Consider the following 228809-nt stretch of genomic DNA (forward strand, 5'->3'; position numbering starts at 1 on the left):
CAGCTCCGGGAACAACTCGGCGAACGCCATGATGGTCATGCCGCCCATCGAGTGACCGACCAGCACCAGCGGCCCGTCCGGGGCGGTGCGGTCGATCACCTGGCGCAGCGTCCGGCCGAGCACCGCGAGGTCGTACTCCCCGGTCTCCAACCGGCCGGACCGACCATGACCGGGCTGGTCGTACGCCACGACCCGGTAGTCACCTCGGGCCGCGAGCATCTGGCGCTGGAAGTGGAACGTCCCCATGTCCAGGCAGAAGCCGTGCACCAGCACCACCGTCGGATGCCCCGGCACCGGCCTGGTCGGCTCGACCACCTCGACGTGGATGTCCGTGCCGTCCGGCAGCTCCAGACGGAACGCCTCGTCGTACCGCTGCTCGCCGAACGCCTCGTGCGCGTAGCGGTCGGCCGGGTCTGCCTTGAGCCGGCGGACCAGGGTGCGCTCGGTCGCGACGCCGGCCGCCAGGCCCGCGGCCGCGACCCCGACCGCGGCCCCGAGGATCCCCGCGACCCGGCCCGCCGCGGTCCGCGGACGCGGAATGCGGTAGCTCATGGCCGCTCGCCGTCATAGATCCGAGGCACGCGTGTGCTGCCGAACCGGGTGACGATCTCGTAGTTGATCGTGCCGACCGCCTCGGCCCAGTCGTCGGCGGTCGGCTCACCGTCGGCACCACTGCCGAACAGGGTCGCCACGTCGCCGTCGGCCACCGGGTCGTCCCCGCAGTCGATCACGAACTGGTCCATGCAGACCCGTCCCGAGATCGTCCGCCGTGCGCCGGCGAGCTGGACCGGGCCGGTGTTGGACGCGTGCCGGGGAACCCCGTCGGCGTACCCGAGCGGCACCACGGCCAGGTTCGCGTCCGCCTCGGTGGTGTAGGCGTGCCCGTAGGAGACGCCGGTGCCGGCGGGCACCCGCTTGGTGAGCATCACCCGGGCGCGTGCGGTCATCGCCGGCCGCAGCCCGTACGTCTCGCCGGCCACCGGGGAGAGCCCGTAGATGGCCAGGCCGGGGCGGACCAGGTCGAAGTGGGTGTCCGGGCGGGTCAGGGTGGCCGCCGAGTTGGCGAGGTGCCGCCAGCGCGGGCGCAGCCCGGCCCGCTCGACCATGGCCAGCCCTTCGTGGAAGACGGCCAGTTGGCGATCGGTGGTGGGGTGGCCGGGGCTGTCCGCGTACACGAAGTGGCTCCACACGCCGACCACCTCGACCAGGCCATCGGCCTGCGCCTTCGCGGCGGCGTCCAGGAGCGCCGGCCAGTCGGCGACGGTCGCACCGCCCCGCGACAGCCCGGTGTCGATCTTCAGGTGCAGACGGGCGGGGCGCCCGGCGAGCCGGCCCGCCTCGATCATCTCGTCCAGCTGCGGCAGACTGGCCGCGCCCAGGTCCACCCCGGCGGTGACCCCCTCGTGCAGCGGCAACCCCGGCGCGAGCAGCCAGGCCAGCACCGGCACTGCCACTCCGGCCCGCCGCAGGGTGAGCGCCTCGTCGAGGGTGCAGACACCGAGCCAGTCCGCGCCGGCGTCGAGCGCGGCGCGGGCGGCCGGAAGCATGCCATGGCCGTACCCGTCGCCCTTCACCACCGCCATCAGCTCGGCGCTGGTGCCGGAGCGGAGCCTGCTCACGTTCTCGCGGATCGCGTCAAGATCGACGCGTACCTCGGCCTGCCACATACGCCCAGCCTACTTTCCGCCGTGATCACCGGGGGCGGCGACGCACGCCCCCGGTCGACGACCCGGCCGGAACGGGCCGATCAGCCCAGCCGGGCGACAACCGGGCGAAGTGCGGTGACCACGTCGGGCGCGGTCACCGGCCCACCCCGGGCCGCCTCCCGGCCGGCGAGCCCGTGCAGGTACGCGGCCGAGGCGGCGGCCCGATCGGCGGGCACCCCGGCCGCCAGCAACGAGCCGAGCAGCCCGGCCAGCACGTCACCCGTGCCGCCGGTGGCCAGCGCCGGGGTGCCGGTCGGGTTGACGTACGCCCGGCCGTCCGGCGTGCCGATCACCGTGCGGTCCCCCTTGAGCAGCACCACCGCGTTCATCCAGGCGGCCAGCCGCAGTGCGGAGCCGACGCGGTCGGCGCCGGGCTCCTCCCCGCACAGCCGGGTGAACTCCCGGTCGTGCGGGGTGACCACGATCGGCGCGTCCCGCCCGCGCAGCCGGTCGGCGAGTGAGCCGTCCACCAGCAGGGTCAACGCGTCAGCGTCGAGCACCACCGGCACCGGGGAGGCCAGCACGGCGCGCAGCTCTGCCGCCGCGTCCTCTCCGGTGCCCAGGCCGGAGCCGCAGACCCAGGCCTGCACCCGGCCCGCGTCGGCGACCCGCCCACTGGCGATCACCGAGGGGTGCTGGTGCAGCACCTCGGACCGGGCACCGCCGGCATAGCGGACCAGGCCGGTCGGCCCGGCCAGAGCGCCGCCGACGGAGAGCACCGCCGCGCCCGGGTAGGTCGCCGAGCCGGTCGACACCCCCACCACGCCCCGGCTGTACTTCTCCGACGCCGGGGCCAGCTCCGGCCACCAGTCGACCAGGTCGGACCACTCGGTGACCCGCAGCGCCGGGGAGCCTCGCAGCCACGGGCGCAGCCCGATGTCGACCAACTCCACCTGCCCGGCCAGGGCGGCTGCCGGCCCGACCACCAGTGCGGGCTTGAGCGCGCCGAACGCCACCGTCACGTCGGCGCGGACCGCTGTCGGTCGGCCGGACGCGGACAGCGGCACGTGGCCGGTGTCCACCGCGACCCCGCTCGGCACGTCCACCGCCAGGATGGTGGCGCGCTCGCCGTCGCGCCCACGCAACTCGCCGAGGCGTTGGACCACCTCGTCCGCGCTCGCCCGCAGCCCACCGGTGCCGCCGATGCCGACGATGCCGTCCAGGACCAGGTCGACCGGGCCGGCCGGCTGCGGCACCAGCCGGCCACCGGCCGCTCGCAGGGCGGCCAGCCCGGCGGCGTGCGCACGCCCTGGGGTGAGCAGCAGGGCGGACACCTGGACTCCCCGGCGGGCCAGCCGCTCCCCCGCGTACAGCGCGTCGCCACCGTTGTCACCGGAACCGACCAGCAGCAGCACCCGGGCGCCGTAGACCCGGCCCCGCTCGGCGAGCAGCAGCGCGGCCCGGCGGGCCAGCCCGGCGGCGGCCCGCTGCATCAGCGTCCCATCCGGCAGCGTGCCCATCAGCCCTGCCTCGGCCGCCCGTACGTCGGCCACCCGCCACACCGATCTCATGCCACCGTGTCCCATTCGTTCGCGGGTGGACCGGGTCGGCCCGCCCAGCCGACATCACCGTTCCGCGACCACCATCGCCGACGCGATCCCCCCGTCGTGCGACAACGAGAGATGCCAGCGGTTGACCCCACGCGCGTCGGCCGCCGCCGCGACCGTGCCGGAGACGGCGAGCCAGGGACGGCCGTCCGGGTCGGGCACGATCTCGCAGTCGTGCCAGCTCAGCCCGGCCGGAGCGCCGAGCGCCTTGGCCACGGCCTCCTTGGCGGCGAAGCGGGCGGCAAGGGACTCCGGCGATCGCGGGGCACCGGCGCGCGTGTGTCGCTCGGCAGTGGTGAAGAGCCGGTCGGCGAGCAGCGGCGTCCGTGCCAGGGCCCGGGCGAACCGGTCGACCAGGACGACGTCGATGCCGACAGCGACGATCACCACTTCACCCTACCGGCGGCCGGGGCCGCAGATTAGCCGTCGGGCCCGCGGTGGGCAACGCCTGTGGACAGGCCGGGGTACGCCTCAACGCCGGCTGTCCACAGGGCACTCGACGACCTCCGGTACGCGCCTAGCGTCAGCGCGTCGATCCCGATCGTCGGTGGGGGTGTGGTCATGACCGATAAGCCGTTCGTCGTCCGGCCGGAGGAGCTGCGCGCGGTCGCCGTGGTGCTCGACGACGGGGCGCACCGGCTGGCACTGGGCCTCGCGGGGGTGCCCGGGTTGCTGGTGACGGCACCCGAGTGGCGAGCCGGCGCGGCCCTGGCCGGGGTGGAGGCAGCCGTGCACTCCTGGTTGTGCCTGGTGGGTGCTCGGGTCACGGCGGCCTCCGCCGGGGTGCGGGCCGCGGCCGAGGCGTACGAGTCGGTCGACGACCGGGCGGCCGACCGGTTCGCCACCCTGCACCGGTGAGCAGCGTCGCCTACCGACACCTGTGGGCAGCCGATCCGAGCGGGTGGCGGGCCGCCGGGACGGCCTGGGCGGGGTTGACCGGGCTGGTCGACCGACGCGTCGGTGAGCTGCGTACGGCGGACGGGCGCTTGCGGGGCGGTTGGTCGGGCGCGGCGGCCACGGCGGCGGACGCCCGGCTCGTCGGTCTGCGTGACGAGCTGACGTCGGTCGCGCCCGTGTTGATCGAGGTCGACCAGGTGCTGGCCGAGCTGGCCGGCCGGCTGGCCGTGGCGAAGGCACGGCTCGCCGATGCGGTCGCCCTGGCGGACGCGGCCGGCCTGCTGGTGGACCGCGAGGGTGGGGTGCACGTCGATCCCGCCCGGGCCCGGCCGACCGAGCGGGCCGGCGTGGCAGCGGCCCGGGTGGCGGCAGACCTGCGGGACGCGCTCGACGAGGCCGGTGCCGCGGACCGGGCCGCCGCCGACCGGTTGGACGAGCTGGCCCGGGCCGCCGGCACCGGCTGGGCCTCCCCGCCACCGCCCGACCGGCCGGCCCCCGGTGCGGCGCCGACCCTGGTCCGCGCCTGGTGGGCGGGTCTGACACCGGCGCAGCGACGGTGGCTGATCGGGCACGAGCCGGCGTTGGTCGGCCGATTGGACGGGGTGCCGGTGGCCGCCCGCGACCAGGCCAACCGGCTGCGGCTCGGGGTCTGGCGGGAGGAGCTGATGGCGGAGCGGCGGCGGTTGCTGACCCGGGTGCCGCCGGGGGCATTGGCGTCGCTCCGGCTGCGCGGGGTGGCTGAGCGGTTGGCCGGTCTGGACGCGCTGGGCGGACGACTGGCGGGCGGCGGGGAGCCGCGGGCATACCTGCTGGGGCTGGATACTGCCGGTGAGGGTCGGGTGGTGCTGGCGCTCGGCGACCCGGACCAGGCCGACCGGGTGCTCACCTACGTGCCGGGGATGGGTTCCGGGCTGGACGACGCCCCCGGTGAGCTGGGCAGGGCGGCGCGGGTGCTGGACCGGTGCGCCACGCTCGCCCCGACCGAACGCAGCGCGGCGGTGCTCTGGTTGGACTACGACGCCCCGGATTTCGTGACCGACGCGACTTCGGCAGGTCTGGCACGCGATGCCGGCCCGGCTCTGCACCGCTTCCAGGAGGGGCTGCGGGCCACCCACGAGGGGCCACCGGCCCGGCAGACCGTGCTCGGGCACAGCTACGGGTCACTGGTGGTGGGCATGGCCGCCCGGGAGCACGGGCTGGCCGCCGACGCGCTGGTCTTTGTCGGTTCCCCCGGGGTCGGTGCGTCGCACGCCGCCGAGCTGGGCGTGCCCGCCCGGGAGGTCTGGGCGAGCAGCGCTCCCGACGACGTGATCCGCGGGGCCCTTCCGGTGGACGAGATGGGCCGACGTGCGCTGTCCGGCGCGGCTCCGCTGGCCGCCGCGCTGGCCTGGCCCGACCGGACCGGCCACGAGCTGTGGTTCGGTCACGACCCGTCGGACCCCGGGTTCGGCGGTCGGGTCTTCGGCAGTGGGCGAGGAGGCCACACCGGTTACTGGGACCCGGGCAATCCCGCGCTGGACGGGATGGCCCGGGTCGTGCTGGGCCAGGTCGTTGAGGGGCCTACTCGACGGTGACCGACTTGGCCAGGTTGCGGGGCTGGTCCACGTCGTGTCCACGGGCGGCGGCGATCTCGGCGGCCAGCACCTGCAACGGCACCGTGGTGACGAGCGGGGCCAGCAGCGTCGGCGTACGCGGCACGTAGATGAGGTGGTCGGCATACCGGACGACCGCCTCGTCGCCCTCCTCCGCGATCACGATGGTCCGCGCACCGCGCGCCCGGACCTCCTGGATGTTGGAGACGACCTTGTCGTGCAGCATGCCCCGGCCGACCGGCGAGGGCACCACGCAGATGACCGGGGTGCCCTTGTCGATCAGGGCGATCGGGCCGTGCTTCAGCTCGCCGGCGGCGAAGCCCTCGGCGTGCATGTACGCCAGTTCCTTGAGCTTCAGCGCGCCCTCCAGGGCCACCGGGTAGCCGACGTGCCGGCCGATGAACAGCACTGTCGGCTCGGACTTCAGCTCCCGGGCGAGCTCGCGGACGGGCTCGATCCGGTCGAGCAGCTCGCGCAGCTTGCCGGGGATCTCCTGCAACTGCGCGACCACCGCGCCCACCTCGTCGGCGAACTTGATGCCGCGCACCTGGGCCAGGTGCAGGCCAATCAGGTAGCAGGCGACGACCTGGGTGAGGAACGCCTTGGTGGAGGCGACGGCGATCTCCGGCCCGCCGTGGGTGTAGAGCACGGCGTCCGACTCACGGGGGATGGTCGAGCCGTTGGTGTTGCAGATCGCCAGCACCCGGGCCTTCTGCTCCTTGGCGTGGCGCAGCGCCATCAGGGTGTCCATCGTCTCGCCGGACTGCGAGATCACCACGATCAGCGTGGACCGGTCGAGGACCGGGTCGCGGTAGCGGAACTCGCTGGCCAGCTCCACCTCGCAGGGGATCCGGGTCCAGTGCTCGATGGCGTACTTGGCGACCATGCCGGCGTGGTACGCCGTGCCGCAGGCCACGATGAAGATCTTGTCGACGTCGCGCAGGTCCTGGTCGCTGAGGCGGACCTCGTCGAGGGCGATCTCGCCGGTCTCGGTGAGCCGGCCGAGCAGCGTGTCGGCGATGGCCTGCGGCTGCTCCTCGATCTCCTTGAGCATGAACCAGTCGTAGCCACCCTTCTCGGCGGCCGAGGAGTCCCAGTCGATGTGGAAGTCCTTGCCGGCGGCGGGCTGGCCGTCGAAGTCGGTGATCTCGATGCTGTCACCGGTGATCAGGACGATCTGGTCCTGGCCCAGCTCGACCGCTTCCCGGGTGTGCTCGATGAACGCGGCCACGTCGCTGGCCAGGTAGTTCTCGCCGTCGCCGCGGCCGACGACCAGCGGCGAGTTGCGCCGGGCGCCGACAACCGCACCGGGCACGCCGGCGTCCACCGCGAGCAGGGTGAACGCGCCCTCCAGCCGCTGGCAGACCACCCGCATGCCGGCGGCGAGCAGCTGCGGGCTGTCCGGCTGGCCGGCGGCGCGCAGGTCGGCCAGCGCGGCGGCGAGCAGGTGCGCGGCGCACTCGGTGTCGGTGTCGCTGGTGAACTGGACGCCGTCGGCCTCCAGCTCGTTACGGAGCTTGGCGAAGTTTTCGATGATGCCGTTGTGGATCACCGCGACCCGGCCGTCGGGGGCGACGTGCGGGTGGGCGTTGCGGTCGGTCGGGCCACCGTGGGTGGCCCACCGGGTGTGCCCGATGCCGGTGGTGCCGTCACCGATGCCGATCGGGCTGGCCGCGCAGGAGGTCGGGTCGTCGGCGGCCCGCTCGGACAGCACCTTCTCAAGGTTGGCCAGCTTGCCGGCCTTCTTCTCGGTCAGCAGCCGGTCGTCGCAGACGATCGCGACGCCCGCCGAGTCGTAGCCGCGGTATTCCAGCCGCCGCAGCCCGTCGAGCACGATGCTGAGTGCGGGGCGCGCGCCCGCGTATCCCACGATTCCACACATGGCCCGCAGCCTAACCCAGTTTCACTCATGATGGGTGCTCGAAAGTCGGGTTATCAATCACGGAATCTGAGCGATCGGGGGTTGGCGGGGCGCAACGGGACGAGCATCGCAGGCCGGGCGGGGCCGCCCGGAGGTGACGGGGGTTGCGGCGCGCCGTCGGGTACGACAGTCTCTCGGCGGGTTCGGCGCGCCCGCCCTCGGCCCGTTCGTTCCATACCCACTCCCGCCCGGAGCAGCCATGTCCGACGCGCCCCCGCCCGATCCGTCCCCCACCTCGCCATCGGACCCGGCACCCGGCGGCACGTCGGGGCCGTCACCCGAGCCGTCCCCGCTGCGCCCGGCCTCTCCGTTGCCACCGGATCCGACGGCACCGCCCTCCCCCGCTGGGCTCCCGGCGCCCGACCCACTGGCACCGGCTCAGCCGTGGGCACCGCCGGCGCCGTGGGCGCCAGCCCCGTGGACCCCGGCCGCGCCGTGGACCCCGTCGCCGCCCCCGACCCAGTGGACGCCCCAACCGCCGCCGACCCCGTGGACGCCCGGGCCACCGGCGTCGCCGTGGTCGCCGTCCCCGCCCGATCCGACGGATCCGACGGCCGCCGGGCCGCCTCCGGCAGCAGGATGGCCCACGCCTACCGGTGCGCCACCGCCCGCGCACTGGCCGCCGTCAGCCGGATGGCCGCCCCACGGCTATCCGCCGCCGTACACCTACCCCGGCCAGCCGCGTGCCAGCGGCAGCCCGACCACGAGCAGCGGCCGGATCGTCGGCATCGTCGTCGCGGTCTTCGTGGCACTGGTCCTGGCCGTCTGCGGTTGCCTCTGCGCGAGTGGTTTCCTGTTGGACAGACCCGGCTCGGAGCCGATCGCCGAGGAGCCGTGGGTTGTTCCCGACGACGGTTGGACCGCACCCACCACACGTACGCCCATTCCGGAGCGACCCAGCCCCGCGCCCCCGACCCCGAGCAAGCAGCCGGTCACCCGACCGACGTCGGGGCCGGCCCCGGTGACGGTGGTCTACGAGGTCACCGGATCGGGCGAGGCCGACATCGCGTACTTCGACGCCGAGAGCGACCTGATCCACGTCGACAGCGCGAAGCTCCCCTGGCGCACCACCATCCGGACAAACGGCGCGAGCCGGGTCAGGTTGGAGGCCGACTGGGTCGATATGGAATACGAGGGTCTCCTCGAATGCACCGTCACGATCAGCGGCACCGGCACGCCGGTGGTCCTCAAGGAGCGGAGCTACGGCAGCATCTGGTGCGCGCCCGAGTGAGGCTGGGGTTCGGCCCTGGTGTGGCCTTAGGCTGGCGCAGGTGACGAGCACCGATGTCGACCCGCTGGTGGCCCGGATGCGGCCGTTCGGCACGACGATCTTCGCCGAGATGTCCGCCCTCGCCGTGCGCACCGGCGCGGTCAACCTCGGGCAGGGCTTCCCGGACACCGACGGTCCGCCGGAGATGCTGGCCGCCGCCGCCGAGGCGCTGCGCGGCGGGCAGAACCAGTACCCGCCCGGCCCGGGGATTCCCGCCATGCGCGCGGCGGTCGCGGCCCACCAGCAGCGGTTCCAGGACCTGTCGTACGACCCGGACGGCGAGATCGTCATCACCGCGGGTGCCACCGAGGCGGTCGCGGCCAGCATCCTCGCCCTCTGCGAACCGGGTGACGAGGTGGTGTGCTTCGAGCCGTACTACGACTCGTACGCTGCCTCGATCGCCCTGGCCGGCGCGGTCCGGCGACCGGTGACCCTGCGGCCCGCGGCCGACGGCCGGTACGCCTTCGACCCGGCGGCGCTGCGCGCGGCGTTCGGCCCGCGCACCCGACTGGTGCTGCTCAACTCACCGCACAACCCGACCGGCAAGGTCTTCACCCCGGCGGAGTTGGCGCTGGTCGCCGAGCTGTGTCAGGAGTTCGGCGCGTACGCGGTCACCGACGAGGTGTACGAGCACCTGGTCTTCACCGACGCGTCGAGCCCGCACGTGTCGTTGGCCGGCCTGCCCGGGATGCGGGAGCGGACGCTGCGCATCTCCTCGGCCGGCAAGACGTTCTCCTGCACGGGGTGGAAGGTCGGCTGGGCGAGCGGCCCGGCGGCGCTGGTCTCGGCGGTGCTGCGGGTGAAGCAGTTCCTCACCTTCGTCAACGCGGCACCGCTGCAACCGGCGGTGGCAGTGGCGTTGGCGCTGCCGGACGACTACTACACCGGCTTCCGCGACGGGCTCCAGCAGCGCCGTGACCAGCTCGTCGGTGGTCTCACCGACGCCGGGTTCGAGGTGCTCGACTCGGAGGGGACATACTTCGTCACCGCCGACATCACCGCGCTCGGCGGCCGGGACGGGGTGGAGTTCTGCCGTTCGCTGCCGGAGCGCTGTGGTGTGGTGGCGGTGCCGACGCAGGTCTTCTACGACGATGTGGAGGCGGGCCGACGGCTGGTCCGGTTCGCGTTCTGCAAGCGCCCCGAGGTGCTGACCGAGGCGGTCAGCCGGCTGCGCGCTCTGAGCCCGAGCCACTGACCGGTCCGCCGAGGGCTGATCCGGGGTCGCTCGACGACTGAGACGCCGGCGGTGTCGCGAGCCGGGTCAGCAGTTGGCCCCCGTCGCCGAGCAGCACCGACTCGGCGTCGTCCACGAACGACAGGTCGGCCGTCACGTGCCGGCTCGCCGCGGTGAGCAGCAACCCGACCACCGGGTCCTCGGCGGCACGCCGGAGGCCGTCCAGATTGCGCAACTCGCGCAGCAGGTGCCCGCGTTGGTTGCTGAGCACCGCGCGCACGGTGGCCGCGGAGCCGGACCGGGCGGCGGCGGTGACCTTGAGGAAGAAGTCGTCCCGGAATCCCCCGCTGCGTGGGCTCGGCTCGGCCAGCCACCGTGCCAGCTCCGCGCGGCCGGCCTGGGTGATTTCGTAGACCACCCGGTCCGGCTTGATCGGTTGCGGCTGCCGTTCGGCGACGACCAGCTCGTCCCGGGAGAGCCGGTCGAGGATCTGGTAGAGGTGGCCGATGTTCAGCGGCCCCCACTGCGGGCCGACGGCGGCCTCGAACGATCCCTTGAGCTGGTAGCCGTGGCTGGGGCCACCAGCGAGCAGGGCGAGGACAGCGTGCTGGATCGCCATGTCACCTCCGGTACGGGTCTTGCATTGTCACAATGTATCGCGCAGAGTGGGAGACAGCACACGGGGAGGCGCGACATGCTCGGCTTCATCTGGAGACAGCTGCGCGGCCGTGCGGGGCGGTCGGTGGCGCTGGTGATCGGCGTGCTGGTGGCCACCACCGGCTTCGTGGTCCTGACGGGCGCCACCACCACCTCTCGCCTGGACGTCACCGGCACTGTCGAGCGCAACACCCGGGTCGCCTACGAGATCCTGGTCCGTCCGAAGGGGACCCGCACTCCGCTCGAAGCCGAGCGTGGGCTGGTCCGCCCCAACTATCTCTCCGGGCTCTTCGGCGGCATCACCGCGCAGCAGTACGAGCAGGTGAGGGCAGTCCCCGGCATCGAGGTGGCGGCACCGATCGCGATGCTCGGCTATTCCACCACCCTGCTGCCGACGCCGATCGACCTCACCGAGGCCGTCGACCGCTCGCTGGATCGCCAGGTCATCCGGGTCGACCCGACCTTCCACGCCGAACGTGGTCTCTCCAGCGCACCGGGCAAACCCCGGTACGTGTACGTGACCACGAAGCCGTTGATCTACCCCCGGATCGACTGGGGAACCGACGGTGACGCCGTACCGTACTCCGACGGGCGGTCCTATTCCTGGTCGGACACCTGCGGACCGACCCCGCGCGAGGTGCAGCCGGACGGGCGCAGCCTTCCCATCTGCGACCCGGGATACGGGCTGCTGGGCAACCCGGGCACCTACTCCGAGCGCGAGGACTGGTCCCTGCACGCCGTCCAACTGCTGCCCGACGGCCGGTTCCAAGCCGACTCCTACATCCTCGCGACCGACCGGGACGGCTCCTCCACACCCTCCGACCGGCTGGTGATGGCGTACGACCTGACCGTGCCGTTCCTCCTGGCTGCGGTCGACCCCGTGGCCGAGGAACAACTTGTCGGCCTCGACGAGGCCGTGGTCACCGGTCGGGCCGTGCGCACCGACGACACGGTCGCCGTCAACCGCCGAGGCACAGCGGACAACTACGAGGTCCCGGTCCTCGTCACCAACCGACCCTTCATCGACGAGTCGCTGGCAGCCAGGTTCACCCGACTCGCGATCAGCCCGGCCGGGGTGGAGGCGATCGACCTGGAGAAGACGTTGAGCCGCCCTGGCGGGACTCCGGCCGGGTCCGGTCGGTACGACCTCACCGCCGGGCACCAGGCGATGCTGACCGAGGAGCTGTCGCCGGGCGGGTGCTGCGTCGGTCAACTCCAGAGCGTCGTGCAGTCGAGCGACGTGCAGTACGACCGGCTGCCCGACGGCACCCTGCGGGCCCGCGCGCAGCCGCCCGGCAACCCTGAGGTGTACGGCCAGGAGAAGGCGTACAACCCACTGCCCCGGCCCTGGCTGGCCGACGACACCGGTTCCCGGTCGATACGGGCGCTGCCGCTACCCACCGGCGGAAGCACGGCCAATCGTTTCTGGCGGGCCGTCGGTGTCTTCGACCCGGGCCGGCTGGCCGGCTTCAGTGACCTCGGCCAACTGCCGCTGGAGACCTACCAGGCGCCGACGGCACAGGGTGCCGACGACCGCAGCCGGGCAGCGCTGGGCGGTCAGCCGCTGGCACCCAGCGGAAACCCCGCCGGCTACCTGTCGGCGCCACCGCTGCTCCTCACCAACCTCGGCAGCGTCCCGAAACTCCTGGAGGGCGGCGGCGGGGCACAGGCCACGGCCCCGATCAGCGCGATCCGGGTACGGGTGGCCGACGTCGGCGGCTACAGCGAGCGCTCGGCCGAACGGGTCCGGCTGATCGCCGAGCAGATCGCGGCACGCACCGGGCTGGACGTCGACATCACCCTCGGCTCGTCGCCCGCACCGCAGACCGTGGAGCTGCCCGCGGGCTCGTTCGGCCGGCCGATGCTGCGGCTGACCGAGAGCTGGTCGGCACTCGGCGTGGCCTCGATCATCACCCAGGCGGTGGACCGCAAGAGCCTGGTGCTCTTTGTGCTGGTGCTGGTGGTCTGCGTGCTGTTCCTCGCCAACGCGGTCAGCGCGGCCGTCCGGGACCGACGCTCCGAGCTGGCGGTGCTCTCCTGTCTCGGCTGGCCGGTCCGCCGCATCGCGGCGCTGATCCTGGGCGAGGTCGCTCTCCTCGGGCTCATCGCGGGTCTGCTCTCACTGGCCCTCGCGGTCCCGCTCGGGATCGCGCTCGGCATCGACGTCGACTGGCGGCGGTCGGCCCTGGCCGTACCCATTGCCCTGCTGCTCTCGCTGGCCGCCGGCCTGGTGCCGGCGCTGCGGGCCGCGCGCGCCCACCCGGCCGCCGCCCTCCGCCCGATCGTCGCTCCCGCCGGCTGGGTACGCCGGCCCCGCACCCTCTTCGGGTTGGCCCTGGTCAACCTGGCCCGCACCCCCGGACGCACGTTCCTCGGCGCCGGCGCGCTGGCGATCGGGGTGGCCGCGCTGACGCTGGTCAGTGCCGCCGCGTGGGCGTTCCGGGGTGCGATCGTCGGCAGTCTGCTCGGCGATGTGGTCTCGCTGAGCGTCCGCGGCGCGGACACCGTGGCCGCCGCGGCCACCGTGCTGCTCGGCGCCGCGGCGGTCGCGGACGTGCTCTACCTGAACATCCGTGACCGGGCCGCCGAGCTGGCGACCCTGCGGGCGATCGGCTGGACGGACGCCGAACTCGGCCGGCTGGTCGGCTACGAGGGGCTGGCGCTGGGGCTCGTGGGGTCGACGACCGGCGCGGCGGTCGGCCTGGCCAGCGCGGGTTGGCTGATCGGCACCATTCCGGGAGCGCTGCTCCTGGTGGCCGCGCTGGTCGCGCTGGCGGGCGCCCTGGTGAGCACTGTCGCCGCGCTGGTGCCCGCCGCCCTGTTGCCGCGTCTGCGGCCCGCCCGACTACTGGCAGAGGAGTAGCAGACCATGAGCGAGCAGAGCGGCAGTGCGATCTCGGTCGACCACCTGGCACGAGGATTCGGCAGCGGTGCGGACCGGTTGACGGCGGTCGACGACGTGTCCCTGACCATCGCGGCCGGCTCGGTGGTGGCGCTGACCGGGCCGAGCGGGTCGGGAAAATCGACGTTGCTGCACCTCATCGGTGCGATCGAGCAACCCGACGAGGGCTCCGTCGTCGTCGACGGCGTGGTGGTCAACAACCTGCGCCGCGCCGCGCTGGCCCGTTACCGGCAGCGGGTGGGGTTCGTCTTCCAGCGCTACCACCTGCTGCCGGCGCTCACCGTGCTGGACAACGTGATCGCCCCGGTGCTGCCGCAGCGCGGCCGGGCCGACCACGCGGCACGGGCCCGGGAGCTGCTCGACGCGGTCGGTCTGACCGGGCGGGAGCGGGCCCTCCCGGTGCAACTCTCCGGTGGCCAGCAGCAACGGGTGGCCATCGCCCGGGCACTGATGGGCGCACCGGGTCTGCTGCTGGCCGACGAGCCCACCGGCAACCTCGACTCCACCACCGGCGGGCAGATCCTCGACCTGCTGCTCGACCTTCGCGACCGGCACGGCATGACCATCCTGCTCGCCACCCACGAACAGGCCATCGCCGCCCGCTGCGACCGGTTGATCCGCCTGAACGACGGACGTGTCACCGAGGACCTCGACCTCACCGACGGCGAGGACCCGGCCGAGACGTACGAACGGGCGGCCCGGCTACGGCTGTGACGGCACAGCCGTAGCCGGGCCGGCGGTTTCAGCCGACGGGGCTGGCCGTGCGGACCAGCTCGGCGATCCGCTCGGCGACCTCACGGGCGGTCGCCTCGGTGGCCGCCTCGACCATCACCCGGACCAGCGGCTCGGTGCCCGACGGGCGCAGCAGCACCCGGCCGGTCTCACCCAGCTCCGTCTCGGCCCGCTCGACCTCGGCGCGCACGGCCGGCGCAGCGGCACCGACGGTCCGGTCGCCGACCGGCACGTTGATCAGCACCTGGGGCAGCTTGGTGACCACCGACGCCAGCTCGGCGAGGGACTTGCCGGTGGCCGCCATCCGGGCCATCAGGTGCAGGCCGGTGAGCACCCCGTCGCCGGTGGTGGCGTGGGCGGGCATCACGATGTGACCGCTCTGCTCACCGCCGAGCGCCAGCCCGGAGGCGCGCAGCTCCTCCAGCACGTACCGGTCACCGACCTTGGTCTCGATCAGCCGGATGCCCTGCGCGGACATCGCGAGCCGCAGCCCGAGGTTGCTCATCACGGTGGCCACCAGGGTGTCCTGGGTGAGCGTGCCGGCATCCCGCATGGCCAGCGCGAGGATCGCCATCACCTCGTCGCCGTCCACCTCGTCGCCGTCGGCGGTGACCGCCAGACAACGGTCGGCGTCGCCGTCGTGGGCGATGCCCAGGTGGGCGCCGTGCTCGACCACGGCCTCACGCAGCGCCTCGATGTGGTTGGAGCCGCACTCGTCGTTGATGTTCAGGCCGTTCGGCTCGGCATGGATCGCGATGACCTCCGCGCCGGCCTCCTGGTAGGCGACCGGGGCGACCTCGGCGGCGGCGCCGTTGGCGCAGTCGACCACGACCTTGATGCCTTCGAGCCGGTGCGGCACGGTGCTGACCAGGTGCTGGACGTAGTGGTCGGCGCCGTCGAGAAGGTCATGCACGCGGCCGACGCCGGCACCCACCGGGCGGTCCCAGGCGGTGGTGGCGTTCGTCTCGACGGCCGCCTCGATCTGCATCTCGATCTCGTCGGGCAACTTGTGCCCGCCCGCGGCGAAGAGCTTGATGCCGTTGTCCGGCATCGGGTTGTGCGACGCGGAGAGCATCACCCCGAGGTCGGCCTTGGTCTCTGCCGTGAGGAACGCCACCGCGGGGGTCGGCAGCACGCCGACCCGCACCACGTCAGCGCCGGCGCTGGTCAGACCGGCGACCACGGCCGCCTCCAGCATCTCGCCGCTGGCCCGGGTGTCCCGACCGACGACGGCGAGCGGCGGGTGGCTGCGGTCCGTCTCGGCGAGCGTGTGCGCGGCGGCCACAGCGAGCGCCAACGCCAACTCTGGGGTGAGATCCGCGTTTGCCCGCCCGCGTACGCCGTCCGTGCCGAACAACCGACCCATACCCGCCAACCTCCGATGAGCACTGCCAATGAGGAGAAAGCGGAACGGCCGACCCACCTCCCCCTAGCGGGGAGGCGGACCGGCCGTCCGTCAGAAGTACAACGCGCTGTTGAAGATCAGCGCTTCGAGTACTGAGGAGCCTTACGGGCCTTCTTGAGGCCGTACTTCTTGCTCTCCTTGACCCGGGCGTCCCGGGTCAGGAAGCCGGCCTTCTTCAGGGCCGGGCGGTCGTCCGGGTCGTTGATGATCAGCGCACGGGCGATGCCCAGCCGAAGCGCGCCGGCCTGCCCGGTGGTGCCGCCGCCATGCAGGTTGGCGATGACGTCGAACTGCTCGGGCTTCTCGGCGGTGACCAGCGGGTCCTTGATGAGCTGCTGGTGCACCTTGCTCGGGAAGTACGCCTCGAGGTCCTGGCCATTGCAGGTGATCTTGCCGGTGCCCGGGACGATACGGACCCGGACGATGGCCTGCTTGCGGCGGCCCACGGTCTGGATCGGCCGGTCACCGCGAGGCGCGCGGGCGACGGGCGCCGGCGCCTCGGTGGCCTCAGGGGCTTCCGGGGCGACCTCGGTCTCGGTGATGTCGGTCATGCTGCTTCCTTCGCCCGCGCTCACTGCGCGATCTGCTTGATCTCGAACGGCACCGGCTGCTGCGCGAGGTGCGGGTGCTCGGCACCGGCGTAGACCTTCAGCTTCTTGATCAGCTGACGGCCGAGCTTGTTGTGCGGGAGCATCCCCTTCACGGCCAGCTCGATGGCCCGCTCGGGGCGCTTGGTCAGCAGCTCCTCGTAGCCAATCTGCTTCAGACCACCCGGGTAACCGGAGTGGCGGTAAGCAACCTTGGTCTGGCGCTTGTTGCCGGTCAACGCAACCTTGCCCGCGTTCACGATGACGACAAAGTCGCCCGTGTCGACGTGCGGCGCGAAAGTCGGCTTGTGCTTACCACGCAGCAACGTGGCGGCGTGGGTGGCCAGGCGGCCCAGCACGACATCAGAGGCGTCGATGACGTGCCACTGACGCTCGATCTCACCCGGCTTCGGGCTGTACGTACGCACAGGTCTACCTTGTCTCGTCGTCGGTCTGGGGTCGCGCGCCGAGGTGACCAGATCTTGCAGGCCGGACCAGCGCGCACGAACGACCAAGCGTACCTGATGGGGCACGCCTCTGGATGTCGTACAACAGCAGGCAACGATACCCGGCGCCCCGTCCGCAGGTCAAAACGGGGGTGCGCTCGTGCGCGGCGACACGCCAGCCGTGGTCCAGCTCACACGTTGGCGAGCCGATCGGCCCTCGGCCGGAGGTAGACGACCCAGGTGACCGCGAAACACAACGCGTACCAGCCGATGAAGGCCAGGTAGGCGGCGTCGGCGTTGCCGGAGCTCAGGAACGACTGTCGGAACGAGATGTTGACCAGCACCCCGCCGGACGCCCCGACGGCACCCGCGATGCCGATCAGCGCGCCGGTCATCCGCCGCGCCCACCGCGCGGCGGCCTCCGGATCGCGGCGACCCGACGTCACGGCGTCCGCCGCCCGGGCCCGGAAGATCGCCGGGATCATCTTGTAGGTGGAGCCGTTGCCGATGCCGGAGAAGACGAACAGGGCGAGGAACCCGGCCAGGTAGAGCCCGAACGACCGTTCCCGGGCGGCGTACAGCACGGTGCCCGCGCCGGCCGCCATCGCCACGAAGTTCCAGAAGGTAACCCGGGCACCGCCCAACCGGTCGGCCAGGTGCCCGCCCAGCGGGCGGATCAGCGAACCGACCAGCGGGCCGAGGAAGGTCAGCCAGGCGGCGTCGACCGGGGTGGGGAACCGCTCGGCGAACTGGAGCTGGAGCACCTGACCGAAGGCGAAACCGAACCCGATGAACGAGCCGAAGGTGCCGACGTAGAGCACCGACATGACCCAGGTGTGCGGGTCGCGGGCCGCCTCACGCAGCGCGCCCGGCTCGTTGCGCGCCCCGGGCACGGTGTCCAACCAGCGGGCCGCGGCCAGCGCGGCCAGCACGATCAGCGGCAGGTAGACCGCCGGCACCAGACGGGGGTACGCGGCACCGGCGGTGGCGAGGACCGCCAACCCGACCAGTTGCACCGCGGGTACGCCGAGGTTGCCGCCGCCGGCGTTGAGCCCGAGGGCCCGGCCCTTGAGTCGCTGTGGGTAGAACAGGTTGATGTTCGCCATGGAGGAGGCGAAGTTGCCGCCACCGACGCCGGTCAGGCAGGCGAGCACCATCAGCGTGGAGTAGGACACCCCGGGTTCCAGCAGCACCGTCATCGGCACCGTGGGCACCAGCAGCAGGAGCGCGCTGATGATCGTCCAGCGCCGCCCGCCGAAGCGGGCCACCGCCAGCGTGTACGGCAGGCGCAGCACCGCGCCCAGCGCGGCCGGCACGGCGGTGAGCAGGAACTTCCCGGCCGGGTCGATGCCGTACGCGGGGCCGAGGAAGAGCACGGTGACCGACCAGAGGCTCCACACCGAGAAGCCGACATGCTCGGCGAAGATCGAGACCCAGAGGTTGCGCCGGGCGATGGGCGCGCCCGTCACCCGCCAGAAGTCGGGGTCCTCGGGGCGCCAGTCGTCGAGCCGGCGCGCGCGCCCGGTGGCAGCCGGCGGCCGGGTGGTGACTGCGGTGCTGGTGAGCGTGCTCACGGCGGCTCCTCCTCGTCGATGTGACGAGGAGGAACGCTAGGAATGCCCGGTTACCTGGCAGTGCCCGTCGCGGGTCGGCCCGGAAACGGGGACCGCACCACGGGCCGACGGCGGTGGTGAGGTCGTGCTCAGAGCTGTTGCAGGATGCGCAGCGCGCGGCCGACCCGGATCATGGTGTCGGTGTCGGCGACGTCCACGCAGTCGGTGAACCACTTCTTCATGGGCGAGGAGATGCGGTCGGGCATCACCACGTACCGGCCCATCGACACGGCGAGCGGCGAGTCGCGCAGCAGCGACTCCTCCACCACCTCGACCACGATCACGATGGGTACGTCGGTGGAGTTGTAGACGTCCGAGCTGACCACGAGGCCGAGGCGTTCCCGGGCGCCCTCGATGCGCCAGACCTCTCCCCTACGCAGCACGCGGTCGTCCGCCGGAGAGCAGGTCGTTGACCATGCCCGCCTCGCGGGCGTCGGCGAGAGCGGCGGACTCCAGGTCCAGACCGGCACGGCCCACGGCTGCGGCGTGCGCGGTGAACACCTCGCGCAGCGCCTTCTCGCGGGCGGCCTGGTCCATCCATGCGGAGAGCGACAGCCCTTCGCGCTTGGCGAACCGCCGGGCCTCCTCGATCGTCTCGTCGGTAAACGACAGAGTCACCTTGGCAGTCATGTCGCTGAGACTACCCACCGGTGTGACCGACAGTCATCCACGCGACCGCCGGCTCGCCCCCCGACGTAGAAACGCACATACCGGCGGTGTTCACCGGGCCCGGCCGCCGAACACCGCGAAGCGCCACTCCTTGAAGTAGCAGTCGACGTCGACCAGGCCCGCCTCGGCGAGCCACCGACACTGGTCGGCGACCGTCGCCGGCCGGTCGTGCCGCATCCGCTCCCGGGATGCGGCAATCTCCTCACCGGACGCGCCCAGCTCGGTGATCCGCTGCATCCACACCTCGTCATAGCGACGGTCCAACTCCGGAGTCGGGCCGGCGACCTGCTCGGCGTTGACGAACACCCCGCCGGGCGCGAGTGCGCCGGCAGCCCTCCGGTAGAGCGTCCGCTTGCCCTCCTCGTTGAGGTGGTGGATCGCCAGCGCGCTGACCACCGCGTCGTACCGGCCGGCGGGCAGCGGATCGGCCAGGTCGGCCCGGACCGTCCCGTGCGGCACCGACCGGGCGTCCAACTGCTCGGTGGCGCGGGCGAGCATCGCCGGCGCCCCGTCGACCAGGGTCAGCCGGACACCGGGCACCGCGGCGGCCAGCAGCAGCGAGAGCAGGCCGGTGCCGGCGCCCAGGTCCAACACCTCCGGCGTACGACCGGCGGCGAGCGCGGCCCGCAGCGGTGGCGCGGCCACCTCGACCGCCGTGCCGTAGAAGGCGTCGAAGCAGGGTACGAGCCGCCTGCGCGCCTCGTCGTAGGTGCCGGCCACCGCGTCGAAGACGTCCGTCACGCTCATCGCGCTCTCCCAATTATTGAGACAACTTTCCCACATTATAAGCCAATGAACGACGCTGATGTCGTCAGCGATTCAGCTCCAAAGGATCCGGCTCGCACCTCCCACCGCACGCAAAGTCACAGCGGATTCCGCCGCAACGGAGCCGGAACGGTTGGTGTGGTCAGTCCGGTCGCGCCTGCGTTTCCTGGCGGGGACTGATCCCGGACACACGAAGGCCCCCGGCGAACCGGGGGCCTCTGCGTGATGCTGATCAGGCCGGGTCGTGTGCCTTCGCCATGCCGACGAACGCCCGCCAGGCCGCTGACCCGAAGACCAACGCCGGCCCTGCCGGGTCCTTCGAGTCCCGCACGCCGACGATGCCAGGCAGGTTGTCCGCAACCTCGACGCAGTCGCCGCCATTGCCGCTGCTGCGGGTGCTCTTACGCCACCGCGCGCCGGTCAGTTCCATGTCTTCGCCATCTCCGTAAGTAGATCGACGGATTGCCAGTGGGACAGCGCCTCGCCGCGCACGTTCTCCCACGCGGCCAGCATCGCCGCAATGTCCTCGGCACCGGTGACGACTTGCCCCTGAAGCTGATTGTCGAGGTAGCCGGCAATGCGATGCTCGGGCCCCACGGCGATCACGAAGGGACCGTTCAGGCCAGCGTACGCGCCGACGGTAGAGGGGACGATGTGCACACGGACGTGCGGGGCCTCGCAGGCGGTGATGAGGGCCTGCACCTGCTCACGCATGATGGCTCGCCCGCCGACTGGCCGCCGCAACACGCCCTCGTCAACAACGGCGGTGAAGTGTGGCGGGTCTTCACGGGCCAGGATGCTTTGCCGGGCGAGTCGTGAGGCCAGGTGCCGCTCGACGTCGCTGCGGGCGATGACGTCGGCTCCGGCCAGCACGGCGCGAGCGTATGCCTCGGTCTGGAGCAGGCCGGGGAGGACGGTCGACTGAAACGACCGCAGCGAGATCGCCTCGCGCTCGATCTCTTGCCATGGTCGGAACCAAATTGGCTCGCGGCGTCTTGAAGTGTCCGGCCAGATGTCTCCTATGGGCCGTCGGAGCGCACTCGCCGCCGCCTCCCGGTGTCGGGGGTGCGGAATGTGGTCGTGGTTCAGCCAGCGCGCGACCGTCTTTCGATCGACCCCGACCAGCCCTGCCAGGGACTCAATCGAGTGCCCCGTCTCGGTTAGCGCGGCGCGTAGCGCATCGTTCACGGCTCCCCCATCGGATGCGCGGAATGTCTCGCGACCATATCGATACGGGCTGTTTTTGTCCCATCACTGGCCGCAAGGTGGGTTCAGGCGGCGCGGCCGGCAGGGATCACGGAACCCGGCGGACGCGTTCGTATCGGGGCCGCCCTCGGCCTGCCAGAGATCTTGGACAGTTTCCGTTACGCCAGAACTATTCAGTCCCATGACATCTGTCAGTGTTGAAATCCCGATACATGTGTCACTTGGTAGGGATCTTGGGCGTGCTGGTGAATGGTGCCTGGCATGGCTTCTCGGCGGCGTGTCATGAACCTGCTCGATGCCCAGTTGGCTGCTGGGGTGCGGGTCAACGCCGCTGAGTTCGCGCGCGAGCATGGTGTGTCGGTCCGTACCGTGTACCGGCATCAGGCGCGGATCCGGGACGTGGGCGAATGGCAGGAGCGGTCCCGGCGGCCGCGTATCAGTCCGCGGGTGACGCCACCGGAGCTGGATGCGTGGATCTGCAAGCTGCGCGTCGAACTCGGCCTGGACAACGGGGCCGACTTCATCCACGACGCCCTGATCGAGCTGCACAACGCTACTGCTCCGGCGTGGCGGGTGCCCTCAAGGTCGACGATCAACCGGGTCCTGGGCCGGCATGACCTGCTCGAACGGAACCCGGCGAAACGGCCGCGCAGCTCGTTTCGACGCTTCGTCTACGCCCGGCCCCGAGACTGCTACCAGATCGACGCCACGAACGTCCGGCTCGCCGACGGCAGCCTCGCCGCGGTCTTCGACGTCTTGGACGACTGCACCCGAACCCTCGTCGGCTGTCACACCACGACCGCGGAGACCGCCGAAGGCGCGGTCACCGCGGTCAGGCAGGCGTTCACCGAGTACGGGGCCCCGGCGATCGTGTTGTCCGACAACGGCACCGCGTTCACCAGCCGCCTGACCCGACCCGGATCGATCTCCACGTTCGTCCAGTACCTCCTGCAACACAATGTCCGGCCGATCAACTCCAGCCCCTACCACCCCCAGACCTGCGGCAAGGTCGAACGCCACCACCAAACCCTCAAGAAATGGCTGAGCACCCAACCCACCCCCAACACCTGCCCCGAACTGCAGAACCTGCTAGACGCCTACCGCCGCTACTACAACACCGAACGACGCCACAGCGCCCTGCCGCGACGCGCCACCCCCGCCCAGGCATGGACAGACGCCCCCAGCCTCGGCGGGCCGACCAGCCTGCCCAGGCAAACCGACGCCACCCTGCACCGCTGCCTCGTAGGCAGCACCGGCGCCATCACCGTCGCCGGGCACCGCACCAGCGTCGGCACCACCCACGCCGGCGCCACCGTCACCGCCATCCGCGACCAAAACCGAATCACCATCTACAACCGCGACGGACAACCCCTCGGCCACTTCCACCTCAACCCCGACCGGACCTACATCAGCCTCACCCGAGCAGCCTGATCAACAACTCATGACACATCTATCGGGACTTCCCCTTGACACATGTCTCGGGACACGACAGTTACGCCAGAACGGAAACTGTCCAAGATCTCCACAGGCGAGCACGCACGGGGCGGCTCCTTCCCACAGCGACGACCAGGGGAGCGCACCGTGCCGGACACACCGCCCGATTGGAGCCCCGAGCCGGAGTCCAAACCGCGGAAGCCGCGCACGGGTGACGTCCTGCACCTGACCCGCGCCACGAGTGTCCAGTTCATGCGCCCGATCTTCGTCCGCGTGATTCGCGTTCTCGACTGGCCGACGTACGACGGGTGGCTGTGGATCGACGGTTACGAGCTGGCCGGGAATGGTGACGCGGTCGCGCGCCGGTCCCTGTTCGTGATGCCCGCAGGCCTGATCTGGCCGGACCCGCCCGCCCGTCGCCCCACCATCCGCACGCCCGTCAAGCGCGGTCCGGTGAAAGTCGGATGACCCGCCGCCCTCGCCCTCACCATCCGATGCGCCCGGCGTGGCTCTGCCGTAACTGCGCCGCTCCCTGGCCGTGCTCGCCGGCTCAGCTACACCTCGCAACCGAGTTCTACGGCCATTCGATCGCCCTGGCGTTCTATCTGGCAGCGAACATGCAGGACGCGCTCGACGACCTGTACTCCGTGGGCGTTCGTCCTGACCCGCGAGCACTTCACGCCCGCTTCCTGGGCTGGCTGTCCCTGACCCGCCGACCACACCGCGTCGACTTGCGCTGACCGCCCCCGCGAGATGAGGTCCGCTACCGCCGCGCTGGTCGAGCGTCCGTCCGGGGCGATCGCTGGCGACCATCCGTCCTCTGCCGTGCCCGCGTGCGGTGTGAGCCCCACTTGACAGGACCGAAACAGAAGAGACCCGGACCGGAAACCGCCCGGCGGCACGCTTTGCCGACATGACAGACGGTGCATGGTCGGCAACTCGACCGGGGCTGGCGCCCCGGGAGGTGGCGACGCACTGCCCGTACTGCGCGCTGCAGTGCGGCATGACGCTGCGCGAGGACGACACCGGGGTCTCGGTCCACCCCCGCCAGTTCCCCACCAACCGGGGCGGGCTCTGCCAGAAGGGTTGGACCGCCGCCGAGCTGCTCGACCACCCGGAGCGGCTGACCACTCCCCTGCTGCGCGACCCGGCCACCGGTGAGCTGCGCCCGGCGAGCTGGGACGCCGCGCTCGACCGGGTCGTCACCGGCATCCGCGCGGTCCAGCAGGACGCCGGCCGGGACGCGGTCGCCGTCTTCGGTGGCGGCGGCCTGACCAACGAGAAGGCGTACGCGCTGGGAAAGTTCGCCCGGATCGGGCTGCGCACCCGGCACATCGACTACAACGGACGGTTCTGCATGTCCTCGGCGGCGGCGGCCGGGATGCGCGCCTTCGGCATCGACCGTGGGCTGCCGTTCCCGCTGGCCGACCTGGGCCGGGCCGACACTCTGCTGCTGGTCGGCGCGAACCCGGCGGAGACCATGCCGCCGCTGGTGCGCTGGCTCACCGAACAGCGCCGGGGCGGCGGCCGGCTGATCGTCGTCGACCCCCGGGTCACCGCCACGGCCCGCCAGGCCGACCTGCACCTGCAACCGCTGCCCGGCACCGATCTCGCGGTGGCCAACGCGTTGCTGCACATCGCCCTCACCGAGGGGTGGGTCGACCGGTCCTACGTGGCCGAACGCACCACCGCCTTCGAGGCGGTTCGCCGCAGCGTCGCCGCCTGGTGGCCGGCCCGCACAGAGCAGCTCTCCGGTGTGCCGGTGGCCGACCTGGAAGAGACCGCCCGCGCGTTGGGCACCGGCGGTCGCGTGATCATCCTGACCGCGCGCGGCGCCGAGCAGCACGCCAAGGGCGTCGACACGGTCACCGCGTACGTCAATCTCGCCCTCGCCCTCGGCCTGCCCGGCCGCGACGGTTCGGGGTACGGCTGCCTCACCGGCCAGGGCAACGGCCAGGGCGGGCGGGAGCACGGGCAGAAGGCCGACCAGCTCCCCGGCTACCGGCGGATCGACGACCCGGCGGCCCGGGAGCACGTGGCCGGTGTCTGGGGGGTGCCGGCCGACGAGCTGCCCGGCCCGGGTGTGCCGGCCTACCAGCTGCTCGACTCGCTCGGCACACCGAACGGCCCCCGCGCGTTGCTGGTGTTCGGCTCCAACCCGGTGGTCTCCGCACCCCGGGCGTCCCGGATCGAGGGCCGGTTGCGCGATCTCGACCTGCTGGTCGTCGCCGACCTGCTGCTCTCCGAGACGGCCGCGCTGGCTGACGTGGTGCTGCCCACCGCGCAGTGGGCGGAGGAGGACGGCACCATGACCAACCTGGAGGGTCGGGTGCTGCGTCGCCGGGCGCTGCGCCCACCCCCACCGGACGTCCGGACCGACCTGGACATCATCTCCGCCCTCGCGGCGAGACTGGCCCCCGACGAGGCCGCGGCCACCGAGGCTGCAGCCCGGTTCCCGGCCGACCCGGCCGCCGTCTTCGCCGAGCTGCGCCGCGCCTCCGCCGGCGGGATCGCCGACTACGCCGGCATCAGCTGGGCCCGGATCGACGGCGACGACGGCGTCTGGTGGCCCTGCCCGACCGAGGACGGGCCGGACACACCACGGCTGTTCGCCGAACGGTTCGCGACCCCGGACGGCCGGGCCCGGTTCCACCCCGTCGACCACCGGCCGGCCGCCGAGGAGGTCTGCTCCGCGTACCCGTTGCACTTCACCACCGGCCGGGTGCTGGCGCAGTACCAGTCCGGCACCCAGACCCGCCGGGTGCCCGCGCTGCGGCGCGCCGCCCCGGAGGCGTTCGTCGAGCTGCACCCCGACCTGGCCGCCCGGCTGGGCATCGGCGACGGCGACCCGGTGCGGGTGACCTCACGCCGGGGTGAGCTGTGCGCCCCGGCGCGCCTCAGCGCCGGGATCCGACCGGACACCGTGTTCGCGCCGTTCCACTACCCGGGTGCGGGACGGGCCAACTCGGTCACCAACGACGCGGTGGACCCGATCTCCGGGATGCCCGAGTTCAAGATCTGCGCGGTACGGGTGGAGAAGGCATGACGGCCCGGGTGGTGATCGTCGGCAACGGGATGGCGGGCGCCCGCCTCGCCGGCGAGCTGCACGCCCGCGAAGGGGACCGGAAGGTCACAGTGCTCGGGGCGGAGCCGCACCGCGCGTACAACCGGATCCTGCTCTCCACCCTGCTGGCCGGCCGGATCGACGAGCCGGACGTGGAGCTGACCGAGGCCGCCGGGCACGGCATCGACCTGCGCAGCGGCGTACCGGTGGCCGCGATCGACCGGTACGCCCGGGAGGTACGCACCAACGACGGCGAACGCATCTCCTACGACCACCTGGTGCTGGCCACGGGCGCACGGGCGGTGGTGCCGCCACTGCCCGGCCTCGACTCGGCGGACCTGCCGGAGCGGGTCGTCCCGTTCCGGACCCTGGACGACTGCCGGCGGATCCTCGCCGCGGCTGACGGCGCACGCACCGCGCTGGTGCTCGGCGGGGGGCTGCTCGGCCTGGAGGCCGCCCGAGGGCTGGCCAGCCGAGGGCTCGCCACCACAGTGGTGCACCCGAGGGAACACCTGATGGAACGGCAGCTCGACCCGACGGCCGGTGCGGTGCTCGCCGGCACCCTCGCCGGATTCGGCGTCACCGTGCAGCTCGCGGTGCCGGCGACCGGTGTGGCCGCCGACGCCACCGGCGTCCGCCTCGACCTGGCCGACGGCCGGACGTTGCGCGCCGACCTGCTGGTGCTCTCCTGCGGCGTACGCCCGGACACCGCCCTCGCGCGGGCCGCCGGGCTGAACGTCCGGCGCGGCGTGGTGGTGGACGACCGGCTCCGCACCGACGACCGGGCCATCTCGGCGATCGGCGACTGCGCCGAGCACGACGGTGTGCTCACCGGGCTGGTCGCACCTGCCTGGGCCCAGGCACGGGTGCTCGCCGACGTGCTGACCGGGACGGACCCGCTCGCGCGGTACCGGCCCCAGCCGGTGGTGACCCGGCTCAAGGCCGCCGGGATCGACCTGGCCTCGATGGGTGACGCGGTCAGTGGCGGGCCGGGTGAGGAGCTGACCTTCACCGACCCGGCCCGGGGCACGTACGCCCGGCTGCGGATCCGCGACGAGCGGCTGATCGGCGCGATCCTGCTCGGCGACAACCCGGCCGTCGGCACGGTGATCCAGCTCTTCGACCGTGGTCATCCCGTGCCGGCCGACCGGCGGGCGCTCCTGCTCGGCCGGGCACTCGGCACGGTCGGCGCGACTCCGGCCGCCTCACCGGCGCTGATGCCGGACGCGGCCACTGTCTGTCAGTGCAACACGGTGAGCAAGGGCGCACTCGTACGGAGCTGGCGCTCCGGGGCCCGGACCGTCGACGCGGTGGTGGCGGCGACCCGCGCCGGCACCGGATGCGGCGGGTGCCGGGACGCGGTGGGCGGCATCGTCGACTGGCTGAGCCAGGCGGAATCGGTGGAGGTGACGCGATGAGCGGCGGCGATCTGGTCGTCATCGGCAACGGAATGGTCGGGCAGCGCTTCGTCGACGCGCTGCGCGCCCGTGACCCGGAGGGTCGCTGGCGGGTGACAGTGCTGGCCGAGGAGCGGCGCCCGGCGTACGACCGGGTGCGACTCTCGGCGTACTTCGACGGGGTGGGTGAGAGCGAACTCAACCTGTACACACCGCACGACGGGGTGCGGCTGCGTCTGGGCGAGCCGGCCACCTCCATCGACCGGGCCCGGCAGGTGGTGACCACCGGCGTCGGCGAGTGCCACTACGACGCGCTGGTGCTGGCCACCGGCTCGTACGCGTTCGTGCCACCGGTGCCCGGCGCGGAGCTGCCCGGGGTGTTCGTCTACCGGACCCTGGACGACCTGGCGGCGATCCGGGCGTACGCCTCCGGCCGGCGGGTCGGCGCGGTGATCGGTGGCGGGCTGCTCGGGTTGGAGGCGGCGAACGCGCTGCGGCTGCTCGGCCTGAGCACCGACGTGGTCGAGTTCGCGCCCCGGCTGATGCCGGTTCAGGTGGACCAGGCCGGTGGCGCGATGCTGCGGCGCTACGTCGACGAGTTGGGCGTACGGACCCACCTCGGGGTGGCGACCAGCGCGATCCGACCCGGCCCGGACGGGGCGGTCGCCGCACTGGAGTTGTCCGACGGTGGCGTGCTCGACGCCGAGCTGGTGGTGGTGGCCGCCGGCATCCGGCCCCGGGACCAGCTGGCCCGGGACGCCGAGCTGCCGCTGGGCCCGCGCGGCGGGGTGCTGGTCGACGCGACCTGCCGCAGCGCCGACGAGCGGATCTGGGCGGTCGGCGAGTGCGCGGCGGTCGACGGCACCTGCCACGGCCTGGTCGCACCCGGGTACGCGACGGCCGAGGTGGTGGCCGACCGGCTGGTCGGTGGCGCGGCCACCTTCCCGGGCGCGGACACCGCCACCAAGCTCAAGCTGCTCGGCGTCGACGTGGCCTCGTTCGGCGACGCCCACGGCACCACCCCGGGCTGTCTGGACGTCACGTTCACCGATCCGGCCACCCGGGTCTACGCGAAGCTGGTGCTCTCCGACGACGCGCACACGCTGCTCGGCGGGGTGCTGGTCGGTGATGCCAGCGCGTACCCGACGTTGCGGGCCAGCGTGGGCGGCCCGCTGCCGGCCGCGCCGCTGGCGTTGCTCGCCCCGGACGGCGGTGGGGCGGACGCGGGTGCGCTGCCCGCCGCCGCCCAGGTCTGCTCCTGCAACGCGGTGACCCGGGGCGACGTGGACGCCGCCATCGCCGACGGCTGCGCGGACGTGCCGGCGTTGAAGGCGTGCACCAGGGCCGGCACCAGCTGCGGTTCCTGCGTGCCGATGCTCAAGCAGCTCCTGGACGCGGCCGGTGTGGCGCAGTCCAGCGCCCTCTGCGAGCACTTCGACGTCAGCCGACGGGAGCTGTTCGAGATCGTCCGCGTACGCGGGATCCGCACCTTCTCCCGACTGGTCGCCGAGCACGGCCGGGGGCGCGGCTGCGACATCTGCAAGCCGGTGGTGGCGTCGATCCTCGCCTCGCTGGGCAGCGGCCACGTGCTCGACGGTGAGCAGGCGTCGTTGCAGGACACCAATGACCACTTCCTGGCCAATCTGCAACGCGACGGCAGCTATTCGGTGGTGCCCCGGATCCCGGGCGGTGAGATCACCCCGGAGAAGCTGATCGTGATCGGTGAGGTGGCCCGGGACTTCCAGCTCTACACGAAGATCACCGGTGGGCAGCGCATCGACCTGTTCGGGGCGCGGGTGGAGCAGTTGCCGCAGATCTGGCGGCGGCTGGTGGACGCCGGCTTCGAGTCCGGTCACGCGTACGGCAAGGCGCTGCGGACGGTGAAGTCCTGCGTGGGCGAGACCTGGTGCCGGTACGGCGTACAGGACTCGGTTGGGCTGGCTGTCGCGTTGGAGCTGCGTTACCGAGGGCTACGGGCTCCACACAAGATCAAGTCAGCGGTGTCCGGCTGCGCCCGCGAATGCGCCGAGGCGCGCAGCAAGGACTTCGGCATCATCGCCACCGAGACCGGCTGGAACCTCTACGTCGGCGGCAACGGCGGCTTCCGCCCCCGGCACGCCGACCTGTTCGCCACCGACCTGTCCACGGAAACGCTGATCTCGCTGATCGACAGGTTCCTCATCTACTACATCCGCACGGCCGACCGGTTGCAACGCACGGCCGGTTGGATCGAGGCGATGGACGGCGGCCTCGACCACCTGCGCGCGGTGATCGTGGACGACTCGCTCGGGCTCTGCGCCGAACTGGACGCGGCAATGGCCCAGCACGTGTCGTCGTACTCCGACGAGTGGCGCGACGTGCTCGACGACCCGGACCGGCTCCGCCGCTACACCTCCTTCGTCAACGCGCCCGACGTGCCCGACCCGTCCATCACCTTCGCCCGGGAACGCGGCCAACCGGTGCCGGTGCGCGAGCACCCCCCGGGCGGATTCGAGCACCGTCGGCAACCGGTCACCCTGGGCCTACCGGAGGTACGGCGATGAACCTGACCACCACGCTGAGCTGGACCGCTGTCTGCCCCCTCGACCGCCTGGAACCGGACCGAGGGGTCGCCGCCCTGGTCGACGGGGCACAGATCGCCCTCTTCCACACCGAGGACGGGTTGTTCGCGATCGACAACCGCGATCCGGTCTCCGGGGCGTACGTGCTGTCCCGGGGCATCGTCGGCAGCCGCGGCGGAGTGCCGACGGTCGCCTCGCCGCTGCACAAGCAGGTGTACGACCTGCGCAGCGGGCACTGCCTCGACCTGCCCGGGGTGGCCGTGGCACGGCACGACGCGCGTTGCCGCGACGGGCTGGTCGAGGTGCGGCTGCGACAGGAGGCTTGATGCGGGAAGAACTGGCGGGCTTCACCATCGGGGTGACCGCCGACCGGCGGCGCGACGAGTTGGCCGCGCTGCTCGAACGCCGGGGCGCCCGGGTGGTGCTCGCCCCGGCGTTGCGGATCGTGCCGCTGTCCGACGACACCGAGCTGCGCGAGGCGACCCGCGCGTGCCTCGACCAGCCGCCGGACATTCTGATGGCAAACACCGGCATCGGCATGCGCGGGTGGCTGGAGGCGGCCGAGGGTTGGGGGCTGGCCGAGCCGCTGCGTTCGGTGCTGGCCAGCTCGTACGTGGTTGCCCGTGGCCCGAAGGCACGTGGCGCGATCCGTGCGGCCGGGCTGCACGACCAGTGGTCACCGGCCTCGGAGAGCTGCGACGAGGTGGTCGACCACCTGCGCCGGCGAGGTGTGGCCGGGCAGGTGATCGCCATGCAGCTGCACGGTGAGCGACAGCCCGAGTGCACCCTCGCGCTGGAGGCGGCCGGTGCCACAGTCATCGAGGTGCCCGTCTATCGCTGGGCCCCACCGAGCGACCCGGCGCCGCTGCACCGGCTGATCGACCTGATCGCCGGCCGACTGGTGGACGCGGTGACCTTCACCTCGGCGCCGGCGGCCGAGGCGCTGCTGCGGGCAGCCGGCGACCGCACCGACGCGCTGCTCACCGCGTTCCGCGGCGACGTGCTCGCCAGCTGCGTCGGCGCGGTGACCGCCGAGCCGCTGCTCCGGCGCGGGGTGCCGGTGAGCGCCCCGGGCCGGGCCCGGCTGGGGGCGCTGGTGCGGACGATCGTCGACGAGCTGCCCCGCAGGACCGTGACGTTCAAGGCCGGCGGGCACCTTCTCACGCTGCGCGGGCACGCCGCGGTGATCGACGGCGAGTTGCGACCGCTCGCCCCCGCCCCGATGGCCGTGTTGCGCGCCCTGGCCCAGTCGCCTGGTCGGGTGCTGTCCCGCACGGCGCTGCTGCGGACGCTGCCCCGGGGCGCGGACGAGCACGCGGTGGAGATGGCGGTGGCCCGTCTACGGGCCGGCCTGCGCGCGCCCCGCGTGGTGCAGACCGTGGTGAAGCGCGGCTACCGACTCCGGGTGGACTGACGCGTCATGGCCGACCGGCGTGCGCCGGCCGGCCATGACCCGACGGCTCAGCCGACAGGCGTGGGAAAACCCCGCCCGTGCTCGGCCTCAAGGCGGAGCATGGCGTGCTCGACCACCGTCACCAGCACCTGCTTGACCGAGTCCCGGTGCCGGGCGTCGGTCATCACCAGCGGCACCTGCGGCGAGATGGCCAGCGCCTCGCGGACCTCCTCCAGCTCGTACTGGGGAGCACCGTCGAACCGGTTCAGGGCCACCACGTACGGCAGGTTGCGGTTCTCGAAGTAGTCCAGCGGGGCGAACGCGTCGGTGATCCGGCGCGTGTCCACCAGCACGGCGGCACCCACCGCCCCTCGGATGATCTCGTCCCACATGAACCAGAACCGAGTCTGACCCGGTGTACCGAAGAGGTACAGGATCAGGTCCTGGGCCATCGTGATACGGCCGAAGTCCATGGCGACCGTGGTGGTCTCCTTGCCCGGCACCTTGGACGGGTCGTCGATGCCGACACCCGCCGCTGTCATCAACGCCTCTGTGGTCAGCGGTGTGATCTCGGAGATCGCCCCGACCAGTGTCGTCTTACCGACGCCGAAGCCGCCCGCGACGACGATCTTCGCGGAGACGATTCCCCGGCCCGGCCGCCCCCTAGCGGGGTCATAGCCTGCGAAGTCCACTTAGCACCCTTCCAAGCAGTTCCATCCGCTCCTCGAACCCCTCGGCGGGAGCAGCAGTGTGTAACGTCAGCAGGCTCTCGGCCACCATGTCGGCGACCAACACCCGGGCGACGCCCAGCGGCATCCGGGTGTACGCGGCGATCTCCGCCAGCGACTGTGCTCGGCCCTCACAGACCGTGGCGATTCGGTGCTTGTCATGCCCGGCGAAGCGGGACTCGGCAACCTGGGTGAGCGACGCGGTCAGGACGGCCTCCAGGGCGATGTCCTGTCGAGGTTCGGTACGACCCCGGGTGACCGCGTACGGACGCACCAGCGCGCCACGCGGGTCAACGCGCCGTTGGTCCATTCCCGATCACCTCCCCGTCCACTGTAGAGCTCGGCCAGTGCCGCCTTTCGTCCTGCTTCGGCGCGCGGTTCGAGCGCCGTCTTCCGGTGCTAGGAGCGCACCGCGTCACGCGGCAGCGGCACCAGCGCGGCACCCACCCGCTCGACCAGCAGGGCCATCTCGTAGCCCACCTGGCCCACGTCGCAGCTGCGCGCGGCCAGCACGGCCATCGACGATCCGTCGCTGATCGACATCAGGAAGAGATACCCGCTGTCCATCTCGATGACTGTCTGCAACACCCCGCCCGCGCTGAACATCCGGGCTGCGCCCTCGGTCAGGCTCACCACACCGGAGGTGATCGCGGCGAGCTGATCCGCCCGGTCCCCCGGCAGGTCCCGGGAGGACGCGAGCAGCAGCCCGTCGGCGGACACCGCCACCACGTGGGCGATACCCGCCACGCTGTCGGCGAAGTTGGTGAGCAGCCAACCCATGTCCTGCATGGCAGCTGGCCTGTTCATCGGCTCTCCTTGGTCGAGGTGCTGTTCAGGTCCGTCCCGGCCGTCCGACCGCGCTGCACACCGCGGTGGTAGGCCGACAGCAGACCTCGTACTTCATCCGGGGTCCGCCGGCTGCGGTCCCGGCCGCTCTTCGGTTCGATGCCGCCCGGCACGAGCTGTTGCTGCGGCACCCGCTTGGGCAACCCGGAACGGGTGGTCCCGGCGGGAGCCGGCTCGGCCGCCCTGCTCGCACGGGACCAGCCCTCGTCGGCCGCAGTCCGCCAGGCGCCCGGGTCCACCGAGGGCGCACTGGGCGCGGCCGGTGCCGGTCGGGCCGCCGGAGGCGGCGTGTACGACGGCGGCGCTGCGGGCGGCGCGCCGAAGCCGCCGCCGGTCGCGGTGCCATGGCCTGCGGCACCCGACGTGCTGGTGCCATGGCCTGCGCCATCCGGCGTGCTGGTGCCGTCGGTGTTGGAACTGCCCGGGGTACGGGTCGGCAGTTTCGGCCGGGCCGGCGCGGCGGGCGGCACGGACCCGGCACTCGACTGAGCGCCGTTGCCCGAGCGCAGGCCGGCGTCGGCCGGAGCGTCGAAATTCGGTCGGGTGAAGATCGCGGTGGCGTCGTCGCCGTGCGACCGGAACCAGACCGCCTCCATCTCCCGGAAGATCGGCGCCTCGGCCGGGAAGTCCGGCCGGGTGCTGACCGGTGCGGCGGGTACCGGCGGAGCAGCGGGTGCCGGGGGCGCGGCGGGCGGTGCCACCGCGCCGAGGCCGGCGACCGGCCCTACCGGCAGACCCGGCGTCGCGCCACGCCCGTCGGCGGTGTCCGGGGTCGAGCCGCGCCGGGGCAGCGGATCGATGGTCGGGTAGGCCACTGTCGGGCTGCCCGCCGAGGCGCCCGCGCCGTTGCTGTACGCGGGCCGCGCCGGCGGGAGCGGGGCGACGGGGGCCGGTGCCGCCGGAGCTGCCGAGCGGGTGCCGGCGTAGCCACCCGCCTGTACCGGAGAGTTGGTGTCCCGCGAGTCCAGCGGGGACTGCCACTGGGCGGGTGCCGGTGGGCTGCTCCGCCACTGGTCGGGCAGCGTCGCCGCCGAGGTCGCGGCACCGGCGAACTGCTCGCTGTGACCGACCGGCGTGAGCGGCGTCTGCTCCACGGCCATCGGTTGACGCGGCCGCGTGAGCGCCTGGTCGCGTCCCCGGTTGCTGGGCAGCACCACAGTGGCGGCGGGCAGCGTCACCTGGGCGACGGTGCCGCCCTCGACGTTGCGGCGCAGCTCGACCCGGATGCCGTAGCGGGAGGCGAGCCGACTCACCACGGCCAGACCCATCAGCCGGAACGCGGCGACGTCGACGCTCGGCGGGGCGGCCAACCGACGGTTGAGCGAGTCGAGCTGTTCGTCGGTGAGGCCGAGCCCGCGGTCCTCGATCTGGATCAGGACGTAGTCACGGATGCGGCGACCGTCGGCCACCACAGTGGTGTTCGGTGGCGAGAACCGGGTGGCGTTGTCGAGCAGCTCGGCGACGAGGCGTACCACGTCGTTGACAGCGTGCGCGGCCACCGAGATGTCGGTGTCGACCGTCCCGAACTCGATGCGGTTGTACAGCTCGACCTCGGACTGGGCAGCGCGCAGGACGTCCACCACCAGCGCGTTGTCGTGGCGCGGTGCGGCGGAGTCGGCGCCGGCCAGGACCAGCAGGTTCTCGTCGTTGCGGCGCATTCGGGTGGCCAGGTGGTCGAGCTCGAAGAGCTGCGCGAGCCGCTTCGGGTCCTCCTCGCCGCGCTCGATCGCGTCCAGCTCGCCGATCATCCGGTCGACCAGGGTCTGACTACGACGTGCCAGGTTGAGGAACATCGCCGAGACGCTGGTACGCAGCGCAGCCTGCTCGGCGGCGACCCGTACCGCCTCGCGGTGGACGACGTTGAAGGCCAACGCCACCTGACCGACCTCGTCGCGGGTGTTGAGCTGGATCGGGTCCCGGACCTGGCGGACGATCTCCTCCACCCCGCCGTCGCCCACGCTGCCCATGGTCTGCAGCCGCTGCACCGCGTCCGGCAGGTCGTGGTTGGCCACCGAGAGGGCGCCCTCACGCAGCCGGCGCAGCGAGTGGTTGAGCGAGCGGGCCAGCACCACTGCCAGCGAAATGGCGATGATCAGGGTCAGCAGCACCAGGATCGACTCGACCACGGCCTGCCGGATGACGTCCGAGCGTGCCTCGTCGGCCTGCTGGAGCAGGCGGTCCTGCAGTTGGATCTCGGCCCAGCGCATCAGGTCGTTGACCGCGCCGATGGCGGCGGTGGCGTCCTGCGCGGTGACCAGCGGGCGCTGCCCGACCGAGCGGGTGATGTCGGTGGCCACCCGGTCGGCCAGGCCGACCGCGTCACCGGAGACGGTGCTGTCGACCAGGGCGCGCTGCGCCGGGTCGGCGGCCAGCGAGAACGCGACCAGGGCTTCCTGCTGACCGGTCAGCGTCGCCACGAAGGAGGAGAACTGCTCCGAGTCGAGCTGACCCGCCGTCAACGCGGTGTAGGCGACCGCCTGCTCCTCGGCGACGGAGGCCTTGGCGCGGGCGAAGGCGGAGACCGCACGCCGGCTGTCCCCCAGGCTCTCGTCGCCGGGCAACTGGGCCAGGCCGTCACCGTACGAGACCAGGTCGGTGAGGATCACGCCGTAGCGGAGAACCGCTTCGGCAACGGCCATCTGCCGGCCGTCGAGCACCTCCTGGCGGGTGCCGTCCAGGGTTGCCAGGTGGTCGTCGATGGCGACCAGCCGCTCGCGCAGGGCGGTCGGCACCTCGCCCACCCGGCCCCGCTCGGCGCGGTACTCGTCCACCTGCTGCTGCGTCTGGCGGACCCGCAGGTTGTACGCAGTGCGGTATTTGTCCACCTCCTGCTGCGATGTGGCCAGGTAGGCCGCGGCGGCCATCCGCTCGGCCTGAAGGTCCTGAGTGAGGGCGCTGACGTCGATGGAGAGGGCCGTCAGCGATCGGGCCTGGGTGGCGTCGAAGGCACCCTCGCCAATGGAGATCAGGCGGACCGTCGCCAGCGCGATCACCGCCGCCACCGGGACAACCAGGATCAGGGCCAGCTTGGACCGGATCCGGGCGTCGCGCAGTCTCGGCAACCCTCGGCGGGGACGCCGAGCGCTGTCGCCGAGCGCGGGCAGGGTCGTCGGTCCGGTGCTCACGACATCGCCTCCGTCGTTTCTTCCCCGCCTGAGCCGCCGAGCCATGCCGTAAGCGGAGGGGACCACGCGCGGCACGGCCGCGATTTCATCAGAGAAGATCGGGTTTGGGAAGCCGCAGTGAGGTAGGAAACGGTCGGACGGAGCGCATCCCGTGATCCGGGCAACTGATACCTTCATTTCCGCAAGCCCCTGAACAGGGCATGTAACTCCAGAGTGGTCACGCGTGTGTGCAAAGTGAGCTTTTGCAAACATTGCGTTACCCCAGCATGTGGGATGACCGTCCCGAAAATGCTGCCGGGGTCCGCGCTTGACCACAGCGCCGGCCATTGGCAAGGTTTTGCAGGCTTCGCGCACACCGTACGGCAGAGGAGATACCGTCCTCCACTGAGGACGGATTAGCGGCGGTGACCGGGCAGCGCCCGCGCCCGCACCTGGAGGACTGAGTTGAGCCCCATCCGCTCCGCGACCATCGCGGCGCTCGCATCGGCCGTAGTGGCCACCACGCTCACCGGCTGCCAGTTTGGCGGGGCGGAGCAGGACACGAGTCCGATCGTGATCGCTGCCGACCTCGAACTCTCCGGCGCCGCCGCCCCCGTCGGGCGGGCATACCAGCGCGCACTGGAACTCAAGAGGGACCAGTTGAACTCCTCCGGAGCACTGAACAACCGGAAGATCGAGCTGAAGGTGAAGGACAACCGTTCCGACTCGGCCGAGTCACTTCGCAACATCGTCGACTTCAGCAGCGATTCCCAAGTCAGCGCCATCATCATGGGCGGCTGTAACGAATGCGCGGTCGGTGCGGTCGGCACCATCAACGAGAAGCGGATTCCCACCATTGCGCTCGCCGCTTCCGGCGCGATCGCCAGCCCGGTCGCCGAGCGGCGCTACGTGTTCAAGCTCGGCCCCAACGCCGTGGACAGCGCCGCCGCACTCACCACCGAACTGCGTCGCAACAACCTCCGCAAGGTGGGGATGCTCGTCAGCGACGACGACTACGGCCGGGAGGGCGCGACCGCACTCAGGAGCGAGCTGAACAAGGCCAAAATCACGCTGCGCGAGCAGAAGGTCAAGACCACCGACACCGACGTCAGGCAGCAGGTCCGGCAGCTGACGTCGGGCAAGCCCGACGCGCTCGTCTTCTGGACGCCGCCGGAGCAGGCGACGCTGGCGGCCACCAGCGCTTCGCAGACCACCTTCCGCGGGTCGCTGTTCTTCGACGCGGGCGCGGCCGGTGACCTCTTCCTCGGCGAGGCAGCCAGGGCCACCGAGCGGGCCACGCTGATCTTCACCCAGACCATGGTGATCGACGACGTGATCGCGACGACGCCGGCCAAGGCGGCGCGACGACAGTGGTTCCAGGACTACACGGCACGTTTCGGCGGCTACAACGGGTCGTCGTCCTTCGCCGCGGACGCCATGCAGTTGATCACCGACGCGGAACTGCGCGCCGGCGGTGAGGTCGGCAAGGTGGACCGCGACGGCCTTCGGGACGTGCTCGAAACGTCCCAGATGGATGGCCTGTCCGGCCCGATCCGAATGACGCCGGACAACCACAGCGGCCTGATGCCGCAGGCGCTCACCACGTTGGTCGCCCGTAACGGGCGCTGGCGCCTGGCGGGGTAACGCTTCCCGGCCTCGACGCATGAAGAGGGCCGGCCTCCCGACGGGGAGGCCGGCCCTCTTCGTTCCGGCGTGCGGCGGGTCAGCGGCTGCTGGTGGTTTCGCGGACCCAGGGCAGGGCGATCCGTTCGCTCAGCACGAGCGCCGAGTAGAGCAGGATGCTCACCAGCGCCACCAACATGATCGCCGCCCACGCGGTGGCGGTGTCGCCGATACCGGCGTACTGCGTGATCACGAAGCCGAGACCACTCTCGCCGGCCTGGAACTCACCGATCACCGCGCCGATCGCGGCCAGTGGCATGGCCACCTTGAGCCCGACGAAGATCTGCGGCAGTGCGGCCGGGAAGCGCACCTTACGGAACGCCTGCCAGCGGGAGGCGTTCCAGGAGCGCACCAGTTCGGCCAGGTCAGCCGGCGTGGTGGTGAGCCCGGTCGCGGTCGAGAGCACGATCGGGAAGAAGCAGAGCAGGAACACCATGGTCAGGATCGGCTTCTGACCCCAGCCGAGTGCCACCACCAACAACGGGCCCAGCGTGATCTTCGGCACCGCGTTCACCGCGACCAGCAGCGGGGTGAACATCCGCTCCACCGTGCGGGAGCTGGCCAGGGAGAGTCCGATCAGGACACCGGCCGCCGCCGAGAGCGCGAAGCCGATCAGGATCTCCAGCAGGGTGTCCCAGGTGTGCTCCAGCATCTGGGCGGGCTTGTCGACGAACGCGGCGAGCACACCACCGGGCGGTGGCAGAGCCGCGGGGTGGACCAGCTCAAACCGGGCGATCAGCCACCACGCCGCCAGGGCGATCAGGAGGCCGGCCGCGGGCAGCGCCGCCCCGGCCACGGCCCGGAGGCTGGCACCTCGACCCGCGCGCCCCGCCTCGGGGCCGGCGCCCGGGGGTGGGGATGCCGCCACCGCCGGATCCGCTGACCGGACGTCGGTCATCTTGTCCTCCTCGAAATCCTCGGCCCCAGGGGGCTGACGAGCGACGGGGGTACGTCCCACCGGAGTCGGCGGAACGTACCCCCTGGTGACGACCGGACGATCAGGCCTTCGGCGCGAGGCTGAAGTCGATGATCTGCTCGGGGGTGATGTTCTGCTTCAGCGCGCCAGCGCCCTGCAGGATGGCGATGCTCTTGGCGACCCGACCGCTGTCCAGGGTGCCGATCGCGGTGCCGGTGTTGCCGGAGCGCACGTACGCGGCCATCAGCTCAAGCTCGGCGGCGGCGGCGACCGGGTTGGCGCCCTCTACGTTCTTCTTCAGGATCTCGCCGGCCTCCTTGGAGTTGGCCAGGCTGTACTCCAGGCCCTTGAGCAGCGCCGCGGTGAACTTCTTCACCATCTCGGGCTTCTCCTTGGCGATCTTGGAGGAGGTGATCAGCACGTTGCCGTAGAGGTCCTGCATCACGTTGCTGTACGGCAGCATGACGGCCTTCTTCTTGGCCACCGCCTCGATCGTCGGCTGACCGACGACGAACTGGCCGATGCCGTCCACCTGGCCGGTGGCCAGCGTGCTGATCAGGTTCTGCGCCTCACCGTTGACCCAGGTCACCTTTTTCTCGTCAACACCGGCGAGCCGGGCGTACGTCGGGAACAGGTTGCGGACCACGGACCCGGGGGTGTCGGCGAGCTTCTTGCCCTCCAGGTCCTTCGGGGAGGCGATGTTCTTGCCCTCGACGGTGGCGATGCCGGCCATGGTGCGCTGCTGGATCGCGGCCACCACGGTGAAGTCCTTCGCCTGGCCGTTGCCGACCTGGAGCAGACCGCCGGTGAGGTCGATCGGGCCGAACTGGGCCTGGCCACCGACGATGGTCTGGATCACACCACCGGTGCCCTGACCGGGCTTGATCTCGACGTCGAAACCGGCGTCCTTGAAGAAGCCCTTCTCCTTTGCCACCCAGGCGTAGGAGTCACGACCGAAGTTACCGAAAGAGGTGAGGTAGGTCACCTTCTCCAGCGAACCGCCGTTGCCGCCCTTGGCGTCGTCTGACGAGTCCGACCCGCTGCTGCAGGCGGAAACGAGAGCGAGGGCAGTGGCCAGCGCGGCCGTAGCGACCGTACGGGTCAGCCTTCTCATCAGTAGCACCATGTCCTTTCCTACCGGGGCCGACGGGCCACCGGAGGGGGTTGTCGTGACGGGCCGGCAGGAGGGGTGGAAGCCGGGCACCGCCGTCGTGAGGGGACTCTTCGCGGGCACAGCGTACGAGAAACCCACAGTTGCGACGCCAGGCATATCGGGTTGCGGAACGGAAACAACCTGACGACCACCCCGGACGGTGCGATACGTAGACACGCCCGCTAGCCTTTGTCGGATTCCTGACCGTCCACTCAGCGGAGGTGCGCCGGAGATGATCCGACTGTCCGGGGTGTCCCGTACCTTCGATGGCCGATCCGGCCGGGTGGAGGCGCTGCGCGGCATCGACCTCGACGTCGCCGAGGGTGAGTTCGTCGCCGTGCTCGGCCGCTCCGGCTGCGGCAAGTCCACCCTGCTGCGGCTGATCGCCGGGCTGCTCCCGCTGACCGCTGGCGAGATCACCGTGGCCGGTACGCCGATCACCCGCCCTCGCCAGGACATCGCCATGCTGTTCCAGAAGCCGGCGCTGCTGCCCTGGCGCACCGTGCTGGACAACGTCCTCCTGCCGGTGGAGATCTTCGGCTGGAGCCGCGCCAAGCACCGCGAGCGGGCCCGGCGACTGCTCGACGTGGCCGGGTTGGCCGGGTTCGAGAAGCGGCTGCCGCACGAACTCTCCGGCGGCATGCAGCAGCGGGTCTCGCTGTGCCGGTCGCTGATCGGTGAGCCCCGCGTGATGCTGATGGACGAGCCGTTCTCCGCGCTGGACGCGCTCACCCGCGAGGAACTCTCCGGCGAACTCCAGCGGGTGCACATGGAGAACAAGCCGACCATCGTCTTCGTCACCCACTCCATCGACGAGGCGGTGCTGCTCGCCGACCGGGTGGTCGTGCTGAGCCCTCGCCCCGGCCGGATCCGCAAGGTGCTCGACGTCGACATCCCCCGGCCCCGCACCCTCGGCCGCAACGCCCACCTGGCTGACGTCGCGCGAGTCAGCGCCGACCTGCACGAGCTGTTGATGGAACGCGACGAACCGGCCACGGCCAGCACGGAAGGACGATGAGCATGCGGGTGTCGGTCTTCACCGAACCCAACCGGGGTGCCACCTACGACACCCAACTCCGGTTCGCGCGGCTGGTCGAGGCCTGCGGGTACGAAGGCTTCCTCCGAGCCGACCACTACCAGTCGATGGGCGCCGACCCGGGCCTCCCCGGCCCCACGGATGCCTGGCTGACCCTCGCCGCGCTGGCCCGGGAGACCGAGCGGATCCGGCTCGGCACCCTGGTGACGTCGGCCACCTTCCGCCTGCCCGGCCCGCTCGCGGTGATGGTCGCGCAGGTCGACCAGATGAGCGGCGGCCGGGTCGACCTGGGCATCGGCGCCGGCTGGTACGAGCGCGAGCACACCTCGTACGGCATCCCGTTCCCGCCGGTCGGCGAGCGCTTCGACCGGCTGGCCGAGCAGCTTGAGGTCATCACCGGGCTGTGGAGCACCCCGTCCGGCGAGACCTACAGCTTCACCGGCGACCACTACCGGCTCGTGGACGCGCCCGCCCTGCCCAAGCCGGTGCAGGTGCCCGGGCCCCCGATCATCGTGGGCGGTCGCGGTCCCAAGCGCACCCCCGAACTGGCCGCCCGGTACGCCGCCGAGTTCAACATGCCGTTCAAGTCTGTGGCGGACACCGCCAAGGCGTACGACCGGGTGCTTGAGGCATGCGAGCGCACCGGGCGGGCGGAGTCCGGGCGCGACCCGCTGGTGCTCTCCGCCGGGATCGTCGTGGCCATCGGCCGGACCGACGCCGAAGCCCAGCGGCGGGCCGCACCCCTGCACGAGAAGAGCGCGCTGCCGCCGGAGGACCCGGTGGTCGGCTCACCCGCGCAGCTCGCGCAGCGGATCGGCGAGTTCGCCGCAGCCGGCGCCACCCGGGTCCACCTGCGCCTGATCGACTTCGATGACCTCGACCACCTCGAACTGATCGCCGCCGAGGTGCTCCCCCAACTGGACGGAGAACGATGACCGACGTGATCGACGGAACCGAACTCGGGCCGGTGGGCCAGGAGATCGTGTACGAGAACGACCGGGTCCGGGTCTGGCACATCCGCCTCGAACCCGGCGAGCGGCAGCCGCTGCACCGGCACGACCACCCCTACCTGGTGGTGGCGATCGAGGGCGCGAAGAACGTCGTGCAGACCATCGACGGCACCCGGATCGACGCCGACGAGCCCACCGGCGGCGTGGTCTACCGGGATCCGGGCGCGGTACATATGCTCACCAATGTCGGAGACACGACTTACCTGGCTCGGCTGGTCGAACTCAAGTAGACCCGCCGAGCGCGGGCCTGCGCGTCGCGCGGCGTGCCGGTGGCGATTCGGTGTACCGGGTGCGTAACGTGCCCGACATGGCCTTTCGGACCTGGGGCAGACTGCTGCTCACGGCGCTCGGGGTGAGCGTGCTGGCCGGAGCCGGCCAGCTCGGCGTCGCGTACGGTTTCGGCATCGTCCGGCTGACCGGCGCCTTCACCGGTACGACCGTCAACCAGTGGCCGACCCAGCTCGTCTGGGTGGGCTGGTTCGCCGCGAACGCCGCCGTCGTCGGCGCCGTCCTGACCGGACGCCTCGCTCGCCGCGACGCACCGGCGGTCAGCACCGGCCGCCAGTTGGCGATCGGTGGCGCGGCGGCGCTCGGTGCCACCGTCATCGCTCCCCTCTGCATGCAGCCCGCCCGCGCCGCCGAGTTGATCTCCGTCGACCCGGTGTGGGCGGTGGGCATCTGCGCCGTGCTCGGTGCGGTCATCGGGGCGGGCGCGGCGATCGCCGTTCTGCTCCGGCCCGAGCTGGGCTGGAACATGGCCGCGGTGGCCGGCGCGGTCTGGCTGCTGGCGCTGATCTCGGTCCTGCCGTCGCTCGGCACGGCCGGCCCGCTGCCGACCGTGCGGCTCGGTGTCCTAGAGCCGAGCTGGCTGGCCGACGACGCCGCGCAACGGCTGTCGCTGCTCCTGCTGCCCATCGTGGCGCTGCTGGCCGGCGTGGCGACCGCCGGACTGGCTCGCTGGCGGGGCCAGGCACCCCTGATCAGCGGGGCCACCGGGGTCGCCGGTCCGGTGCTGGTGGCATTCGCGTACCTGACCGCCGGGCCGGGTGACGCCGTGGACCGCTACCAGGCCACTCCCTATTACGGCTCGTTGATCGCGATCCTCGCCGGTGCGCTCGGCGCGGCGGCCGCAGCGCTGCTGCGCTGGCCGACCGGCGCTCGCAGCGCGGATTCGCAGGCGATCGAGCCGTCCGACATCCTGCGCCCACTGCCCCCCGGCCCGGCCCTGCCGGGCACCGCGTCGGCGAACTCGACGAACGACCCGGACACCACCGACCGCACCGACGCGGGCCCGACCGCCGACACCAAGCCCGCCGGTGGTGTCGTCGCAGGCCCGAGGGCCGCAGCCGGCTCCGATGGCGTACGCACCGCCCCGGCCCACTGGGACTGGCCGGCGTCCACCACGGGCGGCCAGGATGGCCCGACCCCCGCCGTTGCGGCGAAACCCGCAGCCTGGCTGACCGATCCGACCGGCGAGTTCACCGCTGGAGAGCAGACGCGCCGGTCGATCCCGGGCGATGTCACCTCCCCGGTCGAGAGCGAGCGCTCAGCCGCGACCAGCGTCAGCAGCCCCACCGACGCCACCCCGGCCAGCGCCAAGGCCGGCCACGCCGATGCCGCCACCCCGACAGTCGGCCCTGCCAGCGCCCCGACCGACAGCGCAACAAACACGCTCACGACCGCCACGGGCGCGCCTGGTGCGGGAACGGGCAGCACCGGAACCACCAGCACCGGCACGACAGCCACCGAAGCGGCCAGCACCGGCACGACCAGCGCAAGCGCGGCCGACGCCGGTACGGGTGATGCGGCGGTGCCGAGCAAGCCGCGCCGGGTCCGTAAGCCGAAGGTCAGCCCGGGTGCCGCGATCTCTGACCCGGTCGATGACGCCGCGCCATCCGAGTCGGATACCGCCGACGAGGCGGCCACCGGCCGCACCAGGAAGGTCACCCGGGCGGGCAGGTCCGCCGACAGCACCGGTTCTGGCACGGTCACCGCCGCTCCCGTTCCGAGCAAGCAGAGGCCGGGCACCGACGCCGATCCGACCACCGAAACCGCCCCGACCACCACGAGCGGCGCGACGGCAGCCGGCCCGATCGCCGTAACCGGTTCGACGACAGCCACCCCGACCGCCGCAAGCGGTTCGACGGCGACACCGGCCGGCGCCAAGGCCGAGGCGGTCAAGCCGCCCCGCACCCGGGCCGCAACCGCCGGAACGGAAGCAGCCGACCCGACGGCGGAAGCAGCCCAGTCGTCCCGCGTCCCGGCCGAGGCGCCCGTGCCGAAGGAAGCACCCCGCCCGAAGGCGGAAGCGACCAGCTCGAAGGCGGAAGCACCCAGTCCGAAGGCGGAAGTAGCCGACCCGAAGGCGGAAGCGAACAAGCCTCCCCGCGCCTCGGCCGCCGCGAGTAGCGCAGTGGCGGGGGCAGCCGACCTGCCGCGCAGCGAGGCCGCCGCAACCAGCTCGAAGACCGACGCCGCCAGCCCGCCGCGCACCCCGACCACCGCAACCAGCCCGAAGGCCAACACCGCCGACCCGGCCAGCGCATCCGCAACCGAGCGGGCGGGCGGAGCCGACGACGAGCCGTCCGCCACCGAGGACGGTCCCGGCACCGGGTTGTTCGGGAGCACTGCCGCCGGTGACCCGGACGCCGACCGATGGACACCAGCACCTTCGGCCTGGCCGGTCAGCGCGGCCTGGACGGTGCCGCCGCAGACCTCCGCACCGGGGCCAGCGACATCGCAGACGCCGACCGGGTCGGACACGGCGACCGGGCCGACGCCGAGGCCCCGACACCGGGCGCCGTTGCCGGACCTGAGCCGGGCCAGCTCCTGGAACGCCTTCGACACCACCGGGCGCGCCGGACAGGCGGAGGCAGCGGACAGTTCGGCGGATCGGACTACGCCGACCAGCCCGGCCGCGACCGGCGAGACAGCCGCCCGCGTTGGAAGCCCGAGTCAGCCGGACGCACCGCTCGTGCCGGGCGCGGCGGGCACGCCCTCCGACGCCGGCACCGACGAGTCGGCGAGCACCGAAGCCACACCGGCCGCGTCGAAGCCGGGCAAGGTTGCCGAGCAGCCTTCCCGCCGAGGACGGCTCGGTGGCCTCTTCCGCCGCAACCGATCCCGGGCCGACGAGGAGAGCCAGGAGGCGGCAAACAACGTGGAGCCGCTGCCTGCAAAGGACGAGGAGTTCGTCGACTGGGTAGCCGGGCTGAGCAAGCCGGTGTCGGACAACGAGCCGGAGCAGGACAACGGTCGCCGGTCGCTGCGCTCCACCGGTCGGCACCACCGCGAGTGACCCCACCCACGGGCACGTCGAAACGCCGATCGACCTGCCTACCTGCCTGATCGCCCAAGCGTGCGCACCGCGCCGGTTCAGGCCAGCGGCAGATACACCCGGCCGCCGCCGGAGACGAACTCCTCCGACTTGTCTTTCATGCCGCGGGCCGCGTACTCCTTCAGCTCCTGGGTGATCTTCATGGAGCAGAACTTCGGGCCGCACATCGAGCAGAAGTGCGCCGTCTTCGCCGGCTCGGCGGGCAGGGTCGCGTCGTGGTACGACCGAGCGGTCTCCGGGTCCAGCGAGAGGTTGAACTGGTCCTCCCAGCGGAACTCGAACCGCGCCTTCGACAGCGCGTCGTCCCACTCCTGCGCGCCAGGGTGGCCCTTGGCCAGGTCGGCCGCGTGCGCGGCGATCTTGTACGCGATCACGCCCGCCTTCACGTCGTCCCGGTCCGGCAGGCCGAGGTGCTCCTTCGGGGTCACGTAGCAGAGCATCGCGGTGCCGAACATGCCGATCATCGCGGCGCCGATCGCCGAGGTGATGTGGTCGTACGCCGGCGCGATGTCGGTGGTCAGCGGACCGAGCGTGTAGAAGGGCGCCTCGTGGCACCACTCCTGCTGGAGGTCCACGTTCTCCTTGATCTTGTGCATCGGCACGTGGCCTGGGCCCTCGATCATCACTTGGACGTCGTACTCCCAGGCGACAGTCGTCAGCTCGCCGAGGGTGCGCAGCTCGGCGAACTGCGCCTCGTCGTTGGCGTCCGCGATCGAGCCGGGGCGCAGCCCGTCGCCGAGGGAGAACGTCACGTCGTACTTGGCGAGCAGCGCGCACAGCTCCGCGAAGTTGGTGTAGAGGAAGTTCTCCTCGTGGTGCGCCAGGCACCAGGCCGCCATGATCGAGCCACCCCGGGAGACGATCCCGGTGACCCGGTCCACGGCCAGCGGCACGTACGGCAGCAGCACCCCGGCGTGCACCGTCATGTAGTCCACGCCCTGCTCGGCCTGCTCGATCACGGTGTCCCGGAACACCTCCCAGCTCAGCTTCACCGGGTCACCGCCGACCTTCTCCAACGCCTGGTAGATCGGCACCGTCCCGATCGGCACCGGGGAGTTCCGCACGATCGCCTCGCGGGTCTCGTGGATCCGCTTCCCGGTGGACAGGTCCATCACGGTGTCCGCACCCCAACGGGTGGCCCAGGTGAGCTTCTCCACCTCCTCGGCGACCGATGAGCTGACCGCCGAGGTGCCGATGTTGGCGTTCACCTTGACCAGGAACGCCTTACCGATGATCGCCGGCTCACACTCCGGATGGTTCACGTTGAGCGGCAGCACCGCCCGGCCGGCGGCGATCTCGGCCCGTACGAGTTCCGGGTCGACGTTCTCCCGGATCGCCACGAACTCCATCTCCGGCGTCACCACACCCGCCCGCGCGTACGCGAGTTGCGTGGGCCGGCGACCGTCCACCCCGGCGAGTGGCGTGCTCGCACCCCGTACCGGCGCCACGTCACCACGCTCGGCGATCCACGGTCCCCGCAGCGGCGGCAACCCGACCTCCGGGTCCGACCCGGGGCCGGACGTGTCGTAGAGCCGTACCGGCGGAAGATCCCCGGTCAGCCCCACCTCCGCGAACGGCACCCGGACGTCCGGTCGCGAACCCTCGACGTACACCTTGCCTCGTGCGTGCATGACAGCCTCCCTGGTGATCAAGCGGACCAGCCGAAGTGGTTCAGCGGTCCGCGCCCCGCGCCCAGCTCCCAACCCCGCGCGCCGGTCAGCGCCCGGAGCACGTACTCCTTGGCGGCACCCACCGCCGCCGGCACCGGATCACCCAGCGCGAGCCGCACGGCGATCGCCGCCGAGAACGAACACCCGGTCCCGTGGGTGTGCCGGGTCGTCACCCGGGGGGCGCGCAGCAGCGTGGTGACACCGCCGCCGTGCAGCACGTCGACCGCCTCGCCGCCGTCCAGATCACCCCCGGTGACCACGACGTGGTCCGGGCCGCCGGCCGCGAGCGCCTCGGCGGCCACGACCATCCCGGCCACGTCGTCCACCGGGCGTCCGGTGATGGCCGCGGCCTCCGCGCAGTTCGGCGTCGCCACAGTGGCGTACGGGAGCAGCCGCTCGACCGCGCCCACCACGCCGAGCCGGTGGCCGCTCGTGGCGACGAGCACCGGGTCGACGACGAGTTGGGGCAGCCGGCCGGCACGTGCGGCCTCCGCCACCACGTCGGCGACCGCCGGGGTGCCGAGCATCCCCGTCTTGACCGCCGAGACGGTGAAGTCGGCGAGCACGCTGTCCAACTGCTCGGTGACGGTGCGCGGAGGCAACGGCAGGACGGCGTCGACGCCTCGGGTGTTCTGTGCGGTGACCGCCGTGATGACGCTGGTGCCGTACGCGCCCAGCGCGGCGAAGACCTTCAGGTCGGCCTGGATGCCCGCGCCGCCGCCGGAGTCTGAGCCTGCGATTGTCAGCAGTGTTCGCGGGGTCATTTTCCCTGGCCTTTGGTTGCGGTTGGGGGCTGCGGCCGACCGTGCCCACTCCGGGCGGTCAGGCTTGATCCCTGCGTGGGCACGGTCGGCCGCAGCCCTGACGTGGAGACCTGGGTGGCCCCGCGCCGGGTTTGGGTCAGCACAGGGGTGACCGCCTCGACATAGGCGTTGGTCAGGGCGGCGGCTGTTTCGGCCGGGTTCGCGGATCGCATGAGTGCGCCCAGTACGGCTACTCCGGTGGCTCCCGCCTTGACGCAGGCGGTTACCTGTTCTGGGGTTTCCACTCCGCCCAGCGCCAGGACCGGCACGTTGCTGATCCTGATCAGCTTTCGCAGGCCGTCCGGTCCCAGGGGTGGGCCGTAGCCCGGTTTTGTCTTTGTGGGCCAGACCGGGGAGACGGTCGCGTAGTGCTCGGTGGTCAGGCGGTTCAGCTCGGCTTCGTCGTGGCAGGAGCGGCCGACCAGGCTGTGGGTCGGCGGCGGGTACGGGCCGGCGGCGGGCAGGTGCACGGCGTCGCCGCCGAGCGGGTCGGGGCCGGCCACGACGAGAGTTCCGCCGACGTCGGCGAGGACCGCCCGCAGGTCGACGGCGAGAGCGGCGCGCTCGGCGCGAGGCAGGTCCTTCTCCCGCAGCACCACCCAGCGCACTCCCCCGGCCACGGCTCCCGCCACGACCCGGTCGAGCCCGCCCCGCGCGACGAGCCGGTCGGTCAACAGGACAACACCGGACGGCGGGGTCACAGGTCCGGTCTTCCCTCGTCGGATGTGGAGGGCAGCGCGTGGAAGCGCCGGGCGATCCGGCCGGCACCTGCCGCCAGCCGGCCCGCCTCGACCGCGTACCGCATCGCGGTCGCCATCGCCACCGGGTCCTCGGCCCGGGTCACGGCGCTGGCCAGCAGCACCGCGTCGCAGCCCAGCTCCATGGCCAGGGCCGCGTCGGAGGCGGTGCCGATGCCCGCGTCGAGGATCACCGGCACGTCCACCCCCTGCCGGATGAGCCGGATGTGGTGGGGGTTGCCGATGCCGAGCCCGGAGCCGATCGGGGAACCGGCCGGCATCACCGCGGCACAGCCCACGTCGGCGAGCCGGCGGGCGAGCACCGGATCGTCGCTGGTGTACGGCAGGACGGTGAAGCCGTCGGCCACCAGTTCCTCGGCGGCGTGGAGCAGTTCGACCCCGTCGGGCAGTAGCGTCCGCTCGTCGCCGATCACCTCCAGCTTGACCCAGTCGGTGTCGAACGCGTCCCGGGCCAGCCGGGCCACCTTCACCGCCTCGGTCGCGGTGTGGCAGCCGGCGGTGTTCGGCAGCAGCCGCACCCCGCATCGGTCCAGCAGCTCCAGCAGCCCACCGGTGGAGCCCGGCGCGGTGCCCACCCGGCGCAGCGCCAGCGTGACCAGCTCGGTGCCGGACGCCCGGATCGCCTGTTCCAGCACGTGCAGGTTCGCGGCGCCGCCGGTGCCGAGGATCAACCGCGAGGTGAACGTCTCCCCACCCAGCTCGAACGTCACGCCGCTCACCCGCCCTGCGCCGCGGTGAGGACCTCGACCCGGTCGCCGTCACGCAGCACAGTGGCCGGCCAGCCGGCCCGGGGCACGACCTCGCCGTTGACCGCGACCGCCACCCCCCGCTGTTCGGGCACGACGTCGCGCACCAGGTCGGCCACCGACGCGCCGCCGGGGACGCTGCGTCCGGCCCCGTTCACCGTCAACTCCACCGGTCCCCCTCCATCGTCGGTTCAGGTCCACCCGCTGCGGCCGGTGTGCGAGCGGCCGATCCGGCACCGACGAACCGTTCGGGTCCGAAGGGCGCGAGCAGTGGGTCGGGCACGCCGTCGAGCACCAGCTCGGTGATCAGGTCGGCGGTGATCGGGGTGAGCACGATGCCGTGCCGGTGGTGCCCGGTGGCGGCAAGCACGTCCGGCCGGTCGGGCAGCGGCCCGAGGATCGGTGCGTTGTCCGGCGTGCCCGGGCGCAGCCCGGCGACCGCCTCGACCAGGTCGTACTCGGCCAGCTCGGGCAGCAGGTCGACTCCGGCGCGGAGCAGGCGCTGCACCGCACCGGCGGTGACAGTGGTGTCCGCCCGTTCCTCGACCGTCGCGCCGAGCACGACCTCGCCGTCGGCGCGGGGCACCAGGTAGACGGGTTCGCCGTCGGCGTACCCCCGGATCACGTGCCGGAAGCCCGGCGCGACGCCGTCGGGCGCGCGGAGCCGGAGGATCTGGCCCTTCACCGGCCGGACGGGCAGGCCAGTGAGGGCGGCGGCCCCACAGCCGGCGGCGACAACCGTGACCGCAGCATCCACATCAGACAGATGCGCGACCGCCTGCGGCACCAGCACCGCGCCGGCCCGCTGGGCGGCCGTGCGCAGCGCCGGCACCAGCCGCCGGGGGTCGACCTGGTGGTCGGTGGGCGCGAGTGCGCCGCCGCGCAGCCGTGGTGCGAGCGCCGGCTCGCGGTCGCGCAGCTCGCTGGGGCGCAGTGGGGTCACCGGCAGGCCCAACCCCTGCTGGTACGCCCAGAGCCGGCGCGCCTCGGCCAGGTCGTCGCCGGTCAGCCCGACCATCAGGGTGCCCTCGGTCCGGTAGCCGATCCCGGTGCCGCTCGCTGCGGTCAGCTCGGCGGCGAACGCCGGCCAGCGGGCGGCGGACGCCAGCAGCAGCCCGGTCAGCTGCCGCTCACCGAAGTACGCCTCGGCGACCGGCGAGAGCATGCCGGCGGCCACCGCCGACGCCCCCGAGCCGGGCTCCGGATCGTGCACCACCACGCGCAGCCCCCGGGCGGCGCAGCGCCAGGCGATCGCCAGCCCGATCGGCCCCGCCCCCACCACCGCGACGTCCGGCCGGGCCCGGTCACTCGATCGCGCTGACTCCGACCGGCCGGTCAGCACGCCAGTGCCTCGATCAGCTCGGCGGTCGCCCGCGCCGGGTCGGCGGCAGCCGAGACCGCCCCGACGACCGCCACCCCGTACGCCCCGGCGGCCCGCAGCTCCGGCACCCGCTCGGCGGTCACGCCGCCGATCGCGATGACCGGCACGTCGACGGCGTCGACGACGGCACGTACGCCCACTGGCCCGATGGGGTCCGGCAGGCCGGACTTGGTGCTGGTGGCGTGGCACGGCCCGACGCCCAGGTAGCTGGCTCCCGCCGCGACCGCCGCGGTCGCTGTTCCCGGCGCGCGGGCGGTGGCGCCCAGCACGCCGGCCGGGCCGAGCACCCGACGGGCGGCGGCGACCGGCAGGTCGTCTGCCCCGACGTGCCCACCGGCGGCACCGACCGCCAGCGCCACGTGCAGCCGGTCGTTGACCAGGCAGGTCGCCCCGTACGGCACGCAGAGCGCCAGCACCCGCTGGGCCAGCTCGTACGCCTCGCGGTCGGTGGCGGAATCCTCGACCCGGACCTGCACCACCAGCTCGGCTCGGGCCACAGCGAGGGCGGCCCGGACCACGGTGAGCGGGTCTCGGCCGGGTCGGGTGTCGGTGATCAGATGCAGTCGCCCCAGGGACGGCATGGCAACGCTCCTCCCTGCGCCGGCATTATCCGGATCAGGTTCGACGGTCGGGGGCTGTCAGCCCCCCTCTCAGCCCGGTGCACCGGGCTCCCGTGGGTTACTTGCGTGTCACCGTACGACAGATCCGCCGGTCTGCCAAGGCGGGTGTCGACGGGCCGGAATGGCGGATTAGGTTGGGCGCTTCATCCCGGTCCTATTCGGAATGTCGCCCCCCGTTGCAGAACCGTTACCTGCCGGCATCTTGCCGGACATTGAGCCAGCCGAATTAATTTGTTCAGCGATTCGACAAAATGTTGGCGGGGGCACCGTGACGCGGTGTCACCACCGGCTCCATCTGGGAGGGTCTTCGGCGAGCCGGCTCCCGCGATCCCTGTCACTACGACATAGGAGGCGGCGTGTCCCGTTCTCGTCGTGCCCGCGTACCCATCACCGCAACCCTGATCTCCCTGGCCATGGCCTCTACCACGCTGTTCGGCACGCCCGCCCAGGCGGCCGCCCAGGTCCCCCCACGGGATGCGAAAGCCGCAGCCCCGGTCAGCCAGGTGGTGCCGAAGGCGCCAAAGGCCGCGGCCGATCCCTTCTCCGTCCTCGTCTTCTCCAAGACCGCCGGCTTCCGGCACGACTCCATCCCCACCGGCATCGCTGCCATCCAACAGCTCGGTGTGGCCAACGGATTCACAGTGGACAACTCCGAGGACGGCGCCGCATTCAACGACGCCAACCTCGCGAAGTACAAGGCGGTTATCTGGCTCTCCACCACCGGTGACGTGCTCGACGCCGATCAGCAGGCGGCGTTCGAGCGCTACGTGAAGGCGGGCGGCGGCTACGTCGGCATCCACGCCGCATCGGACACCGAGTACAGCTGGGCCTGGTACGGCGACCTGGTCGGCGCGTACTTCGCCAACCACCCGCAGAACCAGCAGGCCACGGTCAAGGTGGAGGACCACGCCCACCCGTCCACGACCGGGCTGCCGGACCGCTGGTCCCGGTTCGACGAGTGGTACAACTACCAGACCAACCCCCGGCCGGACGTGCACGTGCTCGCCAGCCTGGACGAGAAGAGCTACACCGCGGGCGCCGGTGCCATGGGCGCCGACCACCCGATCGCCTGGTGTCAGGACTTCGACGGCGGCCGATCCTGGTACACCGGGGGCGGCCACACCCGGGAGTCGTACGCCGAGCCCGAGTTCGTGTCCCACCTGCTCGGCGGCATCCGGACCGCGGCCGGTGTCGAGAACGCCGACTGCGGCGCCTCGAAGACCTCGAACTTCGAGAAGGTCGCGCTGGACAGCAACACCAGCAACCCGATGGAGCTGGACATCGCCGGAGACGGGCGGGTCTTCTACATCGAGCGCGACGGTCGCGTGCAGATCGTCAAGCCGGACACCGGCAGCACCGTCACCGCCGTCGACCTGGACGTCTTCACCGGCAACGAGGACGGCCTGATCGGCATCCGGCTCGACCCGGACTTCGCCACCAACAAGTGGGTGTATCTCTACTACGCCCCGAACGACGGGGTCACCCGCAACCTGCTGTCCCGCTTCACGGTCACCGGCGACACCATCGACCCGGCCAGCGAGAAGCAGGTGCTGCGGGTCGACACCCAGCGCAACACCTGCTGCCACGCTGGCGGCAGCATGGCCTTCGACAGCGCCGGCAACCTCTACCTGGCCACCGGTGACAACACCAACCCGTTCGAGTCGAGCGCGTACTCGCCGCTCGACGAGCGGCCGGGCCGCCAGGACTACGACTCGCAGCGCACCTCGGCCAACGCCAACGACCTGCGCGGCAAGGTGATCCGGATCCACCCGGAGGACGACGGCACGTACACCGTCCCGACGGGCAACCTCTTCGCGCCGGGCACTGAGAAGACCCGCCCCGAGATCTACGCGATGGGCTTCCGCAACCCGTTCCGGATCGGCACCGACCCGAAGACCGACACCCTGTACGTCGGGGACTACGGGCCGGACGCCAACGCGAACAACCCGGACCGGGGCCCCCGGGGCCTGGTCGAGTGGAACGTCGTGACCCCCGGCAACTACGGCTGGCCGTACTGCACCGGGACGAACGAGGCGTACAACGACTACACGTTCCCATCCGGGCCGAGCGGCCCGAAGTTCGACTGCGCCGCCCCGGTGAACAACTCGCCCAACAACACGGGCCTGACCAACCTCCCGCCGGTCGTCCCGGCCACCGTCGACTACGGGTACGCCGGTGACGCGCGCTACCCGGAGATCGGCGGCGGTGGCGCGCCGATGGGCGGCCCGGCCTACCGCTACGACGCGGACCTCAACTCCAACCGCAAGTGGCCGGCGTACTACGACGGCAAGGCTCTGCTCGGCGAGTGGAACCAGAACAAGATGTACACCATGCAGGTGACCCCCGACGGCAAATCGTTGGTGGACATCAATCAGCTGCTCACCGGCATGAAGATGGTCCGGCCGATGGACTTCGAGTTCGGTCCGGACGGCGCGCTCTATCTGATCGAGTGGGGCACCGGGTTCGGCGGCAACAACGACGACTCCGGCATCTACCGGATCGACTACACCGCCGGTGACCGCGCACCGATCGCCGCGGCGTCCGCCAACCCGACCTCGGGCCCGGCGCCGCTGACTGTCACCTTCTCCAGCGCCGGCTCCCGGGACCCGGACGGCGGCGCGCTCACCTACTCGTGGACCTTCGGCGACGGGCAGACCTCGACCGAGGCCAACCCGACGCACACGTACGCGACGGCCGGCAGCTACACCGCCCAGCTCACGGTGACCAACCCGAAGGGCCGTACCGCGGTGGCGAACGTGCCGGTCACCGTGGGCAACACCGCACCGACGGTGAGCATCGAGTTCCCGCCGGACGGTGGCTTTTTCAACTGGGGTGACCAGGTCCGCTACTCCGTCAAGGTGACCGACCCCGAGGACGGGCAGGTCGACTGCGACAAGGTGCAGCTCCAGGTGCTGCTGGGTCACGACGAGCACGCCCACCCGCTGGAGCAGCACACCGGGTGCACCGGCACGGTCCAGACGTCGCTCGCCTCCGGGCACGGCGCCGAGGCGAACGTCTTCGCTGTCTTCGAGGCCACCTACACCGACGAAGGTGGTGCCGGTGGCGCGGGCGCGCTCACCGGCCGGGACATCGAGATCCTGCAGCCCAAGCAGAAGCAGGCCGAGTACTTCACGGCCACCGGACGGGTGCCGGGCGGCACCGGCGGCGGAGACGCCGGCGTGCAACGAGAGGCCGGCGCCGACACCGCCGGTGGCGGCCAGAGCATCGCGTTCATCGAGGACGGCGACTGGTGGTCGGTCGTCCCGGCGGACCTGACGAACATCACCGAGATCCGGTTCCGGGCCGCCTCGGCCGCCGCCGGCGGTCGGATCGAGGTCCACGCGGGCGCCGTCGACGGACCGGTCGTGGCCACGGCCACCGTTCCGACGACCGGCGCGTGGCAGACGTACACGGACGTGAGCGCGCCGGTGACCGGTGCCGCGAGCGGCTCGCTGTACTTCGTGGCCCGCGACCCGAACGGCGGAACGGGTTCGCTGTTCAACGTCAACTGGATGGACTTCATCGGCCGCGGCGTCACCGAGAACGGGCCGCCGGTGGTCACCGCCACCGCGACCCCGGCCACCGGCACCGTGCCGGTCACCGTCGAGTTCGACGGCACGGCCACCGACGCCGAGGGCGACACCCCGCTGACGTACGCCTGGGACTTCGGTGACGGAGGCTCGGCGACCACCCTCGACGCCAGCCACACCTACACCAACGCGGGCACCTTCACGGCCACCCTCACGGTGACCGACAGCAAGGGCGCCAAGTCGTACGCCACGGTGCCGGTGCGGGTCGACGCTCCGGATACGTCCTGCTTCGGGGCGCGTTCGGACGACTTCAACGGCAACAGCCTCGACAAGGAGCGCTGGACCAGCGTGGTCCGGGAGAACCAGCTCTACTCGCTCAGCGGCGGCGCGCTGCGGCTGCCCACCGCGGTGGGCGACCTCTACGGCGCTCGCAACGACGCCACCAACCTGGTGCTGCAGGCGGCTCCGACCGGCGCCTGGGAGATGACCACCAAGGTCACGCTGCCGGTGACGGCGAACTACCAGCAGGCTGGCGTGCTGGTGTACGGCGACGACGACAACTACGCCAAGCTGGACCTGCTGTACAACGGCAGCCGGCGGGTGGAGTTCATCCGGGAGACGGCCGGTACGCCTCGCAACGAGGCCGCCGACAGTGCCGCCGCGCCGGCGGGTGACACCGGGTACCTGCGGATCACCAGCGACGGGACGAACCTGACCGCCGCCGCCTCGGGCGACGGGCAGACCTTCACCCCGGTCGGCCAGTCGGCACCGCTCGCCGGTATCACCAACCCGCGGATCGGGGTCTTCGCGCTCAACGGAGGCACCGAGGCGCCCGTGGTCGACGCCGCGTTCGACTCGTTCCAGGTCACGCCGGACGCCCCGGCCGGCCCGGTCGACCCGTCGGACGAGTTCACCGGTTCCACGTTGGACAAGTGCCGCTGGGACGCCATCACGCGGGAGGACCCGAACGGTTACCGGGTCACCGGTGGCGCGCTGCGGATCGACGTGCCCAACGGTGACATCTACGGCACCGACAACACCGGGCCGAAGAACTTCATCCTCCAGACCGCGCCGTCCGGCGACTGGACCCTGGAGACGAAGGTCGACGGCAGTCTGCTGAACGAGCAGTACCAGCAGGCCGGTCTGCTCGTGCAGGCCGACGACGACAACTACCTGAAGTTGGACTTCATCGCGGACAACCAGGCCGGCCAGGCGGTGACGCGGCGGATCGAGTTCCGCAGCGAGATCGCCGGGACGGTGCAGAACCCGCAGCCGGAGGCGGCCAGCCTCACCTCGGCGGTGTGGCACCTGCGGCTGGCCCGCACCGGTGACACGTTCACCGCGTCGTACTCGGCCGACGGGACGACCTGGACCGCGTTGGAGGCGCTGACGAACAGCGCGGTGGGTGCCACCCCGAAGGTCGGGTTGTTCACCCTCGGCGCCAACCAGACCGCCTCGAAGACCGCCGCGTTCGACTACTTCCGGTTGAGCACGAAGGTCGCCGACGAGACCGCGCCGGTCACCACGGCGACGGTGTCCGGCACCCCGACCGAGGGGTGGTACACGGGGCCGGTGACGGTGACCCTCGCCGCCACCGACGAGGCCGGCGGTAGCGGGCTGGCCAGCACCGAGTACCAGTTGGACGGTGCCACCACCTGGACGGCCTACACCGCTCCGGTGGCGGTCAGCGGGGACGGCGAGCACGAGGTGCGGTTCCGCTCGACCGACCAGGCGGGCAACGTGGAGTCGACGAAGACCGTCTCGGTCAAGATCGACACCACAGCGCCGGTCACCACGGCGACGTTCGCTCCGGCGAACGACGCCGGCTGGCACAACGGGACGATCCCGGTCGTGCTGGCCTCGACCGACGCCGGTTCCGGCGTCAAGACGGTGGAGTGGTCCCTGGACGGTGGCACCTGGACGCCGTACACGACGCCGGTCGAGGTGACCGGTGACGGCCAGCACGAGCTGCTGTTCCGCTCGACCGACAAGGCGGGCAACGCCGAGACGCTCAAGTCGGCGGTGCTGCGCATCGACGGCACGAAGCCGACGCTGCTGGTGTCCGGGATCGCCGACGGCCAGCTCTACGGTGACAGCCAGGACGTTCGGGTGTCCTGGCAGGCCGTCGACCCGACCTCGGGCATCGCGTCCGTGGTCGGCCAGCTGGACGGCAGGGCGTACGCCAGCGGCACTCTCCAGGCCATGTACGAGCTGCCGCTCGGCCTGCACGAGCTGACCGTGACCGCGACCGACAAGGCGGGCAACCAGACCACCTCTGCGGTCCGGTTCTTCGTCACCACCTCGTTCCGGGACATGCAGGGCCTGCTGGACCGGTTCAAGGCGACGGGTCGACTCTCGGCCAAGGCGCACAAGCAGTTGACGGCGAAGCTGGACGCGGCCCGTCAGGCCGAGGCGGCCGGCAACGACAACAAGGCGATCAAGCAGTTGACCGCCTTCCGTACGCTGGCCGCCGACGCCACACTGGTGGCCGAGGCGGAGATCCGGGACGTCCTGATCCGGGACGCCGACGCCATGATCGTCCGGCTCGGCGGCGCGGCCAGCAAGGCCGGGGTGAAGGCGAACGACGGCGCTCCGATCAAGGGCACCGGACGCCTGGGTGAGGATGCCACCCGGCTCGCACCCGGTCGCCAGCTCTGATCCGACGAGGCCCCTCCCCGACGTCACGACGTCGGGGAGGGGCCTCCCTCGTAGGTAGTGAGGAGATGTCCGTGACGGGTATCCGCAAGGTGTTGGCCGCCGTTCTCGTCGGGCTGGCCCTGACCCTGTTCTCCGCTGCCCCGGCGGCCGCTCAGGCCGACAAGCTCAAACTGACGGTGGCCGGTGACGGGGCTGAGGGGGTCACCATCCAGGCCGTCTACGCCGACGGCCGCCGGCTGGACCGGGTGGTGCGGTTGGTCCTCACCGCCACCGGCCCGGACGGGCAGAAGGTCGGGCCGGTGCAACTGGAGCCACAGCCCGAGGGGCAGGGCTTCTACAGCAGCGGCCGGGTGCTCTCCACCGGCACGTGGAAGGTGACGGTGAGCTCCCCCGCTCCGCTCAAGAGCGAGGCCACGGCCACTGTGCAGGCCCGGGCAGCACAGTCACCGCCGGTGCCCGCACCGGTCGCGGTGACCAGAACGACTGACGGAGACCGCGGGGCGGGTGCCGGCTGGTGGCCGTTCGCGGCGGCCGGCCTCGTGCTCGTCGCCGCGGCGATGGGGGTGGCCATGCTCTTCGGCCGCCGCCGCACCGGTACGCAGAACGACTGATCGACTCGACATCCTTGAAGTCGGGGCTTCCCGGACCGCAGGACGCCCCGACTTCAAGGAACGCGAGTGGATCACGCGCCGGCGGGCGCCCGCCTCGCTCAGAGGATGGCGCGCAGCGCCGTCAGATCCTCGTCGCTGGGTTCCCAGGTGCCGGCGGCGGCGTTGGCCACCACCTGCTCGGGCGTGGTGGCACCAGCGATCACCGAGGTCACCGCCGGCTGGGCGGCCAGCCCGCCGATCGCCACCTGCAGCATCGTGAGACCCCGCTCGGCCGCGTACGCCTCGATCGCCTCGATGGTGTCCCAGTCGGCTGCGGCGAGCCGCTCCGCGTACCGGCCACCGCCGGAGAGTCGGCTGCCGGCCGGCGGCTGACCCGAGCGCTTGTACTTACCGGTGAGCAGCCCGTTGGCGAGCGGGAAGAACGGCAGCATGCCAAGGCCGAACCGCTCGCAGGCCGGGATGACCTCGGTCTCCACCGAACGCTCCAACAGGCTGTAGTGGTTCTGGGCGCTGATGAAGCGGGCCCGACCGTTGGACGACGCGACCCAGTCCGCGTCGGCGATCTGCCAGCCGGCGAAGTTGGAGTTGCCCAGATAACGCACCTTGCCGTCGCGGACCAGGTCGTCCAGGGCGGCGAGGGTCTCGTCGATCGGGGTGCCCGGGTCGGGCTCGTGCATCTGGTAGAGGTCGATGTGGTCGGTGCCGAGCCGGCGCAGCGACGCCTCCACGGCACGGGCGATGTAGCGCCGCGAACCCCGGGCACCGAAGTCCGGCCCGTTGAGGCCGTTCATGTCCATGCCGAACTTGGTGGCCACCACCACGTCGTCCCGGCGTCCCTTGAGCGCCTGCCCGAGCAGCTCCTCGGAGCCGCCCTGCGGTTCGCCGTAGATGTCAGCGGTGTCGAACAGGGTGATCCCGGCGTCCAGAGCGGCGTCCACCACCGCGCGCGTGCCGTCGAGGTCGAGCTTGCGGCCAAAGTTGTTGCAGCCGATGCCGACCACGGACACCACGAGCCCGGAGTCGCCCAACCGGCGATAGGTCATCTCAGTCACGAGATCCACCCTATGCCCGCCGGACGCGGCGGGCCCGGGGACGGCTCAGCCCACGTCCCAGACCGGTTCCGGGGTCTCGACCACCTCGTTGTCGCCCCGGAACAGCACGAACCGGTCGAAGGACCGGGTGAACCAGCGGTCGTGGGTGACCGCGATCACCGTCCCGTCGAACGCGTTCAGGCCCGCCTCCAGTGCCTCCGCGCTGGCCAGGTCGAGGTTGTCGGTGGGTTCGTCGAGCAGCAGCAGGGTCGCCCCGGACAGCTCCAGCAGCAGCACCAGGAACCGGGCCTGCTGCCCACCGGAGAGCGTGCCGAAGCGCTGGTCGCCCTGCGCGGCCAACTCGTAGCGGCTGAGCACCCCCATCGCCGCGTGCCGGTCCATCCCGGTGCGATGCTCGTCACCCCGCCAGAGGATCTCGACCAGCGTCTTCGACATCAGCTCTGGCCGGTCGTGGGTCTGGGAGAAGTGACCGGGTCGGACCCGGGCACCGAGGCGGGCTGTGCCGTCGTGCGCCACCGGGGCGAGCGCGCCCGCCCCGTCGACCGGCCCGTTCGCCGGGTCGGGGTCGGTGCCGCCCCGGGCCAGCAACCGCAGGAAGTGCGACTTGCCACTGCCGTTGGCACCGAGCACCGCCACCCGGTCGCCGTACCAGATCTCCAGGTCGAAGGGGAAGGTCAGGCCGTCGAGCTCAAGCTGCTCGCAGATGACCGCGCGCTTGCCGGTCCGCCCGCCGCTCAGCCGCATCCGGATGTCCTGGTCCTTCGGCGGTACGGGGGGCGGCCCGGCCTCCTCGAACTTGCGCAGCCTGGTCTGCGCTGCCTGGTAGCGCGAGGCCAACCCGTCGTTGTACGCGGCCTTCTGCTTGTACATCAGCATCAGCTCGCGCAGCTTCTGGTGCTCCTCGTCCCAGCGACGACGCAGCTCGTCCAGGCGGGCGTGCCGGGCCACCCGGGCGGAGTGCCAACTGGCGAAGCCACCCGGGTGCACCCAGGCGCTGCCGCCCTCGACGGCGACCACCCGGTCGGCGCTCTGGGCCAGCAGCTCGCGGTCGTGCGACACGTAGAGCACCGACTTGGTCGACTCGCGCAGTCGCGCCTCCAGCCAGCGTTTGCCGGGCACGTCGAGGAAGTTGTCCGGCTCGTCGAGCAGCAGCACCTCGTCCGAGCCGCGCAGCAGCAGCTCCAACGCGAAGCGCTTCTGCTGGCCACCGGAGAGGGTGCGCACCGGCCGGTCCCCCACGGTGTCCCAGGGCAGGCCGAGCACGATTGTCGCGACGGTGTCGAAGAGCACCTCGGCGTCGTACCCGCCGGCCTCGCCCCAGGCGCCGAGCGCGTCGGCGTACGCCAACTGTGCCTTGCCCGCGGCGTTGCTGAACTTGCCGTGGGCCTCGGCCGCCCGCATGGCCATCTCGGTCTCGCCGAGCCGGCGGCCGGCGTCGCGCAGCGCGGGCGGGGCCAGCGACAGGGCGAGGTCGGCGAGCGTCGACTCGTCCCCGATCATGCCGATGAACTGGCGCATGACGCCCAGCCCACCGGCGCGCGCGACGACGCCGCTCCGCACCGGCAGGTCACCGGCGACCATTCGCAGCAGCGTCGTCTTCCCCGCGCCGTTCGGGCCGACCAGGGCGACCTTGGCGCCCTCCCCGACCCGGAACGACACGTCGGTGAAGAGTTCCCTACCGTCGGGCAGGATGTGCCCGACCCCTGCCACGTCCACGTATCCCACGCGGGGATCCTGCCCCAGCGAGGGGCGGAGGGTATATCCAATTACCGGGTGACTCGCAGCACCCGGAAGCCCTTCTGGCTGGCGTGCCGCTCCACCTGCCAGCTCTGCTCGGTGAGCCAGCGTTGCAGCGAGTCGCCGCCGAGGTGCCGGGCGACGACCAGCCAGCCGACACCGTCCGGCGCGAGGCGGGGCAGCCACCGCAGCAGCAGGTCGTGCAGCCCGTCCTTACCGATCCGAATGGGAGGGTTGGACCAGATCTGGGCGAACGAGACGTCGGCCGGCACGTCGTCCGGCGCGCTGACCCGGACCCGGTCGCCGGCGCCGATCCGGACCGCGTTGGCGGCGGTCAGCTCACGGGCCCGGGCGTTGACGTCGACGGCCCAGACGGTGCTCGCGGGCGCGAGGTCGGCCAGCACGCAGCTGATCGGCCCGAATCCGCAGCCCAGGTCGAGCAGGTCGCCGCTGGTGTCGGCTGCGGGCAGCTCGGCCTTGCGCAGCAGGACCGCCGTGCCCGGGTCGAGCCGGCTGGCGGAGAAGACCCCGCCGGCCGAGGCGAGCCGGTAGTCGCGGTCGGCGACAGAGAACTCGATCTCGCGCGCCGGGGCGTCGCTGGCAGGCTGCGCAGTGAAGTAGTGGTCGCCGGTCACGCCGGCAATTCTCGCACCGGCCCGGGCCGGCCATGACACGGCCTACGCACACATTTCCTGGATATTATCCCCAAAAGGGACAATGGCTCTTACTCTGGGCGACATGGTGTATCGGTACGAGTCCGATGAGGACGCTTTCGAGGAGTACCCGGAGCCCGGGTCCGACCTGTCGGTGCTCAGCGCCGGTCCGCCCCCGCCCGCCGGGCCCTCTCCGTCGCGCTTCCCCACGCCGTCGCTGCCGCGAGCGAACCAGCTCTCGCTGCCGTCGTCGTCGCCACCGCCGCCGCCACCGCCACGGCCGACTCGTGCCGAGACGCCGCCCGCCACGCCCCGTGGCCACGTCTACAGCTCCGCGTCGCCGATCGAGCCATCAGCCCGACGCGGCGGCGGCCGACTGTGGCAGGTGCTGATCGGCGGCGCAGCCGTCCTGGTGCTGCTCGCCCTCTGCGGCCTGGGCGCCGCCGCGCTGCTCGACAACCGCGACCAGCAACCGCAGGCCACCCCGACGTTCCAGCCGAACGCCGCCCCGACGTCCGCCGCGGCACAACGGCTCACCCTGGACTCCCGGGACACCGACCAGGCCCCGCTCACCGCCAAGGAACTCTTCGCCGGCAAGGAGTTGAAGCTCAACGACGGCCAGCCGAGCTACCAGGTCCTCAAGACCCAGTCCAGCGCCAGCTGTGCCGTCGCCGCCACCGGCGAGGTCGCCGACCTGCTGGTCCGACTCGGCTGCAACCAGATCGTCCGGGCCACGCTGCGGACACCCGACGGGGACCACCTGGTCACCGCCGGCCTGTTCAACCTCACCGACAAGGTCAGCGCGGAACGGGCCCGGGACCGGATCCGGCCGCTGCTCGACGAACGGCAGGGCCGGTTCCGTGGCCTCACCTCCGGCGAGGGCGACGGCACCGACGTGCTGGCCAGCGCCCCGGCGCGGGTGGGCTGGCAGGTCCGGGGCCACTACCTGGCGTACGCGCTGGTGGTCCAGAAGGACGGTTCGGCGATCAAGGCGGGAGACGCCAAGGTCGGCGAGATCCTGTTCGACATGATCGAGCTGCACCTCAGCCGGGGGGTGCTGCAACAGCGGGCCGACGGTGGCAGCGCCGGACAGCCGACGGCGGCGCCGACCGGCAGCAGCGGAACCCAGGGTGGCAGCACCGACGACGGCGAACTGCCGGGCAACTGACCGGCACGCCGTCGACGGTCAGCCCTCGACCGGGACCCGCAGCCGGCGGGTGAGGTCGGCACGGCGGGCGTAATCGGCCGGGTCGGCCGGGTAGCCGACCGCGACGAGGGTCAACCCGCGCGCCGGGGCCACTGTCACCTCACTGGAGCGAACCTCACTGGTGAGCAGGCTGCCCGGCCATTCGACCGGGCGGCGGCCGTCGCCCGCGACCAGCATCGCCCCCACCAGGCTGCGCACCATCGCCTGGCAGAACGCGTCGGCCTGCACGGTGGCCACCAGGATGCCGTCCGGGTCCCGACGCCAGTCCAGCCGGGTCACCTCGCGCAGTGTGGTCGCGTTCTCCTTGCGCCGGCAGTACGCGGCGAAGTCGTGCTCACCGACCAGACCGCTCGCCGCGGCGTTCAGCGCGGCCAGGTCCAGGGGCTTGGGCCAGGCCAGCACCTCGTGCCGCCGCAGCGGCTCCGCACCAAAGGGCGCGTCGGTGACCCGGTACTCGTAGCGCCGGAAGGTAGCCGAGAACCGGGCGTCGAAGTCGGACGGCACCTCGGTCATCGCCCGTACGCGTACGTCGGTGGGGAGCAGGCGGGCCAGCCGACGCAGCAGCCGCCCCTCGTGCTCCCGCCACACGTCGACGGGCAGGTCCAGGTGGCACACCTGCCCGGTGGCGTGGACTCCCGCGTCGGTCCGCCCGGCCACCGTCAGCCCGGTGGCCGTACCGGCGCCGAGGACGAGGTCCAGGGTCTCGACCAGCACCCCCGCGACGGTGCGCCGGGTCGGCTGGGCGGCCCAGCCGGAGAAGCCCGTGCCGTCGTACGAGACGTCCAGCCGCAGCCGGATCCGCTCGTCCACCTCGTACCTCCTGTCATGGGTCGGGCCCGACACCCCGATGGGGTGCCGGGCCCGACGTTGCCCTTGATCAGGCCTTGTTCTCGGTGGCCTCGTCGCTGTCCTCACGGGCGGCGTCGGTGTCACCGGACGCCGACACCGGCGCCTCGGAGTCCTGGTCGGCCGGGGCCGACTTCGGGGTCTCGTCGGCCGGGGCGAGCGCCTCGACCTTGTCCTGCTGCGCGGCCTTGCGGGCGGCGGTCTTCTTGTTCGCCTTCGGCTCGGCGACCTGAAGCTCCTCCACCAGCTCGATGATGGCCATCGGCGCGTTGTCACCCTTGCGCGGACCGGTCTTCACGATCCGGGTGTAACCGCCGGGGCGGTTGGAGTACCGGGGCGCGATCTGGTCGAACAGGGCGTAGACCACGTCCTTGTCCTTGACGACACCCAGCACCCGCCGCCGCGAGGCGAGGTCACCGCGCTTGGCCTTGGTGATGAGCTGCTCGGCCAGCGGACGCAGCCGCCGAGCCTTCGTCTCGGTCGTCTGGATCTTGCCGTGCTGGAACAGCGCGGTCGCCAGGTTGGCGAGCATCAGCCGCTCGTGCGAGGGGCTGCCGCCGAGGCGGGGGCCCTTGGTGGGCGTGGGCATTTTTGGTGCTCCTCAGTTGTGGCGGCAGCGCGGACTAGAGCTGCTCGGTCTCGCGGTAGTCGTCGGTGTCGTAGTCGGCCTCGCCGAAGGTGTCCACGACGTGCGCCGGGTCGAAGTTCGGAGCCGAGTCCTTCAGCCCGAGACCCATCCCGGCGAGCTTCATCTTGACCTCGTCGATCGACTTCTGCCCGAAGTTGCGGATGTCGAGGAGGTCGGCCTCGGTACGCCCGATGAGCTCACCAACGGAGTTGATGCCCTCGCGCTTGAGGCAGTTGTAGGAGCGGACGGTGAGGTCCAGCTCCTCGATCGGCAGTGCGAGGTCCGCCGCCAGCTGGGCGTCCTGCGGGGACGGCCCGATGTCGATGCCCTCGGCGGTCTCGTCCAGCTCCCGGGCCAGCCCGAACAGCTCGACCAGCGTCGAACCGGCGGAGGCCAGCGCGGTACGCGGACCCATCGACGGCTTGGTCTCGACGTCGATGATCAGCCGGTCGAAGTCGGTGCGCTGCTCGACACGGGTCGCCTCGACGCGGTAGGTCACCTTCAGCACCGGCGAGTAGATCGAGTCGACCGGGATGCGGCCGATCTCGGCGCCGGACTGCTTGTTCTGCGCCGCCGTCACGTAGCCCCGGCCCCGCTCGACGGTCAGCTCCATGTCGAGCCGGCCCTTGCCGTTGAGGGTGGCGAGCTTGAGATCCGGGTTGTGCACCGAGACGCCGGCCGGCGGCTGGATGTCCCCCGCGGTCACGTCGCCCGGGCCCTGCTTGCGCAGGTACATGCTGACCGGCTCGTCGTGCTCGGAGCTGACGCACAGCTCCTTGATGTTCATGACGAGCTCGACCACGTCCTCCTTGACACCGGGGATCGTGGTGAACTCGTGCAGCACGCCGTCGATCTTGATCGAGGTGACGGCCGCGCCCGGGATCGACGACAGCAGCGTGCGCCGCAGCGAGTTGCCCAGGGTGTAGCCGAAGCCCGGCTCCAGCGGCTCGATGGCGAACCGGGACCGGGTCTCGTTGATCGACTCCTCGGACAGGGAGGGTCGCTGGCTGATGAGCATCTTTTCTCTTCTCTTCCGGGGCGCCCGCTATTTGACGCCCACGACACAAACTGTTCCGGTGGCCCGCCCCCGGGAGGGCGGGCCACCGAACGAGCTCGAACTACTTGGAGTAGAGCTCGACGATCAGCTGTTCCTGGACCTGCGTGTCGATGACCTGCCGGGCCGGGAGGGAGTGCACGAGCACCTTCATCTGGCTCGGGATGGCCTCAAGCCACGCCGGAACCGTCTTCGAGCCGGCCTGAGCCTGCGCGACGATGAACGGGGTGAGCTCCTTGCTCTTGCCCCGAACCTCGATGATGTCGTGCTCCTTGACGCGGTACGACGGGATGTCGACCTTCTTGCCGTTCACCGTGAAGTGACCGTGCTTGACCAACTGGCGGGCCATGTCCCGCGAGTGGGCATAGCCGGCCCGGTAAACGACGTTGTCCAGCCGCGACTCGAGGATCTGCAGGAGGACCTCACCGGTCTTGGCCTGCTTGCCAACGGCTTCCTCGTAGTAACCGCGGAACTGCTTCTCCAGCACGCCGTAGACACGACGGGCCTTCTGCTTCTCACGGAGCTGGAGCAGGTACTCCGTCTCCTTCGTGCGGCCGCGGCCGTGCTGCCCGGGCGGGAACGGCCGGGACTCGAACGGGCACTTCGGACCATCGCACTTGCTGCCCTTGAGGAACAGCTTCATCTTCTCCCGCCGGCAACGGCGGCAGTCTGCACCGGTGTAACGAGCCATCTCTCTCTACCTCTCAGACCCGGCGACGCTTCGGCGGACGGCACCCGTTGTGCGGCTGCGGGGTGACGTCGGCGATCTGCCCGACCTCGAGGCCCACGGCCTGCAGCGAACGGATGGCGGTTTCCCGGCCGGAGCCGGGGCCCTTGACGAACACGTCGACCTTGCGCATGCCGTGCTCCATGGCGCGACGCGCGGCAGCCTCGGCGGCCAGCTGCGCGGCGAACGGAGTCGACTTGCGGGAGCCCTTGAAGCCCACCTGGCCAGCGGAGGCCCAGGAGATGACCGCACCGGTCGGGTCCGTGATGGACACGATGGTGTTGTTGAACGTGCTCTTGATGTGCGCCTGCCCGTGGGCGACGTTCTTGCGTTCCTTGCGCCGGACCTTCTTGACAGCGGCTCCGGCACGAGCCTTCGGTGGCATAAGTCTGTGCGCTCCTAGTTGACTTTCCGGATTGGGTTGCGGCCTGACCCACCTCGGCGGCGGCCGACCCCGTCATCCGGTTAAGAACTACTTCTTGCCGGGCTTCTTCTTGCCGGCGACGGTCCGCTTCGGGCCCTTGCGGGTCCGTGCATTGGTCTTGGTCCGCTGGCCACGCACGGGCAGACCCCGGCGGTGCCGGATGCCGGCGTAGCAGCCGATCTCAACCTTGCGGCGGATGTCAGCGGCGACCTCGCGGCGCAGGTCGCCTTCAACCTTGTAGTTGCCCTCGATGTGGTCGCGGAGCTGCACGAGCTCCTCGTCCGTGAGGTCCCGAGCGCGCTTGTCCGGCGAGATGCCGGTAGCGGCGAGTGTCTCCTGGGCGCGGGTGCGACCGAGCCCGAAGATGTAGGTGAGCGCGATTTCCATCCGCTTCTCGCGGGGGAGATCCACGCCGACTAGACGTGCCATGTGCGGGCGTACTCCTCATGATGTGTGGCGGAGGTGTGGACCCGTCCCATCCCGCTACCGACTGTCCCGTCCTTCCGACGCGGTGAGCGCCGGCGACCGGGAACGGTCGCTGCCCGAGCGGGCCCCGGCCTCCGACCGGGGGTCAGCCACGCAGGAGTACGTCTCGCGTACCGCTCGTGGCTGGGACGAGCATGTGTGATGTGTGTGTCGCTGAGGATCCGCCTGGACCAACGCCACCCGGCCGGTGTTACGGCCGGACGGGCTGAGTCAGCCCTGGCGCTGCTTGTGGCGCGGGTCGCTGCAGATGACCATGACCCGGCCGTGCCGGCGGATAACCCGGCACTTCTGGCAGATCCTCTTGACGCTCGGCTTGACCTTCACGGTTGCCTTACTTCCCATCTGGCCCGGGGACGCGCGTTGCACGACACCAGACGTCGAAGACGGACACGGGACTTCCCGGTCGTCGTCAGGACTACTTGTAGCGGTAGACGATGCGCCCGCGGGTCAGGTCGTACGGCGAAAGTTCGACGACGACCCGGTCCTCCGGAAGGATGCGGATGTAGTGCTGCCGCATCTTGCCGCTGATGTGAGCCAACACCTTGTGGCCGTTCGCGAGCTCCACCCGGAACATGGCGTTCGGCAGGGGCTCGATGACCCGACCCTCGATCTCAATGGCTCCGTCTTTTTTCGGCATGTCCTCCGCTGTCCTGACGTCGATTGCTCCGGGCGGCCCACAACGTCTTACACGGAAATCTGATCAGAATCAGAAGACCGCGCCAGCCGCGGCTCCAGGTCCCACCGAAGCGCAGGGTGGGCATGCCGGAGTGGACGCTGTGCGCCGATCTGAAAGTGTACGCCGGCCTGCACTCGCACGCCAAACCGGCCACCCACCCACCCCTGTCCCCCACCCCCAGAACCCACCCCCAGCCCCGTTGATCATGAAGTTAGCGTCACGACACGCCGGGAACGGCGGCGATAACCTCATGATCAACGGGCGGGGGTGGGCCTGGGGGCGGGGTTGGGGTTGGGCGTCAGGGGGTTGGTGGGGGATTTTCTGGGTTGGTGGTGGGGGGGTTGCGCTTTGCCCGTTTGCGCTGTCGCTTGACCGCTTGGCGCCTTGGCTCTCCCCCGGCCAACCCAGTGACCGTCTGGACCGCCAGCACCGCGCCCCACGGCCCCGCCACCCAGGCCGGCCAGAAGTAGAGCAGGTCCTGGCTGAGCAGCGACGTCACCGCCCAGATGGTCACCACGATGGCGATCACCTTCAGGTACGGCAGCCACACCTCGGCCAGCCAGCGGGCCGTGACGCCGCGCGCCACCGGGGCGGGCTGGTCACCGACACTCGGCGGGGCAGCCGGGGTGAGCGGCGACAGCGCCGAACGCTCCACCGGCGCAACCGGCGGCAGGTCGGTCAGCAGCCCGTCCAACTCGGCGTACGTGCGCGCGGCGTAGGCCCGCTGCAACCGCTCGTCATACTCGTGCAAATCCAGCCGACCCTCGTTGAGGGCGACCCGTAACCGGTCGGCCACCGCCGTACGGTCCGAGTCCGAGGCTCGCATCCCGTCGCGCCCGTCCATGCCGGCAAGCATGCCACCGTCACGCCAGTCATGCCCCACCCCAGGGCTCGGTCGATCATGAGGTTATCGCCACCGACGCCGGCGTGTCGTGACCACAACTTCATGATCAACGGGCGGTGCCGGGGGGTGGAGGCCCTGGGGGTGGGAGGTTTCAGGGGGTTTTGGAGGCAGCAGGTTGGCGGGCGGTCACCAGGTCGCCCAGGCGGGCCCGGCCGCCGTCGAACGCGGTCAGCACCCAGACCCCGTCCGGCAGCAGAGCCATCGAATGCTCGACGTGCGCCGCCACCGAGCCGTCGCGGGTCACCACCGTCCACCCGTCGGACAACTCGACAGTACGCGGGGACGCCATCGTGATCATCGGCTCGATGGCCAACGCCATGCCGGGGACCAGGCGTGGGCCCTTGCCCGGCCGACCGTGGTTGAGCACGTGCGGGTCCTGGTGCATCTCGGTGCCGATGCCGTGCCCGCCATAGCCGTCGACGATGCCGTACCGGCCACCCTTGCGGACGGCGGTCTCCACCGCGTGCGAGATGTCGGTGAGTCGGCCCTTGCCGCTGGCCGCACCGCGGGCGGCGGCGGCGATGCCGGCCCACATCGCGTCCTCGGCCACCGCGGCCATCTTCAGCAGAGCCGGGTCGACCTCGCCGACCCCGACGGTGATCGCAGAGTCGCCGTGCCACCCGTCCAGGACCGCACCGCAGTCGATCGAGATCAGGTCACCGGCCTGGAGCACCTGCTTCGGCGACGGGATGGCATGCACGATCTGCTCGTTGACCGAGGAGCAGATCGACGCCGGGAAACCGTGGTAGCCCTTGAACGACGGAACGCCACCCGCCTCGCGGATGGTCGACTCGGCGATGGCATCCAGATCGGCGGTGCTCACCCCGGGGGCGACAGCCTCCCGCATCCGGCGAAGCGCCTCGGCGACCACCAGCCCGGCGGCCCGCATCTTCTCGATCTGGTCAGGGGTCTTCAGCTGGATGTCCAGCTGGGGACGACGCATGGAGCGATTACCTTTCGTTGCCGAACAGCGGGGCACATAACGCGTACCCCGCTGTTCGCACTCTATCCGCCGTGGCCCGGCCGGACCTCAGCCGCCGTACGACCGCAGGGCGTCGATGGCCCGGGTGGTCACGTCCTCCACCGGGCCGGTGGCGTCGATCCCGACCAGCTTGCCCTGAGCGCCGTAGTAGTCGACCAGGGGTGCGGTCTTCTCGCTGTATTCGCGGAGCCGCGTCGCGATCGTCTCCGGCTTGTCGTCGTCGCGCTGGAACAGCTCGGCGCCGCACCGGTCACAGATGCCGGGCCGGGTCGTGGCGTCGAACTCGACGTGCCAGATCTTGCCGCAACCCCGGCAGGTGCGCCGGCCGGAGAGCCGCCGGATCACCTCGTCGTCGTCGACCACCAGCTCCAGGACCAGATCGAGCGCGGTGCCCAGGTCAGCGAGGAGCTTGTCCAGAGCGGCCGCCTGCGGAGTGGTCCGCGGGAAACCGTCGAGAAGGAAACCCTCGCTGGCGTCGGGCTCGGCCAGCCGGTCCCGGACCATGTTGATGGTGACCTCGTCCGGAACCAGCTCGCCCGCGTCCATGTAGCGCTTCGCCTCGACCCCGAGCGGCGTGCCCTGGGTGACGTTCGACCGGAAGATGTCTCCGGTCGAGATCTTCGGCACCGAGAGGTGCGCGGCGATGAACTCGGCCTGTGTGCCCTTGCCCGCCCCCGGCGGGCCAACCAGAACGAGTCTCATCTACCGCAGGAACCCTTCGTAGTTCCGCTGCATGAGTTGGCTCTCGATCTGCTTCACGGTCTCCAGACCGACGCCGACCATGATGAGCACAGCGGTGCCGCCGAACGGGAAGTTCTGGTACTGCTGGTTGTCCAGCCAGATGAAGAAGAAGTTCGGCAGGATCGAGATGACGCCCAGGTAGAGCGCGCCCGGCAGGGTGATCCGACTGAGGATGAAGTCCAGGTAGTCGGCGGTCGGCTTGCCCGGGCGAATGCCCGGCACGAACCCGCCGTACTTCTTCATGTTGTCCGCGACCTCGGTCGGGTTGAACGTGATCGAGACGTAGAAGTACGTGAAGAAGATGATCAGCAGGAAGTAGACCGCGATGTAGATCGGGCTGCTCGGGTTGACCAGGTTGTTCTGGATCCACGCCTGGGTCTTGCCCGGGTCGGTCTGGTCGAAGAACTGCAGGGCCAGCTGCGGCAGGTAGAGCAGCGACGAGCCGAAGATGACCGGGATGACACCCGCCTGGTTGACCTTCAACGGGATGTAGGTCGAGGTGCCGCCGTACATCCGCCGGCCGATCATCCGCTTGGCGTACTGCACCGGAATGCGGCGCTGGGCCTGCTCGATGAAGGTGACAGCGGTGATGACCACCAGGACCAGCGCGATGACCAGGGCGAACATGTCCCAGCCCTTGCTGGTCTTGATCTGCCAGCCCTCGCTGGGCAGCCGCGCCGCGATCGAGGTGAAGATCAGGACGGACATGCCGTTGCCGACGCCGCGGTCGGTGATCAGCTCACCGAGCCACATGACCATGCCGGTGCCGGCGGTCATCGTCATCACCAGGATGGTCAGGGTCAGCCAGTCCGGGATGCCGGTGCCGGTGGGGATGATCGGGAACTGGTCGCACTTGTTCTGGAACAGCTGCCCGGAGCGGGCCAGGGCCACGAAGGCCGAGGCCTGGAGCACACCGAGGCCGAGGGTCAGGTAGCGCGTGTACTGCGTGATCTTCGCCTGACCGGCCTGGCCCTCCTTGCGGAGCTGCTCCAGACGCGGGATCACGACGGTCAGCAGCTGCAGGATGATCGACGCGGTGATGTAGGGCATGATGCCCAGCGCGAAGACCGAGAGCTGTAGCAGCGCTCCGCCGGAGAAGAGGTTGAGCAGGTTCACCACCCCGGTGGTGTCCCCCTGGATGGTGTCGAGGCACTTCTGCACGTTGCCGTACGAGACGCCCGGGCTGGGGAGCGTCGCGCCCAGCCGGTAGACCGCAATGATGCCTACTGTGAACAGCAGCTTCTTGCGCAGGTCAGGCGTACGGAACGCACTGAGAAAGGCGGACAGCAACTTCTTCCTCCTGCGCGAGGCGGGCCGCCGGTGATCCCTGGCGGGTCGGGGTGGATCACGGGCGAGCGCCCGCAATCCATGGCTGGGATGGGACTCTAACAGCCCCACCCCGGTCCGGGCAGATGCGCCCGACTACATAAATCGATTCCGATATTACCGGGCGCTCAGGCCCCAGGCAGACCATGGCGCCCGCCAGTTGCTCACAACTGGACGGGCGCCATGGGTTGTACGCCTTACAGCTCGGTGACGGAGCCACCGGCAGCAGCGATCTTCTCCTTGGCCGACGCACTGAACGCGTGCGCAGACACCTGGAGCGCCACACCGCCGAGATCCCCGGTGCCGAGGACCTTGACCGGGTGACCCTTGCGGACCGCGCCGGACTCGACGAGCTCCAGCGGGCCGACCTGACCACCATTCGGGAACAGCTCAGCGAGCCGGTCCAGGTTGACCACCTGGAAGACGACCTTGAACTTGTTCTTGAAGCCCTTCATCTTCGGAAGGCGCATGTGGATGGGCATCTGCCCACCCTCGAACGCCGCCGAGATGTTCTTACGGGCCTTGGAACCCTTGGTACCGCGACCAGCGGTCTTGCCCTTGGAACCCTCACCGCGACCCACACGGGTCTTCGCGGTCTTGGAACCGGGCGCCGGGCGCAGGTGGTGAACCTTGATCGTCATTACTCGACCTCCTCGACCTTCACGAGGTGGCTCACAGTGAAGATCATGCCGCGGATCTCGGGCCGGTCCTCCTTGACCACCACGTCGTTGATCCGCTTGAGACCGAGCGAACGCAGCGACTCACGCTGGTTGTGCTTGGTCCCGATACCGGACCGGAGCTGGGTGACCTTCAGACGTGCCATCAGCGAGCCACCCCCGCACGCGACGCCAGCATGGCTGCCGGCGCGACGTCCTCCACCGGCAGACCACGACGCGCCGCGACCTGCTCGGGGGACTCAAGCCCCTTCAGGGCCGCCACGGTGGCGTGCACGATGTTGATCGGGTTCGACGAGCCGAGGCTCTTCGAGAGCACGTCGTGGATCCCGGCGCACTCCAGCACGGCGCGCACCGGACCACCGGCGATGACACCCGTACCGGCCGAGGCCGGCTTGAGCAGCACGACGCCAGCGGCGTCCTCACCCGTGATCGGGTGCGGGATCGACTGGCCGATCCGCGGAACCTTGAAGAAGTGCTTCTTGGCCTCCTCGACACCCTTGGCGATGGCCGCGGGCACCTCCTTGGCCTTTCCGTAGCCCACGCCGACCGTGCCGTCGCCGTCGCCCACGATCACCAGGGCGGTGAAGCTGAAGCGACGACCACCCTTCACGACCTTGGCGACGCGGTTGATCGCGACGACCCGCTCAAGGTGCGGGGTCTTCTCGACGGGCGCGTTTCCGCGGCCGCCCTCACGGCGGTTGTCGCGGCGACCACCCTCGTTGCCACCGGACCCGCCGCCACGGCGCTGTTGACCTGGCATCAGCAGCCTTCCTTATCTCTCGTGACGGGGTTGTTAGAACTCGAGCCCGGCTTCGCGGGCGGCGTCGGCAAGCGCGGCGACTCGCCCCGCGTACCGGTTGCCACCGCGGTCGAAGACGACCTTGGAGACGCCGGCGGCCTTGGCCCGCTCGGCGAGCAGCGCGCCCACCTTGCCAGCCAGGGCGCTCTTGTCGCCCTCCGTACCACGCAGCGAGGCGTCCAGGCTCGACGCCGACGCCAGGGTGTGACCCTTGGTGTCGTCGACGACCTGGGCAACCATGTGCCGCAGCGAGCGGGTGACGACCAGGCGCGGACGCTCGGCCGTACCACTGACGTTCTTGCGGACGCGGAAGTGCCGACGCGCACGCCCGACGGCGCGCTTGGCGGCAACGCCGCGGCGGCGCTTGAGCAGCGTGGCGCTCACTTCTTACCTGCCTTTCCAGCCTTGCGGCGGATGACCTCGCCCTGGTACTTCACGCCCTTGCCCTTGTAGGGCTCCGGCGGGCGGATCTTCCGGATGTTGGCGGCGACCTCACCGACCTGCTGCTTGTCGATGCCAGCCACGTGGAACAGGGTCGGCCGCTCCACCGTGAAGGTGATGCCCGCCGGGGCGGGGACGACCACCGGGTGCGAGAACCCGAGCGCGAACTCGAGGTCCGAACCCTTGGCGGTGACCCGGTAACCGGTGCCGGCGATCTCCAGGCTCTTGCGGTAGCCCTCGGTGACACCGACGATCATGTTGGCAACCAGCGTACGGCTCAGGCCGTGGAGTTCCTTGGCCTTGCGCTCGTCGTTCGGCCGGTTGACGCTCAGCTGCCCATCCTCGGCCCGCTCGACCGTGATCGGCTCGGCGAGGGTGTGCTCAAGCTGGCCCTTGGGGCCCTTGACCTTGACGGTCTGCCCGTCGATCGTGATGTCGACGCCGGCTGGCACCGGGATCGACTTACGTCCAATTCGCGACATTTCTACCAGTCTCCCGTTACCAGACGAAGGCGAGGACTTCCCCGCCAACACTCCGCTTGCGGGCCTGCCGGTCGGTCAGCAGCCCCTGGGACGTCGAAATGATCGCCACGCCCAGCCCACCGAGCACCCGCGGGAGCCCGTCCGACTTGGCGTACACCCGGAGACCGGGCTTGGACACGCGCTTGATGCCGGCCAGGCTCCGCTCGCGGCTCTGGCCGTACTTCAGCTCGACGACCAGTCGCTTGCCGACGGCGCCCTCTTCGGGCTCCTCGACCGACCAGGCAGCGATGTAACCCTCGGCCTTCAAGACCTCGGCGATGTTCGCCTTGATCTTGGAGTAGGGCATCTTCACCTGATCGTGGTACGCCTGGTTGGCGTTACGCAGACGCGTGAGCATGTCTGCGATCGGGTCGGTCATCGTCATGGATTTCGTCAGCCTTTCTCGCCGGGGTTCCCCGGGCATCAGCCCCGGGCCTACGGCGAAGAGCAATACCTAATCGGTGCAGGAGTTCCCGGCCGACGGCCGGGACGCGGTCGCCCTTACCAGGAAGCCTTGGACACGCCCGGCAGCTCACCGCGGTGAGCCATCTCCCGGATGCAGACCCGGCAGAGCCCGAACTTGCGGTAGACCGCCTTCGGACGCCCGCACCGCTGGCAGCGGGTGTACGCGCGAACCGAGAACTTCGGCTTCGCGGCCGCCTTGATGATCAGCGCCTTCTTGGCCATCTCAGTTCTCCTTGAACGGGAAGCCCAGGAGCTTGAGCAGCGCCCGGCCCTCGTCGTCGGTCGTGGCGGTCGTGACCACCGTGATGTCCATGCCCCGCTGGCGATCGATCCGGTCCTGGTCGATCTCGTGGAACACCGACTGCTCGGTCAGACCGAACGTGTAGTTGCCGTGCCCGTCCAGCTTGCGCCCGTCCAGGCCGCGGAAGTCGCGGATACGCGGCAGCGCGATGGAGAGCAGCCGGTCCAGGAACTCCCACATCCGGTCGCCACGAAGGGTGACCTTCGCGCCGATCGGCATGCCCTCGCGGAGCTTGAACTGCGCGATGGACTTGGTCGCCCGCCGCACCTGCGGCTTCTGGCCGGTGATCGTGGCGAGGTCGCGGACCGCGCCGTCGATCAGCTTGGCGTCGCGAGCAGCCTCGCCGACACCCATGTTGACGACGACCTTGACCAGCCGCGGCACCTGCATGGGGTTGCCGTAGCTGTGCTGCTCACGCAGCTGGGCCACGATCTCGTTGCGGTACCGCTCCTTGAGGCGCGGCAGGGTCTTTTCGGTAGCCGTGGTCATCACAGGTCCTTACCGGTGCTACGCGCGATGCGGACCTTCTGGCCGTTGTCGTCGATCCGGTAACCGACGCGGGTCGGCTTGCCGTCGGAGTCCAGGACCTGCACGTTCGAGACGTGGATCGGGGCCTCCTGAGTGACGATGCCGCCGGTCTTGGCGCCACGCTGGGTGGTGCTGATACGGGTGTGCTTCTTGACCCGGTTCACGCCCTCGACCAGGACCTTGTCCTGCCGCGGGTAGGCCGCGATGACCTTGCCCTTGGCACCCTTGTCCTTGCCGGCGATGATGACGACCGTGTCGCCCTTCTTGACCTTCACGGTCACAACACCTCCGGCGCGAGGGAGATAATCTTCATGAACCGCTTGTCCCGCAGCTCCCGGCCCACCGGGCCGAAGATGCGGGTACCACGCGGGTCCCCGCCGTCCTTGATGATGACGGCGGCGTTCTCGTCGAAGCGGATGTACGAGCCGTCCGGCCGACGCCTCTCCTTGGCGGTGCGAACGACGACCGCCTTGACGACGTCGCCCTTCTTCACACCGGCACCCGGGATCGCGTCCTTGACCGTGGCCACGATGACGTCGCCGATGCTCGCGTAGCGCCGACCCGAGCCACCGAGAACCCGGATGCAAAGGATCTCCCGAGCACCCGTGTTGTCGGCGACGCGCAGTCGCGACTCCTGCTGAATCACGTCTATCTCCTATGTCTGCCGGTTCTCCGGCCGCCGTAGCGGCCGGCCGGAGCCTGGCGGAACCTACGCCCGACGCAACGCCGGGCTCGAGCCTTCGCTACTTGGCCTTTTCCAGGATCTCCACGATCCGCCAACGCTTGGTGGCGCTCAGCGGCCGGGTCTCCATGATGAGAACCCGGTCGCCGGTGCCAGCGGCGTTCTGCTCGTCGTGCACCTTCAGCTTGGCCGTACGGCGCATGATCTTGCCGTACAGCGCGTGCCGAACCCGGTCCTCGACCTCGACCACGACGGTCTTGTCCATCTTGTCGCTGATCACCAGGCCCTCGCGGACCTTGCGGCGCGACCGCGCGGCGGCGGTGGCGGTCTCTTCGGTCATGATGCAGTCACCTCAGTCGGCGCGGCCGAGAGCCCCAGCTCACGCTCACGCATGATCGTGTAGATCCGGGCAATCTCCCGACGGATGACCTGCAGCCGCCGGTTGTTGTCCAGCTGCCCGGTTGCGGCCTGCACGCGGAGGTTGAACAGCTCCGCCTTGGCCTCCCGCAGCTTCGTGACCAGCTCCTCTTCGGAGAGCTCACGCAGCTCGGTCGCCTTAACGCCCGCTGCCATCAGGATTCACCCACTTCGCGCGTAACAATGCGGCACTTCATCGGGAGCTTGTGGATCGCGCGACGCATGGCCTCTCGCGCGATCTGCTCGTTGGGGAAGGACATCTCGAAGAGAACCCGCCCCGGCTTGACGTTGGCGACCCACCACTCGGGCGAACCCTTACCGGAACCCATCCGGGTCTCGGCAGGCTTCTTGGTGAGGGCCTGGTCCGGGAAGATCGTGATCCAGACCTTGCCACCACGCTTGATGTGGCGAGTCATCGCGATACGTGCCGACTCGATCTGCCGGTTCGTCACGTACGCCGGCTCGAGAGCCTGGATCCCGAACTCGCCGAAAACCACCCGGTTACCACCCTTGGACGCGCCACTGCGGTCCGGGTGGTGCGGCTTGCGGAAGCCCTTCGGGGGCTTGCGCGGCATCAGCATCTGTCAGCCCTCCTGCTGCGTTTCTGCCGGCTGAGTCGCGGCCGGAGCGGTAGCCGTTGCGGCGACAGCTGCGCTGTCGACCGGCTCGCCACTCGGCGTCTCGGCCTGCTGCGCGATGGTGGTCGCAGCAGCCCGGCCGGCCTCGGTGCCACCAGCCGTGGTGCCGGACGAACCCGACCGACCACGGCGCGGACGCTCGGGACGGTCGCCACGCTCACCACGACGCGGGCGGGACGGACCGGCCTCGGCCGGAGCCTCCCGGCCCGGAACGGCGTCGCCCTTGTAGATCCAGACCTTGACACCGATCCGGCCGAACGTCGTACGGGCCTCGAAGAAGCCGTACTCGATGTTGGCCCGCAGCGTGTGCAGCGGAACCCGGCCCTCACGGTAGAACTCGGTCCGGCTCATCTCGGCGCCGCCGAGGCGACCCGAGACCTGAACCCGAATGCCCTTGCAGACCGGGTTCTTCATCGCCGACTGCATGGCCTTGCGCATCGCCCGACGGAAGCTGACCCGGCTGGACAGCTGCTCGGCCACGCCCTGCGCAACCAGCTGGGCGTCCGACTCGGGGTTCTTCACCTCGATGATGTTCAGCTGAACCTGCTTGCCGGTGAGCTTCTCCAGCTCGCCGCGGATCCGGTCGGCCTCCGCACCCTTACGGCCGATGACAATGCCCGGCCGGGCGGTGTGGATGTCGACGCGAACACGGTCGCGGGTGCGCTCGATGTCGACCTTGGAAATCCCGGCACGCTCGAGGCCCTTGGACATCATGCGGCGGATCTTGACATCCTCGCCGATGTAGTCCTTGTAGAGCTTGTCCGCGAACCAGCGGGACTTCCAGTCGGTCGAGATGCCGAGCCGGAACCCAGTGGGGTGAACCTTCTGACCCATTACTCGGCGTCCTCCGTCTTGCTCTGCGCTTCGGCCGGTGCGGCCTCCGTGGCCGGGGCGGCCTTCTTCGCCGCGGCCTTCCTCGGCGCTGCCGGCGCGACCGCTTCGACCGCCACAGTGATGTGGCAGGTGCGCTTGCGGATTCGGTACGCCCGACCCTGCGCCCGCGGCTGGAACCGCTTCATCGTCGGGCCCTCGTCAACGAAGGCCTCGCTGACGAGCAGCGCGTCAGGGTCCAGCCGCTCGTTGTTCTCCGCGTTGGCGATCGCGCTAGCGAGCACCTTGTACACCTGCTCGCTCGCAGCCTGCGGCGCGAACTGCAGCACCGTTAGCGCCTCCTTCGCGGGCAGGCCGCGGACGAGGTTGACCACCCGGCGCGCCTTCATCGGCGAGATGCGCACGTGCCGCGCAACCGCCCGCGCGCCCGGAAGCACCGGAGCGTCGCCCTTTCCTGGCATCGCTGTAACCCCTTGTTCCCTCTATCCGTATGCCCGCGGCGTCAGCGCCGACGGCTCTTCCGGTCGTCCTTCTCGTGACCCTTGAACGTGCGGGTCAGCGCGAACTCGCCGAGCTTGTGCCCGACCATCGCCTCGGTCACGAACACCGGGACGTGCTTACGTCCGTCGTGCACGGCGATCGTGTGCCCCAGCATCTCGGGGATGATCGTCGAGCGCCGCGACCAGGTCTTGATCACGTTCTTGGAACCCTTGTCGTTCTGTACTTCCACCTTCTTGAGCAGGTGGTCGTCGACGAACGGGCCCTTCTTCAGGCTGCGAGGCATGTCTTATCTCCCTCAGCCGCGCTTACGCGTGGCGTAGCGGCGGCGGACGATCAGCCGGTCACTCGGCTGGCCCTTACGGCGGGTGCGGCCCTCGGGCTTACCCTGCGGGTTGACCGGGTGGCGACCACCGGAGGTCTTACCCTCACCACCACCGTGCGGGTGGTCGACCGGGTTCATGGCGACACCACGGACGGTCGGGCGCTTGCCCTTCCACCGCATCCGGCCGGCCTTGCCCCAGTTGATGTTCGACTGATCGGCGTTGCCGATCTCGCCGACGCTCGCGCGGCAGCGCACGTCCACACGCCGGATCTCGCCGGACGGCATACGCAGGGTCGCGTACGCGCCCTCGCGGCCGAGCAGCTGGATGCCGACGCCGGCGGAACGGGCCAGCTTGGCCCCGCCACCCGGACGCAGCTCCACGTTGTGGATCGTGGTGCCGACCGGGATGTTGCGCAGCGGCAGGTTGTTGCCGGGCTTGATGTCGGCGCCCGGACCGGACTCGACGCGGTCGCCCTGCTTCATGTCCTTCGGCGCGATGATGTACCGCTTCTCGCCGTCGGCGTAGTGCAGCAGCGCAATGCGCGCCGTGCGGTTCGGGTCGTACTCGATGTGAGCGACCTTCGCCGGCACGCCGTCCTTGTCGACCCGCTTGAAGTCGATCAGACGGTACTGGCGCTTGTGACCGCCGCCGTGGTGCCGCGTGGTGATCCGGCCGTGGGCGTTACGCCCGCCCTTCTTCGGCAACGGAGCCAGCAGCGACTTCTCCGGCGTGGACCGGGTGATCTCGGCGAAGTCAGCGACGCTGGAGCCACGTCGGCCCGGCGTCGTCGGCTTGTACTTACGGATAGCCATTGTCTACACCCCTCAGCTGACCGGGCCGCCGAAGGCCTCGATGCGGTCACCGTCAGCCAGCTTCACGATCGCCCGCTTGGTCGCCTTGCGCTGACCGAAGCCGGTCTTGGTGCGCTTGCGCTTACCCTGGCGGTTGAGCGTGTTGACCGTCAGGACGCGGACGTTGAAGATCTGCTGGATAGCGATCTTGATCTCGGTCTTGTTCGCGTCCGGGTGCACCAGGAAGGTGTACCAGTTCCGGTTCAGCTCGCTGTAGCTCTTCTCCGAGACGACCGGCGCGACGATGATGTCGCGCGGGTCGGCGATGGTGCTCACTTGCCACCCTCCTCGGTGGTCTCGGCGGGCACGCCCAGGAACTCGTCCAGGGCGTCCTTGGTGAAGACCACGTCGTCGGCCACCAGCACGTCGTACGTGTTCAGCTGGCCGGACTCGATCAGGTGCACCCGCGGCTCGTTGCGCAGCGACACCCAGTTCAGTTCGTCGGTGCTGCTCAGCACGACCAGGACCCGACGGGCCTCGGTGAGCTTGGTCAGCGTGGCCAGAGCCGCCTTGGTCGACGGCTTCTCGCCCGAGACGAACGCCTCGACGACGTGCACCTGCCCGGCGCGTGCCCGGTCGGAGAGGGCACCCCGCAGAGCGGCGGCCTTCATCTTCTTCGGGGTCCGCTGGCTGTAGTCGCGCGGCACGGGACCGTGCACGACGCCACCGCCGGCGAACTGCGGCGCGCGGATCGAGCCCTGGCGGGCGCGACCGGTGCCCTTCTGCTTGTACGGCTTCTTGCCGCCACCGGCGACCTCGCCGCGGGTCTTGGCCTTGTGCGTGCCCTGTCGGGCCGCCGCGAGCTGGGCCACCACGACCTGGTGCATCAGCGCGACGTTGGCCTGCACGTCGAAGATGTCCGCCGGCAGCTCGACCGAGCTGCTGGTGGTGCCTTCGACGGTGCGCACGTCAACGGTGGTCACTTGGCCGCACCGCCCTTCTTCACCTTGCTCTTGGCCGCGGTCCGGACCAGAACCAGCGCGCCCTTGGGACCAGGAATGGCACCCCGGACGAGCAGCAGGTTGTTCTCGGTGTCGACCGCCTGGACGGTGAGGTTCTGCACGGTGTACCGCACGCCACCCATCCGGCCGGCCATCCGGGTGCCCTTGAAGACACGACCCGGAGTGGCGCAGGCGCCGATGGAGCCGGGCGAGCGGTGCTTGCGCTCGACACCGTGACCGGCACCCAGACCGTGGAAGCCGTGCCGCTTCATCGGGCCGGCGTAGCCCTTGCCCTTGGTCTTGCCGGTGACGTCGATGGTGACGCCGGCCGGGAACTCCTCGACCGTGACTTCCTGGCCGAGCGAGTATTCCCCAGCGTCCGTGGTGCGCAGCTCGACGATGTGCCGGCGCGGCGCCACGTCCGCCTTGGCGTAGTGGCCGCTGATCGGCTTCTTGACCTTGCGCGGGTCGATGATGCCGTACGCCAGCTGGACCGCTGAGTAACCGTCCTTCTCGGCGCTACGAACCTGGCTGATGACGCACGGGCCGGCCTCGACCACGGTCACGGGAACAACACGGTTGTTGTCCCAGACCTGGGTCATGCCGAGCTTGGCGCCCAGGATCCCCTTGACTTGCCTGTCCATTTGTCCGGTCCCTACAGCTTGATCTCGATGTCGACGCCAGCCGGCAGGTCGAGGCGCATGAGCGAGTCGACCGTCTTCGGGGTCGGGTCGATGATGTCGATCAGCCGCTTGTGCGTGCGCATCTCGAAGTGCTCGCGCGAGTCCTTGTACTTGTGCGGCGAGCGGATAACGCAGAAACGGTTGATCTCCGTGGGCAGCGGCACCGGGCCCGCGACCTGCGCCCCGGTGCGCGTCACCGTCTCGACGATCTTCCGAGCCGAGGAGTCGACGACCTCGTGGTCATAGGCCTTGAGCCGGATGCGGATCTTCTGTCCCGCCATGGTGGCTTCTGTTCCTTCTCTCGATGCCGCTGTGTTGCGGGCGCCTGTACCGGCTGGTACAGGCCCACTTCGCCGACCCCCGCGGTCGGGCGTGTCGCGCCCTCGGATCGGGCTCCGCCCCGTGGTTCCGGAGCGGTGCTGACCGCGCGGTGGGTCAAGGCGCCGATCGCATTACCGCGACCTGAACGCCGTGCGAGGGTGGTTGGCGACTGGGCCGCCAACCACCCTACGCTCGACTGCCTCGCCACCCGGAGGTTCAGCGAAAGCCGAACACAGGCGACGAACTGTCGTTACGCAACCTGACTAGTATGCCGCACGACCGGCGGCGGGTCTAATCGGGGTTACCTAGTTCACTTGATGATCTTGGTGACGAACCCGGCGCCGACGGTGCGGCCACCCTCGCGGATCGCGAACTTGAGGTTCTCCTCCATGGCGATGGGCTGGATCAGCTTCACCGACATGGTGGTGTTGTCGCCCGGCATGACCATCTCGGTGCCCTCGGGAAGGGTGACGACACCGGTGACGTCCGTGGTCCGGAAGTAGAACTGCGGGCGGTAGTTCTGGAAGAACGGGGTGTGCCGGCCGCCCTCCTCCTTGGAGAGGATGTAGACCGTCGCCTCGAACTCCGTGTGCGGGGTGTTCGAGCCCGGCTTCACGACGACCATGCCGCGCTCGACCTCGTCGCGCTTGGTGCCACGCAGCAGCAGGCCGACGTTCTCGCCTGCGCGGGCGTCGTCCAGGGTCTTCCGGAACATCTCGATCGCGGTGACCTTGGTCTTGAAGCTCTTCTCCTTGATACCGACGAGCTCAACATCCTCGTTCGGCAGGAGAACGCCGCGCTCCACGCGACCGGTGACGACGGTGCCACGACCGGTGATCGTGAAGACGTCCTCAACCGGCATCAGGAACGGCATGTCGACCTCGCGCTCCGGCTGCGGGATCGAGGTGTCGACCGCGGTCATCAGGTCCAGCAGCTTGCCGGTCCACTCGGGGTCACCCTCGAGGGCCTTCAGCGCCGAAACCCGAACCACCGGCAGGTCGTCGCCCGGGTACTCCTGCGACGAGAGCAGCTCACGGACCTCGAGCTCGACGAGCTCCAGGAGCTCCTCGTCATCGACCATGTCGCTCTTGTTGAGCGCCACGACGATGTACGGCACACCAACCTGACGGGCCAGCAGCACGTGCTCGCGGGTCTGCGGCATCGGGCCGTCGGTCGCCGCGACCACCAGGATCGCGCCGTCCATCTGCGCGGCACCGGTGATCATGTTCTTGATGTAGTCGGCGTGCCCAGGGCAGTCGACGTGCGCGTAGTGCCGCGACTCGGTCTGGTACTCGACGTGCGCGATCGAGATCGTGATGCCGCGGGCCTTCTCCTCCGGCGCCTTGTCGATCTCGTCGAACGGCGTGTAAGGGTTCAGGTCCGGGTACTGGTCGTGCAGGACCTTGGTGATGGCCGCCGTCAGCGTCGTCTTACCGTGGTCGATGTGACCAATGGTGCCGATGTTGACGTGCGGCTTAGTCCGCTCGAACTTAGCCTTCGCCACTGGTGTCCTCCTGTGGACTTCTTGGTTCGTACGCCCGGCGCGCCGGTCGGCGCTTAGGACTCTGTCGACAGCCTTTCCGGCCAGAAGGCCGGGAAGCCATTGTGGGTTCTGCGGCGATGAAGCCTACAGGCCCGGTCTCACGCGATCCGATCGTGGTGGCCGCGGGCGGGTGAAACCTCCCGCGACCAACCACGAATCACCTGCTCAGGGCGTTACTCGCCCGTTGCCTTGGCGATGATCTCCTTCGCGACGCTCTGCGGAACCTCGGCGTAGGAGTCGAACTGCATGCTGTAGCTAGCCCGGCCCTGGGTCTTCGACCGCAGGTCGCCGACGTAGCCGAACATCTCCGACAACGGCACCAGAGCCCGGACGATGCGGGCGCCGCTGCGCTCCTCCATCGCCTGGATGATGCCGCGGCGGGAGTTGAGGTCACCGATGACGTCACCCATGTTCTCCTCAGGAGTGGTGACTTCAACGGCCATCATCGGCTCGAGCAGCGCGGGATCGGCCTTGCGGGCCGCGTCCTTCATCACCATCGAGCCGGCGATCTTGAATGCCATTTCCGACGAGTCGACCTCGTGGTACTGGCCGTCGAGCAGCGTCAGCTTCACACCCACCAGCGGGAAGCCCGCCAGGATGCCGTACTGAAGCGCGTCCTGCGCACCGGCGTCCACCGACGGGATGAACTCCCGGGGGATGCGGCCACCGCTGACGGCGTTGGCGAACTCGTAGGTCGGCGATTCGTTGTCCAGCGGCAGCGGCTCGACGCTCACGATGACGCGGGCGTACTGGCCGGAACCACCGGTCTGCTTCTTGTGGGTGTACTCGACCTTGTCCACCTTGCGGCGGATGGTCTCGCGGTATGCCACCTGCGGCTTGCCGACGTTGGCCTCGACGTTGAACTCACGCCGCATCCGGTCGACCAGGATGTCCAGGTGCAGCTCGCCCATGCCGGAGATGACCGTCTGACCGGTCTCCTCGTCCAAGCGGACGCGGAAGGTCGGGTCCTCTTCGGCCAGCCGCTGGATCGCGGTGCCGAGCTTTTCCTGGTCGGACTTGGTCTTCGGCTCGATCGCCACCGAGATGACCGGCTCCGGGAAGGTCATCGACTCCAGGATCACCGGGTTCGCCGGGTCGGAGAGCGTGTCGCCGGTGGTGGTCTGCTTGAGACCCTGCACGGCGATGATGTCGCCGGCCTGCGCCGTCGGACGCTCTTCGCGCTTGTTGGCGTGCATCTGGTAGATCTTGCCGATCCGCTCCTTGCGGTCCTTGGTGGAGTTGACCACCTGGGAACCGGACTCGAGAAGACCGGAGTAGACCCGGACGTAGGTGAGCTTGCCGAGGTGCTTGTCCGTCTGGATCTTGAAGGCCAGACCGGAGAACGGCTCCGACTTGGAAGGCTTGCGGAGCAGCGGCGTCTCGCCGTCCGGCGCGGTGCCCTCGATGGCCGGAACGTCCAGCGGCGACGGCAGGAAGTCGACCACGGCGTCGAGCATGGGCTGGACGCCCTTGTTCTTGAACGCCGAGCCGCACAGCACCGGGTTGGCCTTGCCGGCGATGGTGGCACGCCGGATGGCGGCCTTGATCTCCTCGGGGGAGACCTCCTCGCCTTCCAGGTACTTCTCCATCACCGAGTCGTCGACGTCGGCCAGGGTCTCCATCAGCTTCTCGCGCCACTCGGCCGCGGAGTCGGCCAGCTCGGCCGGGATCTCCTCGATCGCGTAGTCGTCACCCTTCTGGGTCTCCCCACGCCAGGTGAGAGCGCGCATGCCGATCAGGTCGACGACACCGATGTGGTCGCCCTCGAGCCCGATCGGGATCTGGAGCACCAGCGGGGTGGCGTTCAGCCGGTCGATCATCATCTGCACGCAGCGGAAGAAGTCGGCGCCGGTCCGGTCGAGCTTGTTGACGAAACACATACGCGGGACGTTGTACTTGTCGGCCTGCCGCCAGACGTTCTCCGTCTGCGGCTCCACGCCGGCGACACCGTCGTAGACCGCGACCGCACCATCCAGAACCCGCAGCGACCGCTCGACCTCGACCGTGAAGTCGACGTGGCCCGGCGTGTCGATGATCTGGATCGTGTGGCCCTTCCACTCACACTTGGTAGCAGCGGAGGTGATGGTGATGCCACGCTCCTGCTCCTGCTCCATCCAGTCCATGACGGCAGCGCCCTCGTGGACCTCACCGATCTTGTACGTGATGCCGGTGTAGAACAGGATCCGCTCGGTGGTCGTGGTCTTACCGGCATCGATGTGCGCCATGATGCCGATGTTGCGTACGTTGGCGAGCGCGTCTGCGGCGGCCACTTCAATCCCTACTTATCGTCGTCTCGACTCAACTGGTGGCGGTTCCGGCGCCGCGAGGGCGCCGGAACCAGGGTGTTACCAGCGGTAGTGCGCGAAGGCCTTGTTCGACTCGGCCATCTTGTGCGTGTCCTCGCGCCGCTTGACGGCGGCACCGAGGCCGTTGCTCGCGTCCAGCAGCTCGTTCATCAGCCGCTCGACCATGGTCTTCTCGCGACGAGCGCGGGAGTAGGTGACCAGCCAGCGCAGGCCCAGCGTGGTCGCCCGGGTCGGGCGGACCTCGACCGGCACCTGGTAGGTGGCGCCACCGACACGACGGCTGCGTACCTCGAGGGTCGGCTTGACGTTGTCCATCGCCCGCTTGAGGGTGACGACCGGGTCGGTGCCGGACTTCTCGCGGCAGCCCTCGAGGGCCGCGTAGACGATCGACTCGGCGAGCTGACGCTTGCCGCGGAGCAGGATCTTGTTCACCAGCTGGGTGACCAGCGGCGAGTTGTACACCGGGTCAGCGACCAGTGGCCGCCGCGGAGCGGGTCCCTTACGCGGCATGTCAGCTCTTCTCCTTCTTCGCGCCGTAACGGCTGCGCGCCTGCTTGCGGTTGCGGACACCCTGGGTGTCCAGCGAGCCGCGAACGATCTTGTAACGCACGCCGGGGAGGTCCTTCACCCGGCCACCGCGCACGAGCACGATCGAGTGCTCCTGGAGGTTGTGACCGACGCCCGGGATGTAGGCGGTCACCTCGATCTGGCTGCTGAGCTTCACGCGAGCGACCTTGCGCAGCGCCGAGTTCGGCTTCTTGGGAGTGGTGGTGTACACGCGGGTGCACACGCCGCGCCGCTGAGGGGAACCCTTCAGCGCCGGGGTCTTGGTCTTGGTCGTCTTCGCCTGGCGGCCCTTTCGGACCAGCTGCTGGATCGTGGGCACCGGGTTTCTCCGCTCCCTTCGGCCGCATTCGCGGCCGCGCCGTCGCTCGTTAGCCGGCCTGATGACCGGCTCTCCTACATTCCGACCAGGGTCACCTTGCGGAGACCCCGGCACCCGCGGTCGGGCGTGTCGCCCTCGTCACGGCCCCGTTGCGACGCTTTCGCGTGCGTACCGGGTTTGTTCACCGGTGCGCGGGTCGCCCCGCCCCGGATCTTTGGCTTGTCGTGCCGCCGCCCGGACTCCGGGGACAGCGCACGCACGAGTTGCCCGGGCATGCCCGGGCACAAGGGGAAAGAGTACCTACCACAACCGCCCAGGTCAAAACGGAATGGCCCGGCGACTGTCTCACATCCGCCGGCCGGATCTCGTCCTGCCCCGTCGCCCGCGATGGGCACCTGCAGACACAAGTGTACCGGCTTCCCCGCGCGGCCACCCGTCGGCCCCGGGCCGGCCTCAGGCCGGCACCGGGCAGTCACCGCGGGGCCTCGGCATCGCGGCGCCGGACGGTGACGGGCCTCAGGCCAGGGTGAGAAGCAGTGCCAGGCCCAGGCCCAGGAGGCTGAGCACCCCTCCCGCCACGCCACAGCTGATTCCGGCCACGGCAAGCCCACGGCCGGTGAACCGGACCGCGGGAGGCGCCACCGGCCGACGGATCTGCCGCTGACCGAGCAGACCGGTGACGATCGCCGCCACGCCGGCCAGCACCCCGAGCACGGTGAACGCTCCGGAGGCCCAGGCCCCGCCGTCGTCCTTGAAGCTCACCCCGAAGCAGATCACCAGCAGCGAGACCAGGACCGAGGCCACCCCGGCCACCAGCGCCCCGACGGCCAACCCGGAGGTGACCGGCGCCACGTCCAGGTGCACGACACCGAACGGCGTGCCGGGCACCATCTCCACCCGCTTCGGCGGCCGGCGTTGGTCATCAGTGGGCGGCGGCACCGGATGCCCGGTCATGCCACCCCAACCGGGCGCGTGACCCGGTGGCGGCGGCCCCCAACCCGCAGGCGCGCCGGGCCCGGACGACGGCGGACCCCACCCCGCAGGCGAACCAGGCCCGGACGACGGCGGACCCCAGCCCGCAGGCGCGCCAGGCGCGGACGACGGCGGACCCCAGCCGGGACGTGCGCCAGGCCCAGACGGAGGTGGACCCCAACCCGGCGGGGGCGGCGCACCGGAGACCGGGTACTGCTGGCTGGAGCCGGTCGGGGTGGTCGGGCCCCAGCCGGGGTGCGGCACGGGGGATGACGGCGCCGGCGATGACGGCGCGCTCGGCGTGGCCGCGGGCGGGTGCGGCTCGCTGCTCGGGTCCGGTCGCGCCCAGTCAGTCGGCTCGGGCGGGGTCGGCGCGTCCGGATGACCGGCCGGTTCGTCCGCAGGAGGCCGCGCCGGTTCCGTCACGAGGTCCTCCTGTCGAAAGGGCACCGCCGCCGCACGGCGGACACCGGCCAGGCTACCGCCGAGGGCGCCGCCGTCCGCGCCCGGCGCGGCCACGGGCGGCTCAGTCCATGTTCGGAGGGTAGTCGTGGCCGAACGGCGCGCCGGCCAACCGCACCACCCCGATCACCACCGCGGCCACCACGGTGACCGCGACCAGCACGAGGCCGGTCCAGGCCATCCGCTCCCCCCGCCGCAGCCAGGCGCCGCCGGTCAGGAACCCCCCCGAGGCGTACGCCTCACGGCGCGCCTGCCGGGCCAGTTGCAGCGCCACCGTCGCCGGCACCACCCCGCCGATGAAGAGCCCGGTCAGCATGCCGAGCAACCCCAGCGCGAAGACCGCCCGCGCCTTCGTGGCACGGGCCAGATCCGGGTCCAGCGGGTGGCGCAGGCCCTGCTGCGCGACGGGCACCTGCCCGGGTGCGGTCGTCATACCCCCATCATGCCGAACTCGGCCCGGGGGTGGGTGGGTCCGGACACGACGAGGCCCCCGGCGGAAACCGGGGGCCTCGTCGTGCGATTGGTGCTTAGCGGTACGACCCGAAGTCGAAGTCGTCCAGCGGCACAGCCTGCCCGCCGGCCGGCCCGAAGCCGTAGTCGGTTTCCGGGTACCCGGTCATCGAGTAGACCTTGGCCTTGGCCTCCTCGGTCGGCTCCACCCGGACGTTGCGGTACTTGCTGATGCCCGTACCGGCCGGGATGAGCTTTCCGATGATCACGTTCTCCTTGAGGCCGACCAGCGAGTCGCTGCGCGAGTTGATCGCAGCGTCGGTCAGCACCCGGGTGGTCTCCTGGAAGGAGGCCGCCGAGAGCCAGGAGTCCGTGGCCAGCGAGGCCTTGGTGATACCCATCAGCACCGGACGACCAGCGGCGGGCTCGCCGCCCTCCGAGACGAGTCGGCGGTTCTCCGACTCGAACAGCGCCCGGTCGACCAGCACACCCGGCAGGAACTCGGTCGAGCCGGAGTCGATGACCGTCACCCGCTTGAGCATCTGGCGGATGATGATCTCGATGTGCTTGTCGTGGATGAGCACACCCTGCGAGCGGTAGACCTCCTGGACCTCACTGGTCAGGTGGACCTGGACCGCCCGCGGACCCATGATCCGCAGAAGCTCGTGCGGGTCGATGGTGCCCTCGGTCAGCTTCTCGCCGACCGCGACGTGACCGCCGTCGTGGGTCCGGAGCTTGACGCGCTTCGAGATCTTGTCGTAGACGATCTCTTCGCTGCCGTCGTCCGGCACCACGATGATCTTGCGCGAGCGCTCGCCGTCCTCGATCCGGATCCGGCCGGGGGTGTCGGCGATGGGCGCCTTACCCTTCGGGACCCGAGCCTCGAAGATTTCCTGAACACGCGGCAGACCCTGGGTGATGTCCTCACCAGCGACACCACCGGTGTGGAAGGTACGCATCGTCAGCTGCGTACCGGGCTCACCGATGGACTGGGCGGCGATGATGCCGACCGCCTCGCCGATGTCGACCGACTTACCGGTCGGCAGCGACCGGCCGTAGCAGGCCGCGCAGACACCCAGCTTGGACTCGCAGGTGAGCACGCTGCGCACCCGGACCGTCTCCACACCGGCGGCGACGATCTTGTCGACACCGATGGAGTTGATGTCCTGGCCGCGCTCGGCCACCACGGTGCCGTCCGGCCCCTTGATGTCGTCTGCCAGCGTCCGGGCGTGCACGCTGGTCTCGGCGTGGGTGTGGACGACCATCTTGCCGTCCAGCTTCTCGCCGATCTGCATCGGGATCGCCCGGTCGGTGCCGCAGTCCTCTTCACGGATGATGACGTCCTGCGAGACGTCCACCAGACGACGGGTCAGGTAACCCGAGTCGGCGGTCCGCAGCGCGGTGTCGGCGAGACCCTTACGGGCACCGTGCGTGGAGATGAAGTACTCCAGCACGGACAGACCCTCCCGGTAGCTGGCCTTGATCGGCCGCGGGATGATCTCGCCCTTCGGGTTGGCCACCAGACCACGGATCGCCGCGATCTGCCGGAGCTGGAGCAGGTTACCGCGGGCACCCGAGTGGATCATCTTCCACAGTGGGTTCTCCTGCGGCAGCGCGGTGTCCATCTCCTTGGCGACCTCGTTGGTCGCCTTGGTCCAGATCTCGATGAGCTCGCCGCGACGCTCCTCGGCGGTCATCAGACCACGCTGGTACTGCTTGTCGATCCGGTCGGCTTCCTTCTCGTACTTCGCCAGGATCTCCGCCTTGCGCGGCGGAGCGATGACGTCCTCCATGCCGATCGTCACGCCGGACCAGGTGGCCCAGTGGAAACCGGCCTCCTTGAGCCCGTCCAGGGTGGCGGCCAGCGCCACCTTGGGGAAGCGCTCGGCGAGGTCGTTGACGATCGCGGAGAGCTGACCCTTGCGGATCTCGTAGTTCACAAAGCGGTAGCCCTGCGGCAGCGTCTCGTTGAACAGCACCCGACCCAGGGTGGTCTCCACGGTCAGCGCGTCACCCTCGACGAAGCCCTCCGGAGCGGACCACGCCTCGGCGCCGGCACCGTTGTCGACCTCGACCACACCACGAAGGCGGATCTTGACGGGCGCCTGCAGGTGCAGCTCACCGTTGTCGAAGGCCATCCGCGCCTCGGCGTCCGAGCTGAACGCCCGGCCCTCGCCCTTCTCACCGGCGGTGAGGTGTGTGAGGTGGTAGAGACCGATGACCATGTCCTGGGTGGGCATGGTGACCGGCTTACCGTCGGCCGGCTTGAGAATGTTGTTCGACGACAGCATCAGGATCCGAGCCTCGGCCTGAGCCTCGGCGGACAGCGGCACGTGCACCGCCATCTGGTCACCGTCGAAGTCGGCGTTGAACGCCGTGCAGACCAGCGGGTGGATCTGGATGGCCTTGCCCTCGACCAGCTGCGGCTCGAAGGCCTGGATGCCCAGGCGGTGCAGGGTCGGCGCCCGGTTGAGCAGCACCGGGTGCTCGCCGATGACCTCTTCCAGCACGTCCCACACGACCGGGCGCTGACGCTCGACCATCCGCTTGGCGGACTTGATGTTCTGCGCGTGGTTGAGGTCCACCAGCCGCTTCATGACGAACGGCTTGAACAGCTCCAGGGCCATCTGCTTGGGCAGACCGCACTGGTGCAGCTTGAGCTTCGGGCCGACCACGATGACCGAACGGCCGGAGTAGTCGACGCGCTTGCCCAGCAGGTTCTGGCGGAACCGGCCCTGCTTGCCCTTGAGCATGTCGGACAGCGACTTGAGCGGGCGGTTACCCGGGCCGGTGACCGGCCGGCCGCGACGGCCGTTGTCGAACAGCGCGTCGACGGCCTCCTGGAGCATCCGCTTCTCGTTGTTGACGATGATCTCGGGAGCACCGAGGTCGATCAGCCGCTTGAGGCGGTTGTTCCGGTTGATCACGCGGCGGTACAGGTCGTTCAGGTCGGAGGTCGCGAACCGGCCACCGTCGAGCTGCACCATCGGGCGCAGGTCCGGCGGGATGACCGGGACGCAGTCCAGCACCATGCCGAGCGGCGAGTTGCGGGTGTTCAGGAACGCCGCCACGACCTTGAGCCGCTTGAGCGCCCGGATCTTCCGCTGGCCTTTGCCGGACCGGATGGTCTCCCGCAGGCTCTCGGCCTCGGCGTCGAGGTCCATGTTCTGGACCAGCGCCTTGATCGCCTCCGCGCCCATGGAACCGGTGAAGTACTCACCGAACCGGTCGCGCAGCTCGCGGTAGAGCAGCTCGTCGGTGACCAGCTGCTTCGGCTCCAGCTTGCGGAAGGTGTCCAGCACCTCGTCCAGGCGGTCGATCTCGCGCTGGGCCCGGTCGCGGATCTGGCGCATTTCGCGCTCTCCGCCCTCCTTGACCTTGCGCCGGACGTCCGCCTTCGCGCCCTCGGCCTCCAGCTCGGCCAGGTCGGCCTCGAGCTTGGCGGCGCGCTTCTCGATCTCCGAGTCGCGGCTGTTCTCGGACTGCCGCTTCTCGGCCAGGATCTCGTTCTCGATCGTCGAGAGGTCACGGTGACGCGACTCCGCGTCCACGCTCGTCACGACGTACGAGGCGAAGTAGATGATCTTTTCGAGGTCCTTGGGGGCGAGATCCAGCAGGTAGCCCAGCCGGCTCGGAACGCCCTTGAAGTACCAGATGTGGGTCACCGGAGCAGCGAGCTCGATGTGCCCCATCCGCTCACGACGGACCTTGGAGCGAGTCACCTCGACGCCGCAGCGCTCACAGATGATGCCCTTGAACCGAACGCGCTTGTACTTACCGCAGTAGCACTCCCAGTCGCGCTGCGGACCGAAGATCTTCTCGCAGAAGAGCCCGTCCTTCTCCGGCTTCAGGGTGCGGTAGTTGATCGTCTCAGGCTTCTTGACCTCGCCGTGCGACCACTGACGGATGTCGTCGGCGGTGGCGAGACCAATGCGCAGCTCGTCGAAGAAGTTGACGTCGAGCACTATGTCCCCTATGTCGTCGTCTGTACTGCTAATTCTCGGGCGGGGTCGGGGGCCGGCGAACCGGCCCCCGACCGCTCACCTCAGACCTCTTCGACCGAGCTCGGCTCGCGCCGGGACAGGTCGATGCCCAGCTCCTCAGCGGCCCGGAACACCTCGTCGTCGGTCTCGCGCATTTCCAGGGCCACACCGTCGCTGGAGAGCACCTCAACGTTGAGGCACAGCGACTGCAGCTCCTTGAGCAGCACCTTGAACGACTCCGGGATGCCCGGCTCCGGGATGTTCTCGCCCTTGACGATGGCCTCGTAGACCTTCACCCGGCCGAGCACGTCGTCGGACTTGATCGTGAGCAGCTCCTGCAGGGCGTACGCGGCGCCGTACGCCTGCATCGCCCAGCACTCCATCTCACCGAAACGCTGACCACCGAACTGCGCCTTACCACCCAGCGGCTGCTGCGTGATCATCGAGTACGGCCCGGTCGAACGAGCGTGGATCTTGTCGTCGACCAGGTGGTTGAGCTTCAGGATGTAGACGTAGCCGACCGCGATCGGGTCGGGCAGCGGCTCGCCGGAACGACCGTCGAACAGCTGCGCCTTGCCGGTACGCCCGATCAGCTGCTTGCCGTCCCGGTTGGGCAGGCTCGACTCGAGCAGACCGGAGATCTCCTCCTCGCGGGCACCGTCGAAGACCGGGGTGGCCACGTTGGTGTCCCCCTCGGACTCGTGCGCGTCGATCGAGCGGAGCTGGCGCTTCCAGTCGGCGTCGTCACCCTCGACCTTCCAACCGGTCTTGGCGACCCAACCGAGGTGGGTCTCCAGAACCTGGCCGATGTTCATCCGGCTCGGCACACCGAGCGGGTTGAGCACGATGTCGACCGGGGTGCCGTCCTCAAGGAACGGCATGTCCTCGATCGGAAGGATCTTCGAGATGACGCCCTTGTTGCCGTGCCGGCCGGCGAGCTTGTCGCCGTCCTGGATCTTGCGCTTCTGGGCGACGTAGACCCGGACCAGCTCGTTGACACCCGGCGGCAACTCGTCGCCGTCCTCGCGGGAGAACGTGCGCACACCGATGACCGTGCCGGTCTCGCCGTGCGGCACCTTCAGCGAGGTGTCCCGAACCTCACGCGCCTTCTCACCGAAGATCGCGCGGAGCAGTCGCTCCTCCGGGGTCAGCTCGGTCTCACCCTTGGGCGTGACCTTGCCGACCAGGATGTCACCGGGGACGACCTCGGCACCGATCCGGATGATGCCGCGCTCGTCGAGGTCAGCGAGCATTTCCTCGCTGACGTTCGGGATGTCGCGGGTGATCTCCTCCGGACCGAGCTTGGTGTCCCGGGCGTCGACCTCGTGCTCCTCGATGTGGATCGAGGTGAGCACGTCCTGCTGCACGAGGCGCTGCGACAGGATGATCGCGTCCTCGTAGTTGTGGCCCTCCCAGCACATGAACGCCACCAGCAGGTTGCGTCCGAGTGCCATCTCGCCTTCGTCGGTGCACGGACCGTCGGCGATGACCTGACCGGCCTCGACGCGGTCGCCCTCGAAGACCACCGGCTTCTGGTTGACGCAGGAGCCGGCGTTGGAGCGGCGGAACTTGTGCAGCAGGTACGTCCGGCGGTGGCCGTCATCCTGGTGGATGGTGACGTAGTCGGCGCAGAGATCCTCGATCACACCGCCGACCTCGGCGACAACCACGTCGCCAGCGTCGACCGCGGCCCGGTATTCCATGCCCGTACCCACGAGCGGCGCCTCGGCCTTGACCAGCGGCACCGCCTGGCGCTGCATGTTCGCGCCCATCAGTGCCCGGTTGGCGTCGTCGTGCTCGAGGAACGGGATCATGGCGGTCGCGACCGAGGTCATCTGCCGGGGCGAGACGTCCATGTAGTCGACGGCACCGGGGACGACGTCCTCGGTCTCGCCGCCCTTACGACGGCAGAGCACCCGCTCCTCGGCGAACGTGCCGTCAGCCTTCAGGCGCGCGTTGGCCTGGGCCTTGACGAACCGGTCCTCCTCGTCCGCGGTCAGGTAGTCGATCTGGTCGGTGACCCGACCCTCGACGACCTTCCGGTACGGCGTCTCGATGAAGCCGAACGGGTTGACCCGGGCGAAGGTGGACAGGGCGCCGATCAGGCCGATGTTCGGGCCTTCCGGCGTCTCGATCGGGCACATCCGGCCGTAGTGGGACGGGTGCACGTCGCGGACCTCGAAGCCGGCCCGCTCGCGGGACAGACCACCCGGGCCGAGCGCGCTCAGCCGGCGCCGGTGGGTCAAGCCCGCCAGCGGGTTGGTCTGGTCCATGAACTGGGACAGCTGCGACGTACCGAAGAACTCCTTGATCGCCGCCACCACCGGGCGGATGTTGATCAGGGTCTGCGGCGTGATCGCCTCGACGTCCTGCGTGGTCATCCGCTCGCGGACGACCCGCTCCATGCGGGACAGGCCGACCCGAACCTGGTTCTGGATCAGCTCACCCACGGTGCGCAGGCGACGGTTGCCGAAGTGGTCGATGTCGTCGGCCTCGTAGCCGTCCTCACCGGCGTGCAGCCGGCACAGGTATTCCACGGTGGCGACGATGTCGTCCTCGGTCAGCGTGCCAGTGGTGATCGGCACGCCAACTTCGAGCTTCTTGTTGAACTTGTAGCGCCCGACCTTGGCGACGTCGTACCTCTTCGGGTTGAAGAAGAGGTTGTCGAGCAGGGTCTGGGCGTTCTCGCGCGTCGGCGGCTCGCCAGGGCGCAGCTTGCGGTAGATATCGAGCAGGGCCTCGTCGGCGCCGGCGATGTGGTCCTTCTCGAGCGTGGTCATCATCAGCTCGGACCAGCCGAACCGCTCGCGGATCCGCTCAGCCGACCATCCGACGGCCTTGAGCAGGACCGTGACGGCCTGCCGACGCTTACGGTCGATACGAACGCCGACCGTGTCGCGCTTGTCAATGTCAAACTCCAGCCAGGCACCCCGACTCGGGATGACCTTGACGCTGGAGAGGTCGCGGTCGGAGGTCTTGTCCGGCTCCTTGGAGAAGTACACGCCCGGGGACCGGACGAGCTGGCTCACCACGACGCGCTCGGTGCCGTTGATGACGAAGGTGCCCTTGGGCGTCATCATCGGGAAGTCACCCATGAACACCGTCTGGCTCTTGATCTCGCCAGTGGTGTTGTTGGTGAACTCCGCGGTCACGAAGAGCGGAGCGCAGTAGGTCAGGTCCTTCTCCTTGCACTCCTCGATCGAGGCCTTGACCTCGTCGAAGCGTGGCGCAGAGAAGGAGAGCGACATGGTGCCGGAGAAGTCCTCAATGGGACTGATCTCTTCAAGGATCTCCGCGAGACCCGAGCGTGCGTGCGGGTCGTCCGCCGACCGGCCCTGCCAAGCCTCGTTGCCGACGAGCCAGTCGAAGGACTCGTTCTGGATGGCAAGGAGGTTGGGGACCTCGAGGTGTTCGGTGATCCTGCCGAATGAAACTCGGCGGGGAGCGAATGCGCTCGACGTACGACTGGTCTTCGCAGGGCGGGAAGCTGCCAAGATGCGTCCTTCCGAGGACCGGTGCTGCAGAACGGCTGGTACGCGTGCACTCCAATGACCCCACCAGAAATATCCGTAAACGGACATTTCCGAGCAGGGGTCAAGTCGGAAGGCAGCGCAAACTAGCAGTGTAGCCGAGAGGCTAACCGCTGTCCAGCCCACCCCGCAGGTCGTTTGCGGAACGTGCCTCGGCCCCCGTCAACCGGGGTCTGCCGGGCCGCTCAGAACGCAACGTCCCCACTGGGCCGCTCGGGTTACTGCGGCGATGGTGCCGCCGCTGTCATACCCACATCATGGCCGTCGCAAGCGCGGTGTCTTGCTGGTGTCAGCGTGCCTGGCAGCCCGGGCCGCGTCAAGAGCCGGTATCCGGGTTGTCCCTTGTTTCCCACCGGAGAGCGACCCTCCGCGCTCGTTCGGATCGCCGGCACCGGTGGTCCGAGCCCAGCTCAGGGCCGGTCGGCGCCGGATCCACCAACACGGCGGGCGGCGATCCGTGTCGGATCACCGCCCGCCGCGATGCGATCGTGTCCCGGCTCACGAGCCGGGACACGCGCGCTGGTGGAACTCAGGTCACTTGAGGGTGACCTTGGCGCCTTCGCCCTCGAGCTTGGCCTTCGCCTTGTCGGCGGTCTCCTTGTTGACCTTCTCCAGGATGGCCTTCGGCGCGGACTCGACCGCGTCCTTGGCCTCCTTGAGGCCCAGGCCGGTCAGCTCACGCACGACCTTGATGACCTGGATCTTCTTGCCGCCGTCAGCCTCGAGGATGACGTCGAACTCGTCCTTCTCCTCCTCGACCGGAGCAGCAGCAGCGCCGCCGCCGCCACCCGGGCCCGCCATGGCGACCGGAGCCGCGGCGGTGACCTCGAAGGTCTCCTCGAACTGCTTCACGAACTCAGAGAGCTCGATCAGCGTCATCTCCTTGAACGCGTCGAGCAGCTCGACAGTGCTGAGCTTCGCCATATCTGGCGTCCTTTCCTGATTCTGTTAAGTAAGAACTGGTGCGCCGTGGGGGCCATCAGGCCGCCTCGGCGCCCTCCTTCTCGCGCTTGTCCTGCAGAGCTGCCGCCAGGCGGGCGGTCTTCGACAGCGGGGCCTGGAACAGGGCTGCGGCCTTGCTCAGGTTGCCCTTCATCGCGCCGGCCAGCTTGGCCAGCAGCACCTCGCGGGACTCCAGGTCGGCAAGCTTCGTGACCTCGGCCGCAGAAATGGCCTTGCCCTCGAAGACACCGCCCTTGATGACGAGCTTCGGGTTGGCCTTCGCGAAGTCGCGAAGGCCCTTCGCCGCCTCGACGACGTCGCCCGAAACGAAAGTCAGCGCGGTAGGACCGGTGAACAGCTCGTCGAGGCCGGTGATGCCCGCGTCCGTCGCAGCACGCTTCGCGAGCGTGTTCTTCGCGACCGTGTAGCTGGTGTCGGCGCCGAGCGAGCGCCGAAGCTGGGTGAGCTGGGAAACCGTCAGACCGCGGTACTCGGTCAGCACGGTGGCGCCCGAGCTGCGGAAGCTCTCGGTCAGCTCAGCAACGGCCGTGGCCTTGTCGGCCCGGATCGGCTTGTCCGCCATGTCCCTCCTCTCTCGTTACTCGAGGCTGGTCCCCGTCACCGCCGAGGCGGGAACGGGGGCGGAGGCAGCACGACAACGAAAAGCCCCGGCGCAGGGCGCACGGGGCGAGGGCCGGCAGATCATCACGGTCGGCGGACCATGAACACTGCCGAGTTACGCTTGCCGCCCTACGCGGGTCGCCCGATGTCGCGGGGCCTTCGACCGTGCCGAAGCACGGTGACCAGCGGTCTCTGGGTGGTTCCTCATCCGTGAGAACACGGATGACGGTTGAAGAGTACGCGCCCCGGCCACCAGCGCCAAATCGCGGTCGGTGAGCCGCGCCACGGACGCTGGCAGCAGTCAGCCCTGGGCCCGCCGCCGCCACAGATAGCCGCCGAGCACCGCAGCGCTCCAGGCCAGCGCCCACCCGCTCAACCCCAGCAGGGTCAGCGCGGCCGCGTCGCCGCCGGTGGTGCGTGCGGCGGCCATGATCGGCGGCGCCAGCCAGGGGGCCACCGACCCACTCAGGCCGAGCACCACCGCGCCGACCCCGCCGAGGGCCAGCACCGCGACGCCGTACCCGGCACCGCCCACCGACGCCCGGCTGGCCAGCGCGCCAAGGGCAACCGCAGCGGGTACGGCGAGCAGGTGCGCCCACACTCCCAGCGCGAGCCCGACCGGGATCGACCGGTCCCCCGGGTCGACCGGGCCGGAGACCCCGCCGACCAGCCACGGAAAGAGCAGCGCCACGGCCACCGTCACCAGAGCCGCCACACCGGCGGCGAGGAGCCCGGCCAGCCGCTCGCGGGCCACCCCGACCGCCACCTGCGCCAGGCGGCGCTGCACGTCCGGCTCCACGTCCAGAAGGATCTTGGTCTGCCAGGCGACGACCGGGAAGAGGACCACGGCCGAGACGCCGTACGCCTCCGCCGGCTGCGCGCGGCCACCGCCGTAGAGGGTGCCGAGAACGACCAGGCCGGCGAGCAACGGGGCCACCGCACGCCCGGTCCGCAGGAAACCGGCCAACCTCATCCGCACCAGGGGGATCACCGGGCCTCCCCCGCTGCTGGCTCGATCATCGGGTCGACGCCCTGGTCGGCCCCGGACTGCGCGGGTGTCGGCTCACCGGTCGCCGATCGGATCGACGGTACGGCGGGTCGCGCCTGTGCCGCGGCGGTGGAGGCATCGGCGCGTACTCCCAGCACGTGGTGGCCCTCGGCGCGCAACCGGGCGACGGTGCCGGCGACCCGCGCGGCCGGCACCGCGACCTCGACCACGGCGAACGTCTCGTCCGCCGACGACGTCTCCTCGGTCAACGAACCGTCGGCCACCAGCCAGCGGCGCGCGGCCGGCAGCCGGATCGTCTCGCCACGGTGGTCGCTGACCAGAACGGTGCCGTCGGCGGCGAGCACCTCGGCGATCAGCTCGGGAACCAGCTCGCGGGTGGCGGCGTCCAGCCCCTCCCACGGCTCGTCGAGCACCAGCAGACCGGGCGGGCGCAGCATCGCCTGGGCCAGGCCCACCTTCTGCGCGGTGCCCTTGGACAGCTCGGGCAGTCGGACCGAACGGAAGGCGGACAACCCGAGCCGGTCGGTCCAGGAGGTCACCGCCTCGTCGGCCACCGCTCCGCGCAACCCCGCCACCCGGGCCATCCCGGTGAGATAGCGGGCCACGGTGAACGGCTGGTCGGCCGGGAAACGCTCCGGCACCCAGCCCACCCGCGTCGGGCGGCCGGTGACCCGGCCCCGGCCCGGCCGGAGCACGCCGGCGGCCACCTGGAGCAGTGTCGACTTGCCCACCCCGTTGCGGCCCAGCACGACAGCCGCCTCGCCCGGACCGATGTGCACGTCGATGCCTCGCAGCACCCACGGCCCGCGCCGGTGGTACCGCAACCAGACATCTTCCAGCCGCATGGGCCGAGCCTGCCACATCTCAAACGCGCCGGGGCGCCGCCACAGTCGTGGCGGCGCCCCGGCGGAGCGAACTGTCGGCTCAGGCCTCGGCCTGGTCCTCCCGGAGGTTCTTCACCAGGTTCGGGTCGACCGGGACGCCCGGGCCCATCGTGGTGGTCAGGATGACCTTGCGGAGGTACTTGCCCTTGGACGCGGACGGCTTGGCACGCAGCACCTCGTCGAGCACCGCAGCGTAGTTGTCCACCAGCTGGGTCTCCGTGAAGGAGGCCTTGCCGATGATCAGGTGCAGGTTGGAGTGCTTGTCCACCCGGAAGGTGATCTTGCCGCCCTTGATGTCCTGCACCGCCTTGGTGACGTCCATGGTCACAGTGCCGGTCTTCGGGTTCGGCATGAGACCGCGCGGGCCCAGGATCCGCGCGATCCGGCCGATCTTGGCCATCTGGTCCGGCGTGGCGATCGCCGCGTCGAAGTCCAGCCAACCACCCTGAATCCGGGCGACCAGCTCGTCGGTGCCCACCTCGTCAGCACCCGCGGCGGCGGCCTCTTCGGCCTTCGCGCCGCTGGCGAACACGATCACGCGGGCGGTCTTACCGGTGCCGTGCGGCAGGTTGACCACGCCGCGGACCATCTGGTCCGCCTTGCGGGGGTCGACGCCGAGGCGCATGGCGACCTCGACCGTGGCGTCGAACTTGACGTTGGTGGTCTCCTTGGCCAGCTTCACGGCCTCGGAGGGGGTGTAGAGCTTCGACCGGTCGATGACATCGGCGGCCTTGCGGTAGCTCTTGCTGCGCTGCATTGCTGATTACTCCTGTGGTCTCTGGCGGGCCGCTCGGCGCGAGCCCTCCCACGGTCGGGTCGAAGGCTTGGCCGACGTCAGTCGTTGACGGTGATGCCCATCGACCGGGCGGTGCCGGCGATGATCTTCTCGGCCTGGGCCAGGTCGTTGGCGTTGAGGTCGGCCATCTTCTTCTCGGCGATCTCACGCAGCTGGGCGCGGCTGACCGAGCCGACCTTCTCGGACTGCGGAACACCCGAGCCCTTCTGCACACCGGCGGCCTTGATCAGCAGCCGGGCAGCGGGCGGGGTCTTCAGCACGAAGGTGAAGGACCGGTCCTCGTAGACGCTGATCTCGGCGGGGACGATGTCGCCCCGCTGGGACTCGGTCTGCGAGTTGTAGGACTTGCAGAACTCCATGATGTTCACGCCGTGCTGGCCGAGCGCGGGGCCGACCGGCGGCGCCGGCGTGGCCTGGCCCGCCGGCAGCTGAAGCGTGAACGTCTTGACGAGCTTCTTCTTCGGAGGCATGTCACTTCCTGGGGCTTGGAGCTGGGAAAATGCGGCTGTCGCCGCCCTCGAGCGCGCACGGTCAGCGCGGTGCGACAGCGGCGACATTCAAGAGTAGCGCAGGCCGCAGCCCACTCGTCCGCCGAGGTCGAGCGGGAGGGCATACGCCGACGTCGGCGGCGGGCCAGGCCCGCCGCCGACGACCAGTCAGATCTTGGCGACCTGGTTGAAGTTGAGCTCCACCGGGGTCTCACGACCGAAGATCGACACCAGCACCTTGAGCTTCTGCTGGTCGGCGTTGATCTCGCTGATGGTGGCCGGCAGCGATGCGAACGCGCCGTCGGTGACGGTGACGGAGTCGCCCACCTCGAAGTCGAGGACCTTGATCTCCGGCTTCGACTTCTTCTGCTCGGTCTCGACGGCCGGTGCCAGCCACTTCAGCACCTCGTCGAGGGAGAGCGGGGCGGGCCGGTCGGCCCGGTCGGTCGCGCCGACGAAGCCGGTCACGCCCGGGGTGTTACGGACGCAGGAGTACGACTCGGCGGTCAGCTCCATCCGGACCAGGATGTAGCCCGGGAAGACCTTGGCCTGGATCTGGGAACGCTTACCGTTCTTGACCTCGACCTCTTCCCGGGTCGGCACCTCGACCTGGTAGATGAAGTCCTCCATGTCGAGGCTCGTGATCCGGGTCTCGAGGTTGGTCTTGACCTTGTTCTCGTAGCCGGCGTAAGAGTGCACCACATACCAGTCACCCGGCGCGTAGCGCAGCTTCTGCCTCAGCTCGGCAACTGCGTCGAACTCCTCGTCCGGTGCGGGCTCGGTCGTTGGGAACTCCGGCTCGCTGGCGGCCTCAACCGACTCGTCACCAGCCGCCGTCGCGACCGTGGACTGCTCGTCCACCTGTCCGGCGGTCTCGTCGTACTCAGGCACGCTCGCTCACTTCCGTCACTATCGGCTGGAGGCAGCCGGTCAGTCCGAGTTGCCGAAGACAAACAGCACGACCTTGGCGAAGCCGTAGTCCAGCACACCGACGATCGTCAGCATGACCGCGACGAACGTCACCACCACGGCGGTGTAGGTCAGCAACTCCTTGCGGGTCGGCCAGATGACCTTACGCAGTTCGGCTACGACCTCGCGGAAGAACCGGGCGATGCGGCCGAACACGCCCACCCGACCCGTTTCCGACCGGGTGGTCGGTCGGCTGTCTGCCGACTCTGCCCGGGCGCGGGACCGCGTGGCGGTGCCTCCCCGGGATACCGGCTCGTCCGCGCTGGAGGCGTCGTCGTCGGCTACGTCGTCGACGACCTCGTCGTCCAGACGATCGTCGCCGGCGTCCTCGCCGTGCCGCTTGTTGTCGGCCACTTCGCCCTCCGTCGCGGAATCTCGGGTCGCACGCCGAGTGGCGTACGCGGCGCTGGTCACGCCGGCCGGGCCCAACCGTCCCGCGACGGGCCGCGGCCGGTGGATCATCCGGAGAGCCCCGATTGCCTCGGAACCACCCCGCCGATGCCACCACCACGGGCCGGACGCCGCCAAGCTGGCGGCGCGACCCACGGGAACGGTCAGGCCTGAGGCGCAGGGGTGACAGGACTTGAACCTGCAGCCTGCGGTTTTGGAGACCGCTGCTCTGCCAATTGAGCTACACCCCTATGTGGCAACACTCGCCCCACGCGGCCACAGACGACCGAGCAGGGGTCACTTGCCCCACGGCGGACCAGTGTACGGGTAGCCACCCGACTTTCCCAACCGGTCTCCCCGCCACGCGTGGCGGGGAGAGTTCAGCGGGTCGAACGGATGGTCGCCCGTGCCTGTGAGAGCACCTTCTCGCCCCCGCAGACCGCCGTCACATCGATTCGGGTCAGGCCGTCCTCGGTCACCTCACGGACCCGCGCGGTGACCTCGATCTCGGTCCCCTGGTCGTCGTCGGGGACCACCACGGGCCGGGTGAAACGGACGTTGTACTCGACCACCGCGTCCGGTGCCCCGGCCCACTCGGTGATCGCCCGGCCGACCAGCGCCATGGTGAACATGCCATGGGCGATCACGCCGGGCAGACCCACCTTGGTGGCGACCCGGTCGCTCCAGTGGATCGGGTTGAAGTCGCCCGAGGCGCCGGCGTAGCGGACCAGGTCCGCGCGGGTCACCCGGAACGTCTGTGCTGCCAACTCCATCTCAGGCCTCCCCGCGTACGACGTACTTGGCCCAGACGGACACGACCGGGTCACCGCCGACGGTGCTCACGTCGGTGCGGGTGGTCAGGAAACCGTGCCCACCCCGGGTGCTGACGTCCTCGATGGTGTTGGTGCAGACCAGCTCGTCGCCGGCGACCACCGGCCGGGTGTACGCGAACCGCTGGTCGCCGTGCACCACCCGGCTGTAGTCCACGCCCAGGGCCGAATCCTCGATGATCTGGCTGCTAGCGGCCATTGTGATGATCACCGGAAAGGTCGGCGGGGCCACCACGTCGGAGTGGCCCAGCGCCCGAGCGGCCTCCGGGTCGTGATGAGCCGGGTCGGTGGCGCCGATGGCGCTCGCGAACTCACGGATCTTTTCTCGGCCCACCTGATAGGGGGCGGTCGGCGGATAGGTCCGGCCGACGAAGGAAGGGTCCAGAGACATGCCGCGAACCTACACGGAAAGCACAATCGCCGATCTGATCGGCAGGTGGCGGCGGAGCCGCGCCAAACCGGTCAGATCGGCGATTGAAAGCTTCGACAGTGGCCGGCGCGAGGCCGGCCCCGGATCAGCGGGTCTCGCGGTGGACCGTGTGCCGACCGTCGCGCGGGCAGAACTTCTTCAGCTCGATGCGGTCGGGGTCGTTACGCCGGTTCTTGCGCGTGATGTAGTTGCGCTCCTTGCACTCCACACACGCCAAAGTGATCTTCGGCCGGACATCGGTAGCCTTCGCCACGGCGGAGTGCCTTCCTCGCTAACGGAAACAACTACGACGCGCCAGCCTAGACGCTGACAGCGCGGACATGCAAAGTGGGCGCCAGAAGCGCCCATTTTCTTACGACCACCGGCAACGAGCCCGGAAGACGAGAGTAGCGGTGGCCGGACTTGAACCGGCGACACAGCGATTATGAGCCGCTTGCTCTACCATCTGAGCTACACCGCTGCGATGGGTCCAGCTGAACCCTCGAGCCCCCTTACGGAATCGAACCGTAGACCTTCTCCTTACCATGGAGACGCTCTGCCGACTGAGCTAAGGGGGCCTGCGCGATCTCCCCGTGGGGCGCGCAGGAGTAAGAGTACACGGCCCGGCTCGACAGGTGAAATCGGATCCCCGGTGATCGTCTGCGCCCTGCTCAGGGCACGACACGCAGGCGCGGAAGCTCCCCGCTGGCGACCGTCTCCGGCTCGACCTGGGCACCGAACCAGGCGGCCAACCGCTCGTACGGCAGTGGCCTGCTGAACAGGAAGCCCTGCCCGATCTCACAGCCGATGTCCTGGAGAAGCTCCAGGGTCAACTCGCTCTCCACGCCCTCGGCCACCACCGCCAGGCCGAACTGCTGGGAAAGGGTGACCACCGCGTTGACGATCGCCAGGTCCCCCGGGTCGGTCGCCATGCCCTGCACGAAGGAGCGGTCCACCTTCACCTCGTGCACCGGCAGCCGGCGCAGGTGCGCCAGGGACGAGTCACCCGTGCCGAAGTCGTCCACCGACAGCCGTACGCCGAGATCCCGCAGCCGTTGCAGGGTGGGGATCGGCCGGTCCGTGCCGTCCAGCACCCCCGACTCGGTGATCTCCAGGGTAAGGCGCTGCGCCGGCACCCCGTACTCGGTCAGCAGCTCCTGGACCCGGTCCGGGAAGTGCTGGTCAGTGAGCGTACGGGCGGCGAGGTTGACCGCGATGGGCAGCGGCTGATCGGCCAGCGCCCAGTCCCGGCTGCGGCGCAGCCCTTCGCGGAGCACCACCTCCGTGAGCCGGCTCAACTGGCCGGTGTGCTCGGCCACCGCCACGAAGTCCTCGGGGGCGACAGCGCCGTGCGTCGGGTGCTCCCACCGGGCCAGGCACTCGACACCCACCAGGCGCCGATCCCGCAGAGTCACCTTGGGCTGGAAGTAGACCTCCAGCTCGTCGTCGTCCAGTGCTCGGCGCAGATCGCCGGCCAGACCCAGCCGGCGCAGCGATCGGGACTCCAGCGCCGGGTTGAACAGCTGCACGCTGCCCGGCACCGACTTGGCCGCGGTGGCGGCAAGGTCGACCCGGAGCAGCAGGGTCGCCGCGTCGCTGCCGTGATCCGGGTGTACGGCCACCCCGACAGCGGTGTTGACGTCGAGGGTCAGCGAATTGAAGACCATCTCGTCGCGAATCTGCTCACGCAACTGGCCGGCCAGCTCAAGTGCCGCCTCGGCACTCTCCAACCGCAACGTCACCAGGAACTCGTCGCCGCTCGCGCGGCCGACCAGCGCCGACGACGGAGCATTGGCGCGCAACCGGTTGGCAACCTCGGCCAGGACCTTGTCCCCCGCGGCGTGGCCCAACGACTCGTTGACCTGCCGCAACCCGTCCACGTCGAACAGCAGCAGCGCCACCACCTCGCCGGGAAGGCGGATCTTGACCGACTCGTCCAGTGCCCCGGTGATCCGCCGCCGATTGGGCAGCCCGGTCAACGTGTCATGGTACGCGTCGTGCCGCAGTCGGTCGACCAGCCGCGAGTTTTCCAACGCAACGGCGACGTGGGCGGCCACGGTCTCGAAGACAGGGATGTCAGCGGCCGTGAAATGGCCGACGTCACTGAGCCGGTTGACCACTTCGAGGGTGCCGATCACCGCCTGGCCGGACCGCAGCGGCACCGCGATCACATCCTTGACCTTCGAGCCGGCAAGTGCGGACCGCAGCGCCGGGTCACCGCCGAAGGCCCGACCGCTGGCAACTGTGTGGCCCGACTCACGGACGGTCTCCCGCAACAGCGGCGGGGTCTGGGCGACGTCGAGCAGACCCAGGTCGTCGAGGCGTGACGTCAGCAGGACTTCCGGGTGCCGACCCTGCGCCGGAAGCCACAGCGTCGCATACTCCGCCTGCATCAGAGAGCGGATCCGGCCGAGCAGCACGTCCGCCAGGTTGCCCTCATGGCCCGCCTCGCTCATGGCCCGGGTCAGTTCGTACATGTCGCCCAGGGTCCGGTGCTGGCGAAGGAACTGGGAGTAGGAGCGGTAGAGCAACACGCCAGCCACCGCCAGCGAGAGCAGGAGCAAACTCGACCAGAGGGTCGTCACCAACGCAATGAGGATGAGCATCCCGACCGCTACGTTCAGCGCCGAGGTCAGCAGGACCTGAACGACGGTGCTCAACGTCTCCCGGGTGCCCTGCCAGCCCTGCAGGAGGGTGATCACGCCGACCACAGCCACCAGGCTGATGAGTGAGTTGGCGGTGACGGCCGCGAAGAGCACGCCCCAGGTGGACGGCCGTACCGAGGTCAGCTGCGGCGACGCGGCCAGCACAAGGCCGGCCACCGAGACGCCGGCCGCAGCCCGGGCCACGTTGAACCAGACCTTCGGCGGCGCGTAGCCGCGATGCATCTGGGTGAACACCTCGGCCACCGTGGCGGTGACGATGACGAGCAGCGGCGACAACCAATACAGCGCGAGCACGAGCGGGATCTCGGTGAGGGTCACCACGACCGCCTGACGGCGGACCACGAAGTTGAGCGTCGGTATCCCGGCGGCGACCATCACCATCAGCAGCACTACGGCGATCGGCCAGTCCGCGAGGCGGATCGGCTCCGACAGCGCGAGGACCAACATGCCCACCAACGCGATCCCGGCGAGGGGAGCCGTGATCAGCCAGGCGTGTTCGGTCGTCCGACGTCGGCGGGCCTCAGATGCCACCGCACTGCCCTGTCATCGTTCGCGCCGTGTTGGCACCAGGATCACCGACCGACGGCTGACTGCTCTCCACTCGAAATCGAAACGCTGTGGCTGGCGGGGGCGCCCCACTCGATGCCGGTGGCTTGGTAGTCCTCGCCGATGTGCGCGCCGAGGAGGCCAACGGCCAGCACAGCGAGGGCGATGGACGCCAAACGCAGCCGGCCATACCTTCGACCAGACATTTGGAGCTCCTATCGGCAGGGGGGCCTGTGAGGGGATGGAGATTCCACGATGGTGCCACAGCGGCGTCCGCCTGGAAAGTTCCCCCACCCGCAATCAGACCGACCGCCCCGCAGGCCGACCCGGTCGGCCGGGCCCGCACATCGTCCGGCCAGATCATCCGCTGATCAACCCACACTCAGATGCTCAAGAAACGACCTAGCGGAGGAAAGCACCCCCACCAGACGTATCAGTTGATACGAACTGCGCGGCCCCTCCGCCTCGGCTTCGCACACTACTCGCCGCTACCTCGCCGCAACAGGTTACTGTCATCTATATCGTGACCGTTATCGCGCCTTGCGAGACGACCCGAACCTCACTTCGATGGGGTCACGGCGAGCACCCGGACAACCCGGTCTGCCCAGCCGTCCGGTCCTACGGGTCGGCCGCCTCTGGGCCGGCGTCGACAGCACGGTGTGCGTACGGCGACTTCTTAAAGAGTGCGCGACGGTTGTATCGCGACCGCCGTCAGGATGTTCGCAGCGGGCGGAACGCGGCCCGCACCTCGGCGGAGAAGAGCTCCGGCTCCTCCCAAACTGCGAAGTGGCCACCACTGTCGACTTCGTTGAAGTACGCGACGCCGGGGTAGACCGCCTCGACGCAACTGCGCGGGGCGGCCCAGATCTCCCCGGGGAACGTCGCGAAGCCGACCGGAACCGTGACCGGAGGAGGAGCCTGACCGGCGGCCTGGAACCGGCCGAACTCCCAGTACCAACGCGGAGACCGGGCGACCGGTGGCCGGGTCGAAGGGCTCTCCCGCGCTGGCTGCCTGGACCAGATCGGCGCGGAACGAGTGCGCCAGGGCTTTGGTACGAAACATGTCCCCGAAGCGTTGGTTGCTCACCGCCCAACGGACCCGCCACGGTGGAGCCTTCCGGTCAGCGCGCCTACCGATCTCGCAAATCTGCGCCGCGTAGCTCTTCACGTGGCGTCCTGCTCCAGGTTGCCGAGCCACGGCCCCTACGGCGAGGTCGAATGCGGTGGTCCGGGATGCAGGTCCGCCGGTACCGTCCGGGCTCACCAGGAACCCGAACGGCGAGGTCGACATGAACAGCGATGACGGTACGACGGTGCTGTGGCGCCCAACCGGGCCGAAAGAGCTGGCTCTCGTCCGCGAGTCCGGATGGCGGGCGTGGCCACCGCGTCTGCCGGATCAGCCGATCTTCTACCCGGTGTTGAACGAGGACTACGCGGTGACGATCGCCCGGGACTGGAACGTGCCCGCGTCCGGCATCGGCTACGTGACCCGCTTCCGGGTGGAGTCGGAGTTCCTGAGCCGCTACCCGGTACGCCAGGCAGGAGGAAAGACCATCCTGGAGCTGTGGGTGCCGGCAGAGGAGCTGGACGAGTTCAACGCTCACATCGTCGGACTGATCGAGGTGGTTCACGAGTTTCGGTGAGCCGGCCGGCGGAAGCCGGTCCGGCCGCCTCCGGCGCCGAGGCGGAGAGCCACCAAGGTCAGCCCGGCAAGATTTCATAGCGCCAGCGTCACAGCCTCAGAAGAACCTCGGCAGCATGGTCGACCTGCCCATAACCGGTCGTCATCTGCTGGATTCGGCTCGACCAACGACAACGGCCCCTGACCAGCATCTCTGCTTGTCAGGGGCCGTGTCTGCACCTGGTGGCGGGTAGAGGATTCGAACCTCTGAAGCTTTCGCGACGGATTTACAGGGCGTCCGCGATCTTGACAGCCTCAGGGCCTGCCACCTGCCGTTTTGCTCCGCTACGCAGACGCCGTGCAGGCTTTCGCCCACCATCTGCCCACGCCCCCACCACCACGTCAGGCGATGAAGTGTCGAGTGGAACCGGCCCGTTCTCGTCCTCGTGCTGGCACTGCACTGCCGCAGGCGCGCAGACCGCCATGTAGCTCCCCAGGAAGACTTTCTGCTGCCTGCCGCCGATCTCGTACGTGACGTTCACCCCGCGACGAACCGTCCGGCCTTCGCCCACGAGCTCGTAGCCGAGCAGGATCTCGATATCTACCGCGCCATCCGGATGCTCGCTCGGATCAGCGGTGCCCGGATCGGGAAGAGCAAGCCCGGCCGGATCCTGCGCACCATTGAGGTCAGGATGGGTCGGTGGCCAGCCTTCGGAGTCCATCACCGATCCTCGGGTCGCGGTGAGCACTCGTACCTGGGCGCCAAGCAGACGAGCCGAGTCGCCGTGCATGACCGGTTCGATGCTCTTGATCGTTACCGGTCCCTTGCCGATCCGGACGGTTGTGACACCGTCGGTGAGCCGATAGCCGACGTCGTAGGAGCCTGCCCAGCCGTAGCTGCTCCGCTGGGCAAACACATCGTCGCCAGGATGATCAGAGGTCAGGAACGGTGTATCACAGCCAGCGACGGCGAGGACCCCAGCGAGGGCTCCCGCCATCGCCGTTCGAGCGAGCCGAGTGTTCATGCAACCTCCGCCTTGACACCCATGCCCCGGTAGGTCATCGAAGCTCACCGTCGGTCGGTATGAGCCGGACCCGCCGGTGGACAAGGTTGATGTCGACGACCTCCACCCACAGCGTGTCACCTGGTTCAGGGATGCCGTCAAGGGCGGACTCGTGGACCAGCCCTTGGATGCCATCCCCCACAGCGACGAAGACACCGAACGGCACGATGCGGGTCACCAGACCGCGCAGGACGGCACCGAGATTCGCCCGCGCGAACTCCGCCATCGGGTCGGGCTCCAGCGCCTTGAGCGACAGCGCTACCCGCTCGCGGTCGAGGTCGACGTCCAGAACCATCACGGTGAGCCGGTCTCCAAGACCCACAACATCTGTGGGGTGATCAAAGTGCTTCCAGGTCAGCTCTGGGCAATTAACCATGCCGGTGACACTGCCGATGTCTACGAAGACCCCGAAGTTCTTGATGTCGACTACGACGCCTGTGGCAACCTGACCACGCTCAAGCGTTTCCAGTCTCAGCGGCGCGCTCTCGTCATCCCTCTGCCCCATAAGCTCCAACCCTTCAACCGAGTGCGTCACCGATCTTGTCATTCATGGTCTCGTCTCCGCCGTCGATGCAGTTGGCGTAGACGCGGAGCAGGACAGCGACCCCGTGGCCCAGGCGCCGGGCGACCTCCGTCGGCGGGACGCCGGCATTCAGCCAGAGCGAGGCCGCCGCGTGCCGCAGGTCGTAGGGCCGGCGGACGAGCGGCGAGGCGACCTGCGATTCGGTCAGCGCCTTTTCGCGGGCAAGCTTCCACCACCGGTCGTAGACCGACTCGGAGAGCGGCCCACCGTGCAGGCCGCGGAAGAACCGGCCGTCTGGGCCGACCCCGTGATTCTCGACGTGCGTGCACAGCAGCTCGACGAGCCGGGGCGGAATCGGGACCGTACGAGTCTCAGCCCTCCCCCGGTGCTTGAGGCCACGCCGCTCGTGGGAGCCGCCATCATCGGTCCAGTGCGACCCGGCTCGCGGCGAGGTGCCGGCCAGCACCAGGCGGCCCCAGCGATATTCGATCTTCTCGTGCTCGCAGGACCGGGAAGGCTTGACCGCCGCCAGGTCGTCGAAGTCGGCCCCGCAGTCGGTGCACCGACTGGCAAGGTCGCAGTCCTCCCGCCGTAGGTCCGCGGCTTCCGAGGGCCGCATTCCGGCGTAGTAGAGGCAGCCGAAGAAAGCGGTGACCTTGTCGGCGCGTTTGCCGAGAGATTTCACCGCCTCCAGCAGCGTGGCGACCTGGGCCGGGTTCGCCACTACCCGCCGGTCGATCGACTGAGCGACCTCGGGGGCGGTCCACTGAACCCGGTCGACCGGATTGGAGTCGATCAGCTCCAGCTCGACGGCGTACCCGAGCACGTTGTAGAAGGTGGCCCGCTTCCGCTGGACGGTGGAGGCAGCCGCGGGCTTCCCGTCGAGGCGTACGCACAGGCTGTCGAGGACGCGGCGGACCATCGCGGGCGAGTCCAGCTCGACGACCGGGAGTGAGGCGGTTTCCAGCCAGGCGAGGGCCGCCGCGTGCTCGGTGGGGATCTCGTCGGTCCAGCGGCGGGGGTTGAGGCCGTACAGGTACAGCGCCTCACGGAGCAGGGCGTCAGTCGGTCGGCCCCGTTTTGTCGGCCGAGTCAGGGTCACCGTGATGGAGGTCAGCGCTTCGACGATTGAGCGCCGAGTCTTGGCCGCCGCCCGGGGCCATTTCATCTGGACGTACGCGCGGCTGTGGGCGTACCAAGTGGTGGGGTTCTTGGTTCTGGCCTCGGAGAGCGGGCGGCCGGTGGCCGGGTCGAACGGCTCCCCCGCGTTGGCCGCCTGGACCAGCTCGGCGCGGAATGAGTGCGCCAGGGCTTTGGTACGGAACATGTCCTCGAAACGCTGGCCACTCACCGCCCAACGGACGCGCCACGGCCGAGCTTTCCGGTCAGCGCGCTTAACGATCTCCCAGATCTGGACCTCGTAGCTCTTCATGCGGCGTCCTGCTCCAGGTCCCCGAGCCACCGACCGAGCGCCGACCTACGGACCCGAAGCTGCCCGTTCGGGAGCTTGATCACCCGTGGTCCCTTGCCGGTCTGCCGCCAGTAGAACCAGGTCGAGCGCGGTACGCGCAGCTCGGCGAGCACTTCCGGCACGGTCAACAACTCCTCGGTCACTGCGGTTCCTCCCCGTCGTGCTGTGCGCTGTGCTGAGTTGCCGAAAGATCTGAGGACCCCTGCGCAGCCCTGTCTTTGGCGGCGAGCAGTTCAGATCGCCAGCGGGCGCGTTCGCTGATGGAGCGCATGAGTCGGTGGGTTATCGGGCCGACGTCCGGGTCATCGGGTCGGGCCAACTCCCAGGCGTGCCGGACCCGTTCGGCGGTGTCGCCCTGGTCGTCGACGAGCTGCGTGCCGTCGGTGGTGACGCCGAGCAGTGCCCGGACCCAGGCCCGCGCGTCGTGCTTGTGGTCGGCGAGGGTCTTGCCGGACCAGTCGCGGGAGATGAGGATGCGCCGGCCGCCGATGCCGAGGGTGTCGCGCTGGTGGACCTTGCCCTTGCAGCGGCCGGGCTTGAGCTTGGCGTGCGCCTTCTTGGGCTGGACGCCGTACAGCAGCCAGTTGGCACAGCGGTCGGTGCACGGCGTCAGCTGGAGTTGCTGCCAGAGGCGGTCGAGGTGCTTGCGTTGCCGGTCAGTGGTCGCCTTGTGGCAGTCGCCGGTGTGCTTGGTGATGTATTTCGTGACGTACCGGATGGTCCGTTCGGCGTCCTCGGTGCCGGGCATGACACCGCGGGCGTCGACCTGGGCGCCGAAGCGGACGACGTGCACCGGCTCGCCGTCCGGGTCGTCGTCGATGGCGTCGAGGGCTTCCGTCCAAGTGGTCAGCGGCTCGCGGGTGCCCGGGTCGGCCCATGTCGCCGCCTGCTCGTCCCAGACCGGGCGCCGGTCAAGGGTGTAGCGCTGGACGTCGACCGAGGGCCACCACACCTGGTGATATGTCGCCGCCGCCACGGTGCGGAGCACGTCCCGAGGGATGGTGCCCCGGATGGCGAAGTGGGCGTGCGGGGCGAGACGGCGTTGCGGCTCGACGCAGCCGGCGTACTGGACGTTCCAGCCCTCGCACCGCCGAAGGTTCTGCCAGAACCGGTCCAGCAGACGAGGGAAGTGCACGGCGTCCCAGGCGGCGCGGCGGTAGTCGTACCTGGCCGGGTTTACCGGAGTGCCGTCGGGGCGGACCGGGCCGTACGAGTCGAGGGTGAGCGTGAGCCACATCGACGGTTGGTAGGTGGAGCCGTCCGGGGCAATGTACGTCTTGCCGACGGTGCGCCGGTCGACCTTGCGCCGGGGCAGTTCGGGGGCATCCTGGCGCCGCTTGGTGGAGCGCTTGCGCCGTGGGCCGGGCTCGTCGTCCTGGTCCTCGTCGTCGCTGGCGTGGGGTGGTCCGACGCGCCCGCGCAGGCCCTCAGCGGCGATGGCTTCCTCTACCTCGCGGATCGCCTCGTCGAGGTCGGTCACCTGGTCCCACTGGGCGGCGCGTACGGCCTCGTCGCGGGAGAACTCCAGGTGCGCTCGGAACAGGATCAGGGACTTCTGTGCCTCGGTTGCGGGTTCCGGGCCGGGTAGCGGCTCGTCGTCGCGATGCCAGCCCTCACGGATCTGCGCCTGCCGTAGCCGGCGGTTCTTCTTGGCGCACGGCGGGCACTTGTCCTCGCGGGTCGCGCCGCAGGGCAGGTCGATGACTTCGGTCAGGCCGGTGTCGAGGTCGGTGCGGCGCATGGCGAGCGGACGGACGCAGACGCCGTACTCGATGGCGATGTCCTTGAGGACGTCGATCGAGCGGGGTAGCGCCATGCGGGCCGCCCGCGACCCCGGCCGAGGAGCAACCGGGGTCGGGGCGGGTTCGAGACCGGGCAGTGTCGGAGCCGTCATCGGATGATCCCGACGACCTGGGGCCGGTTGTGCTGGACAACGCCAACCGGAGGCAGCACCGCGACTGATGCCGGCGGCATCACCGAAGCCGGTGGCGCGGGTTCGACCGGCTGCGGCTCGTCGTACCAATCGTCCTGCGGCTGATCGGGCTCGGATGCTGCCGGGGTGGCGGGTTCACTGGACAGGACGACCTTGACCAGGGCGAGGAAGGCGAGCGACGGCACCGCCGCGACGATCCAGCCCCAGACGGACGGTTCAGCTTCGGCGACCTGCGCGGCGAGGGAGAGCAGCGCGAACGCAATCAGGAGCACGCCGACCAAACCGGCGGGTCGACCAGTGCGACGGCGGGCACGGATCTCCAGGCCGAGGTAGATGGCCATCAGCTCGACGGCTACGGCGTTGGCCCAGCCGATCCAGTCGGGCTGTCCGTGGGCGACGGTTAGGTCGTGGACGTGGGTGAAGGCGGCGGCGCCGGCCATGGTGCCGATGGCGATCAGGATCAGCACCCGGACGCCGGACTCGGCGCGTTCGCGGATCATCGGCCGCTGCCGTTGTCACGGATGGTCAGGGTGATGCTGATCTGTTGGCCGTTGAGGTCGCGGCGGCGGTTGACCATGTGCGCCAGGCCGTGCAGGGCACCGGCGAGCCGGTCCGGGGAACCGTCCAGCTCGACGTGCAGCGGCTTGAGGCGGTGGGTGCCGAGGAAGAAGCTCTTGAGGGACATCGGTTACCTCCGGGCCGGGGCGACGCGGGTACGGATGTGGTCGGGTGGCTCGCCGAGGGAGGCCACCGCTTCGGAGAGGCAGCGCCACAGCGCCCACGCCTCGTCGGGGGTCAGGTACATGCGGCGCCGGCCGCCGCCGACCGCGAGATAGACCGGGTACGCATCGGGCCGAGCAGGGTCGACGCGCACGGACACGGCAGTGCTGGTGGCACCGTCGTTGCTGGGGGCGCGGAGCCGGTAGAAGGTGCGGCCGTCAGGCGGGGCGGTCACTGCGGCTCGCCCCCGTCGGTGTCCCGGTCGAGGATGTTCAGCAGAGAGTCCGGCAGCAGTGGTCCGCGACGTTGCCGGGGCAGAGGCGGCCGGGTTGGCTCGGTGGCGGTTTCGCGGCCGACCTGAGCGAGGATGTCCGCCGCGTCGGCCGGTGCTGGGTATTCGGCGGCCAGTTCCCGGATGTGGTCGTCGGAGATGTAGGAGAACCGGACGCGTGCCGGCTCGGGGGTGCCGTCGAGGATCACGTAGCCGACGCCCTTGGCCCAGCGGGGCATCTGGTCGGCGAGGGCACCCCGGTTGCGGGCACCGTCGCCCAACACGAGGTCGACCTGAGCGGCCTCGGTCAGGCCGAGTGCGATCCGAGTCGGGAACAGGTCCCGGAACGGCAGCACCTCCTTGCGGGGGTCCTGCAACGCGGCCACCACCAGAACACCGACGCCGGCACCCTGCGACAGCAGCAGCCCGAGCGAGCCGGCGATGCGCTTGCGCAGGTCTACGTCCTGGAGGTACGCGGTCAGTGCCGCCATCTCGTCGATGACGACCACGACCAGGGGATCAGCCAGGGTCGGCGTGTGGACCCGCACCGCGCCGGCAAGGCGGGTCTGCCGTTCCCGCATCACGGTGACGGCCTCGTCGAGCAGGTCGGCCATGGCCTCGAACGACTTGCAGGCGAACCGGGCGAACAGCGGCCGGCCCATGGCGAATTCCATGCCGCCCTTGGGGTCGATCACCCAGAGCCGGACCAGCCCGGAGGAGATCCCGCCGGCCAGGACCCGGACCAGCGACCACAGCACGGAGCCCTTCCCGGAGCGGGTGGCGCCGCCGATGAGTACGTGGGTGGCGAGCAGGTGGAGGCACCAGTGCCGCAGGTCTTCCCGCCGCGCCAGAGGTAGCGCGGTGAAGTCGGGCACCGACGGGACGTCGAACGGGTCGACCATGGTGCGTAGCGCGTCCGTGCGGACCACTACCAGGTAGACCACCGACGGCCGGTCCCGGAACCGCAGCCGGTCCACCGCGCCCAGGACCAGTGCCCAGTAGCCCGACCGGGTCGGCGGGTCGTCGGGGCGCTCGGAGTAGACCCGGGCGTGCCGCCGGCCGAAGGCGTACGCCAGGTTCGCCGTTGCCTTCTGGAACTCCTCGGGTGTCTGGCCGCGGACCATGCGGATGGTCAGCACGTCGAGCGCCTGATCTGAGCGGACCCGCAGCAGCTCCGGCAGGACCGTGCGGTGGTCGTACACCTTGGCCAGGCCGCAGAGGGTCATTGCCTCGCGCCAGGCCCGCCGGTAGACGAAGAGCTGACGGAACCGGCCGAGGATCGGGCCTGCGCACCAGGTCCACCAGGACGACTCGTGCCGCCACCGCCATAGCGCCGACACGCCGGCGGCCAGGACCACGGGCACGATCACGCCGGACCGGCCGAACTCGCGGTAGAGGCTCACCCCAGCCACGACCAGGCCGACGGCGACCGGGTGGCGAAGACACCACCACAGGCCCCGCCACAGCCATCGCAGCACCAGGCCGATCGCGATCAGCCAGACCGGCAGCTCCAGGCGACGCGGCCGGATCACCATCAGATCCCCGGCGGTGGTCATCACGACCTCGCCCCGCGGCCGGCGGATCATCGCGCACCCGCCACTGTGGGCCGCCGCAGGACGGCAGGCATACGCTTGGACATGTCACTACCTCTCTCGACAGAGCAGGGGAAAGAGACAGAGGGCGGGGCTGCCGTCCGCCAAGACCTGACAGCCCCGCCCCCACCAGATGCGGCTACTGCGCCGCCTTCGTCGCCACGCCCGCCGGGGCACGCATCCCGGTCGCCCGCAGCGAATACGCCATCCGACCGTTGTTGCCCACATACGGTGTGACAGTCATGCCGTCGAACTCCACCGCCTCGAACAGGCCACCCGTCGGCGGCACCGGCTGGTAGTCCGCCGAGATCTTCACCGTCGTCTCCCGCGACCGCTTCCCCAGCTCCGGATCCAGGTCCATCACCCGGACCTGCCACACCCGCTGGCCGGTCAGCTTGTCCTTCGCCGGGCTACGCCGACCGGTCTTCTCGTCGTAGTCCTCGACCTCGCCCAGAGACTCGGGCACCAACGCGCACCCCGCCGGGAACACGTCCTCACACCGCACCGCGAACCTCGTGCCGCCTCGCAGAGCCATCGCTCAACCTCCAACTTGTTAACTTGTCTGCCAAGTTGCGTCCAAGGTAGACGGCACTTGGCAGACAAGTCAACAACCTATGAGGCAACCCGCGGAGTCGTCGGCGACGCAGCCGTAGACCTTGGAGCCGCTCAGTGCGGGATAAGACCCCTATGGCACAGCTTGCCCAGCAACGAGCTCTAACTTCCCGGCCCTGCTGTACGTATCGCCCAGCGCAATGTTCACTTAGGATGGAGAACCCAGGATAATCAATCGCATTTGATTGGAAGCATTATCCCTTGAGCATCGAAGACTCCCCGACTGAAATCGGGGGCAGCGAGGCAGACTTTACGCCAGAGGTGGAAATCGAGAATCAAGATTCTCAACTTAGAGCACATCCCCACCTCCCCTCCATTAACGTGGCGACTGAACTCCTTTCCGCTTCCGGATGGTCCATTTCCCATGACGATGGGGACCGCTATGAGATAAAGAGCAATCCTCAAGCGGAAGCGGCCGCCAAATGCAGTTCGGTTAGCGTCAGATTACTTGCACACGAACATTCCTTCGGATTTACGCCGACCGACAAGCATGTCGGACATATATCCGCCGACAACCGATACGTTGAATTTGCCCTCAAAGCTGTCGAAAGCAGATTTGGGCGGGGCCAAATCCACCTCGATGTCGGCTGTTCGCATGCACTCAGAAGCAACGACCATCCTTCGCTCTTCCCGAATGCACGAACTCATCTAGGCATGGCAGAGCCCGGCCCTGCAATCTGGGCCCACGTGCACAGTCCGCGCGCGAGGACCTGCATCGAGATTTCAGCCGCGAGCGCGAGCATGGCATTTCAAATGCTTGAGGCGGAGGCTCGCTGGGGATCCCCTTGGTCGAGAGACGGCCGAGAGCTAACGCGATTCTATTCGATCAAGATTCGATTTGAAAACGATCTCGGTCGCCCGGTAGCCCTACACGTGGCAGAAGAACTGGCTCGATCCCTGCTCTTTGAAGCCGCCGCTTCATTGCGAACGTCGACGAGCCTCATCCCCAGGATGGAGCGAGGGTCGTATCATGCCCGTATAGCTTCGCGCCTTGCCACTCTGCGCTTTCCTGTCGCACGGTTCAATGATCAGGCTGCCGCCCTCTTCCAACTCGCCTCCGATCGTTTCAACCAGACCGTCCTAAACCGTTACATTCTTTACTACCAAAGCGTCGAATACTACCTACCGCTGCATGACCGGAAGGCAGCCATCCAACAGATTCGACGAACCTTGCACTCCCCACTCTTTAGCCTGTCCGACGACGAAGACGTGCTTAGCTTGATTGGCATTCTAGGCAGGCAGTCATCCAAGAGCGAGCGCGATTCTTTCGTAGACTTGGTTGCCGACTCCGTAGGTTCCGACAGGATAATGAACTGGTTGACACAACTCGAACGATCCGTGCCAGAGCACTTTACAAAGAGAGGGCCCATCAAGCATGTCACCACCCTCTCGTCCAAGGACACATCGCGAGACATCGTCAAGCAAGTCGCAAATCGCATTTACGACGTCAGGTGCCGCATAGTCCACTCCAAAGCCGGTGGCGGCAAGGAAGGCATTGAAGCAATCTTCCCAGGAGATCGCGAAGCGAATGCCATGCAGCCAGACCTAGAGCTGTTGCGAGTGGTGGCCATAGAAGTGATCTCCGGATTTGGGTCGCCGCTAACCCTTGCCGGCGCGATGGACACCGATGCACGGAACGATGCGTAGGAGCGATTTTTCTGGGTAGAGGCCCAGCATGGTAGGAAGGGAACACACAACACCGGTTGATGAGTCGCATGCGCGGCCGGGAAAGATGGAAGACATAACCGTTGAGGCCTTGGGCGAATTGAGCAAGGCGCTCGAAACGATCCACCGGGTGCGCGGTCACCTGTACTCGGCGCACCAACTCGTCGGCGGGGCGGACCTCACACTTGACCGGGTCGTGAAGCTACTCCGCGAAGCCGGACACGACGAGATGGCTGATCGGGTCGAGCACGAGCTGTTGGGACGCAACGTGCTGCCCGGCCGGTGGACGTTCCAGATCGTGGAGGAGTTCGACGACGGCTACTACGCCGCGTTCCAGGAGATCGAGCGGGACGCGCGGGAGACGCTGGCCGGCGGTCGGCGGCACATCTTCGAGGCGGAGATGAAGGAGCGGCGGCGTACCCACGGGATGCCGGGGCACGAAGCTACGCCGTAGCGCTGCCGCCGAAGCCGTTCGGGATCATCGAGGCCAAGGCGGTGGCCCGTGCCTCGATGATCCTCATCCGTGCCTGGTACTCGGCCGGTTCCCGGTGCGCAGCCTGGCTGGTCACCTGGCCGGGCCACTTGCGGTAGAGCAGGCCGTACTCCCGGGTGAAGTAGCCCGCGCTGACCGCGTTGGCAGCGAGCAGGAGGCCGGTGTCCTCGGAGGCGGGCAGCGCCATCCAGCCGCCCAGGGCGAAGACGAGATCCCGCCGCAGGCACAGGGTTGCCGGGTGCACCGATGCCCGGTAGTCGTTGGCCTGCCAGAACGATAGGACAGAACCGCGGTCGATGACCCCGCCGGAAGGGTCCTTGTCCCATCCGGCGGTCGACCCGTCGGGCAGCAGGTCGAGTACCCGCGAGGTGGTCCAGCCGATCTGCGGGTGCGCGTCGAACGCGGCAATGTCTCGGGCGAGCGCGCCGGGGGTCAACTGGTCGTCGGCGTCCAGGACCTTGATGAGTTGCCCGGAGACTCGGGCGAGCGCGAGGGTACGGGCAACACCGGGCCCACCGGGACGGCCAGTGCCGAGACTGATCCGGGGATCGTCAGGCAGCGCGTCGACCAGGGCGCCGGTCTGCCCGTCCTCCTGGACGAGCCATTCCCAGTCCCAACCGACAGGCATTTCCTGCTTGGCCAACGACTCGTAGGCGCTAGGCAGGTGCTCGATGCTGGGCGCGTGGACCGGGGTGATGACCGAGACGAGCTGCGTCAAGTTTTCCACCGCTGGAGTTTGTGGGAGTAGACAAGCTCGGTGCGGTCGCCCGGCATCACCACGTCGGCGACCTCGACGACGCGACCCGTGGTGTCGGTTGAGGTCTTTCGCACGGTGAGCACGGAGACGCCCGGGTCGATGTCCAGCAACTCGGCCTCATCGGGCGACGGCGGGCGGGCACGGATCTCGTCGTCGATCCGGTCCAGCTCGATGCCGAGCGTGTAGAGCTGGTGCTGCGTGCCGCCCGGCCACGGTTCCTTGCCCGCGTCGAGCAGGTCCGGGTTCGCGGCCACCAGGTCGTAGGGCAGGTAGGAGTACGACACGGTCAGCGGCGCGTTCTCATGCCGCGACGACGTCCAGTAGACCCGGCGCAGCAGCGGAGTGCCCGGCTCGACCTGCAAGGCCGCCGCCATCTCCGCATCAGCCTCCACCTGGGAGTACTCGGCGTGGAACTTCAGGTCATCGACGGTCAGGCCGGTGTCATGTTCGGTGGCGCCAGTCTTTAACCGCTCGTCCTCGTCGAGCAGGACGCGATCCTTCTCCCACTGGTACCGCTCGGTGTTGCGACGGCGTACCCGTTGACGGGGTGCCCTCACGTAGGTGCCGCGCCCCTGCTCCGCGCGGACCAGGCCCCATTCGCGGAGCTGCCGGATGGCGTTGCGGACGCTCGTGCGCGACAGGCCCGAGGTGTCGGCCAACTCGGTTTCGCTGGGCATGAGAGTGCCGGGGGCCAGTTCGCCGCTCACGATCTTCGCCCGCAACTCTTCCGCGAGTTGCAGGTAGCGAGGGCGCCAGTCCCGGCCTTGCACACCGGTCACCGTACCCCCTAGACGTTCCAACGTCTGCCAGGTGGTGCCGCCGGCGGGCCGCTCAGGAACCGGCGGCACAGCTACCGCTGCACGCGGTGGCCGCGCAGAGCGCAGGCCAGGTGTAACAGGAACGGCTGAGCCCCGACGGGTGTTGGCGTTCACCCCGTCTCTCCGACCCGCTCGCCGCCATCTGCCGGTGTCAGCATCTCCAGCTGGGCGTATACCAACTCGTCAATGAGCCGGTCCACCTGCGCGGGCGACAGGAGTACGGTCTGCGTCGCGCCGTATCGGGTCGCGTCGAGCTTCACGGCCAGGTCCCGGCGGGCGAACCGGTCAACGACCAGTTGGACGGTGACCCAGCCGGTCCGCTCCCGTCCGATGGTGGAGAGAAGCCCGCGGTGCATCGGGTCGTTCGGTCCACAGCCTCGACACCAGACCGGGCACACAACAGGTGCGATCGATGACGGCGACGGGCCCTCTGGGGTGTCAGCACCCTTACTCATCGCCGGCCCCCTGTTGTCCGGTGGCCTGCGCCAACGATTCGCGAAGTTGCTCGACCAGTTGGGCTGCCTGCGGCAAGGACAGTTCCGCCCAGGCGTTCCCGGCTCGGCACGTCACGTGAACACCGACCATGGGGCCACCCAGAGCCTCACTGCTGATGAGGTAGGTAACGACGAGTCCGCCCGCCCGACTGTCGCCTGCCCGCTGTAATGGGCCGCGATGACGGCGAGCCATGTGCGTCATCACCGGTGGCACCAAGTAGCCGCAGCGATCCGGGGCGCACCAGTCCGGGTGACTTGTGACGGGAGCCGGCTTGTTCGGACGACTCATCGCGGCCACCGCCCGCCGTTGCCTCGGAAGAGCTGGGCTCGCGTCATCAAAGGTGCGTACCGGAGCGCAGGCAGTTCGCGGGTGGCACCCGTCGACCACCGCGGCGAGGAGGTAGTAGATCCCGCGCGTGGACTCGACTGAACGTTGCTGGTGATCCCCCGGGCAGGTGGGCGCCTCCGAGACCACCAGGACGAGAGCCAATGGTGTCGACGATGAGAGCCGGACATCGCACCTCCACGGGTAGGCGGGGACCGGTGGCCAGCCACGGGGGAATGCGGCCGGCCACCGGCCCGGATGAAGGCACGGCACACCGTCCGACGCCGGACGGGTCGGGTATCGCCGAGCCAACTTGTACGCGCGGCTACCGCAACCGGTCCGACAGGACGCCGCGCATCAGGTGCGACCAAGGCTGGCGCGTGACCATCCCTGACACGAATCGTCAGCCCAACCGCACACAGGGAAACGTATCTACAAGTGGACGAGTTGTCCAGACGTCGAAACAGGTCATTTGGTTGGCACTTGGTAAGACAAGTGCCAGGTACGGTGAGCAAGTGCCCACCCCGCACTACGGACAGCCCCGCTACCGCATGATCGCTAATGAACTAAGGGAACGAATCGAGGCCGGAATCATCCCGCCGGGTAGTCTCCTGCCAGCCGAAAGCGCCCTCACCGCCGAGTTCCGGGTGAGTCGCGGCACGATTCGCCAAGCCATAGCGATCTTGCGTGAGGCGGGTGCCGTTGTTACGGCACATGGTCGAGGTACGCATGTGGTTCCGCGCCGACGCGAGAGCAGGCCAGACGAGGATTCCGAGACGGAGACGCGACGACGCCAGGTCAAGGCCGACCCGGAGCTGGCAGCCCTCTTCGCTGTCGAAGTCGGCACTGCGCTAGTCGAGCAAGAGAGCGTTACCCGAACAAACGGAGCGGTCGGCAAAGTCATCAGAAGCTACCGACTGTTTCGAACGAGACAGTAGCGGTCGGGACGGAGTGCTGCGCTAGAGCCTCACCGAGGCCACTGCGTCCCCCAACCGACTTGACCTGCAATAACGGTCCGCTGCCACGGGCGACATCTCGGCGACTGCCCCTTTGCCGTCGGCTGTGCCTCAACGCTCTCAGCGGCTAGGCCAGCCATTGGTGGGTTACCAAGGGCGGGAGCGTACAGGTATAACCACCTGATGGCCCTTGCAGAAGTACTCACCATCAACATCGGTGTGTCGATCACGAAGTGGATCACCAAGGCGTGGCTCGGGGACGGCCTGCGCTCGGAACTGGCGGGCGGCGCCTACGACCTCGTTGGTCAGCGTGTCCCAGAGTTCTTCGCACAACGGCGACTCAATCGACAACTCGAACAAGTGGCCGAAACCTCCGGCGAGAAGCTCTCGGCTCTGATTGAGCAGGAGTTCAGAAACACTCCCGAGAATGAGAGAAGCGCCGCAGTCATCGCTGCGTCTGATTCCCTGGAGGCAGGTATCGGGCGCATTAACCTTGCCGAACTAGACTTCGACCCTTTGCGCCTTTACAAGGAGTTGAAGCTAATTGATCGGCATAGGGTAGAGCGAGCTGCATTGTCCGGATCAGCCGCACGGCTATACGACCTTGTGCTTTCGGAATCCTGCACCTACATAGTGGAAGTCGCATTGACGCTTCCACAGGCGGCCACGTCTGCATATATCGAATTGTTGCGTCGTGATACAGCCCTAATCGACCTCGTTCGCGAAGTATATCAACGGCTCCCAGACCCGCGGGCATTGCAATCTCATTCGAAGAGTCACCTCGCCGAGTACGAGACAAGCTATCGACGCCTCATGGCTCGAAAGTTCGACCGCCTCGAGTTGTTCGGCTTGTCAGTATCCGAACTGGGCCGGCGGTATGCTCTGAGCGTCGCTTACATCACGCTTTCCGTAAAGCAGAGGACCACCACGGCGGTCGCGGACCGAAGCGCGGAAGACGACCTCATAGACGAAAACCCCGACGGGGATCAAGATTACCTACGTGTCGATGAGGCGATCGGTCGGACTGAACGAATTTTCGTTAGAGGGCCAGCAGGGTGCGGCAAGACCACTCTACTTCAATGGCTTGCAGTGAAGGCGGCGCGTGAGGATTTCGAAGGACCGCTCGCCGAATGGAACGGGATAGTCCCAATATTTCTTCCGCTGAGAAGGCTTGATCCGGGCAACCTTCCAGGCCCACGAGACTTCCTCAAGCAAACGAGCGTTTCTATTGCCGAGGAAGCGCCTGATGGGTGGATTGATGAAACTTTGCGCCATGGTCGGGCGCTGGTTATGGTCGATGGCGTGGATGAGGTTCCTGAGAGCGCGCGTCCAAGTGTTCGTCGCTGGCTAGAGGACCTAATGGATACGTACCCAGACTGCCGATACGTAGTAACAAGCCGCCCTGCGGCCGTGCCAGAAAACTGGTTACGATCTTCAGAGTTCGAACCAATGGATTTACAGCCGATGACCGGAAGCGACATTCACGCATTCGTTTCACACTGGCACGAGGCAGCCGCTCGGGGCATAGATGACTCAGAGGCTCTAGCCGAACTCGAGGGATATAAGATTGCTCTTTTGCGATCTGTCAGAACAAATCGCCAGATCAGAAATCTGGCTACGACTCCACTCCTTTGTGCAATGCTCTGCGCCCTGAATAGAGATCGGCGCACGCACCTTCCAAGAGATCGCGTCGAACTTTACCGGATTGCCCTTGAAACTTTATTGGAGAGGCGAGATATAGAGCGGCAAATCGACCATACTGCCTACCCTCAACTATCGCTTCCTCAGAAGATTATATTGTTGCGCGAGCTCGCTTACTGGTTGATGCTTAATGACCAATCTGATACGGAGCTATCAATTGCTGGTGATCGGATCGAGTACAGGCTGCGGAATATGCCCGGGATCCCGGACTCCGCCCCCGAAGTTACGAGATATCTGCTCGTACGGAGCGGACTACTTCGGGAGCCTATCCCGGGTAGGGTTGACTTCATTCATCGAACCTTCCAAGAATATCTAGCCGCGATTGAGATTGCCGAGTTAGGAAACATCCCATTCCTGATCAGTAAGGCGAATGAGGATCAGTGGCGAGAGGTGGTCATTCTGGCATCCGGCCACTGCAGTGTCAGACAAAAGGAGTTGCTGCTTGATGGGATCATAGACCGCGGGAACGAGGAGCCAGCAAACCGACACCGCTTGCATTTGCTCGCGGTGGCTTGCTTGGAAACGGCCAGAGAGTTGCCGCCCGCCCTCGCCGATCGAATTACCCAATGCCTCTACGAGCTTCTTCCCCCAGGCAACTTTACTGATGCTAGGGACTTGTCGTCCGCAGGCGACCTCGCACTGACCCTCCTCGGTCGTTACGCGCGCGAGCGCGCGCCTATCGCTGCAGCATGTGTAAGAACCGCAGCGCTCGTCGGGGGGGATCTCGCGACCGAAGTTCTGGCTTCATTCGGGAGCGATCGACGAATTACCGTGCAGAAAGAACTGATTCGCGCTTGGGGACTTGCCGAGAACTCCGAGGAGTTCGCCCGCAGGGTCCTTGCTGACACGCCCTTTGCCAGGGGTTCCGTTGTCATTACAGATTCCAACCTTCTGCCCTTTGTCCATATTCTCCGCGGTGCAGCCGACGTCCGCGCCCGTGTGCCCGGTTCGCCAATCGACGAAATACCGCCTACCCCGGCCCTTACATTCCTTGATGTTTCCGACTCTCCGCGGCTACGTTACCTCGAACACCTTCGTCGTTCGCCGGAGCTGAAGACGCTGATCATGTCTCGTTGCGGATCGATTGAAAATCTAGACTTCCTTGGTGAGTCAGTGAATCTTGGGCGGCTGACGATCCAGGGCTGTTCTGGCTTGGTTGATGTTGCAGGTCTGCGGGGCGCGCCCAGGCTTCAGTACTTAAACGCATCTTTTTGTGGTCGCGTCGCAGACTGGACGCCACTACAGGCGCTGAAGTCACTGACGCAGCTTTACCTAACCGCAACTAATATCACCGACCTTGGGCCTCTGTCGGAGATGACCGCCCTAAAGATCATCGCATTGGAAGGGACGGAGATTGCGTCGCTTGACCCATTGATTAGTTCCGCAAGAACGATTAATAACCTCGACATTTCTGGGTGCGAGGAACTTCAACACGTAGATGCAATAACAGAAATGACGCATTTAAGTACTCTTAGTTGCGTGGATTGCATCTCCCTTTCCAACTTGCCCGATCTGGGGCGGTTGGAGGCTCTCCGCCACCTTAATTTAACGGGCTGTTCGGGCCTCGTGAGCATCACATCACTTCCTCGTAACTTGGAATTCCTTGCGATGGATCACTGCGGTTCGCTGCAGATCGGCCGGGACGTATGGGAACTGCCACGACTTGACACCCTTTACCTAGACCGCACGACGACGGACGATCTTTCTTTCGTCGAAGGCTGCGAGCAATTGAGCTCCTTGACACTCTACGAGTCGTCCAACCTCCGTAGCCTTCGACCACTTGCCGGCCTTAAACAGTTAAGCGATCTAGACATTCGAGGCTGCAGCGAAGGCTTGGACCTCCGAGATTTGGGCGATTCCCGAGATGAACCGATTGTTGTGTTCCTGAGGCCCGATCAGGCTGTTCAAGGTGAGAGGGAGTTTCTGGGCTGGGGTAATCATGTGGACCGGTCGGGCTCCTACAGCGCCATATAGGGGGCAGGCCATGCTTCAGATTGCTTTCTACTTTGCAGCGAAGCGACGAGGGTTACTGGGCGGCTTAAGCGAAGCCTTAGCGCCCCTTTCGGGGCCCACCCGGGCAATCTTTCCGCACGTCGCAGCTCCCGTCTTGCACTCTTGTTCGATAACAGGAGTGGCTAACGCCTGGGTCGGCAGACGGAACTAGCCTCGCGGCCGGTGTGCTGACGTCCTAGCCCGCCGGTGATTCGCCCCGCTGCCGAATTTCTCTGTTCTGGATCAAGGCGCCGCGCTCCGCGCGCCGCGGGCGGTGAGCCGGCCGGCGGCAAGCCGCCCCGGCCGCCTCCGGCGCCGGGACGGAGAGCCACCGACTGCCGCCGGACCGCCGCCCCGAACATCCATTGACTAGACGCAGCACGACCACGGCTAGGCGGTACGGAAGCCGTCAGGTCGACCTAACCGAGGGCCAGGGCTTCCGGCTGCCGCGCCAGTCCAACCCCGGGACTGGCTTGCCCCCGGCCTACCTCCGCGGCCAGGCAAGCCCCACGGCACCCGTAACCGGTCGCTCCAGGCGGGTTCGCACCGGGCCGGCCTCTCCCCAGGGCACGAGCGTTCGCAGCCCCAGAGAAGCCCTGAGAGGCAAGATCGACCTGCCCACCATCTGCCCACAACCAGTCGCCAACGCCTGGACTCAGCCGGACTCGACCAGACAAACGACAACGGCCCCCGATCAGCATCTCTGCTGGTCAGGGGCCGTTTCTGCACCTGGTGGCGGGTAGAGGATTCGAACCTCTGAAGCTTTCGCGACGGATTTACAGTCCGCTCCCATTGGCCGCTCGGGCAACCCGCCAGGGCACCCCACCGCGTCGTAACGCGGCGGCGGAAGCAAGGATAGCGGCTTCCCCCGGGACCTCCGCAACCGGGTACGGTCAGGGGGTCGTGCCGCTGGTCGGTGGCCGACGGCAAGCCCAGACCGCCGGACAGCAGGAGCAGAAACATGGCAGCGAACCCGTCGTTCGACATCGTGAGCAAGGTTGACCGCCAGGAGGTCGACAACGCCCTTCGGCAGGCGGAAAAGGAGCTCGCGACGCGGTTCGACTTCCGCGGCACTGGTGCGGAGATCTCCTGGTCCGGCGAGGAGGCGATCGGTCTTCAGGCGGAGACCGAGGAGCGGGTCCTCGCCGCACTGGACGTGTTCAAGGAGAAGCTGGTCAAGCGGAACATTTCGCTGAAGTCGCTGGACGCTGGCGAGCCGCGCCCGTCCGGCAAGATTTTCAAGATCGACTGCAAGGTGATCCAGGGCATCGAGACGGACAAGGCCAAGGCGATCAGCAAGAAGATCCGCGACGAGGGCCCCAAGGGCGTGCAGGCGCAGATCCAGGGCGACCAGCTGCGGGTCACCGGCAAGAAGAGGGACGACCTCCAGGCGGTCATCTCGCTGCTCAAGGGCGAGGACTTCGGCGTCGCCCTCCAGTTCAACAACTACAGGTAAGGCGGCGACCGCCGGCCTGGTCAGCGGGTCGACCGTGCCAGTCACCTGGGCGTACGCCGTCACTTCTGGTCGGTATCGGTCGCTCGCGATCGGCTCCCGACGGCTTGGTCACGGCCCGGACAGGCCCCCTGGCCGAGCCGTCGGCGCTCTGCCAAGCTGGCCCAGATGACCGCCCGGACTCACTGGCAGGCATGGCATGAGCCGTACGCCGACGAAAACTCCCCGCTGTCTCGTCGGCTGCGGCTGGTCCAGCAGCACATTGTCTCGTGGCTTGATCAGCGCTTCGACGAACGGCTCACTGCGATAAGCGTGTGCGCGGGGCAGGGTCATGACCTTGTCGGCGTCCTCGCCTCAAGGGCTGATGCTCATCGTGTCCGCGGAACCCTGCTTGAGCTCGACTCGGGCAATGTGACTGCCGCTCAGGCCGCCGCCAACCAGGCCGGGATCTCCAACATCGTGATCAGGCAGGCTGACGCGGGCCAACTCTCTGCGTATGCGGGGACCGTTCCGGCCGACCTGGTGCTCATGGTCGGGGTCTTCGGCAACATCTCAGACGCAGACGTGGAGCGAACCGTTGCTGCCCTGCCCCGGCTGTGTGCCGAGGGCGCCACCGTGATCTGGACCAGGACCCGGCGAAACCCGGACCTGACGCCAGCTGTACGGGAGTGGCTCCGGGATGCCGGCTTCGTGGAGCAGGCATTCCACGCTCCGGACGATGTGCAATTCTCGGTGGGCGTTCACCGGTTCGAAGGTTCTCCGCAGCTTCTGGACCCTGCGGGAACCATCTTCACGTTCCTGCCCTGACGCCAACTGGTCGCTGCCCTATCTCTGCCCCGAGCGCCTGCCGGGCGGTTCGCCCATGGGGTCGTCGCGTGTCGGCATCCCCCGGATGGTCGGCAGCACCTCTTCCCGAAAGACGCCGTGCAGCCGGCGCAGTTCCCGCGCCGGATGCTCGGAATCGTCGACCCACACGTCTCAGAGCGGGTACGGCTGATCGCCGATCACCGTGACGGCGCCGACCGCGCTCCGTGCCGCCGTGTCCTACTGCCTGATCCGCTCCGGATGCACACCGTCGACCATGCCGTGCCCCGGCACCTGGATGCAGAGCGCCCCCGGCTCTGCCCCGCACACCGGGCAGCGCCGCCAATCCTCGATCGAGCCCGGATCGTGCCCCAGTTCACCAGCCATGCGGCTGATCTCCACCGCCGCCTGGTGCAGGTCGTCGTCCTGATGCCGGGTAGCGGCCCGATGGACCTTGCGCACCGCGCTCTTCGCACGCTCTTCCATGGGATCGGGGTCGGGGTCGGGCATGGCAACGTCGTTCCCGGGATACACGACCTGAAACGGATCCAGTTGCCGAGCGGCGGGGTTCAGCGCTCGGCCGTCGAAACGCTCATGCAGGCATGAACCTCCGGGTCGGCATGGACTCACCCAGGCCGTCGTCAACCACCGGGTCGGCGTCGACCGCCCCAGCCCGGCGGCGGCTCGCTCCGCTCGTCAGGCGGGAGTCCATCGACAAGGCATGGACAGTCGGGTTCAGTAGACGACGCTGTACCAGTGCTCGGTCTCGCCGGGCAGTGGCACCAACCGCACCTTGGTGCCGCCCGGGTGGTCGAACATGCGCACCCCGTCGCCGAGCAGCACCGGGGCGAAGAACATCAGGATCTCGTCGAGCAGACCAGCCTCGATGCACTGCTTGGCGACATTCGCGCCGAGGATGTTGACGTACCGGTCCCCGGCGGCCCCCTTGGCCTGGGCGACGGCGGTGTGCAGGTCACCGACGAACGTGACGTCGGCGGGTGGCTCGGCCGGTGGTTGGTGGGTGAGGACGAACACCGGCCCGTGGTATTGGCCGCCGAACGCGCCTTCGCTGTCGGTGCCGCGGTTGGGGTCGTCGCCGCCGAAGGTGCCATTGCCGGCCAGGATCGCGCCGACGCTGTGCAGCAGGCGCTCCGCCGTCGGGTTTTCGCCGCCGAGGTGGTCGGTCAGCCAGGACATGTCGCCGCCGGGGCCGGCGATGTAGCCGTCGAGTGACGCCGTCGCCGAATATAGAACCTTGGCCATGCGCCCAGGGTAGGCGGCGGAACTCGGGTTCCTTGAAGTCGGGGTATCCGCCGCGCAGGAACACCCCGACTTCAAGGAACCCGAGTGGATCAAGCCGGCCGGTAACCCGAGTGGATCAAGCCCGCACGGAAGGCACGCCCGCATGGAAGACGGCGGGGTCAGACCGCCACGGGCTGTTCGGCGCGTACCGCCGTGTTTTCCGCACGGGCGATGGGCCCGGCGGGCAGCGCGGCGACCACGGCCCCGACTGCGACGGCCGCTCCGGCGAAGAGGAACGCCCAGCTGACGCCGCCGGTGTGGTCCACGATCAGGCCGGCCACCGAGCCGCCGGCCGCGCTCGACGCGACCGCCACGGTGACCACCCAGGTGTACGCCTCGTTCAGCATTCCGGCCGGGGCGATCCGGCCGACCAGGGTGTTCTCCAGGGTCAGCGCGGGCGCGATGGCGGCCCCTCCGACGACCAACGCGACGCCCAGCGCCAGCGGGGTGGGCATCACCGCGAACACCACGAAGGTGCCGGCCACGGCGGAGAGCAGCAGGGCGAACTGGCGGGTCATGTTCGGTGCCGGCTTGCGGACGCCGAACCAGAACCCGCCGATGGCGCTGCCGACCCCCCAGACGGCGAGCAGAATGCCGGCCAGGCTCTCCGGGTCGTCGGTGGTGTGGCCGCTCGCGTACGCCGGGACGATCACCCCGGCGGCGCCGAACGCGATGCCGAGGCTGGCCACGCAGACCAGCAGGGCCGGGAATCCACCGACCCGCAGCGGCCCGAGCCCTCTGGCGTGGTGCTCCTTCGGGTGCGGGCGCCAGCCGCGCATCACCTCGCCGAGGGCCACGGCGGTCGTGCCGACCAGGGTAACCACTGCCGCGCCGATCAGCGCGGCTGCCGCGTCGGCGAACAGCACGAAGCCGGCGACGAGCAGCGGGCCGAGCACGAAGACGATCTCGAACAGCGACGTCTCGGCGGCCAGCGCGGTGTTGCGCAGGGCGTACCGGCCGGAGCTGGGGCTGGTCAGGTCGTTCCAGGCGTTACGGATGGCGGCGGTGAGCGGCGGGTACGTAGCGCCGGCCACGGCGCTGGCGAGGTAGATGGTGGGTAGGGCGTCGTCACCCGAGCGGCTGGCCAGCAGCAGCGCGATGAGCGCCACTGGGTGGGCCACGGCGGTGACCAGCAGGACGGGGGTGGGGCCGACCCGGTCGGCGACCCGCCCGGCCACGGGGCTGAGCGCGGCGCCGGCGACGGCGTAGATCCCGCCCGCGATGGCCGCCAGCGCGTACCGCCCGGTCACCTGCTCGACCACCAGGAGCAGCGCCAGTGGGGTCATGCCGATCCCGAGTCGCCCGATGATGCCGGTGATCAGCAGCATCGGTGCGCCGGGGATCCGCCACACACCCAGGTACTGACGCAGCGCGGCCACCGAAACCTCCGAAAATGTAATGAGCGTGAGCCGTTACGACCCTAACGCCGCCGCCGGACGGGACGGCACCGGATATCAGCCTCGACACAGCGCTCCGCCCGTACCCGGCGTGACCGGGTACGGGCGGAGGCGTGAATCAGTGGGTCAGCGCTGGAACTGCACCGGCCCTGCGTTGGCGGCCATCTGCTCCAGCCGGGCGACCCGGTCCTCCATCTTGGGGTGGGTGGAGAAGAGCGCCGCCATGCCGCCGCCCCGGAACGGGTTGGCGATCATGAGGTGGGCGGTGCTGGTGAGCTGGCCCTGGGCCGGCAACGGCCGACGGCGGGCCACCGCGTCGATCTTGCGGAGTGCGCTGGCCAGGGCCAGCGGGTCGCGGCTCAACTCGGCACCCGAGGCGTCCGCCTGGAACTCACGGCTCCGGCTGATCGCCAACTGGATCACCGTGGCCGCGATCGGGCCGAGGATCAGGGTGAGCAGCAGCACAGCCGGGTTCGGTCGGTCCTCGTCGTCCCCGCCGCCCAGCGGGATGAAGAAGGCGAGGTTCGCCAGCAGGGTGATGATGCTGGCCAGACCCGCCGCCACGCTGGAGATCAGGATGTCCCGGTTGTAGACGTGTGACAGCTCGTGCCCGATCACACCGCGCAGCTCGCGGTAGTCGAGGATCTCGGTGATCCCCTGAGTGACACACACCGCCGCGTGCTGGGGGTTACGACCCGTGGCGAACGCGTTGGGCTGCGAGGTCGGGCTCACGTAGAGGCGCGGCATCGGCTGCCGGGCGTCGGTAGCCAACTCCCGCACCATCCGGTACAGCTCGGGGAACTGTGCCTCGGTGACCGGTTGCGCCCTCATCGAGCGCAGTGCGAGCTTGTCGGAGTAGAAGTAGGTGACGCCGTTCATGACCAGTGAGACGACGACAGCGATGACCAGACCGCCACTGCCGCCGAACCAGTAGCCCACCGCGAGGATCAGGGCGCTGAGCAGGCCAAGCAGCGCTGCGGTCTTCAGACGGTTGTGGTGCACGATGTCTCCTTCGGTGCACGGATCGCCGGGATCCGCTGACCGGTTCAACAACCCGGTACCCACCAACCATCCGTCTCAACGCTGAGAGTTCACTGAGACTGAAGTGCCAGGTCAGGTCAGCGGCCGGCCAGGTCGAGCACCAACTGCGGGGCGACGCCGAGCACAACGGCGGCCACCGTCGCCACCGCCAGCACCACGGCCACCACACCCACCACGGGTACGGCAGCCGCACCGCCACCGGCTTGCGCCGCAGCTGGGCCGGGCGTCGTCGTCGCCGGTGCCCAGAGCGCGGCGGTCACCCGCAGGTAGTAGGCGAGCCCGATCACCGCGTTCAGCGCCACCACGAGCGCCAGCCAGGCCGCCCCACCGTCGAGCAGTGCCCGGACCACTGTCACCTTCGCGAACAGGCCGGCGAGCCCCGGCGGCAGGCCGGCCAGGCCCACCAGCGCGAGACCGAGCGCCGCGGCCCGCCAGGGGTGCCTGCGGGCCGCCCCACGGAGGTCGTCCAGCGTGCCGCCGTCCGCGCCGGCCGGGCGCAGCGCGGTCACCCCGGCGAACGCGGCCAACTCCAACACCACGAAGAAGACGGCGTACGCCATCGCGGCCGCGTACGCGGCGGAGCGTGCCTCGTCGGTGCGGCCGGCGGCCAGCGCCAACGCCCCCAACGGGGCGAGAATGTAGCCGGCCTGCGCGACGGACGACCAGGCCAGCAGCCGGACGGTACGCCGCTGGCGCAGCGCGACCAGGTTGCCGACGGTCATGGTGAGCACCGCGAGCAGGGCGAGCACCGGGCCGGTCTGATCCGGCGGGAGTGCCCGCTGCACGACGGCGAGCAGTGCGACAAGGCCGCCCAGCTTCGACGCCGTCGACAGATACGCGGCCACCGGCAGCGGCGCGCCGTCGTAGGTGGCCGGCGCCCACGCGTGGAACGGCACCGCCGCCACCTTGAAGGCCAGCCCGACCAGCAGCACCGCCACCGCGGCCGTGGTCAGCGGCAGGTCGCGCAACTCCGGCCGTTCGGCGAGCAACGCGCCGAGCCGGTCCAGGTGCAGCCCACCGGTCACCGCGTACAGCAGCGCCGCGCCGAGCAGGGTCAGCGTGGTCGCCACCACGCTGACCACGAAGAACGTCACCGCCGCCTCGGCGCTGGCGAGGCTCCCCCGACGCAGGCCCACCAGCACGTACAGCGGCAGGGTCAGCGTCTCCAGGGCGACGATCAGGGTGATCAGGTCGCCGGCCGCGCCGAGCACCACGCCGCCGGTCATCGAGCAGGCCAGCAGGAAGCAGTATTCCCCCACCGGCGACCGCCCCGCCCGCAACGCGGGTGCGGAGAGCCCGAGCACGCCCAGGGTGAGCAGGGCCACCACCGCGCCGACCAGGGCGGCCCGGCCGCCGAAGATCCAGGAGCAGTCCGAGCCGACACAGAACGTCCGCCGCTCCCCAGCCGCGCCGACCAGGGCGGCGCCGACGGCGGTGCCGAGCGCGCCCAGCGCGGCCACCACGATGGTGGCCCGTGGCCGGGCCAGCAGCAGGTCGGTGAGGAGCACGAGCACTGCGGTGCCGGCGGCCAGGTAGGCCGGCAGCAGCGCGACGCTGTCCACGCTCTGCACCACGTTCATGTGAGCCTGCCTCTGTTCGCGACTGCGGGGCTCCGCTTCGCCGTACGCCTGGCGCTCACCGGGAGACCACCCCGATCAGGGCGTCGACGGGAGCCTCGGCGACGCCGAGGACCAGCGCCGGGGCCAGCCCGATGGCCAACGCGAGCAGCACCAGCGGCACCCACGCGGTCAGCTCCGCACCGGCCAGGCCGGGGCCGACCCGCCCCACGGCGGGGCTCGGACGGTTGTGGGTGACCTGGCGCAGCAACCGCAGGAAGTACGCCGCAGTGAGCGCACCGCCGATCGCGGCCAGCACCCCGAGGGTGGTCCAGAGCGGGCCGCCCACCTGGACGGCCGCGATCACCGCGAACGCCTCACCCCAGAAACCGGCCAGCCCGGGCAGACCGAGCGACGCGACAGCCGCGAACGCCAGCAGACCGGCCAACCGGGGCGCGGTCTCCCGCAGCCCGGACAACTCGGCGATGGTGCCCGTGCCGGTCCGGTCCTTCACAGCCCCGGCCAGGAAGAACAGCAGAGCAGTGATCACCCCGTGCGCGATGTTGCCGATCAACGCCGCCTGGATGCCGATGGTGGTCAGCGTGGCGACGCCCAGCAGCACGAAGCCCATGTGCCCCACGCTGGAGTACGCGATCAGCCGCTTCACGTCGGACTGGGCCAGGCAGACCAGTGAGCCGACCAGGATCGCGGCAACGGCCAGCACGCCGAGCACCGGCGCCGCCCAGTGGGCGCCCTCCGGCGCCACCCCCACCGCCACCCGGATCAGACCGTAGGTGCCCATCTTCAACAGCACGCCGGCCAGCACCACACTGCCCACCGTTGGCGCCTGGGTGTGCGCGTCGGGCAGCCAGGAGTGCAACGGCCACAGCGGGCTCTTCACCGCGAAGGCCAACGCCAGCAGGGTGAACGCGGCCAGCTGGGTGCCCCTGGACATCCCCGCACCGCCGGTCAGGGCCACCACGTCGGCGGTGCCGGCGGCGGCGACCACCACGTACACGCCGACCAGCAGCAATACCGAGCCGAACAGGGTGTAGAGCGCGAACTTGCGGGCCGCCCGACGCCGGTCCGCGCCACCCCAGCCGGCGATGATCGCGTACATCGGCAGCAGGACGACCTCGAAGAACAGGAAGAACAGCACCAGGTCCAGGGCGAGGAAGGTGCCCAGGATGCCCACCTCGACCACCAGCAGCAACGCGACCAACGCCCGGCCACTGCCGCCGTCCGGAACCCGCCACATCGTGTACGCGCAGCAGAGCAGCGTGAGCAGCGCGGTCAACACCACCAGCGGCCACGAGATGCCGTCCACGCCGAGGTGGAAGCGCAACTCCAGGCCGGGCACCCAGGGCAGGTCCAGTTGGTGCCACGGGCGTACTGCCGGCGCCCCGGCCGACCAGGCGACCCAACCCCGTCCGCCGAACACCAGCGGCACCGCGGCCAGCAGAGTCAGGGCCGCCGCGACAGTGCCGACCAGCCGGGCCGCCCGGTCCCGGGGAGTCGCCGCCACCGCGACCGCGCCGAGCGCCGGCACCGCCAGGACGGCGACCAGCAACACCTGCCCAAACGTCATTGGATCGCCTTCGCTCGCGACTGCGGGGCTCGCAAACCCGGCTCACTCCTCGCGCTCACAGCTTCACCCCTATTACGGCGGCCAGCCCGATCAGCAGCGCGCCGGCCAGCACACCGGCGGCGGCCCGGGGCAACGCCGCTCGGTGCAGCGTGGCCAGCCCCGCGCCCAGACCGGACGCGGCCCGGCCGCTGCCCTCGACCGCGCCGTCCACCACCACCTCGTCGCCGGTGCGCGCTACGCGGGCCAGCGCGCGGACGGGACGTACGACAAGGGTGTGCTGGACGTCGTCGAGCCGGAACGCGCGGGCGAAGACCGGCCGCAGCGGGCCCAGCGCGACCGCCGGGTCGGCGGTCGGGTCCCGACGCCAGCCCAGCGTGACCAGCCCGGCGCCGACCAGCAGCAACGCGAGCGGCAGCAGCATCCCCGGCCCCACGTGGACCAGGCCGTCCTCGGAGCCCGCCACCGGCACGGTCGGGAAGCGCAGGCGGTCGGCGAACGCCCCGACGAACCCGGCCAGACCGAGCAGCGCGGCCGGCACGGCCAGCAGCAGCACCGGCCAGCGCAGCACCGCCGGCGGGTCGTGCGGGCGGACCAGCGGCAGGCGTGGTGTGCCGAAGAAGGCGCGCAGCAGCAGCCGGCCGGCGTACCAGGCGGTGATCGCCACGCCGAGCAGCCCGGCCATCCACACCAGCCAGCCCACCCACGACGGTGCCGGGCCGGTGCCCTCCAACGCGGCGGACTCGGCGACCGTCAACACGCCGTCCTTGCTCCAGAAACCGGCGAGCGGCGGCACCCCGGCCAGCGCACCCAGGCCCACCACGGTGCACCAGAACGTCACCGGCATGCTGCGCCGCAGCCCGCCCATCTCCGACATCAGGGTCGTGCCGACCGCGTGGATGACCACGCCGGCGGCGAGGAACAGCAGCGCCTTGAACGCGGCGTGGGTGAGCAGGTGGAACAGCGCCGCAGACGGAGAGCCGACCGCCAGCGCGCCGGTCATGTAACCCAACTGGGACACCGTCGACCAGGCCAGCACGCGCTTGATGTCGTCCTGGGCGGTGGCGGCGTGCGCACCGAGCAGCAGGGTGATCGCGCCGACCACCCCGAGCACGGTCAGCGTCACCGGCGCGGCCGTGAACAGCGGGTAGAGGCGGGCCACGGCGTACACGCCGGCGGCGACCATCGTGGCGGCGTGGATCAGCGCCGAGATCGGCGTCGGACCGGCCATCGCGTCCGGCAGCCACGTGTGCAGCGGGAACTGCGCGCTCTTACCGGCGACACCGGCGAGCAGCAGCAAGCCGGCAGCGGTCAGCGTCACGCCGGAGTGGTCGTGGGCGAGCACGTCGGCGATCCGGAAGCTGCCCGTCGACACGCCCAGCAGCGCGATGCCGAGCAGGAACCCGACGTCACCCACCCGGGTCACCAGGAACGCCTTCATCGCGGCGGCCGGCGCGCCGGGCAGTCGACGGTCGTGGGCGATGAGCAGGTACGAACAGAGGCCCATCACCTCCCAGCCGACCAGCAGCATGATCAGGTCGCCGGCGACCACCACCAGCAGCATCGCACCGGTGAAGAGGCTGATCTGGGCCGCGTACGGCGGGTAGCGGTGGTCGACGTCGATGTCGTCGTGCGGGCCGCGTCGCAGATAGCCGATCGAGTAGACCTGCACCGCAAGGGCGACCGCGGTGACCGCCACCGCGACCAGTGCGGCGGCGCCGTCCAGCCGTACGCCGAGGGTCACCATCAGCCCGCCGACGTCGACCCAGGTGGTCGACGTCTCCGTCGGCCCGTCGACGGTCAGCAGCAGCGCGACGGCCAACGCCAGCGCGACGGCCGCACCGCTGACGCCGAGCGCGACGGCCGCGTTGCGGGCCCGATCGCCGCCGGTCGCGCTGTTGCCCCGTGGGGCCGGTGGCAGCAGCAGGCCGAGCAGGCCGGCGGCCAGCGGTACGGCGGGCAGCAGCGCCCCGATCAGCCCGGTCACCGGCGAGCCTCCGTGTCCAGGACGGCCGGCTCTCGCCCGTCGAAGGGCTGCGCCGGCTCGGTCAGCGGCACGTCATCCACCGCGACGGTGGCCCGCAACCGGTAGAGCTGGAGGACGATCGCCAGCCCCACGCCGATCTCGGCGGCGGCGAGGACGATGACGAACAACGCGAAGACCTGCCCCGAGTGCGGCAGCACGGCGCGGGCGGTGGTGTCCGCGGTGACCAGGATCAGGTTGACCGCGTTGAGCATCAACTCGACCGACATCAGCACCAGCACCGCGTTGCGGCGGCGCAACACGCCGTAGACGCCGAGGCCGAACAGCAGCGCGGCGGTGACGTACGGGATGACCGGCCTCACCGGCGCCCCCCGGGCTCGACGTCGACCCGGGCATCCGGTGCTGCCGTGGCGTCGCGTTGCGGGGCGGGTCGACCGATGTCCGGCCGGGACAGCACGATCGCGCCCACCAGCGCGGAGAGCAGCAGCACGGACAGCACCTCGAACGGCAGCACCCAGGACTGGAAGATCTGCTCCCCCAGACGCTCCGCGGTGCCCGCGGCCGGAAGCGCGACGCTGTTCCAGCGGTACGCGTCGATCAGCAGGACGGTCAGCCCGAGCCCGGCGCCGCCACCGATCAGGGCGGCCGGCCAGCCGGGCCGGTCCAGGTCGTCGGAGGCACCGATCGGGGCCCGGGTCAGCATCACCGCGAACAGCAGCAGGACCACCACCGCGCCGACGTAGATCAGCACCTGCACCCAGGCCACCAGCTCGGCGCTGAGCACCAGGAAGTCACCGGCCAGCGCGCCCAGGCACACCACCAGGTAGAGCCCGGCCCGGACCAGGTGTTTCGTGGTCACCACCAGCACGCCGGCGCCAACCGCCACCGCGCCGAGGGCGAGCAGCAGCACATCCGCTCCGGTCACCGGGCCGCCTCTCCGGCTCGGGCGGTCACGACGCCGGGTCCTGGTCGGCGTCGGAGCGTACCGATGGAGGGGCCGGACGGGCGGCGGCCGCCTTGCGCGCGGCGGCGGTCTCCTCCTTGGCCGGCTCACCGTTCGGGTCGTGCGCGGGCGGCGGCGGAACCGTGGCCATCCACTGACCCAGGTGGTCCTTGTCGTGCAGCAGGTCCTTGATGTCGTACTCGGCGTACTCGAATTCCGGTGACCAGTAGAGCGCGTCGAACGGGCAGACCTCGATGCAGATGCCGCAGTACATGCAGAGCGAGAAGTCGATGTCGAACTTGTCGAGCACGTTGCGCTGGCGGGGGCGGGCGGCGCCGGGCACCGCCACCTCCTCCTTGTGCGAGTCGATGTAGATGCACCAGTCCGGACACTCGCGGGCGCAGAGCATGCAGACCGTGCAGTTCTCCTCGGACAACGCGATCACGCCACGCGAGCGGGGCGGCAGCTCAGGGGCGACGTCCGGGTACTGCTGGGTGGTCGTCCGGCTGGTCATCGTCTTGAGGGTGACCGCCAGCCCCTTCACCAGGCCCGCGCCGGGCAGGCCACGCGCACCGGTGGCGCTGGCCGGGTCGCCGTGCTCGCTGGGGTCGCTCATGCCGACCATCCTGCCCTGTGGCCCCGGCGCGCGCGACCACCACCCACAGGTCCAGGGCGATACCGTGGTCGCGGGGAGAACGAACGCACCTGGAAGGACCTGCCATGACCGCCGCGCTGCAGAGCGACTACCCGCCCGACGGCGGGTGGACGACTGACGATCTGGATGCGCTGCCCGAGGATGGCCGCCGCCGGGAACTGCTCGATGGAGTGCTGCTGATGTCCCCCTCCCCCACCCGCACCCACCAGAAAATCGCGATGCTTCTTGGCACCGCGCTCGACGACGACTGCCCCGACGGCTATGACGTGACCCAGGGCGTCGAGGTGCGGATCAACCGCACGCGGTCCTTCATCCCCGACGTGCTGATCACCACGGCCACCGCGGCGGCGCGGGAGCCGTCGAAGTACGAGCCACACGAGGTGGTCCTTGCCATCGAGATCGTCTCACCGAACACCCGCTCGATCGACCGGGTGTTGAAGCCGGCGCTGTACGCCCAGGCCGGCATCCCGTTCTACTGGCGGATCGAGACGCAGGGTGGCGCGCTGGAGGTCGTCACCTACCGGATCGACGCGGTGAACGAGGTCTACAGCGAGACGGGGCGGTGGACGAAGTTCGTCGACACCGGCGAGCCCTTCCCGATCAACCTGGCGATCAGTCGGATCACGCCCCGGGTCCGCTGACGCCGGTCGGGGGCAGCATTTCGACTCCGAGTTGTTGGAGCAGTTGGAACAGCTCGTTGCAGCTCCACACCTCGACGATCCGGCCCGCCGCGTCGAAGCGCAGGAACGTCGCACCGGAGTAACTCACGACCTGCCCGGTCGGTGGCACCGGCCCGAACTGCCCGGCGTGCGTGCCGGCCGCCCGCCAGTGCACGGCCACCCGCTCGCCGGCCGCCACCACGTCCACGATCTTGTAGCGCAGGTCCGGGAAGGCCGCCCGCCGCTCGCGGTGCCAGGCCAGCATCGCCTCCGGCCCGGTGCCGCCCAGCCCCGGGCAGTCGTCGGCGATCAACTCGTACGCGGACTCCTCCCGGCGCGCGTTCCACACGTCGGCGATGAACCGGCGGGCCGCGGCCTCCACATCCGTCATGCCGGCAGGGTAACCGGGTCCACTCCGCGTCGCTGAGCGGTAGATCCGTAAGGATGGGGTAGAGACACTGACCAGACCGGGAGGGTGACGTGGGCGAGGAAACAGGCGGGAAGTACGTCGAGCCGGGTGGCGAGTTCACCCGCGACCAGCGGTACATCGCCACTCGGATCACCGAGGACGGGCGGGACGGGTACCCGGTGGAGCCGGGCCGGTACCGGCTGGCGGTCAGTCGGGCCTGCCCGTGGGCCAACCGCCTGATCATCGTGCGACGGCTGCTCGGCCTGGAGGACGCCATCTCGATGGCGGTGGCCGGCCCGACCCACGACGCACGGAGCTGGACCTTCGACCTCGACCCGGACGGGCGGGACCCGGTGCTCGGCATCGAGCGCATCCAGGAGGCGTACTTCAAGCGCTTCCCCGGCTACGAGCGCGGCATCACCGTGCCGGCGATCGTGGACGTGCCGACCGGGCAGGTGGTGACCAACGACTACGCGCAGATGAGCCTCGACCTGTCGACGCAGTGGCGCGCATACCACCGCGACGGCGCTCCGCAGCTCTACCCGGAGCACCTGCGGGCGCAGATCGACGAGGTCAACGCCGTGGTGTTCCGGGACGTCAACAACGGCGTCTACCGGTGCGGCTTCGCCGGCAACCAGGAGGCGTACGACAAGGCGTACCACCAGCTCTTCGACCGGCTGGACTGGTTGACCGAGCGGCTGACCGACCAGCGTTACCTGGTCGGTGACACCATCACCGAGGCCGACGTGCGGCTGTTCACCACCCTGGTCCGCTTCGACCCCGTCTACCACGGTCACTTCAAGTGCAACAGGCAGAAGCTGAGCGAGATGCCGGTGCTGTGGGCGTACGCCCGGGACCTGTTCCAGACCCCCGGTTTCGGCGACACCATCGACTTCGACCACATCAAGCGGCACTACTACGAGGTGCACCGCGACATCAACCCGACCGGGATCGTGCCGCTCGGCCCCGACCTGTCGAACTGGCTCACCCCGCACGGCCGGGAAACGCTGGGTGGCCGCCCGTTCGGCGACGGCACCCCGCCCCCGCCGCCGGCCGAGCCCGTCGACCCCGCCCACACCCCGCTGCGCTGAGCGGCGCCCCTACAGGGCGACGCGGACGGCTGCCGTGAGGACCAGTTGGGCGAGGGACGCTGGCACCAGCACCAGCCAGCAGAGCCGCTGGAGCTGGTCCTCACGCAGTCGGGGGTAGGACACCCGGAGCCAGATGATCACGAAGGACACGGCGAAGACCTTCAGCAGCGTCCAGAGCCAACCCAACTGGTCGTCGGCGAACGGGCCCTGCCATCCGCCGAGGAACAGCACAGTGGTCAGCGCGGCGATCACCACGATGCCGACGTACTCGGCGAGCAGGAAGAACGCGAAACGCAGCCCGGTGTATTCGGTCATGTAACCGAAGACCAGCTCCGAGTCGGCCACCGGCATGTCGAACGGCGGCCGGCGGATCTCGGCCACCCCGGCGACGAAGAAGATGATCATCGCGGGCGCCTGCCAGAGCAGCCACCACGGTTGCCACGCCTCGACGATGCCCGACAGGCTGAGCGTGCCCGCCGCCATCGCCACCGACGCGGCGGCGAGCACCAGCGGCAGCTCGTAACCGAGCAGCTGTGCGGCACCGCGCAACCCACCGAGCAGGCTGTACTTGTTGGCCGACGCCCACGCCGACATCAGCACCGCCACCACCCCGACACCGACCACGGCCAGCACGAAGAACAAGCCGATGTCCAGAGGTTGCCCGACCAGGTCGTTCGGGCCGAGCGGGATGACCAGCAGCACCAGCAGGTAGGGCACCAGGGCCACCACCGGGGCCAGCCGGAACACCGCCCGGTCCGCCTCGCGTGGGGTCACGTCCTCCTTCTGCACGAACTTGACCCCGTCCGCGACAAGCTGGGCCCAACCGTGGAAGCCGCCCGCGTACATCGGGCCGAGCCGGCCCTGCATGTGCGCCATCACCTTGTGCTCGGCCTGGCCCACCAGCAACGGCAGGGTGAGGAACGCGACCAGCACGCCACCCACCCGCAGCACCAGCTCCACCCAGAGCGGCATCAGGTCGTACCCCCGTCGTCGTCGGTGCGCTCGGCGCGGGCCGGCGGGTCCGCGACCGGGCCGGGCGCCGGCTGGTCGGGTGAGCCCGGGCCGGCAGCGGGCGCGGGCTGCTCGGGCACGGCCGGGCCGTCGTCGGCCGCGGCAGACCGGGGAGTACGCGCCGGACGGGCCCCCGGAGCGGGCCGCGCCGGACGGTCACCGGCGGGTCTGGCCGGGGTGCCGCCACGCGGCCCCTCCCCCACTCCACCCGCGCCGGCCGGGGTGGGGGTGGGGCCCCACTCACCCGGAGCCGGAACACCCGGCGGGCGGATCGGTCGACGCCCACCGCCGGCCTCCGACTCGCCCGGTTCCTTCGCGCCCGGCCAGGGCTTGGCCACCCGGGAAGCGAGCACGAACTCCTTGCGCAGCGGGTGACCCTCGAACTCCGGGGGCAGCAGCAGCGGACGCAACTCGCCGTGGCCGGCGAAGCCGATGCCGAACATCTCGTGCGTCTCCCGCTCGTGCCAGGCGGCACCCGGGTAGACGTCCACCACAGAGGCGACAGTGGCCTCGGCACGCGGCAACCGGGTACGCAGCAGCACACCGTGCCGCAGCCGCGTCGACCAGAGATGCGCCACCACGTCGAAGCCCTCGGCCAACTCGTCGACGGCGGAGAGCCAGTCGAAGAAGTCGCAGGCCAGCTCGGTGTCGTCGCGGGCCGCGCGAACGGCGACCAGCCAGCTCTCCGGCGGCACGTCGACGGTGGCCCGGGCGAACCGCTGCCCGCCGGAGACCGACGGGGTCGCCTCGACCGGCGCGAGCAGCGCCACCAGCCGAGCACCGAGGGCTTCGGGAGTCATGCCGCTGATCCTAGTGCCGACCGGGCCCGGGCCCGGGCCGCCGCCGATGCCAGATGATCTGCCGGCTTTGGGCGCGGCGCAGCCCCCGGCGGGGAAAGATGAGGGCGTGCGCGCTGTGACTGTGAAACCCGGGGTCGCCAACTCGCTGAACCTCGTCGAGGATCAGCCGGAGCCGGCTGCCGAGGAAGGCTCGGTCCTGGTCGAGGCGCTGGCGGTGGGGATCTGCGGCACCGACCACGAGATCATCGCCGGAGAGTACGGCGAGGCGCCACCGGGGCGGGACCACCTGGTCATCGGGCACGAGTCACTGGGCCGGGTGATCGAGGACCCGAGCGGCACCATGCAACCCGGCGACCTGGTGGCCGGCATCGTCCGGCATCCCGACCCGGTCCCCTGCCCCAACTGCGCGGTCGGCGAGTGGGACATGTGCCGCAACGGCCAGTACACCGAACACGGCATCAAGGCGCTACCCGGGTTCGCCCGCGACCGCTGGCGGATCGAGCCCCGGTTCGCGGTCGCGCTCGACCCGGCGCTGGCCCAGGTCGGCGTGCTGTTGGAACCGACCAGTGTGGTGGCTAAGGCCTGGGACCACATCGAGCGGATCGGGCACCGGGCCGAGTGGCAGCCGCAGACCGTCCTGGTGACCGGGGCCGGGCCGATCGGGCTGCTGGCCGCGTTGCTCGCCACTCAGCGCGGGCTCACCGTCCACGTGCTGGACCGGAACACCGACGGGCCGAAGCCGGAGCTGGTCGCCGGGCTCGGCGCCACCTACCACACGGTGCCGGTCAACGACCTGCCCTTCGAGCCGGACGTGGTGATCGAGTGCACCGGTGCGCCCACCGTGGTCCTCGACGTCATGTGCAAGGCGGGCCCCACCGGGATCGTCTGCCTGGCCGGAGTGTCCAGCGGCGGCCGGACCATCAACTTCGACGCCGGCGCACTCAACCGGGAGCTGGTGCTGGAGAACAACGTGGTGTTCGGCTCGGTGAACGCCAACCGGCGGCACTGGGACATGGCCGCGCAGGCGCTGGCCGGCGCCGACCAGGTCTGGCTCGAGTCGCTGATCACCCGTCGGGTGCCGGTGAACAGGTACGCCGACGCGTACACCCCGGGGCCGGACGACATCAAGGTGGTGCTGGAGTTCGCGTCCTGAGCGACGCCACGCCCGATCAGATGCCCGGCAGCCGGCCGTTGCGGAACAGGTCGACGAAGAGCTGGTGGTCCTGCCGGGCGCGCACCCCGTACGCGTGGGCGAAGTCCACCAGGTGGGCGACGAAGCCCGGCTCGTCGGCGTCCACCGCCGCGACGATCGCCTCCTCGGTGGAATAGTCCACCAGGTCGTGACTGGACTCGTCGTCGGCGACCGAGTGCATCCGGGCCACCGCCCGACCGAGGTCGACGAGCACCCCGGTCAGTTCCTCCGGCTCGTTGACGTCCGACCAGTCCAGGTCCGCGGCGTACGGGGAGACCTCGGCGACGAGCTGCCCGGCCCCGTCCAGCTCTGTGAAGCCCAGCCACGGGTCGGCGTGCGCCTGCAACGCCCGCTGCGACTCGGCTGTCCGGTGACCCTGGTGCTGGAAGTAGCCGCGGACCGACTCGTCGGTGACGTACCGCGCCACCGCTGGCACCTGCGCCTGCTTCATGTAGATGACGACGTCGTTCTCCAGGGCCTGGGTGTGCCCCTCCAGCAGCAGGTTGTACGACGGCAGCCCGGCCGAGCCGATGCCCACCCCCTTGCGCAGCACCACGTCCTTGATCCGCGCCGCCACCGGCCGAAGCTGCGTCGAAGCGTTCGGCAGGGTGCCCAGGTAGTCCTGGAAGGCGGCACGCACCCGGTCCCGGGTGGCGTCGTCGATCTCGAAGACCCCGTCGCCGATGGAGAACCGTCGCTCGTAGTTATCGATGGTGGTCTGCGCGGCCAGCAGGTCGACGCGGGTGTTGAGCCGGGCCTGCTGGAGCACCCGGCGCAGCACACCGTCGGCGTTCTCCAGGGTGATCGAGCCGATCGCGTCGTCCCCTCCGGCGGCGATCGCCCGTAGCTCGGTCAGGTACGACCGGGCGAAGCCAGCCACCAGATCGCCGATCGCCGTGTCGGAGAGCGCCTTGCCGTAGCCGAGCAGCGCCACGCTGGCCGCGAGCCGCCGCAGATCCCAGGTGAACGGCCCGACGTACGCCTCGTCGAAGTCGTTGACGTTGAACACCAGCTGCCCGGAGGCGTTCATGTAGGTGCCGAAGTTCTCCGCGTGCAGGTCACCGTGGATCCACACCCGGCTGGTCCGCCCGTCCAGGAACCGGTCGTCGGCGAAGTCGCCGAGCTGGTCGGCGTAGAACAACGCCGCGCTGCCCCGGTAGAAGGCGAACGGCGACGCGGCCATCTTGCGAAACTTGCGGCGGAAGGCGGCCGGGTCGACAGCCATCGACGCGCCGAACTCCTCGGTGAGCACGTCGATGATGTGGGCGGACCGCTGGTCCACTGAGCTGCTCATGATGCGCAGGCTAGCCCGGCCCGGCCACCCCGGACGTCGGACAACCGACTTGTCCCCTTCGACCGGAAGGCCGACAAGGGCAGCTACGGGCAATCTCGTCACCGATGCTGGACCGACGCGAAGCAACCGGCCTGATCGGCGCCAGCCGCCATCACGGGAGGACCAGATACACGTGTCCAAAAAACGGGGACCCTACTCAGAGACCACGCTGGCCGTCGCCGCCTACGGCTGACCGGTTGCTCCCGGCCGCCGCTCGGGCTCGTCCAGGCGGTGGCCGGGCCGCCGTCAGGTGGCGGCGGGCGGGCGCACCGGCGCGGCGGTCAGGGAGTCGACGGAGCGTGGGGCGGCGGCCTCGCGGGGCGGTGCGTCCAGCGGCGCGGCCAGCACATCGCGTTGCGGCACACCGCCGATGCCCGACTGCTCGGCGGCGATCTTCTCCTGCAGGCGCAGGATGCCGTGCAGCAGCGCCTCCGGCCGGGGCGGGCAGCCGGGCACGTAGACGTCGACCGGGATGAGCTGGTCGACACCCTTGGTCACCGAGTACGAGTCCCAGTAGGGGCCGCCGCAGTTGGAGCAGGCGCCGAACGAGATCACGTACTTCGGCTCGGGCATCTGGTCGTAGAGCCGCTTGATGGCCGGTGCCATCTTGTCGGTCACCGTGCCGGACACCACCATCAGATCGGCCTGCCGGGGGCCGTGGGCGAACGGGATCACACCGAGCCGAATGAAGTCGTGCCGACCCATGCTGGTGGCGATGAACTCGATCGCGCAGCAGGCCAGACCGAAGTTGAACACCCAGAGCGAGTAGCGGCGCCCCCAGTTCAGCACGAACCGGATCGGCTCACCCAGCACTGCCGGTAGCTGCACGACCGCCCCCTTCCGTCCCCCACCCGACAGTCAACCACAGCAGCTCCGAGCCTCGTTCGTGGCTCGTCCCGGGCACGCGTGTCCTGGGCACGACAGCAACGCGAACAGCCCACCCCGCAACCTGCCGACGCGCCCGAGTGTGTGACCGATGCTGGCGACCACGCCGCCCGCGGCCACCACGGGGAGGACGAGTGCTTGTGACAAGAGAAGTACAGGTGGGCGGACGGCCACCGGACCCCCCGGGCAGCTCCGCACCGGCGGCTGCCGAACTGGTCTTCGACGACTTCTACCACGCCCACTTCCGTGGGCTGGTCGTGCAGCTCACCGCCTACACCGGTGACCGCGGGCAGGCCCAGGACCTGGTCCAGGAAGCGTTCTGTCGGGCGTACGCCCGCTGGGACCGGCTGGCCGGATACGAGGACCCGCTGGCCTGGGTACGCAAGGTCGCCTGGAACCTCGGCCACAACCGATGGCGGCGACTGCGGACCGCCCAGGCGTGGCTGCTGCGGCAGCGGGAGACGCACGTCGCCGAGCCCAGCCCCGACCGGGTGGCCCTCGATACCGCGTTGGCGAAGTTGCCGCCGAAGCAGCGGCGGGCAGTCGTCCTGCACTACCTCGCCGACCTGTCGATCGCCGAGATCGCCGCCCAGGAACGGGTCGCCGAGGGCACCGTCAAATCCTGGCTGCACCGGGGACGCGCGGCGCTGGCGACGCACCTACGCGACACCTTTGAGGAGGTGCGAGATGTCTGAGCAGGAGACCCTCGGCCTCGCCGAGGAATTCGCCCACTACCGCCGTACCGTGCTGGACAAGGTCGAGGTGCCCGGTCCCGCCGCCGTCCGGCGGACGGTACGAGGCCGCAACCGGCGCCGGTGGGGGGCCACCGCCACGACCGCGCTCGCGTTGCTCGGCGGCTCGGCCATCGGGTACGCGGCGATGAGCGGCCCGGACCACCGGCCGGGTCCGGTCGAGCCCACACCGAGCGTGTCGGTGTCGCCCACGCCGAGCGGCCTGGCGAGCCCGACTCCCAGTCCTTCCGTGACCAGTAGCGGCCCCGCCTCCGCCGCGCCCGACGGCCGGATCAGCCGGGCACAGTTGCTCGGCGCGTCGGTGACCCTGCCGGCGTGGCGGGCCGGACGGGGGTGCCCGACGTCGGCCGTACGGATCAGCGGCGACGACCGCGAAGGCGTCAACTGGCTCGTGGCGCTCGACCACGGCGACGTCGACGGGGACGGCGCGGTGGAGACCGTGGCGCTCGTGCAGTGCGTGCTCGGCACCAAGGGGCCGATGCAGGTGGTCGCCTTCGACCGGAACGAGGAAGGGAAGGTGGTCACGCTCGGCCGGGTGGTCGCGACCACCATCGACAAGCCGCAGTGGTTGTTCGCACTCGACGTGGTGGGCGACGGCACGGTCCGCGTGCAGGTCGGTGACATCGCTCCCGGGGGCGGCTGGCCCGCCGAGTGGTCACAGCGGCAGTGGCGGGGCTACCGCTGGAACGGCGAGACCTTCACCCAGGTTTCCGGGCCGACGACCTTCGGTCAGAACCGGCACGACGTCAACCTTGTCGTCACCGCCACGAACCTGGTGCTGGCCGAGACGCCGGACGGCTCTCGGGCCGGCACGGTGAACGTGCGCGTCCGCAACACAACCGGACTGGCCTCCTACGTGGCCCTGCGGCTCGGCCTGCCGGCGACGGTGCGCCCGGACGGCGATGGCTGGGCGGCCTGCCGCAACGATCCGGAGACGACCCGGGAACCGGTGACCTGCGACCTGAACGGGCTCGACGGCGGCAAGGAGGTCGTGCTCACGCTGGGCTTCCGGGTCGCGGCGGGCACCACAGTGGCTTCGGGCAAGGCAGACGTGGACGCGCGGCCCATGGACGCGAAGTTCGACTTCGTGGACGAGGTCTACGATCCGGACAACACGGTCGTTATCACCTACCGTTGAGCCGGTCCGGCCCGGTCCGCCGTCATTTGACGGCGGGCCGGACCGTGTGGCGTCACCAGGTGGGACGTTGCAGCAGGCCGACGAACTCGACCAGCAGCCGCTCCCGCAGCGCCGGCGGCGCGGCGTCGAGCAGCGTGTTGACCACCGCCATCCGCTCCGGCAGCGGCGCACCACCCGGCTCGCCGCCCATGCCCAACCCGGCGGCCAGGCCCTCGACCAGCTCCGGGGTCAGCGCGTCCGGGGTGAGGGCGCCGACCAGGGCCGCCAGCTCGGCGGGCAGCCGCACCGGACCCGCGACCAGGGCCGCGGCCACCGCGTCGGCCAGGTCCGGGCCGAAGTCGCCGACGCGGGGCGCCACCGAGGCGGTCACCGTGAGGTGCACGCTCGCCGGCAGGCCCGCGTACGACAGTTGGGGTTGGGTGTGCCAGCCACGCGCGGTCAGCTCGTCCACCAGGACGAACAGGTCGGGGCCATCCTCGGTGGCGGTGAAGCACACCACTGTCGACTCCGGCTCGGCCATCAGCCGCAGCCCGTCGACGGCGCGGACCGCGTCGGCCAGGCCGGCGACCGCGTCCCGGGTGACGGTGGCCAGTCGCAGGTAACCGTCGTCGCCGAGGTGCCGCACGGTGGCGTACGCGGCGGCGATCGGCCCGCCCGACCGGGTGGACGCGATCACCGGGTTGATCATCGTGTAGCCGGGCCAGTCGGCGTACGCGAAGTACTGCGGCGCTCGCAGCGAGGCGTCACGGTGCAGCAGCACCGACACGCCCTTCGGCGCGTACGCGTACTTGTGCAGGTCCACCGAGATGGACGTGACCCCGGGCACTGCGAAGTCGAACGCCGGCACCGGCTCACCGAGACGACGCAGGTACGGCAGGGTCCAGCCGCCGAAGCAGGCGTCCACGTGGCAGCGCACCCCGGCGGCGGCCGCGGCGGCGGCGATCTCCGCGACCGGGTCCACCACCCCGTGCGCGTACGACGGCGCGGAGCAGGCGACCAGCACCGTCTCCGGGCGGATGGCGGCGGCCATCGCAGCCGGGTCGGGACGCAGTGTGTCCAGGGAGACGGGCACGACGTCCATCGCCACCCGCAGGTAGTGCGCCGCCTTGGCGAACGCGGCGTGGGCGCTCGACGGCACCACGATCCGGGGCGCGGTGATCTCCGGGTGGGCGTCCCGGGCCGTCTTGACGGCGAGGATCAGCGACTCGGTGCCACCGCTGGAGACGCTGCCGACGACGTCCGGTGCGGTCGTGCCCGGGCCGGCGCCGAGCACCCGGCCGGCGGCGCCCACCAGCGCGTTCTCCATGGCCAGCAGGGACGGAAACGCTGTCGGGTCCAGCCCGTTGACGTGCGCGCTCTCCCGGTGTGCGGCGGCGGCCAGCTCGTCCAGCCCTGGCACCGCCGGGTCGTAGACGTACGCGAACAGCCGTCCACCGTGGGTCGGCCGGTCCCCGGCGCGCAACTGCCGAACCTCGTCGAGCGCGACCTCGGCCGCAACCCCGGCAGGCAACCCGGCCCTGGTCTCGTCGATCATGGGGTTATGGTGCCCTTCTCGTGACGGTCAATGGCTTTCGTCCCCCACCACAACTCCATGATCGACCCGATCGACCGGGGCGGCGAGTGCGGCGGTCAGCGCGGCGGGACTCAGGGTGTATCGGCGTAGCAGGAGGATCGGGGGCGCTATCAGCAGGGCCGGGATCAGCGTGAAGCCGAGGAGGACGCCCAGCCGGGCCGAGTCCGACTGGGCGGCCGCCGAGCCGGTGTCGGACGAGACGTAGCCGGAGATCTGGAGCACCAGCCCGTAGATGCCCGGGCCGAGCGCCAGGCCGAACGTCTCCCCGGCGGTCCACAGGCCGGTGAAGACGCCCGCCTGCCGTCGACCGGTCCGCGCCGTGTCGTACGCGATGCAGTCCGGCAGCATCGCCAGCGCGAAGACCTGCTGCCCCGCGTAACCGACGCCGATCGCCGCGACCACCAGGTAGACCACGACCGCCGGCAGCACTGGCGCGGCGACCAGGGCCAGCGCCCCGGCGGCGAGGATGACCGAGGCGACGACCAGCGCGGTGCGCTTGCCCAGCCGGGCACCGACGCGGGTCCAGATCGGCATCACCAGCAGCGCCGGCCCGACGAAGCAGACGAAGAGCAGGGTCGGCCCGCTCTCGTCGTCGCGCAGGATCTGCCCCGCGAAGTAGTTGACCCCGGCCAGGATCGTCGCCACCCCGGCGGACTGCACCACGAAGCAGATCAGCAGAGCCCGGAACGGGCGGTTGGCGCCCGCCACGGCGAGTTGGGCGCGTAGCGTCGGCTCGCTGCCGCCCACGGTGCCGGTGGGCGCGGACCGGGTGCCGAGGAACGCGCCGAGAGCACCGAGGGCGATCAGCGCCGCCACGAACAGGCCCATCCACCGGTGCCCGGCCACGCCGTCGCCGCCGGCGCTGACCACCAGCGGGGCGACCGCGCCGGACACCAGGATGGCCAGCGCCAGCACCGCGATCCGCCAGGTCATCAGGCGGGTGCGCTCGGCGTAGTCGTCGGTCAACTCCGCCGGCATCGCCACGTACGGCACCTGGAAGAAGGCGAACGCGGTGGCCGTGGCGAGGAAGGCGAAGGCCACGTAGGCGGCGGCGGCCGGACCGTTGCCGAACGGCGCGGCGAAGATCGAAGCGAACAGGATGGCGAGCGCGAGGCCGGCGATGAGCAGGTACGGCCGGCGGGCGCCCCAGCGCGACCGCGTCCGGTCGGAGATCCGCCCGGCGACCGGGTTGACCAGCACGTCCCACGCCTTGGGCAGCAGCACCAGCAGCGCGGCCATGCCGGCGGCCACGCCCAGCGTGTCGGTGAGGTACGGCAGCAGCAACAGACCGGGCACGGTGCCGAACGCGCCGGTCGCCAGTGAGCCGAGCGCGTAACCGGCGTGCACCGGTCGAGGCAGCGAGCCGGCGGCTGACGAGCCGGTGCCCGGCGGCGTTTTCATGGGGCCGAATGTTACTCACGTTATGCCGGACGTCACATCCCTCATCTGGCGATCAAGCCGCCGGGCCTCCCCCGTCCCGGCCGGACGGGGTGCTGTCGCGCCGGGCAGGTCCGCGCAGAGTGGCCGTCAAGCACGTTCCGCGTCGGTCACCCTTCCCGGTCCGGAGACCAACCGGCCGCCGCGATGTCCACGCGCTCGCCGCGCAGCGGCACCCCCTCGGCGCGCAGTCGGGCCCGCGCCTCCCTCTCGTGGCCCGGCGGCAGCCGGCCGGCGGAGGTCACCACCCGGTGCCAGGGCACCGAACCGCCGTGGCGGGCCATGATGTTGCCCACCAGCCGAGCCGAGGCACGGCCCGAGCGCTCGGCCAGGGCGTCGGCGACCCCGCCGTACGACATCACCCGGCCTTCCGGGATCCGCTCGACCAGGTCGAGTACCGCCTCGACGTACTCGTCAGGTGTCACAATCGGCCACCATATGGGAACGCCGCCGGGCGATGCGGCCGTGACCACGCAGAATGGGCGGGTGCGCGACGCAGTCACGACGGCCCGGCGGGTCGTCGTCAAGATCGGATCCTCCTCGTTGACCACCGCCACCGGCGGCCTGGCCGACGAGCGCGTCGACACGCTGGTCGACACCCTCGGTCGGCTCACCGCCGAAGGCCGCGAGGTGGTGCTGGTGTCCTCCGGCGCGATCGCCGCCGGCCTCGCCCCACTCGGCCTGATCCGACGCCCGCGCGACCTGGCCACCCAGCAGGCCGCCGCCAGCGTCGGGCAGGGCCTGCTGATCGGCCGGTACGCGGCCAGCTTCGCCCGGCACGGCCGCACTGTCGGGCAGGTGCTGCTCACCGTCGACGACGTGACCCGGCGCGCGCACTACCGCAACGCGTACCGGACCCTGCGCAAGCTGCTCGACCTGCGGGCGGTGCCGATCGTCAACGAGAACGACACGGTGGCCACCCAGGAGATCCGGTTCGGCGACAACGACCGGCTGGCCGCGCTGGTGGCCGCCCTGGTGCACGCCGACCTGCTGGTGCTCCTCTCCGACGTGGACGCGCTCTGGACCGGCGACCCCGCCAAGCCGCAGTCGACCCGGATCACCGAGGTCCACGGCGACGCGGATCTCGCCGGAATCACCATCGGCGGGGCCGGCCGGTCCGGTGTCGGCACGGGCGGCATGGTGACCAAGGTCGAGGCCGCCCGGATCGCCACCGGTTTCGGCATCCCGGTGGTGCTCACCGCCGCCGACCTGGCCGGTGCGGCGTTGGCCGGCGAGCCGGTCGGCACCCTGTTCCACCCGCAGCGGCAGCGCCCGACGGCCCGGCTGTTCTGGCTGGCCCACGCCACCTCGCCCCGAGGGCGGCTGCACCTCGACCCGGGGGCGGTGGCCGCCGTCGTCGGGCGGCGCAAGTCGCTGCTGCCCGCCGGCATCACCGCCGTGGACGGCACGTTCACCGCTGGCGACCCGGTGGATCTGGTGGACACCGCCGGCGCGTCGGTCGCCCGAGGGCTGGTCAACTACGACGCGGTGGAGCTGCCCGGGCTGCTCGGCCGCTCCACCTCCGAACTCGCCGCGGCGCTCGGCCCGGCGTACGAACGAGAGGTCGTCCACCGCGATGACCTGGTGCTGCTCTAAGGAGTCAACAGTGAGTGAGCGTCAGCGAACGGATCATCGGCTCAGGGCGGTGGTGCCTCAGGGCGGCACTGAGCGCAGCGGAGTGCCGGCATGAGCGTCAGCGAGCAGGCCCGACGCGCCCGGGTGGCGGCGGAGACGTTGGCCGTGGCCACGCGTACGGCCAAGGACGCCGCACTGGTGGCGATGGCCGACGCGCTGGTGGCGCGTACCCCGGAGATCCTGGCCGCGAACGAGACGGACCTGGCGGCCGGCCGGGAGGCCGGGCTGAGCGCGGCCGTGCTGGACCGGCTCGCCCTCGACGCGGGCCGGGTGGCCGGCATCGCCGACGCGCTGCGCCAGATGGCCGCGCTGCCCGACCCGGTCGGTGAGGTGGTCCGCGGCTCGACCCTGCCCAACGGGCTGGAGCTGCGCCAGATCCGGGTGCCGTTCGGCGTGGTCGGCATCATCTACGAGGCGCGACCAAACGTGACAGTGGACGCCGCCGGGATCTGCCTCAAGTCCGGCAACGCGGCGCTGCTGCGCGGGTCGTCCTCGGCGGCGCACTCCAACGCCGCGCTGGTCGCGGTGCTGCGGGACGCGGTCGCCGACGCCGGGCTGCCGGCCGACGCGGTGCAGCTGCTCGACGCCAGCTCCCGCGACTCGGTCAAGGAGCTGATGCGCGCCCGTGGCCTCGTCGACGTGCTGATTCCGCGCGGGGGCGCGTCGCTGATCCGCACGGTGGTCGAGGAGTCGACCGTTCCGGTGATCGAGACCGGGGTGGGCAACTGCCACGTCTACGTCGACGCCGCCGCCGATGTGGCTAAGGCCGTCGCGGTGACGCTAAACGCCAAGACGCAGCGCCTCTCCACCTGCAACACAGCCGAGTCACTGCTGGTGCACGCGAGCGTCGCCGACGCGTTCCTGCCGCCGATGCTGGCCGCTCTCGCCGAGGCCGGGGTGACAGTGCACGGCTCCCCCGAGGTGGCCGCCTACTCCGCCGCCGTGGTCCCGGCCACGGAGGAGGACTTCGCCACCGAATACCTGTCGGCCGACATCTCGGTCGCCGTGGTCGACTCGCTGGACGCGGCGGTCGCGCACATCCGCCGCTTCGGCACCGGGCACACCGAGGCGATCCTCACCGACTCGGCGAGCGCGGCCCGCGACTTCGTCGCCCGGGTGGACGCGGCGGCGGTGATGGTGAACGCCTCCACCCGGTTCACCGACGGGGGCGAGTTCGGGTTCGGCGCGGAGATCGGCATCTCCACCCAGAAGCTGCACGCCCGCGGCCCGATGGGTCTGCCCGAGCTGACCAGCACCAAGTACGTCGTCACCGGGGACGGGCACCTGCGCTGAGGCCTGCGTCAAGGTCCTCGGCCCGACCGAGGACCTTGGCAGGCTGTAGGCCGGCCTCAGCCCGACTGCGAGGCGGCTCCGGCCGTCGCGGGCCGGGCGGCCCGGATCGCGGACAACGTGGCGTGCACGTCGAACTGATGGCCGTCGTCGCTCTCCCAGCCGCCGTCGCTGCGCTGCGTCTCGGTCAGCCGGCGCAACGCCCGCACCATGATCCAGTCCTGCGGGTCGATGCCGGCCCGGCGCAGCGTGGATGCCAACCACGCCACGTCCCCCGGGGACATCTTCGGCATCCGTTCGGCGAGCACCACCTGGATCCGCGCCGACTCCTGGAACATCTCCTGCCGGTGCAGCACGGCCGCGCTCAGCCAGCCGGCGGCGAGGTACGAGGGCCAGCTACCGTCCGGGCGCAGCCGCGCGGCGAGCGAGTGGGCCGCCGCCTGCACCACCCCGGCGTACGCCCCACCGACCCGATGGTCGAGCGGGCCCGACGCGCGGGCGTCCAGGCCGGCGACGGTGAGCCAGAAACCGGCGTTGGCCGTCTGGAGGAACCCGGCCTCCGGATCGCCGGGCCGGGCCCATTCCGGGGCCGAGTCGGCCAGCGACGCGTCCTCGTCCCAACTGCCGTCGGCCTGCTGTCGCGACGCCAGCCAGTCGAGCGCCCGGCGAGCGGCGGGGCGGCCGAGCGCACCCAGGTCGTCCAACTCGGCGAGCCGGAAACAGGTGGCGTCGATCGAGGCCATCGCACCGCCCCAGGTGGCCGGCCACCCGCCGTCGGGTGACTGGCCGATCTCGGCCGTCTCCAGCAGCTCGGGGGGCACGGCGGTGCCGTTGCGAAGCCAGGAGAGGCGGGCTCGTTCCACCGCGTCCCCATGCGCCACGACGAACCCGATCGCCGCTTCCAAGTCGACCACGGCGGGAACGCTACCTGCGCAGACGCGATCCCGCCTCGGAGAATCGGTTGGCCCGGGGTAGCTGCGTCGCTCCGGGTGCCAGGGCCGGGCGGTGTCACGCGCGTCGATTTGCCGGGGCAGCGGTGTGGGCCACCCCGGCACATCGATCAGTACGCGGGCAGCGCCGGGTCGATCTGCTTGATCCAGGAGAGCACGCCGCCCTGCACGTGCACGGCGTCCCGGAAACCCGCCGCCTTGAGCGCGGCGAGCGCCTCCGCGGACCGGACGCCGGACTTGCAGTGCAGCACGATCTGCCGGTCTTGCGGCAGCTTCGCGAGGGCCTCGCCGGAGATGATGTCGCCCTTGGGGATCAGCGTGGAACCGGGGATGCGGACGATCTCGTACTCGGCCGGCTCCCGGACGTCGACCAGGAAGATGTCCTTGCCGGCGTCCTGCCACTCCTTGAGTTCGAGTGCCGTGATCGTCGCGTCGAGCGTCGCTTCCTGGGCCTCCTCGGAGACCGCGCCGCAGAAGTCCTCGTAGTCTTCCAGCAGGTCGGTGACCGTCGGGTTCTCGCCGCAGAGCGCGCAGTTCGGGTCCTTACGGACCTTGATCTTGCGGTATTCCATCTCCAGGGCGTCGTAGACCATCAGGCGGCCGACCAGCGGCTCACCGATGCCGGTGAGCAGCTTGATCGCCTCGTTCACCTGGATCGAGCCGATCGACGCGCAGAGCACACCGAGCACGCCACCCTCGGCGCAGGAGGGGACCATGCCGGGCGGCGGCGGCTCCGGGTAGAGGCAGCGGTAGCAGGGGCCGTGCTCGGCCCAGAACACCGAGGCCTGGCCGTCGAAGCGGTAGATCGAGCCCCAGACGTACGGCTTGCCGAGCAGCACCGCCGCGTCGTTGACCATGTAGCGGGTGGCGAAGTTGTCGGTGCCGTCGACGATCAGGTCGTACTGCGCGAAGATCTCGCGGACGTTCTCCCGGTCCAGCGCGGTGTTGTGGATCTCCACGTTGACCAGCGGGTTGATCTCACGGATCGACGCGGCGGCGGACTCGGCCTTGGACCGGCCGATGTCGGACACGCCGTGGATGATCTGACGCTGGAGGTTGGACTCGTCGACGGTGTCGAAGTCGATGATGCCGAGGGTGCCGACCCCGGCCGCGGCGAGGTACATCAGGGCGGGTGACCCGAGGCCACCGGCGCCGACACAGAGCACCCGGGCGTTCTTCAGCCGCTTCTGCCCGGTCACCCCGACATCCGGGATGATCAGGTGGCGCGAGTAGCGGCGGATCTCGTCAACGGTCAGCTCGGCGGCGGGCTCGACGAGCGGGGGCAACGACACGGTGGACTCCCCGGGATCGGCGGTGTGAACCGCGCCATTGTTGCTCGCCGGAGCCCTGCTCGGCCATGAGGGACGACACGTGGTCCGCGATACGGGAGCGGGAATAACCGACGACCCGGTCGATCAGGGGACGATGTCACCCGCGTAGCGACGGCCGTCGAGGTAGGGCCAGGCGTTGGCGACGCAGCCGTTCAGGCCGTACGTCTGCTGCTGCATCACCGGCGCGGGCTCCCCCGGCCCGGGGCAGGCCTCGTGCTCCTCGCCGAACTCGTGGCCCACCTCGTGGTTGATCACATAGGTGCGGTAGGTGTCCAGCGAGGCGCCGTAGTCGGGGACCGCCTCCATCCAGCGGGCCAGGTTGATGATGACCTGGCCGGGCAGGCGGCAGGAGGTGTAGCGCTCGGTGGTCAGCCCGCCCTCGGCGCACATCCGCTCGGACGTGACCGGGGTGGCCAGGTAGATGGTGAAGTCGGCGGCCCCCGCGTCGGCCACCCGTTGCACCCGCAGGTCGCCGGAGGCGATCCAACTGCGTGGGTCGCCCAGCACCTCGTCGACAGTGGCGGCGAACGCGTCGGCGTCCTGGCCGGTGCCACGTTCGACAGCGACCCGGTAACGGCGCAGCGGACCGTCCGCACCGTGCTCGGGTGTCTCGCCGTCGGCTGCGGTGAATCGTCCCGCTCCGACCGACGGATAGCTGGTGGGCACCGGGTGCGCGGGCACACCGCCCCCGTGACCCATGCCGCCCTGGGTCGTGGCGGGAGTCTCAGCTGGCGGCTCGCCGGTGCGGTAGAACGTCACGCCGATCGCGGTGGCGAGGACGAGCAGGCCGAGCAGCAGGCTGCGGCGGCGGCGTCGGCGCATCCGGACGAGCGTGGGACGCACGTACGCCGGACGGCCCGACGGGTCGGGCGGCTGGGGTGGGCCGTAACGGGACGACGGCGTCATGACGTCGAGCCTGCCAGATTATTCGGGCATTTCTCCGAATTCGCCGCTATTGCCGCAAGACGCCTGATGGAGGGCTGGAAGGTCGGCGCGTCGGCCCGTCGGTCAGAGGGCAGGACCGGCGTAACGACGCCCGTCGAGGTACGGCCACTGGTTGACCCGGCACCCGTTGAGGAACAGCGTCTGCTGCATCATCACCGGCGCCGGCCTGCCCGCCCCCGGGCAGCGCTCGTGCCGATGCCCGAGCTGGTGACCCACCTCGTGGTTCACCACGTACGTCCGGTAGACCGCCAGCGGCACGCCGGCCGAGACGAAGTGCGGCACGGACAGCCGCCACCGATCCAGATTGATGATCACCTGGCCGGGCGCGGCAGGACGTGTACGGCCGACCCCCGACCCGGATGTCCACCCCACCGTCGGCGCACATCCGACCCGCCGTACGGGCGGTGGCCAGGTAGACGGTGAAGTCGCGAGGCGCGGCCCCGGGCACCTGCTGAAGCCGCAACCTGCCGCTGTCGACCCAACTGCCCGGCCCGGCGAGCGCCGTCTGCACCGCCAGCGCGAACTCGGCGGCGTCCTCGTTGCTGCCCGACTCCACAGCGACCCGGTAACGCCGCAGCTCACCCGCACGACCCAGCACCGGGCCGGAACGGGCGTCGTAGCCGAAACCCCCCGTGCCGGCACTCGGAACCGCACCGGGCGCCCGCAGCACCGGAGACGGGCTGGACGCAACCGCCTCGGAGGGCGACGGGCTGACCGACGGCGGCAGTGGCGCGGCCACCAGCGGCGGCAGCGAGGCGATCTCGTCGGCGGCCAACCGGTCGGCAGCGGGATGCCCACCCGGCCCTTCGGCGATCACTGTTACCACCGCGCCGACAGCCAACACCACCGCCACCAGTTGGGCGAACAGCGCGAAGCGTCGCTGACGGCGACCGGAGAGGGGGGCTGAGCTGGGCATCCACGTCAGCCTGCCAGATCAGACCGCCTGGCGGTGTCCCCCGTTTCGGCGAGCAGGCCGACCACCGCCCGGGCAACCAGCCGGGGCACCTCCAACTGCGCCACATGACCGACACCGTCGAGCATCATCAGCCGACTGTCCGGGATGACCCGGGCGGTCTGCGGCGCGACCCGTACGTCGACCAGGCGATCCGCTCGGCCGCCCACCACCAGGGTCGGTGCGCGCACCGACTCGGCGAGGCGCCACAGCGAACCCGGCCCGGGCAGGTACGCCCGCAGAAAGCTGGAGACCAGACCGCGGAACGTCCGGACGTACGCGGCGGCGTAGTGCTCCGCCTCGTACCGGACCCGGATCTCCTCCAGCGCCTCGGCCCGGCGCTGGTCGCAGATGCGGCTCAGATCGGCGACGCACGCCTCCAGCACCTGCTGGGCCATCACCTCGGGAGCGAGCTGGGTGAGGTGCCGGGCGACCAGCCGTTCGCCGCGCGGGATGGCGAGCACCGGCAGCATCCGCCCCTGCAACGAGCGACGGAAGTCGAGGAACGGCAGCGCCGGGGAGATCAGGGTGAGCGTACGGACCAGGTCGGGCCGCAGCCCGGCCACCTGGACCGCGACCGTGCCGCCCAGCGAGTTGCCGAACAGGTGAACCGGGCCCCGACCAGAGTGCTCGATCCAGCGGACCACCAGATCAGCGAACGCCGGAATCGTGTAGCGGGGGCCCGGCTCGCTACGGCCGAAGCCGGGCAGGTCGATGGCCTGACCATCGAGCCGGTCGGCAAGCAACCCGGCCAGGTCGGTCCAGTTCTGCGACGACCCGCCCAGCCCGTGCACGTACAGTGCCGGCTCCGCGCCGGCGGCGGTGGCCGGGGTGTCCCGTACGTAGGTGACCCGGCCGTCGAGGCGGACCTCCCTGCCCGGCCACGGTGGCGGGACATGGTGGTCGGGAAGCAGGTGGTCCGGCCAGAGGGTGGCGCGTCTCATCGTTCCAGTCTGCCTCGGACCACTCAGGACAGCAGCGCCTCCAGCCGACGGTTCACCGCCGCGAGGGTCGCCCGGACCACCGCCTGCCGGGGATCACCGGCGACCAGAGCCGAGCCGGCGAGCTGCTCGACCCAGCCCTCACAGACGAGCAGTGCCACCACGGTGGCCACCTCGCAGTTGCCGAACGGCACCACCGCCGCGTGCTCGACGAAGCAGCGCCCCCGCTCGGCGTTCTCGGCGCCGCGCAGCAACTCGTCCACCGCGGCGGCGGCCGCGACCGCGCAGAGCCGCAGCACGTAGCCGTCCACCGCCGGCCCGGTCGCGTACCCGGAGGCGCTGTCGCCCCCGGCCAGCAGCCGGACCTCCACGTTCGCGTCCAGGCCGAAGGTGCTGACCTGCACATGGTCGATCACCACCCGGGGCCCCGGCGTGCCGCCGGTGTCCAGCGGTCGGGACGGCGCCGACTCCGTCGTGGTCACCTGACCACCGGAGTACGACGTGCCGAGCGTCGCCGGGCTCCCGGTCGCGCCACCGGCCGGCGCGGCCGAGACCGATCCCGGCTCCTCGACAGTGGCGCGACCCCGGTGTGGGGCGTTCGACCGGCGGCGGCGCGAGATGTCGCTGGCGGGCCTCTGCTCAATGCCTGCCGGCATGGCCTCCACCCGAGCACCCGACGGACGACCGCTCGTCGGCGTCTCGACCGCCCGCACCTCACCGGTACGCGCTTCGGCGCCGGCATCGCGTGCGGTCACGCTCTGCTCCGGGGTACGCCGTTCGGCGGCCCGGGGTTCGGCAACGCGACGGCGAACCGGCGGGGGCGGCGTGCTGGGCAGACCGGGCACGTTCTGCGGGGCGGCGGCCAGCCCCATCCGATCCTGAAGCAGCCGGGCCACCTGTCGGCTCACCTCGGCCGGGTCGGCGCCGTCGGCCAGGTCGAGTCGGAGACTGTGCGCTCCCGCCGGGGTACGACGCAGCGCAGCGTCGCGGACACCGGCCACCTCGCGGACGGCGTCCAGGATCGCGTTGACGTCGAACCCCTCGGGGCGCTCCCGCAACGGGGCTGGCTCGTCGTCCCGACGAAGGTGGGTGGCGATGCGGGCGAGTTCCGGAGTTTCGGCGGGTGGCTCCACAGCTGGCGGCTCCGGCACGACGGGCACGTCCGGTTCTGCGGGGACGCGCTGCGGCAGCACCACCGCTTTCGGGTCCGACTGCCGGGCGTCTTCGGCCGGTTCGGACGACGACGTCGGGTCGGGTGCGGATCGGCGAGCCGCATAGGGGGAGGCGGACACGGGTCCTGGCCGGTCGTGGGGCTCGGACCCGTTCGTGGCAGGGGGCGGAGTCGAGGCCGTCGAGGACGACGTGAGGTCACCGGGTGACGGAGCGTTGGTCGGCGCGGTCGGGCGGTGCGAGTCGACGGGAGACGGGCCGGGCAGGTCTGGTGTCGCCGGGCGGAGCCGGAATGGCGCGGTGGCCGGTCGGATCTCGGGCCGTGGCATGCCCGGGGTCTCGCCGTCGTCACCCCCACGGGGCATGGACGACTGGATCGCCCCCCACGAGGGACGGTCGACGGGGGTGGCGGGGATGCGGCCCTCGGACCAGTCCGGCCGTTCTTCCCGCGCGTTGCTCACCGGGCTGGTGGGCGGCCCGCCAGCCCAGGTGGGGCGCTCGGCGACCAGGGGCGGGCCCTCCGGAGCCGGTGGCGCCTCGGCCAGTGCGGGAGGTGGCCCGGCTGGCGCCGGCGGTGGCGCGTCGGTCGATGCCGCGCTGGCAGCCCAGGAGGGCCGCGTCGGCGGCGCACTGGTCGGCTCGGACTCGGCCGCACCGCCAGCCCACGACGGGCGGACCGACGGCGTACCGGTCGATGCCGGGTCGGAACCCCCGGCCCAGGACGGCCGCGCCGGTGGCGCACTGGTCGGCTCGGACTCGGCGGCACCGCCAGCCCACGACGGGCGGACCGACGGCGTACCGGTCGATGCCGGGTCGGAACCCCCGGCCCAGGACGGCCGCGCCGGCGGGCCACTGGTGGGCTCGGGATCGGCCGCACCGCCAGCCCAGGACGGCCGGTCGATCCGCGGCGTACGGCTGGCGCCGGACCCGGCCCAGGACGGCCGGTTGGCCGGCGGACCGCTGGTCGGCGTCGGGCCGCCTGCCCAGGCCGGGCGCTCCACGGCCGGTGGCGGCGTGCCCGGCGGGACCAGCGGCGGCGTGCCTGACGACGGCACGCCCGGCTCGCCGGTCGGGGGCTGGTCCGGGTCGACAGCCCGGAGCGGGCGATCGGCGGGCGGGACAGCGGGCGGGGCTGCCCAGGTCGGCCGGTCGGCCGGCGGTCCGCTGGTCGGTTCGGCCGGGCGCTCCGGCGCCGCCTCGGACGCGACGTCGCTCCGGACGGGGTCGTACCCGCGGGGCGGCTCGGCGCGGACCGGCTCGTACGGGCGGGGTGACTCGGCCCGCACCGGCTCGTACGGCTGGATGGGCTCGGCGACCCAACCCGGCGCGGACTCGTCGGTGGTCGGCGGACCAGCCGGCTCGTCGTCCGGACGGGACCAGGGCGGCGCCCAGCCGCCGCCCCAACTCGGGCGGTTCCAGCTCGGCCCCGACCAGTCCGGCTCGATGGCCGACGATTCCCCGGCCCGGTGCGCGTCACCCGGGCGGGGGCCTTCGGCGGCGCGAGCCGGCTCGGTCGCGTCGGCGTGCCCGGCCGGCCCCGAGGTGCGTCCCGGTGCTGCCTGGTGCTCCGGAGCGAGCGGGTCCCGCCGGTCGCGTGACCCGGCGGCCGGTGGGTCCTCGGCGGCCAGCCGCTCGGCGTTGGGCGCGTGGAAGCCGGGCGGCACCTCGAAACCCGACGCGGCGGTGCCGACGGGCGGCACCTGGACCGCAGGCGGCGCGGAGGTGGGCAGGCCGGGCTCGGCCCAGCGGGCGCGGTGGGCGGCGGCCGGATCGGCGGCGGAGCGGTCGGGCTCGTCGACCCCCTGCTCCACACGCGGGGCGGGACGTTGGGCGGGCACCACCAGTCGGTCGCTGGCCGGCTCGGGGCGGCCCTCGACGGGCAGCCCGGGGGGTGCGCTCACCGGCGTGGGACGTCCCAATGTCGGTTCGGGGCCGGGGCGACGGACGCCGTTGGCGTCATCGGGATGGTGCACACCGTTGGCGTTGTGGCCGTTGACCCGGGTCGGCGGATCGAGGTCACTCGGCAGCCCGGCCAGCGGCGACGGCAGGTCGCCATGCCTGGTGGAGGAGGTGCGCCAGCCGGACGCGGGGTCCGGCTGCCAACGCGGCGCCTGCTCCCGGGCATCCTCGTGATCGGCGGCTCGGGGCCACCCACCCGTCGGGGGTGCCCACCCGCTGACGGAACGGCTCGGGTCGTCGTGCTGACCCGCGCCGTCACCGTGCTCTCCCGGGGTAGCGGCTCCGGGTTGACCTGTTTCACTCACCGCGCGCTCCTTGGTCGCCCCCGCTGAGGCTACCGTGTGCCGAGAGTGGCGATAAGTTACAGCGGCGGGCCATTTCCACGACGGTGGTCGCGGGCCTCGCCCGGTCTGGGGGGAAAATGCCGGCTCGTACGGAGAACTCGGAGGAACCCATGACCGCTGCGGGCAACGGTGCACAGACCGCTGGACGACCCACCCGTCTGCCCCGCTCCGCGCGTCGTAAGCAGCTTCTCGCTGCGGCGCAGGAGGTGTTCGTCGCACAGGGTTACCACGCCGCCGCGATGGACGACATCGCCGAGCGGGCCGGGGTTTCGAAGCCCGTGCTCTACCAACACTTTCCCGGAAAGATGGATCTCTACCTGGCGCTGCTCGACACGCACTGTGACGCCATCGTCGCTCAGGTGCAGGACGCGATGCACGGCACCAGCGACAACAAGGAACGGGTCAGCGCGTCGGTACGGGCGTACTTCGACTTCGTCGACCACGAGAGCGAGGCGTTCCGGCTCGTCTTCGAGTCGGACCTGCGCAACGACCCGGCGGTGCGGCAACGGGTGGAACGGGTCGAGCAGGGCTGCATCGCGGCGATCACCGACACCATCATCTCGGACACCGGCGTGAGCCGGTCGCACGCCGAGCTGCTCGCCTCCGGGCTGGTCGGCGCCGCGGAGACGGCCGCGCAGTTCTGGCTGGCCGGTGGCCGGCAGGTGCCGAAGGCCGAGGCCGAGGCGCTGGTGGCCGCGCTGTCGTGGCGGGGCATCGCGAGCTTCCCGCTGCAAGGTGAGTCAGCCTGACCGCCGACCCCGTGATCGGATAGCCTTCGCAGGGCGGTTCTTTCGCCCCAGTTGAGGAGGCACAGTGGAGGTCAAGATCGGCGTGCAGTACGCGCCGCGTGAGCTGGTAGTAGACAGCGCGCAGTCGCCGGCCGAGATCGAGCAGATCGTGACCGACGCCTTCGCCGGTAACGGCGGCACGCTCTCCCTGACCGACGAGAAGGGCCGACGGGTCATCGTGCCGGTCGAGAAGGTCGCCTACGTCGAGATCGCCGAGGCGTCGTCCCGGGCGGTCGGTTTCACCGTCCGCTGACCGGTCCGGCCATCGCGGCAGGTCGGCGTTGGCCCACCTGCCGCAGGCCGGCACCGGCTTCCCGGGCGGTCAGTTGTTCAGCCCGGCGGCGGCCATCCGCGCTGTGTGCGCGGCGGTGAGCCTGCCGAACAGCCCCGGCACGTCGACCCGGTCGCCCCGCGCGATCAGCGCGGTGATTGTGACCCGCTCGGCGGCGGAACCGGCTCGCCTGGGACAACGCCTCGCCGACCAGCCGCCGCGCCCAGATGGAGAGCCGCGTAACGGGAGTCGTGCAGGACGCCCAGCACCAGCCGCCCGGTCCGGTTCTGCAAGCACGGGACCGGGGATGCTCGACGTGGACACGAGCGCAGGCCAACGGCATCCCCCGAGGCGGATAGACGTGACGTAGGTCACAATTACTTGCCCCGCGTGGCGAGTGGCCGGGTGGGAATCGGGACGGGCGCATCCCTGTTCAGGTAGCATGGAGCAGTTGCCGTGGGCGCCGATCTGATCGAAGCTCAGCCCGCGGCGCGCGTGCGGCCCGGTCCGGCTCGGCAATCTGCCGCCGACCGTGTGGCCCGCGTCATACCGAACGCGCCCTGAGGACATGACGGGCGCACCCACGAGAGGGCACCCCCACATCCACATGAGCGACCTGACTCAACATTTGATGGACGGCCAGGAACTGGCCCCCACTGCCCCGGTTCGACCGGAGGCCCCCACGTTCGCCGCACTCGGCGCCCGCGCCGAGACCGTCGAGGCCCTGGCCGCGGCGGGCATCACCCGCGCCTTCGCCATCCAGGAATACGCGATCCCGATCGCGCTGCGCGGCGTCGACCTGATCGGTCAGGCGCCCACCGGCACAGGCAAGACCCTCGGCTTCGGCGTGCCCCTGCTGGATCGCGTCTTCGCGCCGGGCGAGGGCAGCGACGGCGTCCCCCAGGCGCTGGTCGTCGTCCCCACCCGTGAGCTGGGCATCCAGGTCGCCAAGGACCTGGCCGCCGCCGGCCGGACGCGGGGCGTCCGGGTGCTGCCGATCTACGGCGGCGTCGCGTACGAGCCGCAGATCGACGCGCTGCGCAAGGGCGTCGAGATCCTGGTCGGCACCCCGGGCCGGCTGATGGACCTGCAGAAGCAGAAGCACCTCCGTCTGGACCGGGTGCACGCGCTCGTCCTCGACGAGGCCGACCGGATGCTCGACCTGGGCTTCCTCGACGACGTCGAGAAGATCCTCGCGATGCTTCCGGAAGACCGGCAGACGATGCTCTTCTCGGCCACCATGCCGGACCCGATCGTCACCCTGTCCCGGCGCTTCCTGCGCCAGCCGATGACGATCCACGCCGGGCACACCGCCGAGACCGGTCCGTCGCCGCAGACCCAGCAGCTGGTCTACCGCACCCACTCGATGAACAAGGTCGAGGTGGTGGCGCGCATCCTCCAGGCGGAGGGGCGTGGGCTGACCATGATCTTCACCCGCACCAAGCGGGCCGCCGACCGCGTCGCCGAGGACCTCGACTTCCGCGGGTTCGCGGTCGCCGCGGTGCACGGTGACCTCGGCCAGGGTGCCCGCGAGCGGGCGCTGCGGGCCTTCCGGGCCGGCAAGATCGACATTCTGGTCGCCACCGACGTGGCGGCCCGAGGGCTGGACGTCACCGGCGTCACCCACGTCATCAACTACGACTGCCCCGAAGACCAGGACACCTACACCCACCGGATCGGTCGTACCGGCCGGGCCGGCGCGACGGGTGTCGCGGTGACCTTCGTCGACTGGGACGACATGCCGCGCTGGCGGATCATCGACAAGACCCTGGGTCTGGAGATGCCGGAGCCGCCGGAGACGTACCACACGTCGCCGCACCTCTACACCGACCTGCACATCCCGACCGAGGTCAGCGGCACCCTGCCGACGGCCGAGCGCACCCGCGCCGGGCTGTCCGCCGAGATCGAAGAGGACCTGGGCGGGACGACGCGCTCCCGTCGGGGCGACAGCGGTGGCGGCCGGAGCCCCCGACGCGGTGAGAGCCGTGGCGAGGGGCGAGGCGAGCGCCGTGGTCGGGGCGACAGCCGCCGCGACCGCTCCGACGCCGGCGCGCCGGCAGCGGCCGAGGCCGAGGCACCGGCGATCGCCGAGGCTGGCGACACCGCCGACGAAGGCACCCGTACCCCCCGCCGCCGGCGTCGCCGCCGGGCCGGTGAGGCGGTCGTGGGCGAGCCGACCGCGGTGATCTCCGCCGAGCCTGGCAGTGACGCCGAGCCGGCCGCCGCGTCCGACGGCGAGCCGTCGAAGCCGCGCCGCCGCCGGCGCCGCCGTGGTGGCGGTTCCGGTGCGGGTACGCCGGCCGAGGCGACCGCGGACTGACCCACAGCCACACCTGACATCCCCCGCACCGCCTCGCGCGGTACGGGGGATGTTCCCTTCCCACCCCACCTGCCGAAGATGGAACGATGCCGGAACCACTGGATGTTGCCCTGACCGAGGTTCGGGCGCTGCTGCTCGACCCCGCGCTGACCCGGGCGGTCGCCGCCGGACGACGCCGTGGGCGCCATCCCGTGGTGGCTCGGGCCGAACTGCGGCCGGTGCGGCTCAAGGCCGGCCCGCGACTGCAGATCGCCACCTCCGACGGCACGCGCCCGTACACCCGCAACGTCGCCCCCGGTCCGGAGGCGATCCAGGCGATCGACGAGCTGCTGGCCGAACCGTTCGGCAACTGGCACGTGGAGACGGCCGACGCGACGCTCCAACTCCGGGTGACCAAGTCCGGCGAGGCGCAGGTGCACCGCGCCGCGACGTCCCGCCCGGCGGCCACACCGAGCGGGAACGACCGGGCGAAGGAATACCTGCTCGACCCCGGTGACCCGATCTTCGCCGAGATCGGCGGCTCGGCGGCCAAACGCCGCCAGGTGGACGCGTTCCTGCGTGCCCTGGCCGCGACCCTGCCCGACGATCTGACCGGTTCGCTGCGGGTGGTCGATCTGGGCTGCGGCAACGCGTACCTCACGTTCGCCGCGTACCGCTACCTGGCGAGTCGAGGGCTCGACGTCCAACTGATCGGCGTGGACGTCCGGGAGGACCAGCGGCGACGCAACACCGAGCTGGCGCAGCGGCTGGGCTGGGCCGACCAGATCAGCTTCGTCGCCGGCACGATCGCCGACGCCGTCGTCGACCCCGCACCCGACCTGGTGCTGGCGCTGCACGCCTGCGACACCGCCACGGACGAGGCGTTGGCCCGCGCGGTGCGCTGGGAGGCACGCTGGGTGCTGGCCGCGCCGTGCTGCCACCACGACCTGGCGAAGCAGCTCCGCGCCCACCCCACCCCGGCACCGTACGAGCTGCTGACCCGGCAGGGCATCCTGCGCGAGCGGTTCGCCGACGTGCTCACCGACGCACTGCGCGCCGGGTTGTTGCGGGTGCACGGGTACCGGGCCGAGGTGGTGGAGTTCGTCGACTCCCAGCACACGCCACGCAACCTGCTGATCCGTGCCCGCCGCACCGGTGGCGAGGCCAGCGAACAGCAGAACGCGGAGTATCGCGAACTGGTGGACCAGTGGCAGGTCACACCCCGACTGGAGACCCTGCTCTCCACCGCCGAGGAACCCGCCGCCTAGCGACGGCGATCGCTGCCGCCACTGCGGTCCCGGGCACCGTTGCGCTCGCCGGCACGGTGGTCGAGGACCGATCTCCGGTCGCCGCCGTTGCGCTGGGTGACCCGCTCACCGTCGCCCAGGGTGATCGGGAAGGGCACGACCTTGCCCGCGCTCTCGGCGTTGCCGGCGGCGGCGAAGGCGTTCCAGGAGATGTCCACCAGCAGCCTCTTGGTCTCGGCGTGCCGGATGGCCGCGCTGTGCTGCAACGCCATCCGGGCACCCAGCACCACCCCGACCAGCGTGGTGGTGATCGCGCCAGTGGCGGCCAGCACCTGGAGACCGGTCGCGGAACTGGTGCGGAGCACCTGAACCAGCAGCCAGATCCAGAACGCGGCAGCGAAGACGCCGGCATTGGCAACGAAGAACAGGCTCACCGCACCAGGCTGGTACGGCTGGGGACGGCTCAGTTCGGCCATGGTGCTCCTCGGGCGGTGGTGCGCTCGGACGCGGCAGACAGGACACATGCCGGGACGGGCACCGAGCTTAGTGGAAGAACGATGGTGATCGCTTGATGCAATTTTTGGTCGGCGTCATGCTGTCGCGGAAAAGTCTCGTCCACGGGACAGATTGTGCGGTCAGTCAATTGTTTCCAGCTGTGGGCGTACTACCCTCGGAAAAGCGCATCGTCCCGGTGCTGCGGCAGGGGGAAAGACACACAGGGATGGGATCAGCCGAGGTATCACCGCAGATGGCCTTCGCCCGCTTCGTCCGGCGCGCCATCGATGACGCTCGTGACGAACGTGGCTGGACCGTGACCGATCTTGCCTCGCACACGGGCGTGGGACGCTCCACCGTGTTCCGCTGGTTGGCGGGTGACTGGCAGGATTATCCCGAGCTGGCCAAGGTACGCGGCTTCTGCGCAGCACTGGACCTACCGGTCGCTGCCGCGTTCCGCGCGCTCGGGCTGCCCGACGCCGGCCCCACCCCCCGTCGACGTCATGACGACGGCCCCGTCGAAGCCGACGTCCGCGCCATCCTGGACCGGCTGGCCGACCCAACGGTCCCCGCCGAGGAGAAGCACCACATCCGCGACCTGCTCCGCTACCTGGCCCGCCGCCCGATCCGCCGAGCCGGCTAACCCCCCGGGGCGGAGGGGCCCGGGTGGGGTTAGGGGACCGTGAGGGTGAACTCGGCGGTGTGGACTTCGGTCCCTACCTGGAAGTCCAGGTACAGGCGGTAGCGGCCGGGGCCGGGGGTGGTCAGCCAGAACTTGACCTGGCCGTCCACCAGCTCTGGTTCCGGGTGCACGTGCAGGTAGCCGAGGTCGCCCTCGCGCAACGCCACCAGATGCCCGTACGCCCCGAGGTACCGCTCCAGCTGGGCGGCGCCGCCAGCACCGTCGACCTGGAACGTCAGCGGCACTGTCGCCCCCGCCTGCGGGGTGCCCTGGTAGCCGACCGTGAACCGGTCCACTGTCGTCGAGGTGGCCGGACCCGGCAGCGAACGGGGCTGGTAGTCACCGGGCACGACCAGGTCCGCGCCGAGGGTCACCGCGGTCTGCGCGCCGTTGTCGGCGACGACGGTGAAATCGGCGTACGCGCGCCAGACCCCGGACTGCGCGAGGGTCAACGGCACCGACCAGGTGCCGTCCGCCGCCATGGTCGGGTGCAGGTGCTGGTAACCGGTCAGGTCCCGGCGGACGACGATGAGGTGCATCGGCTTGTCGTGCACGACGGCGAAGCGGGTGACGGGCCGGCGCTGCACGTCGCGTACCTGGAAGCGGAGCTGACCGGGCCTGCCGGCCGCGAACTCGGTTGTCAGGGGCGCCAGGGTGAACCCTGCTGAGCTGACCGCCAGACCGCCCGGTTCGGTGGCCGTGCCCTGATCGGTGCTCGCGGCGCTGCCGTGGTTGTGCGGCCCGGTCCCCGGTGGGTCGGTGTGATCGGCGGCCAACGACGGGCTGCCGGTGGCGGTGCCTGTCGTGTTCATCCGGCCGAGGCCGAAACCGAGCAGCACCGCCAGCACCAGCCCACCGACCACCAGCGCCAGCCGGAGCGTGCTCCGGTCCGGCGCGGCGGAGACCTGGTCAGGCACCGCCGACGCCCAGCACATGGCCCGCCTCCGCGACGGCGGTCCTACCCGTGACGTCGTGCGCGCGGGTGACGGGCTGCTGGTCGGTCATACGGCCCACGGTACCGCCGCGTCGGGGCGGCCCGGGCCGACGCCCGGACGGCGTGGCGACGGTCGCATTTGACGCCGCCCGGGAACTTTCCCACCGGCCCCGCGCTCGGCGGGTCAGCCGGCGACGGCGAGGGCGAGCGGGAGCACGTCGGGCGCACCGGCCCGGCGCAGGGCCCGAGCGACCAGCGTCATCGTCCAACCCGAGTCGATCAGGTCGTCGACGAGCAGCACCGGGCCGTCCAGGCCCGTCAGGGTGTCCGCCAGGTCGGTCGGCACGGTGAAGGTGTCGTGCAGCGCGCGTACCCGTTGGGCGCTGTTGCCTCGTGGCCCGGCCGGACCGCCCGGACCGGCCGGGACGACCTCGCCGAGCAGCGGCAGCCGGCCCACGGCGGCGATCCGCTCGGCGAGCGACCCGACCAGTCGGGGCCGTCGCCGCGAACCGACCGCGACCACCCCCACCGGCCGGCGGGGCCACGGGTCGTCGCCGTGCGCCCACGCCTTCAACACCTCCACCACCGCGCCGACGACGTCGTCGGGCACCGGCGCGTCCGGCGCCTCCGGGCCGACGAGATCACGCAACCGGCCACCCCAACCGAGGTCCGAGAGGCGCCCGACGGCACGGCCCGGCAACGCCTGCTCCGCGGGGGCGATCCGGCCCTTGAGGGGTACGCCCACCGCGTCCAACCCGGTCGGCCAGAGCTTCTTCGGGGCGATCTCCACGCCGGGGCGGCCGAGGAAGGTCTGCGCGGCGGCGAGCGCGGCTGTCGACACGTCGGCGGAGAAGAGCGGGTCGGCGCACCTGTCGCACCGGCCGCAGTCGGTCGCCCCGGTGTCGTCCAGGCGTTCCCGTAGATACCGCATCCGGCAGTCGGACGTGGTCGCGTACTCCCGCATGGCCTGCTGCTCGACGGTGCGCGCCTCGGCGACGCGGCGCAACCGGGCCTCGTCGTAGACCCAGGGCTCGCCGGTGGCGAGCCATCCACCGCGCACCCGGCGGACCGCGCCGTCCACGTCGAGCACCTTGAGCATCAGCTCCAGGCGGGTACGGCGCAGGTCGACGAGCGGTTCGAGGGCCTGGGTGGAGAGAGGGCGGTCGGGGTGCAGGGCGGCCAGCACGGCGCGCACCTGCTGCTCCGGTGGGAACGCCAGCGAGGCGAAGTATCGCCAGATGGCGGCGTCCTCGACGCCGGGCAGCAGCAGCACCTCGGCGTGCTCGACGGCGCGGCCGGCGCGGCCGACCTGCTGGTAGTACGCAATCGGCGAGGGCGGCGCGCCGAGGTGGACGACGAAGCCCAGGTCAGGCTTGTCGAAGCCCATGCCGAGAGCGCTCGTCGCGACCAACGCCTTGATCTTGTTGTCGAGCAGGTCCTGCTCGGCGGCGCGCCGGTCGGCGTCGTCGGCCTGCCCGGTGTACGACGCCACCGGGTAACCCCGGGAGCGCAGGAACTCGGCCGTCTCCCCCGCTGCCGCGACGGTCAACGTGTAGACGATGCCCGAGCCGGGGAGCTGATCGAGGTGGTCGGCGAGCCAGGCCAGCCGGTGTGCCGGGCTGGGCAGGTCGAGGACCCCGAGGCGCAACGACTCGCGATCCAGGGTGCCGCGCAGGATGAGGGCGTCGCCCAACTGCTCCGCCACGTCCTGGGTGACCCGCGAGTTGGCGGTGGCGGTGGTCGCCAGCACCGGGGTGCGCTCGGGCAGCTCGGCGAGGAAGGTGCGCAGCCGCCGGTAGTCCGGCCGGAAGTCGTGCCCCCAGTCGGAGACGCAGTGTGCCTCGTCGACCACCAGCAGCCCGGTGGTGGCGGCCAGCTTCGGCAGCACCCCGTCGCGGAAGTCCGGGTTGTTGAGCCGCTCCGGGCTGATCAGCAGCACGTCCACGGCACCGGTCTGGATCTCCGCGGTGATCTCGTCCCACTCGTCGAGGTTCGCCGAGTTGATCGTGCGGGCCTTGATGCCCGCCCGGGCCGCCGCCTCGACCTGGTTACGCATCAGCGCCAGCAGCGGCGAGACGATGACGGTCGGGCCGTGCTCCCCGCGCTCGCGCAGCAGGGCGGTGGCCACGAAGTAGACCGCCGACTTGCCCCAACCGGTCCGCTGCACACAGAGCACCCGTCGCCGGTCGACGACCAGTGCCTCGATGGCCCGCCACTGGTCCTCACGCAGACGGGCGTGGTCACCGGCCAGCCGGCGCAGCACCGCCTCGGCCCGCTCCCGGATTGCCGCCCGCTCTGCTGTCTCCACCCGGCATTTCTACCAGCCCACGCCGCAAAACCCCCACGATCAGCGGGGCACAGTGGGCCCCGCCTCCACCGCTGCCGGCGTGTCCGTCGGCAGGACGGGCAGCGGCAGGAACAGCAGGACGCCGCGGAGACCGTCGACAACCGCGAGGGGCAGCGCGCAGCGCGCGGCCAACTCCTCCATCGACGCGTACGGGCCGCGTACCCACCGGTCCATCGCCACCTGCCGGCGTTGCGCGTCGGTGAGCCCGGGCAGTGTGGCGAGCACGTGGTCGGGTACGGCGTTGATGTCCACGAGCCCGCCGTCGTCGAAGCCGCGGGGCAGGTCGGGGCGGCCGATCGCGAACTCCAGACGCGCCGAGGGATAGCGGTGCAGCAGGTTGCGCGCCTGCTCGCGGCGCACCCGGCGCTCCTCGTCGCATGCTTGGGCCGCCTGCGGCCGACCGGTGACCCGCCCCCAGACCCAGCGGTTGAGCAGGAGCACGTGCAGGGCGCCCACCAGCCAGCAGAGGCAGAGCACGCCGAGCCCGAGGAACGCCTCGGCCGCCGAGTCCTCCTTCTCCAGGTCGTCGGTGGCGATCATGAAGACCAGCAACACCGCGGTGAGGAGATAGCCGACGGCCGCGAGGCCGAGCCGTCGACTGCGGCGCCGCACCGCGTACGCCAGCATCACCAGCCAGGTGCCGGTGCCGAACGAGAGCAGTGGCAGGAGGGTGCCGGCGACGGTGGCCGTGGTGCTCACCCACGTCGGCAGCGGCTGCCGCTCCCGGCGCGACTGGTCGACCGCGAACGGGGACGGCGGCCCGGTGGGCAGGCCGGCCAGAGCGGGGTACAGCGGCGAGGGCAGATCCGCGTACGGCGGGACGGCCGCCTGGGGCAGCGGGCCCGACGCTTGAGGCGATGGGCCCGAGGCCGGGGGCGGTGGGGTCGACGCCTGGGCCGGGACGGCCTGGGCGGGCGGCGGTGCGGAGGGCGGTGCGGCCGGGGCAGCCGGATGTAAGTCGGCGGACGGGTCCGCCGGCACCCTGTTCTCCGCCTGCCGCGCGGCGGAAGCCGAAGCTGGCCACCCTGTTTCCGGAACGCCGGCGGTGAGGGTCGGGTCGGCGCGCAGGATCCGACCGTGCAACTCGCGTAACGCCTCGCCGGGCCCGATGCCGTATTCCTCCCGGAGCAGGCTGTCGATGTCCCGGTAAGCGGCCAACGCCTCGGCCTGCCGTCCGCTGCGGTAGAGCGCCAGCATGTACTGGTGGCGCAGCCGCTCCCGGACCGGGAACTCGGCCACCAACTCGACCAACTCGCCGACCAGCTCGCGGTGCCGCCCGCTTTCCAGTTTCAGCTCCGCGCGGGTCTCCAGGGCGACGGCCCGCAACTCCACCAGGCGGTGCCGGGCAGCCTCGAACACCGCACCGGAGAAGCCGGTGAACGGCTCCCCGTGCCACAGGTCCAGAGCGGCGGTCAGCTCGGCGAGCGCCTGCTCCGTGACGCCGGACTCGTGCCGCCGCCGGGCGGCCTGGACGCCCCGCTCGAAACGGACCGCGTCCACCGCCTCGGGATCCACGCGCAGCAGATAGCCGGCGTCGGTCAGGCTGAGCACCTGCCCCGGTGTACGCGGCGACCGGTCCGGCTCCAGCACCCGGCGCAGCCCGGCGACGTACTTCTGCACCACGTTGGGGCCGTTCGCGGGCGGATCGTCCGGCCAGACCGCCTCGACGATCTGCCCGGTGGCCACCGGGCGACCCGTGGAGAGCAGCAGCACGGCCAGCACCGCACGCTGCTTGCCGGGACCGAGGTCGATTTCACGGTCGGCGTACCAGGCCCGCTGAAGCCCGAGGATCTCGAAACGCAGCGTTCCTGACATGCGAATTTCCGCTCCTGACACCCCCGACGATCGCCGGACGGCAGTGCCCGGCAGCCGGACGGCAGCATATCGGCAGCGGTACCGCCGTGCCCGCCCACATCATGGTCATCGGCACAAGCCACGCAGCGAGAAAGAGAAATGTGATGACACAGGCAACGGGCAGCGCGAGCACCATCCGACGGACGGTGGGCGTGGTCACCGCCATGCTGGCCACGACCACCCTGGTGGTTGGGTGCGGGCCCAAGAGCGAACCGACCTCGGCACCGCAGAGCCGCCCGAGCGCCAGCCCGACCGTCGACCCGAAGCAGGCGCTCCTCGACGCCGTCCCGGACGGCACCGAGGGGACGTTCAAGTTCAGTGGCAAGGACTCCTCCAACACGCACAGCGGACGGGTCGACCCGGCCTCGAAGGCTGTCGAGATCAACACCACTGGCGCACCGGGCTCCGACGGCATCACCACGAAGATGTCGTTCCTGCTCATCGGTGAGGAGGTCTGGCTGAAGGCGAAGTTCAGCGGCCAGCCGGGCCTGCCGAAGTTCCCGGACAAGTGGATGAAGCTGGACCGCACGAAGCTGGCCGAGAGCGACACCATCCCGGCCTACGACGGTGCGGACCAGGGCAACGCCGGCCCGCTCATCGAGGCGGCCACCTCCGTCAAGGAGCAGAGCCCCGGGCAGTACGCCGGGGTCGTCGACGTGAGCACTGGCAACGCGGCCCAGGTGCTGGAGGAGGGCGAGGCGGCAGCGCTCGGCGAAGCTGCCAAGTCGGTGCCGTTCACCGCAGTTGTCGACGCGGACAAGCACCTGACCTCGCTGACGCTGAAGATCCCGGCCGCCGGCAAGGCGAAGGCGTACGACTACGTCGTCACCTACGCCGACTACGGCACCTCGCCGAAGATCAGCGTGCCGACCGGTTCCGCCGCGACGAAGGCGCCGGCGATGGCCTACGAGATGCTGAACGGCTGACCCACGACGCAGGAGGGCGGCGGCCACACGGGGGGCCGCCGCCCTTCAGTCGTTCATGGGGGCGTGCATCAACGGCCGAGGACCGAGCCCCCGTTGACGCCGAGGACCTGGCCGGTGACGTAACCGGCGGCCGGGCTGGCGAGATAGCGGACGGCCTCGGCGATGTCGTCCGGCAGGCCGGCCCTCCCGACCAGGGTCGCCGCGATCCGCTTCGCGTGCCCCTCGGCGGTCATCCGGTCGCCGAAGAACTCGGTCTCTGCGACATAACCGGGGCTCACCACGTTGACCGTGATCTGGTCCGGGCCGAGCTGAGCCGCCAGGTCGTACGCCCAGCCGTGCAGGGCCGCCTTCGCCGCCGAGTACGCCCCGCCGCCGCCGCGCTGGGCGGCGATCGAGCTGACCAGGATCACCCGCCCGCCGGGGCGACGCAGTGCCGGCCGCAACGCCTCGGTCAGCAGTACGGCGGTGAGCACGTTGGCGTCCAGGTTGGCCCGCCAGTGTGCGGCGGCCCCGGCGAGGGTGCCGGTGTCCCCGCCCAGGTAGCCGCCTGCGTTGTTGACCACCACGTCGACCGGCCGACCGTCGACCGCCGCGAGCACCCGGTCGAGCTGCTCCGGGTCGGTCAGGTCGGCTGTCACCGCGTTGACGGCGTCGGCCCGACCACACTCGGCGGAGATCCGCTCGGCAGCGGCCGACAGCACGTCCGACCGCCGTCCGACGATCAGAACGTCGTACCCGTCCCGAACGAGCGCCTCCGCAACGGCGACCCCGATCCCGGTCCCACCCCCACTGACAACAGCAACCCGAGAGTCCATCTCCCCAGCCTCCCCCTCCGCGACAACACCCCGTCGATCATGAAGTTATCGCCATCCGCCACGGCGTGTCGTGGCTATAACTTCATGATCGACGGGGGCAGAAGGGGGGTTGGGGTTGGGGTCAGCGTGGGGGGCGGAGGGTGCGGGTTAGGTGGGACAGGCGGGGGGCCAGGCTCGTCAGGCCTCCTGGGAAGAAGTAGACGGCCAGGATGAAGACAGTGCCCAGGACGAACAGCGGTTGGCTCAGCGGGTGGCTGAGGACGGCCGGCAGGTTGTCCACCGCGTCGCTCGTGCCGAACGCGGTGAGCCGGTGGTCCAGGTACATGTAGAGGACACCGCCGAGCACCGGCCCCCACCGGGTGCCCGGCCCGCCGAGCACCACCATGACCAACAGCGACAGGGTCAGCTCGGAGGACGTGATGTGCGGCGACGCGCCGCCGACGATGAGGACGTAGACCACCCCGCCCGTCGACGCCAGCCCGCCGGCGAGGGTGAACGCCACCAGCTTGTAGCGGTACGGGTCCAGCCCGAGCACACCGATCCGCCGCTCGTCGTCACGCAGCCCGGCGAGCACCCGACCGGTCGGGGAACCGCTCACCCGGTGCACCACGAAGACCACCAGCGTCAGGTACGCGAGCGCCAGCCAGTACAGGTTGACGGTGTTCGTCACCCCCACCAGCCCGGCGGGCAGCCCGGACACGTCCAGCGGCAGACCCTCCTCGCCGCCGGTGAGCCCACCGAAGTCCCGGGCCACCAGGATCGCGCCGACCTGGGCGAAGGCCAACGTGACCATGGCGAACGCGATGCCCACGGTGCGCAGCGCCACCGCGCCGAGCAGCGCGGCGAGGATCGTCCCGCCGGTGATGGTCAGCAACGCCGCCTGCCACAGCGGCAGACCGGCCCGGGTGATGAGGATGTCGGTGCCGTACACACCGGCCGCGAAGTACAGCGCGTGCCCGAAGGAGAGCATGCCGGTCCGGCCGAAGAGCAGGTCGTACCCGGCCGCCAGACCGCCGAAGATCAGGCAGATGGCGAGCAGTTGCAGGGTGCCGGGCGAGTTGACCGGCCCCTCGAAGATCCCCGGCAGGGAGATCGTCGAGTACGGCAGGATCGCCAGCACGACCAGCGCGACCAGCGGCAGGAACGGGCGGACCCGGTGCCACCGCCCCCGCTGCGGGGTCAACTCGTCGGGCACCTGTGCGGGAGGCGCGTCGATCACCGTCATGCCGTTGCCACCTTTCCGGCGATGCCCTGCGGGCGCAGCAGCAGCACCACGGCCAGCAGCCCGACCACGCAGATGTCGCCCAGCCCGGACGTGCCGTAGTAGTTGACGAACTGCTGCACCAGGCCGACCACGACCGCCGCGTACGCGGAGCCGACCACCGAGCCCATCCCGCCGATCACCACCACGATGAACGCGAAGATCAGCAGCGAGCTGCCCTGACCGGGCGAGACGGTGCCGAAGTAGACCCCGCCGAGCGCACCGGCGAGCGCGGCGGCCGCCCCACCGATCGCGAAGACCAGCGTGAACGCCTTGCGTACGTCGATGCCGAGGGCGGTCACCATCTCCCGGTTCTCCACCCCGGCCCGGATCACCAGTCCGTACCGGGTCCACCGCAGGAACGCCAGGATCGCGCCGAGCACCAGCACCGCCGCGATGATCAGCAGCAGGCCGCCGTTGGGCACCTGCGCGCCGAGGATCCCGGTAACCTGCCGAGTCCAGTCGGGACGCGGGAACGGGCGTGCGTCCGCACCCCAGGTGGCCTGCAACAACGCCACCCCGGCCAGGGACAGGCCGACGGTCACCAGCACCTGCTCGATGGTGCGGGAGTAGAGCGGGCGGATCAGCACCAGCTCGACCAGGATCGCGACCAGCGTGCCGGCGGCCACCCCGAAGGCGACAGCGAGCACGAAGCCGAACCCGTCGGAGCCCGCGCCCGGCAGGTTGCCCGCCGCCCACCAGGTGCCGTACGCGCCCACGCCGAGGAACAGCCCGTGCGCGAAGTTGAGCACGTCGGCCAGACCGAAGACCAGGGACAGGCCCGACGCGACAAGGAAGTACAGCGCTGCCAGGCCCAGCCCGGTCAACGCCAACAGAATCACGGTCCCCATCAGTGGGACACCTCCGCCGAGCCGACACCCAGCAACGACTTCGTCAGCGCCGTCTCCAACAACAGTTCACGGGCGTCGCCGGTCCAGGCCACCTTGCCGGCGGCCAGCACCACCGCGTCGCGGGCCAGTCGGCGTACGACGGCCAGGTTCTGCTCGACGAGCAGCACCGGCACCGACTCCGCGACCCGTTCCAACACCTCGGCCACCTCGGTCACCACCTTCGGCGCCAACCCCTTGGTCGGCTCGTCGACCAGCAGCAGCCGGTTGTCGTTGAGCAGCACCCGCCCGATCGCGAGCATCTGCTGCTGCCCGCCGGACAGCGAACCCGCCCGTTGCCGTCCGCGCCGGTCCAGCTCCGGGAAGAGCGCGAAAACCTTGTCGTACGCCGGGCTGGTGCCGCGCCGCTCGGCGAGCCGCAGGTTCTCGGCGACGGTGAGGCCGGCGAACACGCAGCGGTCCTCGGGCACATAGCCGAGCCCACCGCGGACCAGCCGGTGCGTGCGCTGGGCCAGCAGGTTCTGCGCACCCATCCGGATGGTGCCGCGGACCTCCCCGGCGGGCGGGGTGAGGCCGACGATCGCGCGCAACGTGGTGGTCTTGCCGACGCCGTTGCGACCGAGCAGGACGGTCACGCCGGTCGGGGCGACCGCGAAGGACACCCCCTGGAGGATGTGCAGCCCGGAGATCCGGACCGACAGGTCCTCCACAGTGAGAACTGGTTCCATCAGGCCCGCGCTCACAGCGACTCCCCCAGGTAGGCCTCTTGCACCGTGGGGTTCGCCATCACCGTCTCCGGGGTGTCGCAGGCCAGCAGCGCGCCGTGGTGCATGACGGCGATCCGGTCGGCCAGCTCCAGGATGACGTCCATGTGGTGCTCGACCATCAGCACCGCCCGGCCGCTGTCGCCGGTCAGCGACTTGATGACGGCCACCAGTTCGGGGATGTCCTCGGCGCTGACGCCGGCCATCGGTTCGTCCAGCAGCATCACCCGCGGTTCACCGGCGAGCAGCAGGGCGATCTCCAACTTGCGCTTCTCGCCGTGGGCCAGGGTGCCGGCGAGTGCCGTACCCCGGTGGGCGAGACCGACCCGGTCGAGCGCCGCGTCGGCGGCGGCGGCGACCTCCCGGTCGGCCGCCGCCCGCCGCCACAGTGCCATCGAGCCCCCGCGGTGCGCCTGCACGGCGAGCCGGACGTTCTCCCGCACGCTGAGCGAGCCGAAGACCGAGGACGCCTGGAAGGTACGGCCCAGTCCGAGGCGGGCCCGCCGGTGCGGCGGGAGCGCCCCGATGTCCTGACCGTCCAGAACTATCCGGCCCTCCGTGGCCCGGCGCAGGCCAGTGATCAGGTTGAACAGTGAGGTCTTGCCGGCGCCGTTCGGCCCGATCACACCCAGGAACTCCCCGGGCGCGAGGTCGAGGTAGACGCTGTCGACGATGGCGACCTCACCGATCCGCCAGGTCAGACCGCGGGTGGCGAGCATGGGTCAGCCCTTCATCGCCACGGCCGGTGGCGCGGACTCGTCACCGGTGAGGCTCTTCTGCGCGGTGGCCGTGAACTCGGTGCCGCTGCCGGTCAGCTTGGCCTGGAACATCGGCTGGAGCAGCGCGTGGTCGGCGGCCCGGATGGTCATCTTGCCCTTGACCCCGTCGAAGCTCCAGCCCTCCAGGGCGGTGACCATCTTGTCGACGTCGTCCCCGCCCTCCTGCGCCGCGCGGACCACCATCTGGGCGGCGGCGAAGCCGTCCGGGTGGAACAGGTCGATGGTGGTGACCTTCGCCTTCAGGGCCTTGCTGGCCTCAGTGTCGCTGGCACCGTCGAAGTAGTGCGACAGGAAAGAGATCTTGGCGCCAGCGGTGCCGAAGGTCTGCCACGAGGCGCGGATGTCCAGGCCCGTGACGACAGTGGTGGACGAGAGCACGCCCTGCTGGTCGAGGGTCTGCCACATCGCCGGGGCGGTGGTGCCCGCCCAGGCCACAAACAGCAGGTCCGGCTTCGCCGCCTTGATCTGGCTGGCGAACGGGGTGAACTCGGTGGCGCTGGCCGGCGCCCGGACACTGCTCACGGTGGCGCCCGCGCTGCCGATGACGGCCTTCACGGCTGCCTCGTTGGCGTCACCGAACGCGCCGTCCTGGGCGAAGACCACGACCTTCTTGCCGGCCGGGTCGCCGATGAAGGACTTGGCGGTCACCACGTCCTGGTAGGACTGCCGGCCGGAGCGGAACGTGTACTTGTTCGCGCCGGTCACCGCGTCGGTGGCGGCAGGGCCGGAGATGAACAGCACCTTGTTCTGCGCGGCGATCGGCGCGACCTGGAGCGCCACGCCCGAGGCGGTGGAACCGGCAATGATCTTCGCGCCCTTGCCGATCAGGTCCTTCGCGGCGGAGACCGCCTTGGCCGGGTCGCCCGCGTCGTCGACCTCGGTCAACTCGATCTTCCGGTCACCGACCTTGCCGGTGCCCTTGGTGGCGAAGTCCAGCCCCGCCTTGAAACCCTCGATGTACTGCTTTCCGTAGCTGGCCAGGGCACCCGACTGGGAGTACACCAGGCCGACCTTGACCGGCGCGGCGTTGTCGCCGCCGCCGGTGGCGGTGTCCTGCGGGCTACCACAGGCCGTGGCGGCCAGCGCCGCGGCCATCATCGTGGCGGCGGAGAGGAACACCCGCCGCGTCGTCCGGACCGTCATTGCGACTCCACATGAGGACTCGGAGGGAGAGAACTTCTTCGTGACGGCTCACGCTAGAAGTGACGTCACCCACGAGCTATGTGGCGGAAACACACAAGTAACAGGAATGAGGTGGCCGGGGGTTACAACGGGCCGCACGGTCACCGGAGAGCCGGCGCTCCCGGTGGCCTGAACCTCCACGGACCACCCGAGGTCTGTGTCGCCTCGCCCCATCTGCCCGGCTCGGTAAGGTGCAGGGCCCGTCGTGGCCGGCCGGGCGCGGACACCGCCAACGACCGCCGACTAATCATCGGTCAGCAGGGCCGGGGCACCTACGTGGCCGAACGACCCCACCCCGGCAACCCACCAACTGACCAACGAGGGCTCCAGCGCACCGAATCACGCGTCAGCGCTGCGCCTGTGTCAGATTATGGACTGAGGACGGCGCGACGACCAATCACCAGGGAGCCGTCGGCGCTGCTCACTGGGCGTTCCCCCGAGCAAAATCCGCTCCGAGTGCCCCCTTCGCGGACAGCAGACCCAACAACGCAGCGCTACCTTCTCATGACCGGAAGTGAGCGATGCGGGGAGGGCCGTTGTCCAACAACGACGAATTTTTCCGGTCGAAGAAGGCTGCGGCTGTGCTGAAGCACGGCATCCTCAAGCGCTATCCCGTGGTATTCGCCTCCAAGACAGGGCAGGGGAACCCGATCGTCTTCCTCGACGGCTACGCCGGCAGAGGCGAGTACGACGGCGGAGAGCCCGGGTCTCCGCTGCTGTTGACCCGGTGCGCCGAGTTCGTCCAAGGCTTCCGCGACGTGCTCGCGTTCTTCGTCGAGCAGGATCCGGACAGCTACGCGAACCTGGAGCAGGTGCTCCGCGATAAGGGCGGGGCGGTTCGACGTGAACTTCGCCAAGGCACCCTCGACCAGCACCTGCCCGAGGTGCTGGCCCGAGCGAAGGGTGCCTCGCTCTTCGCCTTTCTCGATCCCTTCGGTCCGGCTCTCGACTTCGATCTGATCCGGACGCGGCTGCTCGGGCGCCCGAGTTGGCCGCCGACCGAAGTACTGCTGCATTTCAGCGTCTCCACCGTGGCTCGGATGGGACGTGCCGTCCACGTCGCCGAGCATCGATCGGGTGGGCTATCGGAGAGCGACCGGAGGACCGCCGCACGATTGGATCGGTTCCTGGGTGGCGGCTGGTGGCGCAGCTATTTCGCCGAGGTGTCGGATGCGGGCGATGACCAGCGCGCCACGGACGTCGCACTCAGGGTTGCGGACAGGTACGCCCAAGATCTCACCCAGGGGTCCGACTACCAGGCGGTGCAGATGCCGGTGCGTCCACGCCCCGGTCTCGCCCCGAAGTACGTCCTCGCCCTGTTCACCACCCATGGAGAAGGTGCCTGGCATTTCGCCGACACCCTCGGCAAGGCTGGCGTCGAATGGGAGGAGGCGTGGGTCCGGGAACAGATCCGCCGGGGCGACCACGTGGCCGAGACGCTGTTCGGCGACGGTCCTGTCTTCGACGCCGAGCAGTACAAGGCCGAGAACGCCCCGCGCTGGTCAGGTGCGATCGAGCGAAACATCATCAAGGTGGTCGAACGGAACTCTACGATCAAGATCGTCGATCGCGTGCCAGAGATCTACGGTGACGTGCTCGGGCATGCCTGGGCACCACACGTACGACAGGCCGTCAAGTCGCTGCATCGGCAGGGCCGGATCAGCAGCCCCGGCACGGGTGACTTCTGGAAGGAAGTCCTCTGGCGGCCTTGAGCTGGCGCCCCACCCGCGGCAGCCCCCTATGCCTGCACGAGTAGGCGCGGGGCCGGCATCTCATCCCACGTCCGACCGTCGAGGTGCCGGCCGCCAACCTTCGGCGTACGCCCGCCCCACTGCTTGAAGAAGAAGGCGGTGCCAGCAGCCGCGCACTGATCCCGGAGGTCACGCACCCACGCCGGATCCATCGCGCGGCAGCCCTGCCCCGACTCGCCCCCCGCGATCAGCCAGTCGATGCCGTCGAGATCCAGGTCGACCAGTGGCCCCAGCAGCGGCTCAGCCGAGATGAAACGTACCGCAGCCGGCACGTCGCGGAGCTGGGCGACCCGCCCCCGATGAGTGTGGTCCTCGACGCTCACGCCCATCCAGACGTTCGCCGGCCAGTCGATCTGATGGGCGACCTTCGCCAGCCTGGAGGCGCGCTTGGTGAGCACCTGGAAGGTGTGCCTCGGGGTCTCGCGCATGACGGCGAACACCCGTTGCACGTAGGTGAGAGGCACCCGGGCGTGGAACAGATCCGACATGGAGTTGACGAAGACGGTCCGGGGGTCACGCCAGCGACGAGGAATATCGAGAGCATCAGGGTGAAGGGCGACGCCGAAACCCGGGCCGGAGGTGCGCGGGTCTCCGTCCGTCTGATACTTAATCGAGCCCATCGCCTTGAGCCGCTTGGCCAGAGTCATCGCATAGCAGTTGTCGCAGCCCGACGAGATGCGGTCACAACCGGTGGTGGGGTTCCAGGTTGCTTCCGTCCACTCGATGGCGCTTTTGTCCGCCATGCGCCCCTCCTTCCACTCGACGGGCCAATACTGTCGAACAACCGTACGCATGGGAAGGGTTGCGCGGCGTGTCGGCCCGCCATCTTCGCTGGCTACGAGGCCGCCAGCCAGGCGCCGGCAAGCACGCAGGACAGACTGCGCGCCAGACCGATTGAGACCTGCGCGTCCGAAGATCATTCGAAGCTTCACCGATGTCGTTGCCTCGGCCCACCGCGAGACGGCACCATCAAGGAATCTGCTGCCGCAGACCCTCTCGGCTCATCAAGATTCTGCTCGATCGATCGAGGGCGATCCTCGAAGCGAGTGCGATTCGTTTACGGCATCAGCTCCATAGCGTCCGCGAGGCGTTGCCCGCGCACGCGAGGCCACCTGCTCGCACCCGCGACACACCTGGCCCCTGTCGACGAACACGGTGCCGACCTCTCCGGCTCCGTCTGCCACTACATCACCCAGAAGATCCGCAGCCAACGCGTTCCCCGGAACAGAAGCATGAGAGACCCAACCCGAAACGCGGACGCGGGACAGATCAACTGACAGGACCGGCCATCAGCTACCGGCTGGTCTCTTCGGAAGCGCGCCTACTTGGAGGTCAGCTGCTGCGCCAGCCGATCCAAGCCCCCCTTGATCAGCTGCGCGTAGTCGTCATCACCAAGTGCGCCGATCCCCGCCTGCGCACGTTGGAGGCACTCGCGGGCGCGGCCGAGATCGCCCAGCTTGCGGTAGCACTCGCCCAGATTGAGATGCAACGACGGATACAGACCAGCCACCGACATCGGCACCCCAGCCTGCGCAACCCGATCATCGGTGAGCAAGTCAGCCGCCGCCAGCGCTCGCTGATCCCAGATCAACTCCTGGTGGGCGTCGTCCTGCACATCGGCCATCGAGTGCGCGAGGACGCAAACATGCAAGGGATCGCCTTGCTCACCGCCGATCTCATCCCAGATCTGCGCAAACAAACCGCGAGCAGCTTCACGCTGACCTTGATGATGATGCAACTGCACCCCTTGGTTGATGCGGGCGAGCGTCTCATCTGTGATCATCAGCTGCTCCTGCACGGCTCATCTGGCGACGACGGCGGGAATCGTACTTGCCTCAAGACCATCGGCAGAACACCCCGATACCATCGCCGGTCCGCCTGACGTATCCCGCCCCCGATGCCGCCGGGCGTGATCGGCCCGGCGGTCGGCTCGGAGCGGATCAGCTCCCAGCCGAGGCCAACCGGCGGGGGAAACCCGCCGAGGGGCGGACGGTGTCAGCGCGCAGAGAGCCCGGCTAGGGCGGCGACGGCGGTGTCCGGATGGCCGCTGAAGACGCCGTCCAGGCCCAGGCCGAGGAAGAGTTCGTACTCGGCGGTGATGTCGCCGCGCGCGTTGGGGTCGGTGCCGATCCGGAAGTCCACCGGGAGGAACTGGTTCTCCGCGCGGAACGTCCAGGAGTGCACGAGCAGCCGCTCACGGTGCGCGTCGCGCACCACGTTGGTGGGGGCGAGCAGGGCACCGGTGGCGTCCCGGGGCACGAGCAGGTTCTTGTTCGCCCCGATGCCGTCGGCGTACCCGGCGATCCACTTCAGCCCGGCGGGCGTGACGAGGTCCTGGTAGCCGCGCGTGTCACCGGCGACGGTGAAGTCGTACGGGCGGCCGGCGGCGTCGAGCAGTTGGACCAGCTTCACGTCGGTGATCCGGCTCAGCTTGCGCAGGTTGGCCGTCTCGAACGACTGGATGAAGACCGGCGAGTTCCTGCGGTCCAGCTTGTTCTGCCGCAGCACCCGCAGCAGCGGCTCCTCCAACGGCAGGCCGACCGACGTGAAGTAGGTCGGGTGCTTGGTCTCCGGGTAGATGCCGATGGTGCGGCCCCGTGTCCGCCCTTCGGTCCGGGCCAGGTCGATGACCTCCTGGAGGGTGGGCACCTCGAAGCGGCCGTCGAACGCGGTGTTCGCCACCCGGACCTGCGGCAGTCGTTCCTTGGCCCGCAGCGTCTTCAGCTCGGCCAGTGTGAAGTCATCGGTGAACCAGCCGGTCACGGCGACACCGTCGATGGTCTTGGTGGCCTTGCGGGCCGCGAACTCCGGGTGCGTCGACACGTCGGTGGTGCCGGAGATCTCGTTCTCGTGCCGGGCGACCAGGACGCCGTCGGAGGTGGACACCAGGTCCGGCTCGATGTAGTCGGCGCCCATCCGGATCGCCAGCCGGTACGCCTCCAGGGTGTGTTCCGGCCGGTAGCCGCTGGCACCTCGGTGACCGATCACGATCGGCCGGTCGTTCGCCCGGGTGCGGTCCACGCCGGTCGAGGGCTCGGCGGCGGCGATGGTGGGCACGGCCATGGCGGCGGCGGCGAGCAGCACGCCGGCCAGGCCGAGGGTCGAAAGGGTACGTCGCAACGCCGTCTCCTGTCGTGGGGGTGAACCGCTTCAGGAGACCGCCCCGGATTGGCCGGCAGTTGGTCGAGGGTTGGCCGGGAGGTGAATCTCCGGAATGAGCGTTCCCGCTCCGGGCGACGGGCGGGAAAGGAAGATTGTCTGGTGCGCCGGTTTTTCCGCAACCCCGTGCGGCTCGTGCCGCTGGGGTTCCTGGTGCCGATCCTGCTGGGCACCGGGCTGCTGATGACCCGCTGGTCGACCATCGAGCATCAGCGCCCACCCCTGGTCACCGCGTTGTTCACCGCCACGTCGGCGGTGTCGGTGACGGGGATGGCGATCAACGACACCCCCAACTACTGGTCCGGCGCCGGCCTTGTGGTGATCACCGTGCTCACCCAGCTCGGTGGTCTCGGCATCCTCACGGCGGCGGCGCTGGTCATCCTGGTGGTCTCACGCCAGCTCGGCCTGCGTAACCGGCTGCTGGTGCAGGCAGAGACGGCGGAGTTCGGCATCGGTGACGTGGGCCGGCTGCTGCGCCGGATCGCGATCACCGTCTTCGCCTGCGAGGCGGTGATGACGGCTGTGGTCGCCGGCCGCCTCTGGTGGGCGTACGACTATCCGCCCGGACGGGCCCTGTGGTCGGGCGTGTTCCACGCCGTCCAGGCGTTCAACAACGGTGGTTTCGCGCTCTACACCGAGGGTCTGCTGGCCTTCGACCGTGATCCGTGGGTGTCGCTGCCGCTGGCGTTCGGGGCCATCGTCGGCGGGCTGGGGTTTCCGGCCCTGTTCGAGGCCGCCCGGGAATGGCGCAAGCCGGCCGGCTGGGCGGTGGCCACCAAGTTGACCATCTGGGGCAGCGTGGTCCTGCTGCTGCTCGGCTTCGTCGGCCTGCTCGCCGCCGAGTGGACCAACGCCAGCACCATCGGCTCGTACGACGTCGGGGGCAAGGTGCTCGCGTCGTTCACCCAGATCGCGTTGAGCCGCACCGGGGGCTTCAACGTGCTGAACATCGCCGACCTCCAGGAGGAGAGCTACCCGCTGCTGATCGTGCTGATGTTCATCGGCGGTGGCAGCGCCAGCACGGCCGGCGGCATCAAGGTGTCTACGTTCTTCCTGCTCGCGTTCACCATCTGGGCCGAGTTGCGCGGCGAGCCCGACGTGACGGTCGGGCACCGCCGGGTGGCCACCGCGAGTCAGCGGCAGGCCGTGACGGTGGCCCTGCTCAGCGTCGCGCTGGTGACGGCCGGGACCATGCTCCTGCTGCTGCTCACCGAGGGCGTGCGGTTCGTCGCGGCCCTGTTCGAGGTCACCTCCGCGTTCAGCACCACCGGGCTCAGCGTCGGTCTGGCCAGCGAGCTGCCGGCCAGCGGCCAGCTGGTGCTGACCGTGCTGATGTTCATCGGCCGGGTCGGGCCGCTCACCCTCGGCTCGGCGATCGCCCTGAACACCCGGCGCAGGCTCTACCGCTACCCCCAGGAACAACCCATTGTCGGCTAGGAGCGAGGAGGGTCGAGGTGTCGGCGAGACGATCGGACGGCGGCGGCATCGTGGTGATCGGGTTGGGTCGCTTCGGCTGCCATCTGGCCGCGTCGCTCAACCGGATGGACCGCGAGGTGCTGGCCGTCGACCGCAACCCGGATCAGGTGCAGCGCTTCTCGGCGCAGCTCGACCGGGTGGTCCAGGCCGACGCGACGGAGGACGGTGCGCTGCGGCAGCTCGGCGTCACCAGCTTCGGCCGGGCGGTGGTGGCCATCGGGGCGTCGGTGGAGGCGAGCGTCCTCACCGTGCTGGCGTTGGTCGAGCTGGGTGTGCCGCAGATCTGGGCGCGTGCCACCTCGCAGAAACACGCCAAGATCCTGTCGTCGGTCGGCGCGCACCACGTGATCTTCCCGGAGGCGGAGACCGGCGAGCGGGTGGCGCACCTGATCGTCAGCCGGCTGCTCGACTTCATCGAGTTCGACGACGACTTCGCGATCGCCACCGTCCGGGTGCCGGAGTCGCTCGTCGGGCGCAGCCTGCTCGATCTGCGCCCGGAGGAGCGTTCCGGGGTCCGGGTGATCGGCGCGAAGGCACCCGGTGAGCGTTTCCGGTACGCCTCGGACGACACAGCGCTGGCGCAGGGTGGGCTGTTGGTCGTGGAGGGTGGGATCGACCAGGTGCAACGGTTCGCGGGGCGACGCTGACCGTCACTTCTTACCGCCAGGCCCCTTCCCCTTGCCCTTTGTCACTTTCCCGCTTTTCCCGGACCACCACCCGGCCCTTTGCCCTTGCCGGGCTTCTCAGGCTTGGCCTTGGGGCCACCCGAACCCGGGCCGCCGCCAGCTGTCGCCGCCTTCGGCGGGGCCTTGGGTTGGGTCTTCGTCGTGGTGGCGGCTGTGCGCGCCGGGGCGGTGGACGGCGTGCTGCCGGCCACCCCGGAGACGCGTACGCCGCAGGCCACGTCGCCGAGCCGGAACTCGACCGGCAGCTGGTTCGCCCCGCTGTACGTGCCGGTGAGGGTGAGCTTCTCGGCCGCGCCGGGCGCCAGCGTGGTGCGCTCGGCCACCGGCCGGACCAGCACGGTGCTGCCCTGCTGCTGCACCGGCGCGGGCTCCGCCTTCGTGACCGTCTGCTGACCGGGGAAAGTGAAACTCATCGCCCAGTCCCGCAGCTCACTCTCACCGGTGTTGGTCAACGTCAGCTCGGCGGCGAAGTCGGTGCCGGAGTCCGTGCGCAGCGCGTACGCCACCTCGCACGGCACCTTCTCCGGCAGGCCCATCCGGGCCTCGGTGGTCGGCCGGCCCTCGCCGCTGGCCGGGGTACGCGAGGTGAACCCCCACATCACGCCGGTGACCGCGATCAGCCCGACAGCGGCCACCCCGGCCTCCACCCGCCGACGACGGCTCACCCGCTGGCGGACCCTCTGGTCCCGCTGGCGGGTACGGGAGATCGGCAACGCGTCGGTCTCCGCCGACCAGGGCAGGATCGTGGTGCCCGCGCTGGCGAGCGCGGCCGGGTCCAGCGGCCCTCCGGCCGGGGAGACCGGCACCGCCGCCAGCATCCCGGCCGCGTCGGCGAGGGTCCTGGCCACCTCGGCGGTCGCCGGCCGGTCCGCGGGTTGCTTGGCCAGGCAGCGCCGCACCAGGTCGGTCACCTCATCGGGCAGCCCCGGCACCTCCGGCATCGGATCCGGGTCGGTGTACATGTGCGCCCGCAACATCTGGGTCGTGGTGTTGGCCTGCCACGGCAGCCGGCCGGTGAGCATCCGGTAGAGCAGCAGCCCGACGGCGTACACGTCGGTGGCCGGGGACACCTGACCGTTGTCCAGCCGTTCCGGGGCGAGGTACGCGGGGGTGCCCAGCAGCGTGCCGTCCGGCCCCTTCTCGCTCTCCCCCACCAGCGCGGAGATACCGAAGTCGACAACCTTGACCCCGGTCGACGTGAGCATCACGTTGCCCGGTGTCACGTCACGGTGCACCACACCGCGGGCGTGCGCGGTGGCCAGCGCCGAGCTGACCTCCGCGCCGATGGTCATGGCCTCCCGCCAGGGAAGCTGGCTCTCCCGGCCCAGCCGGCTGGCCAGGGAGGTGCCGTCGATCAGTTCCATCACCACGTACGGCACGGTCAGCCCGACCTGCTCGGACTCGCCGTAGTCGTACACGTTGGTGATGTTGGGGTGGCAGAGCCGCGCGGCGGCCTGCGCCTCGATCCGAATCCGGTGGCGGAAGGCCCGGTCGCTGGCCAACCGGGAGGCCAGCACCTTCACCGCGACCTGGCGGCCGAGCACCTCGTCGTACCCGCGCCAGACCACCGACATGCCGCCCGCGCCGAGCTGCTCGATCAGCCGGTACCGCTGATCGAGCAGTTGCGCGCCGTTCCGGTCCCCACCACCCATGGTGTGCGTTGTTGCCCACAAGCAACCGACCTACACCCGGAGGATCGGAATCGGTCAGGATTGTCACTCGTTCAGGCGGTAGCCAGCAGTTGGTCCACCGGGGCGTAGTCGTCGGTCAACACCATCGCCCCACCGACGAAATCCGTCAGCTCCGCGCCGGACAGCAGGCTGACCTTGGGGTCCACCTCGCTCAGTCGGGTGCGGACGGCGTCCAGCGGCAGCGGCGCGTCGGAGCCGACGATGAGGAAGTTGGAACCCTGTTCCTCGGCGAGCGCCTCCGGCGGCGCGATCAACGCGACGTGCCGGAACTCGGCCGCCACGGTGGCCAGCTCGGCACGGATGAACCGCAGCGGCGGGTAGTCGATGACGTTCTGCACGTACACGCCGCCGGGGCGGGTGACCCGCCGGACCTCGGCGGCCATCTCCCGGGTGGCCAGGTGCCAGGGCACCACGAGGTGACCGAACGCGTCACCGACCACCAGGTCGCGGCTGTCCGTCGGCTCGCCGACGACCAGCATGCGGGCGTCGCCCACCACCGTCCGCAGCTGCGGCCCCGGGCGTACGCCCAGCTCCCGCTCGCCCAACTCGACCAGCCCGCCGTCGATCTCGAACACGACGTTCTCGGTGCCCGGCCGGGTCGCGGTCAGGTAGGTCGGCACGGTGAACCCGCCGCCGCCCAGGTGCAGCGCGTCCAGCCGCTGACCGGCTGGCGCGGCGACGTCGGCGACGGCGCCGATCCACTTCGTGTACGCGTACTCCAGGTGTTTCGGGTCGGCGAGGTCCACGTACGAGTGGTGGGCCGAGTTGAGCAGCAGCGTCCGTCCGGTGGGCCGGTCCGGGTCGGCGGTGACCCGGGCGCAGTGGTAGGCCGTCTCGATGTCGCACGGGTTCGGCGCCACGGTGGTCAGCCCTGCCCCGACCAGGCCGAGCACGGCCAGCGCGGCCCGGGTCCGGGCCGGACCGGGCAGCTCGGTGGGCTCCTGCCGGCGCAGGTACCAGCCGAGGCCGAGACCGACCAGCCCGAGCGCGACCGCGAGGGTCAGCAGGATGACGGTGCTGCGCAGCGCGGCGACCAGCACGAAGCCGGTGAGCAGCGTGGCGGTGATGCCGCCCAGCGTGCCGATCCCGGAGAGTCGACCGACCACCTGGCCGGTGCGGCGCAGGTCGGCGAGCTGGAGCTTCACGACCAGCGGGGTGACCGCCGCCAGCAACGCGGCCGGCACGAACACGGCCAGCGCCACCAGCAGCAGGATCGCGCTGGCCGCGCCGCCCCGCAGCACCTCACCGGCGTACCGGACGACGGGCAGGGTGATGGCGGTGGCGATGCCGGCCAGCACCAGCGCCGGTGCCAGCAGGCCACGCGGGTTGCGCCGGTCCGCCAGCCAACCACCGGACCACGCCCCGTACGCGATCGCTGCCAACGCGATGCCGATCACCGAGCTGGTCACCTGGAGGGTCACCCCGACGTAGGGGCCGACCAGGCGCAACGCGACGGTTTCCAGCACCAGTACGGCGCCGCTGGAGAAGAAGACCAGGAAGGCGGCCAGGCCGTTGGGCAGCGCCCGGCCGGTGACCGCAACGGGCGGGGCCGAGGACGCCGGCGGGGCCGCTACGTCGGACGGTGGGGTGCTCATCGTCGCGATGGTACGCAGCGAAGCTGGTGCTCCGGGTCAGTACATCGAGAGATGAACATGGTTCGTGTGGGATGCGGCGGGGCTGCCGCTGCCGCTGTACGAACGCCACCCGGTGCCGGGGTGCCAAATCTGCCTGTACCAGATCACGTAGAGCACGCCGAGACGGTCGGCGTTTCGCACGTGCCAGGCGGCGAGGCTGTCACCGTACGCCTTGTCGCCACCGGTCGCGTTGCGATCCTCGAAGCCGTTCGTGGCGGCCGCGAAGTCGCAGGCACGCCCCTTCGGGTGCTCGCCGCCGCCGCCCTCACGCTTACAGGAGACGTGCCGCTTGTAGCCGGCCGCCTGGGTCTGCTTGAGCGCGTTCAGGGTGCGCGGGGTGATGCAGCCGGAGGTGGTCGGGTCCTTCACCGAGCACGACTCCGACGGCCAGGACCCGTCCGAGTTGCGCGGGGCCGGCTTAGCCGAGGTGGAACTGCCGCCGCTGAACCCGTTGCTGCTGCCCGAGCTGACCTCGGCGAGCGCCGCCTCGGCCTCCTTCTTCTTCTTCGCCATCACGGCGAGCTGCTTCTGCTGCTCACGGACCTCGGCGTCGATGGCGATCTTGGCCTGCTGCGCCTGCTCCCGAGTCTCGACGAGGTCACGCAGCCGCTTGCTGTCCCGCTGGGCCATCATGTCGAGGTCGCTGACGCGTTCCAGGAACGCCTGCGGCGTGCTGGTGTTGAGCAGCATGGTCGCCGGGGTGAGCCGGCCGACCCGGTACGACTGGGCGGCCACCTCGCCGACCTGGGCGCTCAACCCGACCAGTCGACCCTCGACCGCCGCCAACTCACCGGTCAGCGCCGTCTGGCGACGCTTGGAGTTGTCCAGTTTGGCCTTCGCCTCGATGTGCCCCTTGGCGGTCAGCTCCAACGCGTCCTGCAGCTTCTTGCTGCCCCCCTCGCCGGGCTCCGCGTACGCGGGCACGGCGGCACCGCCGAGCACGAGCGCGACGGCGGCGAGCAGAGCGAACAGAGCGCGGCGACCGAGCCGCGGGCGGAGCATGGTCCTGGGCACGAAAGCGTCCTTCCGTCGACCGCCGGCCCCCGGTGAACCACTGCGCGGCGGCGTCCCCGCCGGCGCCGGTCGGCGGCCTGCTGGCGGAGACCGCCGGTCACGATACCGGACTGTGGGCTGCTGACCATCCCCCTGACCTCCGGGCCGCCCAGATGTCGACAGAGCGTTCCAGCGCCGTCGCGCAGAGCGTCCAGAAGCCTCGCGCAGAGCGTCCAGGAGCCCGCGCAGCGTCGGATCAGGGGCTGAGCAGGGCGTCGCGTACCTCGTCCCAGATCTGCTCGTTGGCCGCGACGAGCAGCCCGCGGCCGTCGTCGGAGGGGTGGTAGTCGGCGCCGTCGAACCTGCGGGCGACGCCACCGGCCGCGCGGACCAGAAGGGTGCCCGGGGCGTGGTCCCACGGCAGGGTGCGCCAGAAGAGGACGAACTGCTGCTCACCGGTGAGGATGTCCAGGTATTCGCGGCCGGCGCAGTGCTGGCCGGGCAGCAGCTCACCGAGGTGTCGACCGCCGGCGCGGACCCGGTCCCGGATCTCCGGCGGCAGGAACTTGGTCATCGCCGCGCCCCGCAGCTCGCCGAGCGGCGGCAGCGAGGCGGTGGTGTCGACGGGTCGGCCGTTGAGCAGGGTGCCGTCGTCCGCCGAGCCCACGGCGAGGGTGTCGGCGAGCGGGTCGAGGATCCAGCCGGCGTTCGGCCGCCCGTCGGTCAGCAGCGACACCATCAGGGCGAACGGCCGGCGACCAGCGGCGAAGTTGGCGGTGCCGTCGACCGGGTCGACCAACCAGACGTCCCCACCGTCGCCCAGGTGGCGCAGGAGCGCCGGGTCGTCGGCGACGCCCTCCTCGCCGACCACCATCGAGCCCGGACGCAGTCGGCGCAACCCCGCCGACAGCAGCTCCTCGGCCCGCTGGTCGGCGACGGTGACCACCTCACCGTGCGCCTTCTCCGAAACGTCCGCGTCGTCGAGCTTGCGGAACAGTGGCAGCACGGCCTGGTCGGCGGCCTCCCGGAGCAGGTCGCCAACGTCGTCGAGCAGGGTGTCAGCCACGCGGCGGCAACTTGACCACGCTGACGAAGAACTCGTCGATCTGGCGGACCACCGCTATGAAGCGCTCGAAGTCCACCGGCTTGGTCACGTAGGCGTTGGCGTGCAGCTGGTAGCTGCGCAGGATGTCCTCGTCGGCTTGCGAGGTGGTGAGCACCACGACCGGGATCCGGCGCAGTTCCTCGTCCTTCTTGATCTCTTCCAGCACCTCCCGGCCGTCGCGGCGGGGCAGGTTGAGGTCGAGCAGGATCAGGTCGGGGGCCACCGCGTCGGCGTACTGGCCCTCCCGCCGCAGGTAGGCGAGCGCCTCGGCGCCGTCGGAGACGACGGTCAGCCGGTTACGCAGCTTGTGCTCCTCGAACGCCTCCTGGGTCATCAACACGTCACCCGGGTCGTCCTCCACGAGCAGGACCTCGATCGGGCTCTTGCCATCCGCCGGCGCGGTCATCCCACCGTCTCCCTCATGTCACCCGTTCTACCGCTTTCCGGCGCCCCGTCGGCCCGGTCCGGCTGGTCCGACCCTCCGGACTGCTCCGCCGAGTCTGCCGGATCCTCGTTCGAGGCCGTCGTGTCGCCCGCCGCCAGGGCCGGCGGCGCCTCGGCCGAGTCGACAGCGGCAGCCGCCTCCACGTCCGCCGGGAGCGCCGGCAGGGTGAAGCGGATCGCGGTGCCCTCCGGTACGTCGGTGTCCACCCACACCCGGCCACCGTGGTATTCGACGATCTTCTTGACGATGGCCAGCCCGATCCCGGTGCCCGGGTACGCGTCCTTCGAGTGCAGCCGCTGGAAGATCACGAAGATCTTGTCGGCGAACTCCGGCTCGATCCCGATGCCGTTGTCCTGACAGGAGATCTCCCACTCGGCGCCCACCAACCGGGCCGAGATGTGCACCTTGGGCGCGACGTCCGCGCGCCGGAACTTGATCGAGTTGCTGACCAGGTTGGCCAGCAGGTTGGTGAGCAGCGGTTCCTCACCCGAGATCACCGGCAGGTCCGTCCAGGTCAGCTCGGCGTCGGCGTACTGCCGCGCGGCCTCGGTCTGGCCGGCCACGTCGCCCATCACCTTGTTGAGGTCGACCTCGACGAAACCGGTGGTGAGCCGGCCGATCCGGGAGAACGCGAGCAGGTCGTTGATCAGGCGCTGCATGCGTTGCGCGCCGTCCACCGCGAAGGCGATGTACTGGTCGGCCCGCTCGTCGAGCTGCCCGGCATAGCGGCGCTGGAGCAACTGGCAGAAGCTGGCCACCTTGCGCAGCGGCTCCTGGAGATCGTGCGAGGCCACGTACGCGAACTGCTCCAGGTCACGGTTGGACCGGGTCAGCTCCTCGGCCTGCTTCTGGAGCTGGCTGTTGACCCACTCGATGCGCTCGCGGGCAGCCCGCACCTCGGCCAGGTCGGCGGCGATCTTCTGACGCATCGCGTCCACGTCCTCGCCGAGCTGGATGAACTCCGGCGGGCCGACGGTGGCGATGCGGTGCTGGTAGTCGCCCTCGGCGACCTCGCGGACCTGGATGGCCAGGGCGGTCAGTGGCCGGACCACCATCCGGTCCAGCGACAGCAGCAGGACCGCACCGGCCAGGACCACCACCAGGGCGGCGACGATCAGCAGGACGACCAGCACGTTGCTGCTGGTGCGGACGTTCCTGGCAGTCTGTTCCCGGGCGGCAAGGACCTCCTCCTGTAGGTCGTTGACCGCCGTGCGCACGTCGTCGAACTGCTGCCGGGCCTGCTCGGTGACCAGTGCCTGGCCCGCGCTGGTGCCGCTGCGCTCGGTGGTGGTGATCACCGGCTCGGCGACCGACTGCCGCCACTGCGCGATGCGGTCCTCGACGGTCCGCAGCTCCTGGCTGATCTGCGGATAGTTGTCGAGCAGCCCTCGCATCGAGGCAGTGACGCTCTTCTCCTGGTCGAGCCCCTCCCGATAGGGGATCAGGTCGTCCTGGTCACCGCTGACCGCGTAGCCGCGGATCGCCGTCTCCTGGTCGAGCAGCGCGTTGAGCAGTTCCTGGGACTGCACCCGCAACGGGCCGGTCTCGTTCAGGACGGCGTCGATCTGGGTGCGGTTGCGGGCGGCCATCGCCGCTTCCGCGCCGGCCAGGGCGATCAACAGGAAGCCCACGACGGTGAGCAGGCTGATGACCCGGCGGCGCAGACTCCAGCCGCCGACCACCGGCTTCACCGGCCACCACCCCGGCTGACCAGCAGCATGGCCACGTCGTCGGCGAGCGCGCCACCGTTGAGCCGCTCGGCCCGGCCGACCAGCCAGGCCGGCAGCTCGGGCAGCGACACCGACCGGTTGGCCGGCTCGTGGAGCAGCCCGGTCAGCCCCGGCACGTCGAGGCGTTCGTTGCCCGCTCCCACCCGCCCCTCGATGAGGCCGTCGGTGTACATCAGCAGGGACCAGTCATCGGTGTCGAACTCCAGGTCGTAGGCGATCGGCCGGCGGGGTCGTACGCCCAGCAGTCGGCCGCCGGGCGCGGGCACCGGGGCGACCCGGCCGCCGGAGAGCAGCAGCGGCGGCGGGTGCCCGGCGAGTCGGACGGTGGCCCGGTTGGCGTCCAGGTCCAGTCTGGTGGTGGCCACCGTCGCGAAGATCTCCTGGAGGCGGCGCTCACTCATCAGCACCTGCTCCAGCGCGGGCAGCACCTCGTCGTCCGGCACTCCGGCGAGCACCAGGGCACGCCAGGCCACCCGCAACTCGACGCCGAGCGCGGCCTCGTCCACCCCGTGCCCGCAGACGTCACCGACGATCAGGTCGATGCGGTCCGGGCGGGTCTGCACCACGTCGAAGAAGTCCCCGCCGATCAACGCGGCGTGCCGGCCGGGCCGGTAGAAGGTGTGCACCGCCACCTGGTCGGTCGTCATCAGCGGCTGGGGCAGCAGGCCGCGTTCGAGTCGCGCCGACTCGGCCTGACGCAACTCGACCTCGCGCAGCCGTCGGGCGTTCTCGTCGGCGCGCTTACGCTCAACGGCGTAGCGCAGCGCCCGGGTCAGCAGCACCCCGTCGACCTGACCCTTGACCAGGTAGTCCTGTGCGCCCTCGGCGACCGCCACGACACCCAGGTGCTCGTCCGAACGGCCGGTCAGCACACAGACCGCGGCGCCGCTGGACATCTCCAGCACCTGGCGCAGCCCGTCCAACCCCTGCGCGTCGGGCAGGCCCAGGTCTAGCAGGACGCAGTCGACGTCGACGATCCGCTGTCGCGCCTCCCGAAGGCTGGTGGCGACCGTCAGATCGATCATCGAGTTGGTCTCGGCGAGCAGCTCGGAGACCAGGAAGGCGTCGCCCTCGTCGTCCTCCACCAGCAGCACCCGCAACCGCTCGCCAGGTGGCAGGTTGGCGTGCCGCGCCAGACCGCCGTGCGGGTACGGCACTACTGGGGAACCGGTCAGACCGGCTCCCCGGGTCGGCCGGGTCACCGCCGCGAGGCGCGGGAGTTCGCTGGTGATGTCGGGCTCCTTCCGAGTGCCCTGCTGATCCTGTATTAGACAACGGTCGCACACAACACGATGGCTCCGGCGCGGGCGGGGGCGGTGCGGATCACTGCCCGTCGGATGACAAACCGGGCGGGCGGTCGATGGGGGGCCTACCGGCCGTCCCATCGGAAGCCGCTGACGGGCAGGATGGTGCCACCCCAGGCCCCACCACCCCCCAAGGAGTTCCCGTGGGCGCACCCACCACCCCGGCCACGACGGGCACGCCGGCCCGTCCGGCTCCAGGCGTCCCCCCTGCCGACCGGGCCCTGACGCGACCTCGCCGGCGGCTCCTGGCCGCCGCTGCGGCTCTGGTCGCGCTGGCCGCCGTCGGCGCCGGCAGCCTGCTCGACCTGCGCACCCCGGCACCGAAGCCGGCGGACGCGCCGGCGGGTGAGTTCAGCGCCAGCCGGGCGTACGAGGACGTCCAGGTGATCGCCGCCCGGACGCACGTCGCCGGCAGCCCGGCCAACGACCAGGTCCGCACGCACCTTGAGCAGCAGTTGCGCGGCCTGGGCCTGGAAACCGAGGTGCAGGACACCGTGGCACCGGAGGCCGGCCAGCTCAGCGGGGCGGCGGGCGGGGCGACAGTGGCCCGCGTACGCAACGTGGTGGCCCGGCTGCCCGGCACCGACTCGACCGGTCGGGTCTTCCTGGCCGCCCACTACGACTCGGTGCAGACCGGGCCGGGTGGCAACGACGACGCCGCCGGCACGTCGGCCATCCTGGAGGTGGCCCGCGCGCTGACCACCGGCCCCCGGCCACGCAACGACATCGTCTTCGTGCTCACCGACGCCGAGGAGGCGTGCCTGTGCGGCGCTGCGGCGTTCGCCAGCAGTCACCCGCTGGCCGCCGACGGCGGGGTGGTGCTCAACCTGGAGGCGCGGGGCTCCACCGGGCCGGTGATCATGTTCGAGACGTCCCGCAACAACGCGAAACTGGTGGACATCTTTGGCCGGGCCGCACCGCACCCGGTCGGCACCTCGTTCGCGGTGGAGATCTACCGGGCGCTGCCCAACGACACCGACTTCACAGCGTTCCTGGACCAGAAGTTCATCGGGCTGAACTCGGCGTACATCGACGGTGGCGCGATCTACCACACACCGTTGGACACGCCGGAGGCCATGGACCGGGGCAGCCTCCAACAGCACGGGGACAACGCGCTGGGCCTGGCCCGGGAGTTCGGCCGCACCGACCTGACCGAGCTGCGCTCCGGGCACGACGCGACCTACTTCCCGGTCCCCGGCGGCCTCGTCCGCTACCCGGGCACGCTCACCCTGCCACTGGCCCTGCTCGCGGTGGCGGCGGTCGCCGCGCTGGGCTGGCTGACCCGTCGGCAGGGCCGGGCCAGCATCGGCCGGCTCGCCGCCGGCTTCGGGCTGGCCCTGGTGCCGATCGTGGTCGCGCCGGTCGCCGCCCAGCTGCTCTGGCTTGCGATCACCGCGATCCGACCGGGGTACGCGGAGCTGCTCGACCCGTACCGGCCGATCTGGTACCGCCTGGCCGTCGTGGCGCTCGCCGCCGCCATTCTGTTCGCCTGGTACGCGCTGACCCGCCGCCGGATCGGCCCGGCCGCACTCGCGGTCGGCGGGCTGGCCTGGCTGGCGCTGCTCGGAGTGCTGCTCGCCGTGGCGGTGCCCGGCGGGGCGTACCTCACCACAGTGCCGGCGCTGGCCGGCGCCCTCGGTGGGCTGGTCGCGCTGCGTACCCGGCAGACCGGGCCGTGGCCGGTGGTGGCCGTGACCGCCGCCGCGGCCGTTGGTGTGGTCATCCTGCTGCCCACCGTGGTGCTGCTCTTCCCCGCGCTGGGGATGGGCATGGGCGGGGTTGCCGCGCTGGTCGCGGTGCTGCTCGGCCTGACCGCCCTGCCGGTGGTCGACCTGCTGCACCCGCAGGCCGGCGGCCAGCGCGGCCTGCTGGCACTGCGGGCCCGACGGCTCGGCGTGCTCCCGGCCGCCGCCACGGCCGTGGCGGCGGTGGTGCTCGCCGGGGTCGGGCTGGGCGTCGACCGCTTCGACGCCGACCATCCCGCGCCCACCCACCTGATGTACGCCATGGACGCCGGCACCGGCCAGGCCCGCTGGCTCAGCCACGAGAGTGACCCGCAGTCGTGGACGGACGGCTACGTGGACGGGACGGCCGACGTCGGCGACGACTTCCCCGGGCTCGGCGACAGTGAGCTGCGGGCCGGACCGGCACAGCCGGCGAACCTGCCGGCCCCGAAGCTGGACGTGGTGGCCGACGCCACGGCTGGTGGAGAACGCACGTTGCGACTGCGGCTCACCCCGCAGCGGGCCGCCCGGCTCGCCACCCTGCACGTCGACACGTCGACCGCCACCGTGCTGCGGGCCGAGGTCGCCGGACGGCCGGTGCCGGTGGAGCCCCGCGAGGGCAAGTGGGGCTTCGGTCTGGTGTTCCACGCCCCGCCCACCGAGGGCATCGAGGTCACGTTGACAGTACGGCCCATCGCCGGGCAGGTGGCGTTGCGGGCCATGGACGCCAGTGACGGGTTGGACGCGCTGCCCGGCTTCCGCGCCCGGCCGCCGGCCGTCGGCGTCGTCGGGTCGCACAGCTCCGAGATGCTGGCGGTCGCCCGCACCTATCCGATCTGACCCGAAGCGGCCCGGCGGAGTTCCTCCTCCGCCGGGCCGCCGCTCTTCGGCGTCAGTGCGGCGCGGCCGGGCCCAGGTCGCTGGGGTCGGTGTTGCCGCCGCAGACGATCACTGCCACCCGCTCCCCCGCCTGCGGCACGTACGCGCCGCCGACCAGCGCGGCCAACGCGGTGGCGCCACCGAACTCGGCGGCGACCCTCAGCTCCGACCAGAGCAGCCGACGCGCCCACACCAGGTCCTCGTCGCTGACCAGCACGGACACCACGCCGGTCCGGCTGGCGGTGTCGAACGCGATGTCGCCGATCCGGCGGGCGCCCAGCGAGTCCGTGGCGATGCCGCCCACCTCGATGTCGACCGGTCCACCCGCCTTCAGCGCGGAGTGCAGCGTGGGGATCTGCTCGGGCTCGACGGCGACGACACGTACCGACCCGTCGAACCAACTGGCGATGCCGGACACCAACCCGCCGCCGCCGACCGCCACCAGCACGGTGTCGATCCCGTCCACCTGCCGTTCCAGCTCCCGGCCGACGGTGCCCTGACCGGCCACCACCTCCGGCTGGTCGTACGCGTGCACGACCACCGCGCCGGTCTCGTCGGCCCGCTGGGTGCTCGCCGCCAACGCCTCGGCGTAGTGCTGGCCCACCTGCCGCACCTGGGCGCCCAGCCCGGCCAACCGCTGCACCTTCACCGGCGAGGAGGTCACCGGCACGAAGACCTCCGCCGGCACGCCCAGCGACCGGGCCGCGTACGCGACCGCGAGGCCATGGTTTCCGCCCGAAGCGGCGATCACCCCCGTCGGCGGCAGCGGCCCCTGGAGCATCCGGTTGAACGCGCCTCGCGGCTTGAACGAGCCGGTGTGCTGGTGCAACTCCAACTTTAGGCTGAGCCTCCCGGGCACGCCCAGGTCGGCGCCGTCGACTGCGATGACCGGGGTTTCCCGCACCCGCCCCTGCACCAACGCGGCCGCCGCCTCGACGTCGTTTCTGTTCACCATGGGAAACGCCCTTCACTACGACCGTCGTCGGTGAGCCATCCTATGGAGCTTCGCCGGCCATCCTTCGCCGATGCCCTCTGCGTCAGTGGCGGGGTCCGCCCACGTCAGCGCGGTGGATGGTCACCGGGGTCGGCGGCGCGTCGCAGCCGGCGGTGTTCGGCGGTCACCACCCCCAGCAGGGCCAGGTCGAGCGCGACCACGGCAACCGCACCGAACTGGTTGACAGTGAAGTTGAAAACCTGCCCGAACAGCAGGTTGACCAGCAGCGCGAGCTTGAAGAAGCGGAACGCCTCGGGCCGGTTCGGGCGCAGCAGCCACGCCGCCCGCAGGCTGAGCACCGCCGTGACCAGCGCAGTGGCGGTGACACCGACCACCGCACCCCACTCGCGCTCCTGGTCCAGCTCTCCGGTCACACCGTCCAGCAGCACCGCCACCATGATCAGCACCGGCTCCACCACCAGGTAGGCCACCACCAGCCAGACCAGCCAGCGCTGCCTTGTCGCCCAGACGGCGAGATGCCGGAATCGGTCCGCCGCGCGCTGCCAGAACCGGACCGGGGACGGTTCCCGCCGAGGCACCGTGTCCAGCAACTGCTCCATGGCCGCCTCGGTGGCCGGTCCGGCGCCCCGCACGAGACGCCGTACGTCCGCCCGGCGCCGGTCGGTCAGCCCGGCGGGCAGACCGCTGAGCACCATGTCCAGCGCGTTGGCGGTGCGCTCGGCCGAAGTCAGCCGGGACCGGCCGGTACGCCCGCGTACCGCCTGGGTGAGCAGGACGAGCAGGGCGAACGCGACGTAGATGATGGCGGCGGCCGGGGCGTAGAAGTAGTCGGTGCCGGTGGTGACGAACTTGCCCACCTCGTCGATGAACAGCCCGAACCCGACGCCGCCGACCACCGCCCCGGCGGTACGCGGCCATTCGCCGAGGAAGACCAGCGGGATCCCCAGGCCGACCGCGAGCAGCAGGCCGCCCCAGAGCACGTGCGCGATGTGCAGCCCACCGCCGCCGAGCTGCGGATAGTTGGTGGCCTCCAGGTATGCCCGCAAGGCCAGCACGGTGACCACACCGGAGAGCACGAACGCCTGCAGGTGGGACGCCGCCTCAACCGCACGGGTCGGCAGCCTGCGGGCCACCCACCCAAATCCGGGGCGGCGGCGCGGCGGTCCACTTGACGTGCCCCGAAACCTGGTAGCCACGCGGATCCCTGCCCTCGTTACTGCTCGTCGCCGCCATCATCTCGCTCGGATGACCGAGACCGCAGTCGCTAATCCACTCTCTTACCGAGGGAAAGACCGGCGTCGGTGTAGCCGTGCCGGCTGTAGAAGCGCACGGCATCGACGTTGCGGTGGTGGATGCCGGCCGACAAATACGTGATCCCCCGGCCGCTTGCCCACCGCTCGGCCGCCGCCAGCAACGCTGATCCGACGCCAAGTCCTCTGGCATCGGACAGCACAACCGTGTGCACCTGGGCCGACGGCTCAGGACGCAGGATCTGATGCTCGGGCGGGTCGGAATGCCGCAGCACCTCGACCATCCCGACGATCTGGCCGTCACGAGCCTCAGCAACGAGGACGCCATCTTGTCCGGCCTCGTCGGTCAGCATCGCGGTGAAGTGGCGCACTACCGCGTCACGTTGCGGAACGCGGTAAATGGCGGCGTCGAGAGCAAGGTGCGCTTGAGCGTTGGAGAGGCGCAACTCCACCAGCGAAGCAACGTCCGCCAAGCGCGCCGGCCGAACCGTCAGCGGTGACTCCTGCATCATCCCGATCCTAGGACCGGCGCGGCCACTCAGGCGTCCCAGCCGTGATCACCAGGACTGGAGATGGCGCGTCGATTGAATCTTACTTCGGAGCGGTCTATCTAAAGCACAGGCCGCTAATGCCGTTGCTACTTCCACCGGAAATGCACGAAGAGGCGGCCGAAGTTCTTCGAGTCCTTCTCCACGCGGTGGTAGAGCTGCTTGACGTCCTTCTGGTCGAGGAACCGCAGCACGCGCTTCTTGAGCTGACCGGACCCCTTGCCGGGGATGATCTCGACGAGGGTGGCCTTCTTCGCCACCGCCTCGTCCATGATCCCGCGCAACGCGCGGTCGATGTCCTGGCCCTTGTTGAAGATCTCGTGCAGGTCCAGCTTGAGCTTCATGCCGCAGTCCCCGGCCGGTCAGGTCCCATGCCCGCCATCCTAGGCACGTCCGGCACTCCACCCGCCGGACGACGGAGGGGCGGCCCCGGAGGACCGCCCCTGCCATGTCACCGTCCGCGCTCAGCGTGTGCCGCCCACCCGGGTCTCCACCCGCTCCAGCGCGATCCGGTAGTCGTCGTTGGTCGCGTACATCGCCGCGGCGATCCGCAGGTGCCGCAGCGCATCGTTGTGCCGGTTGAGCCGCTCCAGCGTCCGACCGAGCACGTGGTGCGAGTAGTGGTCGCTCGGGTCCCGGTCGACCAGCTCCCGCAGGTGCTCCTCGGCGCGGTTGAGCTGCGCCGACTGGAAGTACGCCCGGGCCAGCAACTGCCGTACTGCCGTGTTGCCGGGTTCGGCGTCGATGATCGGCTCCAGCAGTCGGGCCGCTCCGCTCGGGTCACCGGTTTCGAAGAACATGGTCGCCCGCCGGTAGTCCGCCAGAAGATCCATCTGCCCCACCCCCTCGGGTCGCACCGTCACCTGTTCCGACGCTGGCACAACACCGGGCGTTTGGCGACTGTTCCCGGCAGTCGCGATCGGGTCAGTTGCGACACCGACAAGGTCAGGTCCGGGCGTCCCGGCGACCGACGGACAGCTCCCACGCGCGGACACCGCCGACGATCCCGGCGGTGTTCGGCACCACCACCACGTCGTCGCCCATCCGGGCCAGCTGCTCGGGTCGGATCAGCCGGGAGTTGCCCCCTCCCAGGTAGAGCCGGTCCCAGCGGAACACCGGGCGGAGCCCGTCGACCACCTGCCGGATCCGGCGAGACCAGAAGGCGTCGCCGAGCCGCCGGCGTTCCGGCTCACCCACGTACGTGTCGTAGGTGGTGCCCCACCGCACCGGCGCGTGTGACAGCTCCAGGTGCGGTGCGAGGATCCCGCCGTCGAAGAGCGCGCTGCCCAGCCCGGTGCCCAGGGTCAGCACCAGCTCGCAGCCGGTGCCGGCGACCACCCCGGCGCCGTGCACCTCGGCGTCGTTGAGCACCAGCGCCGGCACCCCGAACGCGTCGGCCAGCGCGCCCCGCGCGTCCCAGCCGGACCACTCGGCGAGCAGATCCGGGTCGACGCGACTGCGGGGGCCGCTGCGGGTCACGTAGTGCGGCGTGGCGACCACCACCCCGTGCCGGATCATTCCGGGTACGCCGACGGTCAGGCGGTCCGCCGTCGGCAGGCGCCCGCCCAGATCGAGCAGGGTCCGGACGAAGAGCTCAGGCGGCAACGGGTACGGCGTGGGCACCCGCAACGGCCGGGCCCGCATCGTTCCCGCCTCGTCGAGCACGGAGGCCTTGATGCCTCCGCCGCCGCAGTCGATCGCGAGTGTGGTCACCACGTCGTTGAGTCTGCCCGCTGCCGGCCGCTCGTATGCGCGGGGCCGGATAGGCTGCCGTCCTGATGAGCGCCACGATGATCGTCAAGGACCTGGCAGCCGGGCACGGCGACCGCCCGCTTTTCGCCGGATTGGACCTGGTGGTCGCCCCCGGTGACGTGATCGGCCTGGTCGGGCCGAACGGGGCCGGCAAGTCGACGCTGCTGCGTACCCTCGCCGGATTGCTGCCGGTCGAGGCCGGCACCGTGCGACTCAGCCCGCCCTCCGCGAGCGTCGGGCACCTGCCGCAGGAGCCGGAACGGCGGCCGGGCGAGACGGTACGGGACTTCCTCGCCCGACGGACCGGGGTGACCGCCGCGCAGGCGGCGTTGGACGCGGCGACCGAGGCGTTGACCGCCGGGGCGGCGGGTGCTGACGACGCGTACGCCGACGCGTTGGAGCGCTGGCTCGCCCTCGGCGGCGCGGACCTGGACGAGCGCGCCGAGCAGGTGAGCGCCGACCTGGGCCTCGCGGTCGACCTGGACCACCCGACGACCGGGTTGTCCGGCGGTCAGGCGGCCCGGGCCGGGCTGGCGTCGCTGCTGCTCAGCCGCTACGACGTGTTCCTGCTCGACGAGCCGACCAACGACCTGGACCTGGCCGGGTTGGAGCGCCTGGAGGAGTTCGTCACGGGGCTGCGCGCCGGCACGGTGCTGGTCAGCCACGACCGCGAATTCCTCACCCGCACGGTGACCCGGATCCTGGAGTTGGACCTGCCCCAGCAGCAGGTGCACCACTACGGCGGTGGCTACGCGGCCTACCTGGAGGAGCGCGAGGTGGCGCGCCGACACGCCCGCGCGGACTTCGAGGAGTACGCCGACACCAAGTCCGGCCTGGAGGCGCGTGCCCGCACCCAGCGTGGGTGGATGGAGAAGGGCGTGAAGAACGCCCGCCGCAAGGCCACCGACAACGACAAGATCGGCCGCAAGTTCCGCAGTGAGTCGAGCGAGAAGCAGGCCGCCAAGGCCAAGCAGACCGAGCGGCTGATCGAACGGCTCGACGTGGTCGAGGAGCCGCGCAAGGAATGGGAGCTGCGGATGGAGATCGCCGCCGCCCCCCGCGCCGGCGCCGTCGTGGCCACGCTGCGAGGTGCTGTGGTACGCCGAGGCGGATTCACCTTCGGCCCGGTCGACCTCCAGATCGACTGGGCGGACCGGGTGGCGGTGACCGGGGCGAACGGCTCGGGCAAGTCCACCCTGCTGGCCGCGCTGCTGGGGCGGCTGCCGCTGGACGCGGGCACCGCCACACTCGGGCCCGGGGTGGTGATCGGCGAGGTGGACCAGGCCCGAGGGCTGTTCCTCGGCGACGCGCCGCTGATCGACGCGTTCCACGCGGCCGTACCCCACATGTCGCCGGCGGACGCGCGGACCCTGCTGGCCAAGTTCGGGCTGCGTTCGGCGCACGTGCCGCGACCGGCGGCCACCCTCTCCCCCGGCGAGCGGACCCGGGCGGCGCTGGCCCTGCTCCAGGGTCGCGGGGTCAACCTGCTGGTGCTCGACGAGCCCACCAACCACCTGGATCTGCCCGCCATCGAGCAGCTTGAGTCGGCGCTGGCCAGCTACCCCGGAACGCTGCTGCTGGTCACCCACGACCGGCGGATGCTGGCCGCGATCGAGACGAACCGGCGGCTCCGCGTCGACGGCGGGCGGATCGCCGAGGATTGATCCGTGCCGGCGGGCCAGCGCGGGGTGAGAATGACGCCATGCTCAAGTGGGAGTACGCCCTGCTGGTCCGCCGCCGCCAGGCCGCGACCAACGACCTCGGCTGGGAGGTCGTCTTCGTCTGGTACGGCCCGGACGGCTCGATGGTCGACGTGACGCCGTACGGCGACACCGCCCTGGCCCACCTGAACCGGGCCGGTGACCAGGGCTGGGAGTTGGTCGCGATGAGCGAGGACCCGTCCCTGCCCGGCAACAACGAGCTGCACCGCTATCACCTCAAGCGGCCGAAGCCCGCCGAGCCGCCGCCCCGCCAACGGATGCGCGGCGGTCGCCGTACCCTCTCGGGCTGACCCGAGCCAGCTGGCCGGCTGGGCTCCCGTGCCAGCGGTGGCTCCTTCGAGCGTGATGCCACACAGTCATCTTGATGCCTGTGTGGCATCACGACGATTGCCGTCCTGCCCCGCATCCCGCGACACGCCCATGGCCCGCCGCGCCGGAGCAGGCGACAACGCGGACGAGCAGGGCATACCGGGCGCGATTGCGGGTATCGCGCGGCGGGAGGTGGCCCGAATGGTCGCTTTGGCACTGACTCCGCCCTCGGCCGACCGGCTGCGGGCGATCGACGATTCCCTCGCCCAGGCATGGGCGGACCAGGCTCGACACGACGACCGGCTGCGGGGCCTCGCCGTGGAGGTGCGGTTCGACCGGGGGGTGGCCCATCTCAGCGGGGACGTCGCCGAACCGAGCCAGTTACGGCTGGTACGGGACCTGGTGGGCCGGCTGGCCGGCGTCTACGGCATCTGGTGCCGGGTCGGCATCGGTGGGCGGGCGCCGGTGGTCGTGGACCTCGGTTGCGGGCCGACCAAGCAGTGGTCGAGCAACCTGGGGCTGGACATCTATCCGGCGCCGGGGGTGAACGCGGTCGCGGACCTGTCCGGCTCGCTGCCACTCGCGGACAACTCGGTGGACGTCCTGTTCGCGGTGCACATCCTGGAGCACCTGATCGACTTCCTGCCGCTGGTGGACGAGTGTCACCGGGTGCTCCGCCCGGGTGGCGTGCTGCACGTGATGAGTCCCTGGTGGGGGCACGTGAACGCGGTGGCCGACCCGACCCACGTCCGGCTGATGGACGTGCAGACGTTCAAGGGGATCTGCCAGGGCCGCCCACCGGGCACCCCACGGTGGTATCCCCTGCACGCCGGCTGCGACGGCGCCTCGATCTTCGCCGACCTGACTCCGCTCCCACCGGACGCCGACACCGCCCCGAAGTCCCACCTGGCCCGCTTCTTCGACTGACCGGCCCGGCGACCGGCTTACTGGGTCCGGGTGGATTCGCGGATTTCCAGGCGGTAGGGGGCGGAGACCTCCTTCGCCGGCGCCGTGCGGTCGCCGTCCAGGCGGTTGGCCAGGAGTTCGACCGCCAGTTGGGCGATCTTCTCCTTGTCCGGGGCGACGGTGCTCAGGGTGGGGATGGAGAACCGGCCGTCCTCGATGTCGTCGAAGCCGACCACCGCCACGTCCTCGGGCACCCGCAGACCCGCCTCGTGCAGGGCGCGTAGGGCACCCAGGGCGAGCGTGTCGTTGAAGCAGAAGACGGCGTCGGGGCGTACGCCGGAGGTGAGCAGGCCCTGCATGGCGGCCGCGCCGTCGGCGCGGTGCCAGGCCGACGCGGGCGCCACCAGGGTTTCGTCGTAGTCGAGCCCGGCGGCGCGCAGCGCGTCGGCGTAGCCGGCCAGGCGCAGCCGGGCGCTGGCGCCCTCGTCGGTGCGCTGGGAGCCGATGGCGGCGATCCGGCGGTGGCCGAGCTGAATCAGGTGAGCGGTGATCTCCCGGGCCGCGGTCACGTTGTCGATCACCACTCGGTCGGCGGGGCCGTGTTCGACCCGCTCGCCGAGCAGCACCATGGGTGTGCCGTCCAGGCCGGCCAGGTCCTCAGCGGTCAGCGCCAACGGGCTGAAGATGAGCCCGTCGATCAGGTGGTCGGTGATGCCGGAGGCGACCACCCGTTCCTGCTCGCGCCGACCGCCGGTCTGGTCGATCAGCACCGTCCAGCCGTAGGCGGCGGCGGCGTTGACCACGTAGCGGGCCAGCTCGGCGAAGTACGGGATGTCGAGTTCCGGAACGGCCAGCGCGATCACGCCGGTGCGGCCCTTGCGCAGGTGGCGGGCCGAGAGGTTGGGCCGGTAGTTGAGTTCGGCGATCGCCTCCTCGACGCGGGCACGGGTGTCCGGGCGAACGTGCACGTAGCCGTTGACGACGTTGGAGACGGTCTTCACCGACACCCCGGCCCGTTCAGCCACGTCCTTGAGCCTGTGTCGCACTCCGCAACCTCCCCGATGTAACCCAGCGCACCATACCTCGTCATCAGCTCTTTACAACGTTGCCTACAACGTTGTAGAAACGATGGACACCGGGTGAACGGTGACCGCGCTCACCCGGCATCGGCACGAGGAAAGGTGGCACCCCCTTGCGGACCGCGCAGCTGACGATCGACCCCGCCTTCTCCATCGGCCCGGCCGACCGACGCCTCTTCGGCTCATTCGTCGAGCACATGGGGCGGTGCGTCTACGGCGGCATCTACGAGCCCGGCCACCCCAGCGCCGACTCCCGGGGCCTGCGCCGCGACGTGCTGGACCTGACCCGTGAGCTGGGCGTCTCGGTGGTCCGCTACCCGGGCGGCAACTTCGTCTCCGGCTACCGCTGGGAGGACGGGGTCGGCCCCGTCGGCAACCGGCCCCGCCGACTCGACCTGGCCTGGAAGACGATCGAGACCAACGCCTTCGGGCTGGACGAGTTCATGACCTGGGCCGCCGAGGCCGGCGTCGAACCGATGATGGCGGTCAACCTCGGCACCCGCGGGGTCCAGGAGGCACTGGACCTGCTGGAGTACGCCAACCACCCGGGCGGCACGGAGCTCTCCGACCTGCGGCGCAAGCACGGCGCCGAGGACCCGTACGGGGTGCGGCTGTGGTGCCTGGGCAACGAGATGGACGGCCCGTGGCAGGTCGGCCACAAGACCGCCGACGAGTACGGGCGCGTCGCCGCCGAGGCCGCCCGCGCGATGAAGATGATCGACCCGTCGATCAGCCTGATCGCCTGCGGCAGCTCCAACCGGCGGATGCCCACCTTCGCCTCCTGGGAGGCGACGGTGCTGGAGCACACCTACGAGCACGTCGACTACATCTCGGCGCACACCTACTACGACCCGTCCGACGGCGACCAGGCCAGCATCCTGGCCTCGGCCGTCGACATGGACAACTTCATCACCGAGGTCGTCGCGACCGCCGACCACGTGGCCGCCAAGCAGCGGCACAAGCGCAAGCTGAAGATCTCCTTCGACGAGTGGAACGTCTGGTACGAGTCCCGCCTCCAGGCCGACCTGGACCGGCGCGGCTGGGTCGAGGCTCCGGCGCTGATCGAGGACGACTTCACAGCGGTCGACGCGGTGGTCGTCGGCGACCTGCTGATCACCCTGCTCCGCCACGCGGACCGGGTCGGGGTGGCCGCGCAGGCCCAGCTCGCCAACGTGATCGCGCCGATCCGCACCCGCAACGGCGGCCCGGCCTGGCGGCAGAGCATCTTCCACCCGTTCGCACTGACCGCCCGGTACGCCCGGGGCACCGTGCTGCGCACCGACCCGGTGTCGCCGCGCTACGACACGAAGAAGTACGGGGACGTGCCGGTGCTCGACACCGTCGCCGTGCACGACGAGGAGACCGGCGAGTTGACCATCTTCGCGGTCAACCGGGGCTCCACCGATCTCCCGCTGGAGATCGATCTGCGCGGGCTGCCGGGTATGTCCGGCCTGTCCTTCCAGAGCATCGCTGCCGGGTCTGACCCGTCGGCGACGAACACCGAGGCCGAGCCCGACCGGGTGACTCCTCGGGACCTGCCCACCCCCACCCCCGACGGCGGCCGGTGCACAGTGCGCCTGCCCGCCGTGTCCTGGAGCGTGCTCCGCTTCGGCCCGGCCAACGCGTAGGTGTCACACCGGTTCTGAGCAGGCACAATTCATCCGTCCCCCACAAGGAGAGATAAAGCATGATCCAGAACGACATGAGCCGGCGTCGCCTGCTCGGCCTCGGTCTCGGACTCGGCGCCGCGGCCTCGCTGACCCTCGCGGGCTGCGGTGGCGGCGACGACAGCGCCTCCGGCCCGGCCGCGGGCAACGGGGGCAAGGAGTACACCGGCCCCAAGGTGGACCTGAAGCTGTGGAACGGCTTCACCGGCGGTGACGGCGAGATCTTCAAGACGCTGGTCAACCAGTTCAACACCGAGCACAAGAACATCGCCGTGTCGGTGGCCACGTACCAGTGGGAGGACTACTACAACAAGCTCCCCGGCGCGGCCTCCAGCGGCAACGGCCCGGACATCGCGGTCATGCACATGGACCAGCTCGCCACCTTCGCCGCCCGCGGCGTGATCACCGAGCTGGACGACGTCGCCAAGAACCTGGAGCTCGCCGAGGGCGACTTCGCCCCCACCGTGTGGAAGGGCGGGCTCTACAACAACAAGCGGTACGGCATCCCGCTGGACATGCATCCGCTGGGCTTCTACTACAACAAGTCCGTCATGCAGAAGGCCGGCCTGGACCCGAACAAGCCGCCGACGACGAAGGACGACTACGTCGCCGCGCTGACCGAGCTGAAGAAGGCCGGCATCCAGGGCTTCTGGGTCAGCCCGTTCCAGTTCACCGGCGGCATGACCTTCTACTCGCTGCTCAACCAGTGGGGCGCCACCCTGTTCGACGCCGAGGTCGCCAAGGCCACCTTCAACTCGGACCCGGCGGTCGAGGCGTGCACCTGGCTGGTCGACATGATCAAGCAGGGCTTCTCGCCGGCCAACGTCGGTCAGGACGCCGACTACCTGTCGTTCAAGAGCGGCAAGAACGCCTTCACCTGGAACGGCATCTGGCAGATCAACGATCTGAAGAAGAGCCCCGAGGTGCAGTGGGGCGTCGCCCCGCTCCCCCAGATCGGCAGCAAGCCGGCGGCCTGGGCCAACTCGCACAACTTCACCATCGTGAAGCAGCGGGCCAACGACGCCAACAAGGTCTCCGGTGCCAAGGTCTTCATCAACTGGCTCAGCGAGCACTCGCTGGACTGGGCGAAGGGCGGCCAGATCCCGGCCCGTAAGGCCGTCCGCGAGGGCGCCGAGTTCAAGGCGCTGCCGGAGATCTCGTCGCTCGCCCCCGAGCTGGAGTACGCGGCGTTCCCGCCGGCGGCCCCGGGTCTCGGCGAGGTCATGACCACCTTCTACAACTCCTTCAACGAGGCGGCGCTGGGCAAGAAGTCGCCCAAGCAGGCGCTGGACGACGGTGTGGCGAAGGCCAACAAGCAGCTCGAGGACAACCGCAAGAAGTACGGGAGCTGATAACCCGTGGCGGACGTGATCGAGGTCGGGGCGGCGCGCGGTGACGCGCCGCCCCCGGCGGCCAAGGCAGCCCGTCGGGCCGCCTCGGCGGGTCGGACCGGACGGGCGACGCCATATCTGTTCCTCGCCCCCTACCTGGTCCTGTTCGGGGTGTTCGGCCTGCTGCCGATCATCCTCGGTCTCTGGCTGAGCGTGCACCAGTGGGACTTCCAGCTGCCCAACCGGCCGTTCGTCGGGTTGGACAACTACAAGCAGCTCTTCTCCAGCGACTCCGCCGTCTACGGCGACTGGTGGCAGAGCATCCGGGCCACCGCGATCTTCACTGTGCTGTCGGTGCCGCTGCTGGTGGTCGTACCGCTGGGGTTGGCGCTGCTGCTCAACCGGTCCTTCCCGGGCCGGACGTTCTTCCGGGCGATCTACTTCGCTCCGTACGTGCTGGGTGTCGCGGTGATCGGCCTGCTCTGGCGGTTTCTGCTCGACGCCAACCTGGGCCTGGTCAACCGGCTCCTCGGCGTGGTCGGGCTGCCGTCGGACACCCCCTGGGTGACGAACATGCCGTGGGCGTGGATCTCGCTGGTAGGGGTGACCGTGTGGTGGACCTCCGGCTTCAACGCGGTGATCTACCTGGCCGGCCTCCAGGACATCTCGCCGGAGCTGTACGAGGCGGCCCGGATGGACGGCGCGAACGCGTGGCAGCGGTTCCGCAACGTCACGCTGCCCGGGCTGCGGCCGGTGCTGCTCTTCGTGATCACGACGACAGTGCTCGCCTCGGCAAACATGTTCGGCCAGTCGTTCCTGATCACCCAGGGGACGCCCGGCACGGAGACCCGCACTGTGGTGTGGTTCATCGTCGAGGAGGGCCTGCGCAACAACAACGCCGGTCGTGCCGCCGCAATGAGCATCGTGTTCGCCCTGCTGCTGGCGGTCGTGAGCATCGCCAACTTCCGCCTCTTCCGCTACAAGGAAGACTGAGGGGACCGCCATGACGACGCCCACGCCGACCACCGACGGCTCCGCACCGGGGCTGCGTCGGGTCGGGCTCTACGCCACCCTGGTCGCCCTGGCCCTGATCTTCCTGGTCCCGCTGGTGTGGATGGTCATCACCTCGCTGAAGACCTACACGGCCGCCCAGCAGATCCCACCGAGCTGGCTGCCGAACCCGCTCGCCGGGTACGGCTACGAGCAGATCCTCAACAACTCGGCGAACCCGGTGCTGCGCTGGTTCCTCAACAGCATGGTGGCCGCCACGCTGCACTCGGCGTTGGTGCTGGTGACCGCCTCGATGGCCGCGTACTCCCTGGCCCGGCTGAAGTTCCGGGGTCGTGGGGTGACCTTCGCACTGATCGTCGGGACGCTGTTCATCCCGCCGACCTCGCTGATCATCCCGAACTTCCTGATCGTCGACCAGCTCAACTGGATCGACACCCTCGCCGTGGTCGTTGTGCCCGGCGCGGCCAGCGCGTTCGGGGTGTTCTTCCTGCGGCAGTTCTTCCTCTCCCTGCCGAACGAACTGGAGGAGGCCGCCACGCTGGACGGCGCCAACCAGTGGCAGATCTTCTACAAGGTGGTGCTGCCGCTGTCCAGGCCGGCGCTGGCCACCCTGGCCGTGCTGTCGTTCCTCACCAACTGGAACGACTTCCTCTGGCCGATCTTCGTGCTGTTCAGCCCGGAGAATCTCACCCTTCCGCCGGGCCTGGGCCTGCTCCAGGGCTCGTACGTCACCGACTACCCGGTGATCATGGCGGGCGCGGTGCTGGCCAGCCTGCCGGTGCTGATCCTCTTCGTGCTGGCCCAGCGGCACATCATCCAGGGTGTCTCCCGCAGCGGTCTGAAGGGATGACGCGTACGACCGCCCGGCGACGTGGCGCGGCGGCGATCGTTCTCGCCGCCGCGTTGCTCGTCGCGGGCTGCTCCGACGGCACCGAACCCACCCCCACGAGCAGCGGGAGCGATTCCAGCGTGTTCACCAACCCGGTCGTGAAGACCGACGCCCCGGACCCGCAGGCGATCCAGGTGGGCGACACCTGGTACCTGTTCCACACCAACTCCGGCGGCCGCAACGTCCCGGTGCTCACCTCGACCGACCTGGTCGACTGGACCGAGGCCGGGGATGCCCTGCCGACGCTGCCGGACTGGGCGGACGCCGGGAAGACCTGGGCACCTGAGGCGATCCAGCTCGCACCGGACCGGTTCCTGCTCTACTACACGGTCGCCGGCCGGGAGTCCGGCCGGCAGTGCGTCGGACGGGCGGTGGCCAGCGCGCCGCAGGGGCCGTACTCCGACGACGCGGCCGGCCCGCTGATCTGCCAGGCCGACCTGGGCGGGGCGATCGACGCCAGCCCGTACCGGGACACCGACGGCAGCCTGTGGCTGCTGTGGAAGAACGACGGCAACGCGATCGGGGTGGACACCTGGCTGTGGTCGCAGCGCCTCGCCGACGACGGCCTGACCCTCGTCGGTGAGCCGACGAAGCTGCTGAAGCAGACCGAGCCGTGGGAGGGCACTCTGATCGAGGGGCCGTTCTTCCACCGTCAGGACGGTCGGCTGCTGCTCTTCTTCGCCGCCAACGCGTACGACCGGGCGGAGTACGCCGAGGGCTACGCGGTCTGCGAGGGCCCGGCCGGCCCGTGCGTGAAGGCAGGCGAGAACCCGATCCTGAAGAGCAACGAGGTGGCCTCGGGCCCCGGCCACGCGTCGATGGTGGTCAAGGACGGGCGGACCTGGCTGCTGTACCACGCCTGGCCGCCGGGCCAGGAGGGCAGCACCGACCCGGGTCGGCAGGTGTGGCTCGACGAGGTGACCTGGGCCGACGGCAAGCCGGTCGTCAAGGGCCCGACGGCCACGCCGCAACCCCGCCCCTGAGCTGGCCGTGCGGAAGGGTCCCGAAGCTGGGGCCCTTCCGCACGTGTCGGTCAGGCGGTCGGCTCGCGCGGGGCCGGGGCAACCGCCGGCTCGTGCTGGGCCAGCCGGTTGCGGCGGTGGCCGTAGCCGAAGTAGATGATCGCGCCGAGCAGCATCCAGGCCAGGAACCGCAGCCAGGTCTCCACCGACAGGTTGAGCATCAGATAGAAGCAGGCCAGCGCGGAGACGATCGGCAGCACCGGGGAGAACGGCACCCGGAACGGCCGCTCCAGGTCGGGGCGCTTGCGACGCAGGATCGGCACCGCGACCGACACGAGCACGAACGCGCAGAGCGCGCCGATGCTGACCAGGTCGGCCAACGCGGACAGCGGCAGGAAACCGGCCAGCAACGCGACCGCCACCGTCATGATCGCGGAGATCCGGTACGGGGTGCCCCAGCGCGGGTGCACCTTCGCGATCGAGGGCGGGATCAGCCCGTCCCGGGCGATGGCGAACCCGATCCGGCCCATCGCCACCAGGTCGACCAGGATGACGCTGGTCAGGCCGGCGACCGCGGCGATGGAGACCAGCACCGCCGCCCAGCCCGCGCCGACCGACTCGAACGCCGACGCGATCGGGGCGCCCCGGTCGATCTCGGTGTACGGCACCATCCCAACCACCACGAGCGAGACACCGATGTAGAGCACTGTGGAGATCAACAGCGTGCCGAGCAGACCCAGGGTGAGGTCCCGCTTGGGCTTCCGGGTCTCCTCACCCAGGTTGGCCACGGCTTCGAAGCCGGTGTACGCGAAGAAGACCACCGCGGCGGCGCTGAGCACCCCGACGAAGCCGAAGACCGACGGCTCCAGCCCGAAGAGCGCCTGCGTGACCGGCTGCTTGATGCCGTCGTCGCCGCTGCCGGCGGGCTCGGCCGGTGGGATGAACGGGGTGAGGTTGGCGGCCTTGACGAAGAAGAGGCCGGCGACCACCACGAAGACGCAGATGGCCACCTTGACCAGCACCAGCAGGTTGGTGATCCGGGCGGACTCCCGGATGCCGACGATCGCGACGATGCCGAGGATCAGCACGATGGCGATGGCGCCGATGTTGACAGTGCTGCCCTCCTCGCCGAACCAGCGGGTCGGCAGGTCGAGCAGTTCGGCCAGGTAGCCGGACCAGCCTCGGGCCACCACGGCGGCGCCGAGCGCGAACTCCAGCAGCAGGTCCCAGCCGATGATCCAGGCCACGATCTCGCCCATCGTGGCGTACGCGTAGGTGTAGGCGCTGCCGGCGGTCGGCACGCTGGAGGCCAGCTCGGCGTAGCAGAGCGCGGCCAGCAGGGCGACCATGCCGGCGATGGCGAAGGAGATCACCACGCCCGGGCCGGCGCTGTCGCGGGCCTCGATTCCGGTGAGGGTGAAGATGCCGGTGCCGATCACGATGCCGATGCCGAAGCCGGTGAGGTCGGTCGCACCGAGCCGCCTCTTCAGTCCCAGCTGGCCGTCGCTGCCGTCCGCCTCACCTTGAGCTATCACGTCCTTGATCGGTTTTGTGCGCAGCACGGACATGCGCTCACCCCTCCCACCACCGTGCGACCACCCCCGTGGCGGCCGGTGACCGGCGTTGCTACCCAGCGACGGGAATGGTCAACCACGAGCCCTTGCGGTAACGGCCCGACTGTGAAAATTTCCTACCAGCGGTAGATAGCCGTCGGCGAATCTTGCCGAGGGTGCCGCGCTCATCACACGGGAGCCCCAACGGAGGGACACACCGCATGAAGCCAACTCGCCTCGCAGCCGCCGGGCTGATCACCACCCTGCTCGGCAGCCTCGTCGCCGCCGCCCCCGCGAACGCGGCGCCCGACACGGCCAGCGCCACCAGCACCTCCAGCACCAGTTGCACCACCGACCCCGCCACACCGAAGCGGCAGTTCCGGGCCATGTGGATCTCCTCGGTGGTCAACATCGACTGGCCCAGCAAGGCGTCCCAGACCAGCCCGGACCGGGTCGCCGCCCAGCAGGCCGAATATCGGGAACTGCTCGACCTCGCCGAGCGGCTCAACCACAACGCCGTCGTGGTGCAGGCCCGGCCGACCGCCGACGCGCTCTGGCCGTCGCCGTACGAGCCCTGGTCGGAATACCTGACCGGCACCCGTGGGCAGGACCCGGGCTGGGACCCGCTGGCGTTCCTGGTCAACGAGTCGCACAAGCGCAACCTGGAATTCCACGCGTGGTTCAACCCGTACCGCGTCTCCATGCCGGCCCCCGGCGGCGCCGGCGCGGACCTCAACCTGCTCGCCCCCGGCCACCCGGCCCGGCAGCACCCCGACTGGACCTTCGCCTACCCGCCGGCCGGCGTGGCCGGCAGCCGGCTCTACTACAACCCCGGACTCCCCGAGGTACGCGAGTTCGTGCAGACCGCGATGATGGACGCGGTCAGCCGGTACGACGTCGACGGCGTGCACTTCGACGACTACTTCTACCCCTACCCCAGTGGCAGCTACCAGGTGCCCGACGACGCCGCCTTCGCCGCGCACAACCGGGGCTTCACCGACCGGGCGGACTGGCGGCGGGACAACATCAACCTGCTGATCCAGGAGATGAACGGCAAGATCAAGGCGGCGAAGCCGTGGGTGAAGTTCGGGGTCAGCCCGTTCGGCATCTGGCGCAACCAGACCGCCGACCCGCTCGGCTCGGACACCACCGGCAGCCAGTCGTACGACATCATCTCCGCCGACACCCGCAAGTGGGTCAAGCAGGAGTGGATCGACTACGTGGTGCCGCAGCTCTACTGGTACATCGGCCAGTACCCGGCCGCCGACTACGCGCGGCTCGTGCCGTGGTGGGCCGAGACGGTGCGCGGCACCCGCGTGCAGCTCTACATCGGCCAGGCCGACTACAAGAGCGGCGACCCCGCGTACGGGCCGTTCTGGCAGAACCCGCGCGAGCTGTCCGACCACCTGACGCTCAACCGGTCGTACCCGGAGGTGCAGGGCAACGTGCACTTCTCCGCCGTCCAGGTGCGGGCCAACCGCCTCGGCGCCACCGACATCTACGCGGCCGAGCACTACTCCCGGCCCGCGCTGGTGCCGGCCATGACGCACCTGCCGGCCAAGCCACTGCTCTTCCCGGTGGTCACCAAGGCGGCCCGACAGGCAGACGGAGTACGGCTGACCTGGCGCCAGCCGGCGGACGGCGCCGGACCATTCGGCACCGCCACCTCGTACGCGATCTACCGTTTCGACGGCACCACAGTGCCCGGCCGGTGTGGCACGGCGGACGCCGCGCACCTGGTCGACACCGTCCGGGCCACGCCCGGTGGGGCGCAGTCCTGGGTGGACACCTCGGCCGTGCCCGGTAAGCGCTACACCTACCAGGTGACCGCGCTGGACCGGTCGGCCAACGAGAGCCCGGCCAGCCCGCCGGCATTCGTCCTGCGCTGACCCGTTCTCCCGAATGCCCCGGGCACCTCGTGTGCCCGGGGCATTCGTCTGTTTGAACGCATGTCACCAATAGTTGGCGAGGCACATACCGAGCAGTTGATCAGTTGATCGAAACTGATCTACATCCGGTGACCCGCCGGTAACTTCCGTCCCACCCGCCCACCCCCGCGGAGGTAACCCGTGCCCCGACGTCTCGCCACCCTGTTCGCCTCGGGCGCGCTCGCGCTGCTCGCCACCCTCGCCATCGCCTCCCCCGCCGCCGCCGTCACCCCCGCAGAGAAGCTGTCCGTGCTGTCCAGTTGGACGCAGACCAGCTCGTCCAGCTACAACGCCTGGAACAGCGCCCGGGTCAACCGGGCCCCCTGGGCCGAGTACAACTTCAACTGGTCCACCGACTACTGCTCGTCCAGCCCGGACAACCCGCTCGGGTTCACCTTCAACCTGGGCTGCTACCGGCACGACTTCGGCTACCGCAACTACAAGGCTGTCGGCCAGTTCCCCGCCAACAAGTCCCGACTGGACAGCGCCTTCTACGAGGACCTGAAGCGCGTCTGCACCAGGTACAACGCAGTCGTCCGACCGGCCTGCTACAGCCTCGCCTGGACCTACTACCAGGCGGTCAGCGTCTTCGGTTCCGTGGCCGCCGTACAGCAGGCCGACATCGACCGCGCCGCGAAAATGAAGGCCAAGGCCGAAGCCGCAGCCGCCGCCCGCGCCTAACCCCACCCCCCAACCCCCTTGGCGGCGTTGATCAAGAGGTTTCGGTCACCGGGAGCCTGCTTCCTGACGCAAATCTCTTGATCAACAAAGCTGAGGGGTGGGGGTGCGTGTGCGTGGGGCCGGGTGGGGTTAGGCGCGTTCGGTTCGGGTTGCCGGGTGGCGGTCCGGGTCGACGGGACGGCGTGGGGTTGGCTGGGACAGGCCGGTGCTGAAGCGGGTCGAGTCGGCCGCCAGGTCCGGGTGTTCCACGTCGAGGGCCAGCGCCGCCGCCTCGTCCAGCCCCAACTCGGCACCCTCGCCGTAGGCGTCGTCGAAGGCCGCGTCGCCCAGCACCGTACGCAGCTGTGCCTGCTGCTCCGCCCAGTAGCCGCCGTAGATGCCCGGGGTCGCCCGCATGCTCGCCCGGGTGGCCTGCGCCGCCCCGAACAGGCGAGCCGCGGTCAACCGGTCCCCGCCGATGGCGCAGCGCACCGCGACCGCGTTCAACGTGTCGCACGCCCGGCCGTGGTAGCCGTGACCCATCCGGGAACGCAGCGCCACCAGCAGGTGCTCGTGTGCGGCGACGACGTCTCCCCGGGCCAGCGCGACCATCCCGAGCAGCATGTCCACCGAACGCCGACCCCGCTCCACAGGCCGGGCCGCCTCCACCGGACGGACCGCCCCGAGCAGGTCGGCCGCCTCCTCCAGGGCACCCCGCCGCCACAGCAGCTCGGCCAGGCTGAACACCGCGAACAGCGCTTCGCCGACCACGTCCTGCCCGTGCGCCCAGTCGATGACCTCCCGGCACACCCGCTCGGCCTCGACGAACTGCCCCATGTCCACCAGTGGCGCGGCCCTGCCGGCGAGCACCCGGGCCAGCAACCCGGCGTCACCGGCCTGACGGGCGGCTGCCTCCGCGCGCTGGGAGTAGCGCAGCTCCTCCGCGAACTCGCCGTCGGCACCGGCGTGCAGCGAGTGCATGTGGTACGCCGCCGCCAGCTCCGCCTCCGGGATCCGCTCGCCCGTTTCGGCGATCCGCCCGTACAGCCGGAACAACCACAGCCGCCCCTCCCGGGCCAGGCCCCGCTCAAGCCACCACTGGTCCAGGCCACCAGCCAGACCGAGACCGGCACGGGCACTGCCACCGGTGGCGCACCATCGCAGCGCGGCGCGCAACTCCCCGGCCAACGGGTCCAGGGCGTACAACGACAACGTGACGGGCCGGCCGTCCTGGCCCAGGTGTGCCTGGCCCAGCGCATGCGCCGACCAGGCCACGTGCCGGTTCCGGGCGGCCTGCTCCTCACCCGCCTCGGCCAACCGCCGCGCCGCGTACGCCCGGATGGGATCGAGCATCCGGTAGGTGCTGCCCGCCGCACGCGGCTCGGCCAGGACCATCGATTTGTCCACCAGCACCGACAGCGGGTCCAGCGGGTCGTCGCCCAGCAGCCACTCCACCGTGCCGAGGTCAACCGGCCCGGCGAAGACCGCCAGCCAGCGCAGCAGGCGGGCGGCCCGGGGCCCCAGCGTCCGGTACGACCAGGTGACGGTGGCCTGCATGGTCAGGTGCCGCTCGGTGGCCGAGCGATGCACCGCCCTGGCCGCCGGGCTGGGCGGTGTCGCGCCGGCCGCCGCCGCGACCAGGTCCACGGTGTCCTGCTGGTTGCCGGACCAGCCCCGCTCCACCGGCGGCGGCTCCGGGTCGTCCCGGCCGGCGTCCAAGGTGCCGAGCACGTCGTCCAGTCGCTCGGCGAGCTGGCCGACGGAGAGCACCCGCAGTCGGGCGGCGGCCAACTCGATGGCGAGCGGCAACCCGTCGAGCCGCTGCACCACCCGACGCAGATCGGCCGACTCGGCCGGGTCCGGCTGCCGACCGCCGCGCGCCGCCGCCGTCCGGTCCAGCAGGAGCGCCACCGCGTCGCTCTCCGCGCCGTCCGGCCGTGGGTCGACCGAGAGCGGCGGGATCCGCCACACCACCTCGCCCGGCAGGCTGAACGACTCCCGACTGGTGGCCAGCACCCGTACGCCGCTCCCACCGGACAGCAGCCGCGCGATCACCTCCGCGCAGGCGGCCGGTTGGGTGTCGCAGGTGTCCAGTACGACCAGCATGCGGCGGTTGGCCGCGTACTCGACCAGGGTGTCCAGCATCGGCCGGCCCGGCTCGGGTCGCAGGCCGAGCACCGCGGCGACCGCGAACGCCACCAGCCCCGGGTCGGTCACCGCGGCGATGTCGACGAACCAGACCCCGTCCGGGTACGCCTCGACGACGCCGCTGGCCAGCTCCACAGCGAGGCGGGTCTTGCCCGCGCCGCCCGCCCCCAGCACGGTGACCAGGCGGTGTTGTCGCACCAACAGGCCCAGCTCGACGCGCTCGGTCTGCCGACCGACGAACGACGTCACCTGGGTCGGCAGGTTGTGCGGCACCGTGTCGGCGGTGCGGGGCCGGGGGAACTGCCGCTCCAGACCCGGTGCGATGAGTTGGAACAGCCGCTCCCGGTCGTCGAAGCCGCGCAACCGGTGCAGGCCCAGGTCGAGCAGGGTCGCGCCGGGCGGCAACGGCTCGGCCCGACGGGCGGTGGACGCCGAGCAGAGCACCTGCCCACCGTGGGCGGCGGCGGCCACCCGGGCGGCCCGGTGCACCTCGGGGCTGGCGTACTCGCCGTCGCGCGGCTCGGCGTAACCGGTGTGCAGGCCCATCCGCACCCTGGGTGCGGCTTCCGCTGTGGGCCAGTCGTGGTTGGACAATGCCCGTTGGGCGGTCAGGCAGGCGGTCAGCGCCGAGGCCGGGTCCTCGAAGGCCAGGAAGAACGAGTCGCCCTCGGTCAGCAGCTCCGCGCCACCCGTGCTGGCCAGCGTCCGGCGCAGCAACCGCCGATGCTCAGCGAGCACCGGTCGGTAGTCCGGACCGAGCAGTTGGGCCAGCCGGGTCGAGCCCTCGATATCGGTGAACACGAAAGTCACCCAACCGGTCGGGAGCTGGATCCGTGGCGACATGCGTGGAACCTCCGCCCGTGACGTCGGATTCATGCTGCCTGAATCCGAGCGATCACGCATCGTGAGAACGGCCGGGCAGGTGCCGCCTCAAGGTGCCACTCGGACCCGCTCCCGGCAAGGACTGTCCACCAGGCGGCGGAGAACTGCCCCGATCAGCAGCCGCAGGCGCCACCGCAGCAGCCACCACCGGCGGGTGCCGGAGCACCACCGGCGGAACCACCCCGGCCGGTGACCGCGACGGCGGAAAGCAGCTTGACCGTGTCGGCGTGTCCCTGTGGGCAGGTGGCCGGTTCACCGGCCGCAGCCATCGAACGGTTGACCTCGAAGGTGTCTCCGCAGGCGCGGCAGCGGAACTCGTACCGGGGCATGGCACCCAGCGTACGTGGATCTGGCATTCGGCGGGGCATGGGTGATACTCGAAGGGTGGTGGACGGTGAGGACGACACGCGTGTGCAACCGTTACGACCGGCCGCGCCGCTGGACGGCCCACTGGAGGGCTCGGGGGCCGCGCCCGATCCTGTGCGCGCGGTGCCCCGTCCCCGCAGGCCCTGGCTGAGCGGACGGTCCGGGGCTGGGCCGACCACACCAGCGGCCACACCCGCACCGACCGCCCCCGACCCGGCCGCGAAGGTCGAGGCCACCACGGTCGCGGACCCGAAGACGGCGGACCCGAAGACGGCGGACCCGAAGACCGCGGACCAGAAGACCGCGGACGCCAAGGTGGAGGACGCGAAGGCGGACGCCGTGGCCGACGATGCGAAGGCCGCCGCCGTGGCCACCGCGGATCCGGCGAAGACCATGGTGGACGGCGTACCCGTTGTGCCGGCGTCCGATCCCGCCCGGCGGCGGCGGGTGCCGTTCGCGCACGCGGTACGGCTGGAGCCACGCCGGGCAGCGGCCTCCGCGGCCCATGCCACCCGCGCCTGGGCTCGTCGGCCGAGCGGTCGGCTCACCCTGCCCGGTGTGTTCCTGCTGGCGCTGGTGGCCGCGACCGCGGCGGCCGGTGCGCTGCTCGTGCCGGCCACCATCCGCGCACCGCGCCCGGTCGCGGCCGACTCCTCCGCCACGCCGGCCGTACCGCCAGCGGCCCCGTCCGGCTTCCCCACCGGCCCGCTGCCCACCGGCCCGCTGCCCACCGGACCGGTGCCGACCGGCCCGCTGCCCAGCGGTGGGCTGCCCGGTGGCGGCCTCCCTGGCAGTGGGCTGCCGACCGGGCCCGCCGTAGGCCCGGTGGTCGGGGGTCGACCGTCGGACGCTCTGGCCGGTTGGGCTCAGCAGGTCGGTGCCAAGGTCGGTGTCCCCGCGACCGCCATGCAGGCGTACGGGTACGCCGAGCTGGTGCTCGCCCAGACCAACCGCAGCTGCGCGTTGAGCTGGACCACGCTGGCCGCGATCGGCAAGGTCGAGTCGGGGCACGGCTCGGCCAACGGCGCGCGGTTGGGGCCGGACGGTATGGCGCTGCCGAAGATCATCGGGCTGCCTCTGGACGGCAAGGACGGCCGGATGCGCATCATCGACACCGATCGTGGGGCGCTCGACGGAGACCCGGACCTCGACAAGGCGATCGGGCCGATGCAGTTCATCCCGACCACCTGGCAGGAGATCGGCGCGGACGCCGACAACGACGGCAAGAAGGACCCGCACGACCTGGACGACGCCGCCCTGGCAGCGGGAAACTACCTCTGCAAGGGTGGCCGAAACCTGAGCATTCCGGGCGACTGGTGGAACGCGATCCTCTCCTACAACGACGTGCGGCGCTACGCCCAGGCCGTCTACGACACCGCGAACCAGTACGGACGGGCCAGCCGCTAGTGAAGTGATCGTCTCGATACGTTGGAGAACTGGACACTTCCCCCCAGCCTCTGTTAGCGGCAAGCTAGACGGGTGATGGTGCGCGAGTGGGACCCCAGGACCGCGTCGTCCGCCGAGATCGCGTCGCTGCTGGCGACGCTGAACGCGGTCCTGGCGGCCGATCTGCCGCAGGACCCGCCGTGGCGGGAGACCTCGCTGCGGGAATACCTCGCCGAGGTGATGCCCGGCGAGCGGCGGATCTCCTGGATCGCCCAGGCTGAGCCGACCGACCCCGGCGATCCGGGCGCGGTGCTCGGCCAGGTGCACGTGCTGCTCCTCGGTGACATCGGCGTGCTCGAGGTGCTGGTGCACCCGTCCGTGCGGCGCAGCGGTCTCGGTCGTGACCTGGTGTCGCGCGCCGCCCGCCGGGTCTACCAGGAGGGCTTCCAGTCGATCGGGGTGGAGGTGGTCGGCGACACGCCGGCGGTGGCCTTCTACGAGTCGCTCGGCTTCGCCCGGGAATACGTGGAGACCCGCAGCGTGCTCGACCTGAACGCTGTCGACTGGGCCGAGCTGGCCGAGATGGCGACCGGCATCGGGGCGGGTTACCACCTGGAGTTCTTCCCCGGCGGGCCACCGGATGACCTGATCGAGGCGTACGCGCGGGCGAAGGCCGAGGTGCGCGACGTCGACGACGGTGAGCTGCGCCCCAGCTCCTACGATCCGGAGCGGCTGCGCGACAGCCTCGATACCCTGCACCGGCGGGGCATGAAGCCGTACATCGTGCTCGCCCGGCACGAGCAGAGCGGCGAGGTGGCCGGCCTGACCGAGGTGGTGGTCCCGGCGCAGCACCCCACCCGTGCCGACCAGTACGACACGATCGTCGCGCAGGACCACCGGGGCTACGGCATCGACCGGGCGATCAAGGCTCGGATGCTGTTGGAGCTGCGCTCCGCCGAGCCGGAGCTGATCGAGGTGCAGACCTGGAACGCGCAGGCCAACGAGGCGATGTTGAAGGTCAACGCGGAGTTGGGTTACCGGTCCGACCGGGACTGGTGCGAATACAGCGTGGACGTCGCTGAGCTGGTGCACCGCCTCGACCCACCCCGCTGAGGGAATTCACGAAACTGTCCACTTGGGGATGGACGGCGGACAGCCGCGCACCTTAACGTGCGTTCGACCCCCATCCACCCATCGTGGAGGCCCTATGCGCCCGCGCCGCTCAATCGCCGCGCTCGCGACCGCCACCGCCGCCGTGACCATCACGGCGCTCGGCGTCGCACCCACCGCGGCCAGCGCCGCGCCCACCGACCTGTTCATCTCGGAGTACGTCGAAGGCTCGTCGAACAACAAGGCGATCGAGCTGTTCAACGGCACCGGCGCCGCCGTGGACCTGACGGCCGGCGGCTACCAGTTGCAGCTCTACTTCAACGGCTCCACCACGGCCACCACGATCGCGCTGACCGGGAGCGTGGCCGCTGGTGACGCGTTCGTGTTCGCGAGCGCCTCGGCCGGGGCCGCCATCCTCGCCCAGGCCGACCAGACCACCGGGGCGAGCCTGTTCAACGGTGACGACGCGATAGTGCTGCGCCGGGGCACCACAGTGCTCGACTCGATCGGGCAGGTCGGGGTCGACCCGGGCACCGAGTGGGGGGCCGGCACGACCAGCACCGCCGACAACACCCTGCGCCGGCTGCCGACCGTGGCCGCCGGCGACACGGACCCGTCGGACGCGTTCGACCCGGCCGCGCAGTGGGCGGGCTTCCCGGTCGACACCTTCGACGGGCTCGGCGCGCACACAGTCGGCGGCGGAGGCCCGGTCGACGTGCCGGCCACGCTGACCTGCGGGGGGCCGTTGGTCACCGCGGCGGGCACGGCCGCGACGCGCGAGGTCACCGCCACCGACCCCGATGACACGGTCGTCGATCTGGCGGTGACGGGGGTCAGCCCGACGCCGACCACCGGCTCGATCACCCGCACCGCGTTCACCCCCGCAGAGGGGCTGGGCGGCACCGCCCGCGCAACGGTCGGCACCAGCGCCGACCTGACCGCCGGGGCGTACACCGTCACCCTGACCGCGACCGACGCGGACGGTGGCACCGCCAGCTGCGCGCTGGTCGTGCAGGTGACCCGGGAGTTGACCGTCGGCGAGGTGCAGGGCCCGACCACCGACGCCGAGTCCGGTCCGGCCGACCGGTCGCCGCTCGCACCGGCGAGCGGCAACGGCACGAGCAGCACGATGTACGACGTCCGCGGCGTGATCACCCAGTTGACCCTGGCGCGTACCTCGGCGGGGGCGGAGCAGCACGGCTTCTTCCTCCAGAGCCGCACGGGCGACACCGACGGCGACCCGACCAGTTCCGACGGCATCTTCGTGTTCATGGGCACGTTCACCTCACTGGTCGGCGGTTATGTCCCGACGGTCGGCGACGAGGTGGTGCTGCGGGCCCGGGTGTCGGAGTACTTCGGCTTCACCCAGCTCTCCGGCGCCTCACTGGTCCGCCGGATCGCCGGCGGGCTGGCCGTGGACACCGCGGTCGAGGTCACCGACGCGGTGCCACCGGTCGAGGTGACCGACGCGCAGCGTTTCTGGGAGCGGCACGAGGGTGCCCGGATGCGGGTACGCGCGGGCAGCGGCGCGGTGAGCGGACGGGACGTCTTCTCGTCCACTGCCGACGCCGAGCTGTGGGTGGTGGACCGGGACGATCCACTGCTGGACCGCGCCGACCCGTACACCCGGCGGGTCTTCCGTGATTCGCACCCGCTGGACAACGACCCGACCCGCCGTTTCGACGACGGCAACGGCCAGCGGACGCTGCTCGGCAGCATGGGTGTGAAGGCCACCGCCGGGGACAGCGCCGCGCTGCTCCCGCCGGCGCACACCTTCGACACGCTGCGCGCGGACGCGGTGGGCGGGGTCTACTACTCGTTCGAGAAGTACGGCGTCCAGGTCGAGCGGGCGGAGTTCGACGCCGGGGCCGACCCGTCGAAGAACAACCCGCCCAAGCCGGCCGACCGGTCGCAGGAGGTGGCCGTCGCCACCTACAACGTGGAGAACCTGTACGACTACCGGGACGACCCGTTCGACGGCTGTGACTTCACCGGCAATGCCGGCTGCCCGGGCGTCAACCCGCCGTTCGACTACGTGCCGAGCAGTGAGGCGGACTACCGGCAGCAGCTCGGTGCTCTCGCCGACCAGATCGTCAAGGATCTGCACGCACCGGACCTGATCCTGGTGCAGGAGGCCGAGGACCAGGACATCTGCACAATCTCCGGCACCACGTTGGGCTGCGGTGACACCGACAACGCGGACGGCGCTCCGGACAGCATCCAGGAGTTGGCGCTGGCGGTGGCGGCAGCCGGTGGGCCGGCGTACGCCGCTGCCTATGACCGGACGGGCGCGGACGCCCGCGGGATCACCGCAGCCTTCCTGTACCGCACGGACCGGTTGTCGCTGGCGGCCGCGACGGCGGACGACCCGCTGCTGGGTTCGGCACCGACCGTCCAGTACCGAGCTGCGGGGTTGCCGGCCAACGCGGACGTGCAGAACCCGAAGGCCCTCAACGCGGTGCTGCCGTCGGACGTGGACACGTCAACCGGTCGGGACGGCAGCAACGTCTTCACCCGCGCTCCCCAGTTGGGCAAGTTCACAGTGGCCGCCGCACCCGGCTCGACGGAGCGGTTCACCCTGTACGCGCTCAGCAACCACTACTCCTCGGGCCCGGACAGCCGGGTCGGGCAGCGGCGGGAGCAGGCGCGCTACGGCGCGGCGATCGTCACCGCGATCGAGGCGGCCGACCAGACCGCCCGGGTGGTCTACGGAGGGGACCTGAACGTCTTCCCCCGCCCGGACGATCCCATCGCAACCGGCAGCCAGCCCACTCCCTCGGACCAGCTCGCACCGCTCTACGAGGCGGGCCTGCACAACCTGTGGGACAACCTGGTGGCGGACGTGCCGGCGTCCGCGTACTCGTACAGCTTCGAGGGGCAGGCGCAGACGCTCGACCACCTGTTCGTCAACGACGCGCTCTACGGCGACCTGGTGCAGGTGCGGGCCGCGCACGTCAACGCCGACTGGCCGGCCGAGTTCACCGGCGACGGGTCGCGGGGTTCCAGCGACCACGACCCGCAGGTGGCCCGGTTCCGGTCCCGGGCGTCATTGACCGTCGCCGACACGGCGGTGGTCGAGGGCAACCAGGGCACCAGGCAGCTCACCTTCACCGCCACGGTGTCCCGGCCGCTGTCCCAGCCGGTGCTGCTCTGCGCCGCGACGGTCGGCCTCACGGCGCAGGGTGGTGCGGACTTCGACCCGTACGCCGGTTGCAAGGTGTTGGCGGCCGGGCAGACGTCGGTGGCGTTCCCGGTGTCGGTGCGCGGTGACCGTAAGCGGGAGGCGGACGAGAAGCTGACGCTGCTGGTGGCCGGGGTTCCCGGCCTCCGGCTGACCGACCCGCTCGCGGTCGGCACGATCACCAACGACGACTGACGTCGCGTTTTCCCGGCGAGGCCCGCAGATCCGTTCCGGATCTGCGGGCCTCGCTGGTGTCAAGGTGAGACCACCCCGCGCGGGGGCCACGGCGGTCGGGGCAGGTGCCGGTGTTGAGCCACACGCACCTCCCACTGGCTTCGGCGCCGCATCGCGTCCCGAACTGCCCGGTTGCGGTAGAACGTCTCGGGCGGGCGGGCCAGCCCGTAGATGTCCGCCCACCATTCGCCCGGCTCAGGGTCGAGAATGGTGTCGAGGTGCGACGGGTAGCGACGCTCCGCGCCGTTGTACGTGTCCTGCCAGTCCTGCATCGGTTTGAGCACCCGGCCGAACTCGTCCACCACGGCCAGCCGGCAGCCGAGCACACCGATGATGCGCCGGAGCAGGACGATGCTCGGCACCATGCGGCCGGCCTCGATCCGGCCAATGGTGGCATGGTGCACACCCGCCCACCGGGCCAGCTCGCGCTGGCTCAGGTCGGCGCGACGACGGACCGCCCGGACGATACCGGCGGCAGGCCAGGGCGCGTCCGAAGGCTCGCTGAGCAGGACCGGCTCGGCTGAGGCTGACGAATCACTCATGCCGCCACCGTCCCGCCTGGTGGAGCTGGCCGCAATCCCGCTTACCGGGCCTGTGGATAACCAGCTGACCTGTGGACATCGTCCACCGCCCGGCGGATCACTTTCCGTGCACGCGGCACCAATTGCACCGCCACTACAGCGCGTCACAGGGCTTTGCGCTGCCCCGTCGAGCAGCGCAGACCAGGCCAGACACGCCAACGGGCTGACCAGGGAAATCCCAACCTCGCCAGCAGGCACCCCACCCACCGCTCGCCCCCTTTGCTCTGCAGCTCAATATGCGCCGAGAGCGGAGGGTGAGCGTCGCCGTCGTGGGTGCAGAGCAAAGGCGGGAGGGGAGGTGGTGGTGGCGGCTCGTCAGATGGTTACGCTCCGCTAGCCGTTATGGCCGGGCAGGACCGCAGGTCGGTGGGTCAGCAGGTTGGTCGGTCCACGAGCCGGAACGGCCGGGAAGCTCGACCGCGCCGCCCGCCGACGGGACACGCGGTCAGGACGCGCCGGCCGTGCGCGAGCCGGTGCCGCGCCCGCCCCCGGAGCTAGGAAGACAGCGCGGCCAGAGTTGAACCTGGGGTCAGTAGCGCTGGCGCAGCAGCCCTGCGGCCTCGACCGCCCAGTAGGTGAGGATGACCTGCGCGCCGGCCCGCTTGATCGAGGTGAGCGTCTCCAACATCACGCGCTCCCGGTCGATCCAGCCATTTGCGGCGGCAGCCTCGACCATCGCGTACTCACCGGAGACCTGGTAGGCGGCGACCGGGACGTCCACCGCGGCCCGCACCGCCGACACCACGTCGAGGTAGGGCAGCGCCGGCTTGACCATCACCAGGTCGGCGCCCTCGGCGACGTCCAGCGCCACCTCACGCAGCGACTCGCGCAGGTTGGCCGGGTCCTGCTGGTAGGTGCGTCGGTCGCCCTCCAGCGCCGACTCCACCGCCTCCCGGAACGGGCCGTAGAAGGCGGAGGCGTACTTCACGGCGTACGCCAGCACGGCGACATCCTGGTGCCCGGCGGCGTCGAGCGCCCGGCGCACCACGCCGACCTGGCCGTCCATCATCCCGGACGGCCCGACCATGCCGGCCCCGGCGGCGGCCTGGGCCACCGCCATCTCGGCGTACGCGGCCAGGGTGGAGTCGTTGTCCACCTCGCCGTCGGGGGTGAGCAGGCCGCAGTGCCCGTGCGAGGTGAACTCGTCCAGGCACAGGTCGCTCATCACCACGGTGCCGTCACCCACCTCGGCCACCACGTCGCGGATGGCGACGTTGAGGATGCCGTTCGGGTCGATGCCGCCGGAGCCGGTCGGGTCCCGCCGTTCCGGCACACCGAAGAGCATGATCCCGCCGACGCCGGCCTGGACCGCCTCGGCCGCCGCCTTGCGCAGCGAATCCCGGGAGTGCTGGAGCACCCCCGGGAGCGAACCGATGGCCCGCGGCTCGGTCAGCCCTTCCTTGACGAACATCGGCACGACCAGCTCGGCCGGGTCGACTCGGGTCTCCGACACCAGCCGGCGCATCGCCGGGGTGCGGCGCAGCCGGCGGGGCCGGATCTCGGGGTACGACATGGAAGGGCCTCCTCGAACGACTACCGGAAGCGCAGAGCGGTCGGGCCCTGCACCTTCGAGCCGCGGCGCTGCTTGGCCGGCATGGCGGCCAGCTTCTCGCGCAGCTCGACGGCGTAGGCGGCGAGCGCCTCCACCAGGTCGGGCACCGAGGCGTGTGGCGGCTGGACGTCGACCCGCAGGCCGAACTCCGTCGCGGTCTCCGCCGTCTTGGGCCCAATGACGGCAACAACGGTCCGGGCGTGCGGCTTCCCGGCGATGCCGACCAGGTTGCGCACGGTGGAGGACGAGGTGAAGAGCACCGCGTCGAAGCCGCCCGACTTGATGGCGTCCCGGATCTCGGCGGGCGGCGGCGCGGCCCGCACCGTCCGGTACGCGGTCACGTCGTCGACCTCCCAGCCGCGCTCGGTGAGCCCGGCGGCGAGCGTCTCGGTGGCGATGTCGGCGCGTGGCAGCAGCACCCGGCCCACCGGGTCGAGGATCTCGTCGTGCGGGGAGAACTCGGCCAGCAGCCCCTCGGAGGACTGCTCCCCGGTGGGGATCAGCTCCGGCTGGATGCCGAACGCGCGGACCGCGTCCGCCGTCGCCTCACCGATGCAGGCGATCTTGACGCCGCCGAAGTGCCGGGCGTCCAGACCGTGCTCGGCGAACTTCTCCCAGACCGCGCGGACCGCGTTCACCGAGGTGAAGATCACCCAGGCGTACCGGCCGTCGACCAGGCCCTTGACCGCACGCTCCATCTGCGCCGGGGTGCGCGGCGGCTCGACCGCGATGGTCGGCACCTCACACGGGATCGCCCCGTACGCGCGCAGTCGGGCGCTCATCACGCCGGCCTGCTCCTTGGTGCGGGGTACGAGCACCTTCCAGCCGTACAGCGGGCGGTTCTCCCACCAGCTCAGCTTGTCGCGCTGACCCACCCCGACACCGACGGTGAGCACCACGCGGCCGGTGAAGCCGAGCGCGGCGGCCACGAAGCTGTCCACTGTCGACGTGGTCGTGTACTGGGTCTCGCCGGTGCCGTCGCCGGTCACGCCGACGCCGGTGGTGCCATCGACCCCGGCGGCGAGCAGCCCGTCCCGGACGGCGGCGAGGTCACCGGCGTCCACGGCGAGCGCGAGCGAACCCCGGCCGACGGCCGTGGCCAGCGCCTCGAAGTCCAGTGCGCTGACGTCCTCGACGTCGGCAGCCGTCCGCACACCCGGCAGCGGCACACCGGCGTAGGTGGCCACACCCTCGGCCTGGCCGACGCCGGGCACCACCTCGAAGTGGGCGGCGGTGCGGGCGACGGCCTGCACCTCCTTGACCACCGAGTCGTGGCCGAACGGGTCGCCGGCGACGAGGTGCACCGCGTTCAACCCGGAACGGGCCGCGGAGATGAGCACCTTCGCCACGTCCCCGGGCGCGCCCTCGGCCGGCGTGAACTCGGCATCGTCCCTGGCATCGGCACGAACGACGGCGAGCAACGACTCCGGGACTCCCCGGTCGTAGATCACCTGGTCGGCGTCGACCAGGGCGTCGTGTGCCCGACGGGTCAGCAGACCTGGGTCACCGGGGCCAGCCCCGACGAACGCGATACGGCCGACGGGCTTACGGGTGCGGGTCATTCTGTGCTCCCAAATTGCTGGGTCCCCGGGCCGGTGTGTCCTTCGTGGCCGAGGATCGAGTCGGCGCCGAGGTCGAGGAGTTCGGCGGCGAGTGCCTTACCGATCTCCGCCGCGTCGGC

General features: G+C 70.5%; 212 protein-coding genes, 4 tRNA genes, 3 pseudogenes and 1 riboswitch (2 of these 220 running past the window's edge). Of the genes and pseudogenes, 59 read left to right on the forward strand and 160 right to left on the reverse strand.

Annotated features, from left to right (window positions below):
- The 4 genes from FBZ33_RS27015 to FBZ33_RS27030 form a co-directional block, all read right to left on the reverse strand.
- Window positions 1-552, reverse strand: the 5' portion of a protein-coding gene (locus FBZ33_RS27015; RefSeq protein WP_088950187.1) for an alpha/beta fold hydrolase. Its footprint begins 552 nt before the window's first position; only the first 552 of its 1104 coding nucleotides appear in the window; the start codon lies at window positions 550-552; its stop codon lies beyond the left edge, outside the window.
- The gene (gene alr, locus FBZ33_RS27020; RefSeq protein WP_141911137.1) at window positions 549-1667 is read right to left on the reverse strand and encodes an alanine racemase; all 1119 of its coding nucleotides are present in this window, start codon (window positions 1665-1667) and stop codon (window positions 549-551) included. The genes FBZ33_RS27015 and alr overlap by 4 nt, the downstream gene beginning before the upstream one ends.
- Before the next feature lie 80 nt (window positions 1668-1747).
- Window positions 1748-3217, reverse strand: a complete 1470-nt coding sequence (locus tag FBZ33_RS27025) for an NAD(P)H-hydrate dehydratase (RefSeq protein ID WP_141911138.1) — start codon at window positions 3215-3217, stop codon at window positions 1748-1750.
- Window positions 3218-3271: 54 nt separating this feature from the next.
- A complete protein-coding gene (locus FBZ33_RS27030) occupies window positions 3272-3640 on the reverse strand; it encodes a holo-ACP synthase (RefSeq protein ID WP_141911139.1) in 369 nt (122 codons plus the stop codon).
- 174 nt (window positions 3641-3814) lie between these two features.
- On the opposite strand from FBZ33_RS27030, the gene FBZ33_RS27035 reads away from it, so the two are divergent.
- Together FBZ33_RS27035 and FBZ33_RS27040 are read left to right on the forward strand one after the other, a co-directional pair.
- Window positions 3815-4111 (forward strand): hypothetical protein, encoded by a 297-nt coding sequence (locus tag FBZ33_RS27035; protein ID WP_141911140.1) that lies wholly within the window; start codon window positions 3815-3817, stop codon window positions 4109-4111.
- Window positions 4108-5724, forward strand: a complete 1617-nt coding sequence (locus FBZ33_RS27040) for an alpha/beta hydrolase (protein WP_141911141.1) — start codon at window positions 4108-4110, stop codon at window positions 5722-5724. The genes FBZ33_RS27035 and FBZ33_RS27040 overlap by 4 nt, the downstream gene beginning before the upstream one ends.
- On the opposite strand, the gene glmS is transcribed toward FBZ33_RS27040, so the two are convergent.
- Window positions 5711-7624 carry a glutamine--fructose-6-phosphate transaminase (isomerizing) gene (gene glmS / locus FBZ33_RS27045; RefSeq protein ID WP_088950192.1) on the reverse strand — a complete coding sequence of 638 codons (1914 nt, stop codon included), beginning with the start codon at window positions 7622-7624 and terminating at the stop codon, window positions 5711-5713. The two genes, FBZ33_RS27040 and glmS, sit on opposite strands and share 14 nt — an antisense overlap.
- 835 nt (window positions 7625-8459) lie before the next feature.
- On the opposite strand from glmS, the gene FBZ33_RS32970 reads away from it, so the two are divergent.
- Together FBZ33_RS32970 and FBZ33_RS27055 are read left to right on the forward strand one after the other, a co-directional pair.
- Window positions 8460-8894 carry an MmpS family transport accessory protein gene (locus FBZ33_RS32970; RefSeq protein WP_185755420.1) on the forward strand — a complete coding sequence of 145 codons (435 nt, stop codon included), beginning with the start codon at window positions 8460-8462 and terminating at the stop codon, window positions 8892-8894.
- Between the two features lie 40 nt (window positions 8895-8934).
- Complete coding sequence (locus FBZ33_RS27055; RefSeq protein WP_141911143.1) at window positions 8935-10128, forward strand: pyridoxal phosphate-dependent aminotransferase; 1194 nt, start codon at window positions 8935-8937, stop codon at window positions 10126-10128.
- Here FBZ33_RS27055 and FBZ33_RS27060 read toward each other — a convergent pair.
- Window positions 10094-10726, reverse strand: a complete 633-nt coding sequence (locus tag FBZ33_RS27060) for a PadR family transcriptional regulator (protein ID WP_141911144.1) — start codon at window positions 10724-10726, stop codon at window positions 10094-10096. The two genes, FBZ33_RS27055 and FBZ33_RS27060, sit on opposite strands and share 35 nt — an antisense overlap.
- Window positions 10727-10801: 75 nt before the next feature.
- On the opposite strand from FBZ33_RS27060, the gene FBZ33_RS27065 reads away from it, so the two are divergent.
- Window positions 10802-13627: an ABC transporter permease gene (locus tag FBZ33_RS27065; protein WP_141911145.1), complete on the forward strand. Its 2826-nt coding sequence runs from the start codon at window positions 10802-10804 to the stop codon at window positions 13625-13627.
- 6 nt (window positions 13628-13633) lie between these two features.
- Window positions 13634-14380: an ABC transporter ATP-binding protein gene (locus FBZ33_RS27070; RefSeq protein WP_141911146.1), complete on the forward strand. Its 747-nt coding sequence runs from the start codon at window positions 13634-13636 to the stop codon at window positions 14378-14380.
- Between the two features lie 28 nt (window positions 14381-14408).
- Here FBZ33_RS27070 and glmM read toward each other — a convergent pair whose 3' ends face one another.
- The 9 genes from glmM to FBZ33_RS27115 all read right to left on the reverse strand — a co-directional run bounded on the left by glmM (window position 14409) and on the right by FBZ33_RS27115 (window position 21071).
- Window positions 14409-15764, reverse strand: coding sequence for a phosphoglucosamine mutase (gene glmM, locus FBZ33_RS27075; RefSeq protein ID WP_141911147.1), 1356 nt, complete (start codon window positions 15762-15764; stop codon window positions 14409-14411).
- A 116-nt stretch (window positions 15765-15880) separates the two neighbouring features.
- The gene (gene rpsI, locus FBZ33_RS27080) at window positions 15881-16354 is read right to left on the reverse strand and encodes a 30S ribosomal protein S9 (protein WP_088950196.1); all 474 of its coding nucleotides are present in this window, start codon (window positions 16352-16354) and stop codon (window positions 15881-15883) included.
- A gap of 20 nt (window positions 16355-16374) precedes the next feature.
- Window positions 16375-16818 (reverse strand): 50S ribosomal protein L13, encoded by a 444-nt coding sequence (gene rplM, locus FBZ33_RS27085; protein ID WP_030489638.1) that lies wholly within the window; start codon window positions 16816-16818, stop codon window positions 16375-16377.
- A gap of 209 nt (window positions 16819-17027) precedes the next feature.
- Window positions 17028-18410, reverse strand: coding sequence for a NarK/NasA family nitrate transporter (locus FBZ33_RS27090; RefSeq protein ID WP_141911148.1), 1383 nt, complete (start codon window positions 18408-18410; stop codon window positions 17028-17030).
- 128 nt (window positions 18411-18538) lie between these two features.
- On the reverse strand, window positions 18539-18832 hold the full coding sequence (locus FBZ33_RS27095) for a hypothetical protein (RefSeq protein ID WP_088950198.1): 294 nt from the start codon (window positions 18830-18832) through the stop codon (window positions 18539-18541).
- Window positions 18822-19079 carry a DUF6364 family protein gene (locus FBZ33_RS27100; protein WP_141911149.1) on the reverse strand — a complete coding sequence of 86 codons (258 nt, stop codon included), beginning with the start codon at window positions 19077-19079 and terminating at the stop codon, window positions 18822-18824. Before FBZ33_RS27100 ends, FBZ33_RS27095 begins: the two co-directional genes overlap by 11 nt.
- Window positions 19080-19169: 90 nt before the next feature.
- Window positions 19170-19865: a class I SAM-dependent methyltransferase gene (locus tag FBZ33_RS27105; protein ID WP_141911150.1), complete on the reverse strand. Its 696-nt coding sequence runs from the start codon at window positions 19863-19865 to the stop codon at window positions 19170-19172.
- A 250-nt stretch (window positions 19866-20115) separates the two neighbouring features.
- Window positions 20116-20313 carry a DUF397 domain-containing protein gene (locus FBZ33_RS27110; RefSeq protein ID WP_141911151.1) on the reverse strand — a complete coding sequence of 66 codons (198 nt, stop codon included), beginning with the start codon at window positions 20311-20313 and terminating at the stop codon, window positions 20116-20118.
- The gene (locus FBZ33_RS27115; protein ID WP_099848634.1) at window positions 20304-21071 is read right to left on the reverse strand and encodes a helix-turn-helix transcriptional regulator; all 768 of its coding nucleotides are present in this window, start codon (window positions 21069-21071) and stop codon (window positions 20304-20306) included. Before FBZ33_RS27115 ends, FBZ33_RS27110 begins: the two co-directional genes overlap by 10 nt.
- A gap of 279 nt (window positions 21072-21350) precedes the next feature.
- On the opposite strand from FBZ33_RS27115, the gene FBZ33_RS27120 reads away from it, so the two are divergent.
- From FBZ33_RS27120 to FBZ33_RS27155, 7 genes are all read left to right on the forward strand, one after another.
- Entirely contained in the window at window positions 21351-22520 is a 1170-nt protein-coding gene (locus tag FBZ33_RS27120) for a DDE-type integrase/transposase/recombinase (RefSeq protein ID WP_141908243.1), read from the forward strand.
- Between the two features lie 255 nt (window positions 22521-22775).
- Window positions 22776-22991, forward strand: a complete 216-nt coding sequence (locus FBZ33_RS27125) for a hypothetical protein (RefSeq protein WP_141911152.1) — start codon at window positions 22776-22778, stop codon at window positions 22989-22991.
- A gap of 445 nt (window positions 22992-23436) precedes the next feature.
- A complete protein-coding gene (locus FBZ33_RS27135) occupies window positions 23437-25569 on the forward strand; it encodes a molybdopterin oxidoreductase family protein (RefSeq protein WP_141911154.1) in 2133 nt (710 codons plus the stop codon).
- Entirely contained in the window at window positions 25566-27005 is a 1440-nt protein-coding gene (locus FBZ33_RS27140; protein WP_141911155.1) for an FAD-dependent oxidoreductase, read from the forward strand. Before FBZ33_RS27135 ends, FBZ33_RS27140 begins: the two co-directional genes overlap by 4 nt.
- Window positions 27002-29527, forward strand: a complete 2526-nt coding sequence (gene nirB / locus FBZ33_RS27145; RefSeq protein WP_141911156.1) for a nitrite reductase large subunit NirB — start codon at window positions 27002-27004, stop codon at window positions 29525-29527. The genes FBZ33_RS27140 and nirB overlap by 4 nt, the downstream gene beginning before the upstream one ends.
- Window positions 29524-29871, forward strand: coding sequence for a nitrite reductase small subunit NirD (gene nirD / locus FBZ33_RS27150; protein WP_141911157.1), 348 nt, complete (start codon window positions 29524-29526; stop codon window positions 29869-29871). Before nirB ends, nirD begins: the two co-directional genes overlap by 4 nt.
- Entirely contained in the window at window positions 29871-30959 is a 1089-nt protein-coding gene (locus FBZ33_RS27155) for a uroporphyrinogen-III synthase (protein ID WP_088950205.1), read from the forward strand. The genes nirD and FBZ33_RS27155 overlap by 1 nt, the downstream gene beginning before the upstream one ends.
- 47 nt (window positions 30960-31006) lie before the next feature.
- On the opposite strand, the gene FBZ33_RS27160 is transcribed toward FBZ33_RS27155, so the two are convergent.
- From FBZ33_RS27160 to FBZ33_RS27175, 4 genes are all read right to left on the reverse strand, one after another.
- Window positions 31007-31630 (reverse strand): ATP/GTP-binding protein, encoded by a 624-nt coding sequence (locus tag FBZ33_RS27160; protein ID WP_088950206.1) that lies wholly within the window; start codon window positions 31628-31630, stop codon window positions 31007-31009.
- Window positions 31611-31976 (reverse strand): DUF742 domain-containing protein, encoded by a 366-nt coding sequence (locus FBZ33_RS27165; protein ID WP_088950207.1) that lies wholly within the window; start codon window positions 31974-31976, stop codon window positions 31611-31613. The genes FBZ33_RS27160 and FBZ33_RS27165 overlap by 20 nt, the downstream gene beginning before the upstream one ends.
- 89 nt (window positions 31977-32065) lie before the next feature.
- Complete coding sequence (locus FBZ33_RS27170; RefSeq protein ID WP_007465177.1) at window positions 32066-32473, reverse strand: roadblock/LC7 domain-containing protein; 408 nt, start codon at window positions 32471-32473, stop codon at window positions 32066-32068.
- Window positions 32470-35637 carry a nitrate- and nitrite sensing domain-containing protein gene (locus FBZ33_RS27175; RefSeq protein ID WP_141911158.1) on the reverse strand — a complete coding sequence of 1056 codons (3168 nt, stop codon included), beginning with the start codon at window positions 35635-35637 and terminating at the stop codon, window positions 32470-32472. Before FBZ33_RS27175 ends, FBZ33_RS27170 begins: the two co-directional genes overlap by 4 nt.
- 444 nt (window positions 35638-36081) lie before the next feature.
- On the opposite strand from FBZ33_RS27175, the gene FBZ33_RS27180 reads away from it, so the two are divergent.
- Complete coding sequence (locus FBZ33_RS27180) at window positions 36082-37260, forward strand: ABC transporter substrate-binding protein (RefSeq protein WP_141911159.1); 1179 nt, start codon at window positions 36082-36084, stop codon at window positions 37258-37260.
- Between the two features lie 79 nt (window positions 37261-37339).
- Here FBZ33_RS27180 and FBZ33_RS27185 read toward each other — a convergent pair whose 3' ends face one another.
- The gene (locus FBZ33_RS27185) at window positions 37340-38197 is read right to left on the reverse strand and encodes an ABC transporter permease (RefSeq protein ID WP_185755421.1); all 858 of its coding nucleotides are present in this window, start codon (window positions 38195-38197) and stop codon (window positions 37340-37342) included.
- A gap of 100 nt (window positions 38198-38297) precedes the next feature.
- Window positions 38298-39329 carry an ABC transporter substrate-binding protein gene (locus tag FBZ33_RS27190; RefSeq protein ID WP_141911160.1) on the reverse strand — a complete coding sequence of 344 codons (1032 nt, stop codon included), beginning with the start codon at window positions 39327-39329 and terminating at the stop codon, window positions 38298-38300.
- Between the two features lie 271 nt (window positions 39330-39600).
- Here FBZ33_RS27190 and FBZ33_RS27195 point away from each other — a divergent pair, with 271 nt between their 5' ends.
- From FBZ33_RS27195 to FBZ33_RS27210, 4 genes are all read left to right on the forward strand, one after another.
- Entirely contained in the window at window positions 39601-40386 is a 786-nt protein-coding gene (locus FBZ33_RS27195; RefSeq protein WP_088950210.1) for an ABC transporter ATP-binding protein, read from the forward strand.
- A 2-nt stretch (window positions 40387-40388) separates the two neighbouring features.
- Window positions 40389-41339 (forward strand): LLM class F420-dependent oxidoreductase, encoded by a 951-nt coding sequence (locus FBZ33_RS27200; RefSeq protein ID WP_141912971.1) that lies wholly within the window; start codon window positions 40389-40391, stop codon window positions 41337-41339.
- A complete protein-coding gene (locus FBZ33_RS27205; protein ID WP_007465195.1) occupies window positions 41336-41644 on the forward strand; it encodes a cupin in 309 nt (102 codons plus the stop codon). The genes FBZ33_RS27200 and FBZ33_RS27205 overlap by 4 nt, the downstream gene beginning before the upstream one ends.
- A 77-nt stretch (window positions 41645-41721) precedes the next feature.
- Window positions 41722-44712, forward strand: a complete 2991-nt coding sequence (locus tag FBZ33_RS27210) for a hypothetical protein (protein ID WP_141911161.1) — start codon at window positions 41722-41724, stop codon at window positions 44710-44712.
- A gap of 77 nt (window positions 44713-44789) precedes the next feature.
- Here FBZ33_RS27210 and thiC read toward each other — a convergent pair whose 3' ends face one another.
- From thiC to thiE, 7 genes and pseudogenes are all read right to left on the reverse strand, one after another.
- Window positions 44790-46382 (reverse strand): phosphomethylpyrimidine synthase ThiC, encoded by a 1593-nt coding sequence (gene thiC, locus FBZ33_RS27215; RefSeq protein ID WP_141911162.1) that lies wholly within the window; start codon window positions 46380-46382, stop codon window positions 44790-44792.
- 17 nt (window positions 46383-46399) lie between these two features.
- Window positions 46400-47185: a bifunctional hydroxymethylpyrimidine kinase/phosphomethylpyrimidine kinase gene (thiD, locus tag FBZ33_RS27220; protein ID WP_141911163.1), complete on the reverse strand. Its 786-nt coding sequence runs from the start codon at window positions 47183-47185 to the stop codon at window positions 46400-46402.
- Between the two features lie 161 nt (window positions 47186-47346).
- Window positions 47347-47925 (reverse strand): annotated as a pseudogene (locus tag FBZ33_RS27225) (thiamine phosphate synthase); the annotation flags it as partial.
- Window positions 47922-48701, reverse strand: a complete 780-nt coding sequence (locus tag FBZ33_RS27230; protein WP_141911165.1) for a thiazole synthase — start codon at window positions 48699-48701, stop codon at window positions 47922-47924. The pseudogene FBZ33_RS27225 and the gene FBZ33_RS27230, both read right to left, overlap by 4 nt.
- The gene (thiS, locus tag FBZ33_RS27235) at window positions 48698-48898 is read right to left on the reverse strand and encodes a sulfur carrier protein ThiS (RefSeq protein ID WP_088950217.1); all 201 of its coding nucleotides are present in this window, start codon (window positions 48896-48898) and stop codon (window positions 48698-48700) included. The genes FBZ33_RS27230 and thiS overlap by 4 nt, the downstream gene beginning before the upstream one ends.
- Window positions 48889-50070, reverse strand: coding sequence for a glycine oxidase ThiO (gene thiO, locus FBZ33_RS27240; RefSeq protein ID WP_141911166.1), 1182 nt, complete (start codon window positions 50068-50070; stop codon window positions 48889-48891). Before thiO ends, thiS begins: the two co-directional genes overlap by 10 nt.
- The gene (gene thiE, locus FBZ33_RS27245) at window positions 50064-50690 is read right to left on the reverse strand and encodes a thiamine phosphate synthase (RefSeq protein WP_141911167.1); all 627 of its coding nucleotides are present in this window, start codon (window positions 50688-50690) and stop codon (window positions 50064-50066) included. The genes thiO and thiE overlap by 7 nt, the downstream gene beginning before the upstream one ends.
- Window positions 50685-50794: riboswitch (TPP riboswitch) on the reverse strand. It overlaps the preceding gene by 6 nt.
- A gap of 291 nt (window positions 50795-51085) precedes the next feature.
- On the opposite strand from thiE, the gene FBZ33_RS27250 reads away from it, so the two are divergent.
- Both FBZ33_RS27250 and FBZ33_RS27255 read left to right on the forward strand, forming a co-directional pair.
- Complete coding sequence (locus FBZ33_RS27250; protein WP_141911168.1) at window positions 51086-56917, forward strand: ThuA domain-containing protein; 5832 nt, start codon at window positions 51086-51088, stop codon at window positions 56915-56917.
- A gap of 65 nt (window positions 56918-56982) precedes the next feature.
- Window positions 56983-57528: a hypothetical protein gene (locus FBZ33_RS27255; protein ID WP_255509050.1), complete on the forward strand. Its 546-nt coding sequence runs from the start codon at window positions 56983-56985 to the stop codon at window positions 57526-57528.
- Window positions 57529-57626: 98 nt separating this feature from the next.
- Here FBZ33_RS27255 and FBZ33_RS27260 read toward each other — a convergent pair whose 3' ends face one another.
- The 3 genes from FBZ33_RS27260 to FBZ33_RS27270 are packed head-to-tail and all read right to left on the reverse strand — an operon-like array spanning window position 57627 to window position 60952.
- Window positions 57627-58589: an aldo/keto reductase gene (locus FBZ33_RS27260; protein WP_185755422.1), complete on the reverse strand. Its 963-nt coding sequence runs from the start codon at window positions 58587-58589 to the stop codon at window positions 57627-57629.
- 36 nt (window positions 58590-58625) lie between these two features.
- Window positions 58626-60305, reverse strand: a complete 1680-nt coding sequence (locus FBZ33_RS27265; protein WP_141911170.1) for an ABC-F family ATP-binding cassette domain-containing protein — start codon at window positions 60303-60305, stop codon at window positions 58626-58628.
- Between the two features lie 41 nt (window positions 60306-60346).
- A complete protein-coding gene (locus tag FBZ33_RS27270) occupies window positions 60347-60952 on the reverse strand; it encodes a class I SAM-dependent methyltransferase (protein ID WP_088950222.1) in 606 nt (201 codons plus the stop codon).
- A gap of 103 nt (window positions 60953-61055) precedes the next feature.
- Between FBZ33_RS27270 and FBZ33_RS27275 the strand changes: the two genes are divergently transcribed.
- Complete coding sequence (locus tag FBZ33_RS27275) at window positions 61056-62138, forward strand: hypothetical protein (protein ID WP_255509051.1); 1083 nt, start codon at window positions 61056-61058, stop codon at window positions 62136-62138.
- An 18-nt stretch (window positions 62139-62156) separates the two neighbouring features.
- Here FBZ33_RS27275 and truA read toward each other — a convergent pair whose 3' ends face one another.
- The 56 genes from truA to FBZ33_RS27555 all read right to left on the reverse strand — a co-directional run bounded on the left by truA (window position 62157) and on the right by FBZ33_RS27555 (window position 105558).
- Entirely contained in the window at window positions 62157-62987 is an 831-nt protein-coding gene (truA, locus tag FBZ33_RS27280; RefSeq protein ID WP_088950224.1) for a tRNA pseudouridine(38-40) synthase TruA, read from the reverse strand.
- 67 nt (window positions 62988-63054) lie between these two features.
- Window positions 63055-63612, reverse strand: coding sequence for a 50S ribosomal protein L17 (gene rplQ, locus FBZ33_RS27285; protein WP_088950225.1), 558 nt, complete (start codon window positions 63610-63612; stop codon window positions 63055-63057).
- Between the two features lie 34 nt (window positions 63613-63646).
- Window positions 63647-64669, reverse strand: coding sequence for a DNA-directed RNA polymerase subunit alpha (locus FBZ33_RS27290; protein WP_007465227.1), 1023 nt, complete (start codon window positions 64667-64669; stop codon window positions 63647-63649).
- 100 nt (window positions 64670-64769) lie between these two features.
- Window positions 64770-65396, reverse strand: coding sequence for a 30S ribosomal protein S4 (gene rpsD, locus FBZ33_RS27295; protein WP_030489600.1), 627 nt, complete (start codon window positions 65394-65396; stop codon window positions 64770-64772).
- Window positions 65397-65409: 13 nt separating this feature from the next.
- Window positions 65410-65817 (reverse strand): 30S ribosomal protein S11, encoded by a 408-nt coding sequence (gene rpsK, locus FBZ33_RS27300; RefSeq protein ID WP_030329919.1) that lies wholly within the window; start codon window positions 65815-65817, stop codon window positions 65410-65412.
- A gap of 87 nt (window positions 65818-65904) precedes the next feature.
- Window positions 65905-66285, reverse strand: a complete 381-nt coding sequence (gene rpsM, locus FBZ33_RS27305) for a 30S ribosomal protein S13 (RefSeq protein WP_088950226.1) — start codon at window positions 66283-66285, stop codon at window positions 65905-65907.
- A 267-nt stretch (window positions 66286-66552) separates the two neighbouring features.
- Window positions 66553-66666, reverse strand: a complete 114-nt coding sequence (gene rpmJ, locus FBZ33_RS27310) for a 50S ribosomal protein L36 (RefSeq protein ID WP_088952025.1) — start codon at window positions 66664-66666, stop codon at window positions 66553-66555.
- A gap of 91 nt (window positions 66667-66757) precedes the next feature.
- Window positions 66758-66979, reverse strand: a complete 222-nt coding sequence (gene infA / locus FBZ33_RS27315) for a translation initiation factor IF-1 (protein WP_007073013.1) — start codon at window positions 66977-66979, stop codon at window positions 66758-66760.
- Between the two features lie 337 nt (window positions 66980-67316).
- Window positions 67317-67862: a DUF1707 domain-containing protein gene (locus FBZ33_RS27320; protein WP_185755423.1), complete on the reverse strand. Its 546-nt coding sequence runs from the start codon at window positions 67860-67862 to the stop codon at window positions 67317-67319.
- 151 nt (window positions 67863-68013) lie between these two features.
- Window positions 68014-68865, reverse strand: a complete 852-nt coding sequence (gene map, locus FBZ33_RS27325) for a type I methionyl aminopeptidase (protein WP_099848674.1) — start codon at window positions 68863-68865, stop codon at window positions 68014-68016.
- Window positions 68866-68952: 87 nt separating this feature from the next.
- Window positions 68953-69606 carry an adenylate kinase gene (locus FBZ33_RS27330; RefSeq protein ID WP_088950228.1) on the reverse strand — a complete coding sequence of 218 codons (654 nt, stop codon included), beginning with the start codon at window positions 69604-69606 and terminating at the stop codon, window positions 68953-68955.
- Window positions 69607-70935, reverse strand: a complete 1329-nt coding sequence (secY, locus tag FBZ33_RS27335) for a preprotein translocase subunit SecY (RefSeq protein ID WP_088950229.1) — start codon at window positions 70933-70935, stop codon at window positions 69607-69609.
- Between the two features lie 233 nt (window positions 70936-71168).
- The gene (rplO, locus tag FBZ33_RS27340; RefSeq protein WP_030329906.1) at window positions 71169-71612 is read right to left on the reverse strand and encodes a 50S ribosomal protein L15; all 444 of its coding nucleotides are present in this window, start codon (window positions 71610-71612) and stop codon (window positions 71169-71171) included.
- Window positions 71612-71794, reverse strand: a complete 183-nt coding sequence (gene rpmD / locus FBZ33_RS27345) for a 50S ribosomal protein L30 (protein ID WP_007465262.1) — start codon at window positions 71792-71794, stop codon at window positions 71612-71614. The genes rplO and rpmD overlap by 1 nt, the downstream gene beginning before the upstream one ends.
- Window positions 71794-72408 carry a 30S ribosomal protein S5 gene (gene rpsE, locus FBZ33_RS27350; RefSeq protein ID WP_088950231.1) on the reverse strand — a complete coding sequence of 205 codons (615 nt, stop codon included), beginning with the start codon at window positions 72406-72408 and terminating at the stop codon, window positions 71794-71796. The genes rpmD and rpsE overlap by 1 nt, the downstream gene beginning before the upstream one ends.
- A gap of 33 nt (window positions 72409-72441) precedes the next feature.
- Window positions 72442-72831 (reverse strand): 50S ribosomal protein L18, encoded by a 390-nt coding sequence (rplR, locus tag FBZ33_RS27355; RefSeq protein WP_088950232.1) that lies wholly within the window; start codon window positions 72829-72831, stop codon window positions 72442-72444.
- Window positions 72828-73370, reverse strand: a complete 543-nt coding sequence (gene rplF / locus FBZ33_RS27360; protein WP_088950233.1) for a 50S ribosomal protein L6 — start codon at window positions 73368-73370, stop codon at window positions 72828-72830. The genes rplR and rplF overlap by 4 nt, the downstream gene beginning before the upstream one ends.
- A gap of 16 nt (window positions 73371-73386) precedes the next feature.
- Window positions 73387-73794 carry a 30S ribosomal protein S8 gene (gene rpsH, locus FBZ33_RS27365; protein ID WP_088950234.1) on the reverse strand — a complete coding sequence of 136 codons (408 nt, stop codon included), beginning with the start codon at window positions 73792-73794 and terminating at the stop codon, window positions 73387-73389.
- 116 nt (window positions 73795-73910) lie between these two features.
- Window positions 73911-74096 (reverse strand): type Z 30S ribosomal protein S14, encoded by a 186-nt coding sequence (locus FBZ33_RS27370; RefSeq protein ID WP_007465272.1) that lies wholly within the window; start codon window positions 74094-74096, stop codon window positions 73911-73913.
- A 1-nt stretch (window position 74097) separates the two neighbouring features.
- Complete coding sequence (gene rplE, locus FBZ33_RS27375; protein ID WP_088950235.1) at window positions 74098-74664, reverse strand: 50S ribosomal protein L5; 567 nt, start codon at window positions 74662-74664, stop codon at window positions 74098-74100.
- Entirely contained in the window at window positions 74664-74984 is a 321-nt protein-coding gene (gene rplX, locus FBZ33_RS27380) for a 50S ribosomal protein L24 (protein WP_179781030.1), read from the reverse strand. Before rplX ends, rplE begins: the two co-directional genes overlap by 1 nt.
- Window positions 74981-75349: a 50S ribosomal protein L14 gene (rplN, locus tag FBZ33_RS27385; RefSeq protein WP_007465279.1), complete on the reverse strand. Its 369-nt coding sequence runs from the start codon at window positions 75347-75349 to the stop codon at window positions 74981-74983. Before rplN ends, rplX begins: the two co-directional genes overlap by 4 nt.
- A 97-nt stretch (window positions 75350-75446) precedes the next feature.
- Window positions 75447-75725: a 30S ribosomal protein S17 gene (rpsQ, locus tag FBZ33_RS27390; protein ID WP_030489590.1), complete on the reverse strand. Its 279-nt coding sequence runs from the start codon at window positions 75723-75725 to the stop codon at window positions 75447-75449.
- On the reverse strand, window positions 75722-75958 hold the full coding sequence (rpmC, locus tag FBZ33_RS27395) for a 50S ribosomal protein L29 (protein WP_007465283.1): 237 nt from the start codon (window positions 75956-75958) through the stop codon (window positions 75722-75724). Before rpmC ends, rpsQ begins: the two co-directional genes overlap by 4 nt.
- The gene (gene rplP, locus FBZ33_RS27400) at window positions 75958-76383 is read right to left on the reverse strand and encodes a 50S ribosomal protein L16 (protein ID WP_007465292.1); all 426 of its coding nucleotides are present in this window, start codon (window positions 76381-76383) and stop codon (window positions 75958-75960) included. The genes rpmC and rplP overlap by 1 nt, the downstream gene beginning before the upstream one ends.
- A gap of 3 nt (window positions 76384-76386) precedes the next feature.
- Window positions 76387-77274 (reverse strand): 30S ribosomal protein S3, encoded by an 888-nt coding sequence (gene rpsC, locus FBZ33_RS27405; RefSeq protein ID WP_088950236.1) that lies wholly within the window; start codon window positions 77272-77274, stop codon window positions 76387-76389.
- Complete coding sequence (gene rplV / locus FBZ33_RS27410) at window positions 77274-77732, reverse strand: 50S ribosomal protein L22 (RefSeq protein ID WP_007465297.1); 459 nt, start codon at window positions 77730-77732, stop codon at window positions 77274-77276. The genes rpsC and rplV overlap by 1 nt, the downstream gene beginning before the upstream one ends.
- 41 nt (window positions 77733-77773) lie before the next feature.
- The gene (rpsS, locus tag FBZ33_RS27415; protein ID WP_007465299.1) at window positions 77774-78055 is read right to left on the reverse strand and encodes a 30S ribosomal protein S19; all 282 of its coding nucleotides are present in this window, start codon (window positions 78053-78055) and stop codon (window positions 77774-77776) included.
- A gap of 12 nt (window positions 78056-78067) precedes the next feature.
- The gene (gene rplB, locus FBZ33_RS27420; RefSeq protein WP_088950237.1) at window positions 78068-78907 is read right to left on the reverse strand and encodes a 50S ribosomal protein L2; all 840 of its coding nucleotides are present in this window, start codon (window positions 78905-78907) and stop codon (window positions 78068-78070) included.
- A gap of 12 nt (window positions 78908-78919) precedes the next feature.
- Complete coding sequence (gene rplW, locus FBZ33_RS27425) at window positions 78920-79222, reverse strand: 50S ribosomal protein L23 (protein WP_007465304.1); 303 nt, start codon at window positions 79220-79222, stop codon at window positions 78920-78922.
- A complete protein-coding gene (rplD, locus tag FBZ33_RS27430; protein WP_007465305.1) occupies window positions 79219-79869 on the reverse strand; it encodes a 50S ribosomal protein L4 in 651 nt (216 codons plus the stop codon). The genes rplW and rplD overlap by 4 nt, the downstream gene beginning before the upstream one ends.
- Window positions 79866-80531: a 50S ribosomal protein L3 gene (rplC, locus tag FBZ33_RS27435; protein WP_099848680.1), complete on the reverse strand. Its 666-nt coding sequence runs from the start codon at window positions 80529-80531 to the stop codon at window positions 79866-79868. Before rplC ends, rplD begins: the two co-directional genes overlap by 4 nt.
- Window positions 80532-80542: 11 nt before the next feature.
- Window positions 80543-80851, reverse strand: a complete 309-nt coding sequence (gene rpsJ / locus FBZ33_RS27440; RefSeq protein ID WP_007073037.1) for a 30S ribosomal protein S10 — start codon at window positions 80849-80851, stop codon at window positions 80543-80545.
- Between the two features lie 350 nt (window positions 80852-81201).
- Window positions 81202-82395 (reverse strand): elongation factor Tu, encoded by a 1194-nt coding sequence (gene tuf, locus FBZ33_RS27445; protein ID WP_088950239.1) that lies wholly within the window; start codon window positions 82393-82395, stop codon window positions 81202-81204.
- 212 nt (window positions 82396-82607) lie between these two features.
- Window positions 82608-84704, reverse strand: a complete 2097-nt coding sequence (fusA, locus tag FBZ33_RS27450; RefSeq protein WP_088950240.1) for an elongation factor G — start codon at window positions 84702-84704, stop codon at window positions 82608-82610.
- A gap of 75 nt (window positions 84705-84779) precedes the next feature.
- Window positions 84780-85250, reverse strand: a complete 471-nt coding sequence (rpsG, locus tag FBZ33_RS27455) for a 30S ribosomal protein S7 (RefSeq protein ID WP_007465317.1) — start codon at window positions 85248-85250, stop codon at window positions 84780-84782.
- Window position 85251: 1 nt separating this feature from the next.
- Window positions 85252-85626: a 30S ribosomal protein S12 gene (gene rpsL / locus FBZ33_RS27460; RefSeq protein WP_007465318.1), complete on the reverse strand. Its 375-nt coding sequence runs from the start codon at window positions 85624-85626 to the stop codon at window positions 85252-85254.
- A gap of 516 nt (window positions 85627-86142) precedes the next feature.
- Window positions 86143-86523: a hypothetical protein gene (locus FBZ33_RS27465; RefSeq protein ID WP_088952026.1), complete on the reverse strand. Its 381-nt coding sequence runs from the start codon at window positions 86521-86523 to the stop codon at window positions 86143-86145.
- A 601-nt stretch (window positions 86524-87124) separates the two neighbouring features.
- Entirely contained in the window at window positions 87125-87493 is a 369-nt protein-coding gene (locus tag FBZ33_RS27470) for a hypothetical protein (RefSeq protein ID WP_141911172.1), read from the reverse strand.
- Window positions 87494-87587: 94 nt separating this feature from the next.
- Window positions 87588-91475: a DNA-directed RNA polymerase subunit beta' gene (locus tag FBZ33_RS27475; protein WP_141911173.1), complete on the reverse strand. Its 3888-nt coding sequence runs from the start codon at window positions 91473-91475 to the stop codon at window positions 87588-87590.
- A gap of 80 nt (window positions 91476-91555) precedes the next feature.
- A complete protein-coding gene (locus FBZ33_RS27480) occupies window positions 91556-94987 on the reverse strand; it encodes a DNA-directed RNA polymerase subunit beta (RefSeq protein ID WP_088950243.1) in 3432 nt (1143 codons plus the stop codon).
- 570 nt (window positions 94988-95557) lie between these two features.
- Complete coding sequence (gene rplL / locus FBZ33_RS27485; protein ID WP_088950244.1) at window positions 95558-95947, reverse strand: 50S ribosomal protein L7/L12; 390 nt, start codon at window positions 95945-95947, stop codon at window positions 95558-95560.
- Window positions 95948-96002: 55 nt separating this feature from the next.
- Window positions 96003-96548, reverse strand: a complete 546-nt coding sequence (gene rplJ, locus FBZ33_RS27490; RefSeq protein WP_030329872.1) for a 50S ribosomal protein L10 — start codon at window positions 96546-96548, stop codon at window positions 96003-96005.
- A 339-nt stretch (window positions 96549-96887) separates the two neighbouring features.
- Window positions 96888-97577 (reverse strand): hypothetical protein, encoded by a 690-nt coding sequence (locus FBZ33_RS27495; protein WP_088950245.1) that lies wholly within the window; start codon window positions 97575-97577, stop codon window positions 96888-96890.
- A complete protein-coding gene (locus tag FBZ33_RS27500; protein WP_141911174.1) occupies window positions 97574-98440 on the reverse strand; it encodes an ABC transporter ATP-binding protein in 867 nt (288 codons plus the stop codon). Before FBZ33_RS27500 ends, FBZ33_RS27495 begins: the two co-directional genes overlap by 4 nt.
- A 79-nt stretch (window positions 98441-98519) precedes the next feature.
- The gene (gene rplA, locus FBZ33_RS27505; RefSeq protein ID WP_141911175.1) at window positions 98520-99236 is read right to left on the reverse strand and encodes a 50S ribosomal protein L1; all 717 of its coding nucleotides are present in this window, start codon (window positions 99234-99236) and stop codon (window positions 98520-98522) included.
- A 77-nt stretch (window positions 99237-99313) separates the two neighbouring features.
- On the reverse strand, window positions 99314-99745 hold the full coding sequence (rplK, locus tag FBZ33_RS27510; RefSeq protein ID WP_088950247.1) for a 50S ribosomal protein L11: 432 nt from the start codon (window positions 99743-99745) through the stop codon (window positions 99314-99316).
- A gap of 186 nt (window positions 99746-99931) precedes the next feature.
- Window positions 99932-100654: a transcription termination/antitermination protein NusG gene (gene nusG / locus FBZ33_RS27515; protein ID WP_088950248.1), complete on the reverse strand. Its 723-nt coding sequence runs from the start codon at window positions 100652-100654 to the stop codon at window positions 99932-99934.
- A 39-nt stretch (window positions 100655-100693) separates the two neighbouring features.
- The gene (gene secE, locus FBZ33_RS27520) at window positions 100694-101086 is read right to left on the reverse strand and encodes a preprotein translocase subunit SecE (protein ID WP_088950249.1); all 393 of its coding nucleotides are present in this window, start codon (window positions 101084-101086) and stop codon (window positions 100694-100696) included.
- 214 nt (window positions 101087-101300) lie between these two features.
- Window positions 101301-101373 (reverse strand) — tRNA-Trp (locus FBZ33_RS27525).
- Between the two features lie 129 nt (window positions 101374-101502).
- A complete protein-coding gene (locus tag FBZ33_RS27530; RefSeq protein ID WP_088950250.1) occupies window positions 101503-101895 on the reverse strand; it encodes a MaoC family dehydratase in 393 nt (130 codons plus the stop codon).
- Window position 101896: 1 nt separating this feature from the next.
- The gene (locus tag FBZ33_RS27535; RefSeq protein ID WP_141911176.1) at window positions 101897-102343 is read right to left on the reverse strand and encodes a MaoC family dehydratase N-terminal domain-containing protein; all 447 of its coding nucleotides are present in this window, start codon (window positions 102341-102343) and stop codon (window positions 101897-101899) included.
- Between the two features lie 124 nt (window positions 102344-102467).
- Complete coding sequence (gene rpmG / locus FBZ33_RS27540; RefSeq protein ID WP_007073056.1) at window positions 102468-102635, reverse strand: 50S ribosomal protein L33; 168 nt, start codon at window positions 102633-102635, stop codon at window positions 102468-102470.
- Window positions 102636-102769: 134 nt separating this feature from the next.
- Window positions 102770-102842, reverse strand: a tRNA-Met gene (locus FBZ33_RS27545).
- A gap of 24 nt (window positions 102843-102866) precedes the next feature.
- Window positions 102867-102939 (reverse strand) — tRNA-Thr (locus FBZ33_RS27550).
- Between the two features lie 93 nt (window positions 102940-103032).
- Window positions 103033-105558 (reverse strand): putative bifunctional diguanylate cyclase/phosphodiesterase, encoded by a 2526-nt coding sequence (locus FBZ33_RS27555; RefSeq protein ID WP_370453050.1) that lies wholly within the window; start codon window positions 105556-105558, stop codon window positions 103033-103035.
- 1304 nt (window positions 105559-106862) lie between these two features.
- Here FBZ33_RS27555 and FBZ33_RS27570 point away from each other — a divergent pair.
- Window positions 106863-107216, forward strand: coding sequence for a hypothetical protein (locus tag FBZ33_RS27570; RefSeq protein WP_141911177.1), 354 nt, complete (start codon window positions 106863-106865; stop codon window positions 107214-107216).
- A 265-nt stretch (window positions 107217-107481) separates the two neighbouring features.
- Here FBZ33_RS27570 and FBZ33_RS27575 read toward each other — a convergent pair whose 3' ends face one another.
- The 10 genes from FBZ33_RS27575 to FBZ33_RS27620 form a co-directional block, all read right to left on the reverse strand.
- Window positions 107482-108219 carry a hypothetical protein gene (locus FBZ33_RS27575; RefSeq protein WP_141911178.1) on the reverse strand — a complete coding sequence of 246 codons (738 nt, stop codon included), beginning with the start codon at window positions 108217-108219 and terminating at the stop codon, window positions 107482-107484.
- 34 nt (window positions 108220-108253) lie between these two features.
- Window positions 108254-108805, reverse strand: coding sequence for a S1 RNA-binding domain-containing protein (locus FBZ33_RS27580; protein ID WP_141911179.1), 552 nt, complete (start codon window positions 108803-108805; stop codon window positions 108254-108256).
- Window positions 108777-110213: a tyrosine-type recombinase/integrase gene (locus FBZ33_RS27585; RefSeq protein WP_141911180.1), complete on the reverse strand. Its 1437-nt coding sequence runs from the start codon at window positions 110211-110213 to the stop codon at window positions 108777-108779. The genes FBZ33_RS27580 and FBZ33_RS27585 overlap by 29 nt, the downstream gene beginning before the upstream one ends.
- Window positions 110210-110395 carry an AlpA family transcriptional regulator gene (locus FBZ33_RS27590; protein ID WP_141911181.1) on the reverse strand — a complete coding sequence of 62 codons (186 nt, stop codon included), beginning with the start codon at window positions 110393-110395 and terminating at the stop codon, window positions 110210-110212. Before FBZ33_RS27590 ends, FBZ33_RS27585 begins: the two co-directional genes overlap by 4 nt.
- Window positions 110392-112146, reverse strand: a complete 1755-nt coding sequence (locus tag FBZ33_RS27595) for a replication initiator (RefSeq protein WP_141911182.1) — start codon at window positions 112144-112146, stop codon at window positions 110392-110394. The genes FBZ33_RS27590 and FBZ33_RS27595 overlap by 4 nt, the downstream gene beginning before the upstream one ends.
- Window positions 112143-112685, reverse strand: a complete 543-nt coding sequence (locus FBZ33_RS27600) for a DUF2637 domain-containing protein (RefSeq protein ID WP_141911183.1) — start codon at window positions 112683-112685, stop codon at window positions 112143-112145. The genes FBZ33_RS27595 and FBZ33_RS27600 overlap by 4 nt, the downstream gene beginning before the upstream one ends.
- Window positions 112682-112870, reverse strand: coding sequence for a hypothetical protein (locus FBZ33_RS27605; RefSeq protein ID WP_141911184.1), 189 nt, complete (start codon window positions 112868-112870; stop codon window positions 112682-112684). The genes FBZ33_RS27600 and FBZ33_RS27605 overlap by 4 nt, the downstream gene beginning before the upstream one ends.
- Before the next feature lie 3 nt (window positions 112871-112873).
- Complete coding sequence (locus FBZ33_RS27610) at window positions 112874-113140, reverse strand: hypothetical protein (RefSeq protein ID WP_141911185.1); 267 nt, start codon at window positions 113138-113140, stop codon at window positions 112874-112876.
- On the reverse strand, window positions 113137-114762 hold the full coding sequence (locus FBZ33_RS27615; protein WP_255509052.1) for an FtsK/SpoIIIE domain-containing protein: 1626 nt from the start codon (window positions 114760-114762) through the stop codon (window positions 113137-113139). The genes FBZ33_RS27610 and FBZ33_RS27615 overlap by 4 nt, the downstream gene beginning before the upstream one ends.
- Before the next feature lie 145 nt (window positions 114763-114907).
- Window positions 114908-115303 carry a transcriptional regulator gene (locus FBZ33_RS27620; RefSeq protein WP_091402451.1) on the reverse strand — a complete coding sequence of 132 codons (396 nt, stop codon included), beginning with the start codon at window positions 115301-115303 and terminating at the stop codon, window positions 114908-114910.
- 278 nt (window positions 115304-115581) lie between these two features.
- Between FBZ33_RS27620 and FBZ33_RS27625 the strand changes: the two genes are divergently transcribed.
- Together FBZ33_RS27625 and FBZ33_RS27630 are read left to right on the forward strand one after the other, a co-directional pair.
- Complete coding sequence (locus tag FBZ33_RS27625; RefSeq protein ID WP_141911186.1) at window positions 115582-117027, forward strand: hypothetical protein; 1446 nt, start codon at window positions 115582-115584, stop codon at window positions 117025-117027.
- A 28-nt stretch (window positions 117028-117055) separates the two neighbouring features.
- Window positions 117056-117499 carry a hypothetical protein gene (locus FBZ33_RS27630; RefSeq protein WP_141911187.1) on the forward strand — a complete coding sequence of 148 codons (444 nt, stop codon included), beginning with the start codon at window positions 117056-117058 and terminating at the stop codon, window positions 117497-117499.
- Here FBZ33_RS27630 and FBZ33_RS27635 read toward each other — a convergent pair.
- The 3 genes from FBZ33_RS27635 to FBZ33_RS27645 all read right to left on the reverse strand — a co-directional run bounded on the left by FBZ33_RS27635 (window position 117489) and on the right by FBZ33_RS27645 (window position 119469).
- Window positions 117489-118265 carry a glycosyltransferase gene (locus tag FBZ33_RS27635; protein WP_255509053.1) on the reverse strand — a complete coding sequence of 259 codons (777 nt, stop codon included), beginning with the start codon at window positions 118263-118265 and terminating at the stop codon, window positions 117489-117491. The genes FBZ33_RS27630 and FBZ33_RS27635 overlap by 11 nt on opposite strands.
- Entirely contained in the window at window positions 118253-119074 is an 822-nt protein-coding gene (locus FBZ33_RS27640; protein ID WP_112726485.1) for a GntR family transcriptional regulator, read from the reverse strand. Before FBZ33_RS27640 ends, FBZ33_RS27635 begins: the two co-directional genes overlap by 13 nt.
- Before the next feature lie 149 nt (window positions 119075-119223).
- Window positions 119224-119469 (reverse strand): precorrin-4 C11-methyltransferase, encoded by a 246-nt coding sequence (locus FBZ33_RS27645; RefSeq protein ID WP_141911188.1) that lies wholly within the window; start codon window positions 119467-119469, stop codon window positions 119224-119226.
- A gap of 1014 nt (window positions 119470-120483) precedes the next feature.
- Between FBZ33_RS27645 and FBZ33_RS33825 the strand changes: the two genes are divergently transcribed.
- Window positions 120484-120870 (forward strand): GntR family transcriptional regulator, encoded by a 387-nt coding sequence (locus FBZ33_RS33825; protein WP_370453107.1) that lies wholly within the window; start codon window positions 120484-120486, stop codon window positions 120868-120870.
- Between the two features lie 201 nt (window positions 120871-121071).
- Window positions 121072-124563: an NACHT domain-containing protein gene (locus tag FBZ33_RS27660; protein ID WP_141911190.1), complete on the forward strand. Its 3492-nt coding sequence runs from the start codon at window positions 121072-121074 to the stop codon at window positions 124561-124563.
- A gap of 748 nt (window positions 124564-125311) precedes the next feature.
- Here the strand turns inward: FBZ33_RS27660 and FBZ33_RS27665 are convergent.
- Window positions 125312-125395, reverse strand: a tRNA-Tyr gene (locus FBZ33_RS27665).
- A gap of 147 nt (window positions 125396-125542) precedes the next feature.
- Here FBZ33_RS27665 and FBZ33_RS27670 point away from each other — a divergent pair.
- Both FBZ33_RS27670 and FBZ33_RS27675 read left to right on the forward strand, forming a co-directional pair.
- Window positions 125543-126037 carry a YajQ family cyclic di-GMP-binding protein gene (locus tag FBZ33_RS27670; protein ID WP_088950253.1) on the forward strand — a complete coding sequence of 165 codons (495 nt, stop codon included), beginning with the start codon at window positions 125543-125545 and terminating at the stop codon, window positions 126035-126037.
- Between the two features lie 165 nt (window positions 126038-126202).
- Window positions 126203-126841, forward strand: coding sequence for a class I SAM-dependent methyltransferase (locus tag FBZ33_RS27675; protein WP_141911191.1), 639 nt, complete (start codon window positions 126203-126205; stop codon window positions 126839-126841).
- Between the two features lie 237 nt (window positions 126842-127078).
- On the opposite strand, the gene FBZ33_RS27680 is transcribed toward FBZ33_RS27675, so the two are convergent.
- From FBZ33_RS27680 to FBZ33_RS27725, 10 genes are all read right to left on the reverse strand, one after another.
- Window positions 127079-127348: a hypothetical protein gene (locus FBZ33_RS27680; protein WP_141911192.1), complete on the reverse strand. Its 270-nt coding sequence runs from the start codon at window positions 127346-127348 to the stop codon at window positions 127079-127081.
- Between the two features lie 225 nt (window positions 127349-127573).
- Window positions 127574-128101 carry a dihydrofolate reductase family protein gene (locus tag FBZ33_RS27685; protein ID WP_141911193.1) on the reverse strand — a complete coding sequence of 176 codons (528 nt, stop codon included), beginning with the start codon at window positions 128099-128101 and terminating at the stop codon, window positions 127574-127576.
- A 158-nt stretch (window positions 128102-128259) separates the two neighbouring features.
- Window positions 128260-129519: an MFS transporter gene (locus tag FBZ33_RS27690; protein WP_141911195.1), complete on the reverse strand. Its 1260-nt coding sequence runs from the start codon at window positions 129517-129519 to the stop codon at window positions 128260-128262.
- A 144-nt stretch (window positions 129520-129663) separates the two neighbouring features.
- Window positions 129664-130539 (reverse strand): zinc metalloprotease HtpX, encoded by an 876-nt coding sequence (gene htpX, locus FBZ33_RS27695; RefSeq protein WP_141911197.1) that lies wholly within the window; start codon window positions 130537-130539, stop codon window positions 129664-129666.
- Window positions 130540-130655: 116 nt separating this feature from the next.
- Window positions 130656-132158 (reverse strand): NADH-quinone oxidoreductase subunit N, encoded by a 1503-nt coding sequence (locus tag FBZ33_RS27700; protein ID WP_141911199.1) that lies wholly within the window; start codon window positions 132156-132158, stop codon window positions 130656-130658.
- A gap of 55 nt (window positions 132159-132213) precedes the next feature.
- A complete protein-coding gene (locus tag FBZ33_RS27705; protein ID WP_141911201.1) occupies window positions 132214-133722 on the reverse strand; it encodes a NuoM family protein in 1509 nt (502 codons plus the stop codon).
- Window positions 133723-133777: 55 nt separating this feature from the next.
- Window positions 133778-135706, reverse strand: a complete 1929-nt coding sequence (locus tag FBZ33_RS27710; protein WP_141911203.1) for an NADH-quinone oxidoreductase subunit L — start codon at window positions 135704-135706, stop codon at window positions 133778-133780.
- Complete coding sequence (nuoK, locus tag FBZ33_RS27715; protein ID WP_099848708.1) at window positions 135703-136065, reverse strand: NADH-quinone oxidoreductase subunit NuoK; 363 nt, start codon at window positions 136063-136065, stop codon at window positions 135703-135705. The genes FBZ33_RS27710 and nuoK overlap by 4 nt, the downstream gene beginning before the upstream one ends.
- On the reverse strand, window positions 136062-136628 hold the full coding sequence (locus FBZ33_RS27720) for an NADH-quinone oxidoreductase subunit J (protein ID WP_141911204.1): 567 nt from the start codon (window positions 136626-136628) through the stop codon (window positions 136062-136064). Before FBZ33_RS27720 ends, nuoK begins: the two co-directional genes overlap by 4 nt.
- A gap of 25 nt (window positions 136629-136653) precedes the next feature.
- Window positions 136654-137271 carry an NADH-quinone oxidoreductase subunit I gene (locus FBZ33_RS27725; RefSeq protein WP_099848712.1) on the reverse strand — a complete coding sequence of 206 codons (618 nt, stop codon included), beginning with the start codon at window positions 137269-137271 and terminating at the stop codon, window positions 136654-136656.
- A gap of 95 nt (window positions 137272-137366) precedes the next feature.
- Between FBZ33_RS27725 and FBZ33_RS27730 the strand changes: the two genes are divergently transcribed.
- On the forward strand, window positions 137367-137942 hold the full coding sequence (locus FBZ33_RS27730; protein ID WP_141911206.1) for a Uma2 family endonuclease: 576 nt from the start codon (window positions 137367-137369) through the stop codon (window positions 137940-137942).
- On the opposite strand, the gene FBZ33_RS27735 is transcribed toward FBZ33_RS27730, so the two are convergent.
- A complete protein-coding gene (locus FBZ33_RS27735) occupies window positions 137923-138351 on the reverse strand; it encodes an ester cyclase (RefSeq protein WP_141911208.1) in 429 nt (142 codons plus the stop codon). The two genes, FBZ33_RS27730 and FBZ33_RS27735, sit on opposite strands and share 20 nt — an antisense overlap.
- 89 nt (window positions 138352-138440) lie before the next feature.
- Between FBZ33_RS27735 and FBZ33_RS27740 the strand changes: the two genes are divergently transcribed.
- Window positions 138441-139460, forward strand: coding sequence for a glutathione S-transferase family protein (locus FBZ33_RS27740; protein ID WP_141911209.1), 1020 nt, complete (start codon window positions 138441-138443; stop codon window positions 139458-139460).
- Between the two features lie 9 nt (window positions 139461-139469).
- Here FBZ33_RS27740 and FBZ33_RS27745 read toward each other — a convergent pair whose 3' ends face one another.
- Window positions 139470-140432 carry a complex I subunit 1 family protein gene (locus tag FBZ33_RS27745; RefSeq protein WP_088950268.1) on the reverse strand — a complete coding sequence of 321 codons (963 nt, stop codon included), beginning with the start codon at window positions 140430-140432 and terminating at the stop codon, window positions 139470-139472.
- 242 nt (window positions 140433-140674) lie between these two features.
- Window positions 140675-141271 (reverse strand): annotated as a pseudogene (locus FBZ33_RS27750) (NADH-quinone oxidoreductase subunit C); the annotation flags it as partial.
- Window positions 141272-141377: 106 nt separating this feature from the next.
- On the opposite strand from FBZ33_RS27750, the gene FBZ33_RS27755 reads away from it, so the two are divergent.
- Entirely contained in the window at window positions 141378-142424 is a 1047-nt protein-coding gene (locus tag FBZ33_RS27755; RefSeq protein WP_185755425.1) for a glucose 1-dehydrogenase, read from the forward strand.
- Window positions 142425-142440: 16 nt separating this feature from the next.
- Here FBZ33_RS27755 and FBZ33_RS27760 read toward each other — a convergent pair whose 3' ends face one another.
- Both FBZ33_RS27760 and FBZ33_RS27765 read right to left on the reverse strand, forming a co-directional pair.
- Window positions 142441-143757 carry a DUF2252 domain-containing protein gene (locus tag FBZ33_RS27760; protein WP_141911214.1) on the reverse strand — a complete coding sequence of 439 codons (1317 nt, stop codon included), beginning with the start codon at window positions 143755-143757 and terminating at the stop codon, window positions 142441-142443.
- Window positions 143758-144042: 285 nt separating this feature from the next.
- Entirely contained in the window at window positions 144043-144624 is a 582-nt protein-coding gene (locus tag FBZ33_RS27765) for an NADH-quinone oxidoreductase subunit B (protein ID WP_141911216.1), read from the reverse strand.
- Window positions 144625-144839: 215 nt separating this feature from the next.
- Between FBZ33_RS27765 and FBZ33_RS27770 the strand changes: the two genes are divergently transcribed.
- Together FBZ33_RS27770 and FBZ33_RS27775 are read left to right on the forward strand one after the other, a co-directional pair.
- Window positions 144840-145376, forward strand: coding sequence for an RNA polymerase sigma factor (locus tag FBZ33_RS27770; protein ID WP_255509054.1), 537 nt, complete (start codon window positions 144840-144842; stop codon window positions 145374-145376).
- A complete protein-coding gene (locus FBZ33_RS27775) occupies window positions 145369-146571 on the forward strand; it encodes a hypothetical protein (protein WP_141911220.1) in 1203 nt (400 codons plus the stop codon). Before FBZ33_RS27770 ends, FBZ33_RS27775 begins: the two co-directional genes overlap by 8 nt.
- A 52-nt stretch (window positions 146572-146623) precedes the next feature.
- On the opposite strand, the gene FBZ33_RS27780 is transcribed toward FBZ33_RS27775, so the two are convergent.
- The 3 genes from FBZ33_RS27780 to FBZ33_RS27790 all read right to left on the reverse strand — a co-directional run bounded on the left by FBZ33_RS27780 (window position 146624) and on the right by FBZ33_RS27790 (window position 150006).
- Entirely contained in the window at window positions 146624-148105 is a 1482-nt protein-coding gene (locus FBZ33_RS27780) for an aminotransferase class V-fold PLP-dependent enzyme (RefSeq protein WP_141911221.1), read from the reverse strand.
- Between the two features lie 27 nt (window positions 148106-148132).
- On the reverse strand, window positions 148133-149545 hold the full coding sequence (locus FBZ33_RS27785) for an MFS transporter (RefSeq protein WP_141911223.1): 1413 nt from the start codon (window positions 149543-149545) through the stop codon (window positions 148133-148135).
- A gap of 146 nt (window positions 149546-149691) precedes the next feature.
- Entirely contained in the window at window positions 149692-150006 is a 315-nt protein-coding gene (locus FBZ33_RS27790) for an MGMT family protein (protein ID WP_141911225.1), read from the reverse strand.
- A 13-nt stretch (window positions 150007-150019) separates the two neighbouring features.
- Between FBZ33_RS27790 and proB the strand changes: the two genes are divergently transcribed.
- Together proB and FBZ33_RS27800 are read left to right on the forward strand one after the other, a co-directional pair.
- Complete coding sequence (gene proB, locus FBZ33_RS27795) at window positions 150020-151177, forward strand: glutamate 5-kinase (protein WP_099848740.1); 1158 nt, start codon at window positions 150020-150022, stop codon at window positions 151175-151177.
- A gap of 90 nt (window positions 151178-151267) precedes the next feature.
- A complete protein-coding gene (locus FBZ33_RS27800; protein WP_141911226.1) occupies window positions 151268-152509 on the forward strand; it encodes a glutamate-5-semialdehyde dehydrogenase in 1242 nt (413 codons plus the stop codon).
- A 56-nt stretch (window positions 152510-152565) separates the two neighbouring features.
- On the opposite strand, the gene FBZ33_RS27805 is transcribed toward FBZ33_RS27800, so the two are convergent.
- From FBZ33_RS27805 to FBZ33_RS33835, 5 genes and pseudogenes are all read right to left on the reverse strand, one after another.
- On the reverse strand, window positions 152566-153420 hold the full coding sequence (locus FBZ33_RS27805; protein WP_141911228.1) for a prenyltransferase/squalene oxidase repeat-containing protein: 855 nt from the start codon (window positions 153418-153420) through the stop codon (window positions 152566-152568).
- Between the two features lie 146 nt (window positions 153421-153566).
- Window positions 153567-154748 carry an adenylyltransferase/sulfurtransferase MoeZ gene (gene moeZ, locus FBZ33_RS27810; protein ID WP_088950282.1) on the reverse strand — a complete coding sequence of 394 codons (1182 nt, stop codon included), beginning with the start codon at window positions 154746-154748 and terminating at the stop codon, window positions 153567-153569.
- A 123-nt stretch (window positions 154749-154871) separates the two neighbouring features.
- A complete protein-coding gene (locus tag FBZ33_RS27815; protein ID WP_141911230.1) occupies window positions 154872-155693 on the reverse strand; it encodes a DUF3152 domain-containing protein in 822 nt (273 codons plus the stop codon).
- A gap of 102 nt (window positions 155694-155795) precedes the next feature.
- Entirely contained in the window at window positions 155796-156047 is a 252-nt protein-coding gene (locus FBZ33_RS33830; protein WP_370453051.1) for a DUF3152 domain-containing protein, read from the reverse strand.
- A gap of 73 nt (window positions 156048-156120) precedes the next feature.
- A pseudogene (locus tag FBZ33_RS33835) lies at window positions 156121-156471 on the reverse strand (DUF3152 domain-containing protein); the annotation flags it as partial.
- Between FBZ33_RS33835 and FBZ33_RS33840 the strand changes: the two are divergent.
- Window positions 156365-156616, forward strand: coding sequence for a hypothetical protein (locus FBZ33_RS33840; RefSeq protein WP_370453052.1), 252 nt, complete (start codon window positions 156365-156367; stop codon window positions 156614-156616). The pseudogene FBZ33_RS33835 and the gene FBZ33_RS33840 overlap by 107 nt on opposite strands.
- Before the next feature lie 37 nt (window positions 156617-156653).
- On the opposite strand, the gene FBZ33_RS27825 is transcribed toward FBZ33_RS33840, so the two are convergent.
- Both FBZ33_RS27825 and FBZ33_RS27830 read right to left on the reverse strand, forming a co-directional pair.
- Window positions 156654-157628, reverse strand: coding sequence for an alpha/beta fold hydrolase (locus tag FBZ33_RS27825; protein WP_141911232.1), 975 nt, complete (start codon window positions 157626-157628; stop codon window positions 156654-156656).
- Between the two features lie 23 nt (window positions 157629-157651).
- Window positions 157652-159826, reverse strand: coding sequence for a hypothetical protein (locus tag FBZ33_RS27830; protein ID WP_370453108.1), 2175 nt, complete (start codon window positions 159824-159826; stop codon window positions 157652-157654).
- Window positions 159827-161208: 1382 nt separating this feature from the next.
- Between FBZ33_RS27830 and FBZ33_RS27835 the strand changes: the two genes are divergently transcribed.
- The 4 genes from FBZ33_RS27835 (at window position 161209) to FBZ33_RS27850 (ending at window position 165724) form a co-directional block, all read left to right on the forward strand.
- Window positions 161209-161847, forward strand: a complete 639-nt coding sequence (locus tag FBZ33_RS27835) for a TetR/AcrR family transcriptional regulator (RefSeq protein WP_088950287.1) — start codon at window positions 161209-161211, stop codon at window positions 161845-161847.
- Window positions 161848-161911: 64 nt separating this feature from the next.
- Entirely contained in the window at window positions 161912-162139 is a 228-nt protein-coding gene (locus FBZ33_RS27840) for a DUF3107 domain-containing protein (RefSeq protein WP_088950288.1), read from the forward strand.
- A 625-nt stretch (window positions 162140-162764) separates the two neighbouring features.
- On the forward strand, window positions 162765-164477 hold the full coding sequence (locus FBZ33_RS27845) for a DEAD/DEAH box helicase (RefSeq protein WP_141911233.1): 1713 nt from the start codon (window positions 162765-162767) through the stop codon (window positions 164475-164477).
- An 86-nt stretch (window positions 164478-164563) separates the two neighbouring features.
- The gene (locus FBZ33_RS27850; RefSeq protein WP_141911235.1) at window positions 164564-165724 is read left to right on the forward strand and encodes an SAM-dependent methyltransferase; all 1161 of its coding nucleotides are present in this window, start codon (window positions 164564-164566) and stop codon (window positions 165722-165724) included.
- Here the strand turns inward: FBZ33_RS27850 and FBZ33_RS27855 are convergent.
- On the reverse strand, window positions 165721-166179 hold the full coding sequence (locus FBZ33_RS27855; RefSeq protein WP_141911237.1) for a hypothetical protein: 459 nt from the start codon (window positions 166177-166179) through the stop codon (window positions 165721-165723). The genes FBZ33_RS27850 and FBZ33_RS27855 overlap by 4 nt on opposite strands.
- A gap of 245 nt (window positions 166180-166424) precedes the next feature.
- Between FBZ33_RS27855 and FBZ33_RS27860 the strand changes: the two genes are divergently transcribed.
- Window positions 166425-166841, forward strand: a complete 417-nt coding sequence (locus FBZ33_RS27860; RefSeq protein WP_088950292.1) for a helix-turn-helix domain-containing protein — start codon at window positions 166425-166427, stop codon at window positions 166839-166841.
- A gap of 29 nt (window positions 166842-166870) precedes the next feature.
- Here FBZ33_RS27860 and FBZ33_RS27865 read toward each other — a convergent pair whose 3' ends face one another.
- The 3 genes from FBZ33_RS27865 to FBZ33_RS27875 form a co-directional block, all read right to left on the reverse strand.
- Window positions 166871-167815, reverse strand: coding sequence for a hypothetical protein (locus FBZ33_RS27865; protein ID WP_185755426.1), 945 nt, complete (start codon window positions 167813-167815; stop codon window positions 166871-166873).
- Between the two features lie 183 nt (window positions 167816-167998).
- Complete coding sequence (locus FBZ33_RS27870; protein ID WP_141911241.1) at window positions 167999-170122, reverse strand: RecQ family ATP-dependent DNA helicase; 2124 nt, start codon at window positions 170120-170122, stop codon at window positions 167999-168001.
- A gap of 39 nt (window positions 170123-170161) precedes the next feature.
- Window positions 170162-171976, reverse strand: coding sequence for an AfsR/SARP family transcriptional regulator (locus FBZ33_RS27875; protein ID WP_141911243.1), 1815 nt, complete (start codon window positions 171974-171976; stop codon window positions 170162-170164).
- Between the two features lie 143 nt (window positions 171977-172119).
- Here FBZ33_RS27875 and FBZ33_RS27880 point away from each other — a divergent pair, with 143 nt between their 5' ends.
- The gene (locus FBZ33_RS27880; RefSeq protein WP_141911245.1) at window positions 172120-172941 is read left to right on the forward strand and encodes a hypothetical protein; all 822 of its coding nucleotides are present in this window, start codon (window positions 172120-172122) and stop codon (window positions 172939-172941) included.
- Between the two features lie 68 nt (window positions 172942-173009).
- Here the strand turns inward: FBZ33_RS27880 and FBZ33_RS27885 are convergent, their stop codons facing one another.
- The 6 genes from FBZ33_RS27885 to FBZ33_RS27910 form a co-directional block, all read right to left on the reverse strand.
- Complete coding sequence (locus FBZ33_RS27885) at window positions 173010-173756, reverse strand: SDR family NAD(P)-dependent oxidoreductase (protein WP_141911247.1); 747 nt, start codon at window positions 173754-173756, stop codon at window positions 173010-173012.
- 121 nt (window positions 173757-173877) lie between these two features.
- Entirely contained in the window at window positions 173878-174981 is a 1104-nt protein-coding gene (locus FBZ33_RS27890) for a branched-chain amino acid ABC transporter permease (RefSeq protein ID WP_141911249.1), read from the reverse strand.
- On the reverse strand, window positions 174978-175868 hold the full coding sequence (locus FBZ33_RS27895) for a branched-chain amino acid ABC transporter permease (RefSeq protein WP_088950297.1): 891 nt from the start codon (window positions 175866-175868) through the stop codon (window positions 174978-174980). The genes FBZ33_RS27890 and FBZ33_RS27895 overlap by 4 nt, the downstream gene beginning before the upstream one ends.
- Window positions 175868-176593: an ABC transporter ATP-binding protein gene (locus FBZ33_RS27900; RefSeq protein WP_172862113.1), complete on the reverse strand. Its 726-nt coding sequence runs from the start codon at window positions 176591-176593 to the stop codon at window positions 175868-175870. Before FBZ33_RS27900 ends, FBZ33_RS27895 begins: the two co-directional genes overlap by 1 nt.
- An 11-nt stretch (window positions 176594-176604) precedes the next feature.
- On the reverse strand, window positions 176605-177348 hold the full coding sequence (locus FBZ33_RS27905) for an ABC transporter ATP-binding protein (protein ID WP_088950298.1): 744 nt from the start codon (window positions 177346-177348) through the stop codon (window positions 176605-176607).
- Between the two features lie 3 nt (window positions 177349-177351).
- Entirely contained in the window at window positions 177352-178551 is a 1200-nt protein-coding gene (locus FBZ33_RS27910) for a substrate-binding domain-containing protein (RefSeq protein ID WP_088950299.1), read from the reverse strand.
- 575 nt (window positions 178552-179126) lie between these two features.
- Here FBZ33_RS27910 and tcmP point away from each other — a divergent pair.
- Complete coding sequence (gene tcmP, locus FBZ33_RS27915) at window positions 179127-180302, forward strand: three-Cys-motif partner protein TcmP (RefSeq protein WP_141911251.1); 1176 nt, start codon at window positions 179127-179129, stop codon at window positions 180300-180302.
- A 26-nt stretch (window positions 180303-180328) separates the two neighbouring features.
- On the opposite strand, the gene FBZ33_RS27920 is transcribed toward tcmP, so the two are convergent.
- The 3 genes from FBZ33_RS27920 to FBZ33_RS27930 form a co-directional block, all read right to left on the reverse strand.
- A complete protein-coding gene (locus tag FBZ33_RS27920; RefSeq protein ID WP_141911253.1) occupies window positions 180329-181084 on the reverse strand; it encodes a DUF5131 family protein in 756 nt (251 codons plus the stop codon).
- Between the two features lie 578 nt (window positions 181085-181662).
- Window positions 181663-182124, reverse strand: a complete 462-nt coding sequence (locus tag FBZ33_RS27925; protein ID WP_141911255.1) for a tetratricopeptide repeat protein — start codon at window positions 182122-182124, stop codon at window positions 181663-181665.
- A 212-nt stretch (window positions 182125-182336) separates the two neighbouring features.
- On the reverse strand, window positions 182337-183461 hold the full coding sequence (locus tag FBZ33_RS27930; RefSeq protein WP_141911257.1) for a glycerophosphodiester phosphodiesterase: 1125 nt from the start codon (window positions 183459-183461) through the stop codon (window positions 182337-182339).
- 141 nt (window positions 183462-183602) lie between these two features.
- Between FBZ33_RS27930 and FBZ33_RS27935 the strand changes: the two genes are divergently transcribed.
- Window positions 183603-184937 carry a TrkH family potassium uptake protein gene (locus FBZ33_RS27935; protein WP_141911259.1) on the forward strand — a complete coding sequence of 445 codons (1335 nt, stop codon included), beginning with the start codon at window positions 183603-183605 and terminating at the stop codon, window positions 184935-184937.
- A gap of 17 nt (window positions 184938-184954) precedes the next feature.
- The gene (locus tag FBZ33_RS27940; RefSeq protein ID WP_141911261.1) at window positions 184955-185623 is read left to right on the forward strand and encodes a TrkA family potassium uptake protein; all 669 of its coding nucleotides are present in this window, start codon (window positions 184955-184957) and stop codon (window positions 185621-185623) included.
- Window positions 185624-185664: 41 nt separating this feature from the next.
- Here FBZ33_RS27940 and FBZ33_RS27945 read toward each other — a convergent pair whose 3' ends face one another.
- The 7 genes from FBZ33_RS27945 to FBZ33_RS27975 form a co-directional block, all read right to left on the reverse strand.
- Window positions 185665-187314, reverse strand: coding sequence for a serine/threonine-protein kinase (locus tag FBZ33_RS27945; RefSeq protein WP_141911264.1), 1650 nt, complete (start codon window positions 187312-187314; stop codon window positions 185665-185667).
- 71 nt (window positions 187315-187385) lie between these two features.
- The gene (locus FBZ33_RS27950; RefSeq protein ID WP_088950303.1) at window positions 187386-188948 is read right to left on the reverse strand and encodes a fused MFS/spermidine synthase; all 1563 of its coding nucleotides are present in this window, start codon (window positions 188946-188948) and stop codon (window positions 187386-187388) included.
- A gap of 36 nt (window positions 188949-188984) precedes the next feature.
- The gene (locus FBZ33_RS27955) at window positions 188985-189989 is read right to left on the reverse strand and encodes a hypothetical protein (protein WP_141912985.1); all 1005 of its coding nucleotides are present in this window, start codon (window positions 189987-189989) and stop codon (window positions 188985-188987) included.
- 247 nt (window positions 189990-190236) lie between these two features.
- Complete coding sequence (locus FBZ33_RS27960; RefSeq protein ID WP_141911266.1) at window positions 190237-191046, reverse strand: inositol monophosphatase; 810 nt, start codon at window positions 191044-191046, stop codon at window positions 190237-190239.
- Complete coding sequence (locus FBZ33_RS27965) at window positions 191039-191491, reverse strand: response regulator (RefSeq protein ID WP_141911267.1); 453 nt, start codon at window positions 191489-191491, stop codon at window positions 191039-191041. The genes FBZ33_RS27960 and FBZ33_RS27965 overlap by 8 nt, the downstream gene beginning before the upstream one ends.
- On the reverse strand, window positions 191488-193221 hold the full coding sequence (locus FBZ33_RS27970; RefSeq protein ID WP_141911269.1) for an ATP-binding protein: 1734 nt from the start codon (window positions 193219-193221) through the stop codon (window positions 191488-191490). The genes FBZ33_RS27965 and FBZ33_RS27970 overlap by 4 nt, the downstream gene beginning before the upstream one ends.
- Entirely contained in the window at window positions 193218-194462 is a 1245-nt protein-coding gene (locus FBZ33_RS27975) for a PP2C family protein-serine/threonine phosphatase (RefSeq protein ID WP_255509055.1), read from the reverse strand. The genes FBZ33_RS27970 and FBZ33_RS27975 overlap by 4 nt, the downstream gene beginning before the upstream one ends.
- A 245-nt stretch (window positions 194463-194707) precedes the next feature.
- Between FBZ33_RS27975 and FBZ33_RS27980 the strand changes: the two genes are divergently transcribed.
- The gene (locus tag FBZ33_RS27980) at window positions 194708-197128 is read left to right on the forward strand and encodes a M28 family peptidase (protein WP_370453054.1); all 2421 of its coding nucleotides are present in this window, start codon (window positions 194708-194710) and stop codon (window positions 197126-197128) included.
- A 52-nt stretch (window positions 197129-197180) separates the two neighbouring features.
- On the opposite strand, the gene FBZ33_RS27985 is transcribed toward FBZ33_RS27980, so the two are convergent.
- The 6 genes from FBZ33_RS27985 to FBZ33_RS28010 form a co-directional block, all read right to left on the reverse strand.
- The gene (locus tag FBZ33_RS27985) at window positions 197181-198122 is read right to left on the reverse strand and encodes a threonine/serine dehydratase (RefSeq protein ID WP_141911271.1); all 942 of its coding nucleotides are present in this window, start codon (window positions 198120-198122) and stop codon (window positions 197181-197183) included.
- Between the two features lie 104 nt (window positions 198123-198226).
- Window positions 198227-199243 (reverse strand): hypothetical protein, encoded by a 1017-nt coding sequence (locus FBZ33_RS27990; RefSeq protein WP_141912990.1) that lies wholly within the window; start codon window positions 199241-199243, stop codon window positions 198227-198229.
- A gap of 143 nt (window positions 199244-199386) precedes the next feature.
- A complete protein-coding gene (locus tag FBZ33_RS27995) occupies window positions 199387-199881 on the reverse strand; it encodes a GNAT family N-acetyltransferase (protein ID WP_185755427.1) in 495 nt (164 codons plus the stop codon).
- Between the two features lie 128 nt (window positions 199882-200009).
- On the reverse strand, window positions 200010-200264 hold the full coding sequence (locus FBZ33_RS28000; RefSeq protein WP_007465523.1) for a Smr/MutS family protein: 255 nt from the start codon (window positions 200262-200264) through the stop codon (window positions 200010-200012).
- 120 nt (window positions 200265-200384) lie between these two features.
- Window positions 200385-200753, reverse strand: a complete 369-nt coding sequence (locus tag FBZ33_RS28005) for a M48 family metallopeptidase (RefSeq protein WP_099848795.1) — start codon at window positions 200751-200753, stop codon at window positions 200385-200387.
- Between the two features lie 112 nt (window positions 200754-200865).
- A complete protein-coding gene (locus tag FBZ33_RS28010; RefSeq protein WP_141911274.1) occupies window positions 200866-201636 on the reverse strand; it encodes an ROK family protein in 771 nt (256 codons plus the stop codon).
- A gap of 62 nt (window positions 201637-201698) precedes the next feature.
- Between FBZ33_RS28010 and FBZ33_RS28015 the strand changes: the two genes are divergently transcribed.
- The 3 genes from FBZ33_RS28015 to FBZ33_RS28025 all read left to right on the forward strand — a co-directional run bounded on the left by FBZ33_RS28015 (window position 201699) and on the right by FBZ33_RS28025 (window position 204629).
- Window positions 201699-203336 (forward strand): ABC-F family ATP-binding cassette domain-containing protein, encoded by a 1638-nt coding sequence (locus FBZ33_RS28015; RefSeq protein ID WP_141911276.1) that lies wholly within the window; start codon window positions 201699-201701, stop codon window positions 203334-203336.
- 38 nt (window positions 203337-203374) lie between these two features.
- Window positions 203375-203683, forward strand: a complete 309-nt coding sequence (locus FBZ33_RS28020) for a hypothetical protein (RefSeq protein WP_088950315.1) — start codon at window positions 203375-203377, stop codon at window positions 203681-203683.
- A gap of 220 nt (window positions 203684-203903) precedes the next feature.
- On the forward strand, window positions 203904-204629 hold the full coding sequence (locus FBZ33_RS28025) for a methyltransferase domain-containing protein (protein WP_088950316.1): 726 nt from the start codon (window positions 203904-203906) through the stop codon (window positions 204627-204629).
- A gap of 17 nt (window positions 204630-204646) precedes the next feature.
- Here FBZ33_RS28025 and FBZ33_RS28030 read toward each other — a convergent pair whose 3' ends face one another.
- Window positions 204647-205654 carry a LacI family DNA-binding transcriptional regulator gene (locus tag FBZ33_RS28030; protein ID WP_141911278.1) on the reverse strand — a complete coding sequence of 336 codons (1008 nt, stop codon included), beginning with the start codon at window positions 205652-205654 and terminating at the stop codon, window positions 204647-204649.
- A gap of 146 nt (window positions 205655-205800) precedes the next feature.
- On the opposite strand from FBZ33_RS28030, the gene FBZ33_RS28035 reads away from it, so the two are divergent.
- Genes FBZ33_RS28035 through FBZ33_RS28055 form a run of 5 tightly spaced genes read left to right on the forward strand, consistent with a single transcriptional unit; the run spans window position 205801 to window position 211568 of the window.
- Window positions 205801-207315, forward strand: coding sequence for an alpha-N-arabinofuranosidase (locus tag FBZ33_RS28035; RefSeq protein WP_141911280.1), 1515 nt, complete (start codon window positions 205801-205803; stop codon window positions 207313-207315).
- A 59-nt stretch (window positions 207316-207374) separates the two neighbouring features.
- Window positions 207375-208706 (forward strand): ABC transporter substrate-binding protein, encoded by a 1332-nt coding sequence (locus tag FBZ33_RS28040; RefSeq protein ID WP_088950319.1) that lies wholly within the window; start codon window positions 207375-207377, stop codon window positions 208704-208706.
- A 6-nt stretch (window positions 208707-208712) separates the two neighbouring features.
- Entirely contained in the window at window positions 208713-209678 is a 966-nt protein-coding gene (locus tag FBZ33_RS28045; RefSeq protein WP_141911281.1) for a carbohydrate ABC transporter permease, read from the forward strand.
- A 10-nt stretch (window positions 209679-209688) separates the two neighbouring features.
- Complete coding sequence (locus FBZ33_RS28050; RefSeq protein ID WP_172862114.1) at window positions 209689-210546, forward strand: carbohydrate ABC transporter permease; 858 nt, start codon at window positions 209689-209691, stop codon at window positions 210544-210546.
- Window positions 210543-211568 (forward strand): glycoside hydrolase family 43 protein, encoded by a 1026-nt coding sequence (locus FBZ33_RS28055; RefSeq protein WP_141911283.1) that lies wholly within the window; start codon window positions 210543-210545, stop codon window positions 211566-211568. Before FBZ33_RS28050 ends, FBZ33_RS28055 begins: the two co-directional genes overlap by 4 nt.
- A 50-nt stretch (window positions 211569-211618) precedes the next feature.
- Here the strand turns inward: FBZ33_RS28055 and FBZ33_RS28060 are convergent, their stop codons facing one another.
- Window positions 211619-213115: an amino acid permease gene (locus FBZ33_RS28060; protein ID WP_141911285.1), complete on the reverse strand. Its 1497-nt coding sequence runs from the start codon at window positions 213113-213115 to the stop codon at window positions 211619-211621.
- Window positions 213116-213321: 206 nt separating this feature from the next.
- Between FBZ33_RS28060 and FBZ33_RS28065 the strand changes: the two genes are divergently transcribed.
- The gene (locus tag FBZ33_RS28065; protein WP_141911286.1) at window positions 213322-214989 is read left to right on the forward strand and encodes a glycoside hydrolase family 10 protein; all 1668 of its coding nucleotides are present in this window, start codon (window positions 213322-213324) and stop codon (window positions 214987-214989) included.
- A gap of 180 nt (window positions 214990-215169) precedes the next feature.
- Complete coding sequence (locus FBZ33_RS28070; protein ID WP_141911288.1) at window positions 215170-215709, forward strand: phospholipase; 540 nt, start codon at window positions 215170-215172, stop codon at window positions 215707-215709.
- A 129-nt stretch (window positions 215710-215838) separates the two neighbouring features.
- Here the strand turns inward: FBZ33_RS28070 and FBZ33_RS28075 are convergent, their stop codons facing one another.
- Together FBZ33_RS28075 and FBZ33_RS28080 are read right to left on the reverse strand one after the other, a co-directional pair.
- Window positions 215839-218679, reverse strand: coding sequence for an adenylate/guanylate cyclase domain-containing protein (locus tag FBZ33_RS28075; RefSeq protein WP_141911290.1), 2841 nt, complete (start codon window positions 218677-218679; stop codon window positions 215839-215841).
- A gap of 152 nt (window positions 218680-218831) precedes the next feature.
- Complete coding sequence (locus FBZ33_RS28080) at window positions 218832-219047, reverse strand: zinc ribbon domain-containing protein (RefSeq protein ID WP_088950326.1); 216 nt, start codon at window positions 219045-219047, stop codon at window positions 218832-218834.
- A 55-nt stretch (window positions 219048-219102) separates the two neighbouring features.
- On the opposite strand from FBZ33_RS28080, the gene FBZ33_RS28085 reads away from it, so the two are divergent.
- The 3 genes from FBZ33_RS28085 (at window position 219103) to FBZ33_RS28095 (ending at window position 224956) form a co-directional block, all read left to right on the forward strand.
- Window positions 219103-220491 carry a lytic transglycosylase domain-containing protein gene (locus FBZ33_RS28085; protein ID WP_141911292.1) on the forward strand — a complete coding sequence of 463 codons (1389 nt, stop codon included), beginning with the start codon at window positions 219103-219105 and terminating at the stop codon, window positions 220489-220491.
- Window positions 220492-220566: 75 nt separating this feature from the next.
- Window positions 220567-221583 (forward strand): GNAT family N-acetyltransferase, encoded by a 1017-nt coding sequence (locus FBZ33_RS28090; protein WP_141912992.1) that lies wholly within the window; start codon window positions 220567-220569, stop codon window positions 221581-221583.
- A 94-nt stretch (window positions 221584-221677) separates the two neighbouring features.
- The gene (locus tag FBZ33_RS28095) at window positions 221678-224956 is read left to right on the forward strand and encodes a lamin tail domain-containing protein (protein ID WP_141911294.1); all 3279 of its coding nucleotides are present in this window, start codon (window positions 221678-221680) and stop codon (window positions 224954-224956) included.
- Between the two features lie 59 nt (window positions 224957-225015).
- Here the strand turns inward: FBZ33_RS28095 and FBZ33_RS28100 are convergent, their stop codons facing one another.
- The 4 genes from FBZ33_RS28100 to hemC form a co-directional block, all read right to left on the reverse strand.
- Window positions 225016-225537, reverse strand: a complete 522-nt coding sequence (locus FBZ33_RS28100; protein WP_141911296.1) for a helix-turn-helix transcriptional regulator — start codon at window positions 225535-225537, stop codon at window positions 225016-225018.
- A gap of 568 nt (window positions 225538-226105) precedes the next feature.
- Window positions 226106-227089, reverse strand: a complete 984-nt coding sequence (gene hemB, locus FBZ33_RS28105; protein WP_141911298.1) for a porphobilinogen synthase — start codon at window positions 227087-227089, stop codon at window positions 226106-226108.
- Between the two features lie 20 nt (window positions 227090-227109).
- Window positions 227110-228690 (reverse strand): uroporphyrinogen-III synthase, encoded by a 1581-nt coding sequence (locus FBZ33_RS28110; RefSeq protein ID WP_141911299.1) that lies wholly within the window; start codon window positions 228688-228690, stop codon window positions 227110-227112.
- Window positions 228687-228809: the final stretch of a hydroxymethylbilane synthase gene (gene hemC, locus FBZ33_RS28115; protein WP_141911301.1), read on the reverse strand. Its footprint extends 846 nt past the window's final position; 123 of the gene's 969 nt are visible here — the last part of the coding sequence; the start codon falls outside the window, past its right edge; it ends in the stop codon at window positions 228687-228689. The genes FBZ33_RS28110 and hemC overlap by 4 nt, the downstream gene beginning before the upstream one ends.

Source organism: Micromonospora sp. A202 (assembly GCF_006715105.1).
Taxonomy (GTDB): Bacteria; Actinomycetota; Actinomycetes; order Mycobacteriales; family Micromonosporaceae; genus Micromonospora; species Micromonospora zamorensis.

What these genes read in the sequence shown, in the direction of transcription:
- FBZ33_RS27105 (WP_141911150.1), bottom strand. Translation starts at nt 19,865, where the DNA reads ATGAGCGTGACGGACGTCTTCGACGCGGTGGCCGGCACCTACGACGAG.
- FBZ33_RS27320 (WP_185755423.1), bottom strand. Translation starts at nt 67,862, where the DNA reads ATGGACGGGCGCGACGGGATGCGAGCCTCGGACTCGGACCGTACGGCG.
- alr (WP_141911137.1), bottom strand. Translation starts at nt 1,667, where the DNA reads ATGTGGCAGGCCGAGGTACGCGTCGATCTTGACGCGATCCGCGAGAAC.
- FBZ33_RS27725 (WP_099848712.1), bottom strand. Translation starts at nt 137,271, where the DNA reads ATGGTCGGCATGAGCGACCCCAGCGAGCACGGCGACCCGGCCAGCGCC.
- FBZ33_RS27645 (WP_141911188.1), bottom strand. Translation starts at nt 119,469, where the DNA reads ATGCACCGCGGGCTTCTCTCCACCATCGGACGGGAGCGGACCGGCTGG.
- rpsI (WP_088950196.1), bottom strand. Translation starts at nt 16,354, where the DNA reads ATGACCGACATCACCGAGACCGAGGTCGCCCCGGAAGCCCCTGAGGCC.
- FBZ33_RS28095 (WP_141911294.1), top strand. Translation starts at nt 221,678, where the DNA reads ATGCGCCCGCGCCGCTCAATCGCCGCGCTCGCGACCGCCACCGCCGCC.
- thiD (WP_141911163.1), bottom strand. Translation starts at nt 47,185, where the DNA reads ATGACCCCGCGAACACTGCTGACAATCGCAGGCTCAGACTCCGGCGGC.
- FBZ33_RS27850 (WP_141911235.1), top strand. Translation starts at nt 164,564, where the DNA reads ATGCCGGAACCACTGGATGTTGCCCTGACCGAGGTTCGGGCGCTGCTG.
- FBZ33_RS28075 (WP_141911290.1), bottom strand. Translation starts at nt 218,679, where the DNA reads ATGTCGCCACGGATCCAGCTCCCGACCGGTTGGGTGACTTTCGTGTTC.
- FBZ33_RS28040 (WP_088950319.1), top strand. Translation starts at nt 207,375, where the DNA reads ATGATCCAGAACGACATGAGCCGGCGTCGCCTGCTCGGCCTCGGTCTC.
- nirD (WP_141911157.1), top strand. Translation starts at nt 29,524, where the DNA reads ATGAACCTGACCACCACGCTGAGCTGGACCGCTGTCTGCCCCCTCGAC.
- FBZ33_RS27835 (WP_088950287.1), top strand. Translation starts at nt 161,209, where the DNA reads ATGACCGCTGCGGGCAACGGTGCACAGACCGCTGGACGACCCACCCGT.
- FBZ33_RS27670 (WP_088950253.1), top strand. Translation starts at nt 125,543, where the DNA reads ATGGCAGCGAACCCGTCGTTCGACATCGTGAGCAAGGTTGACCGCCAG.
- rplA (WP_141911175.1), bottom strand. Translation starts at nt 99,236, where the DNA reads ATGCAGCGCAGCAAGAGCTACCGCAAGGCCGCCGATGTCATCGACCGG.
- FBZ33_RS28060 (WP_141911285.1), bottom strand. Translation starts at nt 213,115, where the DNA reads ATGTCCGTGCTGCGCACAAAACCGATCAAGGACGTGATAGCTCAAGGT.
- map (WP_099848674.1), bottom strand. Translation starts at nt 68,865, where the DNA reads ATGCGTCGTCCCCAGCTGGACATCCAGCTGAAGACCCCTGACCAGATC.
- FBZ33_RS27890 (WP_141911249.1), bottom strand. Translation starts at nt 174,981, where the DNA reads ATGACGGTGATCGACGCGCCTCCCGCACAGGTGCCCGACGAGTTGACC.
- rplQ (WP_088950225.1), bottom strand. Translation starts at nt 63,612, where the DNA reads ATGCCCACGCCCACCAAGGGCCCCCGCCTCGGCGGCAGCCCCTCGCAC.
- FBZ33_RS27605 (WP_141911184.1), bottom strand. Translation starts at nt 112,870, where the DNA reads ATGTCCCTCAAGAGCTTCTTCCTCGGCACCCACCGCCTCAAGCCGCTG.
- infA (WP_007073013.1), bottom strand. Translation starts at nt 66,979, where the DNA reads ATGCCGAAAAAAGACGGAGCCATTGAGATCGAGGGTCGGGTCATCGAG.
- FBZ33_RS27705 (WP_141911201.1), bottom strand. Translation starts at nt 133,722, where the DNA reads ATGACGTTTGGGCAGGTGTTGCTGGTCGCCGTCCTGGCGGTGCCGGCG.
- rpsM (WP_088950226.1), bottom strand. Translation starts at nt 66,285, where the DNA reads ATGGCACGTCTAGTCGGCGTGGATCTCCCCCGCGAGAAGCGGATGGAA.
- rpsG (WP_007465317.1), bottom strand. Translation starts at nt 85,250, where the DNA reads ATGCCGCGTAAGGGACCCGCTCCGCGGCGGCCACTGGTCGCTGACCCG.
- FBZ33_RS28090 (WP_141912992.1), top strand. Translation starts at nt 220,567, where the DNA reads ATGGTGCGCGAGTGGGACCCCAGGACCGCGTCGTCCGCCGAGATCGCG.
- FBZ33_RS27580 (WP_141911179.1), bottom strand. Translation starts at nt 108,805, where the DNA reads ATGACAAGATCGGTGACGCACTCGGTTGAAGGGTTGGAGCTTATGGGG.
- FBZ33_RS27955 (WP_141912985.1), bottom strand. Translation starts at nt 189,989, where the DNA reads ATGCTCCGCCCGCGGCTCGGTCGCCGCGCTCTGTTCGCTCTGCTCGCC.
- rpsK (WP_030329919.1), bottom strand. Translation starts at nt 65,817, where the DNA reads ATGCCACCGAAGGCTCGTGCCGGAGCCGCTGTCAAGAAGGTCCGGCGC.
- FBZ33_RS27585 (WP_141911180.1), bottom strand. Translation starts at nt 110,213, where the DNA reads ATGAAGAGCTACGAGGTCCAGATCTGGGAGATCGTTAAGCGCGCTGAC.
- FBZ33_RS27620 (WP_091402451.1), bottom strand. Translation starts at nt 115,303, where the DNA reads ATGGCTCTGCGAGGCGGCACGAGGTTCGCGGTGCGGTGTGAGGACGTG.
- nirB (WP_141911156.1), top strand. Translation starts at nt 27,002, where the DNA reads ATGAGCGGCGGCGATCTGGTCGTCATCGGCAACGGAATGGTCGGGCAG.
- FBZ33_RS27800 (WP_141911226.1), top strand. Translation starts at nt 151,268, where the DNA reads ATGAGCGTCAGCGAGCAGGCCCGACGCGCCCGGGTGGCGGCGGAGACG.
- FBZ33_RS27200 (WP_141912971.1), top strand. Translation starts at nt 40,389, where the DNA reads ATGCGGGTGTCGGTCTTCACCGAACCCAACCGGGGTGCCACCTACGAC.
- FBZ33_RS27745 (WP_088950268.1), bottom strand. Translation starts at nt 140,432, where the DNA reads ATGCCGCTCTGGGTGGAGCTGGTGCTGCGGGTGGGTGGCGTGCTGGTC.
- FBZ33_RS27535 (WP_141911176.1), bottom strand. Translation starts at nt 102,343, where the DNA reads ATGTCTCTGGACCCTTCCTTCGTCGGCCGGACCTATCCGCCGACCGCC.
- FBZ33_RS27630 (WP_141911187.1), top strand. Translation starts at nt 117,056, where the DNA reads ATGGTAGGAAGGGAACACACAACACCGGTTGATGAGTCGCATGCGCGG.
- FBZ33_RS27685 (WP_141911193.1), bottom strand. Translation starts at nt 128,101, where the DNA reads ATGGCCAAGGTTCTATATTCGGCGACGGCGTCACTCGACGGCTACATC.
- FBZ33_RS27615 (WP_255509052.1), bottom strand. Translation starts at nt 114,762, where the DNA reads ATGATCCGCCGGCCGCGGGGCGAGGTCGTGATGACCACCGCCGGGGAT.
- rplV (WP_007465297.1), bottom strand. Translation starts at nt 77,732, where the DNA reads ATGCCAGGAAAGGGCGACGCTCCGGTGCTTCCGGGCGCGCGGGCGGTT.
- FBZ33_RS28055 (WP_141911283.1), top strand. Translation starts at nt 210,543, where the DNA reads ATGACGCGTACGACCGCCCGGCGACGTGGCGCGGCGGCGATCGTTCTC.
- FBZ33_RS27035 (WP_141911140.1), top strand. Translation starts at nt 3,815, where the DNA reads ATGACCGATAAGCCGTTCGTCGTCCGGCCGGAGGAGCTGCGCGCGGTC.
- FBZ33_RS27680 (WP_141911192.1), bottom strand. Translation starts at nt 127,348, where the DNA reads ATGCCCGACCCCGACCCCGATCCCATGGAAGAGCGTGCGAAGAGCGCG.
- rplL (WP_088950244.1), bottom strand. Translation starts at nt 95,947, where the DNA reads ATGGCGAAGCTCAGCACTGTCGAGCTGCTCGACGCGTTCAAGGAGATG.
- FBZ33_RS27500 (WP_141911174.1), bottom strand. Translation starts at nt 98,440, where the DNA reads ATGCGGCTGGAAGATGTCTGGTTGCGGTACCACCGGCGCGGGCCGTGG.
- FBZ33_RS27600 (WP_141911183.1), bottom strand. Translation starts at nt 112,685, where the DNA reads ATGATCCGCGAACGCGCCGAGTCCGGCGTCCGGGTGCTGATCCTGATC.
- FBZ33_RS27895 (WP_088950297.1), bottom strand. Translation starts at nt 175,868, where the DNA reads ATGGGGACCGTGATTCTGTTGGCGTTGACCGGGCTGGGCCTGGCAGCG.
- FBZ33_RS27965 (WP_141911267.1), bottom strand. Translation starts at nt 191,491, where the DNA reads ATGACCGCGCCGGCGGATGGCAAGAGCCCGATCGAGGTCCTGCTCGTG.
- FBZ33_RS27730 (WP_141911206.1), top strand. Translation starts at nt 137,367, where the DNA reads ATGACCGCCGCGCTGCAGAGCGACTACCCGCCCGACGGCGGGTGGACG.
- FBZ33_RS27920 (WP_141911253.1), bottom strand. Translation starts at nt 181,084, where the DNA reads ATGGCGGACAAAAGCGCCATCGAGTGGACGGAAGCAACCTGGAACCCC.
- FBZ33_RS27855 (WP_141911237.1), bottom strand. Translation starts at nt 166,179, where the DNA reads ATGGCCGAACTGAGCCGTCCCCAGCCGTACCAGCCTGGTGCGGTGAGC.
- FBZ33_RS27775 (WP_141911220.1), top strand. Translation starts at nt 145,369, where the DNA reads ATGTCTGAGCAGGAGACCCTCGGCCTCGCCGAGGAATTCGCCCACTAC.
- FBZ33_RS27370 (WP_007465272.1), bottom strand. Translation starts at nt 74,096, where the DNA reads ATGGCCAAGAAGGCGCTGATCATCAAGGCGGCCGCGAAGCCGAAGTTC.
- FBZ33_RS27170 (WP_007465177.1), bottom strand. Translation starts at nt 32,473, where the DNA reads ATGAACAGGCCAGCTGCCATGCAGGACATGGGTTGGCTGCTCACCAAC.
- FBZ33_RS33825 (WP_370453107.1), top strand. Translation starts at nt 120,484, where the DNA reads ATGATCGCTAATGAACTAAGGGAACGAATCGAGGCCGGAATCATCCCG.
- FBZ33_RS27995 (WP_185755427.1), bottom strand. Translation starts at nt 199,881, where the DNA reads ATGCAGGAGTCACCGCTGACGGTTCGGCCGGCGCGCTTGGCGGACGTT.
- FBZ33_RS27985 (WP_141911271.1), bottom strand. Translation starts at nt 198,122, where the DNA reads ATGGTGAACAGAAACGACGTCGAGGCGGCGGCCGCGTTGGTGCAGGGG.
- FBZ33_RS27885 (WP_141911247.1), bottom strand. Translation starts at nt 173,756, where the DNA reads ATGGACTCTCGGGTTGCTGTTGTCAGTGGGGGTGGGACCGGGATCGGG.
- glmM (WP_141911147.1), bottom strand. Translation starts at nt 15,764, where the DNA reads ATGGGTCGGTTGTTCGGCACGGACGGCGTACGCGGGCGGGCAAACGCG.
- FBZ33_RS27945 (WP_141911264.1), bottom strand. Translation starts at nt 187,314, where the DNA reads ATGGGTGGTGGGGACCGGAACGGCGCGCAACTGCTCGATCAGCGGTAC.
- FBZ33_RS27530 (WP_088950250.1), bottom strand. Translation starts at nt 101,895, where the DNA reads ATGGAGTTGGCAGCACAGACGTTCCGGGTGACCCGCGCGGACCTGGTC.
- rpsH (WP_088950234.1), bottom strand. Translation starts at nt 73,794, where the DNA reads ATGACGATGACCGACCCGATCGCAGACATGCTCACGCGTCTGCGTAAC.
- FBZ33_RS27675 (WP_141911191.1), top strand. Translation starts at nt 126,203, where the DNA reads ATGACCGCCCGGACTCACTGGCAGGCATGGCATGAGCCGTACGCCGAC.
- FBZ33_RS28005 (WP_099848795.1), bottom strand. Translation starts at nt 200,753, where the DNA reads ATGGATCTTCTGGCGGACTACCGGCGGGCGACCATGTTCTTCGAAACC.
- FBZ33_RS27780 (WP_141911221.1), bottom strand. Translation starts at nt 148,105, where the DNA reads ATGATCGACGAGACCAGGGCCGGGTTGCCTGCCGGGGTTGCGGCCGAG.
- rplE (WP_088950235.1), bottom strand. Translation starts at nt 74,664, where the DNA reads ATGACCACGGCTACCGAAAAGACCCTGCCGCGCCTCAAGGAGCGGTAC.
- FBZ33_RS28110 (WP_141911299.1), bottom strand. Translation starts at nt 228,690, where the DNA reads ATGACCCGCACCCGTAAGCCCGTCGGCCGTATCGCGTTCGTCGGGGCT.
- glmS (WP_088950192.1), bottom strand. Translation starts at nt 7,624, where the DNA reads ATGTGTGGAATCGTGGGATACGCGGGCGCGCGCCCCGCACTCAGCATC.
- thiE (WP_141911167.1), bottom strand. Translation starts at nt 50,690, where the DNA reads ATGCCGTCCCTGGGGCGACTGCATCTGATCACCGACACCCGACCCGGC.
- FBZ33_RS28000 (WP_007465523.1), bottom strand. Translation starts at nt 200,264, where the DNA reads ATGAAGCTCAAGCTGGACCTGCACGAGATCTTCAACAAGGGCCAGGAC.
- FBZ33_RS27210 (WP_141911161.1), top strand. Translation starts at nt 41,722, where the DNA reads ATGGCCTTTCGGACCTGGGGCAGACTGCTGCTCACGGCGCTCGGGGTG.
- FBZ33_RS28025 (WP_088950316.1), top strand. Translation starts at nt 203,904, where the DNA reads ATGGTCGCTTTGGCACTGACTCCGCCCTCGGCCGACCGGCTGCGGGCG.
- FBZ33_RS27595 (WP_141911182.1), bottom strand. Translation starts at nt 112,146, where the DNA reads ATGACGGCTCCGACACTGCCCGGTCTCGAACCCGCCCCGACCCCGGTT.
- FBZ33_RS27070 (WP_141911146.1), top strand. Translation starts at nt 13,634, where the DNA reads ATGAGCGAGCAGAGCGGCAGTGCGATCTCGGTCGACCACCTGGCACGA.
- FBZ33_RS27700 (WP_141911199.1), bottom strand. Translation starts at nt 132,158, where the DNA reads ATGAACGTGGTGCAGAGCGTGGACAGCGTCGCGCTGCTGCCGGCCTAC.
- rplO (WP_030329906.1), bottom strand. Translation starts at nt 71,612, where the DNA reads ATGACGATCAAGGTTCACCACCTGCGCCCGGCGCCCGGTTCCAAGACC.
- rpmC (WP_007465283.1), bottom strand. Translation starts at nt 75,958, where the DNA reads ATGGCAGCGGGCGTTAAGGCGACCGAGCTGCGTGAGCTCTCCGAAGAG.
- rplK (WP_088950247.1), bottom strand. Translation starts at nt 99,745, where the DNA reads ATGCCTCCGAAGAAGAAGCTCGTCAAGACGTTCACGCTTCAGCTGCCG.
- FBZ33_RS27910 (WP_088950299.1), bottom strand. Translation starts at nt 178,551, where the DNA reads ATGACGGTCCGGACGACGCGGCGGGTGTTCCTCTCCGCCGCCACGATG.
- FBZ33_RS27100 (WP_141911149.1), bottom strand. Translation starts at nt 19,079, where the DNA reads ATGACTGCCAAGGTGACTCTGTCGTTTACCGACGAGACGATCGAGGAG.
- FBZ33_RS27330 (WP_088950228.1), bottom strand. Translation starts at nt 69,606, where the DNA reads ATGAGACTCGTTCTGGTTGGCCCGCCGGGGGCGGGCAAGGGCACACAG.
- FBZ33_RS27860 (WP_088950292.1), top strand. Translation starts at nt 166,425, where the DNA reads ATGGGATCAGCCGAGGTATCACCGCAGATGGCCTTCGCCCGCTTCGTC.
- rplP (WP_007465292.1), bottom strand. Translation starts at nt 76,383, where the DNA reads ATGCTGATGCCGCGCAAGCCCCCGAAGGGCTTCCGCAAGCCGCACCAC.
- FBZ33_RS27570 (WP_141911177.1), top strand. Translation starts at nt 106,863, where the DNA reads ATGAACAGCGATGACGGTACGACGGTGCTGTGGCGCCCAACCGGGCCG.
- FBZ33_RS27135 (WP_141911154.1), top strand. Translation starts at nt 23,437, where the DNA reads ATGACAGACGGTGCATGGTCGGCAACTCGACCGGGGCTGGCGCCCCGG.
- FBZ33_RS27950 (WP_088950303.1), bottom strand. Translation starts at nt 188,948, where the DNA reads ATGAGCACCCCACCGTCCGACGTAGCGGCCCCGCCGGCGTCCTCGGCC.
- FBZ33_RS27060 (WP_141911144.1), bottom strand. Translation starts at nt 10,726, where the DNA reads ATGGCGATCCAGCACGCTGTCCTCGCCCTGCTCGCTGGTGGCCCCAGC.
- rplC (WP_099848680.1), bottom strand. Translation starts at nt 80,531, where the DNA reads ATGGACAGGCAAGTCAAGGGGATCCTGGGCGCCAAGCTCGGCATGACC.
- FBZ33_RS27760 (WP_141911214.1), bottom strand. Translation starts at nt 143,757, where the DNA reads ATGAGCAGCTCAGTGGACCAGCGGTCCGCCCACATCATCGACGTGCTC.
- rpsE (WP_088950231.1), bottom strand. Translation starts at nt 72,408, where the DNA reads ATGCCAGGTCAACAGCGCCGTGGCGGCGGGTCCGGTGGCAACGAGGGT.
- FBZ33_RS27110 (WP_141911151.1), bottom strand. Translation starts at nt 20,313, where the DNA reads ATGGAACTGACCGGCGCGCGGTGGCGTAAGAGCACCCGCAGCAGCGGC.
- FBZ33_RS27140 (WP_141911155.1), top strand. Translation starts at nt 25,566, where the DNA reads ATGACGGCCCGGGTGGTGATCGTCGGCAACGGGATGGCGGGCGCCCGC.
- FBZ33_RS27275 (WP_255509051.1), top strand. Translation starts at nt 61,056, where the DNA reads ATGGTGTATCGGTACGAGTCCGATGAGGACGCTTTCGAGGAGTACCCG.
- FBZ33_RS28020 (WP_088950315.1), top strand. Translation starts at nt 203,375, where the DNA reads ATGCTCAAGTGGGAGTACGCCCTGCTGGTCCGCCGCCGCCAGGCCGCG.
- rplB (WP_088950237.1), bottom strand. Translation starts at nt 78,907, where the DNA reads ATGGCTATCCGTAAGTACAAGCCGACGACGCCGGGCCGACGTGGCTCC.
- FBZ33_RS27905 (WP_088950298.1), bottom strand. Translation starts at nt 177,348, where the DNA reads ATGCTCGCCACCCGCGGTCTGACCTGGCGGATCGGTGAGGTCGCCATC.
- FBZ33_RS27875 (WP_141911243.1), bottom strand. Translation starts at nt 171,976, where the DNA reads ATGTCAGGAACGCTGCGTTTCGAGATCCTCGGGCTTCAGCGGGCCTGG.
- FBZ33_RS27825 (WP_141911232.1), bottom strand. Translation starts at nt 157,628, where the DNA reads ATGAGACGCGCCACCCTCTGGCCGGACCACCTGCTTCCCGACCACCAT.
- FBZ33_RS27880 (WP_141911245.1), top strand. Translation starts at nt 172,120, where the DNA reads ATGACACAGGCAACGGGCAGCGCGAGCACCATCCGACGGACGGTGGGC.
- FBZ33_RS27470 (WP_141911172.1), bottom strand. Translation starts at nt 87,493, where the DNA reads ATGACGACCGCACCCGGGCAGGTGCCCGTCGCGCAGCAGGGCCTGCGC.
- FBZ33_RS27120 (WP_141908243.1), top strand. Translation starts at nt 21,351, where the DNA reads ATGGCTTCTCGGCGGCGTGTCATGAACCTGCTCGATGCCCAGTTGGCT.
- thiC (WP_141911162.1), bottom strand. Translation starts at nt 46,382, where the DNA reads ATGCACGCACGAGGCAAGGTGTACGTCGAGGGTTCGCGACCGGACGTC.
- FBZ33_RS28050 (WP_172862114.1), top strand. Translation starts at nt 209,689, where the DNA reads ATGACGACGCCCACGCCGACCACCGACGGCTCCGCACCGGGGCTGCGT.
- rpsQ (WP_030489590.1), bottom strand. Translation starts at nt 75,725, where the DNA reads ATGACCGAAGAGACCGCCACCGCCGCCGCGCGGTCGCGCCGCAAGGTC.
- rplJ (WP_030329872.1), bottom strand. Translation starts at nt 96,548, where the DNA reads ATGGCGGACAAGCCGATCCGGGCCGACAAGGCCACGGCCGTTGCTGAG.
- FBZ33_RS27865 (WP_185755426.1), bottom strand. Translation starts at nt 167,815, where the DNA reads ATGTGCTGGGCGTCGGCGGTGCCTGACCAGGTCTCCGCCGCGCCGGAC.
- FBZ33_RS28080 (WP_088950326.1), bottom strand. Translation starts at nt 219,047, where the DNA reads ATGCCCCGGTACGAGTTCCGCTGCCGCGCCTGCGGAGACACCTTCGAG.
- FBZ33_RS27845 (WP_141911233.1), top strand. Translation starts at nt 162,765, where the DNA reads ATGAGCGACCTGACTCAACATTTGATGGACGGCCAGGAACTGGCCCCC.
- FBZ33_RS27165 (WP_088950207.1), bottom strand. Translation starts at nt 31,976, where the DNA reads ATGGACCAACGGCGCGTTGACCCGCGTGGCGCGCTGGTGCGTCCGTAC.
- FBZ33_RS27205 (WP_007465195.1), top strand. Translation starts at nt 41,336, where the DNA reads ATGACCGACGTGATCGACGGAACCGAACTCGGGCCGGTGGGCCAGGAG.
- FBZ33_RS27815 (WP_141911230.1), bottom strand. Translation starts at nt 155,693, where the DNA reads ATGACGCCGTCGTCCCGTTACGGCCCACCCCAGCCGCCCGACCCGTCG.
- FBZ33_RS27785 (WP_141911223.1), bottom strand. Translation starts at nt 149,545, where the DNA reads ATGAAAACGCCGCCGGGCACCGGCTCGTCAGCCGCCGGCTCGCTGCCT.
- rpmD (WP_007465262.1), bottom strand. Translation starts at nt 71,794, where the DNA reads ATGGCACGTCTGAAGGTCACCCAGCTCCGGTCCGGTATCGGGACCAAG.
- FBZ33_RS27065 (WP_141911145.1), top strand. Translation starts at nt 10,802, where the DNA reads ATGCTCGGCTTCATCTGGAGACAGCTGCGCGGCCGTGCGGGGCGGTCG.
- hemB (WP_141911298.1), bottom strand. Translation starts at nt 227,089, where the DNA reads ATGTCGTACCCCGAGATCCGGCCCCGCCGGCTGCGCCGCACCCCGGCG.
- FBZ33_RS27290 (WP_007465227.1), bottom strand. Translation starts at nt 64,669, where the DNA reads ATGCTCATCAGCCAGCGACCCTCCCTGTCCGAGGAGTCGATCAACGAG.
- FBZ33_RS27660 (WP_141911190.1), top strand. Translation starts at nt 121,072, where the DNA reads ATGGCCCTTGCAGAAGTACTCACCATCAACATCGGTGTGTCGATCACG.
- FBZ33_RS28015 (WP_141911276.1), top strand. Translation starts at nt 201,699, where the DNA reads ATGAGCGCCACGATGATCGTCAAGGACCTGGCAGCCGGGCACGGCGAC.
- FBZ33_RS27190 (WP_141911160.1), bottom strand. Translation starts at nt 39,329, where the DNA reads ATGAGAAGGCTGACCCGTACGGTCGCTACGGCCGCGCTGGCCACTGCC.
- FBZ33_RS27735 (WP_141911208.1), bottom strand. Translation starts at nt 138,351, where the DNA reads ATGACGGATGTGGAGGCCGCGGCCCGCCGGTTCATCGCCGACGTGTGG.
- FBZ33_RS27900 (WP_172862113.1), bottom strand. Translation starts at nt 176,593, where the DNA reads ATGGAACCAGTTCTCACTGTGGAGGACCTGTCGGTCCGGATCTCCGGG.
- FBZ33_RS27185 (WP_185755421.1), bottom strand. Translation starts at nt 38,197, where the DNA reads ATGACCGACGTCCGGTCAGCGGATCCGGCGGTGGCGGCATCCCCACCC.
- rpsD (WP_030489600.1), bottom strand. Translation starts at nt 65,396, where the DNA reads ATGGCTCGTTACACCGGTGCAGACTGCCGCCGTTGCCGGCGGGAGAAG.
- FBZ33_RS27155 (WP_088950205.1), top strand. Translation starts at nt 29,871, where the DNA reads ATGCGGGAAGAACTGGCGGGCTTCACCATCGGGGTGACCGCCGACCGG.
- FBZ33_RS27255 (WP_255509050.1), top strand. Translation starts at nt 56,983, where the DNA reads ATGTCCGTGACGGGTATCCGCAAGGTGTTGGCCGCCGTTCTCGTCGGG.
- FBZ33_RS28100 (WP_141911296.1), bottom strand. Translation starts at nt 225,537, where the DNA reads ATGAGTGATTCGTCAGCCTCAGCCGAGCCGGTCCTGCTCAGCGAGCCT.
- rpsS (WP_007465299.1), bottom strand. Translation starts at nt 78,055, where the DNA reads ATGCCTCGCAGCCTGAAGAAGGGCCCGTTCGTCGACGACCACCTGCTC.
- proB (WP_099848740.1), top strand. Translation starts at nt 150,020, where the DNA reads ATGGGAACGCCGCCGGGCGATGCGGCCGTGACCACGCAGAATGGGCGG.
- FBZ33_RS27125 (WP_141911152.1), top strand. Translation starts at nt 22,776, where the DNA reads ATGCGCCCGATCTTCGTCCGCGTGATTCGCGTTCTCGACTGGCCGACG.
- FBZ33_RS27025 (WP_141911138.1), bottom strand. Translation starts at nt 3,217, where the DNA reads ATGAGATCGGTGTGGCGGGTGGCCGACGTACGGGCGGCCGAGGCAGGG.
- FBZ33_RS27925 (WP_141911255.1), bottom strand. Translation starts at nt 182,124, where the DNA reads ATGATCACAGATGAGACGCTCGCCCGCATCAACCAAGGGGTGCAGTTG.
- rpsC (WP_088950236.1), bottom strand. Translation starts at nt 77,274, where the DNA reads ATGGGTCAGAAGGTTCACCCCACTGGGTTCCGGCTCGGCATCTCGACC.
- FBZ33_RS27195 (WP_088950210.1), top strand. Translation starts at nt 39,601, where the DNA reads ATGATCCGACTGTCCGGGGTGTCCCGTACCTTCGATGGCCGATCCGGC.
- rpsJ (WP_007073037.1), bottom strand. Translation starts at nt 80,851, where the DNA reads ATGGCGGGACAGAAGATCCGCATCCGGCTCAAGGCCTATGACCACGAG.
- FBZ33_RS28065 (WP_141911286.1), top strand. Translation starts at nt 213,322, where the DNA reads ATGAAGCCAACTCGCCTCGCAGCCGCCGGGCTGATCACCACCCTGCTC.
- rplF (WP_088950233.1), bottom strand. Translation starts at nt 73,370, where the DNA reads ATGTCGCGAATTGGACGTAAGTCGATCCCGGTGCCAGCCGGCGTCGAC.
- FBZ33_RS27575 (WP_141911178.1), bottom strand. Translation starts at nt 108,219, where the DNA reads ATGAACACTCGGCTCGCTCGAACGGCGATGGCGGGAGCCCTCGCTGGG.